The organism is Pseudonocardia oceani, assembly GCF_019263585.2.
GTDB lineage: Bacteria > Actinomycetota > Actinomycetes > Mycobacteriales > Pseudonocardiaceae > Pseudonocardia > Pseudonocardia oceani.
Map to the genome: position 1 here is coordinate 6,108,499 of NZ_JADQDF010000001.1, position 223,744 is coordinate 6,332,242.

Genomic DNA, 223,744 nt, shown 5'->3' on the forward strand with positions numbered 1-223,744 from the left:
GGTGATCGACTCCCGCTGCTTGGCGATGGACGGGTCGGCGCGCTCGAGCCAGCGCTGGGCTTCCTCGTACTTCATGTGTCAGTCATACATTGACGGAAGCGGATCGGCAATCTGTGATTGACCTTCTTGCGGCCTCCGGGCCGCCTGCCCCTTGATCGCCGGGAATGCGCCGGCGGGGTCGGGGGAGGGGCCGTGGTGGTGCGGTCCCGACGATCAAGGGCGCCGCGATCGCTCCTCGCCGCACCTCACGGCTGCGGCGACGACCGTGAGATGCGGCTGGCGGCGATCAAGGCCGGATGGTGGACCGCCGCCGGTGATCACCGCTGCCCGCCGGCCGGCCGTCGCGCAGGCGGCAGCGCTATTAGGCCCGCCCCGCACCAACCGCCCTTGATCGCCGAGAGTGCATCTCGAGGGTCGTCGAGACGACCGTGGTGGTGCGGTCCCGACGATCGAGGGCGGCGCCGTCAGGCCCCGCCCATCGCCTCGACCCCGGTGACCCACACGACCGGGCCGCCCTCCTCGTCGGAGGCGGCCAGGTCGACCTCGGCGGTGATCGCCCAGTCGTGGTCGGCGGCCGGGTCGTCGAGCACCTGGCGCACCAGCCAGCGCTCGGGCTCCTCGGTGATCGTAATGAGCTGGGGGCCGCGCGCGTTCGGGCCGGTGCCGATGGCGTCGAACGTGTCGCCGTGCAGCGCGAAGTAGGGCAGCAGGGCCTCCCGCCAGGCGGCGGCGTCCCAGCCGGCGGCCGAGTCGAGCTCGGCGAGCAGGTCCCAGCGGCGGAACGCGGCCAGCTCGACCCGGCGGAACATCGCGTTGCGCACCAGCACCCGGAACGCCCGGACGTTGCGCGTGACGCCCGCGGGGCCGGTGTCCAGCGACGGGGGCGCGACCTCGTCACCCGCGCCCGCTCCGGCGGCGAGGGCCTCCCACTCGTCGAGCAGGGAGGAGTCGGTCTGGCGGACGAGCTCGCCCAGCCACTCGACGACGTCGGTCAGCTCCTCGGTGCGCGCCGAGTCGGGGACGGTCTGGCGCAGGGCGCGGTAGGTGTCGGCGAGGTAGCGCAGCACCAGCCCCTCCGACCGCGCGAGCTGGTAGTGCGAGACGTACTCGACGAACGTCATGGACCGCTCGAACATGTCCCGCGCCACCGACTTCGGCGAGAGCTTCGCGTCCTCCACCCACGGCGCGCCGCGGCGGTAGGTCTCCAGCGCGGCGTTCAGCAGCTCGTCGAGCGGCTTGGGCCAGGTGACGTCCTCGAGCAGCGCCATCCGCTCCTCGTACTCGATGCCCTCGGCCTTCATCGCCGCCACCGCCTCGCCCTTGGCCTTGCTCTGCTGGGCGTAGAGCACCTGGCGGGGGTCGTCGAGGGTGGCCTCGATGATCGACAGGACGTCCATCGCGTAGGTGGGGGACTCGCGGTCGAGCAGCTCCACCGACGCCAGCGCGAAGGGGGAGAGGGGCTGGTTGAGAGCGAAGTCGAGCTGCAGGTCGCCGACCAGGCGCACGCGCCGGCCCTCGGCGTCGGGCTCGGGGAGCTCCTCGACGACCCCGGACGTCCGCAGGGCGCGGTAGATCGCGATGGCGCGGAGGATGTGGCGGCGCTGGCGGGGCCGCGGCTCGTGGTTGTCCTCCAGCAGGTGGCGCATCGCGGTGAAGGCGTCACCGGGCCGGGAGATGACGTTGAGCAGCATCGCGTGCGACACCTGGAAGTGGCTGGTCAGCGGCTCGGGCTGCGCGGTCTGGAGCTTCTCGAAGCTGACCTGCGACCAGCCGACGAACCCCTCCGGCGCCTGCGTGCGCACCACGCGCTTGCGCTTCTTGGGGTCGTCGCCGGCCTTGGCGAGGCGCCGGTGGTTCTCGACCTCGTGGTCGGGGGCCTGCGCGACGACCGTGCCGACGGTGTCGTAGCCCGCCCGCCCCGCGCGCCCGGCGATCTGGTGGAACTCGCGCGCCTTGAGCGAGCGGGTGCGCTGCCCGTCGTACTTGGCCAGGGCGGTGAACAGCACCGTGCGGATCGGCACGTTGATGCCGACGCCGAGCGTGTCGGTGCCGCAGATGACGCGCAGCAGCCCGGCCTGCGCGAGCGTCTCGACCAGGCGCCGGTAGCGGGGGAGCATCCCGGCGTGGTGCACGCCGATGCCGTGGCGCACCAGCCGCGAGAGCGTGCGCCCGAACCCGGAGGTGAACCGGAAGTTCCCGATCAGGGCGGCGATGGCCGCCTTGTCCTCCTTCGACGTGACGTTGACGCTCATCAGCGCCTGCGCCCGCTCCACCGCCGACTGCTGGGTGAAGTGCACGACGTAGACCGGCGCCTGGTTCGTCGTCGTCAGCTCCTGGATCGTCTCGTGCACCGGCGTGTGGACGTACTGGTAGACCAGCGGCACGGGCCGTTCCACCGACGTGATCACCGCGGTCTCGCGGCCGGTGCGGCGGGTGAGGTCGTCGCGGAAGAACGAGACGTCGCCGAGCGTGGCGCTCATCAGCAGGAACTGCGCCTGCGGCAGCTCGACGATCGGCACCTGCCAGGCCCAGCCGCGGTCGGGGTCGGCGTAGAAGTGGAACTCGTCCATGACGACGGAGCCGACGTCGGCGTCGCGCCCGGAGCGCAGCGCGATGTTGGCGAGGATCTCGGCCGTGCAGCAGATGATCGGCGCCTGCTCGTTGACCGCGGCGTCGCCGGTGAGCATGCCGACCTTCTCGGGCCCGAACACGTCGATCAGCGCGAAGAACTTCTCGCTGACCAGCGCCTTGATCGGCGCGGTGTAGAACGTGCGCTGCCCGCGGGCCAGTGCGGCGGCGTGCGCCCCGATCGCCACCAGCGACTTCCCGGAGCCGGTGGGCGTCGAGAGGATCACGTTGCTGCCCGTGACCAGCTCGATCAGCGCCTCCTCCTGCGCCGGGTACAGGGACAGGCCCTGCTCCTCGAACGCCCAGTCGGTGAACGACTCGACGAGGTCGTCCGGGTCGACGGGTGCCCCGGAGGGGCCGGGCGCGAGGCGGTCGGTCAGCGTCATGGTGCTCCCGATCGTCCCTTGTGCGCTCTGCGACCGCCGGAGCGGGGCCGGACGGTTACGGTGACGCCCGTGACGGGGGCGACATCCGACGACGGCGTGCCGCTGCTCGTCCCGCCCATGCTGCCGTCGGTGACCTCGGGCGATCCCCCTACCGGGAGCGACTGGCGGGTCGAGGTGGCGTGGACCGGCCACCGCTGCATCGCCTACGTGCACCCGCCCGGCCCGGGCCGCGAGGGGCGGGTGCGGCTGCTCAGCGGCGCCGACAACTCCATGACCCACGCCTACCCGGAGTTCTCCGCGCCGCTGCTGGCGCGCTGCCCGCCCGGCGGGATGGTGCTCGACGGCACGATCGTCGCGCGCGGGGAGGAGCACGCCGCCCGCCCGCGCCTGCTCAAGCGCCGCCATTCCCGCTACAAGCCCAGCGAGCACGACATCGCGGCGGTCCCGGTCGACCTGCAGGTCGCCGACCTGCTCTTCTTCGACGGCCACGACACCGTCGGCCTGCCCTACCGCGAGCGCCGCGGGCTGCTGGAGGGCCTGGGCCTCGACGGCGCCCCGGTCTGGACGACGGCCCTGTTCCCGGCCACCGAGCTCGGCTCGATCATGCGGATCGCGGCCGCCGAGGGCATCGACGCCTTCCACGCGCGGCACCTCGGCGCCCGCTACCGGCCCGGCGGGCGCTCCAAGTTCTGGCTGCGGGTGCCGGTGCAGCGCACCCGCCAGGTCGTCATCGGCGGCTGGACGCCCACCGACCCGCACCGCCCCGACACCATCGGCGCCCTGCTCCTGGGCGTGCCCGACGGCGACCGCCTGCGCTACGTCGGACGCGTGGGCATCGGCGTCGACGAGCGCCGCCGCCTCGACGCCGACCTGCGCGGCTCGGCCCGCGACGCGTCGCCGTTCACCGGTGCGCTGCCCGCCGACGCCGCCCGGCACGCGGTGTGGGTGCTGCCCGACCTCGTCGGCCTCGTCGAGTTCACCGGCTGGGTGGGCGGCACGCGGATGCGGCTGCCGATGTGGCGCGGCCTGGCCCGGTTCGAGGACCTCGACGACTCGCAGTGGGCGGTGCCGCCGGCGGTCACGGCCCCGGCTCCGGCCCCACCCACCCCGGCGGCCCCGGATCCCGCGCCGGCCCCGCCCGAGCCCGACCCGCCCCCGCCGCCGCCCGAGGCCGAGCGGCGCCTCGAGCAGCACTTCGTCTACAACTCGCTCAACACGATCGCGGCGCTCATCCGTACCGACCCGCTGCGGGCCCGTGAGCTGCTGTTCGGGTTCGCCGACCTCTCCCGCACCGCCGACGGCCCGCCGGAGAGCACGCTGGGCCGCGAGCTGGAGACGGTGCGGGCCTACCTGGCGATCGAGCAGGCCCGCTTCGGCGCGCGGCTGGGGGTCACCACCGAGGTCGAGCAGGGCGTCGAGCCCGTGCCGGTGCCCACGATGGCGGTGCTCACGATGGTCCGCGACGCCGTGCAGCGCGGCATCGAGCCCCGGCGCGAGGGCGGGGTGCTGGCGCTGTCGGTGCGCCGTGTCGACGCCGGGTGCGAGGTCACGGTGACGGCCGCCGCGGGGGAGCCCGCGGTGCTGGTGCTGCCCACGGGCTGAGAACCGCAACGCGATGGTGACGACCGGGGCACCGCGGTGATCTTCCCAGTGGGTACCGTGCGCCCATGCTGGGCCTCCCCGACGGCACGCGCGCGTGCCTCTTCGACCTCGACGGCGTCCTCACCGACACCGCGAGCGTGCACGCCGCCGCCTGGAAGCAGATGTTCGACGACTACCTGCGCGAGCGGGACGGCGACGGCTTCCGCCCCTTCGACACCACGGCCGACTACGGCCCCTACGTCGACGGCAAGCCCCGCCTGGACGGCACCGACTCGTTCCTGCGCTCGCGCGGGATCGCGCTGCCCCACGACGAGCTGGTGCGCCTGTCGACGATCAAGAACGACCTGGTGCAGGAGAAGATCGTCTCCGTCGGCGTCGAGGTCTACCCGGGCTCGGTGCGCTACCTGAAGGCCGTTCGCGAAGCGGGGCTGGCCACCGCGGTCGTGTCGTCGAGCGCCAACGCCGAGCAGGTGCTGCGCGTCGCCGACCTCGCCCGGTACATCGACCACCGCGTCGACGGCGTCACGGCCAAGGAGCGCGGCCTGCCCGGCAAGCCGGCGCCCGACACGTTCCTGGCCGCCGCCGCAGCCCTGGGCGTCGACAGGGCCGACGCCGTGGTGTTCGAGGACGCCCTGGCCGGCGTCGCGTCCGGGAAGGCCGGGGGCTTCGGCTTCGTGGTGGGCGTCGACCGCCTCGGCCAGGCCGAGGAGCTGCGGGCGCAGGGCGCCGACGTCGTCGTGCAGGACCTCGCCGACCTCCTGGGGGACCGGTCGTGAGCCCCGATCCCGGACGCGCGTTCCTCGTCGAGCCGTGGGTGGTGCGCGAGCCGCACCTCGACCTGCAGGCCCTGGGCCAGGCGGAGTCGGTCTTCGCCCTGTCCAACGGTCACATCGGCCTGCGCGGCAACCTCGACGAGGGCGAGCCGCACGACACCCCCGGCACCTACCTCAACTCGTTCTACGAGAAGCGCCCGCTGCCCTACGCCGAGGGCGGCTACGGCTACCCCGAGTCCGGGCAGACGATCATCAACGTCACCAACGGCAAGCTGATCCGGCTGCTGGTGGAGGACGAGCCGCTCGACCTGCGCTACGGCCGGGTCCACCGCCACGAGCGCGTGCTCGACCTGCAGGCGGGCACGCTCACCCGCGAGGTCGAGTGGGAGTCCCCGGCCGGGCGCCGGGTCAAGCTGCGCACCGAGCGGCTGGTGTCGCTGACGCAGCGCGCGATCGCCGCGATCCGCTACGAGGTCGAGGTGCTCGACGCGCCGGCGCTGCTCGTCGTGCAGTCCGAGCTGGTGGCCAACGAGGCCCTGCCCTCGATCGACGAGGACGACCCGCGCGTCGAGGCGGCGATGACCGACCCGCTGGTCGCCGAGCAGCACCGCCACAGCGAGACCAGCGCCACGCTCGTGCACCAGACCCGGGCGTCGGGGCTGCGGGTGGCCGCGGCGATGGACCACGAGGTGCACGGTCCCGCGGGCCTGCAGATCACGTCGGAGGCCAACCCCGACGTCGCCCGCACCACCGTGATCTCGCGGCTCAAGCCCGGCGAGAAGCTGAGCGTCGTCAAGTACCTGGCCTACGGCTGGTCCTCGCGGCGCTCGCTCTCGGCGGTGCACGACCAGGTACGGGCCGCGCTGGCCGCCGCCCGCTACACGAGCTGGCAGGGCCTGGTCGACGAGCAGCGCCACTACCTCGACGACTTCTGGCTCACCGCCGACATCGAGATCGACGGCGACGCCGAGCTGCAGCAGGCCGTCCGCGTCGCCATCTTCCACGTGCTGCAGGCCGGCGCCCGCGCCGAACGGCGGGCCATCGGGGCCAAGGGCCTCACCGGCCCCGGCTACGACGGCCACACGTTCTGGGACACCGAGACGTTCTGCCTGCAGCTGCTCTCGCACGTGGCCCCGGAGGCGGCGGCCGACGCGCTGCGCTGGCGCCAGTCGATCATCCCGCTGGCCAAGGAGCGCGCCGAGCAGCTGGGGCTCAAGGGCGCCGCGTTCCCGTGGCGCACCATCCGCGGGCACGAGTGCTCGGGCTACTGGCCCGCGGGCACGGCGGCGTTCCACATCAACGCCGACATCGCCGACGCCGTGCGCCGCCACGTCGCGGCCACCGGCGACGTCGAGTTCGAGAAGGAGGTCGGCCTCGAGCTGCTGGTCGAGACCGCCCGCCTCTGGCGCTCGCTGGGCCACCACGACTCGGCCGGCCAGTTCCGCATCGACGGCGTCACCGGGCCCGACGAGTACACCGCGATCGTCGACAACAACGTCTACACCAACCTCATGGCGCAGCTGAACCTGCGCGTCGCTGCCGAGACCGCGGCCCGGCACTCCCGCGCGGCGGCCAAGCTCGGCGTCAACGCCGAGGAGATGGCGAGCTGGCGCGACGCCGCGTCGTCGATGCGGATCCCCTACGACGAGGCGCTCGGCGTGCACCCGCAGTCCGAGGGCTTCACCGACCACCAGGTGTGGGACTTCGAGGGCACCAAGCCCGACATGTACCCGCTGCTGCTCAACGTCCCCTACTTCGACCTGTACCGGAAGCAGGTCTCCAAGCAGGCCGACCTGGTGCTGGCCATGCAGCTGCGGCCCGACGCGTTCACCCCCGAGCAGGTGGAGCGCAACTTCGCCTACTACGAGGCCATCACCGTCCGCGACTCGTCGCTGTCGGCGTGCACCCAGGCCGTCATGGCCGCCCGGGTCGGGCACCTGGACCTGGCGTTCGACTACCTCGCGGAGTCCGCGCTCGTCGACATCAACGACCTCGCGGGCAACTCCGACCACGGGGTGCACATCGCCTCGATGGCCGGTACCTGGATCGCGGTCGTGCAGGGCTTCGGCGGGATGCAGTGCGACTCCGCGGGCCTGCGGTTCGCGCCGCGGCTGCCCCCGGCGCTCTCGCGCATCTCGTTCGGGCTGCGCTGGCAGGGGCGTCAGCTGCGGGTGCAGATCACGCCGGAGGATGCCGAGTACCACCTGGTCAGCGGCCCGCCGATGCGCCTGACGCACCACGGCGAGCCGCTCGCGCTGGCCGAGGAGCCGGTGCTGCGCCCGGTACCGGAGCCGGTGCGGGTCGAGCCCGTCGAGCAGCCGTTCGGCCGGGCCCCCAAGGCGCGCCACCCCGGCGGCTGAGAGGTCCGGCGCGGGGTTTCCGGCGCCGTCGGATCGGGGTATGCGCAGGGGTTCACGTCTCCCCGACCGGAAGGACCCCACCGTGGATCTCGACCGCGCCCGCACCCTGCTCACCGACGAGCTCGCCGACCTCGACGAGCGCGCCCGCTTCGCCGAGCGGACCCGGGCCGAGACCAGCGGCGACGAGACGCAGGAGGGTGCGCTCGGCCAGCACCCCGGCGACTACGGCAGCGAGGTGGCCAACACGATGGACACCGAGCTGCTCGTCGACACCGTCGCCGACCAGCGGCGCGCCGTGCAGGAGGCCCTGGGCCGCCTCGACGCCGGGACGTACGGCCGCTGCGCGGTCTGCGACCAGGAGATCGACGACGAGCGCCTGGAAGCCCGCCCCGAGGTGCCGACGTGCCGCGAGCACGCCGACACCCCGGTGCTGAGCTGACCCGGCGGCTAGTCCTTCTCCAGCGCGCTCGGCCTGTGCACCGCGTCCTTGCCGCTCTTCTCGCTGCGCACGCGGTACTGCGGGTCGTCCTCCGAGGCCCGCACCGTGCGCCCGGCCGCCTTCGTGTCCTCGGTGATCTCCTCCTCGACGGTCCCCTCGGCCGTTCCGCCGTGGGACTTCCAGGTGACGTGGTCGCCCTTCTCGATCTCGCTCATGGGTCGGGCATACCCCTCCGACGACCCGGGTAGACCCGGGAGGACCCCACCGATCGAGGAGGACCACCCATGGCAGGCAGGCTGGACGGCAAGCGCATCGCGATCCTGGCGACCGACGGCGTCGAGCAGGTGGAGCTGACCACCCCGCGCGACGCGGTCGTCGCGGAGGGCGCGATGGTCCACCTGGTCTCGCTGTCCGACGGACGGATCCAGGCGATGAACTCCGACATCGAGCCCGCGGACACGTTCGACGTGGACCGCGTCGTCGGGCAGGCCCCGCCCGAGGAGTACGACGGGCTCCTGATGCCGGGCGGCACCGTCAACGGCGACAAGCTCCGCGTCGACGAGGACGTCCGCTACTTCGTCAAGGCGTTCGTGGAGTCGGGCAAGCCCGTCGGCGCGATCTGCCACGCCCCGTGGGCGCTGATCGACGCGGGCGTGGCGCAGGGCCGCACGCTCACCTCGTACCCGAGCGTGTGGACCGACCTGCGCAACGCGGGCGCCACCGTCGTCGACGAGGAGGTGTCGGTGGACGGCAACCTCATCACCAGCCGCAGCCCCGACGACCTCAAGGCCTTCTCCACCGCCGTCGTGGACGCGTTCGCGGGCTAGCCTTCCCCGCGTGACCGCTCCGGACGACGACCGCGGCGAGGGCCCGCTGCGGCGGGCCGACCGCAACATGCTGGAGCTGCTGCAGGAGCTGCGCGTCGCGCAGACCGGCGTGCAGATCCTGTTCGCGTTCCTGCTGTCGCTGTCGTTCACCGAGCGTTTCGGGCGCATCGACGAGGTGCAGCGCTGGACCTACGTCGTCACGCTGCTGCTGTCGGTGCTGACGGCCGGGCTGCTCGTCGGCCCGGCCGCCGCGCACCGCATGACGTTCGCGCGCGGCGTGAAGGCGCCGACGGTCGCGCTCGGCCAGCGGCTGTTCGTCGCCGGCCTCGCCACCTTGGCGCTCACCCTCACCGGGGCCGTACTGCTGGTCCTCGACGTCGCCGTCGGGCGCGGGTTCGCCGTGCCTGCGGCCGCGGCCGTCGGCGTGGTCCTGATGGGGCTGTGGTTCGTGCTGCCCCGACGCCTGTTGGACGGGCTCTGAGCCTCCGGACTACTCGGCGGCGTTGAGCTTCTCCCGCAGCTGGCGCAGGGTCTGGGCCAGCAGCCGCGACACGTGCATCTGCGACACCCCGACGCGGTCGGCGATCTGGGTCTGCGTCATGTTCCCGAAGAACCGCAGCACCAGGATCGTGCGCTCGCGCGGGGGCAGCTCGTCGAGCAGCGGCTGCAGCGTCTCGCGGTACTCCACCTTGTCCAGCTCGACGTCGGCGGTGCCGAGGGTGTCGGTCAACGGCGTCTCCCCGCCGGCGACGAGCTCGTCGAGTGAGGTGTTGCGGTAGGCCTGCTGGGCGTCGAGGCCCTCGAGCACCTCGTCGACCGGCATGTCCAGGCGTGCCGCGATCTCGGTGGGCCGCGGCGCGCGGCCCAGCTCCTGCGAGAGCGGCCCGACCGCTCCCGCGATCGTCGCCTGCAGGTCCTTGAGCCGGCGCGGCACGCGCATCGCCCAGGTCCGGTCGCGGAAGTGGCGGCGGATCTCGCCGGTGATGGTGGGGACGGCGTAGGACAGGAAGTCGCTGCCGTGCGAGGGGTCGAAGCGGTCGACAGCGCCGAGCAGGCCGATGGTGCCGGCCTGCTCCAGGTCGTCGGCGGGCTCGCCACGGCCGGAGAACCGGCGGGCGATGTGGCGGACGACCGGCAGGTGGCCGGTGACGAGGCGGGCGCGGAGCTCCGCGCGGTCGGGGTGGTCGGGGGGCAGTGCCGCGAACTGGTCGAAGAGAGGCGCGAGGTGCGCGTACTCGGAGTCGCGGGACGGCTCGGAGCTGGGCACAGAGAGACCTACCCGGTGCCGGGGGAGCAGTAAACGCCCGGCGCGAGCGCCTGCGAACGGCACCCCCGCAGCGCTGGTAACTTGGACAGTCGCCGTTTCCCGAGCCCGTGAAGGTGAACAACCGGTGTCGAACAGCACGTCCCCCGGGCTCGCCGGAGGCGAGGGTCCTGCCGCGGCACCCGCCGACGACGACGGTCTCGCCCACGAGCAGCGCTACGTCGGCATGCTCTACGGCCGCCTCGACGCCCGCCGCGCCGAGACCGCGCAGCGCCTGCACGACGCCCTGCACGACGAGACCGTCGGCACGCCGCAGGCGCTCACCGAGCGCGACGCCGCCGCCGCGATGTACACCGACCGCCTCGCCGCGCTGCGCGCCGCCGAGCACGGCCTGGCCTTCGGCCGCCTCGACGTGCTGCCCGAGCACGAGGGCGGGCCGGGGGAGCGCCGCTACATCGGCCGCCTGGGGCTGCTCGACGAGGACAACGACTACGAGCCGCTGCTCATGGACTGGCGCGCGCCCGCCGCGCGGCCGTTCTACACCGCCACCGCGGCCTCGCCCGACGGCATCCGGCGCCGCCGCCACCTGCGCACCCGGCGCCGCGAGGTCCTGGCCGTCGACGACGAGGTGCTCGACCTCGACGCCGTCGACGCGGGCGGGCGCTCCTCGGGCCTGACCAGCGAGGCCGCGCTGCTCGCCGCCGTCGGCGCCCGGCGCACCGGCCGGATGGGCGACATCGTCGCCACCATCCAGTCCGAGCAGGACGCGATCATCCGCTCCAAGCCCTCGGGCGTCCTCGTCGTGCAGGGCGGGCCGGGCACCGGCAAGACCGCCGTCGCGCTGCACCGCGCCGCCTACCTGCTCTACACCCACCGCGACCGCCTGGCCCGGCGCGGCGTGCTCGTCGTCGGGCCCAACCCGACGTTCCTGCGCTACATCGGGCAGGTGCTGCCGTCGCTGGGCGAGACCAGCGTCGTGCTGGGCACGGTGGGGCAGCTGTTCCCGAACCTCGACGCGCGGCGCCCCGAGCCCGCGGAGACCGCCGAGGTCAAGGGCCGCGCCGACATGGCGTCGGTCATCGCGGCCGCGGTGCGCGACCGCCAGCAGGTGCCGCGCCGCCCCGTCGAGCTCGACGTCGAGGGGCAGCGGATCCGGCTCGACCGCGACGTCGCCAACTCCGCCCGCACCCGCGCCCGGCGCTCCCGCAAGCCGCACAACGAGGCCAAGCGGATCTTCCACAAGGAGGCCGTGCGGCTGCTGGCCGAGCAGGCCGCCCGCGGGCTGGGCGGGGCAGGGCTCAACTCCTCGCGCTTCCTCGACGCCGGCGACCTCGCCGACATCCGCGACGAGCTCACCGAGAGCCGCGAGCTGCAGCGCGCTCTCGACGACCTGTGGCCGACGCTGTCGGCCGAGCAGCTGCTCACCGACCTGTTCGCCGACGCGCGGCGGCTGAACTCGGTGGCGCGCCGGCTCCCGGCCGCCGACCGGGCGCGCCTGGAGCGCCCCGCGCCGGCCGAGGACGTGCCGCCGGGCCTGCGCTGGACCCCGGCCGACGTGCCGCTGCTCGACGAGGCCGCGGAGCTGCTCGGCGACGACGGCGCCGAGGCCGCGGCCCGCGAGGCGGCGGCGCTGCGGGAGGAGGTCCTCTACGCGCAGGGCGTGCTCGACGTCCTCGACCTGGAGGAGGACCTCGACGACGAGCTGCTGCGCGCGGGCGACATCGTCGACGCCGAGCGCCTCGCCGAGCGGCAGGCGGTGCGCCGCTACGACTCCACCGCCGAGCGCGCAGCCGCCGACCGCGAGTGGACCTACGGCCACGTGATCGTCGACGAGGCGCAGGAGCTGTCGGCGATGGCGTGGCGGCTGGTGATGCGGCGCTGCCCGAGCCGGTCGATGACCCTTGTCGGCGACATCGCGCAGACCGGTGACCTGGCCGGGGCGTCGTCGTGGGGGCAGGTGCTCTCGCCGTACGTGGCGAACCGGTGGCGCCTGGAGCAGCTCACGGTCAACTACCGGACGCCATCCGAGATCGCCGACGTCGCCGACGACGTGCTCGCCGTGATCGAGCCGGGGCTGGCCGCGCCGCGCTCGGTCCGCAGCACCGGCGTGCCGCCGCGCGCGGTGCCCGTGGGCGGCGACCGGCTCGACGACGTCGTCGCGAAGGTGCTGGCCGAGGAGGCCGGTGCCGTGCCCGACGGGCGCACGGTCGTGCTCGCCCCGGCGGCGCGGGTGCGCGGGCTGCGGGAGCGCCTGCTCGGCGCGGCCGAGCCCGTCGCCGGTCCGGACACCCCCGACGGCCCGGCCGACCCGACCGTCGACCTCGAGTCGCCGGTCGTGGTGCTGCCGATCGGCTCGGCCAAGGGCCTGGAGTTCGACGCGGTGGTGCTGGTGGAGCCGGCGGAGGTCCTCGAGGAGTCACCGCGCGGGGCCAACGACCTCTACGTCGCGCTCACCCGCGCCACCCAGCGGCTCGCCGTGGTGCACGCGCGGGAGCTGCCGGCGATGCTGCACCGGCTCGACGGGGGCTGAGCGGCTGAGCACCGGCTGAGCGAACGGCACTCTCGCTCGACCCCGTTGGACGAGGGTGCCGTTCGCTCAGCCGGCCGGCCACCCCGTCGGCCTCCAGCGCGCGCCGCACCCGCTGTGCGACGGCGCAAATGAAGGCGTGCTCGGGGCAGCCGGCGTCGGTCGCGGTGCCGGTGGTGTTGCAGGCCTTGGTGCCGCGGCGGCCGTCGGGCACCGGACGCCCGATCTCCGCGGTGTGCGTGCCGTTGCCGCCGTTGTGGCCGGGGTCGAGGACGACGACCCGCTGCGGGGGTGCGGGCGTGGTGGCCGTCGCCCGGACCGCGGTGGTGGTGGCTGCGGTGGGGACGGACGGAGGCGGGCTGCCGCACCCGACGAGCACGACCGCCGCGAGCCCCACCGCGACCCGCCCGAGGACCTGCGCCGGCCGAGCATGGCATGTGTCGCCAGCGACCCGTGAGTGGCAAACAGGGCCAGAGCCCTGTTTGCCACTCACGGGTGGCGGTACTCCACGTCGCCCTGCTCCGCGCCGGGGAGGGGGTCGTCGTGGTGCTCGTGCCAGCTCCGGACGTGCCGCATCCCGATCTTCTCCATCACCCGCCGCGACGCCGTGTTCGCGGCCATCGTCGTCGCGAACACCGACCGGGCGCCGAGCGCGGTGACGGCGTGGTGCAGCACGGCCCGCGCGGCCTCGGTGGCGTACCCGCGGCCCCACGCCGCCCGGGCGAACCGCCAGCCGATCTCCAGCTCCCCGGGCTCGGGCTCCCGGTCCACGGCCGGGCGCAGCAGCAGCCAGCCCAGGAACGCACCCGTGGCCGGCTCGACGGCCGCCGAGTAGCCCCAGGCCGGGTCGCGCCGCTCCCAGGCGAGCATGCGGGGGAGCACCTCGTCGCGGACGTCCTCTCGCCGGGCCCGCTCGCGCGACAGGTACCGCATCACCTCGTCGTCGGTGTGCAGGGCGTGCAGCGCGTCGACGTCACCGGCGTCGACCGGACGCAGGACCAGCCGCTCGGTCCGCAGGTGCAGCGCCACGGCTACTCCGCGGTGAGGGTGTCGAGCACGCCCTGCCCGTACTTCGCGAGCTTGTTCTCCCCGATCCCGCTGATCGTGCCCAGCTCGCCCAGCGTCGACGGGGCGCGCGTGGCGATCTCCCGCAGCACGGCGTCGTGGAAGATCACGTAGGCGGGCACGCCCTGCTCCTTGGCCGTGGCCCCGCGCCAGGCGCGCAGGCGCTCGAACACCGGGGCGGCACCGGCGGGCAGGGCGGGGGCGTCGGCGCGGGCCGACCGCGACCGCGAGCGCGTGGCCTTGACCGGGTCGCGACGCATCCGCACCTCGCGGTCGCCGCGCAGCACCTCGCCGCTGGCCTCGGTGAGCGCGAACGTCTGGTACGCGCCCTGCACGGCGAGCAGCCCCTGCGCCAGCAGCTGGCGCACGACCGCGCGCCACTCGGGCTCGGACAGGTCGGTGCCGACCCCGAACACGGTGAGCTCGTCGTGGGCGAACTGCTCGATCTTGGCGGTGCGCTTGCCGGTGACGATGTCGATGAGGTGCCCGGCGCCGAAGGACTGGTTGCGCTCGTTCTTCAGCCGCCACACCGTCGAGAGGATCTTCTGGGCGGGCACGGTGCCGTCCCACGACTCGGGCGGGGTGAGGCAGGTGTCGCAGTTGCCGCACGCCTCGCTGCGCTGCCCGAAGTAGTCGAGCAGCCGCACCCGGCGGCACTCCACGGTCTCGCAGAGCGCGAGCATCGCGTCGAGGTGCTGGCCCAGGCGCTGCTTGTGCGCGCGGTCGCCCTCGGACTCGTCGATCATCTTGCGCTGCTGCACGACGTCGGCCAGGCCGTAGGCCAGCCACGCCGTGGACGGGAGCCCGTCGCGGCCCGCGCGGCCGGTCTCCTGGTAGTAACCCTCGACGGACTTGGGCAGGTCGAGGTGGGCGACGAACCGGACGTCGGGCTTGTCGATGCCCATGCCGAACGCGATCGTCGCCACCATGACGACGCCCTCCTCGCGCAGGAACCGCGACTGGTTCTGCGCGCGGACCGCCGCGTCGAGCCCCGCGTGGTAGGGCAGCGCCGGGATCCCCTGCGCCACCAGGAACTCCGCGGTCTGCTCCACCGACTTGCGCGAGAGGCAGTAGACGATGCCCGCATCGCCGGGGTGCTCGGTGCGCAGCAGGTCGAGCAGCTGCTTGCGGGGCTCGTTCTTCGGCGCGATCCGGTACTGGATGTTGGGCCGGTCGAAGCTCGCGACGACGTGCTTGGCGTCGACCAGGTTGAGCCGCTGCGCGATCTCGGTGTGCGTGTGCTCGGTGGCCGTGGCCGTGAGCGCGATGCGGGGGACGTCGGGCCAGCGCTCGTGCAGGTCGGACAGCGCCAGGTAGTCGGGGCGGAAGTCGTGCCCCCACTGCGCGACGCAGTGCGCCTCGTCGATGGCGAACAGCGCGATCGTGCCACGGCCCAGCAGCGACAGGGTGGAGGGGACGCGCAGCCGCTCCGGGGCGAGGTAGAGCAGGTCGAGCTCGCCGTCGAGGTAGGCGCGCTCGGTGTCGCGGCGCTCGTCGGGGTTCTGCGTGGAGTTGAGGAACCCGGCGCGGACGCCGAGGTTGCGCAGGGCGTCGACCTGGTCCTGCATCAGCGCGATGAGCGGGGAGACCACCACGCCCGTGCCCGGCCGGACGATGGAGGGCACCTGGTAGCACAGCGACTTGCCGCCGCCGGTGGGCATGAGCACCAGCGCGTCGCCGCCCGCGCAGACGTGCTCGACGACCTCCTGCTGCGGGCCGCGGAACGCCTCGTAGCCGAAGACCCGGCGCAGGACGTCGAGCGGGGCGGGCGCGGTGTCGGAGAGCACGGACCCGATCGTAGGCGCCGGGTCCGTCACCCCACGACCACCTCGGGCGCCTTCGGCGGTGACGGCGTCGCCCTTCTCGCCGTGCCGGGTTCCGCGGCCGGTGCCACCCTGGAGCGATGACCGCCGACCCGCTGCCCGGTGACTTCTTCCGATTCGCCGACGCCCTCACCGACGACGAGCGCGCCGTCGTCGCCAAGGTGCGCGAGTTCCTGGCCAAGGAGGTGGCCCCGGTCGCGCTGGAGCACTGGACGAAGGCGGAGTTCCCGCACCACCTCATCCCCGGTTTCGCCGCGCTGGACATCGCCGCGCTGCCCTACGAGGGCCTCGACGGCCCGGCCGCGCGCCGCCGGCTCGTCGGGTTCGTGTCGATGGAGATCGCGCACACCGACCCGTCGATGAACAGCTTCTTCGGCATCCACAACGGCCTGGCGATGGGCAGCATCGACCTGTGCGGCTCGGCCGAGCAGCGCGAGCGCTGGCTCCCGGCGATGGCGCGCATGGAGAAGATCGGGGCGTTCGGGCTGACCGAACCGCACGGCGGGTCCGACGTCGCGCGCGGGCTGGAGACCACCGCCCGCCGCTCGGGCTCGGGCCCTGACGCAGAGTGGGTGATCGACGGCGAGAAGCGCTGGATCGGCAACGGCACCTTCGCCGACCTCGTGGTGGTCTGGGCGCGCGACGTCGCGGACGACAGCGTCAAGGGATTCGTGGTGCACCAGGACAACCCGGGCATGACCACCACCAAGATGGAGAACAAGATCGCCCTGCGGACGGTGCAGAACGCCGACATCGTGCTGCGCGGGTGCCGCGTGCCCGAGGAGGACCGCCTGCAGGGGGCGCACTCCTTCGCCGACACCAACAAGGTCCTGCGCCGCACCCGCGGCGGCGTGGCCTGGGGCTCGACCGGCACGATGATGGCCGCCTACGAGCTGGCCCTGGCCTACGCGCAGGAGCGCGAGCAGTTCGGGCGACCCATCGCGGGGTTCCAGCTCGTGCAGGACCTGCTGGTGCGGATGCTGGGCAACATCACCGCGTCGCTGGGCATGGCCGTGCGGCTGGCCGAGATGCAGGAGGCGGGGGAGGCGCGCGACGAGCACGCCGCCCTGGCCAAGGAGTTCTGCACCTCGAAGATGCGCGAGACCGTCGCCGCCGCCCGGGAGGTCGTCGGCGGCAACGGCATCGTGCTGGACTACGGCGTCGGCAAGTTCTTCGCCGACGCCGAGGCCCTGTACTCCTTCGAGGGCACCAAGCAGATCAACACGCTCGTCGTGGGTCGCGCGATCACCGGCCAGAGCGCGTTCGTGTAGCGGCTCAGCCGATCTCGTCGGTCCGCACCGGCCGGTGCTCGCGCAGCGACACGGTCGCGGCCTCGGCGGCCACGGCCACCGCGAGCGCGTCGTCGACGGTGCAGGGCGAGGGCCGGGTGCCCGCGACGAGCTCGGTGAACGCGGCCAGCTCCGCCCGGAACGCCGACGCGAGGCGGTCCATGAAGAACGCGTGCGCCGGGCCCGCGGGCGCGAGCGCGCCGGGGCCGAGCGGGCGGATCGGCAGGCCGTCGTCGAGGCCGGCGGCGGCGCTGTCGGCGGCGCCGTGCACCTCCAGGCGCACGTCGTAGCCGCGGGCGTTGTAGCGGCTGTCGGAGATCACGCCGATCGAGCCGTCGGCCATCGTGAGCAGCAGCGCGGCGGCGTCGACGTCGCCCAGCTCGCCGAACACGGGGTCGCCCCGGTCCGCGCCGGTGGCGTAGACCTCGAGGATCTCCTGCCCGGTGACCCAGCGAACGGCGTCGAGGTCGTGGACGGTGCAGTCGCGGAACAGCCCGCCCGAGCCCGCGAGGTAGGCGCGCGGCGGCGGCGCCGGGTCGAGCGTGGTGGAGCGGACGGTGTGCACCCGGCCCAGCTCACCGGCCGCGACGGCACCGCGCACGGCGAGGAACCCGGGGTCGAAGCGGCGGGGGTAGCCGATCTGCACGGGGGCGCCGCGCACGGCGTCGGCGGTGGCGCGGGCGTCGGCCAGGCCCGCGGCCAGCGGCTTCTCGCAGAACACCGGCAGCCCGGCGTCGACGGCGGCGCGCAGCAGCGCGGGGTGGGCTTCGGTGGCGGCGGCGATCAGGACCCCGTCGACGCCCGAGGCCAGCAGCTTCTCCGGCGAGTCGGCCGCCTCGGCGCCCAGCCGCGCCGCCACCTCGGCGGTGACGGCCGGCACCGCGTCGGCGACGACGAGCGAGCCGACCTGCTGCAGGTCGGTGAGGGTCTGCGCGTGGAACGCGCCGATCCGGCCGAGTCCGATCAGTCCGAGCCTCATGTCCGCGGTTCCCATCAGTCGAGTCCTCCGAGCACGTTCTGGTCCCAGTCGACGACGGAACCGGTGACGACGCCGCTGCGCGGCGAGAGCAGGAACACCACGAAGTCGGCGATCTCGTCGACGCGGCCCAGGCGGCCCATCGGCAGCCGGGCCGCGGCGTCGTCGCGCCAGCCGTCGTCGGCGTCGTGGAAGCGGCGCTGGACGGCGTCCTCGCCCTCGGTGTCGGTCCAGCCGATGTCGACGCCGTTGATGCGGACGCGGTCGTGGCGGTGGGCGTGGGCGGCGTTGCGGGTCAGCCCGGCGAGCCCGGCCTTCGCGGCGACGTAGGGCGCGAGGTAGGGCTGCCCGCCCAGCTCCGAGGACGAGATGACGTTGACGACCGAGCCGGGCTCCCCGCGCGCGACCATGTCGGCGACGGCCGCCTGCATCGTGAAGAACGGGCCGCGCAGGTTGACCGCGACGTGCCGGTCGAACAGCTCCGGGGTCGTGTCGAGCAGGGTGCCGCGGTCGGTGAGGCCCGCGGCGTTGACCAGGCCGTCGATCCGGCCGTGCTCGGCCACCACCGCGGCGACCGAGGCCCGCGCCTGCGCCGGGTCGGCGACGTCGGCGGCGACGAACCGGGCGCCGGTCTCGGCCGCTGCCTCCTCCCCGACGTCGATGCGTCGCCCGCTGATCGTGACGAGCGCGCCCTCGCGCACCGCGGCCCGCGCGACGCCGGCGCCGACGCCCTGGGTGCCGCCGCTGACGAGCACGACCCTGCCGTCGAGCAGGCCCATCAGTACGTGTCCCGCCGTGCCGCGTGGTCGGTGAGGGCGGCGTCGAAGGCCTCGGGGGTCCAGCCCTCGGTGACCGCGCGCCGCACCAGGTCGGCCTGGCTGGGCGGGGCGAGTCCGTCGACGGGCGGGTCGCGGTCGAGGTTGGTGGGGAAGGCGTAGCCCTCCGCCGCGGCGGCGATCGCGTGCTCGTGCCCGGGACGCAGGTGCGGGTAGACCGCGCGGCACACCCGGGCGCGGTCGACGCTCTCCATCGCGCGCCCGAACGCCGAGCTGATCTGCAGCAGGTTGGCGGTGCGGCGGACGTCGGCGGTGCGGTTGGTGCCCGCGCCGTGGATGACGGCGGGGTTGAAGAACGCGGCGTCGCCGGTGCGCAGGGGGAGCTGCACGTGGTGCTGCTCGAAGTACCGCGCGAACTCGGGCAGCGCCGTGGCCAGGTATCCGTCGCCGTACTTCTGGGAGTGCGGCAGGTACAGCGTAGGGCCCGACTCGACCGGCATGTCGGCGTGGGCCACCGCCCCCTGCAGCGTGAGCACGGGGGAGAGGCGGTGCACGTGCGCGGGGTAGCGCACGATCTCGGTGGGCGGCAGGAAGCCGAGGTGGTAGTCGCGGTGCCCGACCTGCGCCTGCCCGCCGGGGTGCACGACGTTGACCTGCGAGGTCACCTGGTAGCCGGGCCCGAGCCAGGCCAGGGAGACGAGGGCGAGCACGTCGGAGGCGTAGTAGTCGACGAACACGTCCGGCGCCCGCACGGCGAGCTTCTCCAGCGCGTTCCAGACGCGGTCGTTCGTGCCGGGAACGGCGAAGTGGTCGCCTACCTGGCGGCCCGCTGCGTGCTGCTCGGCGATGACGGACTCGAACTCGGCGGTGGCCCGGTCGACGACCGGCCGCTCCAGCGCGTCCCGCACGACGACCACCCCGGGACCCTCGGCGAAGGCCCGCGCCAGCTCCGCGGGCGGGGCGGCCCGCACCCCGTCGGCCGAGTAGACGAGGACCTCCTGCTCGACGGAGTCGGCGTGCGGGAAGTCGGCGGGATCGGTGCGGTCGTCGAGGACGGCCAGCAGGTCGTCGAGGACGGGGGTACCGGTCGGCATCGTCGCCTCCGTTCGGTCTTAAAGCGCTTTAACGGTGTGTACCATCCGGCACGTGACCGGAGCTGTCAAGAGGCCGCGGCTGGAGGACGTCGCCGCCGCCGTGGGGCTGTCGACGGCGTCGGTGTCGCTCGTCCTGCGGGGGGTCGCCGGGCCCAGCGCCGAGACCCGCCGGCGGGTGCTGGACGCCGCCGAGCGCCTGGGCTACCGCGCCGACCGGACCGCGAGCCTGCTCGCGCGGCGGCGCACCCACCTGCTCGGCGTGCCCGTGCTGCTGCGCGACTCCTTCCGCACCGAGCTCGCCGAGGAGGTGCAGGTCGCCGCCGACGAGCACGGCTACGCGCTCGCGCTGTCGGGGATCACCCGCACCCACGACGAGGAGCGCGTGGTCGAGACGCTGCTCGACCTGCGCTGCGAGGGGCTGCTGCTGCTCGCCCCCGGGCTCTCGCCCGCGGCGCTGACCGCGCTGTCCGCGCGCGTGCCGACCGTCGTCATCGGGCGCCGGCTGCCCCCCGACGGCTTCGACGTCGTCCGGGTGGCCGACGGCGACGGCGTCGGCGACGCGGTCGACCACCTCGTCGCGCTCGGGCACCGCGCCGTCGCCCACGTCGACGGCGGCGGCGCCCACATGGCCGACGACCGCCGCGCCGGCTACCTCGCCGCGATGGCCCGCCACGGGCTGGAGCAGCGCGTGGTGCCCGGCGGCGACAGCGAGGACGCCGGGGCGCGGGCCGCCCGCGCGCTGCTCGACGCCGGGCCGCCCACGGCGGTGGTCGCGGCCAACGACCGCTGCGCGCTCGGCGTCCTCGACGTGTTCCTGCGCGCGGGCGTCCGGGTGCCCCACGACGTGTCGGTGGTCGGCTACGACGACGCCGAGCCCGCCCGCCTCGCCCACATCCGGCTCACGACGGTCAACCAGGACGCCGCGGAGCAGGCGCGCACGGCCGTCGCGGTGACCCTGGAGCGGCTCGACGGCGACCGCGTCGACCCGGTGGACCGGGTGCTGCGGCCGCGGCTGGTGGTCCGGGGCACGACCGCTGCGCCCCCCTGATCTACCGGTGGGCCGACGCCAGCTCCGCTCCGATGCGAGCCAGTTCGGCGCGCACCTCCGGCGGGCCGAGCACCGCGACCGCGGCGCCCCAGCCGGCCAGCGTGCGGGCGACGTCGAGCGCGGTCGGGGCGCCCACGCGCACCTCGCAGCGGCCGTCGGGCCCGGGCGGACCGGCGTCGCAGTGGCGACCGAACTGCGCGCGCAGCACGGGCACGGACCGGGCGTCGGCGACGAGGGTGGCGGTCAGCCGCCCGCGCCGCGCCTCCACCTCGTCGACGACCCGCTCCCACGCCCGCTCCAGCGCGAACCCCTCGGGCCGCGCTGCGGCGAGGCCGGTGACCTCGGCGTCGAGGACCCGGTCGACCCGGAACGTCCGCTGCCCGGCGTCGGTGCCCGCGACCAGGTACCAGCGGCCGTCCTTGTCGACCAGGCCCCAGGGGTCGACGAGTCGCTCCGTGGGCTCGCGGGTGCGCCCGGCGTAGTGCAGCCGGACCCGCCGGCGCGCCACCACCGCGCCCTGCAGCAGCTCGACCAGCGGCGGCCGGTCGTCGTCGCGCGCGCCCCAGGCGGCGGCGTCGACGACCACCGAGCCGGCCGCGGCCGCCGCCTCCTCGCGGAACACCGCGGGCAGCGCGCGCGTCAGCTTGCGCAGCGCGGAGCGCACCTCGGGGGCGCTCCCCGGTGACGCGGCCGGGCCGAGCAGCGCGAACAGCGCCCGGGCCTCGGGGGCGCTGAGCCCGGTCAGGTCCGTGCGGGCGCCGCCGAGCAGCGACCAGCCGCCGCCGCGGCCCGGCTGCGGGTAGACCGGGATGCCCGCGGTCGACAGGGCCTCGAGGTCGCGCCGGGCCGTGGCGACCGAGACCTCCAGCTCGGTCGCGACCTCCGCCGCGGTCACCCGGCCGCGGGCCTGCATCAGCAGCAGGACGGCGACGAGGCGATCTGCGCGCATCTCGCGAGCGTGCCACGGAAAGTGCTCAGGAGGTGAGCACTTCAGGCGGCAGGCTCGGGGCCATGACCACCTTCCGCGGATTCGCCACCCTGAACGTCTGGGCCGAGGACGTCGCCGACGCCGCCCGCTGGTACGCGCTCGTGTTCGGCGTCGAGCCCTACTACGAGCGGTCCGGCCCCGACGGCCGCCCCGCCTACGCCGAGTTCCGGGTAGGCGACCTGGAGGCCGAGTTCGGCATCATCAGCAGCGCGTACCGGCCGCGGGCGGCGTCGGGTGGCCCGGCCGGCGCGCTCCTGCACTGGGCTGTCGACGACCTCGAGGGGACGGTCGCGCGGCTGCTGGACCTCGGCGCCGTCCCGTACCTCCCGGTCGAGCCGCGCGGCGAGGGCTTCGTGACGGCGTCGGTCGTCGACCCGTTCGGCAACCTGCTCGGCGTGATGAGCAACCCGCACTTCCTGGACGTCCTGGCGCGCCCTTGACATCCGCCGCGGGTGGCGGCGACGCTGTTAGCACGTGCTAATCACCGCTCGTCGCTGCCACCCGAGGATGTGCCATGCCCTTCACGCTCGCCGTCTGCGCGGAGATGGTCTTCACCGACCTGCCGTTCCCCGAGCGGGTCCGGCGCATCCACAACCGCGGCTTCGCCTGCGAGATCTGGGGCTGGACCGACAAGGACGCCGCCGCGCTCGCCGGCACCGGCGCCCGCTTCACCTCGATGACCGGCTACGTCGAGGGCGACCTCACCACCCCCGACGGCGTCGACGCCCTCCTGCGCACGGCCGAGCCGTCGATCGCCTTCGCGCGCGAGATCGGCTGCCCGACGCTCAACATCCACGGCACCGGCCTCGGCGAGGGCGGGCTGCCGGTGCGGCCCGTCGAGGTCGTGACGGGGGAGATGTGGCTCGCCGCGCTGCGCACCCTGGAGCGCGTCGCGGCGCTGGCCGAGCGCTCGGGCGTCGCCTACGTGGTCGAGAACCTCAACACCGAGGTCGACCACCCCGGCACGCCCTTCGCCCGCGCCGCCGACACGCTCGCACTGGTCCGGGCCGTCGGCCACCCGCAACTGCGGATGAACCTCGACCTCTACCACGCCCAGATCGGCGAGGGGAACCTCGTCGACCTCGTCCGCCGCGCGGTCCCGTTCGTCGGCGAGGTGCAGGTGGCCGACGTCCCCGGCCGCTGCGAACCCGGCACCGGCGAGGTGGCCTGGCCGTTCGTCGCCCGCGCGCTGGCCGACGCCGGGTACGACGGCGTGGTGGCGATGGAGGCCTTCGCCTCCGACCCCTCCGTCGACGGTTCCGAGCGCGCCCTCGACTGCTTCCGGGAGGCCTTCACCGTCTGACGCACCCACACGCCCCGCGAGTCGGGCTCTCGTTGCGGGTGAGTCGGGATGGGACGGCGTGTTCGGGACGCTGTGGCTGTCACGGCCGCCGCCGACAGAGGTTCCGTACGCGGCGCACCCGCCGCAGCTGGTGTGCGGTCCGGCGCCCCGCACACCAGCTGCAGGCCATGTGCGGGCCACGAGACCGGTGCGCCGCTCAGGACCCCGGCGCCGGACGGCTGCTCCCCCGCCGCACGAGGGTGGGGGTGAGCACCTCGTGCCGCGGTTCCGTCCGGCCCGCCACCCGCTCCACCAGCATCTCCACCGCCGTGCGGCCCATGAGCAGGCGGGGCTGGTCCACGCTGGTGAGCGAGAGCAGGGGCAGGCCCGCGAAGTTCGTGTTGTCGTAGCCGACCACCGCCGGGGCCGGGTCGCCCGCCTCCACCAGCCGCGACCACGCGTCGACGGCCACGAAGTCGTCGTGCCCGAACAGCGCGGTGGCCCGCGCCCCGCCCGGCCACGACCCGGCGGCCGCGACGACGTCGTCGCCGGTGCGCACGATCCGCGCGGCGTCGCCGAGCCCGGCCTCCTCCAGCGCCTGCCGGTACCCGGCCTCGCGCCCGGCGCTGGCGGCGTTCTCGACGTCGGCGGTGACGTCGAGGATGCGGCGGTGGCCCAGGTCGAGCAGGTGCCGCGTGGCCAGCAGGCCCCCGAGCCGCTCGTCGGTGACCACGGCGTCGACGCCCGGACCGGCCGGCGGGCGCCCGACCAGCACCGTCGGCACGACGCCCGCCGCCTCGACCAGCCGCTCGTCGGGCAGCGCGGGGGAGATGAGCGCGACCCCGTCCATCCGCAGCTCGAGGAACGTCTCGATCGCCGACCGCTCGACGTCGGGGTCGCGCAGCCCGGTGTTGATCAGCACCCGCAGGCCGTGCTCGGCCGCGCCGCTCTGGATCCCGTCGACGACCTCGGCGAAGAACGGGTAGTGCAGGTCCTGCACGACGACGCCGATCGTGCGGGTACGCCGCCCGAGGTGCCGGGCGGCGGCGTCGGGCCGGTAGCCGAGCTCGGCGATGGCGTCGAGCACGACCCTGCGGCGGTGGTCGCTGACCTTCGCCGCGTCGCGCAGCACCAGCGACACCAGCGCCCGCGAGACGCCGGCGCGCGCCGCGACGTCCGCCTGCGTCACGCGTCGCACCATGCCGGGACTGTAGAACCGGCAGGGTCAGAGGCGCGTGCCCGGGCGCGGCGGCAGCCCGGCAGCCCCGTAGACGGCGTCGACCAGCTCCGCGGTCCGGACGGCGTCGTCGGCGTCGGCGAGGAAGGGCGCCCCCTCGCGCAGGTGCGCCCGCACCGCCTCCAGCTGGTAGACGTAGGTCGAGCGGGTGCCCAGGTGCTCGGTGCGCTCGCCGGACGGCCCGCGCACGACGACCCGGTCGTCGCGCTGGGGGAGCACGACGTTCATCGCCGTGGCTTCCCCCTCGTCGCCGACCACCCGGCAGGTGATCGCCAGGTCGTCGGACGCCATGTCGCAGTGCGCCTCGCCGGTGGCGCCGCCGGGAAAGGCGAGCTGCGCGGTGAGCCGCTCGTCGACGCCGGGGTGCCCGGCCCGCTCGTCGGCCCGCGCCGACACGACCTGCGGCTCGCCGCCCGCCCACGGGGCGAACGAGCGCAGGCACTGCAGCGGGTAGCAGCCGATGTCCATCACGGCACCGCCGGCGAGGTCGAGCTGCCAGCGCGGGTCGTCGTCGGGCGGAGCGGGCATGGTGAACAACGCCTCGACCCGCCGCAGCCTCCCCAGCTCCCCGGACGACACCAGCTCGTGGAGGCGCCGCAGCACCGGGTGGTGGGCGTGGTGGAACGCCTCCAGGACGGCGACGCCCGCGGCCGCGGCGGCGTCGCGCACCTCCCGGGCCTCCTCGGCGTTGCTCGCGAACGGCTTCTCGGTGAGCACGTGCTTGCCGGCCCGGACCGCGGCGAGGTTCCACGGCCCGTGCAGCGCGTTGGCCAGCGGGTTGTAGACGACCTCGACCTCGGGGTCGGCGAGGACCTCGGTGTAGGACGCCGCCACCCGCTCGACGCCGTGCTCCGCGGCGAACGCGGCCGCCCGCCGCGGGTCGCGCGCCGCCACGACGACGAGCCGGTCGCCCGTCTCCTGCGCGGGGGCGACGAGCGCGCCGGCCGCGATCCGGGAGGCGCCGAGGACGCCGATGCGCAGGGGTCCGGAAGGCTGCTCGATCACCGCGCGAGCATGGCACGCAGGGCGTCCACGCTCGTGCGCACGTCGGTCAGCGGGCCCTCGCCCACCGGCTCCTCGACCAGGATCGTGTCCTGCTCCAGCACGTACCAGCCGCCGTAGCCGTGCTCGCGGAGGTGGTCGATGATCGCGTCGAAGTCGACGTCGCCGTGCCCCACCGGGCGGTACATGCCCGCGCGCACGGCCTCGGTGTAGGTCAGCCGCCCGCCCTGCACCTGCCTGGCCAGACCGAGGTCGACGTCCTTGACGTGCGTGTGCGCGATCCGCTCCGGCGCCTGCCGGGTGAGCGCGACCGGGTCGGTGCCGCCGATGAGCAGGTGCCCGGTGTCCAGGCACAGCGCGATCGAGGAGCCCTCGAGCACGCGCTGCACGTCGTCGGTGTTCTCCACCATCGTGCCGACGTGCGGGTGCAGCACCGCGCGGACGTCCCGCTCCGCGGCCACGCCGGCCAGCCGGTCGAGGTTGCCCAGCAGCGTCCGCCAGCCGGCGTCGTCGAGGACGGGCCGGGTGTCGTACCCGTCGAGCCCGCTGATCGCGGAGAGCACGAGGGTGTCGGAGCCGGTGGCCGCGTAGGTCTCCAGCAGCTTCTCCACCTCGGGCACCGGGTCGTGGCCGGGCACGTGCAGCAGCAGCGGGGTGAACCCGCCGATGGCCTGCAGCTCGTGGCGCGCGAGCACCTCCACCGGGTCCTCGGGCAGGAAGCCCTCGGGCCCGAACTCGGTGGCCGCCAGCCCCACCTCCTGCATCTCGGCGAGGACGCGCGAGGGCGCGAGCTGGTGGCCCCAGCCGGGCACCTCGCAGACCCCCCAGGAGATCGGGGCGCCGGCGATGCGGTCGGTCGGGCGCGTCATGCGGGTACCTCCATGCTGACGGGCCGCCCGGTCCGCCAGGACTCGTCGGCGGCCAGAGCGAGGTCGAAAGCGGCGAGCGCGTCGCGACCGGTGACGGGGGGCGGGCTGCCGTCGCGGACGGCGCGGGCGAACGCGTCGAGCTCCGCGGCGTAGGCCCAGGGGTAGCGCTCCTCGAAGTCACGGGCGAGGTCGCGCGAGGCGAGCCCCGGCGTCCGCCACTCGACGCCGTGCACGTGCGGGGCGTCGATCCGGGCGGTGGCGAGCGTGCCCATGACCTCGGTGGAGCACTCGTAGCCGTAGCGGGCGCTGCGGCTGTTGTCGATCACGCCGAGCGCGCCGCCGGCGAAGCGCAGCACGGTCACCGCGGTGTCGATGTCGCCGAGCGCGGCGAACGCGGGGTCCGACGCCGCGCCGTGGGCGTGCACCTCGACGACCTCGCCGACCATCCAGCGGGCCACGTCGAGGTCGTGCACCACGACGTCGAGGAAGAAGCCGCCCGAGCCCGACAGGAACGCCGGGTCCGGCGGGGTCATGTCGCGCAACGAGGTGCGGAACAGCGTCACCTCGCCGAGCTCACCGGCCCGGATCCGCGCGGCCGCGGCGGCCCAGTCGGGGTCGCTGCGCCGGTGGAACCCGACCTGGAACACGATCCCGGCCTCCTCGGCGGCCTCGACCGTCGCCACGGTCGTCGCGCGGTCCAGGGAGATCGGCTTCTCGCAGAACACGTGCCGTCCCGCGGCCGCGGCCTGCGCGGTGAGCGGGGCGTGCGTCCCGGTGGGGGAGGCGATGGCGACGGCACCGACGCGGTCGAGCAGCTCGTCGTAGGACGTCGTCCACGGCACGTCGAACTCCGCGCCGGCGGCCTCCGCGGCCGCCGGGAGCGGGTCGTACACGCAGGCGAGGCGCGCCACCGAGCAGCGCCCGGACAGGGCGGCGGCGTGCACCCGCCCCATCCGGCCGAGCCCGGCCAGCCCGATCCCGACGCGCGTCACCTGCCCGGGCCCGGGACCGCGGTGCCGGCCGGGATCGTGATGTCGTGCGCCTCGGCGCCCAGCTGCTGCGCCGCCTCGGCCGCCGCGCCGCCGCCCTGCTGCAGCTCGTGGCTCAGCGCCTCCAGCTCGGCGCCACCGGCCATCAGGCCGGTGAGCTCGTCGCGGGTGATCTCGCTCTTGGCGAAGTCCCCGAGGCTGCGGCCGCGCTTGAGCAGCATGAACCGGTCGCCGACGGGATAGGCGTGGTGCGGGTTGTGGGTGATGAAGATGACGCCCAGGCCGCGCTCGCGGGCCTGGATGACGTACTTGAGCACCACCCCGGCCTGCTTGACGCCCAGCGCCGCCGTGGGCTCGTCGAGGATGAGCACCTTCGCGCCGAAGTAGACGGCGCGGGCGATGGCGACGCACTGGCGCTCACCGCCGGACAGGGTGCCGATCGGCTGGTCGATGTCGCGCAGGTCGATGCCCATCGCCAGCAGCTCGGCCTTGGCGATCGTGCGCATGGCGTCGCTGTCGAGGCGGGCGACCGGGCCCCGGCCCTTGCGGATCTCCGAGCCGAGGAAGAAGTTGCGCCACACCGGCATCAGCTTCACGACCGCGAGGTCCTGGTAGACGGTGGCGATGCCGGCGTCGAGCGCCTCCCGAGGGGAGCCGAACGAGACCGGTTTCCCCTCCAGCAGGAACTCGCCGCCGTCGTGCTTGTGCACGCCGGCGAAGATCTTGATCAGCGTCGACTTGCCGGCGCCGTTGTCGCCCAGGACGCAGGTGACGGCGGCCGCGCCGACCTTGGTGGAGATGTCCTGCAGCGCGATCACGCTGCCGAAGAGCTTGGTGACGCCGCGGATCTCGAGCAGCGGGGCGTCGGCCGCGGCGCTCGAACCGCCCGCGGGCGTCGTCTCGGTGGTGGTCATCGTGCTACCTCCCGCTCCGCTCGGCGTACCGGCGGACGTACTGGTTGGCGAGCACCGCGAGCAGCAGCATCGCCCCGAGGAAGAACTTGAACCAGTCGCTGTCCAGGCCCGCGTACACGATGCCCTGACTGGTCATGCCGAAGATCAGCGCGCCGATGGCGGCGCCGATCACCGACCCGTAGCCGCCGGTGAGCAGGCAGCCGCCGATCACCGCCGCGACGATGTAGATCAGCTCCTCGCCGAAGCCCTGGCTGGTCTGCACCGAGGTCTGCTCCATCAGCTTGAGCGAGCCGACGAGCCACGCGCAGGCGCCGACGCCCATGAACAGCGTGATGGTGGTGCGGGCGGCCGGGACGCCGATGTTGCGGCTGGCCACCGGGTCGCCGCCGACGGCGAAGGTCCAGTTGCCGAACCGGGTCTTGGCCAGCACCCAGGCGCCGATCGCGACGACCAGCACCCACCACAGGATCTGGATCTTGAAATCGACGCCGAACAGGCTGATCCGGCTGGCGAACAGCGGTCGCACGGTCTCGAAGTAGGGCACCTGCGACATGCCGCCCACCGACACCGTGCCGGTGATCAGCTTGGTGACGGCGAGGTTGAGCCCCTGCAGCATGAGGAACGTGGCGAGGGTGATGATGAAGCTCGGCAGGCCGGTGCGCGTCACCAGGTAGCCGTTGACGAAGCCGATGCCCAGGCACAGCACCAGCGAGACCAGCAGCGCGACCCAGATGTTGAGGCCCCACTGCGTGGTCATCACCGCGGTGGCGAGGCCGGCGGTGCCGGTGAGCACGCCCGCGGAGAGGTCGAAGTGGCCGCCGATCATGAGCATCGCGACGGCGACGGCCATGATGCCGAACAGCGACGCCGGGTCGAGCCAGTTCGAGATGCCGGGCAGCGAGTAGAACTGCGTCGACGACACGGCGAAGAGCACGAAGAGGATCACCGCGCCGATCAGCGAGCCGATCTCGGGGCGCAGGACGAGCCTGCGCAGCAGTCCGACGCGGGCCACGCGCTCGTCGGCGGCGGGAGGTGCGGAGGGCGGTGGGGTCGGGTTCAGGGTCGTGGTCATGGTGTGTGCTCCGGGATCCGGGGAGGGGAGCCGGTCGCCCGGCCCCCCTCCGTCGACCTGCTAGCGGGTGCCCGCGGTGGCCAGTTCCTGGACCTGGGCGGCGTTCTCCTGGGTGACGTAGCCCGGTCCGGTCAGGACCGGCTGCCCGCCGCCGATGGTGTTGAGGTTGGCCTTGTACAGCGTCAGCATCACGATGGGCAGGTAGCCCTGCGTGTACTGCTGCTGGTCGACCGCGAACAGCATCTTGCCGTCGGCGATGGCCTGGGTGACGTCGCCGTTGAGGTCGAACGTGGCGAGCTGTGCCGACGAGCCGGACTCGCCCACGGCGGTGATCGCCGCGGCACCGATGACCGGGCCGAGCGTCAGGACGCCGTTGATCGACGGGTCGGACTGCAGCTTGGCCCGGATGGTCGCCTGCGCGCCCGTCGGGTTGCTGTTCTCGACCTGCAGGTTCTCCACCGCGCCCCCGAGGCCCTCGGCGAAGCCCTGGCAGCGCTGCTCCAGGCCGATGTTGCCGGCCTCCTGGATCACGCACAGCGCCTTCGTCACCCCGGCGGCGGCCATCTGCTCGCCGGCCCCCCGACCGGCGATGCCCTCGTCCTGCCCGACGTGCGCGAGCGCGCCGAACTCCTTCGAGCGGTCCTGGCCGGAGTTGATCGTGATGACCGGGATGCCCTTGGCCGTGGCGGCCTCGATGGAGGACCGCAGCGCGTCGGGGTTGGCCATCGAGACGACCAGCCCGTCGACGTTCTCGTTCACGGCGGCGTCGATGAGCTGGGCCTGGCGGGCCGGGTCGCCGTTGCTGTCGCGGTAGGTCACCGTGACGCCCTCGTCGGTGCCGGCCTGCTCGGCGCCCTTCTTCACCACGTCCCAGAACGTGTCTCCCGCGGCGCCGTGGGTGACGACGGTGAAGTTGTACCCGTAGGTCCCGGAGCCGCCGCCGGCGTCCTGGGCCGACTGGGGCTGACCGGTGCCGCTGCAGCCGGCGGCGAGCAGCAGTACTGCCGAGGCGGCGACGACGGCGCCCGTGCGGAGTTTCATCGGTGTGTTCCTTCTTCTCGGGGGGAGGGGGTGGGTCAGGTGGAGGTGGGGAAGTGGAAGGACGAGCCGGAGGCGGCCTGCACCTGCGGCCAGCGAGCGGTGACGACCTTGGCGCGGGTGTAGAACGCGACGCCCTCGGGGCCGTGGATGTGGCTCTGCCCGAACAGCGAGTCCTTCCAGCCGCCGAAGGAGTAGTAGGCCATCGGCACCGGGACGGGCACGTTGATGCCGATCATCCCGACGTTCACGCCGCGCTGGAACCGCCGTGCGGCCTCACCGCTGGAGGTGAAGATCGCGGTGCCGTTGCCGTAGGGGTTGGCGTTGATGATCGCGATGGCCTCGTCGACCGACTCGGCGCGCACGACCGAGAGCACCGGCCCGAAGATCTCCTGGGTGTAGACGTCCATCGACGTCGTCACGTGGTCGATCACCGTCGGGCCGACGAAGAAGCCGTCCTCGTGGCCGGGCACCGACAGCCCGCGGCCGTCGACGCTCAGCGTGGCGCCCTGGGCCTGGCCGGTGCCGATCAGGTCGACGATGCGGTCGCGCGCGGCGGCGGTGATGACCGGGCCCATCTCGCTGTCGACGTCGCGCCCGGGGCCGACCTTCGTGGCCATCGCCTTCGCACTGACGGCCTCGACGAGCTCGTCGGCGGCCGACCCGACGGCCACGGCCGCCGAGATCGCCATGCAGCGCTCGCCCGCCGAGCCGAACGCGGCGGCGACGAGGTGGTCCGAGGCGTAGTCGACGGCGGCGTCGGGCATGACGATGGCGTGGTTCTTGGCCCCGCCCAGCGCCTGCACCCGCTTGCCGTTCGCGATCCCGCGCTCGTGGATGTACTTCGCGATCGGCGTCGAGCCGACGAAGGAGATCGCGGCGACGTCCGGGTGGTCGAGCAGGGCGTCGACCGACTCCTTGTCGCCGTGCACGACGTTGAACACGCCGTCGGGCAGGCCGGCCTCGGCCCACAGCTCGGCGGCGAGCATCGACGCACTCGGGTCGCGCTCGCTGGGCTTGAGCACGAAGGTGTTGCCGGTCGCGATGGCGACGGGGTACATCCACATCGGCACCATGGCCGGGAAGTTGAACGGCGTGATGCCGGCGCAGACCCCGAGCGGCTGGCGAAACGAGAAGAGGTCGATCCCGCCCGAGACCTGGTCGGAGTACTCGCCCTTGAGCAGCGTCGGGATGCCGCAGGCGAACTCGACGACCTCCAGGCCGCGCTGCACCTCGCCCTTCGCGTCGCTGAGCACCTTGCCGTGCTCGTCGGAGATGATCTCGGCGAGCTCGGCGGTGCGGGCGTTGACCAGCTCGCGGAACGCGAAGAGCACCTTGGTGCGCTGCGAGAGCGACGACTGGCCCCACGTCTCGAACGCGGCCTTCGCCGCCTGCACGGCGGTGTCGACGTCGGCGCTGCTCGCCAGCAGCACCTCGGCCTGCTGCTGCCCGGTGGCCGGGTTCCAGACCGGGCTCGTCCGGGTGGAGGTGCCGGTGGCGGGCTTCCCGCCGATCCAGTGGCTGACGGTCCTCACGGTGCGTTCCTTCCGATCAGGGGGCGCTGCGCGGCCTTGCGCGCCTCGTAGGTCGTGCGCGCGTCGCGGGTGCTCTCCAGCGCCGACACCTCGGAGACCGGCACGTCCCACCAGCTGTCGGGGTCGGGCACGGGCGCGAGCGGGTCGGTCTCGATGTGGATCGCGGTGGTGCGGGTCGCGGCGCGGCAGTGCTTGATCGCGTCGCGGAACTCCTCGATCGTGCGGACGCGGATCACCTCGGCGCCCAGGCTCTCGGCGTTGGCGGCGAGGTCGACGGGCAGCACGGCGCCGTCGAACCGGCCGGACTCCCCGCGGTAGCGGTAGCTGGTGCCGAAGCGCTGGGAGCCCAGCGACTCCGACAGCGCGCCGATGGAGGCGAAGCCGTGGTTCTGGACGAGGACCAGGTTGAGCTTGATCCCCTCCGACACGGCGGTGACGATCTCGCTCGCCATCATCAGGTAGGAGCCGTCGCCGACCAGGGCCCAGACCTCGCGGTCCCCGGCGGGATCGACCCGGGCGGCCATCTTCACGCCCAGCGCCCCGGCGATCTCGTAACCCATGCAGGAGAAGGCGTACTCGACGTGGTATCCCTTGCGGTCCCGCGCTCGCCAGAGCATCTGCAGGTCACCGGGCATCGACCCGGCGGCCTGGACGACGACGTCGCGCGGGTCGATCTCCTCGTTGAGCGTGCCGAGCACCTCGGTCTGCGCCGGGAGCGGGCCGTGCCCGAGGTGGAAGGCGCGGTCGACCTCGGCGTTCCAGGCCGTCGCGTCCCAGGTCTGCTCCCAGTGCCGCCCGTCCAGGGCGGCGGTCAGGGCGTCGAGGCCCTCACGGGCGTCGGCGAGCACCATCTCCCCGCCGTGCTTGGCGGCGTCGAGGGAGGCGACGTTGAGGTTGACGAACCGCACGCCCGGGTGCTGGAACGCCGTGCGGGAGGCGGTCGTGAAGTCCGACCACCGCGTGCCGACGCCGATCACGACGTCGGCCTCGCGGGCCAGCGCGTTCGCGACGGGGGAGCCGGTGGAGCCGACGCCGCCGACGGCCTGCGGGTGGTCGTGCAGCAGCGCACCCTTGCCGGCCTGGGTGTCGGCGACGGGGATCCCGGTGGCCTCGGCGAAGCGGGCCAGCGCCTCGGAGGCGCGCGAGTAGTGCACGCCCCCGCCCGCCACCAGCAGCGGGCGCTGGGCGCCCGCGATCACGGCCGCGGCCCGGGCGAGCGCCGCCGGCTCGGGCACCGGGCGGGCCAGGTGCCAGACGCGCTTCGCGAACAGCTCCTCGGGCCAGTCGTGGGCCTCGGCCTGCACGTCCTGGGGGAGCGCGATCGTGGCCGCGCCGGTCTGCGCCGGATCGGTCAGCGCGCGCATCGCGCCCAGCAGCGCCGCGGGGAGCTGCTCGGGGCGCCACACGCGGTCGAAGAACACCGAGAGCGGGCGGAAGGCGTCGTTGACGGACACGTCGTAGCCGTCGGCGCGCTCGATCTCCTGCAGCACCGGGCTCGCGACGCGCGTGGCGAACACGTCGGAGGGCAGCAGCAGCACCGGGATGCGGTTGGTGGTGGCGAGCGCGGCGCCGGTCAGCATGTTGGTGGAGCCGGGGCCGATGCTGGCGGTGCAGGCCAGGAACTGGGTGCGGTCGCGCATCCGGGCGTAGCCGACGGCGGCGTGCACCATGCCCTGCTCGTTGCGGGCCAGGTGGTATGGCAGCTCCCCGCCGTAGGAGCCGGGGGAGTCCGCGACCTCCAGCAGCGCCTGTCCCATCCCGGCCACGTTGCCGTGGCCGAAGATGCCGAAGCAGCCCGGGACGAGGCGCTGCTCCTCGCCGTCGCGCTCGCTCCACTGGTTGACCAGGAACCGCACGATCGCCTGGGCGACAGTGAGTCTCACTTCTCCTCCGTGCCGGTCAGGGGCAGGCGCGGGTCGACCGCCTGCTCGTCCCACGTGCCCCGCACCCACGCGTGGTCGGGGTGGTCGCAGATCCGCCAGGCCCGCTCCGCGCCGGGGCCGGCCATGACGTTGAGGTAGTAGAGGTCGTGGCCCGGGGTCGCCATCGACGGCCCGTGCCAGCCGTGCGGGATGAGGACGGTGTCGCCGGAGCGGACCTCGGCGCAGACGTCGATCTCGCGGCCGGGGCCCGAGGTCGACACGCGCTGGTAGCCGGGGCCGGGGGTGCCGTCGGGGCCGGGGGCGACCTCGAAGTAGTAGACCTCCTCGAGCACCGACTCGCCCTCGCGGTCCTCGTCGTGCTTGTGCGGCGGGAACGACGACCAGTTGGCGCCCGGCGTCAGCACCTCGACGGCGATCAGCGCGTCGGCGTCGAACGAGCCGGGCATGCAGAAGTTGTTGACCTGGCGGCTGCACGACCCGGCGCCGCGAAGCTCCACCGACACGCCCTCGGCGGGTCCGTAGCGGGCGGGCAGGCGGCGCGTCGCGCGGGCGGCGGGCAGCGCGAACCGGCCACCGTCCGCCGAGGTGACGGTGACCTGCGCGTCGCGCGGGACGTAGGCGAAGTCGGTGACGCGGCTGAAGACGCTGCGCCGGCCCTCGATCTCGAAGCGCTCTCCGCCCGAGTCGTCACGGCACTGCACGACGCAGGATCCGCTCAGCGGCAGCACGATCGTCTCGTCCTCGCCGGTGTCGAACGTCGCGCTCCCGCCCGGCTCCAGGGCCAGCACGCGCAGCGAGCTGTACTCCCAGCCGGCGGTCTTCGGCGTCACGACGAGCTCGAACGCGCCCTCGGCGGCCTCCCCGGCCCGGATCACCTGCCCGGTCATGCGGCACCTCCGGTGCTCGTGAGCGGGAACCGTGGCCCGGGCGAGGATCGCCGCGCACGGGTGGCGGAGCCGCTCACAGCAGCCCCACCGCGGTGTCGACGGCGGCGGCGACGTCGTCGTCGGCCGGGTAGAGCAGGGATCGGCCGATGACCAGGCCCTGCACGGTCGGTAGCGCGAGCGCCTTGCTCCAGTCGGCGAAGGCGGCGTCGGGGTCGGCGCTCACCTCGCCGCCCAGGATCAGCGCGGGCAGCGTGGTGGCCGCCATCGCGCGCTCCATCTCCTCCACGATCGGGACCTTGAGCCAGGTGTGCGCCGAGGTGCGGCCCAGGCCGGCGGCGACGGTCATCGCGCGCGTCATGGCCTCGGCGGTGAGCTCGTTGCGCACCCGGCCGTCGACGCGGTGGGAGATGAACGGCTCGACCATCGCCATCAGCCCGTGCGCGGCGAGGTCGGAGACGGCGTGGGCGCAGGCCTGCAGGGTCGAGACGGTGGCGGGGTCCTCGGCGTCGATGCGGCTGAGCATCTTGCCGCCCTCCCACCCCGACGCGGCGATCCCCTCGGCGTCGTAGGCGGTGAAGCGGTCGTCGATCTCGAAGACCGTGCCGGCCAGGCCGCCGCGGTTCATCGACCCGACGACGACCTTGCCCTCGAGCGCGCCGAGCAGCAGCAGGTCCTCCAGCACGTCGGGCGTGCCGAGGACGCCGTTGACGCCCGGGCGCGAGAGCGCGAGGCACATGCGGTCGATGAGGTCGGCGCGGTCGCCCATGGCCAGCGACCGGTCACCGGCGCGCAGCGCGCCCCGGGCGGGGTGGTCGGCGGCGATCATCATCAGCCGGCCGTGGTCGCCCAGCAGCGACGTGGGGCGGACGCGGCGCGCCGCCGCCTCCGCCACGGCGCCCGGACGGTGGACGCGGGTCTCGACCAGCGTCCGCAGGCTCTCCTCACGCACCGACGGCCTCCTTCAGCATCGCGTCGACCTCGTCGGAGGTGGGCATGGCGTCGGCACAGGCGAGGCGGCCCGCGACGATCGACCCGGCGGCGTTGCAGAACCGCATGGAGCGCTCCAGGTCCCAGCCCGAGAGCAGGGCGTGGCACAGGGCGCCACCGAAGGCGTCGCCCGCGCCCAGGCCGTTGACGACCTCGACCGGGACGGGCGGCACGACGACCTCGCGGGCCCCGCCGTCCTGCGTCGTCTCCGAGGCGAGCACCCCCGCCGGTCCCTGCTTCACCACGGCGAGCCGGACGCCGGCCGCGTGCAGCGCCGCCGCGGCGGCCCGCGGCTCGCGCTCGCCGACCGCGGTCTCGCACTCGTCGAGGTTGCCGACGGCCACGTCGACGAAGGGCAGCGCCTCGCGGACCCAGCGGCGGGCCTCCTCGCGGGACTCCCAGAACATCGGGCGGTAGTCGAGGTCGAGCACGGTGGTGCCGCGCCGGCCCCGGGCGCGCAGGGCGTCCAGGGTCGCGGTGCGGCTCGGCTCGCGCGACAGGCCCGTGACCGTCACCCAGAAGACGTCGGCGTCGCGGACGGCGTCGAGGTCGAGCTCCTCGGTGCGGATCACCAGGTCCGGCGCGGGGTCGCGGCCGTAGAAGTAGAGCGGGAAGTCGTCGGGCGGGAAGATCTCGCAGAACACGACCGGCGTCGGGAGCCCGGGCACGGCGGTGACCTGGCGGTCGTCGACGCCGAAGCCGCGCAGGGCGTCGTGCAGGAACTCGCCGAACGGGTCCTGCCCGGTGCGGGTGATCACCGCGCTGGCGCGGCCGTGGCGCGCGGCGGCGACCGCGACGTTCGTGGCGCTGCCGCCCAGGTACTTGCCGAACGACGTCACCTCGCGCAGCGACACCCCGATCTGCAGCGGGTAGACGTCGACGCTGATGCGCCCCATCGTCAGCACCTCCGGCGCCGCCCCGACCCTGTCCTGCACTGGCATCCCGACTCCCTCGTCGCGGTGGTGGTCCGATCCGCGGGGTCAGGTGTACTCTCACCGGGAGATCAGGTCAACACTTTGTCCTGACAAAGTCGGCAGAAGGTGGTGGATCGTGACGGAACGGGCCGTTCCCGAGGTGGCGCTCGACCGCACGAGCCCGGTCCCGCTGTACTTCCAGGTCGCGACCCGGTTGCAGCAGCTCATCGAGGACGGGGTCATGCCCGTCGGCAGCCGGCTGGAGAACGAGGTCGAGCTCGCCGAGCGCCTCGGTGTGTCGCGGCCCACCATGCGCCGGGCCATCGCCTACCTCGTCGAGCGCGGCATGCTGGTGCGGCGCCGGGGGATCGGCACGCAGATCGTGCACCCCAAGGTGCGCCGGCCCGTCGAGCTGACGAGCCTCTACGACGACCTCGCGAAGAACGGCCAGGCCCCCCGCACCGAGGTGCTGCTGCTGGAGGTGCGCCGCGCGCCCGACCACGTCGCGGAGGCCCTCGGGGTGCCCGGCGGCCTGGACATCACCTGGATCGAGCGGCTGCGCCACTCGGGCGGCGAGCCGCTGGCGATCATGCACAACGCCGTGCCGCTCGACCTCCTCCCGCTCACCGAGGCCGACCTCGCCGAGCGCGGGCTCTACGAGCTGCTGCGCGCGGCCGGGCACGTGCCGCGGATGGCGAGCCAGACGGTGGGGGCGAAGGCCGCCACCGCCGCCGAGGCCCGCCAGCTCGGCGACCCCCGCGGCGCCCCCATGCTCACGATGGTGCGCACGGCGTGGGACGAGTCGGGGCGGGCTGTGGAGTTCGGCTCCCACGTCTACCGGGCCAGCCGCTACAGCTTCGAGCTGACGCTGACGAGCTGACGCCCCCCGACCCCTTCGAGCCGGTCAGTGGACGGTCGGGAACCCGAAGCACACCGGCACACCGTCGCTGAACAGCACGTGGTCGGGCGGCCCGTGCACCAGGTGTCCCAGGCCGACCGACGCGACCAGCCCGTCGTCGAGCTCGGTGATCTCGGCGGTGCGCAGCGGCCACGGGGGATGGGCGTTGCGGACGTACAGCGTGCGGCCGAGGTGGGCGACGTGCAGGCCCCAGCGGGCGGTGAGGAACCGCTCCAGCTCCCCGTCGGCGGCGGGGCCGCCGGGCCGCAGGCCGACGCGGCTCTCCGCCCGCGTCCCGGGCCACCGCAGGCGTGTGGCGTAGCGGTGGACGCCGTGCTCGGCGCGGTGGCGCATCCGCGCCCACCGGTACGGCAGCCCGAACACGGTGCGGGCCCCGGCGACGATCACCGCGCGGTCGGTGTCGAGGCCGAGGAACACCACACCGCGGCGGCCGGCGTCATCGACGGAGTACAGCCGCACGTTCGTCTCCAGGAACGTCCCCGCCCACGGCACGCCCGGCCCGTGCGCGAACCCCGCCAGGACCATCCGGAACGGCACCAGCCCGACCCAGGTCCGCCCGTGGACGACGTCCGGGCGGACGCCGGGCGGGAACAGGTGCGCCACGTCCGCCGGGTCGACCGCCCAGTGCAGGAAGCCCACGTCCGACCAGCGCTGGCGCATGAGGTGGGGCCGGGGGAGCGCGGGGGCGGTGGGGGACACGGGTCCGGGCAGAGGCACCCCTCCAGGCTGCTCCTCCCCGCGCCGGCCCGCGCGCCCACCGCGTCGGCCGGCGCGCGAACGGCACTCCCACCCCACCAGGTCGGGCGAGAGTGCCGTTCGCTCAGGCCGGGGAGGCGCGCCACGCCGCGTGCAGGGCTGCGAACTCGCCCTCGCCCGCCAGCACCACCCGCGCCGGCGACACCAGCTGCCGCTGCCCGGCCGAGAGCCGCCCGCCGCGCTTGCGGACGTCGGTGTCGACGCCCTCGGGCAGCGCCTCGACGAACCCGCGCGCACCCACCGCGACGGTCGTGTCGAGCACGGAGCTGATCGTCTCCAGCGCCGCGGCCGCCCAGCGGACAGGGTGCCTGCTGCGGGGCCGGGCGGGGGAGGGCCGCTCATGGCTCCTCCGACGGCAGGTCGGGATCGCCCGGGGCGCATGCGGGTTCGGCCGTGCTGTAGAAGGGTGAGGTCCGGTCACCGCGAGAAGGAGCACCCACAGTGTCGTTGAGGTCCGGGTCGTTGAAGATCGGCTACAAGGCGTCGGCGGAGCAGTTCGCCCCGCGCGAGCTGGTGGAGTACGCCGTGCGGGCCGAGGAGGTCGGGCTCGACAGCGCGGCGGTGTCGGACCACTTCCTGCCCTGGCGCCACGAGGGCGGCCACGCGCCGTTCGCGCTGAGCTGGCTGGCCGCTGTGGGGGAGCGCACCTCGCGCATCCAGCTCGGCACCTCGGTGCTGACGCCGACGTTCCGCTACAACCCCGCGGTGCTGGCGCAGACGTTCGCCACGCTGGGCCTGCTCTACCCGGGCCGCGTGATGCTGGGCGTCGGCACGGGGGAGGCGCTCAACGAGATCGCGGTGTCGGGCCGCGAGTGGCCGGAGTTCAAGGAGCGCTACGCCCGACTGCGCGAGGCCGTGCGGCTGATGCGCGAGCTGTGGACGTCCGACGAGCCGGTGTCGTTCGAGGGCGAGTACTACAGGACCGTCGAGGCCACGATCTACGACCGCCCCGAGCAGCCGGTCCCGGTGTACATCGCCGCCGGTGGCCCGCAGATGGCGAAGTACGCGGGCCGCGCGGGCGACGGGTTCATCTGCACCTCGGGCAAGGGCATGGAGCTCTACACCGAGAAGCTGCTGCCGGCCGTCGCCGAGGGCGAGGAGGCCGGGGAGAAGGAGCCCGGCTCGGTCGACCGCATGATCGAGGTCAAGATGTCCTACGACCGCGACGCCGACAAGGCCCTGGAGAACTGCCGGTTCTGGGCGCCGCTGTCGCTCACACCCGAGCAGAAGCACAGCGTCGACTCCTCGGTGGAGATGGAGCGCCTGGCCGACGAGCTGCCGATCGAGCAGGTCGCCAAGCGCTGGGTCGTCGCCTCCGACCCCGACGACGCCGTCGCCCAGATCAAGCCCTACATCGACGCCGGCCTCAACCACCTGGTGTTCCACGGCCCCGGCCACGACCAGGAGCGCTTCCTCACCCAGTTCTCCGAGGACGTGCTGCCGCGGCTGCGGGAGCTGGGATGAGCGATCCCGTGTCGTCCCCCGCCGTGGAGCAGGACGGGCGCGTCCTGCGCGCCCGCGTGGCGCGCGGGCGGCACGGCACCCTCGACGGCGAGGCGCTGCCCGTCATCGCCGAGGCGCTGGCCGTGCTCGACCCGGCCACCACCGGCGCGGTGCTGCTGGTGTCCGAGGGCGACAGCTTCTGCACCGGCGGCGACGTCCGCGCCTTCGCCGGCGCGCAGGACCGCGGCGGCTACGTGCGCTCGCTCGCCGAGTCCTTCCACGTGTTCCTGCGGGCGCTCGTCGAGGCACCGGTGCCCGTGGTCGCGGCGGTGCCGGGCTGGGCGGCCGGGGCGGGCATGAGCATCGTGTGCGCCTCCGACCTCGCCGTGGGCGGCCGCTCCACGAAGCTGCGCCCCGCCTACCCCGGCATCGGGTTCTCCCCGGACGGCGGCATGACGTGGACGCTGCCGCGGATCGTCGGCGCGGGCCGGGCCCGGCACATCCTGCTCACCGACCGCGCCGTCGACGCCGCCACCGCGCTGGAGCTCGGCCTGCTGGCCTCCGTCGTCGACGACGGCGAGGTGCGGGCCGAGGCCGAGCACACCGCGCACCGCGTGGCCCACGGGCCGACGGCCGCGCTGGGCCGGATCAAGGGGCTGCTGGGCTCGTCACCGGACCTGCCGCTGGCCGAGCAGCTCGCCGCGGAGGCGGCGGCGATCTCGGCGAGCGCCGCCGGACCGGAGGGCGCGGAGGGGCTCGCCGCGTTCACCGAGAAGCGGCCGCCGGACTTCCACCGCGGCTGAGCGAGCACGACGGAGGACCGGTGCGCCACGGCGCACCGGCCCTCCTGCGATCGGTCAGTCCTTCTTGCGCGCCTTGGCCGTCTCGCGCTCGCCGGCCTTGCGCACCGCCTCCACCAGCTCGTCCTTGTTCATCGACGAGCGGCCGGGCACGTCGAGGCGCCGGGCCAGCCCGAGCAGGTGGTCCTTGGTGGCGTTGGCGTCGACGCCACCGGCCGTGGGCAGGTCGGTGTCGGCGCCGCCGCGCTCGGCCTGCTCGTCGGACGGGCCGTACTCGTCCTTGGGCTCCCAGTGGTCGCCTACCTTCTCGTGGGTGTGCTTCAGCGCCGCGAACGCCGTGCGGCGGGCGCGGGCGCCGTCGCCGTCGTAGGTCTCCATCGCGGACTCGTAGGTCTTCTCCCACGTCCGCTCGGCCTTGGCGTCGGAGCGCTCGACCGTGCTCGGCAGGGCCTCCTCGCCCGAAGGAACCTTCTCGGGGGGCACCGCCTACACCTCCGCTCGACGCGCCGGCGCGTCGAGGAAGCGCCGCACGCCCTTCATGCCGTAGCGGTCGACCGCGGTCTTGATGAGGCCGAAGACCGCGCCCTGGATCGTGGCGGCCAGCAGCACCTCGCGGGTGCTGTAGTCGTCCGAGAGCGGCTGCGGGGTCCCGTCCTCGTCGGACACCCGCTTCCACACCAGACCGAACACCCAGCTCGCGATCATGCCGCCCAGCACGCCGAACACCAGCCCGAACGGCTTGTAGGCGATCTTGCCGAGCGGGCTCAGCTCGTTCCCGTCCCCGCGGCGGCTCACTGCGCCCGCCTCTCGGCGCCGGTCTCCTCCGCGTACGCGGGGTCGTCGCCGGCCACGCGGCCGACGAACTCCTGGTTGGGGCCCGTCCCCGTCGTGCTGGTGGTGTCCGGGGTCTCCTCGGGCTCGTTCGAGTCGTTCTCGCGACCGCCGGCCTCGCGGGCGTTCGCGAGGGCGGGGTCGTTGGGGACGTCGTCCTCTGGTCCGTGCATGGCGACGTGTACCCGTACGGAGCGCTCGTGACACACCCGCTGTGATGCACGTCGTGCCACCCGCGGCCCGTGCGGGTTTGCCGGACCGGGGGCCGGGGCATCCGTGCACCGTGAACGACGGTCGCACCCTGAGCCAGGGCGGTAGGCCCCGGCTCCGCCTGCGGCACCGGGCCGATCCGGTCGAGCTCGGACGCATCCGCCGCCAGATCGCCGGGTGGGCGCAGCGCTCCGGGGTGCCCGAGGACGTGACCATGGACCTGCAGCTCGCTGTGGGCGAGGCCGTCGCCAACGGCGTCGAGCACGCCTATGGTGCCGACGACGAGGGCACCGTCGAGGTCGACGTGGAGGTGCGCGACCAGCCGCCCGCGGCGGTCGTGGTGCGCGTGGCCGACCACGGGACCTGGCGGACCGCGCCGACCGTCACCGGCTACCGCGGACGCGGCCTGCTCATGATCGAGCGGCTCGCGCAGCAGGTGCAGGTGCTGTGCTCGCCCGGGGGCACCGAGGTGTGCTTCGAGATCCGGTACCCCGGGTGAGGGTGCTAGCGGAAGGTGCCGGGCACCGATCCGCCCGCGACCAGGCGGCGCGTGGCGCCCGAGGCGCGCACCGAGCGCAGGCCCGGGAGCTGCACCGCGGAGCGCGGCATGACCGAGCGGGAGCGCATGACGGGCCACGCCGGGCTGGGCGGCATCAGGGAGTCGAGGCCGAACGCGGGGGCGGCGCCGACGCTGGAGCGCAGGAGCTCCTGGTACTCGTCGTACTCGGCGACGGCGGCGGCGATGTTGCCCTGCGCCAGGTGCGCCTCGATGAGGGCGCGGCGCGCGGACTCGCGGCTGGGGGCGGCGTGGACGGCCTGCTGCGCGAGCGCGACGGCCTCGTCGTACCGGGCGGCGGCGGTGAGGCGCAGGCTGCGCTCCTCGGTGGCGTGCAGGCGGAGCTGGCGGAACCGCTCGCGCTCGACGACCAGCCACGCGGCCGTCCAGCCGGGCAGGATGTCGGCGGCGAGCAGCGCCAGGTCGGGGTCCTCGACGGCGGGGACGTCGGGCAGCGTGCGCAGCAGCGCCATGGCCTCGGCGAGATCGACCTCGACGTCGGGGGCCAGCGACAGCGCGCCGTCGGCGTCGGTGACCAGCAGCCCGGGTACGTCGACCGCGAGCACGGCGTCGTCGAGCAGGCGCATCGCGGCCGCGACCGGGACGCCCGGCCACAGGTCGACGGCGAGCGCGGCGCGGCGCTGGGGCCGCGGGTGCACCGCGAGGTAGGCGACCACGCGGCGCGCGTCGGCGCCGAGGGGCACCGCGGCGTGGTGCGCGTGGAGGGTGAAGGAGCCGAGGACGGTGACCCGGTGGGGCACGGTCGTTCCGGCCGGCATCGTGCGAGATCGTCGCTGATCCGAAGGCATGGCTGTCCCGGTCTGTGGTGGTGCCGATGATGACCCGTCTGCAACCGTATGGCGCCGAGTCCGCAGAGAAGTGTTCTCCGGCGACGACCACTTGCCAAGAGGCTGCTTCGTCACAGTTGCCGGGCGACGTGCGGCCGGACGGGTGACGATCGCGAGCATCATAGCTCAGGGCGCGGCGCGGACCCGCACGTGGGTGCCGTGCTCGTCCGACCAGACGTGCAGCAGGTCGCAGAGCTGACGGGCGATCCACAGGCCGCGCCCCCGGGGCTCCGACGGGTGCGGTGACGCCATCCCGGGCAGCGGGTCGGCGAGCGCGCCGGTGTCGTGCACCTCGCACACCAGCCCGCCGCCGGTGGCCCACACGTGCAGCTCCGCGGCGGGGCCGCCGTGCTCGACGGCGTTGGTGGCGACCTCGTTGACGGCGAGCACGACGTCCTCGGTGCGGTCGTCGGTGAAGCCCGCGGCACCGGCGAGCCCGCGCACCGCGCGCCGGACCTCCTGCAGCTGCCACGACCGGAACGACACCGTCACGTCCGGCACGCCGAGCAGCAGGGGAGGGGCGACCGGGTGCGAGGCGAGGACCTCGCGCGGCGCACGGTGGCGGGCGTTGGCTCGCAGGTCACCGTGCACGAGCACGTGCGGGTGGTTCTCCGCGGCGCCGTCCAGCACGCACTGGTGCAGCGGCAGCTCGGGGAAGAAGCAGGTCAGGCGCACGGGCAGCTCGGCGAGCGCGATGTTGACGGCCGCGTCGAGCTCGGTCCAGAAGCTGCCGTCGGGGCCGTCGAGGTCGGGCTGGTGCTCGGTGAGCACGGTGATCGGCCCCGCCACGGTGAGCTCGCGCAGCTCGCGTCCGCGTTGCAGCGCCACGGTCTGCCCGGAGCCGTCCACGACGGGCCGGGCCAGGACGTGCAGCGGCGCGCCCGTGCCGAGCTCGGCGCGCAGGGCGGCCTCGGTGTCCTCCTGCAGCGACAGCGCCACCTGCTCGTCTCGCACGAGCGCGTGCTCCACGAGCGGGACCAGCTGGGCCAGCAGGTCGGTGCGCGAGGAGTGGTAGGCCGCGGCGTGCACCAGCTTCGGTGCCGCGCTCGCGGGAGTGCCGGTGATCCTCACGAGACGTCCTGCGCGACAGGGACGTCGCCCGCGGGCGCGGTGTCCGTCGTGGACCCGGGCGCGTCGTCCTCGGCCGGGCCGTGGGGTTCCACGCGCAGTTGCTCGGCGAACGGGGCGCCGCAGCGGTCGAGCAGGCGCCCCACGCCCGGGCGCACCCCGGTGAGCACGAGCCGGTGCGTGCTGGGGAACTCCTCGGCGGCGTGCACCAGGCTGACCGCGGCGGCGACGTCGAGGAAGCGCAGCGACGCCAGGTCGAGCGTGATCTCCGCCGACGACGAGTGCGACCGCAGGGCCTCGTCGAGCGCGGCGTCGAGCGCCCGGCGGATCCGCGGCCGGTTGCTGTGGTCGATCTCGCCGGCGACCCGCGCCGACGACGGCCCGGTGGCGGTGATCCGCAGGAGGCTGTCGTCGTAGATCGCGGGGACGTGGATCTCGGTGGTGTGCACCGCGCGCAGCCGCTCGATGAGGTCCTCGGGGTAGCGGCCGCGGTCGAAGGTGCAGAGCATGCGTCCGGGGCGGACGTCGAGCACCTCGTCCAGGCGGGCCTCGTACTCGAGCATCGCCACGCCGCCGTCGTGCTCCAGGCCCTGGCTGCCGTCGCCCATCACGCGTACCGAGGGCCAGCCCTGCTCCACCGACTCGGTGATGACGTGGTCGAGGGTCTGCAGGAGCTGGTTCACGCCGCCGGTCACCAGGCCGCGGGTGACCTCCGCCGGCACGATGGAGAACTGGCCGCTGCGCAGCGCCGTGCGGTAGGCGACGCGGTCGTCGTCGAAGCGCTGCAGCAGCGACCCGGCGCCGCCGCCGTCGAAGTAGAGGACGCGCTCGCCCTGCGCGATGCCCTGCGCGAGGTAGGCCGCCGTGGTCTCCCACAGCTGCTCGTCGCTGACCGGGATCGTGCAGGCGTGCGACACGGAGGTCGCGTCCTGCAGCGCGGTCATCGGTCCCCCAGGGGGGTCGGGTGCGGGTGGGAACGCCACCTCGGGCGCGGCGCGCCGCTCGGACCCTGAACGCCCGGACCCGCTGCGTCACACCTCCACCACTCTACGTCCGGGGCCCCGGACGGGCCCGGGGGAGGGCCGGTCGCCGAGCGGTGAAGGGCACGTCGGCCGCGACGAGCGGTGGCCCGCCCGTGACGGGCGTGACCTGGGCCATCACCCGGCGGAGCCGTTCGGAGCAGTCTGCACGTGCAGCGGGACCGGGCATCTGCACGTGCATCCGGTGACGCAGGCTCAGGCGGATCGGTTGCGTCGCCGGCGCCGCGAGGGTCAGACGAGCGCGGGCACCATCGCCTCCACGAGGTGCGGCCCCGGCTCGGCCGCCGCGCGCCGCAGCGCGTCGGCGAGCTCGTCGGCCGTGGTCGCCCGGACGGCGGGCACGCCCATGCCGCGGGCGATCGCGGTGAAGTCGAGCTCGGGACGGCCGAGGTCGAACAGCCCCGCCGCGACCGGGCCGCCCGTGGCGCCGACCGCCGCCAGCTCCATGCGCAGGATCGCGTAGGCGCTGTTGTGGTAGACGACCGTGGTGACGTCGAGCCCCTCGCGGGCGTGCGTCCACAGCGCGGAGATCGTGTACATCGCGCTGCCGTCGGCCTGCAGGCACCACACCGGCCGGTCCGGGCAGGCCACGGCCGCGCCGGTGGCGGCGGGGAGTCCGTAGCCGATGGCGCCGCCGGTGAGGGTGAGCCAGTCGTGGCGCGGAGCGCCCGCCGTGGCGTCGGGCAGGCCGAGCCCGGACGTGATCGCCTCGTCGACGACGATCGCGCCCTCGGGAAGCAGCGCACCGACCACGGCCGACGCGCTCGCCACCGTCAGCTCGCCGGTGGGCATATCCGGGCGCGCGGCCGCGGCGGTGGCGGCGGTGGTGCCGGGGGCGAGCAGGTCGGCGAGCTCCTCCAGCGCGGCCGTGGCCGCGCCCGTCCCGTCGACGACGGCGTGCACGGTGCGCCCGTCGGGCACGAGGTCGCCGTCCTTGCCGGGGTAGCCGAAGAAGGCGACGGGGGAGCGGGTGCCCACCAGCACGACATGGCGGGCCGCGCCGATCTGGTGGCGTGCGGCGTCGCCGAGGTAGGCCAGGCGCCCGACCGGGGCCACGCCCGCGCCGCGCTCCAGGCGCGCCGGGAACGTCTCGGCGAGCAGACGGGCGCCGGTGGCCGCGGCGACGCGGTTCGCGGCGGCGAGACCGTCGGCGCGGGTGGCGTCGCCGCCGATCAGCAGGACGGCGGGCTCGCCGGACGCCAGGGCGTCGGCCGCGGCGCGCAGCGTCCCGGGATCGGCGACGGGCCGGTCGGCCACGGCCGCGGGCGGCGCGACCCGCCCGCCCGAGCCCCAGCTGACGTCGGCGGGCAGCACGAGCGTGGCGACCTGCCCGCGGTGGGCGGCGGCCACGGCGTCGGCGCCCACGTCGGCGGTGGACGCGCTGTGGCGCACCCACCCCGAGACGCTGCCCGCGATCGCGGCGATGTCGGACTGCAGCGGGGCGTCGAGCGGGGCGTGGGTCAGTGCGTGGTCGCCCACCACCGCGACGACCGGCGTGTGCGCCCGCCGCGCGTTGTGCAGGTTCGCCAGCCCGTTGCCCAGGCCCGGGCCCAGGTGCAGCAGCGTGGCCGCGGGGCGGCCGGCCATCCGGGCGTAGCCGTCGGCGGCGCCGGTGGCGACCCCCTCGAACAGGGCGAGGACCGCCCGCATCCCCGGGACCCCGTCCAGCGCGGCGACGAAGTGCATCTCCGACGTGCCGGGGTTGGCGAAGCAGACGTCGACACCGCTGCCGTGCAGCGTGCGCAGGAGCGCGGTGGCCCCGCTGGTGCGCTCCTCGTGTCCGCTCACGCCGCGGTCGTCACCGTCACGTCGGTCTTCGGCGAGGAGACGATGGTCTGCAGCACGACGCAGTAGCGCTCGGTCAGCTTCATGAGCGTGGCGACCTGCTCCTCGTCGGCGGAGGTCTGCAGGGCGAAGCTCAGGCGGATGTCGCGGAAGCCGACCGGGGCGTCCTTGGCGACGCCCAGGGTGCCGCGGAAGTCGAGGTCGCCCTCGGCGTGCACGGTGCCGGCGACCTCGATGCCGATCGCGGTGGCGACCGCGCGCATCGTCACCCCGGCGCAGGCCACGAGCGCCTCCAGCAGCATGTCGCCGGAGCAGAGCTGGGTGCCGTCGCCGCCGGTGGCGGGGTGCAGGCCGGCCTCCGACAGCGCGGTGGCGGTGCGCACCGTGCAGGCGATGCCCGAGCCGTCGAGCTCGCCCTCGGCCTTCAGCGTGACGAGCGCGGCCGCGGGGTCGTCGGCGTACCGGGCCTTGAGCGGAGCCTGCATGGCCTTGAGGGCGGCGGTGTCCATGCGCCACATCGTGCACAACGGTTCGCCCCGGCGCACTCCCCGGCCCTACCCTGCGGGCGTGTCCGCCCCGCCCGCCGACCGCGTCCTGACGGTCCCCAACCTGCTCAGCCTGTTCCGGCTGGCCGGGGTGCCGCTGTTCCTGTGGCTGCTGCTCTCCCCGGGCGCCGACGGCGCCCCGGGCTGGGGCGACGGCTGGGCGGTGCTCGTGCTCGCCGTCGGCGGGTTCACCGACTGGCTCGACGGGAAGCTCGCGCGGCTGCTGGGCCAGTACTCGCGCCTGGGCGCGCTGCTCGACCCGGCCGTCGACCGCCTCTACATCCTCGCCGCGCTGCTCGGCCTGGGGGCGCGGGGGATCGTGCCGTGGTGGTTCGTCGGGCTGCTCGTGGCCCGCGACCTCGTGCTCGGGGTGTGCGTGCTGGTGCTGCGCGGGCGCGGCTACGGGCCGTTCGTCGTCACCTACCTGGGCAAGGCGGCCACGTTCCTGCTGCTCTACGCTTTCCCCCTGCTGCTGCTCGGCCAGGCCGACGGTGCCTGGGGTGCGGTCGCGCTCCCGCTGGGCCTCGCGTTCGCCGTCTGGGGCACCGCGTTGTACCTCTGGTCCGGGTCGCTGTACCTCGCCCAGTTCGTCCTGGCCCTCCGTACTGGCCCTGCCCACCCCGGGCCTCCTCCGTCGGCCGTTCCGTCCCCCGACTAGTCCCACCCGCCCCGGGCCTCCTCCGTCGGCCCTTCCGTCCCCCACTAGGCTCCCCGCGTGATTCCCGACGATCTGCGGTACACCGAGGCGCACGAGTGGGTGCGCGACCTGGGCGACGGCGTCGTCCGGATCGGTATCACCGACCACGCGCAGAACCAGCTCGGCGACGTCGTCTTCGTCCAGCTGCCCGACGTCGGCGCCTCCGTGGCGGCCGGCGCCTCGATCGGCGAGGTCGAGTCGACGAAGTCGGTCTCCGACATCTACTCGCCCCTGGCCGGTGAGGTCGTGTCCGTCAACGACGCCCTCGCCGACAATCCGGAGCTCGTCAACACCGGTCCGTACGAAGCCGGGTGGATGCTCGAGCTGCGCGTCGCCGACGGCGGTCTGGACGCCCTCCTCGACGCCGGGGCCTACGCCGATCTGACGGGCGCCTGACCCCTCGCGTGCCCGTCGGGCACGGTAGGTTCCAGCCCACCATCCACCGCCCCACCACCGCAGGAGGAGACCCCGACGTGACCACGAACGACGGGCCAGGCGTACCGCCGGAGCGCGCACCGGAGACCACCTCGGTCTTCCGCGCCGACTTCCTCGCCGACGCCGAGCCGCCTGCCCAGGACCAGCCGGTCTCCGGGGTCGACGCGCTCCCCGCGGGCGCCGCCCTGCTGGTCGTCAAGCGCGGCCCGAACGCCGGTTCCCGGTTCCTGCTCGACCGCGTCTCCACGAGCGCGGGCCGGCACCCGGACAGCGACATCTTCCTCGACGACGTCACCGTCTCCCGGCGCCACGCGGAGTTCCGCCGCGACGCGGGGGAGTTCGTCGTCGTCGACGTGGGCAGCCTCAACGGCACCTACGTCAACCGCGAGCCGGTGGACACCGCGGTGCTCGCCAACGGTGACGAGGTGCAGATCGGCAAGTTCCGCCTCGTCTTCCTCACCGGACCGGCGCAGCCCGGCGAGTGACGCGTCCGACGCGGCTCGCCGCCCGTCCGGAGGCGGGCGCCGGGCGGGCCGCCCGTGTAGCGTCGAGGGTGTCGGACACGGGGTGGCCCGGTCGCAGGACCGGAGCGCCCCGACACCGCAGCACGACCCAGGAGGAGGAGAGCGCATGAGCGAGATGCGCGTCGTGGGAGTCCGTGTCGAACTCCCGGCGAACCAGCCCATCCTCCTGTTGCGGGAGACGAGCGGCGACCGCTACCTGCCGATCTGGATCGGCTCGGTGGAGGCCACGGCCATCGCCCTGGAGCAGCAGGGGGTCAAGCCGGCCAGGCCGTTGACCCACGACCTCCTCAAGGACGTGATCTCCTCGCTCGGGCGAAGGCTCGAGCAGGTGCGGATCACGGACCTGCAGGAGGGCACGTTCTACGCCGAGCTGATCTTCGACGGCGGCATCACGGTGTCCGCGCGGCCGAGCGACTCGGTGGCGCTGGCCCTGCGGATCGGCGTGCCGATCCACGCCGAGGAGAGTGTGCTCGCCGAGGCGGGCCTCGTGATCCCCGACGAGCAGGAGGACGAGGTCGAGAAGTTCCGCGAGTTCCTCGACTCCATCTCGCCCGAGGACTTCCGGGGCGCCCAGCCCTGAGTCGCGGCCGGCCCACCGCGGCCGGCCCACCGGGGCCGGTCGGCCGGGCCCTGTCCGGCCCTGCTCCGGGATGCCGGCGTTGGGCCGGTCCGGTATCGTGCCGTCCGACTCGCCCGCTGTCGGGTGACGCGCCCCGGCGCGCCGCGTTGACCCGGAGCGTCGTCCCGCTTACGGTCAGCTCCGAGATCGGGTCCCGCTCGGGGACCCCGGCGGGAGGGAGCTCGGTGGACAACCCACCGTCGGTCGACCCGGAGCAGGGTGAGCTCTTCCCGGACCCGTTGCTGGGCGCGGGCCTCGACGGCCTGCCCGACCAGCTCGTCGGGTTCCGCGGCCCCACCGCGTGCCAGGTCGTCGGCATCACCTACCGGCAGCTCGACTACTGGGCGCGCACGGGTCTGGTCATGCCCTCGATCCGCGGAGCGGCCGGTTCCGGCTCCCAGCGGCTGTACTCGTTCAAGGACGTGCTGGTCCTCAAGGTCGTCAAGCGCCTGCTCGACGCCGGGGTGTCGCTGCAGAACATCCGCGTCGCAGTGGAGCACCTGCGCCGCCGCGGCATCCGCGACCTGGCCGGCATCACGCTGTTCTCCGACGGCACCACCGTCTACGAGTGCAGCTCGCCCGAGGAGGTCGTCGACCTGCTCCAGGGCGGGCAGGGCGTCTTCGGCATCGCGGTGTCCGGGGCCATGCGCGAGATCAGCGGCTCCATCAAGGACTTCCCGGTCGAGCGCGCCGACGGCGGCAGCGTCGACGAGACGCCCGAGGACGAGCTGTCGCGCCGGCGCTCGCGCCGCGCCATCTCCTGAGCGCACCTTCCCTGGACGCGACCCCTGGTGGCGGCCCCTCGCGGGTCAGCGCACCGCGAACGGGTCGTGCTCAGCGAGGAGCTTGTCCATGCGCGCCTGGTCGACGCGGGTGACGACCGTGCTCACGTCCTGGCGGTCGCGGATCGTCTTCGCGAGCGTGAAGGCCGAGGTCGTGACGTAGAGGATGCCGAGGCCGAGGAACGCGCGGACCCAGCCGTCGGCCGGCAGGAAGATCACGGCGACGGCGACCGCGGAGAGCGAGACCGCGAAGGACAGGACCGCCTGGACGTGGAAGGCGGCGGTCGTGGGCGAGACGGGCGGCGGGGTCGAGGTCATGGGGGGATCCTGGCGGCCGGGTGACCGCCGTCGCGTCCGTAGGAGTACGGCGATCGGCCCGCAGGTCCCCTACAGTGGGCGGGGCAGTCGCCGAACCAGCGCGGGAGAGTCCGGTCGCCGAGCCGGACGCCGAAGGAGCAACTCCTCCCCGGAACCTCTCAGGCACCCAGGACCGCGCCGGTGAGACGCCTCTGGAAAGCGACCGCGCCCGCACGGGCGGTCCACCGACGGGGAAAGCCCGGCGCTCACGACGAGCGCCGCCGGTGAATCTCTCAGGTGCCTTCGGGTGGTGACAGAGGGGGAGGACGGATCCGTCCTGCCCCGCCCGCCCCGTCCCGGAGGTCCGCACGTGAGCACCGACCGCCCCACGCAGCCGAGCCTGGCCGAGCTGGAGAGCGGCGTCCCGTTCGCCGACCGGCACATCGGCCCCCGCCCGTCCGAGCTCGACACGATGCTGGCCGCCGTCGGCGTCTCCTCGCTCGACGAGCTCGCCGCCCGCGCGGTGCCCGACCCGATCCGCGACACCGGGCCGGTGCCCTCGACGCTGCCCCCGGCCGGGTCCGAGACCGAGGTGCTCGCCGAGCTGCGGGCGCTGGCCGCGCGCAACACCGTGACCGTCCCGATGATCGGCCTGGGCTACTCGGGCACGATCACGCCGCCGGTGATCCGCCGCCACGTGCTGGAGAACCCGTCCTGGTACACGGCGTACACGCCCTACCAGCCCGAGATCAGCCAGGGCAGGCTCGAGGCGCTGCTGACGTTCCAGACCGCCGTCGCCGACCTCACCGGGCTGCCGGTCGCGGGCGCGTCGCTGCTCGACGAGGCAACCGCCGCTGCCGAGGCGATGACGCTGCTGCGCCGCGCGGGCAGGGCCCCGTCGCCCCGGTTCGTCGTCGACGCCGACACGCTCCCGCAGACCGTCGACGTCCTGCGCACCCGGGCCGAGCCGCTGGGCATCGAGCTCGTCGTCGCCGACCTCACCGACGGCCTCCCCGAGGGTGACGCGTTCGGCGTGCTGCTGGCCTACCCGGGCGCCTCCGGTGCGGTGCGCGACCCGTCCGCGCTGATCGCCGCGGCGCACGAGCGCGGCGCGCTGGTGGCCGTGGCCACCGACCTGCTCGCCCTCACCCTGCTCACCCCGCCCGGCGAGCTCGGGGCCGACGCCGTCGTCGGCACCACGCAGCGCTTCGGCGTGCCGATGGCCTACGGCGGCCCGCACGCGGCGTTCCTGTCGGTCGGGCAGAAGCTGGCGCGCCAGCTCCCGGGCCGGCTCGTCGGGATGTCGCGCGACGCCGACGGCAACCCCGCGCTGCGCCTGGCGCTGCAGACCCGCGAGCAGCACATCCGCCGCGAGAAGGCGACCTCCAACATCTGCACCGCGCAGGTGCTCCTCGCCGTCGTCGCGGCCTGCTACGCCGTCTACCACGGGCCCGACGGGCTGCGCCGCATCGCGCAGCGCACGCACCGGATGGCCGCGGTGCTGGCGGCCGGGCTGCGCGCGGGCGGCGTCGACGTCGTCCACGACGCGTTCTTCGACACCGTCACCGCCCGCGTGGCGGGCCGCGCCGACGAGATCGCCACGGCCGCGCACGAGGCCGGCGTGGCGCTGCGCCGGGTCGACCCCGACACGCTCGGCGTCGCCACCTCCGAGGTGACCACGCGCGCGCACCTGGAGACGGTGTGGGCCGCGTTCGGCGTCACCGCCTCGGTGGAGGACCTCGACGGGACCACGGCCGACGCCCTGCCCGCCGACCTGGCACGCACCAGCGAGTACCTCACGCACCCGGTGTTCCACTCCCACCGCAGCGAGACCTCGCTGATGCGCTGGCTGCGCCGCCTCGCCGACGCCGACCTCGCGCTGGACCGCACGATGATCCCGCTGGGCTCCTGCACGATGAAGCTCAACGCGACCGCGGAGATGGAGCCGATCACCTGGCCCGGCTTCGCCGACCTGCACCCGTTCGCGCCGGCCGCCGACGCCGAGGGCACGCTCGAGCTGATCGCCGACCTGGAGCGCTGGCTCGCCGAGCTCACCGGCTACGCCGCGGTGTCGCTGCAGCCCAACGCGGGCAGCCAGGGCGAGTTCGCGGGCCTGCTCGCCATCGCGGCCTACCACCGCTCCCGCGGCGACGACCACCGCGACGTCTGCCTCATCCCGGCCAGCGCCCACGGCACCAACGCGGCGTCGGCCGTCATGGCGGGGATGCGGGTGGTCGTCGTCGCCACCGCCCCCACCGGCGACGTCGACCTCGACGACCTGCGCGCGAAGATCGCCGAGCACCGCGACGCCCTCGCCGCGCTGATGATCACCTACCCGTCGACGCACGGGGTGTACGAGGCCGCGGTCCGCGACGTCTGCGACGCCGTGCACGAGGCCGGCGGCCAGGTCTACGTCGACGGCGCCAACCTCAACGCGCTCGTCGGGGTGGCCCGGCCCGGCGCGTTCGGCGGCGACGTCAGCCACCTCAACCTGCACAAGACGTTCTGCATCCCGCACGGCGGTGGCGGCCCCGGCGTCGGCCCGGTGGCCGTGGCCGAGCACCTGGCGCCGTTCCTGCCGGGCCGGGCCGGAAAGGACGGGCACCGCGTCGGCCCGGTGTCCGCCGCGCACCACGGCAGCCCCGGCGTCCTGCCGATCTCGTGGGCCTACGTCCGCCTGATGGGCGTCGACGGCCTGCGCCGCGCGACGCTGACCGCCGTGGCCGCGGCCAACTACGTCGCCGCGCGCCTGGGGGAGCACTACCCGGTGCTGTACGCGGGCGCCGACGGGCAGGTCGCCCACGAGTGCATCCTCGACCTGCGGGGGATCACGAAGGACACCGGCGTGACGGTCGACGACGTGGCCAAGCGGCTCGCCGACTACGGCCTGCACGCCCCGACCATGTCGTTCCCGGTGGCCGGCACGCTCATGGTGGAGCCCACCGAGAGCGAGGACCTCGCCGAGATCGACCGGTTCGTCGACGCCATGATCGGCATCCGGGCCGAGATCGACCGCGTCGCAGCGGGGGAATGGCCCGTGGAGGACAACCCGCTGCGCGGGGCCCCGCACACCGCGGCGTGCCTGGTCGACAAGTGGGACCACCCCTACCCCCGCGAGCTCGCGGCCTATCCGACCGGCGCGACCCCGGGCGTCCACGACCGCAAGGTGTGGCCCCCGGTCCGGCGGATCGACGGGGCGCACGGCGACCGCAACCTGGTCTGCTCGTGCCCGCCGGTCGAGGCCTACTCCTAGCTCGTCGAGCCCTCCTCCGCGGCCTGTGGGGGAGGGCTCTTCTCCTGGCCACAAGTCAATGATTCGGTGACGCACCGGATGCTGTCGGGGTGGAGGGCACTCGAACGCACACCATCCCGCCCTTGATCGTCGTTGACCGCACCTGACGGTCGTCCCCACAAATGTGTGGTGCGACGGGCAGCGATCACCGCGGCCGTGATCACCGAAACCGCACCGCCACCGTCCCTGCGACGACCCTGGCGGTGCATTTCCGGCGATCAAGGGCGGTTGGTGCGGGGCGGGCCGGTCCTGGTTGACGTGCACGGTTGCGTCGACGGCCGACCCGGGGCTGCGGTGAGCGGTGATCGCCGGCCGCGGCGCACCATCCGGCCTTGATCGCCGCCGGTCGCACCTCACGGTCGCCCCGACAGCCGTGAGGTGCGGCGGGGGAGGAGCAGCAGAGGTTCGCACGATCGTCGGAAGTGGTGCGTCGATGTCACCGGCGGCAGCCACGAACCACGTCCCGCGATCATCACGCCTCCAGCGAGGCCTCGGACCTGGAGTGATACGTGGCCTGCCCCCCAGTTCAGGGCCCGGCCCGTAGTCTTTTCCTTCCATGTCAATCGATCATTGACGCTTCGGACCGTCGATCTTTCGTTGACCTGCAGAAACTGGCCGGAACACTCGCATGGCCGCCGTCCCGCGCGCGTTCCCGTCTGCCGCGAGGGTTTCCTGCTCCCGCGAGGCCCCCGAGGCTCGCGGGAGCAGGTTCAGCGCGCGGGAAGGGCGGGGCAGGCGGCCGTGACCGCGTCGCACACGGCGATCAGCCGCCGGCGCAGGGGAGCGGCCCGGTCGGCGAACCCGGCCTGGGCGCGGGCGTACTCGGCGCGGCCGGCCGGCGTCTCGATGCGGACGGGCGGGTAGCCGAGGTCCGCGAGGTCGTACGGGCTCGCCCGCATGTCGAGCTCGCGGACGTCGACGGCGAGCGCGAAGCAGTCGGCCAGCAGGTCCGACGGTGTGGCGGGGGAGAGCTTGTAGGCCCACTTGTAGAGGTCCATGGTCGCGTGCAGGCAGCCGGGCTGCTCGTTCGCGACCTGGTCCTCGCGGGTCGGGGTCAGGGCGTTGCGGGGGCGGGAGGCGTCGGCGAAGAAGCGGAACGCGTCGTGGTGGGTGCAGTGCACGGGCAGCGACTCGACCACGGCGTCGGTGCCGGCCGGCCCCAGCCGCAGCGGCACGGCGCCGTGGCGGGGCGCGTCGGTGCGGTACACCATCGCCCACTCGTGCAGGCCGAAGCAGCCCAGGCGGGCGGGGCGGGAGGCGGTGGCGTCGAGCAGGGCGCGGACGAACTCCGTGGTGCCGCGCAGCCGACCGGGCAGCGCCGACGGGTCGAGGTGCACGGCGTCGCCGTCGCGGACCCACCCGGGGCGCTCCTGCCCGCCGCGCAGGGCGACGCCCAGCCCGGGCTCCCACTGCTCGAGCCGCGCGGGACGCAGCGAGTAGTAGGTGAACAGGAAGTCCAGGACGGGGTGCGCCTCACCGCGGCGGCGCCGCTCGCGGTGCGGGCCGGTCCAGGTGCCGACCCGGGCACGATGCGCGGCGGCCAGCCCGCGCCACGTCCGTTCGTCGAGGACCCGCACCGCGACGACGCTACCGGGGCCAGGATGGCGCGCTGGATGCAGCGGCCTGTTCGACGCCGCCGCGACCGGCCCGGCCACCAGCGCCGAGCTGGCCGGGCGGGCCGGGCTCGACGGGCGGTTCGTGCTGCCCGAGGCGCGCGCTGTTCCTGTGCGGGCCGCGCGCCACGAACATCGGCCCGTCGGCGGGACTGCTGCAGCGGCTCGACGCGGTGTCGCCGCAGCTCGAGCGCTGCTTCCGCGACGGCGATGGCCTCGCGAACGTCGCGCTCGTCGTCGCCGACGCGGTGGACCTCGCCCCGGAGCGGGCCGACGACGTAGTCATCACCGCCGTCGACGCGATCCACGAGCAGCAGCGGCCCGAGGACGTGCTGCGCGCGACCCGCGACGCGCTGGCCCCGGGCGGCGTGTTCGTCATGGTCGACACGAACTTCGCCGCCGGCGTCGGCCGGCAACCTCGACCACCCGTTCGCGCCGATGGCGATCGCGCGCCCCGCCCGCAGAACGTGATCTACGTGGGCCGGACCTGACCGTCGGGGGCGTGGGTGGCGTCGCGGACGTCGCCCACGTACCGCTCGATGAGGTCCTCCATCGTCACCAGGCCGACCGTGGAGCCGCCCGGCCCGACGGCCCGGCCCAGGTGGGCGCGGTGGCGCCGCAGCACGGCCAGCGCGTCGTCCAGCCGCGCCCCGACCGGCACCTCGGGCAGCGCCCGGATCCGGGCGGGCGGCACGGCCGCGTCCTCGTCGTCGGCGAGGTCGAGGATGTCCTTGACGTGCAGGTAGCCGGTGAGCCGGCCGTCGGTGGCGCGCAGCGGGAACCGGGAGTAGCCGGTGCGGGCCACCTCGCGGGCGACGTCGCCGACGACCGGGCGCGGGCCCAGCGTCACCAGGTCGCCGGTGGCGATGACGACATCGGCCACGGTGGCCTGGGCCGAGCGCAGCGTGCGGGCGAGGCGGCTGGTCTCCTCGTCGTCGAGCAGGCCCTCGCGGCGCGACTCGGTGATGAGGTCGGCCAGCTCGCCGGAGGTGAAAGCGGCCTCCAGCTCGTCGCGCGGCTCGACCCCGACCAGGCGCAGGACCCCGTTGGCGAGGAAGTTGAAGAACGCGATCAGCGGGCGGGCCGCGGTGGTGAACACCAGGAACGGCGGCACCAGGACGATCGCGGCGGCCTCGGGCCCGGCGATGGCGATGTTCTTGGGCACCATCTCGCCCAGCACCATGTGCGCGACCACGACGACGGCCAGCGACACCGCGAACGCGATCGGGTGCAGCACCGCCTCGGGCAGCCCGACGAGTGCGAGCGGCGCCTCGATGAGGTGCGCCACCGCGGGCTCGCCGAGGCGGCCCAGCAGCAGCGAGCAGATCGTGATGCCCAGCTGGGAGGCGGCGAGCATCCGGGACAGGTCGGCGTGCGCGCGCAGCACGACGCCCGCGGCCGCCTGGCCGGAGTCGGCCATCGACTCCAGGCGGTCGCGCCGGGCGGAGACCAGCGCGAACTCCGCGCCGACGAAGAACGCGTTGCCGGCCAGCAGCAGCACGGCCGCGACCAGGGCGAGGACGTCGCTACCCACGGACGGCCTCCTCGGGGAGCGGGTGGGACGACTCGGGCGGCGGCGGGTGCATCCGCAGCTCGGCGACCCGGTTGCGGTCGCGGCGGGTCACGGTGAACCGCCGCCCGGCGACGACGAGCTCGTCGCCGACGTCGGGCAGTCGCCCGAGCTGGGCCAGCACCAGCCCGGCGAGCGTCTCGTAGGGGCCGTCGGGCATCGCGAACCCGGTGGCGTCGGCCACCTCGTCGGCGCGCAGCAGCCCGGACACGAGCCAGCCGCCGTCGACGAGGGACTGGACGCGGTCGCGCTCGCCGCTGTCGTGCTCGTCGTGGACGTCGCCGACGATCTCCTCGATGAGGTCCTCGAGCGTGACGATGCCGGCCGTGCCGCCGTACTCGTCGACGACCAGCGCCATCTGCAGCCCCGACCCGCGCAGCGAGGTGAGCAGCGCGTCGCCGTCGAGGGAGCCGGGGACGGTGGGGACGGTCTGCACCAGGTCGCGCACCGGGGCCTGCCGGTCGGGGGCGCCGAACGCCTGCTTGACGTGCACCACCCCGAGCACGACGTCGGGGTCGCCCGCGTCCACGGGGAACCGGGAGAACCCGGTGCGGCGGGCGAGGGCGACGAGGTCGGAGAGCGTGTCGTCGGCCGAGAGCGACGCCATCCGCACGCGCGGGGTCATCAGGTCCTCCGCGACGCGGTCGGTGAAGCGCAGGGAGCGGTCGAGCAGGGTGGCCGTGCCGGCGTCGAGAGTGCCGCTCTCCGCGCTCGACCGCACCAGCGACGACAGCTCGCGCGGCGAGCGCGCCGAGCGCAGCTCCTCCGCGGGCTCCACGCCCAGGCGCCGGACCACGGCGTTGGCGGCGCTGTTGAGCGCGGTGATCAGCCAGCGGAAGGCGTGGGCGAAGGCGCTCTGCAGCCACACCACGTTGCGCGCGGTGCGCAGGGGGTTGGCGATCGCCAGGTTCTTGGGGACGAGCTCGCCGAACACCATCGACAGGGTGGTCGCGACCAGCAGCGACAGGATCGTCGCCGTGGTGGCGGCGGCCGTCTCGGCCAGCCCGACGGCGTCGAGCGCGGGCCGGAACAGCGACGCGATCGCGGGCTCGGCGATGTAGCCGGTGACCAGCGTGGTGACGGTGATGAGCAGCTGGCTGCCCGAGAGCTGGAACGACAGGTCGCGGTGGGCGCGCTGCACGGTGCGGGCGCGGGCGTCGTCGACCTCGGCGACGTGCGCGTCGACCTGGCTGCGCTCCAGGGCGGTCAGCGAGAACTCCGACGCCACGGCGACGAACGTGCCCATCGTCAGCACGGCCACGCCGACGAGGCCCAGGACGGAGAGCAGGACCGTCATGGGCGCACGGCCGTCGTGCGGCGGAGGGGCAGGGTGGTGCAGCCCGGCTCGGCCGGGCGTGCGGTGCGCACGGACGAACTCCTCGGTGCTCGGTCGCGGCCAGTGTAGGCGCGGACCTCAGACGCGGCTGACCGCGACGCCGTCCGCGCCCCGCACGACCGCCAGCCGCCGCGTCTCCTCCTCGATGCCGTCGGGTGCCTCGCCCTGCACGGTCACCTCGAGGCGCCTCCCGCGCTGCTTCGCGCGCCACAGCCCCACCACGTCGACGCCCGACAGCACGACGCCGGGCCCGCCGAGCGCGGTCCAGATGCGCTTGCGCAGCGCCGGGTCGGGCACGACGACCTCGCGGTCGCGGGCCTGCAGCCACGGGTCCGACGGCGGCAGCAGCCGCACGACCGGCGCCGGCACCGCCGCCCGGACCTCCTCCAGCACGTCGGGCTCGACCGCCGCGACGCGGCCGTCGACGGTGACGGGCACGAGGTCGGCGGGTGCGTCGGGGCGCAGCGCGGTGCGGGTCGTGCCGAGGACGGCGGCCAGGTCGGCGGGGGATGCGGTGGAGGAGAAGCGCAGGGGTGTCCTGCACGCCGAGGTCGAGCAGCGCGACGGCCCGGGCGAGGCCGCCCGGTCGACGAGGTCGTGCCGGTGCAGCCGGTGGGCGAGCACCTGCTCACGGGTCAGCTCCATGCGCCCATCCTGCCCAGCGGGTCCGACAGCGGATGAGCCGCACGTCACCCCCGCCTGCCACGGGGCCCGCCGCGATCTAGGTTGTCGGGTCATGAACGGACGCAGCGTGGCGCGCGAGACGTCCTCGCCGTTCGTCGACTTCGACCGGGCCTCGTGGGCGAAGCTCGGCGAGGCGACGCCGCTGCCGCTGACGGCCGCCGAGCTCGACACGGTCCGCAGCCTCGGTGACGAGGTCGACCTCGACGAGGTCCGCGAGGTCTACCTGCCGCTCTCGCGCCTGCTGACCCTGCACGTGCAGGAGGGCGGGCGCCTCTACCGCGCCTACCGCACGTTCCTGGGGGCGCAGAGCGTCCGCACGCCGTTCGTCATCGGGGTGGCGGGCTCGGTGTCGGTGGGCAAGTCGACGACCGCGCGTCTGCTCAAGCTGCTGCTCGCGCGCTGGCCCCAGCACCCGCGCGTGGAGCTCGTCACGACCGACGGGTTCCTGCACCCCAACGCCGAGCTCGACCGCCGCGGCCTCATGGCCCGCAAGGGCTTCCCGGAGAGCTACGACCGCCGCGCGCTGCTGCGGTTCGTCACCGAGGTCAAGGCCGGGCGCGCCGAGGTGACCGCCCCGGTCTACTCCCACCTCGTCTACGACATCGTCGGCGGCGAGAAGCTCACGGTGCACCGGCCCGACATCCTGCTGCTGGAGGGCCTCAACGTGCTGGCCCCCGCGTCGTCGCTGCCCGGGCGGGCGGCGCTGGCCGTCAGCGACTTCATCGACTTCTCCGTCTACGTCGACGCCGCCACCGACGACATCCGCCGCTGGTACGTCGACCGCTTCCTGCGGCTGCGCGAGACGGCGTTCCGCGACCCCGAGTCCTACTTCCGCCGCTACGCCGCGCTCGACGAGGCCGGGGCCGTCGCGCGGGCGGAGACGATCTGGGCGGAGATCAACGGGCCCAACCTGGAGCACAACATCCTGCCCACCCGCGGACGCGCCAGCCTGGTGCTGCGCAAGGGCGCCGACCACAGCGTCACCGGGGTGCGACTGCGGAAGGTCTGAGCTGGCACGATGCCGGGATGGACGCCCGTTCTGACCGGACCGACACCACTGTGCTCGAGGAGGACCTCGACGGCGACAGCGAGCTCACCGAGCTCGCCGCCCACCTGCGCCTGGCCGTCGGCCGGCTGCACCGCCGCATCCGGATCGACGGGCGCGAGTCCATCCCGCCGCTGCAGCTCTCGGCGCTGGTCACGGTCGAGACGGCCGGGCCGCTGCGGCTCTCCGAGCTCGCGCGCCGCGAGGCCGTCACCGCCCCCACGATGAGCCGCGTGCTCTCCGCCCTCGACGAGCAGGGCCTGGTCGTGCGCGCCCCGGATCCGCAGGACGCCCGCGGGGTGCTCATCACGCTCTCGGCGCTGGGCGCCACGAAGCTCAACGAGGTGCGCACGACCCGCACCGCGCTCGTCGCCCGCCGCCTCGCCCGCCTCGACGGGGCCCAGCGCAGCGCCCTGGCCGCGGCCCTGCCGGCGCTGGAGGCGCTGCTGGTGGACGACGAGTAGTCCTAGATCTCTGCGCCGTCCACCACGGTGCGCAGGTCGTCGTGCAGGAAGCTGTGGTGCCCGGCGATGCGCGCCGACTCCGGCAGCGGGTCCGGGTAGCCCCAGGCGGCGTCGGTGAGGACGCGCCCGTCGGCCAGGTGCACGTCCCAGTAGCTCGACTCGCCCTTGTAGGGGCAGCGCAGGTGCGTGTCCGACCGCTCCAGCCGCGCGCGGACGTCGCCGGGGGCGAGGTACCAGCGGGTGGGCAGCCCGGTCTCGTCCAGGCGCAGCGGCGCGTGCGACTCCGCCACCAGCTCGTCGCCCGCGAAGACCTGCACGTGCCGGCTCGTCGGGCGGACGTCGATGCGGGTGAACGGGTCGGTGAGGTGGCCGAACACCTGCTCGTCCTCGTCGTACCAGGCGTCGGCGGCCTCCCAGTAGAGCGACGACAGGCCGGTGAGCCAGGGCGCGCCGGGCACCGGCTCGGGGTACGTCCACAGCGCGTCGGGCACCTCGCGGTCGCCGATCCGCAGCGTGCGGTAGGTGGCGTCACCCTTGAACGGGCAGTGCGTGGCTAGCTCCGACGGCACGAACGCCGATGTGTCGAGGTCGGCCTCGGGCACGTAGAGCCGGGGGAGCAGCGCGGTCTCGTGCAGCAGGACCCCGGCGACGGTGTCGAGCACGGTCCGACCGGCGAACTCGGCGCGCACCCGGCGCGGGAACGGGTGCATCAGCAGTTTGTGCGCGGGCCCGTCGATCGCGTAGTTGACGGTCTGCGGGGCGCGGGGGGACAACGGTCCGGCGGAGCGGGTGAGACCCATGACTCCTCCCAACGCCGCACGGGCCCGTGCGCATTCCGACGCCCGGTGATCGCCCCGGAACGCGACCTAGAATGCGTTCGTGCCGTCCGGTCCTGATCGCGTCCCGATCGTCCCCGGCAGCGCCGTCCTGTCCCGCGTCGAGCGCGAGGTCACCGTCCTGCTGCGCCGCAGCATGGAGGACGTGTGGGCGGCGGGGTACGGCAGCGACCCGGCGGTCGACCGGTTCACCTACTCCGTGCTCGCCCTGCTCGACGAGCACGGACCGCAGGACCTCACGACCCTGACCGCGCGGCTCGGGCTCACCAAGGCCACGGCGAGCCGCCGCGTCTCCCGGCTCTCCGGGGCAGGGCTGGTGGAGACCGAGCCGGAGGGGCGGGCGATGCGCGTGGCGCTGACGCCGGCGGGCGACGCGCAGGTCGCGCGCGTGCGGGGCGGGCGCGCCGCGCGGCTGGGCGAGGTGCTCGCGGGCTGGTCGACCGAGGACGGCGACACCCTCGCGGCGCTGCTCCACCGACTCAACACCGACCTGGACAGCCACCGTAGGTTGCCCTCATGACGGTCCCGTTCTCCGCCTACGCCGCCGAGATCTACCTGCGCGGCCTCGGCGACGAGGTACCCCGGTTCCCGACCGACCCCGCGCAGCTCGAGGCCGCGGCGCGCGCCGTGCTGACCGACGGGCCCTACGGTTACGTCGCGGGCGGCGCCGGGCAGGGCTCCACGATGCGCGCCAACCGCGCCGCGTTCGACCGGCACGCGTTCGTGCCGCGGATGCTGCGCGACACCACCGCCCGCGACTGGTCCACCACCGTCCTGGGCACGGCGATGCCGGCGCCGCTGCTCACCGCGCCGGTCGGCGTCATGTCGATCCTGCACCCCGACGGCGAGCTCGCCGTGGCGCGCGCCGCCGCGTCGCTGGGCGTGCCGATGGTGCTGTCGACGGCGTCGTCGTTCGCCACGGAGGAGGTCGCGGAGGCCTCCGGCGACGGGCCCCGCTGGTACCAGCTGTACTGGCCCACAGAGGACGCCGTCACCGTCAGCCTGCTTCACCGCGCCCGCGCCGCCGGCTACACCACCCTCGTCGTCACCCTCGACACGTGGACGCTGGGCTGGCGCCCGATGGACCTCGACGGCGCCTACCTGCCGTTCCTGCGCGGCGTCGGCACGGCCATCCCGTTCTCCGACCCGGCGTTCCGCGCCGGGCTGGCGAAGGCGCCCGAGGACGACCTGATGGCCGCGGTCGGGCGCTGGGTGCCGATGTTCACCGGCACCGCGCTGCGCTGGGACCGCCTCGACCTGCTGCGCGAGCACTGGGACGGGCCGATCGTGCTCAAGGGCGTGCAGCACGTCGACGACGCGCTGAACGCGCTCGAGGCCGGCATGGACGGCATCATCGTGTCCAACCACGGCGGCCGGCAGGTCGACCGCGCGATCGGGGCGCTCGACGCGCTGCCCGGCATCGTCGGCGCCGTCGACGGGCGGGCGCCGGTGCTGTTCGACTCGGGCATCCGTACGGGCTCCGACGCCGCCGTCGCGCTGGCGCTGGGCGCCGACGCCGTGCTGCTGGGCCGCCCGATGGCCTACGGGCTGGCCCTGGGCGGCGAGGACGGCGTGCGCCACGTGCTGCGCAGCGTCCTGGCCGAGCTGGACCTCACGCTCGCCCTCGCCGGGTTCGCCGACCTCGCCTCGCTGCGGGCGGCCTCGGACGCGCTGACCCGCGTGATGCCATAGTGGGAGCGGTCGAGGCGGCGAGCATCTGTGGGAGGACGGCGTGGACGGGGTCACCGCGCTGGTCGCCGGCCTGATCTCGGGGTTGCGGGCGCTGCTCGACACCGACGTCGTGTTCGGCGGGTGGGCGTGGGCGATCACGGTGCTCGGCATCGTGGTGGGCCTGCTGCCCGCCGCGGGCGCGTTCGTCCTCGCCGTCTGGCGCAAGGGCATCGGGTCGTCCTACGGGGGCCTGCGCGCCGTCGGGATCGCCGTGCTGGGCGTCGTCTCGGCGGGGCTGCTGCCCTGGACGGTGTTCACCGCCACCGGTGACGTCGTGCGGTCGGCGGCGGCGGGCACGCAGGTCACCGGACTGCGCGAGTCCGACGTCGCCGCGCTCGCCGAGCCCCTGCCCGTGCCGTTCGCCGACGTCGTGTTCTCCTCGCAGGGCGACTACCTGGCCGGGCTGTCGGTCCGCCAGGCCTTCGACCCGTCCGACCCCGCCGCGTTCGGCCTCGCGATCGGCGTGCTCGCCGTGCTGCCGCTGATCGCGGTCGTGCTCGTGCTGGTCCAGGCCCGGATCGCGCTGCGCCGCGGCCCGGCGTGGCCCGCCAAGCTGTTCTGGCTGCCCGCGCTCGCCCTGCCGTTCCTGACCGCGGCCACGCCCGCGGGCTCGTCCGGGCACCTCTGGATCGGGGTCGTGGCGGGCGCCTTCGTCGGGATCTTCCTGGTGCTGCTGGCCGGGCGGCCCTCGCGGGAGCGGGTGCGCCGCTCGCTGGAGCCCGCGGCATCGCGCCGGTCCGAGGGCCCGCCGCGGGGGGCCGACCCGTACCCGCCGCGGCCCGAGCCCGTCCGCACGCCGATCCGCAGCACGCCGGTCCGCACGAAGCCTCCGGCCCCGACGCGGCCCGAGGACGTAGGCGCCGAGCGCTCCAGGCTCGCCGAGCGCTTCGCCGCGCGGCCCCCGGAGCCGCTGGTCTCGCCGCCGCGGTCCGGCGTCGGGCCGACGCCGACGCTGGTGGCGCCGGGTCCGCTGCTCGGGGGAGCGCTCCTGGGCGGGGCCGCGGCCGCCGCCGGCGCGCGCCGGGGCGAGCCCCGCTTCCGGATGATCCGGCGGCTGGGGCAGGGCGGCTTCGGCAAGGTGTGGCTGGCCCACGACGCACAGCTCGGGCACCCGGTCGCGCTCAAGGCCGCGCACGCCCCCGACGGCGAGACCGAGGAGCGCATCCGCCGCGAGGCCACGGCGCTGCGGTCGGTCCGCCACCCGCACTGCGTCCGGATCTTCGACCTGGTCGACGCCCGCAGCGACCCCGGCCTCGCCGAGCTCGACGGGCTCGTCATCGTGATGGAGCACGTCGAGGGCACGCCGCTGGGCGAGCTGGTGCGCTCGCGCGGGCTGCTCGACGACATCGCCGCCGCCCGTGCGTGGGCGTCGGTCGCGGGGGCGCTCGACGCCGCCCACCAGCGCGGGGTGATGCACCGCGACGTCAAGCCGGGCAACGTGATCGTCGACGCCGCCGGGTACGCGCACCTGATCGACTTCGGCATCGCCCGGCGCACCGGTGACGCCACGCTGACGGTCGCGGGCTTCGTGCTCGGCACCCCCGACTTCCTCGCCCCGGAGGTCGCGGGCGGGCAGCGCGCCACGCCGCAGTCCGACTCGTGGCAGCTCGCCGCCACCATCTCCTACGCCCTGTCGGGCCAGCCGCCCCGCGGCTCGCACGCCGACGCGGTGTCCGGGCTGCGGGCGGCCGCCGCCGGCGCCCCTCTGTCGCAGCTGCCCTCGCGCAGCGCGCACACCGCGCTGCTCTACGCCGCGATGCACAACGACCCCGCGCAGCGCCCGCCGCTGCGCACGGCCCGCGAGGCGCTGGAGAACTGGCTGCGCAGCGTCGACGCCGCCCCCGACGGGCCCGTCACGCAGGTGACGAACCGGCGGTGAGCGAGGGCGGGCGCCTGCTCGGCGTCGACGCCGCCCGGGCGGTGGCCCTGACCGGGATGGTCGCCACCCACACGCTGCCGCTGACCGGCCCGGACGGCGCGCCGACGCTCACCGGGCTGCTCGCCGACGGCCGGTCGTCCGCGCTGTTCGCGGTGGTGGCCGGGGTCGGGGTCGCGCTGTCCACCCGCGGCGTCGACGACGTCCGGTCGCACGCCGTCGCCGGGGCCGGGCTGCTGGTCCGCGGCGTGCTCGTCGGGCTGCTGGGGCTCGCGCTGGTGGCGCTGCGGCCCCCGGTCGCGGTGATCCTGGCCTACTACGGGCTGCTGTTCGTCGTCGCGGTGCCGCTGCTGCGGATGCGCGCGGGGGCGCTGGCCGCCGGGGCCGCCGTCATGGTCGTCGCGGGGCCGGTGCTGAGCCACCTGCTCCGCGCGGGCCTGCGGGACGGTCCGGGCCCGCAGGCCGGGCTGCCCGCGCTCGCCGACCCGGGGCAGCTGCTCGTGACGCTGTCGCTGACCGGCTACTACCCGGTGCTGCCGTGGACGGCGTACCTGCTGGCGGGGATGGCGGTCGGGCGGCTGGACCTGCGCCGTCCCCGCACCGCCGCGTTCCTGCTGGCCGGTGGGGCCGCGCTGGCGCTCGTCGCGCGGGTGGTGGCGGCGGTGCTGCGGGCCGGCGGGCAGGTGCCGGAGTCGTCGAGCCGCCACTTCGGCTCCACCCCGCCGGGGACGTGGTGGTGGCTGGCGGTCGACGACCCGCACTCGGGCACGCCGCTCGACCTCGCCCACACCACCGGCACCGCGCTGGCCGTGATCGGCCTGTGCCTGCTGCTCCCGCGCGCGCTGCTGTGGCTGCCCGCGGCGGTGGGGGCGATCCCGCTGACCCTCTACACCGCCCACGTCGTGTGGCTGGCCCGCGAACCCACGGAGGGCGGGGCGACCCTGCTGAGGCACCTGGTGGCCGCGGTGGCGGTGGGTGTGGCGCTGGAGCTGCTGGGCAGGAGGGGGCCGCTGGAGACGATCACCGGCTTCCCGGCCCGCCGCCTACGTCACCACCTCCTTCCGCGAACCCGCACTTCGGAGCCGGAACGCGGTTGAAGGCGGCCCCCTCACCGCCTTCCGGCTCCGAGGTGCGGGGGACAGCGCCGCCGAGTGCGGGCAGGGGCGCCATCGTCGGAGGAGTCGGCGTCGGAGGAGTCGGCGTCGGAGGAGTCGGCGTCGGAGGAGTCGGCGTCGGAGGAGCCGGCGTCGGAGGCGGCGAGCAGCAGCTCCAGCGCTTCGCCGACCCCCGAGCGCCGCACCGCGGTCGTGCGCACGTCGCCGTCCGGCGCCACGGCGAGGTCGGCGGTGGCGTCCCCGCCCGCGCCCCACAGGAGCAGCGTCCCGGCCCGCGGCGGGTCGGCCGGGACGAAGGGCGGCGTCGGGAGCCGTCACCCGGTGTGCCGGGCGATGTGCCGCGCGAGGTGCTCCCCGGTGAACGAGCCCGGCGCCCTCAGCAGCGCCGACGGCGGACCCTCGAACACGATCGTGCCGCCGTCGTCACCGCCGTCGGGGCCGAGGTCGATGACCCAGTCGGCGTGCGCGATGACGTCCAGGTTGTGCTCGACGACGATCACCGAGCTGCCGCCGTCGACGAGCCGGTCGAGCAGCCCGAGCAGGTGCCCGCAGTCGGACATGTGCAGGCCGGTCGTCGGCTCGTCGAGCACGAACACGGTGCCCTTCTCGTGCAGCCGGTTGGCCAGCTTCAGCCGCTGGCACTCCCCGCCCGACAGCGTCGAGAGCGGCTGCCCGAGCGTGAGGTAGCCCAGCCCGACGTCGACGACCGACGCCAGCCGCTTGGTGATCTCCTTGGCGTCGAAGAACTCCAGGGCCTGCGCGGCGGTCATGTCCAGCGCGTCGGAGATCGACTTCCCGTCGACGGTCAGGGCGAGCACCGCGTCGGTGTAGCGGCGGCCCTCGCAGTCGGTGCAGGTGGAGCGCACGCCGTCGAGGTAGGCGAGGTCCGAGGAGATCGCGCCGATGCCGTTGCAGGTGGGGCAGGCGCCCTCGGAGTTGAAGCTGAACAGCGCGGGCTTCACGCCGTTGGCCTTGGCGTAGAGCTTGCGGATCGGGTCCATCACGCCGGTCCAGGTGGCCGGCGTCGACCGGCTGGAGGTGGCCACCGCCGACTGGTCGACGACGATCGTGTCCGGGTGCTGCGGCACGAGCACCTCGCGCACCAGCGTCGACTTGCCCGACCCCGCCACCCCCGTGACGGCCACGAGCACGCCGAGCGGGACGTCGACGTCGAAGCCGCGCAGGTTGTGCACCTTCGCCCCGGTGACCCGCAGGTGTCCGGTCGGCGTGCGGGGTGCCTCCCGGACGGTGACGGGCCGGTGCAGGAACTCGCCGGTGAGCGTCCCGGAGGTCTCCAGGCCCGCGACGCCGCCCTCGTAGACGATCCGGCCGCCCTCGGTGCCGGCCCGCGGGCCCAGCTCGACGACGTGGTCGGCGCGCGTGATCACGTCGGTGTCGTGCTCGACGACGAGGACCGTGTTCCCCTTGTCGCGCAACCGGTGCAGCAGGTCGTTCATGCGCCCGACGTCGCGCGGGTGCAGCCCGATCGTCGGCTCGTCGAACACGTACATGACGTCCACCAGCGACGACCCGAGGTGGCGCACCATCTTGATCCGCTGCGACTCCCCGCCCGAGAGCGTGGAGGTCTCGCGGTCGAGCGTGAGGTAGCTCAGCCCCATGTCGATCAGCGCGGCGATGCGGGCCACCGCCTCGTCGACGACGGGGCCGGTGGCGTCGTCGCGCAGGGTCGGGAGCAGCGCGTGCAGGGACACCAGGTCGAGCGAGCACAGGGCGGGCAGCGTGTGCCCGGCGACGGTCGCGGTCCGCGGCCCCTCCGCGAGCCGGGTGCCGTCGCAGTCGGGGCAGCGGATCGAGGTCGTGTAGCGGGCGATGACCTCCTTCTTGCGGCTCGAGGTCTCCTCGACGTCGATGTAGGCGCGGTTGAACCGGGCCTCGACGCCCACGTACTCGAGGTTGAGTGCCTTGCCCGGCCCCGCGACGGCGACCTTCCCGCCCGAGCCGAACAGCAGCTCCTGCCACTCGGCGTCGGTGTAGTCGTGCAGCGGCTTGTCCATGTCGAACCGGCCGGACTGGGCGTGGACGTGCCAGTACCAGCTGTCGACGGCCCAGTCGCGGTGCAGGATCGCGCCCTCGTTGAGCGACTTCGACCGGTCGAACATCACCGCGTGGTCCAGCGCCACCTTTCGCCCCACGCCGCCGCAGGTCGGGCACATGCCGGCCGGGTCGTTGAAGCCGAAGGCGTTGCGCGGGCCGACGTAGGGGGTGCTGCGCCGGGAGAACAGCAGCCGCAGCGCCGGGTTGATGTCGGTGACGGTGCCCAGCGTCGAGCGCGATCCGCCGCCCAGGCGCTTCTGGTCGACGACGATCGCCGTCGACAGGTTCTCGATGAGGTCGGCGTCGGGTTGGCCGAGCCTGGGCAGGAACCCGCGGACGAACGCCGAGAACGTCTCGTTGAGCTGGCGCTGGGCCTCCGCGGCGATCGTGTCGAAGACCAGCGACGACTTGCCCGACCCGGACGCCCCGACGAACGCGGTGATCGCGCGCTTGGGGATCCGGACGGACACCTCGCGCAGGTTGTTCTCCCGGGCGCCGGTGACGGTGATGAACTCTCGGGTCATGCGTCCCTCTCCACGCGGAACACCGGACAGATCCCGGCCGCTGCGGCCAGCGCGTCCGGGGTCGTGTCGGTGACGACCCCGGCGTCGCGCATCATCTCCACCCCCTGCGGCGTCACCGACGGCCACTCCCGCAGCAGCGGCGCGGCGGCCGCGGCGTCGAGCTCGACCAGGCGCACCGGCTCGTCGACCCCCCCGGTGCGCAGCACGGCCCGCCCGCCCGCGGCCCGGACGTTGCGGATCCAGTCGGCCGCGGGGAACCCGCCGACGACGAACCGCTGCCCGTCGCGCTCGCCGACGGTCAGCGGGGTGCGCCGCGGGGTCCCGCTGCGCCGGCCCGGCACCGTGAGGACGGGCAGTTCGAACTCCAGCTCACCGGCCTCCTGCTGCGCCAGCAGCCCGTCGTTCATGCCCTTGATCCACCCGGGCGCCCCGATGCTCGCGATGTCGTTCACCTGTACTCCTCCGTCATCCGTCCCAGTTCTGCCAGTTCATCGGCGTACCGCGCCCTCGTCGCGGCGTCGACGTCGAGCGCCGCCATCTCGGCGAGGGCCGCCGCGGCCCCGGCGCCGTCGCCCGTGCGCACGAGCAGCTCGGCGCGGTAGGCCAGCAGCGGCAGGCGCTCGGCGTCGCTCGCACCGGGGTGGCGGGCGAGCCCCGCGTCGAGCACGGCGAGCGCGGCGGCGTCCTCACCGCGGGCGTCGCCCTGGCGGGCGGCGTTCTGCAGCACCCGCTCGAGCCGGCCGCCGGGCTCGGGCTCGGTGTCGGCCTCGGGCTCCGCGTCCCCGGCGCGGCTGACCCGCAGCCAGTTGCCGCCCGGGTCGACCACCGTGAAGCCCGCGGCCGTGCCCTGACGGCGCCGCGGCCGGGTGATCCGCGGGATGCCGGCCACCGGCAGGCGGCCGAACGCCGTGCGGAGCCCGTCGGCGAAGGCCTCGAACAGCGCCCCGGTGTCGTCGACGAGGAGCAGGGCGCTGCCCATCGAGCCGGCCGGGTCGAACCCGTCGACGGCGAAGAAGTGCAGGTCGATCCCCCCGCGCACCACGCACAGGTACGGGTTGGGCCGGGACTGCCGGTAGGTCTGCGTGAAGCCGAGCGCCGCGTAGAACGGGGCGACGTCGTCGATGTCGCGGCAGGGGAGCAGGGGGACGGTCCGTTCGGTCACCGATCACCAACCCAGGTTGTTCAAACTTGAGTAGGAGCCCGCCAGTGTGCCTGAGGCGGCGCCGAACGGCAAACGACTACGACTCGTCGGCGAGCGTGTACCAGCTCCCGGGGCGGCCGGGGGAGCCCGGCTCGCCCGCCATCGCGTAGGCGCCGGACTCCAGGCGCGCGATCAGGCCCGAGGTCCACTCCACCCCACCGGCCGCCGTGTGCTCCCACAGCACGTAGAGCTCCGACCAGTGCGGGGCGTCGACCCAGCCGTCGAGCTGGGCGCGGGCCTTGTCGCGGATCTCCTCCAGCGCGGCGAGCCGTTCGCGCAGCAGGCGCACCGCCTCGCCCCGGGGGAGGGAGGGGAGCATGGCGAGCGCGGCGCCGAGCTGGTCGGGCTTCGCGTGCGGGCGGCGCACGGCGTCGCGCAGCAGGCGCAGGTACTCGCCCTCGCCCTTCTCGGTGAGCTCGTACTCGGTGCGTCCCGGCACGTCGTCGTGATCCAGCAGCATCCCGGCGTCGGTGAGCGCGCGCAGCGCGTGGTAGATCGACCCCCACTTGGCGTTGGCCCAGTCGGCCGCGTCCCAGGACTGCAGGTCGGTGCCGATGCGGTAGCCGTGGGCGCGCCCGTAGCCGCGCACGATGCCCAGGACGAGCAGGCGGGTGGCCGACATGCCCGACAGGGTATCGCCGGTCACCCGATCGGATCGTTGCGCGATGCAACCGGAAGCGGGTCCGTACGTCTCTCGTTGTGGGAGCAATGACGAGGGATCGGGGGATCTCATGATCAGGACCACACGGCTGACGATGACGGTGGCGGCGGCCTGCGCAGCCGCCGCACTGCTGGCCGGCTGCTCGACGACACCGGCGCAGGCGCCGGACGGTCCGGTCATCGGCTCGTCGTCGGCCCCGGCGCCGACGACCCCACCCGCGGCGGCGCCCGCGACCACGGCATCGGCGTCGGGGGGCACCACCGAGGGCGGTGGCAGCCCGGACCGCTGCACCACCGCCGAGCTGACCGGCTCGATCACCGACGGCGACGCCGGTGCGGGCTCGCGCTTCGCCACGCTGGTGCTCACCAACTCCGGCAACCGGGCGTGCGAGCTGACCGGCTTCCCCGGCGTCTCCTACGTCGCGGGCGACGACGGCCACCAGGTCGGCCCGGCCGCGGCGATGGAGGGCGCGCGCGGGCCCGAGGTCCGCCTGGCCGTCGGGGCCTCGGCGGGAGCACCGCTGCGGCTGGTCAACGTCCAGAACTACGACACCGCGGCTTGCTCGCCGACGCCGGTCAAGGGCCTGCGCGTCTACCCGCCCGGCGACACCGCGTCGCTGTTCGTGCCGATGGAGGGCACGGGCTGCGCGAGCAACCCGCCCGGCGACCAGCTCGTCGTGCAGACGCTCGCGGCCCGCTAGCTAGCCGTGCAGCACGGCCCCGCGCAGCACCTTGTCGACGGCGTTGCGCGGGCCGTGCACGGCGATGCCGACGAGGTCGAGCTTCTCGCGCGCGACGGCCGCCACCGCGGCGCGGTTGGCCTCGTCGTGCCCGGTGGCGAACAGGTCGGCCGTGAACACCGCCATCGGCATCCCGCGCCCGACCGCCCGCCCGTGCGCGGCCGTCAGGACCTCGCGGGTGCCGGCGAACACGAGCACCGGCTGGCGGAACATCGGCAGGTACGGGGTGTCGTCGGCGTCGGCGTAGGGCTCGCCGAGCAGGTCGGGGTTCGCGGCGATCCCACTGGCGAGGAACGCGGTGACGTTGAGCCGCTGCCAGCCGGCCAGGTCGTCGCGGAGCAGGACGGCGATCTTGGTGTCGAAGTGCACGGGACCAGCGTCGCGGCCTGCGCCCCTGCGGTTCTTGTACGTTCGTGACGTGCTGCGCGCCTGGGCGCCCGGCGTCCCGGGCATCACCGAGGTCTTCCACGCGCACTTCACCGACCACGCCTACCCCGTGCACGCCCACGACACGTGGACGCTGCTCGTCGTCGACGAGGGCGCGATCCGCTACGACCTCGACCGCCACGAGCACGGCGCGCTGAGCCCCGCGGTCACACTGCTGCCGCCGTTCGTGGCGCACACCGGGCGCGCGGCGACCGACGACGGCTTCCACAAGCGCGTGCTCTACGTCGACACCGGCGTCATCGACGCCGCGCTGACCGGGGCCGCGGTCGCCGGCCCGAGCCTGCCCGACCCCCTGCTGCGCGCCCGCGTCGACCAGCTGCACCGCGTGCTCCGCGAGCCGGGCACCGGGCTGGAGGCGGAGAGCCGCCTCGCACTCATCGGCGACCGGATCCGCGAGCACCTGCGGGCCGCGCCTGAGCCCGACGGGGCGCCGGGCACGTCCGACCTGGCCCGCGACCTGCGCGACCTCCTCGACGCCCACCTCGTAGACGGCCTCGCCCTGCGCGAGGCCGGCCGCGTCCTGCACGCCCACCCCGCCCACCTGGTGCGCCGCTTCACCGCCGCCTACGGCCTGCCGCCACACCGCTACCTCACCGGCCGCCGCGTGGAGCGCGCCCGCCGCCTGCTGCTCGACGGCGCCGCCATCGCCGACGTCGCGGGCGCGGTCGGCTTCCACGACCAGGCCCACCTGCACCGGCACTTCACCCGCCAGGTCGGCACGACCCCCGGCCGGTTCGCCCGCGGAGCCGGCTGAGCCGGACGGCCGCGTCAGCCGGGCTGGTCCAGGGCGATCGCCACGTCCTGGTTCAGCAGGACCAGGTAGCGCGGCACCAGGTCGTCGGGCACGACGAAGCACGCGGTGCCCCCGTCCGGGCAGGCGGGGAGCTCGACCGTGGTGCCGGTGCCCGTGCCGATCAGGCGCATCGGCGGCGTGCTCCCGCCCCCGTCGACGGCCAGCGGGACCGAGACCGTGGTGAACCCGTCGGCACGGCCCCCCCGCCGCGGCGGGCCCGTCACGGTGAGCGAGACGCCCCGGGTCGTGGCGACGGCCGTGCCGGTGGGCACGACCGCGTCGACGGACCGGCTCGTCAGCAGCGGATCGGGCGACGGGCCCGTCGGCGGGTCGGCGTAGCCCGCCATCGCGTCGGACAGCGGGTACCGCGGGGGACCGCCGTCGGTGCCGGGCCGGATCAACACGGCCGTCAGCAGGATCCCGGCCACCGCGCACAGCACGGGGATCCCGACGGTGGCGCGCGACCAGCCCCACACGCCGAACCCGAGCGCCGCGACCGCCACGACCAGGACCCCCACCCGCAGGCCGACGACGTTCGGCGCCACCGCCACCGGGACCGTCGCCAGCGGGGAGCGCACCGACAGGACCTCCCCGTCGAACGCGGACCGGGTGACCACCACGGGGACGCCCCGGTGCAGGCCCGCGGCGTGCCGCGTCAGCCCCGCCCCGTTGCCCGACCCCGCGAGGTCGATCTCCCGGCCCGCCTCCGTGACGGCCACGACGGTGTGGTCCCGCGTCTTCTCGCCGCGCCCCTCCCGCAGCTCGGTCGACGACTCGCTGATGACGGCCCGCACCTGCTCGGTGGGCGCGGTCGCCTGGCCGACCCACTGCACGGCGACCGTCACCCCCGCGCCGGCGAGGGCCACCAGTGCCCCGCGCACCCACGGCCGGTCGAGGACAACAGGGGGATCGGGCACCCGGTGATCCTCCCGGGCCCGTCCGGGCCGCGACATCGGTGGTCCTACGCACGCCGGTGCAGGATGGGGCGGTGACCTACCTCGCCGACCCCACCCGCTACGACGACGCCGCGTTCCGACGCACCGGGCGCAGCGGTCTCCTGCTGCCCGCCGTCTCGCTCGGCCTCTGGCACAACTTCGGTGACGACAAGCCGCTCGAGACGCAGCGCGCGATCCTGCGCCGCGCGTTCGACCGGGGCGTCACCCACATCGACCTCGCCAACAACTACGGCCCGCCCTACGGCAGCGCCGAGTCGAACTTCGGCACGATCTACGCCCAGGACCTGCGCCCGTACCGCGACGAGCTGATCCTGTCGACGAAGGCCGGCTACGACATGTGGCCCGGCCCGTACGGCCAGGGCGGCGGGTCGCGCAAGTACCTGCTGGCGAGCCTGGACCAGTCGCTCGCGCGGATGGGCGTCGACTACGTCGACATCTTCTACAGCCACCGCTTCGACCCCGACACCCCGCTCGAGGAGACGATGGGCGCCCTCGACACGGCCGTCCGCTCCGGGCGGGCGCTCTACGCGGGCATCTCGTCCTACTCGGGGGAGCGCACCCGCGAGGCCGTCGCGATCCTGCGCGACCTGGGCACGCCGCTGCTCATCCACCAGCCCTCGTACTCGATGCTCAACCGCTGGATCGAGGAGGACCTGCTCGACGTCCTCGGCGAGGAGGGCGTCGGCTGCATCGCGTTCTCCCCGCTCGCGCAGGGGATGCTGACGGACAAGTACCTCGACGGCATCCCCGCGGGCTCGCGCGCGGCGCAGGACAAGTCGCTCTCGCCCGACCTGCTCACCGAGCAGGCGCTGCGCCACGTCCGCGCGCTGAACGACATGGCCGCGGCCCGCGGGCAGTCGCTCGCGCAGATGGCGCTGGCCTGGGCGTTGCGCGACGAGCGGGTCACGTCGGTCCTGATCGGCGCGAGCAGCGTCGAGCAGCTCGACGACAGCCTCGGCGCGCTCGACCGGCTCTCCTTCGACGACGACGAGCTCACGCGGATCGACGAGCACGCCGTCGACGGCGGCATCAACCTGTGGGCGGCGTCGGCGGAGCGCTGAGTCCGGCGCCGACCGGGGTGGGAGTGGACGGCGTCGTCACGGCCAGCTCCACGAACCCCAGCCGGCGCAGGATCCGGGCGGTGGCCGCGGTGGCGTCGACGTCCCGCCGCCCCACAGCCCGGCCAACTCCGGGCCGGGGCCGAGCTCGACGCCACCGGGACGCCGGCGACGTGGGCCACCACGCCCACCGCGGTCGCCGAGGCGAGCAGCTACCGGCCGATCGCGGAGTGGTCGCCGCCGAAGACGGCGTCGTGCGCGCAGCACCGCCCGCGCCGGCGCACCTGCTCGTCGTAGGCCCGCCGCAGCGCCCCGCGGTCCGTCACCGGCTCCGGTGGCGGCGCACGGCGTCGCGGTTGGCGCAGGCGGGGGAGCAGTAGCGCCGGCGCCCGGTGCGCGAGACGTCGGCGAACACCCGCGCGCAGCCGTCGGCCCCGCAGCGCCCCAGCCGGTGCATCCCGCGGCCGGTGAGGTGCAGCGCCGTACCCACGCTGACCAGCGAGCGGACGACCCCGGCGAGTGTCATGTCGTCGTCACGGTAGTGGATGTGCCAGCCGGTGTCGGCGTGGTCGGTGAGCCGCGGGTGCGCGGCCGAGACGGCGAGCAGCGCGTTGAGCGCGCGGGCGCGGTCGGCCGGCTCGGGGGCGTCGACGATGCCGGTCCAGGCGTCGAGGTACTCCCGGACCTCGGTGAGGTCGGCCTCGCGCACGGGGGCGTCGACGACCAGCCCGGCGTCGAGGCAGCGGGCCCGCAGGGCGTCTGCGGAGGCGGGAGGCCGGTTGACGAGGTCCACGGCGAGGAGAACCGGGTCACGCCCGTAAGGGTTGATGTGCACAAGAGCATTACAGCAGTGTCGACGGCATGACGCACCAGTGGTCCACCGTCTCCCGGCACCTCACCTCCGAGGGCCTCGTCTCCTACCAGCGCTGCCCGTGCGGGCGGTGGCGGACGCTGCAGGACGGCGTTCCCATCGGCGCCCCCGTCCGCTCTTCCCGGAACGGTCCGATTAAGATACGGTAGCGTTTCTTAGGAGGACGACATGAGCGATCTGCACGTGGTGGTGGGCGCGACCGGGGGCACCGGCTCGGCGCTCGTCCGGGAGCTGGTGCGACGGGGGCACCGCGTCCGCGCGGTGAGCAGGCGCGGCGGTCCGGCGCCCGCCGGCGTGGAGGTGACCACGGGGGACGCCGTCGACGCCGCCCGGATGCGCGAGGTGTGCGCGGGCGCCACCGCCGTCTACAACGCCGTCAACCCGCCGTTCGACCGGTGGACCACGGTCTTCCCGGCCGCCGTCCGCGGCACCGTGGAGGGCGCGGCCGCGGCCGGGGCCCGCCTGGTGTTCGCCGACGACACCTGGATGTACGGGCGGGTCGAGGCACCGATGACGGAGTCGACACCGGTCCGCCCGGTCTGCCCGAAGGGCGTCCTGCGGGCCTGGCTGGCCGACACGGTCCTGGGCGCGCACGCCCGCGGCGAGTGCCGCACGGTGATCGGGCGCGCGGGCGAGCTGTACGGGCCGGGCGTCGAGTCCCTGCTGGCCGCGGGCCTGTTCGGCGCGGCGGTCGCGGGCCGGCCGCTGCGCTGGATCGGCGGGCTCGACCACCCGCTCACCCCGACCCTCGTCGACGACTTCGCCGCGGTCCTCGCCACCCTCGGCGAGGCGCCCGACGACGCGCTGGGCCGCGTCTGGCACGTCCCGCACCCGGAGCCGACGACGGGGCGCGCGCTCGTGGCGCAGATCCGGGCCCGCACCGGCGGCCGGGCGCCGCTCGTGCGGATCGGCTCGCGCGCCGGGCGCGCACTCGGTCTGGTCTGGCCGCTGGCCCGCGAGGGCGCCGAGCTCGTCTACCAGTTCGAGATGCCGTTCGTGGTCGACGGCTCGGCGTTCGCGGCGCGGTTCGGGTCCGGGCCGACGCCGTACACCGGGCCGACGCCGTACACCGACGGCGTCGACCGCACGCTCGCCGCGTACCGCGCGGCGGCCGCCGGAGGGCGGGCGGCATGAGGGCGGTCGTGATCGGCGCCGGGATCGGCGGGCTCGCGACGGCCGCGGGCCTGCGGCGGGCCGGGGCCGACGTCGTCGTGCTGGAGCGGGCGGCCGAGCTCCGGGCCGTCGGGGCCGGACTGTCGTTGTGGCGCAACGGGTTCACCGCGCTCGACGCCCTGGGCCTCGGCGACGCCGTCCACGCCCGCACCTCAACCTCGGCCGCGGGGCTGCAGGCCGGCCAGCGCACGCCCGGCGGCCGGTGGCTGGCCCGGCTGCCCGCTGGCGCCGTCGCCGACCTCCGCGTCGTGCACCGCGCCGACCTGCAGGAGGTCCTCGCCGCCGCGGCGGGTGAGGTCCGCTGCGGCGTCGAGATCACCGGTGTCTCGCCCGACGGGCGCACGGTCACCCACACCGGCGGGACCGAGCACGTCGACCTGGTCGTCGCCGCCGACGGCATCCGCAGCGCGGTCCGCGCCTCCTGGCCCGGCGACCCCGGGCTGCACTACTCGGGGTACTCCGCCTGGCGCGGCGTCACCCGCACCCCGGTCGACCTGCTCGGCGCCGCGGGGGAGACCTGGGGGCGCGGGCTGCGGTTCGGCCTGGTCCCGCTGCGCGACGGCCGCGTGTACTGGTTCGGGGTGCGCTCGATGCCCGCCGGCGTCCCGCCGCACGACGAGCACGCCGCCGTCCGCGACGCCTTCGCCGGCTGGCACGCGCCGATCCCGGCCGTCCTCGACGCGACCGACCCGGACGCCGTGCACCGCCTCGACATCCACGACCTCGCCGCCCCGCTGCGCACGTTCCGGCGCGGGCGGTGCGTGCTGCTCGGGGACGCCGCGCACGCCATGACGCCCGATCTCGGCCAGGGCGGCGGGCAGGCGCTCGAGGACGCGGCGACGCTGGTACGGCTGGTCGCGGGTGCGCCCGCCGGAGGCGCCGGGGGACTGGGACAGGCCCTGGACCGCTACGACGCCCTGCGCCGCCCGCGGACCGCCCGGCTCCTGCGCACCGCGCGCCGGGTCGGGGCCGTCGCGCAGGCGTCGTCGCCGGTGGGCGCCGCGGTGCGCGACGGCGTCCTGCGCCTGCTGCCCGACGCGTGGACGGCGTCGCAGGTGGCCGCCGTGCAGCGCTGGGAGCCCCCGCCCGTCGGGGCCGCCGTGCAGCCGGGCAGGGCGGGCTGAGCCGGGTGCAGGATGGGGCGGTGAGTCCCGACGCCTCCGCTCCTGCCGCCCCGGACACCGTCCCCGCCGCCCCGGCCCGCCGGCGCCGGGGCGCGGAGCTGGAGGCGGCGATCCGCCGCGCCGTGCTCGACCTGGTCACCGCCCACGGGCCCGGGGGAGTGACGATGGAGGCGGTGGCCGCAGCGGCCGGCACCTCGAAGCCGGTGCTCTACCGGCGGTGGCCGGACCGGGCGTCGCTACTGAGGGACGTGCTGCTGCACGTGGCCACCGGATCCATCCCGGCGCCCGACACCGGGCGGTACCGCGACGACCTGCTCGCCGTGCTGCGGGGCTGGGCCGCCACGCTGACCGACCCGGCCACCGCACCGGTCGTCGGCGCGATCGTCGCGGCCATGCAGCAGGACCCGGAGCTGCGCACCGCGTTCCGGGACGGCGTCATCGGCTGGCGCAAGGCCGAGATGGCGCGGCTGATCCGGCGGGGGATCGACCGGGGGGAGCTGCGCCCCGACGTGCCGGTCGAGTTCGCCCGCGAGCTCGGGCAGGGCGTGCTGTGGCACCGGTTCCTCGTGACGGGCGACCCGATCGACGACGAGGTCGTCGTGCGCATCACCGACGAGATCGTCATGCCGTTCGTGGCGGCGCGGGGCTGACACCCCGGAGGGTCGGCTGGAAGGATCACCGGCATGTTCGGCATCCCCATCACCCCGCACCCCGACGGCTCGTTCCGCGCCACGGCCATGGTCGAGGCCGGCCGGTCCTCGGCCGTCGTCAAGCGCTCCTGGGTCACGTTCGGCTCGACCTGGGGCGGGAGCCACGTCCTCATCACGGCGCTCGACGACCACGGGCACGTCATGCCGCGCGGCGTCCTGGAGGCCGACGTGCCCAACAACCGCCGCGTCGTGCTGGAGATGCCGTCGGGTGCGGTGATGGTGACCGTCGAGGGCCGGACGGACCCCGGCGCCGTACCGGCCGCCGGGGTGTCGGAGATCTGGCGCGACTACGACTGATCGGCCCGGGGAGGCCCCGTGGACGGGACCCCGCGGATCGAACTGTCATAACCTCGATTATCGGATATCTCGAGGAGCCGCCGGGAGGGGCTGGTCGAAGGGCTACTGGCCCCGGCCGGTCCGTGACTGCAGCTCGTCGATCATCTTCGAGGCGTCGGCCTTCGACAGGTCCGCGGGAACATCCTCACCGGCCTCCGTGGCCAGCGTCTGGAGGTAGGACTTCTGGGCGCCCGTCATGGGCTCGTCGCCGGTGGTCCAGTCGTCGGGATCCTTCTCCGCCGTGGCCGGGACATCGTTCTTGTCGGTCATGGTTCGAACGTATCTTCGAACGCCCCTCCCCGCACCTCGGACGGCCCCCGCAGGGGTGCGCGGGAGTCCGCGCGGCGGCGGAGACCTCGACCCCGACGCAGGAAAGCCACGTTCCTGCCCTCTGCGGGCCTGAACGTGGCTTTCCTGAACTTCGAGGTGGCGCCAGGGGTGACCGGTCAGCCCGGGTTCGGGGGCTGGTCGACGAGCTGGGCCAGGTACAGCGGCTCGCCGAGCTTCTCGATGAGCTCGAGGTTGGTCTCGATGTAGTCGATGTGGTGCTCCTCGTCGGCGAGGATCTCCTCGAGCAGGGCCGCGGTGGTGGCGTCGCCCTTGGCCCGGCACATCATGACGCCCGGGCGCAGCCGCTCGACGACGCCGAGCTCGATGGAGAGGTCGGCCTCGAGCTGCTCCTTGACGGTCTGCCCGATGCGCAGGGTGCCCAGGCGCTGGTAGTTCGGCAGGCCCTCGAGGAACAGGATGCGGTCGGTGATCTTCTCCGCGTGCTTCATCTCGTCGATGGACTCGTCACGCGTGTAGGCCGCGAGCTTGGTCAGCCCCCAGTTCTGCTGCATCTTCGCGTGCAGGAAGTACTGGTTGATCGCCGTGAGCTCGCTGGTGAGCTGGGCGTTCAGGAGCTCGATGACTTCGGGGTCGCCACGCATGAGTGAGAGTGTCCTCGCGTCGGGGAAATCGGTCGAGGACGACGGTAACCGGCCGCCCGGACCACTCCGGACGCAGGATGACCTGCGGCGAAGCGAGGATGGCCTTCGTTGCGGTGAGGCCGCCCTCAGGCGGTGGCGGGCATCTCCGACAGCTCGGAGGGCGCCAGCGCGGCTGTGAGGAGGGTGTCGATGTGGCCCTGGCAGCCGCCGCAGCCGGTGCCGGCCTCGGTGGCCTCGCCGACCTCCTCGACGGTGCGCGCGCCCCGCCCGATGCACGAGCGGATCTGGCGGTCGCACACGGCGAAACACATGCACACGTACACAGCCACCCCTTTGTTCAGGTAAGGCTATGCTCCCATTCGATCATCGGGCAGCGCAATAGGCTGTGCGCGTGCCGCTCGACGAGTACCGCCGCAAGCGCGACTCCGCCCGCACGCCGGAGCCCGTCCCGGAGCAGGACCGCCACGCCGAGGGCCCGGGCACGCGCTTCGTCATCCAGGAGCACCACGCCCGGCGGCTGCACTGGGACGTGCGCCTGGAGCGCGACGGCGTGCTCGTCTCGTGGGCGGTGCCCAAGGGCCTGCCGCCCGACGACGAGACCGTCCGCCTCGCCGTCCGCACCGAGGACCACCCCCTCGAGTACCTGGACTTCCACGGCGAGATCCCGGCGGGCGAGTACGGCGGCGGGACCATGACGATCTGGGACACCGGCACCTACGAGACCGAGAAGTGGCACGGCCGGGAGGTCGCCGTCGTCTTCCACGGCGAGCGAGCGAAGGGCCGCCACATCTTCATCCGGACCGGGCGGGGGGAGAACGACTGGCTGCTGCGCCGCTCCGACCCCACCCCGCCCGGCCAGGAACCGCTCCCCCACGACGCCCGCCCGATGCTCGCGACGCCGGGCCCGCTGCCCGGGGGCGACGACTGGTGGCTGCAGCCCGGGTTCGGCGGCCGTCGCGTGATCGTGCGGGTCGAGGGCGGCCGCGCCCGGATCACCGACGCCGACGGCGAGGACCTCACCTCCTCGCTCCCCCGCCTGCGCGGGCTGGGCCCGTCGCTCTCGGCCACCCGCGCCCTGCTCGACGGCGAGCTCGCCCCGGGCACCGACGACCTGTGGATCGGCGACCTGCTGCACCTGGACGGCCGCGACGTCGCCGGTCTGCCGTTCCACGAGCGCCGTGCGCTGCTCGACGCGCTGCCCCTGGCGGGCGCCCACTGGCGCCCGGCGCCGGTGTTCCCCGGGGCGGGCGCGGAGGTCGTGGCGGCGGTGGCGCAGCAGGGGCTGCCCTCGGTCGTCGCGAAGCGGGGGGACTCCCCCTACGCGCCGGGCCCGAGCGACGACTGGGTGGAGGTGGCCACCGGATCGGGCGGGCCCGCACCGGAGGCGCCGGCGCCGCCACGGCGCACGGGCGTCGGCAAGGCGCGGCTGACCAATCCCGACAAGGTGCTCTACCCGCTCACCGGCACCACGAAGGCGCAGGTGCTGGAGCACTACCTCGCCGTGGCCGAGGTGATGCTGCCGCACCTGCGCGACCGGCCGGTCACGATGGTCCGCTGGCCCGACGGCGTCGAGCGCGGCTCGTTCTTCGAGAAGGACGTGTCCCGGCACGCGCCCGCGTGGATCCGCACGGCCCGCGTCGGCACCCCGGGCGGACGCTCGGAGAGCGCCGACTTCCCCGTCATCGAGGACGTCAAGGGCCTCGCCTGGGCGGCCAACCTCGCCGCGCTGGAGCTGCACGTGCCCCAGTGGCGCGTCGGCCCGCGCGACGGCCGGCACCTGCCCGACCTCGTGGTGTTCGACCTCGACCCGGGCGAGGGCACCACGGTCGTCGACTGCGCGCGGGTCGCGCTGCGCATCGCCGAGCGCATCGCCGACGACGGCCTCGTGGCCTACCCGCGCACCAGCGGCGGCAAGGGCATGCAGCTCTACCTGCCGGTCCGGGTGTCGCGGGCCGAGCAGACCTCGGAGTTCGCGAAGGCGCTGGCCGAGGAGCTCGCCTCCGACGACCCGAAGCGGGTCACCGCGGTGATGGCGAAGGCGCGCCGCCGCGGCCGGATCTTCGTCGACTGGAGCCAGAACAACCCGCACAAGACGACGATCGGCAGCTACTCGCTGCGCGGTCGCGCCCGCCCGACGGTGGCCACGCCCGTCACGTGGGACGAGGTGGCCGCCTGCCGGCGCACCGAGGACCTCACGTTCACCCTGGCCGACCTGCCCGCGCGGATCGCCGAGCACGGCGACCTGATGGCCCCCCTGCTGGGCGAGCCGCAGCGGCTGCCCCGCCTAGGCTCCTGATCATGGGTCACCCCTACCTCGACGGTCCCTACCCCCGCGCCTACGCCCACCGCGGCTGGCACACCGGAGGCGGCGCCGAGAACACGATGGCGGGCTTCGTGCGGGCGGTCGAGGAGGGCTTCGGCTACGTCGAGTTCGACGTGCACGCCACCGCCGACGGGGTGGCGGTCGTGCACCACGACCCCGTGCTGGGCCGCACGACCGACGGCGCCGGGCGCATCGCGGCGCTGCGGGCCGCAGAGCTGGCCGAGGTGCGGGTGGGCGGCACCGAGCCGGTGCCGCTGCTCGCCGACGTGCTGGCCGCCCTGCCCGGTACCCGCTGCACGATCGAGATGAAGTCCGCGGCCGCCGTCGACGTCACCCTGCCGGTGCTCGAGCGCCTCGACGCCTGGCACCGCGTCTGCCTGGGCGCCTACGACGAGCGGTGGCTGCAGCGGGCGCGCCGGGCGGCGGGGCCGAAGCTGTGCACCTCGATGGGGATGACCTCCGCGCTGGGCCTGCGCTCGCGCGCCTGGCTCGACGCGCTGCCCGCGCCGCTGTCGCTGCTGCCCGCGCCGCCGTTCGCGGGGCAGCTCGCGCAGCTGCCGCGGCGCTTCGGCCCGCTGACCGTCGTCGACGCCCGGCTGGTGGCCACCGCGCACGCGGCCGGGCGCGAGGTGCACGTCTGGACCGTCGACGACCCGGCGGAGATGGCGGAGCTGCTCGACATGGGCGTGGACGGGCTGCTGTCGGACCGGCCCGACCTGCTCCGCGACGTGCTGCGCGAGCGCGGGGCGTGGCCGTCCTGAACGGCTAGTCTCCGCCGGTGAGTACCGACGTGCCCGTGGGAACCCCGCCCGTCACCCGCGGCCAGGTCCTGGCCTGGGGCCTGTGGGACTGGGGCTCGGCGGCGTACAACGCGGTGATCCTGACCTTCGTCTTCTCGGTCTACCTCACCGACTCGGTCGGGGCCGAACTGCCGGGCGCGGTGAGCGCCAACAGCTGGCTCGGCTACTCGATCGGCGCGTCCGGGCTGCTCATCGCGCTGATGGCGCCGGTGATCGCGCGCCGGGCCGACGCGGCGGGGAGGCGCAAGCGGGCCGTCGCGGTGTGGACGGCCCTGACGATCGCGACGATGGCCGGACTGTTCCTCGTCGAGGACGACTACACGTTCCTCGCGCTGGGCCTGGTCCTGCTGGGCCTCGGGTCGATCTTCTTCGAGCTCGCGTCGGTGTCCTACAACGCGGTCCTGTCGCAGGTGTCGACGCCCGCGACCGTCGGCCGCGTGTCCGGGTTCGGCTGGGCGATGGGCTACCTCGGTGGGATCGTGCTGCTGCTCGTGGTCTACGTCGGGTTCATCGCCGGCGGCGGCGGCGTGCTCGGCGTGAGCACGGAGAACGGGTTCAACATCCGGCTCGTCGCGCTGGTGGCCGCGGCGTGGTTCCTGGTGTTCGCGATCCCGATGCTGCTGGTCGTGCCCGAGGTGCCCCCGACGCGGGCGGCGGAGGCGCGGCTGGGGATCCTCGCGTCCTACCGGGCGCTGTTCGCCGATCTGCGCGCGCTGTACCGCGAGAGCCCGCACACGCTGTACTTCCTGGGCGCGAGCGCACTGTTCCGCGACGGGCTGGCCGCGGTGTTCACCTTCGGCGCGGTGCTCGCGGTGACGGTCTACGGCATCGCCGAGGACGACGTGCTGATCTTCGGGGTGGCGGCGAACGTCGTGGCCGCGGCGGGGGCGCTCGCGGCGGGCTGGGTGGACGACCGGGTGGGGCCGAAGGCCGTGATCGTCGGGTCGCTGGTGGGGATGCTCGGCGTCGGCGTCGTGCTGCTGCTGGTGTCGGGGCCGGCGATGTTCTGGGTGTTCGGGCTCGCGCTGTGCCTGTTCGTCGGGCCGGCGCAGTCGTCGTCGCGGACGTTCCTCTCGCGGCTGGCCCCGCCCGGGCGCGAGGGCGAGCTGTTCGGCCTCTACGCCACGACCGGGCGCGCGGCGTCGTTCCTGGCGCCCACGCTCGTCGGCCTGTTCACCTACGTGTTCGCCTCCGACCGCGCCGGGATCCTGGGCATCCTGCTGGTGCTCGCCGTCGGCCTGGTGGCGCTGCTGCCGGTGCGTCGGCCGGCGTGAGCGCCCCGGTCAGCGTCGAGCAGGAGCACGAGCGCCGCGGCTGGGTCTTCTACGACTGGGCCAACCGGGTCTTCCAGACCTCGGTCATCACGGTGTTCCCGTCGCTGTACCTGACCGTCGCCGAGGCCGACGCGCGCGCCCACGGGCAGGCCTGAACCGGCGACAGCGCGCTCGTCGACTGCGACGTGTCCCTGCTCGGGCTCGACGTCGCCGCGGGCTCGGTGTTCGGTGTTCGTGGGGTCGGCGGCCACGACGGCGCTCGCGCTGGTGGCCGGCACCGACTGGCAGCTCGGGTTCGTGCTGTTCCTCGTGGCGATCACGGCGTACGGGGTGTCGATCGTCGTCTACTACTCCTACCTGCCGAGCTGGTCGGTCCCGACGGCCGCGACGCGCTCTCGGCCCGCGGCTGGGCGTTCGGCTGCGCCGCCACCAGCCCCCGCAGGGCACCGAGCGCGGCGCCGCCGTGCTGACGGCCGGCTTCCGCCAGCTCGCCGCGACGCTGCGCCAGGCCCGCTCGGTCCCGCTGACGCTCGCGTTCCTGGGCAGCTACCTGCTCGTTCCGTCCGGCGATCCTCTCGCTGATCGCGTTCTTCGTGGTGGGGGGCCTGCTGCTGGCCGCCGTGCCCGTCGGGCGGGCGATCCGCGCGGCCGGTAACGAGGAGTCGGCGATCCTGTGAACACCAGTCGTCCAGCTAGTGACATAAGTCACAGTTGGCTGACACGTCACAGTCGCGTGTGAGAACCGGCCGGATGGGCCACACTGTCGGATCGGGACGGCGTACGGCCGGTGTCGGTCATGTGACATCGACACCACGCCGTGGGACGTCCCGAGCGGGAACAAGCGCCTGTGAGGCAGACGTTACACCCGGTGGTGAACGCCGAGGGAGGCTCCCTCGGTTCAGAAGTGGAGGAAGACGCATGGCCGACCGCGTGCTCCGTGGCAGCCGGCTCGGGGCTGTCAGCTACGAGACCGATCGCAACCACGACCTCGCGCCGCGGCAGTCGATGCGCTACGCGTGCCCGCGCGGGCACGACTTCGAGGTGCCCTTCTCGCACGACGCCGAGGCGCCGCACACGTGGGAGTGCCGTCTGCACGGCAGCATCTCCAAGCTGGTGGACGGCTCGGAGCCGGAGCAGAAGAAGACCAAGCCGCCGCGTACGCACTGGGACATGCTGCTCGAGCGCCGCTCCGTCGCCGACCTCGAGGTGCTGCTCAACGAGCGCCTCGAGCTGCTGGCCGAGCGTCGCCGCGAGATCGCCTGACCGACGCATCTTCAGGAGCCGGTCCACCCCGCGGGTGGGCCGGCTCCTGTGCGTCCGGGGCTGTTCCCCTGTGGGCCCTTGTGCGCCCGCGTCCGGGCCCGCCACGATGCGGCGACCATGACGACCGCCGACACCTCCCCCGGCCACCTCGCGTTCTGGGCCCGGCCCGACGACGAGCGCGCCGCCGTGTTCGCCGCCCTGCGCCGCCACGACGGCCTGCCGTGGATCCCCTTCCGCGATCCCACCCCGTTCTCCGGCGGGGTCGGCGGCTTCCACGCCGTCGTCCGCCACGCCGACGTGGTGACCGCGAGCCGCAACGCGGGGATGTTCGCCAACTCGCCCAACGCCGCCTCGCTCTACGACATCCCGCCGTGGCTCACCCGCTACCTGGACTCGATGATCCAGAAGGACGGGCCGGAGCACGCGCGGATGCGCAAGGTCGTCGTGCGGGCATTCTCGCCGCGCATGCTCGCCCGGCTCGAGGCCGACATCCGCGCCCGCGCCTTCCGGATCGTCGACGACGTGCTGGCGCAGCGCTCCGGGGAGTTCGTCACCGGCGTGGCGCAGCGGCTGCCCGTGGCCGTCATCTGCTCGATGCTCGGGCTCGACGACTCCCACCACGACCTCGTCGCCCGCCACGGCAACACCCTCGTCGGCTCCACCGACCCCGAGTACACCGGCGTCCGCCGCTCCTACCTGCTGCACCACGGAGCGCCCGGCGTGCGGCACGTCGTGTCGCTGAGCGCGCGCCTGGCGTTCGCCGGGGAGGCGCTGCACCGGCTCGTGCGCCGCACCGGCCGCGACCGCCTGCGCGAGCCGCGCGACGACCTCGTCTCCACGCTCGTGCACGCCGACGTCGACGGGGAGCGGCTCACCCCGCACGAGGTCGCCACCCTGTTCATCCTGCTCGTGCTGGCCGGCAGTGAGACCACCCGCGCGACGATCACGCACGCGCTGCGGCTGCTCACCGCGCACCCCGAGCAGCGCGAGCACCTGCTGGCCGACGTGGAGGGGCGGATCGGGGCGGCCGTCGAGGAGGTGGTGCGGCACGCGAGCCCGGTGCTGCAGTTCCGCCGCACCGCCACCGCCGACGGCGAGCTGGGCGGCACGCGGGTCCGCGCCGGCGACAAGCTGCTGCTGTTCTACACCTCGGCCAATCGCGACGAGGCCGTCTTCGACGACCCCGACCGCTTCGACATCACCCGCTCCCCCGCCCCGCACCTGGGCTTCGGCGCCCCCGGCCCGCACTACTGCTTGGGCGCGAACCTGGCCCGCACGGAGTCGAGGGTCCTGCTGACCGAGCTCCTCACCCGCGCCCCGACGATCCGGGCGGTGGGGGAACCCGACCGCCTGCTGTCGAACTTCGTGAACGGGATCAAGAGGCAGCGCTACACCCTCTGACTGCTCCCCCTCCGCACCTCGGAGCCACAACGCGGTTCCGGGGCCCCTTCCGACAGCGTTCCGGCTCCGAGGTGCGCAGGGTCGTGGGGTTCAGGCGTCGAGGACCTGGCCGTCCCGGCTGATCACCGGGAGTTGCGTCGACCAGGGGAAGTTGATCCAGCGGTCGGTGCGGCGCCACACGTACTCGCACTGCACCGTGGAGTGCGGCTTCTCGTAGACCACCGCGCAGCGGACGTCGGCGACGTGGCCGGTGCAGAAGTCGCGCACCAGCTTGAGGGTGGCACCGGTGTCGGCGACGTCGTCGGCGACCAGGACGTGCGCCCCGGACAGGTCGACGACGTTGGGCACCGGCGGCAGCATGATCGGCACGGGCAGCCGCTCGTCGACGCCGGTGTAGAACTCGACGTTCGCGACGTGCAGGTTCTTCACGTCCAGCGCGTAGCCCAGCGCCCCGGCGACGAACAGCCCGCCGCGGGCGATGGACAGGATGATGTCGGGGCGGTAGCCGTCGGCGGCCACCTGCTCGGCCAGCTCGCGCGAGGCGGAGCCGAACAGCTCCCAGGTGAGCGTCTCGCGGTCCTCGCTCACGCGGCGACCGTCGCGGGGCTGCGGCGCAGCAGGCGCTGGGCCCCCCAGCGCGTGACCAGCCACAGGGCTTCGGTGACGATCGAGCGGCTCATCTTCGACGCCCCCCGCTCGCGCTCGACGAACGTGATCGGCACCTCGCGCACCCGGAACCCGGCGAGCACCGCGCGGTAGGCGACGTCGACCTGGAAGCAGTAGCCCTGCGAGGCGACCTCGCCGAGGTCGAGCTCCTCGAGCACCTGGCGCCGGAACGCGCGGTAGCCGCCGGTGATGTCCTGGATCGGGACGCCGAGCGCGAGGCGGGAGTAGAGGTTGCCGCCGCGGGAGAGCCACTCGCGGTGCGCGGGCCAGTTGCGCACCGCCCCGCCGGGCACGTAGCGCGAGCCCAGGACGAGGTCGGCGTCGCGCAGCGCGTCGAGCAGGGCGGGGAGGTCCTCCGGGGCGTGCGAGCCGTCGGCGTCCATCTCCACCACGACCTGGTGCGGCCCGCCCAGCGCGTGCGCGAACCCGGCGAGGTAGGCGGCGCCGAGGCCGTCCTTCGCGGAGCGGTGCAGCACGGAGATGCGGGGGTCGGCCGCGGCGAGGGCGTCGGCGAGCTCACCGGTGCCGTCGGGGCTGTTGTCGTCGACGACGAGCACGTCGGCGTCGGGGACGGCCGCGTGCAGGCGCGCGATGATCGGCCCGATGTTCTCGCGCTCGTCGTAGGTCGGGATCACCACCAGTACGGGTCCCGGGACCTCAGACATCCGACTTCCTTCCCGCCCGGCGGCGGGCCAGGAGCGCCACCGCGACGGCGCCCAGGCCCAGGGCGACCACGACCCACTCCGGGCCCGACCTCAGCTGGCTGGCCAGCGTAGTGGTGGTGCGCAGGGTGGTCCGATCCACCAGGGTGTCGGGGGTGAACTGCTGGGTCCGCGCGGTCACGGTGCCGTCCGGGGTGACCGTGGCGCTGACCCCCGAGGTGGTGACGACGACGGCCGACCGGTCGAACTCCACCGCGCGGATCCGTGACATCGCCAGCTGCTGGTAGGTCATGTCGGTGAATCCGAAGGTGGCGTTGTTGCTGGGCACGGCGAGCATCTCCGCGCCGGCGGCGACGCTGTCGGCGAGCAGGTCGTCGAACGCGATCTCCCAGCAGATCGCGATGCCCACGCGCACCCCGTTGACCTCGAGCGCGCCCTCCCCCGGCCCGGGCAGGAAGTTGCTCGCCCGGTCGACGTAGGGCGAGAACAACCGGAAGAAGCTGCGCCAGGGCATGTACTCGCCGAAGGGCTGGATGCGGCGCTTGTCGCTGCGCTCGACCACCCCGACGCCGGGCTCCCACACGACGGCGGCGTTGCTGGCCGTCGGCCCGTCGGCGTTGGCCATCTCCGGCGGGTTGCGCAGGATCGTGCCCAGCAGGATCGGCACGCCGATCGCCCGCGCCGCGCGGTCGATCTGGGCGGCCGCGTCGGGGTTCTGCAGGGGGTCGATGTCGGAGGAGTTCTCCGGCCAGACGACGACGTCGGGCTGGGGCTGCCGCCCGGCGGCGACCTCGGCGGCCAGCTCCTCGGTGACGCGCACGTGGTTGTCGAGGACGGCGCGGCGCTGGGAGTTGAAGTCCAGGCCCAGGCGCGGGACGTTGCCCTGCACCGCGGCGACGGTGACGACGCGGTCGGGCCCGCCGCCGAACGCGGGCACCAGCGACGCGAGCGGGCCGGTGAGCAGCGCGGCGACGACCAGGACGGCGGGACCGCGGACGGAGGGGAGCCCCTCGCGCACGACGAGCCGGCGCACCAGCTCCCCGAGCGCCAGCCCGGCCAGCACCGTGACGAACGACAGCAGCGGCACCCCGCCGATCGCGGCGACCGGCAGGAACGGGCCGTCGGGCTGGCCGAACCCGACCCGCCCCCACGGCATGCCGCCCCACGGGACGCGCGAGCGCACCGACTCGCCGATCCCCCACACCGCCGCGGCCCACAGCGGCCAGGCGGGCAGCCGGGACACCACGGCCATCCCGGCGCAGGCGACGGCCACGAACAGCGACTCGAACACCGACAGCGCGATCCACGGCAGCCACTGCACGAGCGAGCTGACCCACACCAGCAGCGGCGTCAGGAACGCCATCGAGAACACGAACCCGTAGAGCGCCCCGCCGCCGGCCGACCGGCCCCGCAGCACGGCCCCGAGCAGGCCGAACGCCGGCAGCGCGAGCCACCACAGCGTGCTCGGCGGGAAGCTCAGGTACAGCAGGTAGCCGCCCCCGGCGGCGGCGAGCAGCCGGACGGGGACGAGGGCGCGCGGGCGCGCGTGGGCCCCGGCGGGCGGGGCGGGATCGGTGGTGGGTGCGGCCACGCAGGGAGCCTACGTCCGCGCGGTGTGGTGGCCGTGACCGCTGCGGGTCACCGGCGCTCCAGCACCAGGACCTCGGCGCTCGACGCGACCGGCCGCAGCGACTCCGCCGGACGGCCGGCGAGCAGGATCCCCAGGAACGGCGACTCCTGCTGCACGAGCGCACCCCCGCCGTCCTGCGGGTGGCGGTAGAGGAGCAGGTAGCGGGCGCCGGAGCGGTCCATGGTGGCGTCGACGGTCTCCTCGTCCCAGCGGGTGTCGGAGAAGTCGGACTCGACGATCCCGACCACCGGCTGCTGCAGCGCGTAGCCGGTGGCCTGGCCGTCGGTGGCGAGGATCGGCTCGCCCGGGGCCAGGTGGGCGCCGAGCCACTGCGCGGCTGTCCCGCCGCCGGCCAGCGGCGCGGCGAGGCGCTCGGCGACGCCGACGTGCGGGGGCGGGTCGGCCTTCGCGAACGCGCCGAGCACGCCGACGCCCAGTGCCGCCACCGCGACGACCGCGGCCCCGGCCCGCACCGCCGCGCCCGACGCGACCGGCCGGGCGTCGCGCACCCGGGAGGCCGCCAGGGCCACCAGCAGCAGCGCCGCCGGCAGCACGGGCAGGAACATCCGCGGCCCGTAGGAGATCACCGAGACCAGCCCGGCCTCGAACATCAGCGCCGAGTAGACGACGACGGCGGCGGCGAGCAGCACGAGCGCCCCGTCGCGCAGGTCCGGGCGGCGCCGCACCAGCAGCACGAGCGCGGCCAGGACGGCCACGCCGAGCAGCGCCCGGAGAACCCGCGCGGGGCCCGATGCGTCGCCGATGACGAGGTGCACGCCCGTCCACGCCGTCTCGGCGAGCAGGCCGACGACGGAGTGGTCGACATCGACGTCGTTGCCGCCGCGCCAGGTGCCGACGACGAGCTGGTTGCGGACGAGCAGGGGCGCGAAGAGCGGCAGCGCGGCGCCGACGGGCAGCGCGAGGGCCAGCGCGGAGCGCCGGTCGCGGCGCGCGAGCAGCAGCAGCGTGAGTCCCACCGCCGCCCCGACGACGACGAACAACCCGGCGTAGCGGACGTGCACCGAGATCCCCATCGCGACGCCCGCGAGCACCGACGCGGTCCGCGCGCCGGTGCGCTCGGCGACGACCATCCCGAGCACCGCAGACGTCACCAGCAGCGTGAACAGCGACTCGCTGAGCACCGAGCCCGCGTAGACCAGCGTGAACGGGTTGAGCGCGAACCCGGCGACGGCGACGCGCGCGGCCCACCGCGGCACGCCCAGGCGCCGGCACGCGAGCCCCAGGACGAGCACGGTGAGCGCCGCGGCGAGCACGGAGACCGCGACGGCCGCCGCCACCGGTGGCAGGCCGAGCAGGCGCACCGCGGCGATCGCGGCCGGGTAGCCCGGCGGGTGCGTCGTGATCGGCGAGGGGACGACGCCGTGCGCGGTCTCGACGTCGAAGAACGGGATGTCGGTGGTGACCCCCGCGCCGGTGAGCAGGTTGTCGGCGACGCCGAGGTACTGGTAGCTGTCGTTGCCGATCCCGAGGTGCGGCAGGGCGAGCGTGACGGCCGAGGTGAGCGCGGCGGACCCCAGCGACCAGAGCCCGACCTCCCGCCGACCGATCTCGCGACGCGTCGACCGTCGATCACCCGCCGTGGTCGCCGGTGGCGTCCGCTCGGTCCGGATCGTCACGGACACGGGGCGCCTCCTCGGGTGATCCGGGAGGTGCGGAAGCAGCCCCCGGCCCTGCGGCGCGCGGCGACCCTGCTGCCCGCTCGCCCCCTAGGTCGCCGACCCGGCCCCGCCCGTTACCGGCCGCCGCGCGTCACGCGGTGTGACGCCGGCGACAGCAGGTGCGCGTTGCCCAGGAGGTCGAGGACTCCCGGTGCGCCGGTGCGGGTGTACCACTCGTAGCCGTAGGCGGCGGCGAACGCGGCGCGCGGGACGTCGTCCGGGCCGAGCTGGCTGGCGTGCGCGGTGATGGCGGCGTGCTTGACGTCGAGGTGGGCCTCGGTGCCGGTCACGGCGAGGGCGATCTCGACGGTCGCGCGGCCGAACGGGGTGCGCCCACCCGTCTCCTGCACCGCGCGTGCGGCGCCGTGCACGAGGTGCCCGTCGCGGGCGGCGGTGTGCAGGTGCTCGCGGTCGACCGTCGTGCGGTACGCGGTGGCCCCGGTCAGCTCCGCGGCCAGCGCGCCGATGCGGAAGGCCGCGTTGTGGTCGGGATGGCCGTAGATGCCGTGCTCGTCGTCGTGGACGATCGTGGCCGCGCCCTCGTCGTCGGCGAGTTCGGCGACGTGGCGGGCGAGCGCGAGCGGGTCGGCCGCGGCCAGCGCCCGGGGATGGGCGCCGCCGGGGCCGCCGGGCAGGCCCGAGTCGCGGCCGCCCAGCAGCACCAGCCGGGAGACGCCGAGCAGGTCGGCGGCGTGCTCGAGCTCGGCGATGCGCCGCTCGGGCACGGTCTCGCCGGGGCGCAGCGGCACGCGGGAGCCGCCCAGCTCCCCCGCCGTGGCCAGCACGAGGACCGTGCGGGCGCCGGCGTCGGCGAGGCGGCGCAGGGTGAGGCCGGAGAAGATCGACTCGTCGTCGGGGTGCGCGTGCAGGACGAGGACGGTCCGGCCACGGAGGTCGGGCTCGTTCATGGGTGATCGCAGACGTGCGGGCCGCGGGATGCGGGCAGGCGGACGGGACCGGGGGCGTCAGCTACAGCGACAGCACCCCGGACAGCACCCGCGCAGCGCGGGCCCGGTCCGGTCGATCACGCGCGGAATGGTGCCACAGCCGGTGCGCGGCCGGTGAGCAGGGTGTCGTGCAGCACGCGGCCGCGCTGCACGGTGCGCAGGCACGCATCCGTCCGGCCGTCGGTGTCGGTGCCGGTGCCCAGGACGGAGCCGTCCCACACCGCGTAGCCGGCGGGGGCGCCCGGCAGGATCCGCCCGGCCAGCGGGTCGGTGTCGCCGGCGGCGCGGTGCCCGCCGACGGTGTGCGCGGCCACGGCCTGCGCCTGCGTGAGGCCGGAGCCCGGCGTGCGGTGGGCGACGGCGGCGCGCACGGCCTCCCAGGGCCCGACCGGGGTGACCGGGCTGTCGGAGCCCAGCGCCAGGGCCACTCCGGCGGCGTGCAGGGCGGCGAACGGGTTCATCGCAGCGGCGCGGGAACCCAGGCGCTGGGCGTACATGCCGTGCGGGCCGCCCCAGCAGGCGTCGAACAGCGGCTGCACGCTGGCGACGACCCCGTGCGCGGCGAGCACCGCGATCTGCCCGGCGTCGACCATCTCCAGGTGCTCGACGCGGTGGCGCACGGGCCCCGCCGCGCTCGTCCGGGCGCGGCGCAGGCCGTCGACCAGGATCTGCGCGGCCGCGTCGCCGATGACGTGGAACCCCGCCTGGACGCCCGCCGCGGTGCAGGCGGCGACGTGCGCGGCGACCTGCCCGGCGTCGAGGTAGCGGTTGCCGGTGCAGCCGGGGGCGTCGGTGTAGGGCGCGGCCAGGGCGGCGGTGCGCGAGCCGATCGACCCGTCGACGAACAGGTCGCCGGCGAGCCCGTGGGCGCCGGTGGCGGCGAGCAGGTCGCGGGCCTGGTCCGCCGTGGTGACGGCCTCGCCCCAGTAGCCGACGACGTCCGGGCCCTGCCCCGCCGCGGCGCGGGCGAGCAGCGCGGCGAGGTCGGCGCGCGAGGAGATGTCGGGGCCCGCGCACTCGTGCACGACGCCGACTCCGCGGGCGGCCGCGGCCTCGAGGAACGCGCGCTGGGCGGCGTCGCGGACGGACGGGTCGACGGCGGCCAGCGCGGCGCGGCGGGCGTGGTGGTGGGCGTCGGCGCTGAGCGGGCCGTCGGGGGCGCCGGAGGGGGCGAGGTCGCTGCTGACCAGCGCGGAGTGCACGTCGATCCGGCTGAGGTAGACCGGTGCGCCCTGCGCGGCGCGGTCGAGCTCGGCGCGGGTGGGCGGCGGGGCGCCCCAGGTCTGCTCCTGCCAGCCGTGGCCCCAGACCAGCGCGCCGGGGCGGGCGGTGCTGCGGGCGCGGACGGCGTCGAGCAGGGCGCGCGGGGACGGGCAGCCGGCGAGGTCGAGGCCGTCGACGAGCAGGCCGGTGGAGGTGGCGTGCACGTGGGCGTCGACGAAGGCGGGGGTGATCAGGGCGCCGTCGAGGCGGAGGACCTGGTCGTCGGTCCCGCCGCCGGTCGTGCCCCGGGCCTCGTGGGCCGGGCGCACCTGTGTGATCGTCCCGTCGACGATCTCGACGGCGGCGGGGCCGGGCGGGGCGCCCGGGTCGAGGACCCGGGCGCCGAGCAGCAGCGTGCGCGTCACACGCCGCGCTTGGGCATGATCACCCAGAGGACCAGGTACGCGACGAACTGCGGTCCGGGGAGGATGCAGGACAGCAGGAAGGCGAGCCGGACCAGGAACGGGCTGAGCCCGAACCGCTCCGCCAGGCCGGCGCACACGCCGGCGATGACCTTCCCGTTCCGCGGGCGGGTCAGGGTCGATGCCACGAAGGGCTCCTCTCGTGCGACGCGTCTCGTCGCTGTGGTCGACGTTCCGCCGGTTGCGGCCCGTCGACATCAGGTGAACGCCCGGAGACCACCCCGGGGTTCCCGGATGTCAACCCCGGTGCCCGGATCCGGTGGACAACCGTCGCTGATCGTGAGCGGCGCTGCTCCGCACGGGGGTTGTCCACAGGCATCGGCGAACGCCCTGGTCAGGGCCGGGAGCGCACCCTAGCGTCCGAGCCGTGATCCGTTCCCGCCGCCTGTTGCTCCCCCCGCTGCTCGCCGTGCTCGCCCTCACACTGCTCGGGGCGCCGCCGGCGGTCGCGGCGGAGCGCCCCACCGCGGTCGTCGCCCTGGGCGACAGTGCCGCGTCCGGGGAGGGCGCGGGCGACTACGAGGCCGGTACCCGCGGCGAGGGCGGCGACTGGTGCCACCGCTCCGCGCACGCCTACGTCCACCGCACGGCGCTGGCCGAGGAGTCGGTCAACCTGGCGTGCTCGGGGGCGGAGGCCGCCGACGTCGGGTTCGGCGACGGCACCCACCACACCGAGGGCTCGCAGGCGGCGCGGCTGCCCGAGGTGGCGCGCACCCACCGGGTCACGTCGGTGCTGCTGCAGGTCGGCGCGAACGACGAGCCCGAGCTCATCGGCACCGGCATCGCCTGCATCCGCGCGTTCCTCGACCCCACGGTCCCGCCGTGCCGCGAGAGCCTCGGTACGGGCGTCGCAGGGCGGATGGCGGCGGTGGCGCCGCGCGTCGAGGCGGTGGTGGCCGACGTCCGGTCCGCGATGCGGGGGGCCGGCTACGCCGACGACGGCTACGCGCTGGTGCTCGCCTCCTACGCCTCCCCCGTCACCGAGCACATGGTGCCGCTGCAGGGCGCCCGCGGCTGCCCGTACAGCCGCGCCGACGCGGGCTGGGGCCGCACGGTCGTCTTCCCTGCCCTGTCCGACGCGCTGCGCGGGGTCGCCGAGCGCACCGGGGCGCGGTTCGTCGACATGACCCGGGCCACCGAGGGCTTCGAGGCGTGCAGCCGCGTCCCGATCAGCGAGGAGTGGCAGCGGCGCATCACCGTCGACCCGGAGGCGTTCGTCCACGGCGGTCTCGACGCGGCGGGCTACCACCTGGCGCAGGAGTCCTTCCACCCCACCGCGGCCGCGCACGCCGAGATGGGGCGGTGCATCGGCGAGTTCGTGCGCTCCGGCGCCCCTTCGGCGGCCTGTGTCGCCGGGGCCGACGGGCGGGTGCGGGCGGAGACCGGTGCGGCCGCCGTCCCCTCCCCCGCCTGAGTCCTCGGGCCCGGTGCGCGCGGTGCGTCGGGTCAGAGGACGACGAGGTCCCGCGGGCGGGTGTTGAGGCGCTCGCAGCCGTCCTCGGTGACCACCACGATGTCCTCGATGCGGGCGCCCCACTCCCCGTCGAGGTACACCCCGGGCTCCACGCTGAACGCCATGCCCGGCTGCAGCGTCAGGGAGTTGCCGCCGACGATGTAGGGCTCCTCGTGCACGTCGAGCCCGATGCCGTGGCCCGTCCGGTGCACGAACCGCTCGCCCAGGCCCGCGGCGGTGATCGGCTCGCGGGCCGCGGCGTCGACCGACTCGGCGGTGACGCCCGGGCGCACCGCCGCCACCGACGCCTCCTGCGCGGCCTGCAGCACCGCGTAGGCCTCGCGGACCGACGCGGGCGGCTCGGCGCCGACGGCGTAGGTGCGGGTGCTGTCGGAGTAGTAGCCGCTGGGCAGCGGGCCGCCGATGTCGATGACGACGACGTCGCCGCGTTCGACGGTGCGGCCCGAGACGTCGTGGTGGGGGCTCGCGCCGTGCGGGCCGGACCCGACGATGACGAACGCCGCTCCGGTGTGCCCCTCCTCCACGATCGCCGCGGTGATCAGCTCGCCGATCTCGGCCTCGGTGCGCCCGACCTGCAGGAACTCGCCCATGCGGGCGTGCACGCGGTCGATCGCGGCACCGGCGGCGCGCAGCTCGGCGACCTCGGTGGCGTCCTTGCGCATCCGCAGCTCGCGGATCACCGGCCCGGCCAGGACCTGCCCGACCTCGGGGAACACGTCGCGCAACCCGAACACGTGCCGCGCGGGCATGCCGTCGGCCACGGCCATCCGGGTGGGCCCGCCGGCGAGGTCGCTGACCAGCAGGTACGGGTCCTCGGAGTCGGTCCAGGTGACGACCTCCACGCCGAGCTCGTCGAGCCCCAGCCCGGCGAGGCCGGGCGCCTCCAGCCGCGGCACGACCAGGGCGGGCGGGGCGAGGTGGCCCTCGGCGGGCAGCACGAGGCAGGTCAGGCGCTCGTGGGACTCGCCCGTCATCCCCAGCAGGTACCGCAGATCGGTGCCCGGGGTGATGAGCAGGACGTCGGCGCCGTGATCGGCGGCGACGAGCCCGGCCCGACGGATGCGATCGGCGAACGCGGCCGTTGTCATGCCGGGGAGGGTATCCGGCAAGCTGCACGCATGAGCGAGCCCCTGGGAGCGAGTCACCGGAGCAGGCGCGTGCCGTCGCTGATGCTGCTCGACGCCGCCAGCCTGTACTTCCGGGCCTACTACGGCGTGCCGGAGTCGGTGACGGCCCCGGACGGCACGCCGGTCAACGCCGTCCGCGGCTTCACCGACATGGTGTCGCGGCTGGTCACCGAGCACCGGCCCACGCGGCTCGTCGCCTGCCTCGACCTGGACTGGCGCCCGGCGTTCCGCGTCGACGCCCTGCCCACCTACAAGGCCCACCGCGTGCCGGGCGAGCCGGACACCGCGCCCGCGGGCGTGCCGGAGGAGGTGCCCGACACCCTCGCCCCGCAGGTGCCGCTGATCCTGGAGGTGCTGGAGGCGGCGGGGATCGCCACCGGCGGCGCCGAGGGTTACGAGGCCGACGACGTCATCGGCACGCTCGCCGCGACCGAGAAGACCGACCACGTGCTGGCCGTGAGCGGCGACCGCGACCTCATGCAGATCGTCGGCGACGGCGACCCGGCGGTCCGGCTGCTCTACGTCGGGCGCGGGCTGGCGAAGGCCGAGCTGCTCGGCCCGGCCGAGGTGGCCGCGAAGTACGGGGTGCCGGTCGGGCGCGCCGGCGAGGCCTACGCGGAGATGGCGATGCTGCGCGGCGATCCCTCCGACGGGCTGCCCGGCGTCCCCGGCGTCGGAGCGAAGACCGCGGCCACGCTCGTGGGCCGCTTCGACTCCTGGGCCGAGCTGCGGGCCGCGATCGAGGACCGCACCGACTCCCGGATCAGCGCCACTGTCCGCACCAAGCTCGTGGCGGCGGCGCCGTACCTGTCGGTGGTGGAGCCCGTGGTGCGGGTGGCGGTCGACGCCGACGTGCACCTCGACCGTCCCGACGCCCTGCCCACCGAGCCCGTCGACCCCGAGCGGCTCGACGCCCTGGCCGAGCGCTGGGGCCTCGACAGCTCGGTCGAGCGGCTGCGCGCGGCGCTGGCCCGCTGACGGGGGTAGGAAAGCCGGGGAACGAGCGGGTGAGGGGGCGAGGCGCGTGACGGCGGCACCGGCGTGGGCACTGGGCGTCGACCTCGGCACCAGCTACGCGGCGGGTGCCGTGGCGGTCGACGGTTCCGTGGAGCTGCTCGAGGTGGGGGGCGAGGCGCGGGTGCCGACCACCGTCCTGCTCACCGAGGACGCCCGGCTCGTCGCCGGCAGCTACGCCCAGCGCGCCGTCGGGCGGTTGCCCGACCGGGCCGAGCGCAACCCCCGCCGCTACGTCGGGCGCGCGCCGATGCTGCTGGGCGGGCGCCCGGTGAGCGCGGTCGACGCCCTCGCCGCGCTGCTGGCGCTGTTCGTGCAGGAGGGCCGCCGCCGTTTCGACGACGCCGACCCGTCGCGCCTCGTCCTCACCCACCCGCCCGCGTGGACGCCCGACCGGCTCGCCGAGCTGCGGGAGGTCGCCGCGCGGGTGCTGCCGCGCGTCGATGTCGAGCTGGTGCCCGAGCCCGTCGCGGCGGCCGTGGCGCAGGGCGTCACCGGGACCGTGGCCGTCTACGACATGGGCGGGGTCACCTTCGACGCCACCGTGCTGGTGCCCGAGCCCGGCGGGTTCCGGGTGTCGGGGCGCCCGGGCGGCGACCCCGACCTCGGCGGCGAGGTGTTCGACCAGCTCGTCTTCCGCCACTTCGGCTCGCAGCTCGCGCACGCCGCGCCGCAGTGGTGGGAGCAGCTGACCACCGACCCGGCCCGGCTCGCGGCCGAGGCCGACCTGCTCACCGAGGCACGGCTGGCGAAGGAGGCGCTGTCGACGTTCGAGACGGCGAGCCAGTACGTCGCCGGGGCCGACGCCGACGTCCACATCTCCCGCGCCGAGCTCGACGACCTCATCGGCGACGACGTGCGGCGCAGCGCGCGGGTGCTCTCCGAGACCGTCGCGGGGACGGCGGTCGACGCGGTCCTGCTCGTCGGCGGTGCCAGCCGCACGCCGCTGGTGCAGCAGGTGCTGCGCGGGGCCTACGGCGAGCGGGTGCGCGTCCCGGACGACCCCAAGGGCGCGGTGGCGCTGGGAGCGGCTCGGGTGGCCGGCGGCGTCGTCCCCGCCGCCGCGGCGGCGGCAGGACCTGGCGGGCGCGCTTCGGGCGGGCGCGGTGGCCCCGGTCCCGTCGCGGACCGGGCGGCGCCGGCCCCCGACCTGCCCCGGCGGGGCGCCCCGGCACCCGTCGCCGCCACCGGCCCCACCCGGCGCCCCGCCGTCGCCACCGACGTGCCCGGCGCCCCCCCGCCCGGCCCTGCCGCGCCCTTCTCCGCCCCGCCCGTCGATCTGGTCCCGCTGGCCGACGCGGTGCTCGACGCCCGCGTGGTGGCCGGGCGGCTCTACGTCTGGTCCGCCCCCGACGGTCCGGCCGGGCGGCACCGCATCTCGGTGGTCGACCCGGTCACGGGCCGGGCCGAGCGCAAGATCCGGTTCGGGCGGCTCGTCGGCTGGGCCGTCGCCGAGGGCGGGATCGTGGTGGCCGAGCGCCGCGACGGCGCCCTGCACTGTCACACGCTCGGCGCCGACCTGTCCGTCGGCACGTCCGCGAAGCTCCCGACCCCCTACCGGCCGTTCCTGGTGGCCGCGGGCGGCGTCGCGTGGGCGGTGCTGCGCTCGCCGGACACGCGGATGACCGGGCCGCTGGAGGAGTCCGGGTCGCTGGCGGTCCAGGTGCTGCCGCTGCGGGCGGGTACGCCCGGGCCGGTGGTGCCGCTGGGTCCCGCGCTCTTCGACTACGTCGACGGCACCCGCCGCCTGCTCGACCCCGCCGGGTCCGGGAGCGCGGTCCCCTCGCTGCTGGGCGACGGCCGCTCGGTGGCGCTGGTGCTCGGTCGCGGCGGCCGCCAGAGGATGCTGCTGGTCGGCCCGGCCGGTGAGGTCGTGCCGGTGGGCGAGGAGACCGCGGTGCGGCAGGTGCTCGCCGCGGGCGGGCGGCGCCTGCTCGCCACCGCGGCCGGGCTGGAGCACCGTTCCGATCCCCGCGGCGCCGATCCCCGCGGCGCCGATCCGCGTGGCGCCGATCCGCGTGGCGCGTCACCCCGCGGCACCGACCGCCGCCCGGTCCTCCCGCGGCCGCCCACCGGTGACGCCCGCTGGGTCCTCGCCGGGCGCCAGCCGTTCGCGGTGTCGGTCGACCGCCTCTCCCCCGGCCGCGGCCTCGCCGTGCACGCCCTCGTCGAGGGCGGGTTGCGCGAGCTGGGGCGCTACCCGTCGCTGCTGGGCTCCCCCGCGGGCGCCCGCCCGGACGAGGCACCGCGCGTGCGCGCCGACGGCGAGTCGCTGCTCCTGGGCACCGGCGACGGCGCGGGCGGCTCGCGGCTCGTCGCCGCCGACGGCGCCGGCACCCGGGTGCTCGTGGCCGCGCGCGGCTGGCTGGAGCCGGTGGGGCGGGCGGCGGGCGCGCTGGTGGCCCGGCACGTCCCCGGTGCCGCGCCCGGCGACTCCTGCTCTGACCTCGGCCTGCTCGTCCGCGTCCCGGGCCGCTGACTCGGCGCGGGCCGAGGGCGGGTCAGGCCGGCGCCGCCTTCAGCTCCGCCGCCAGCGCGGCCGAGAGCTCCTTGCCGCGCCGCTCCGCCTCCACGAGGGTGTCGAGGCGCTCCTGGGCGGCCGCGGCGGCCTTGCGACGCACTGCGGCGTCCTGCGCGGCGAGCCCGGCCAGCTCGCGGCGGCGGGCGTCGAGCTCCTGCTGGCGCGTGGCGAACGCGGCGTCGACGGCGTGCTCGGCCTCCCCCCGCCACGCCGCCACGGCCTGCTCGATCGCCACCGACGTCTCCCCGGTCGCGACGCTGAACGCGTCGCCGAGGGCCTTCGTCAGGGCGAGACGGTTGCGGGTGGCCTCGGCGACGCGGCGGCGGTGCGCGAGCAGCGTGCCGGCGAGCAGGCCGCCCAGCGCGATCGGCGCGAGGATCGGCAGCCCGAACGCGAGCCCGACGAACGCGTGCGAGGACAGGAACCCGACGCTGCTGGCCATCATCAGCGCCGGGATGCCCTCACCGATGACGTCGAACTTCCCGCCCGGCCCCTCCGCCTGCAGCGACCCCGGCGCGCGCACCGGCGCCTCCATGACGACGCGGTCGAGCTCCCCGGGGTCGACGCCCATCTCGGCGAGGTAGCGGGGCAGCGCCTCGGCGACGGTGCGCTCGGTGTCGGCGGCGATCTCCTGCCAGGCCGCGCCCAGGGTGCGCTCGATGCTCTCGGGCAGCGTCGCGGCGTAGGCGGTGACGGCCGCGGGCGTGGTGAGGCCGCCGATCTCGCGCTCGTAGCCGCGCCGGTAGGCGTCCAGGCGCGCCCGGGCCCGGTTGGCGACCCGGCGGCCGATCAGCTGGTGGTCGATGGCGCGGCGGCGCCGCTCGCGGCGCAGCGCGGCGAGCTGGGCCAACTCCTCCTCGACGGCGGCGCGGCGGATCTCGACGCCGTCGTCCCCGTCGACGGCGGCGCGGTCCTGCTCGGGCTCGGACAGCGCCCGGATCCCCGCGACGGCCAGCCCGAGCACCCCGCCCGCGCGCACCAGCTCGCGCCGCTCGGTGCAGCGCCGCACGTGCCGGCGCAGCCCGGGCAGGCCGCTGCGCTCCAGGCGCGCCCGGGCCCGCTCGGTGTGCCCGGCCGCCTCCAGCGACAGCGCGGCCTCGCCGAGCTTGGCGCTGACCGGCAGCCACGGCGCCTCCAGCAGCCGGGCGGCCACCTCGGGGGCGAGCCCCGGCCCGTCCGGGCCGCAGAACCGGGTGAGCCGCTCGCGGTTCTCGCGCAGCAGCTCGCGCCACGACGTCGAGTCCTCGACCTTGGTCAGCACGAACGCCACCGACAGGATCCGGTCGGCGGCCTCGGCGAGGAACTCCAGCTCGTGGCGCAGGATCGGCTGGTCCTGCGCGCTCACCGCGAACAGCAGGGCGTCGGCGCGGGCCAGCGCGCCCATCGTGGCGTGGCGGTGGCCCAGGGTGAGGCTGTCGACGCCGGGGGTGTCGACCAGGCACAGCCCGTCGAGCAACGGCTCGTCGATCGTCACCTCCAGGCCGGTGACCTCCCGCAGCACCGCCGGGTCACCGAGCACCGAGGCGTAGGCGGGCAGCTCGGAGGGGTCGACGTCGACGCGGGTGCCGTCGCTGCGCAGCACCGTCACCGTCAGCCCGGGCCCGCGCGTGACGGCCACCTGGGTGTGGGTGGCGATGTCGGCGTCGACGGGCAGCAGGTCGGGGTGCCCGACCAGGCAGTTGAGCAGCCGGCTCTTGCCGCGCTTCTGCGCCCCGGCCAGCACGACGGTGGTGGTGGCGTCCTTCCAGCGCCCGGCCTGCTCGGCCAGCGGCAGGCGCAGGTCCTCCCGGCCGGCGGCCTTCGCCAGCCCGTGCACCTCGTTGGCGAGCCGGAGCACCCCGGCCACGGTCCCGCTCATGTCGCAGCCTCTTCCACGTCCCGGCCCCTCATTCGACGGCCCCCTCGCGCTCCGGCACCCGGTCGAGCGCGACGGCCTCCAGCGCCGCGCAGACCGCCTGCACGGCGCGCCGCTCCGCCACCGGCAGGGGTCGGTGCAGCAGCACCCGGAACCGCGCGGCGAGCACCGCCGCGGAGCCGGGCTCCGCGGCGTCGCCGGGTCCGGACGACTCGCGCAGCCGCACCACGGCCGCCCGCTCGGGGTCGCCGAGCAGCGGCGACGCGGCGAGGGCGTCGAGCCGGTCGGGGTCGATCCCGGTCCAGCCGGGCCTGCGGTGCAGGCGCGTCGGGTCGGGCACGGTGACGGGAGCCACGGGGACCGGGGCGGGCACGGGCACCCCGCCCGCGGTCGCCAGCGCGGCCGCGGCGATGTCCTCCAGCGCGCCGAGGACGTCGCGGGCGCGCTGCCCGCCGACCGTCGGCCCGGCCAGCGCGACGACCCGCCGCCACCGCCGCGACGCCTCCCCCGCCGCCGCGACGACGTCGGCGGCCGTGCAGGTCAGGGGCAGCCCGAGGCCGGCGGCGGGGTCGTCGAAGCGGGCCAGGCGCATCAGCTCGGCCGTCATCTGCTCGTCCAGGCGCAGCTGGCCGCGCCCGAGCGCGGCGCACGCGGCGAGGATCCGCAGGCCGCGCAGCCCGGCGACCACCGGCCGGTTCTCGTCGACGGCCTCGCGCAGCTCCGCGACCAGCCCGGCGTCGGCGGGGTCGACCTCGCGCCGGGTGAGACCGCGCAGGCGCACGACCGCGGCGAAGGCCTTGAGGCGCCCGGCGTGGCGGGCGAAGCGGTCGAGCACGTCGGCCAGGGTGCGCGGCAGCTCGGGGCCGCTGCTGTCGGCCTCCCAGACGACGGTGCCGCTCTCGGGCGAGACGTCGGCACCGTAGCCGGAGCAGCCGGCGAGCCAGCGGTGCAGCTCGGCGGGCCCGGTCGCGGGCCGCTTGCGCAGCCGGGCGACGGCCTCGCGGATGCCGTAGCGGTGCAGGCGGGCGACGAGGACCGCGCGCGTGGGGAGGTCGACGGGCCCGAAGGCCTCGCCACCGTCGGCACCGGTGAACTCGTCGAGGTCGAGCAGCAGGTCGTCGAGCTCGTCGGGGGGCAGGGCCGCGAGCTCGCGCAGTGCCCCGACCTCGGCCGGGCCCAGCAGGTTGCCGCGGGCGGTCTCGGCGAGCAGGCCGATCACCGGGGCGACGTCGAGCACGCGCCCGCCGAGGTCGGCCGAGGCCTTCGCGACGAGCCGGCGCGCGGTGGGCCACGGGTCCTCGTCGCCGTCGCCGCGGCGGTCGATCTGGGTGAGCACGGCGGCGGTGTTGACGGCGGTCATCCCGCACGCCGCCGACAGCGCCCGGAACTCCTCGAGGGTGTCGGCGTCGAAGCGCTGCACGTACCGCAGGACGTAGAGCAGGGCCTGCGCGTGCTCGGCGGCGGCGTCACCGAACAGCAGCCGCCGGGTGGCCTCCTCGTTCTCCGCGGAGACGGTGTTGACGCCGGGCGTGTCGATGATCGTGACGGTGCGCAGGGCCGGATCGTCGAGCTGCACGCGCAGCCGTAGCACCGCCGACGGGCCGACGCCGAGGTCGGCGGGCAGCCGCCCGTCCTGCAGCGCGAGCCGGCGCACCGAGCCGTCGACGCACTCGACGAGCACGACGCCGTCGCGCTCCCCGTGCTCGTACCAGGTGACCAGCCGGGTGCACTCCCCCGCGTCGGCCGGCGCCACCGACCGGCGCAGCATCGCGTTGATCAGGGTCGACTTCCCCGCGCTGACCGCTCCGGCCACCGCCAGCTGCAGCGGCCGGTCGAGCTGGCGGCCGACGGCCTCCAGCTCGGTGCGCAGGCGCGGGTCGCGGGCCCGCACGGCGCCGCCGCGGCAGAGCTCGCGCAGGGCGGCGAGCGGGTCGGTCCCGCTCACCAGCCCGTTCCGGGGTCGCCGTCGTGGTGCGGGTCGGTGCCCGGGCCGGTGCCGTCCGTGCCGTCGTGCGCGTCGTCGCCGCCGTCGTGCCCGCCGTCGTGACCGGTGTGGTCGTCGGCCACGACGAGGTCGTCGGGCAGGCCGTCGGTGTCGGTGTGGCCGTAGCCGTCGGCGGGATCGGTGTCGTCGAACAGGGCGAGGTCGCCCGGGTCGTCGGCGCCCTCGTCGGTGCCGCCGGCGAACAGGTCGTCGGGGGGCAGCAGCTCGGACCCGTCGCCCCCCTCCGCGGCGAAGGTGCGCGCGAACATCGCGTCGGACCCGTCGGGCGGGGTGACGCCGTCGAACAGCAGTTCGCGCAGGGCGTCGCGGGACGCCATGTCGTCGGTCATCGCCTTCTCCGTTCGTCGTGGTCCACTATGGCTAACGATCCGCGGCCGTGCCGCGAACTGTGTTCTGACGACCCGATCCGGCTGCCCTCAGGAGGACGATGTCCACGGGACCGTTCCCCGAGCCGGACGACGCCGGCGACGAGGCCGCGCTGGTCCGGGCCGCGCAGGCCGGCGACCAGCAGGCGTTCAAGGCCCTCTGGAAGGCCTCCGAGCGCCAGGCGCACGCCCTGTGCCTGCGCCTGACCGGCAACCGCACCGACGCCGCCGACGCCCTGCAGGAGTGCCAGATCGCGGTCTGGCGCAACCTGCACCGCTTCGAGCACCGCTGCCCGTTCGGGGCGTGGGTGTTCACGATCGCCCGCAACGCCGCGCTGAGCGTCATCCGCTCGCGCGGTCGCCGGCCCGAGACCACCCTCGACGACTTCGAGGACCGGCCCCGCGACTCGCAGGCCGCGCCGTTCGCCGACGTGCTGGTGGAGACGATGGCCGTGCAGGACGCGCTGGAGACGCTGCCCGCGAAGCACCGCGAGGCGCTGCTCCTGTGGGTCGGTGGGCTGTCCTACGCGCAGGTCGCGGAGCTGATGGACGCCCCGCTCAACAGTGTGAAGGTGTGGATCCACCGGGCCCGGACCGCGCTGCGCGAGCAGCTGGGGCGCTGACTGCGGCATCTCGGCTCCTCTCCGGTGGACGTGCTCTCACCGGGAGGGACGCCGCGCGGGGGCCCCGGGTTACAGCGGGTTCGGAAATTCTTCAGAAGTACGTCCCGCACCACGGCGCACGGTCGGTGGCGAACAGCGCGTCGGCGCGGGCCGGGGCGCCCGCGTCGTGCACCCGCCACCACCCCGTGGCCGCGAGCAGCGACGGCGCGCGGTCACCGAGGTAGGCCATCGCCAGCGCGTCGACGTCGCACTCCAGCTCGGGCTCGGCCCGCACGCGCTCGGCCGGGCCGTCGCCGATCCGGTAGACGCCGTCGTTGGCGGGCAGCACGCGGTCGTGCACGCCGACCAGCACGGGCCGGGCCGGCTCCCACGTCCGCGCGGCCAGCGCCGCCGGTACGTCGACCAGCCGCAGCCACGTCTCGTCCTCGACCTCGGAGACCGCGCAGTCGCGGGGGTCGGCGAGGAGCAGCTCCAGCGGCTCGTCGACGGGCCGCAGCCAGCCCTCGACGCGGTCCACCAGGTCGATCCCGGTGAGGAACGCCCAGAGCCCGGCGACGGCGTCGACGGAGTCGGCGTGCAGGTCCGACACGCGCAGCGTGCGGTGCGAGAACGACCCCGGCGCGGTCGGGGAGGCCACGGCGAACCCGTCGTCGCCGCCCGGGCCGGTGTGCACGGCCACGACGAGGTGCTCGCCCTTCGCCACCCGCTGCCCGACCGGGCGCCACCACCACGCCTCCGGGCGGGTGATGCCGCCGGGGCGCCGCAGCGCCAGCGCGTCGTGCAGCGCGGTGAGCGTCGGCAGGACGTCGTCGCCGACGACCACGCGCACCGATCCTGCGGGCTCGCGGCGCCAGCCCTTTTCGGTGCCGCGGACGGCGACCTCGCGGCCGCGGCTGGCCACCCCGTAGCCGAAGCGGCCGTAGATCCGCGCCTCGCTCGCGCGCAGCGACGCCAGCGGCTCGCCCCGGGCGGCGGTGTCGGCCAGCAGCGTGCGCATCATCGTCGAGAGGACGCCGCGGCGGGTGCGGTCGGGCCGCACCCCGACGCGGGTGACGGCCGCCGTGTCCAGGGCGGCGCCGCCGGGCACCCCGGTGCGCGTCGGGAACGAGGTGGCGGTGCCGACGAGGTCGCGCCCCTCGGACACGCCGAACGTGCGGCCGGGGCTGTAGCTCTGGGCAGCGCGGTCCCAGTCGGCGTCCGGGACGGCGTCCTGGTGGATGGTGGCGGCGAACAGCCGGTGCGCGGCCCGCAGCTCGTCGGGCCCGACCACGTGCACGGGGACGGGAGCGGGGACCATCAGGCGCCCGGCCTGCCGACCTCGTAGTCACCGGTGTCGCTCGTGACCGTGACCGGCACGACGGAGGGGGCGCCGTCGATCGTGGTGGTGCAGGTGAAGGAGGTGCCGGTGACGACCCGGATCGGGCCGGCGCCGACCTCCCCGCACGTGACGTCGCCGACGACGGGGTAGCCGTAGTCCTCGACGAGCACCCGCTGCACGCCGCTCTGCAGCGCGGCCTGGTCGAAGACCGTGGTGTTGAGGAAGCCGGGCCACACGAACGCCATGACCGCGCCGACGGCGAGCAGCGCCACGACGATCCCGCCGACGACCAGCGGGAGGCGCGAGCGACGCCGGGCCCGGTCGACGTCGGGCAGCGGCGGGTAGCCCTGCCCGTAACCCGGACCGCCGTACCCCTGCTGCGCGTAGCCCTGCCGGCCGTGGCCCTGCTGCTCGTATCCGGGCTGGCCGTATCCGGGCTGGCCGTACCCGGGCTGGGCGTACCCCTGCTGCCCGTAGCCGCCCTGCGGGCCGTATCCCGGCTGTCCGGCGTACCCGGGCCGGGCCTGGGTCGGGTACGGCTGCTGACCGGGGTGGGGCTGACCGGGGTACGCGCCCGGCGGGCCCCAGCCCTGCTGTCCCGCGGGTCCCGTCGGCTGCCCCTGTTCCGGCGCCGCCCAGCCCCCGCCCATCGGCGGCTGCTGCGCCCACGCGGGCGTGTCGGCCGCGGGGGTCCGCCCGGGCGGGCCGGCCCGGTCGACGCGGGTGGCGTCGGGGTCCGGTGCGCCCCCGACGGGCGGGGTCGTGACGACGCGCGTGGCGTCCGGGTCGGCCGGCTCCGCCGTGTCGCGCCCGGACGGGACGTCGCCGCGCGAGGCGTCCTCGCGAGGCGGCGCCTCCTCGCTCCAGGACCGCGTCTCGGCGGCCCGGTCGACGGACGGGTCGCCCCATCCCCCGGCGGGCGCGCCGCCCCAGGGCTGCTCCGCCCCCTCGGCCGGCCTGCCGTGCGGGGTGCCCTCGGGCGTCGTCATCGCCGACCTTCCGTCGTCCTGCGCTCGCCGGATCCAAGCACAGGCCCTTCGGCCGGCGCAGCCGAACGCCCGATCAGGTGGCGCCGACCGCCACCACGCCCCGGCGGACCGCCTGCCCCGCCTTCACCGCGGCCCGGCCGACCGGGGTGGACCGCCCGGCGACCCCGGCGATCTGGTCGAGCAGGTCGAGCACCTGGCGGCACCAGCGCACGAAGTCCCCCGCCGAGAGCTCCGAGCCGTTCTGCTCGGCCGCCGTCAGCACCGCCGACAGCGACTCCCCGCGCGCCCACCGGTGCATCGGCCAGGCGAACCCGAGGTCGGGCTCGCGGGTGCGGTCGACGTGGTGGCGCCGCTCGTCGGCGTCGAGCTCGCCCCAGATCCGCACGGTCGTCGCGAGCGCCTCGCTGACCGGCCCGGACGGCACGCGCGGCACCGGCCCGTTGTCGCGGCGCGTCTCGTACACCAGCGCCGAGACGACGGCGGCGAGCTCGGCGGGCTCCAGGCCCTCCCAGGCGCCGTGGCGCAGGCACTCCGCGGCGAGCAGGTCCGATTCGCCCCACAGCCGCGCCAGGCGCTGCCCGTGCTCGGTGACCTCCTCGGCCGGATCACCGCCCGGGCCCGCGTGCGACCCGGGGCCGAGGTAGCCGCGCTCGCCGAGCAGCGCGCGGATGCGGTCGAACGCCCGGGCCAGCGAGTGCGTCGTGGCCTGGCGCTTCTGCCGCAGCTGCTCGGTCTCGCGCTCCAGCCGGGCGTGGCGCTCGGCCCAGCGGGCGTGCGACTCGCGGTCGTCGCAGCCGTGGCAGGGGTGCGCGCGCAGGGCGCGGCGCAGCGTGGCGAGCTCCGGGTCGTCGACGGAGTCGGCGCGGCCGCGGCGCCGCGGCGTGCTCGGCGCGACGAGGCCCGTGCTGCGCAGCGACGAGGCGAGGTCGCGGCGCACCCGCGGGGCGCGGTGGTCGACCCGTTTGGGCAGCCGCATCCGGCCCAGCGGCTGCACGGGCGCGGGGAAGTCGGCCGACGACAGCCGTCCGGCCCAGCGGTCCTCGCTCAGCACCAGGGGGCGCGGGTCGCCGTCGGAGTCGACGCCCGGGTCCAGGACGACGGCGAGCCCGGCGCGCCGCCCGGCCGGCACCGCGATCACGTCGCCGACCTTGAGCCGGCGCAGCGACGCGGCGGAGGCCTCCCGGCTCTCCGCGACGCCCTGGCGCGACAGCGACTTCTCCCGGTCCGACACCTGCCGCCGAAGCCGCGCGTACTCGGAGAAGTCGCCGAGGTGGCAGCGCATCGACTCCTCGTAGCCCGCCAGCGCCTCGGTGTTGCGGTCGATCCGCCGGGAGATCCCGACGACGGAGCGGTCGGCCTGGAACTGGCCCAGCGACTGCTCGAGCAGGTCGCGCGCGGACTCCGTGCCCAGGCGCGCCACCAGGTTGACGGCCATGTTGTAGCCGGGGCGGAACGAGCTGCGCAGCGGGTACGTGCGCGTGGAGGCCAGGCCGGCGACCTGCACCGGGTCGACGCCCGGCTGCCAGACGACGACGGCGTGCCCCTCGACGTCGATGCCGCGGCGCCCGGCCCGCCCGGTGAGCTGCGTGTACTCCCCCGGCGTCAGCTCGGCGTGGCTCTCGCCGTTGTACTTGACCAGCCGCTCCAGCACGACGGTGCGCGCTGGCATGTTGATGCCCAGCGCGAGGGTCTCGGTGGCGAACACCGCCCGCACCAGGCCGCGGACGAACAGCTCCTCGACCGTCTCCTTGAACGCCGGCAGCATCCCGGCGTGGTGGGCGGCGATCCCGCGCTCCAGCGCCTCGCGCCACTCCCAGTAGCCCAGAACGGCCAGGTCGGCCTGGGGCAGCTCGGAGGTGTGCTCGTCGACGATGCGGCGGATCTCGGCGACGTCGTCGTCGGTGGTGAGGCGCAGCCCGGAGCGCAGGCACTGCCCGACGGCGGCGTCGCAGCCCGCGCGGCTGAAGACGAACGTGATGGCCGGGAGCAGGCCGTCGCGGTCGAGGCGGTCGATCACGGTCGTGCGCGACGGCGGCCGGAACCGGCTCTGCGAGCGCCCCCCGGCCCCGCCCGGGGCCCGCGGCGAGCGCCCGCGCCCGCGGTCCCACACGGCGCTGGAGCGCTCGAGGTCGCGGGTGTGGCGCACGAGGTCGGGATCGACCTGCAGCTCGCCGGACTCGTCCTCGCCGGCGAAGAGGTCGAGCAGCCGGTTGCCGACCATCATGTGCTGCCACAGCGGCACCGGGCGGTGCTCGTCGACGACGACGGTGGTGTCGCCGCGCACGGTCACCAGCCAGTCGCCGAACTCCTCGGCGTTGCTGACCGTCGCCGACAGCGACACCAGCGCGACGTGCTCGGGGAGCTGGAGGATGACCTCCTCCCACACCGCGCCGCGGAAGCGGTCGGCCAGGTAGTGCACCTCGTCCATGACGACGTACCCGAGGTGCTCCAGCTGCCTGCTGCCCGCGTAGATCATGTTGCGGAGCACCTCGGTGGTCATGACGACCACCTGCGCGTCGCCGTTGATCACGGTGTCCCCGGTGAGCAGGCCGACGGCGTCGGCGCCGTGGCGGGCGACGAGGTCGGCGTACTTCTGGTTGCTCAGCGCCTTGATCGGCGTGGTGTAGAAGCACTTCTGCCCGCGGGCGAGCGCGAGGTGGACGGCGAACTCGCCCACGACGGTCTTCCCGGCACCGGTGGGCGCGCAGACGAGCACGCCGTGCCCGTCCTCGAGCGCCGAGCAGGCGCTGCGCTGGAACCCGTCGAGCTCGAAGGGCAGACCTGAGACGAACTCCGTCAGGTTCGGACGTGCGGCCCGGCTCCGGGCGGCGGCGTAGGCCTCCGCGGGAGCAGGCGTGCTGCTGGCCACCTGTCCACACTCGCACATCCGGCGGCGGATCACCGGACGCACCCCCGACGGGCGTCCCGCCCGCCGCGCTAGGCGGGCGGGACGCGCGGTCAGGTCACGTCGTCGAGGCTCCGGGAGGACTCGGCCCGGGAGGACTCGACCCGGGTCGGCTCGATGCGGGCCGGGGCGGCGATCGTGCCGGGCCCCTCGACGGCGCTGGGCGCCTCGGCTCCGCCCGGGGCACCGACCGGGCTGGGCCGGGTGTCGATCGGGCTCGGCGTGGTGTCGATCGGCGAGGGGGCGTCGGGGTCCCAGTCGTCCCAGCCCTCGGCCGCGCGGCGCTTGGCCTTGCGCCGGTCGTTGATGCGGGCGACCTGGATGGCGACCTCGAACAGGATCACCAGGCCCAGCGACAGGGCGATCATCGAGACCGGGTCCTGGCCCGGCGTGGCGATGGCTGCGAAGACGAACAGGCCGAAGACCAGCCCGCGCCGCGAGGACGCCAGCTTCTCGTAGGTGATGACGCCCGCGAAGTTGAGCATCACGACCAGCAGCGGGATCTCGAAGCTCACGCCGAAGATCAGCAGCAGGCCGATGACGAAGTTGAAGTACTGCTCGCCCGAGAGCGCGGTGGTCTGCACCCCGTCGGCGATGGCGAGCAGGAAGCTCAGGCCCTGCGCGACGACGTAGTACGCCAGCACCGCACCGCCGACGAACAGCACCGCGGCGACCGCCACGAAGGTCAGCGCGTAGCGGCGCTCCTTGACGTAGAGGCCGGGGGTGATGAAGCCCCACAGCTGGTAGAGCCACACCGGGCAGGCCAGCACGACGCCGGCGGTGATGCCCACGCGCAGGCGCAGGTTGAACTGGTCGAACGGACCGGTGGCCAGCAGCGTGCAGGTGCCGTCCTGGGTGAACTCGGCGCGCTGGCCCGCGGGGATCGAGCAGTACGGGTCGGTGAGCAGCTCACCCAGGCTCGGGAAGCCGAAGAACGACACGCCGAACCAGATGTAGCCGAAGATCGTGGTCACCGCGATCGCGACCAGCGAGATCGTCAGCCGGTTGCGCAGCTCGTAGAGGTGCTCGACGAGCGACATCGTCCCGTCGGTGTTCCGGGGCGTGCGCCCCGACCGACGCAGGGAGAACCTGGCCACCGGCGTGGGCTACTGGCCGGGGGTGGAGTGGCCCTGCCCGGCGGCCGGCGTCGTCTCCTGCTGCTGCTGCTGCTGCGGAGCCGGCGCGGGCGGGGCGGCCGCGGTGGGCGGCAGCGGTGCGGGGGGCGGCGTGGCCGCGGGCGGAGCGGGCTGGGCGGGGGCGTCCTTCGACGCGCCGTCGTCCTTGAGGCCCTTCATCTCACCCTTGAACACGCGCGCGGACTGTCCGATCGAGCGGGCCATGTCCGGGAGTCGCTTGGCGCCGAAGAGCAGCACCAGAACGCCGATCAGGATCACGAATTCCCAGCCGCCGAGGCTCGGCATGGAGTCGTCCTTCCGCCGTGGTCAGTACGGGACGCAGTCTACTCCGGTCGGGCGAACGTCCCGGGGGCGGACCGCCCCGACGGCGCAGATGCCGCGGTCAGGACCGCCTGACGGCGCCCCGCCCGACGGCGGGCAGCGCGGCGCGCCCGCGTGCGATCCCGGTGCCGAGCTCGTCGGCCGCGCGGGAGAACCGCCGCACCCGCGGCAGCACCGCCAGCAGCACCGCGACGAGCAGGACCAGACCGATCCCCGCCACCACCCAGGCCAGCACCATGGTCACTCCCCGATCCCGTCCACGTCCAGCGCCTGCCGGGCCCGCCGCGCGACGGCGTCGGCGAGCTCCGGCGGGTCGAGGACCCGTGCCCCGCCACCCAACCCCAGCACCAGCCGCACCAGCCAGGCGGGGTCGGCGTAGCGCAGCACGACACGCAGCCGCCCGCCCTCGACCTCGCGCGCCTCCTCGACCGGGTAGTACTCCGATACCCACAGCGCGCCCGGCTCGAGCAGCAGCACCGCGGCCGGGTGGTCGGGCCGGGCCCGGAACGCGCCCTCGGACACGTCGGCGGGCTCGGCGTCCGGCGGTGGCTCGGCGGGCTCGTCGAGCACGGTCACGTCCTCCACGCGGTCGAGCCGGAACAGCCGCACGCCCTCGGCCCGGCGGCACCAGGCCTCCAGGTAGCCCCGGCCCTCGACGATCAGCAGCCGCATCGGGTCGACCACGCGCTGCGACACCGCGTCGCGCCCGGCGGTGTAGTAGACGATCCGCAGCGCCCGCCCGCTCTCCAGAGCCGTGCGCACCGCGGCGGTGGTGGCCTCCTCCTCGCGGGAGAGGTCGACGGTGACCGAGGCCAGCCCGGCGTCGCCGACGGCCTGCTCGATCTTCGCCGTCGCCCGCCGCACCGCCCCCGTGTCGACGACGCCGGGCTGCTCCCCCAGCGTCCGCAGCGCCACGAGCAGCGCCGTCGCCTCGGCCGTGGTGAGGCGCAGCGGGCGGCGCATGCCGGCGTCCTCGGTGACGGTGACGGTGTCGCCGGCGAAGGAGAGGTCGACCAGGTCGCCGGGGCCGTAGCCGGGCAGCCCGCACATCCACAGCAGCTCCAGGTCGCGGCGCAGCTGCCGCTCGGTGACCCCGAAGTCGGCGGCCACCTCGCTGACCAGCACGCCCGGGCGCGCCAGCAGGTAGGGCACGAGCGAGAGCAGCCGCGGCAACCGCTCGGTGACCCCTCCGGTGCTCACGGGGTGCTCACCGGGCCGGCGGCGGCCGCCCACGTCGCCCGCACCCGCTCGGCGAGGTCGGGCGGGTCGAGCACGGCGATGTCGGGGCCGTGCCCGGCCAGCCAGCGCGCCACCATCGCCGGGTCACGCAGGTCGAGCTCCAGCTCGTCGCCGGGGCGCCCGCGATGGGTGAGCGGGCCGAGCACCCGGGCCAGGCGGCGCAGGCCCTGCGCCCGCCCCGCGGCCGCCCAGACCCGGGCGACGCCGGTGACCGGCGGCAGGTCGACGCCGCGGCGGACCAGCGCCGTCAGGTCGACGCCCTCGGGCGCGCGGACCGCCCCGGCCGACCCCGTGGCCGTGACGGCGCCGCTGATCCGCGACACCCGGAACGAGCGCACGTCGTCGCGGTCGCGGTCGTGGCCCACCAGGTACCAGCGGCCCCGCCAGGACACGACGCCCCACGGCTCGACGTGGCGCCGCACGACCTCCCCGCCCGGGCCGCCGCGGCGGTGGTCGAACGTGACCGCCCGCCCGGCCTGCACGGCGGCGAGCAGCGGCGCGAACGCCGGGTCGCCGGCACGGACCCGGGGCTGGATCCGCCCGGAGTCCTCGTCGACCTCCACGCCCGCCGCCCGCAGCTTGACCAGCGCGCCCCGCGCGGCCCCGGCCAGCTGCGGGGAGTCCCACAGCCGGGCGGCCAGCGCGACGGCCGCGGCCTCGTCGGGTTCGAGGTCGATCTCGCCCAGCTCGTAGTCCTGGCGGGCGATCCGGTAGCCGTCGGCGGTGTCGAAGCTCGAGCGCCTGCCGGTCTCCAGCGGCACCCCCAGCTCGCGCAGCTCGGCCTTGTCGCGCTCGAACATCCGGAAGAACGCGTCGTCGCCCGCCGCGTCGGCGTAGCCGGGCACGATCGACCGGATCCGCTCGGCCGTCAGGAACTGGCGGGTGGACAGCAGGCACAGCACGAGGTTGACCAGCCGCTCGGCCCGCGAGGAGGACACGCGCGCCATCGTAGGACCTGTCTCATCCTGCGACAGCCGAACGGCCGGTCTTGACCTCGTCCGTGCGGACGCGGAAGCTCGCCGCCATGAGTGCGCCGGAGACGTTCAACCCGTGGACGATCGTCAACCTGGTCTTCACCCACCTCGCCGAGGCCGGCCTGCACCCCGTGCTGGGCGAGGCCGGAGATCCGGCCATCCCGGCCACGGCGCTGCTGCGCGCGCTGGGCATCGAGCCGGGGCGCAACGACGAGACCGTCGCGTCGGAGTCGGTGCAGGACGAGCTGGCCCAGATCCGCGAGCGGATGTTCGGCGAGGCCTGAGCCCGGGGGCTCCGGCCCCGCCGCTACAGCGACGCGATCAGGCGGTCGACCCGCTCGTCGACGCTGCGGAACGGGTCCTTGCACAGCACGGTGCGCTGGGCCTGGTCGTTGAGCTTGAGGTGCACCCAGTCGACGGTGAAGTCGCGGCCCGCGGCCTGCGCGGCGGCGATGAAGTCGCCGCGCAGCTTGGCCCGCGTGGTCTGCGGCGGGGTGTCCTTGGCCGCCTCGATGTCGCCGTCGTCGGTGACGCGCTCGACCATCCCCTTGCGCTGCAGGAGGTCGAACAGCCCGCGGCCGCGCCGGATGTCGTGGTAGGCGAGGTCGAGCTGGGCGACGCGGGCGCTGGCCATGTCGAGGTTGTTGCGCTCGCGGTAGCGCTCGACGAGGCGGTGCTTGATCGCCCAGTCGATGTCGCGGTCGATCAGCGAGAGGTTCTGGCTCTCGACGGCGTCGAGGGTGCGGCCCCACAGCTCGACGACGCGCGTCATCGCCGGGTCCTCGCTGCCGCGCGCGGCCAGGTGCTCGACGGCGCGGGCGTGGTACTCGCGCTGGATGTCCAGGGCGCTGGCCTCGCGGCCCCCGGCCAGTCGCACCGTGCGCCGCCCGGTGAGGTCGTGGCTGATCTCGCGGATGGCGCGGATCGGGTTGTCCAGGGTGAAGTCGCGGAACTGGACGCCCGCCTCGATCATCTCCAGGACCAGCGTGGCCGAGCCGACCTTGAGCATCGTGGTGGTCTCGGACATGTTCGAGTCGCCGACGATGACGTGCAGGCGCCGGTAGCGCTCGGCGTCGGCGTGCGGCTCGTCGCGGGTGTTGATGATCGGACGCGAGCGCGTGGTGGCGCTGGAGACGCCCTCCCAGATGTGCTCGGCGCGCTGGGAGAGGCAGTAGACGGCCCCGCGCGGGGTCTGCAGCACCTTGCCCGCGCCGCAGATCAGCTGGCGCGTCACGAGGAAGGGCAGCAGGACGTCGGCGATGCGGGAGAACTCCCCGGCGCGGGCGACGAGGTAGTTCTCGTGGCAGCCGTAGGAGTTGCCCGCCGAGTCGGTGTTGTTCTTGAACAGGTAGATGTCGCCGCCGATGCCCTCGTCGACCAGCCGGCGCTCGGCGTCGACGAGCAGGTCCTCCAGGATCCGCTCCCCCGCCTTGTCGTGGCTGACGAGCTGGGCGAGCGAGTCGCACTCGGCCGTGGCGTACTCGGGGTGGGACCCGACGTCGAGGTAGAGCCGCGCACCGTTGCGCAGGAAGACGTTCGACGAGCGCCCCCACGAGACGACGCGGCGGAACAGGTAGCGCGCCACCTCGTCCGGGGAGAGACGTCGCTGGCCGTGGAAGGTGCAGGTGACCCCGAACTCGGTCTCGACACCGTAGATCCGCCGCTGCATCCCCCCAGCGTAGGCGGAAGAGGGCCCCTCCTGTCACGCCTGTGACGCACGGGTTCCCGGCGTGGCGCCCGCTGCGGCGGCCGCGACGCCGGTGACCTGCGACGCCGGGCGCCGCGCGTCCGCGCAGTGCGTGCCCGCCGTAGGGTCGGTCGGGTGATCAGTCGGGTGCGCCGCAGCAGGGGCCGAGTCAGCGACCTGGACCGCGCGATCTCCCGCGCCGTGTCGGATCTGCCGCCCAGCCCCCTCGACGGGGCGATGAAGGCGGCCTCGGTCGCGGCGAACCACAGCCTGCTGTGGTTCGGAGTGGCCGCGCTGCTGGGCGCGCGCCGCGGGTCGAGCCGCAAGGCCGCGCTGCGCGGGGTCTTCGCGATCGCCGCCGCGAGCGGGTCGGCCAACGCCGTGCTCAAGCCGCTGCTGCCGCGCCGCCGCCCGGCCGCCTCCGAGCTGCCCGCCTACCAGACGCTCGCCGATCCCCCCACGTCGTCGTCGTTCCCGTCCGGGCACGCCGCGTCGGCCGCCGCGTTCGCCACGGCCGTCGCGATGGAGAGCCCGAAGCTGGGGCTGGCGGTCGCGCCGCTGGCCGCGAGCGTCGCCTACTCCCGGGTGCACGTCGGCGTCCACTGGAGCTCCGACGTCGTGTCGGGCGCCGCGCTGGGCGCGGGCATCGCCCTGCTGTCGCGGCGCTGGTGGCCGGTGCGCCTCACCGACGAGGCCCGCGCCCGCCCGCTCGACGCGGTGCCGGTGCTGCGCGACGGCGAGGGCCTGGTGATGGTGTCCAACCAGCGCTCGGGCGACCCCGAGCACGACCCGGCCGACGACCTGGAGGCCGCCTTCCCCAAGGCCGTGATCGTGCGCGCGCGGCCCGACCGCGACCTCGACGAGCAGCTCGACGAGGCCGTGGAGGTGGCCGGCAGCTCCGCGCGGGCCGTGGGCGCGGCCGGGGGCGACGGCACCGTCGCGGCCGCGGCGGCCGTGGCCGGCCGGCGGCGGCTGCCGTTCGTCGTCGTCCCCACCGGCACGCTCAACCACTTCGCCCGCGACGTCGGCGTCTACGACCTGCAGGAGGCCGTCGACGCCACCGCGGCGGGCGAGGCGGTGGCCGTCGACCTCGCGCTGGTCGAGGTGCACCCCGGCTCGACGTCGGACGCCGTGATCCGCACCCGCTGCTTCCTCAACACCGCGAGCCTGGGCTCCTACCCCGACCTCGTGCGCCTGCGCGAGGCGTGGCAGCCGCGGTGGGGCAAGTGGCCGGCGTTCGCCGCGGCACTGGTGGTCGTGCTGCGGCGCGCCGAGCCGGTGGCCGTCCGCATCGAGGGCCGCTGGACGAAGGTCTGGTTCCTGTTCGTCGGCAACGGCCCCTACCACCCGCGCGGCATGGTCCCGGCCTGGCGCCCGACGCTGGACTCCGGCCTGCTCGACGTCCGCTGGCTGCGCGCCGACATCCGGTTCTCCCGGCTGCGCGCGGTGGCCGCCCTGCTGTTCGGGGCGCTGGGCCACAGCCGCGTCTACGGGCAGCGCGAGGTCGCCGAGTTCGACGTCGAGCTGTCGGTGCCGGGGATGCTCGCCACCGACGGCGAGGTCGTCGAGGAGTCGGGGCGCTACACCTTCCGCGTGGCGCCGGAGCCGATCGAGGTCTACCGGCGGCGCGAGGAGAACTGGACGGGCCGCGACCGCCCGTTCCTCCCGTAGCCCGCACGGGTCAGGCGCGGTAGACACGGGACATGCGCGTCACCGGACTGGACCACGTCGTGCTCGTCTCCCCCGACCCCGAGCGGCTGATCGCCTGGTACGTCGACGTCCTGGGCCTCGAGCCGCTGCGCCTCCCGCAGTGGCGCGCGGGCGAGGTGCCGTTCGCGTCGCTGCGGGTGGACAACTCGACGATCATCGACGTGCAGACGGGCGAGCGCAGCGGCACCAACGTCGACCACCTGGCCCTGGTCGTCGACGCCGACCTCGACGCCCTCGCGGCCGAGCACGGCGTCCCCGCCCCGCGCAGCCTGTTCGGCGCCCGTGGGCAGGGCCGCGGGATCTACCTGCGCGACCCCGACGGCACCGGCGTCGAGCTGCGCACCTACGCCCCCGCGCCCGGCCCGTCGACCTTCGCCACCCCCGTCGACGGGTTCCGCACCGCCTACGACGACCACGCCGGCCCCGAACCGGTCGTCGTCCTGCTGCACGGCTGGCCCGGCGACCGCCAGGACTTCCGCGACGTCGTCCCGCTGCTGGCCGGGTCCTGCCGCGTCGTGGTGCCCGACCTGCGCGGGTTCGGCGCCACCGAGCGCCCCGACGGCGCCGGACCGGACGCCTACGCCGCCGCCGCCCAGGCCCGCAGCGTGGCCGCGCTCGTCGAGGAGCTCGGGGTCGGGCCGGTCGTCGTCGGCGGGTACGACGTCGGCAGCCGCGCCGCGCAGGAGCTGGCCCGCGCCCGCCCCGACCTGGTGCGCGCCCTCGTCGTGTCCCCTCCCGTGCCGGGCGCGGGGGCGCGCGTGCTGTCGGCCGACGCGCACCGCGAGTTCTGGTACCAGCACCTGCACCGGCTCCCGCTGGTCGAGGACCTGCTCGACGGCGACCCGGCCGCGGTGCGCGACTACCTCGCCCACACCTGGTCGCACTGGTCGGGCCCCGCCTTCGTCCCCGACCCGGCCGAGCTCGACCGGCTCGCCGCCGCCTACGGCCGGCCGGGGGCGTTCGTCGCCTCGGTGAACTGGTACCGGGCCGGTGCGGGCACCGTGGCGCGCTCGCTGGCCGAGCAGGCCCCGGACCCCGCCGACCGCCTCGCCGTCCCGACCACCGTCCTGTGGCCCGAGCACGACCCGCTCTTCCCCAGGGAGTGGTCCGACGGGCTCGACGAGTTCTTCGCCGACGCCGAGCTGCGCCCGCTCGACGGCGTCGGCCACTTCACCCCGCTGGAGGCCGCACCGGCGTTCGCCGCGGCCCTCCTCGAGCGAGTGCAGGAGACGACGTGAGCAGGTCCCACCCCCAGCAGTGGACCGTGAACCCGTCCGGTGAGCGGCCGGACCCGGCCGACGTCGCCGCGCTGCGGGAGTTCGCCACCACCCAGATCGCCGACTGCGGCGGCCCGGTCGGGGTCGTCGGTCCCCCGCTGCGCCGCCTCGCGGGCGGCCCGGAGATCTGCGGCACCGCGGTGACGGTCTGGACGAAGCCCGGCGACATCCTGTTCGTGCTCAAGGCGCCCGACCTGATCGGCGAGGGCGACGTGCTCGTCATCGACGGCGGCGGCCGCGAGGACGCCGCCGTGATCGGCGACATCGTCGGCCCACGATCCGCGACCTGGCTGGCCGCGGCGACCGGCGTCGACGAGCTGATCGCCCGCCGCGGCGCCGGACCGCCCCCTGCCCTGACGGCCAGGGGGCGGGTCAGGTCAGGTCAGGACGAGCCGCCCTGGGGGACCACCGGGTTCTCGTCGCCGCCCACGTCGTCGGAGTCGGCGGGTGCGGCGTCGACGGTGCGGTTGGCCTCGGGCAGCAGCTCGCGCAGCGCGGAGCCGGTGATGCGGCGGAACGAGCGGCGCGGGCGGCCGCGGTCGAGAACCGCCACCTCCAGCGCACGGACGCCGAGCACCGTGGGCTGCGCGGTGCCGTTGGCCGCGGTGGAGCTGCTGGTCTGCAGCGCCTCCACGGCGCAGCCGATCGCCTCGGTGACCGCCAGGCCCGCCTGGTAGGTCTCCTTGAGCTTCGCACTGATCGGCTCGGTCGTGCCGCCCATGACCACGAACTGCGGCTCATCGGTGATCGAGCCGTCGTAGGTGATGCGGTAGAGCTGGTCGGCGTCGGGCGTGGCCCCGACCTCGGCCAGGCACAGCTCCACCTCGTAGGGCTTCTGCTGCTCGACGAACGACGTGCCCAGGATCTGCGCGTAGGTGTTGGCGAGCATGCGGCCGGTGACGTCGCGGCGGTCGTAGGTGTAGCCGCGGACGTCGGCCATCCGGACGCCGGCGTTGCGCAGCGTCTCGAACTCGTTGTAGCGCCCGACCGCGGCGAACCCGATGCGGTCGTAGATCTCGGAGACCTTGTGCAGGGCGGTGGAGCGGTTCTCCGCGACGAACAGCACGCCGTCGGTGAACGTGAGGACGACGACGCTGCGGCCGCGGGCGATGCCCTTGCGGGCGAGCTCGGAGCGGTCGCGCAGGAGCTGGTCGACCGACGAGTAGAACGGCATGGTCACGGCGTCAGCCTCCGGGGTTCTCGGTGCGGCCGGCGACGACCTGGGCGACGACCTCGGCGATCTCGGCCTCCGGGCGGCGCATCGCGCCCTCCGGGCCGGTGATCGACACGACGATCGGGTAGAGCCTGCGGGTGAGGTCGGGGCCGCCGGTGGCCGAGTCGTCGTCGGCGGCGTCGTAGAGCGCCTCGATCGCCGTGCGGACGGTGGTGGGGAGGTCGGCGTCGACGCGGTGGCGCTTCTTGAGCGCCGACTTCGCGAAGACCGAGCCCGAGCCGACGGCGTGGTAGCCCAGCAGCTCGTCGTAGCGGCCGCCGGTGGCGTCGTAGGTGACGATCCGCCCGGCCTTCGACGGGTCGGGCGCCTCGATGTCGTAGCCCGCGAACAGCGGCACGACGACGAAGCCCTGCATGGCCGCGCCGAGGTTGGCCCGCACCATCGCGGCCAGCTTGTTGGCCTTGCCGTCGAGGGAGAGCGTGGTGCCCTCGATCTTCTCGTAGTGCTCGAGCTCGACGGTGAACAGCCGCACCATCTCCAGCGCGATCCCCGCGGAGCCGGCGATGCCGACCGCGGAGTGCGCGTCGGTGACGAAGACCTTCTCGATGTCGCGCTGGGCGATCACGTTGCCCTGCGTGGCGCGGCGGTCGCCGGCGATCACGACGCCGCCGTCGAAGACGAGCGCGACGATCGTGGTGCCGTGCGGGACCTCCAGCGCGCCGGGCGCGCCGTGGGCCGGCACCGCGGAGGGGAGCAGGTGCGGGGCGTGGGCGGTGACGAAGTCGGTGAACGAGGACGGGCCGGGCGCGAGGTACGCGTCCAGCCCGACAGGGGCACGACGCCCCGGATCGGGGAACGACATGGTCAGGTCTGCGCCTCTCCTCGTGCGGGGTACTGCTCGTGCGGTCGTGCAGGTGCGGTGTGCGGGAGTGCCGGAGCGGCTACTCCCCGCCCTTCTGGACGTAGGCGCGGACGAAGTCCTCCGCGTTCTCCTCCAGCACGTCGTCGATCTCGTCGAGGATGGTGTCGACGTCCTCGCCGAGCTTCTCGCGGCGCTCCTGGCCCGCCGCGGCGCCGTCGGCACCCTCGTCGTCGTCCCCGCCCCCGCCGCCCTGACGCTTGGTCTGCTCCTGCGACATGACGCCTCCTGTCGATAGGTCGTGCTGGATGAACCCTAACCCAGCGGACCGGCGAAAGTCCGTGATCGACGCCGTGACGATCGCCCGTCCCGGCGCCGCGCGGCGCGGTTCAGCCGCGGGTGAGGGCCTCGACGAGCTCCTCGGCGGTGCGCGACCTGTCGATCAGCTCGCCGACGTGGCTGCGGGTGCCGCGCAGCGGCTCCAGCGTCGGGATCCGCACCAGCGACTCCCGGCCCAGGTCGAAGATGACCGAGTCCCACGACGCCGCGGCGACCTCGGCGGGGTAGCGCTCCAGGCACCGGCCGCGGAAGTAGGCGCGGGTGTCCTCGGGCGGCGCGGTCATCGCGGCGGTGACGTCGTCCTCGGACACCAGGCGCTTGATCGAGCCGCGCGTCGCGAGCCGGTTGTAGAGGCCCTTGGCCATGCGGACGTCGCTGTACTGCAGGTCGACCAGGTGCAGGCGCGGGGCGTCCCAGGTGAGGCCGTCGCGCTCGCGGTAGCCCTCCAGCAGGCGCAGCTTGGCCGTCCAGTCGAGGCGGTCGGCGGTGCTCATCGGGTCGCGCGAGAGGTCGTCGAGGACCTCGCCCCAGATCTGCATGACCTCGGCGGTGGCCTCGTCGACGTCGTCGCCCAGCGTCGTCTCGATGTGCTTGCGCGCCTTCTCGTGGTAGGCGTGCTGGACGTCGAGACCCGTCATCTTCCGGCCGTCGGCCAGGTCGACGGTGGTCCTCAGCGACGGGTCGTGGCTGATCCGGTGCACCGAGCGGACGGGCTCGGCCAGGCGCAGCTCGTCGAACCGCACGCCCTTCTCGATCATGTCCAGCACGATCGCGGCGGTGCCGACCTTGAGCAGCGTTGAGTACTCGCTCATGTTCGCGTCGCCGATGATGACGTGCAGGCGGCGGTACTTGTCGGCGTCGGCGTGCGGCTCGTCGCGGGTGTTGATGATGCCGCGCTTGAGCGTGGTCTCCAGGCCGACCTCGACCTCGATGTAGTCGCTGCGCTGCGCGAGCTGGTAGCCCGCCTCGTCGCCCGAGGCGCCCCGGCCGACGCGGCCGGCGCCGCACACGACCTGGCGCGTCACGAAGAACGGCGTCAGCCCGGACACGATCGACGGGAACGTCGTGGAGCGCGCCATGAGGTAGTTCTCGTGGGCGCCGTAGCTCGCGCCCTTGCCGTCGACGTTGTTCTTGTAGAGCTGGATCCGCGGGGCGCCGGGCACGGTGGCCGCGCGCATCGCGGCCTCCTCCATCACCCGCTCCCCCGCCTTGTCCCACACCACGATGTCGCGCGGGGTGGTGACCTCCGGCGTCGAGAACTCGGGGTGGGCGTGGTCGACGTAGAGGCGCGCGCCGTTGGTGAGGATCACGTTGGCGGCGCCGAGGTCGTCGAGCTCGGAGTCGACCGGGTTGTGCATGGTGGGCGCGGAGAGGTCGAAGCCGCGGGCGTCGCGCAGCGGCGACTCGACCTCGTAGTCCCAGCGGGCGCGGCGCGAGCGCGGGATGTCGGCGGCCGCGGCGTAGGCCAGCACCACCTGCGTGGACGTGATCACGGGGTTGGCCGTGGGGTCGCCGGGGACCGAGATGCCGTACTCGATCTCGGTGCCCATGATCCGTCGGGCCGTCACGGGCGGGCCTGCAGCGCACTCATGCTCCGAGCCTAACCGGCGGACCGCCCCCGGGCCCTCCGTCCCCGGTCCGGCACCGTCTCACGATGAGACCCGTGTCACATCGCGATGCGCGCATGATCGGACGTTCCGCGACCTGGAAGGTGCAGCCACGATGCCGGAGACGATGAAGTCCTTCGTGATCAAGCGAGTCGGGGAGACCGAGGTCGTCGAGAAGCCGATCCCCGAGCCGGGTCCGGAGGAGGCCATCGTCCGCACCACCGCGGCGCTGATCTGCACCTCCGACGTCCACACCGTCAAGGGCGCCCTGCCCGTGCCCGACGGCCGCACGCTCGGCCACGAGTCCGTCGGCGTCATCCACAAGCTGGGCTCGGCCGTCACCGGCTTTGAGGAGGGCCAGCGCGTCGTCGTCTGCGCCGTCACCCCCTGCTACCGCTGCTCGGCCTGCCAGCGCGGCTTCACCAGCCAGTGCGGCGGGGCGCTGGGCGGCTACAAGTACACCGTCCAGATGGACGGCAACATGGCCGAGTACTTCGTCGTCCCGGCCGCGGCTGCCAACCTGACGCCGATCCCCGAGGCGATCAGCGACGAGCAGGCCGCCTACTGCTGCGACATGCTCACCACCGGCTTCATGGGCGTCGAGCACTGCTACCTGCAGTTCGGCGAGACCGTGGCGATCTTCGCGCAGGGCCCGGTCGGGCTCTCGGCCACGATCGGCGCACAGCTGATGGGCGCCGGGCGGATCATCGCCGTGGAGTCCCGCGCCGACCGTCAGGCCCTGGCCAAGCGCTTCGGCGCCACCGACATCGTCGACTACACCAAGGGCGACCCGGTCGAGCAGATCATGGACCTCACCGGCGGCGAGGGCACCGACGCCGCCATCGAGGCGTTCGGCTTCCCGGACACCTTCGAGGCCTGCCTGCGCGTCACCAAGGCGGGCGGGCGGGTGTCCAACATCGGCTACCACGGCGAGAACCCCAACCCGCTGCAGCTCCCGCTCGACGCGTTCGGCCTGGGCATGAACGACAAGGCCGTGCACACCGGCCTGTGCCCCGGCGGCAGCGAGCGGATGAAGCGGCTGCTGCGTCTGCTGGAGTCCGGCCGGATCGACCCGACCCCGATGACGACCCACACGTTCGGCTTCGACCGGATCTCCGAGGCCTTCGAGATGATGACGACGAAGGCCGACGGCATCGTCAAGCCGCTCATCACCTTCCCCTGACCGGCTCCCACCACCCCGCGACCGGCGCCGCTGCTGCGGCGCCGGTCGCGGTGCGTCAGGGGGCCCCGGGTGGGTCGCTGTCCGGCGCCCCGTCACCCGTGGCCGGCCACAGCGGCCCGTCGTGCAGGTGCGCCGCGAGCTTGTCGCTGATCGTGCGCAGCACCGCCTGCTCGTCGGGGGTGAGCAGGTCGAACAGCGACGACCGCACCTCCTCGACGTGCCCCGGCGCCGCGGCCCGCAGCTGGTCCCACCCGGCCTCGGTGAGCTCCGCGAGCTGCCCGCGCTTGTCCGTCGGGTGCGGGCGCCGGCGCACCAGCCCGGCCTCCTCCATCCGCGTGACGGCGTGCGAGAGCCGGCTGCGCGACGACGTCGACGACGTGGCGAGCGTGCTCATCCGCAGCACGCCCTCGGGCGCCTCGGACAGCCGCACCAGGATCTCGTAGTAGGCGTGCGGGAGGCCGGTGCCCTGCTGGAGCTGCCGCTCGATGCGGTCCCACAGCAGGCGGCTCGCGGTGAGGAAGCTGCGCCAGGTGCGCTGCTCGTCCTCGGTCAGCCAACGGGTGTCGCCCATCACACTCCCGGAATAGTTGAGCACTCAAAACCCTTCAGCTAGTGTCCCTCTCAACACCTGAGAGCTCAACTAACAGAGGATCCCGATGACCACCACGCAGACCCAGATCCCCAACTACATCGCGGGCACCTGGGACATCGACCCCGTGCACTCCGACGTCTCGTTCACGGTCCGCCACATGATGGTGAGCAAGGTACGCGGGCGCTTCGGCGGATTCACCGGCGAGATCGTGACGGGCCCGGACGTCACCGGATCGAGCGTGCGCGCCGAGATCGACGCGACGTCCATCGACACCGGCAACGACCAGCGCGACGGCCACATCCGCTCCGCCGACTTCTTCGCGGTCGAGAACCACCCCACCTGGACCTTCGTCTCCACCGCCGTCCGCCCCGACGGCGACGACCTGGTCGTCGACGGCGAGCTCACGATCAAGGGCGTCACCCGCCCGGTCTCCCTGGCCCTCGAGGTCAACGGCTTCGGCCCGGACGCCTACGGCGGCACGCGCGCCGGCTTCACCGGCACCACCACCATCAACCGCAGCGACTTCGGCGTCGACATCGCCATGCCGCTCGACGGCGGCGGCGTCGTCGTCAGTGAGAAGGTGCAGATCACCCTGGAGATCCAGGGCGTGCTGCGCACCGCCTGATCACCCGGCTCCCCCCGCGGACGGCCCCCGGCACCTCGCCGGGGCCCGTCGCGCGTCCGGGCCCGGCGTGACACGGTGGCGCGGTGGGATACCGCGAGTTCCCGGTGCCGCTGGGCGGTCTGGCCGAGTGCGGCTGGTCGTCGTCGGCAGGGCCCGCGCCCGCCGAGCACGCCGTGCTCCCCGACGGCGCGATGGACCTCGTGTGGACCGGCGCCGACCTGCTCGTCGCGGGGCCGGACACCGCCCCGCACCCCGTCCGCAGCGGGCCGGGCGCGGTCGCGACCGGGCTGCGCTTCCGCCCGGGCGCGCTGCCCGCGCTGCTCGGGGTGCCCGCCGACGCGCTGCTCGACCACCGCGTCCCGATGGTCGACCTGCTCCCCCGCCCCGCCCATCGCGCGCTGGCCCGGATCGAGGCCGGGGAGCCCGTGCTCGATGCCCTGCTCGGCGCCGTCGCCGACCTGCCCGGCGCGCCGCCCGACCGCGCGCTGGGCGTCGTCGTGCGCCACGCCGTCGCCGGAGCGGGCGTCGCGGCCACCGCCGACGCGCTGGGCTGGACGTCCCGGACGCTGCACCGGCGCGCGCTCGCCGCGTTCGGCTACGGCCCCGCGGTGCTGCGACGCGTCCTGCGGTTCCGCCGCGCGGTCGACCTGCTGCACGCCGGCGTCGCGCCCGCGGAGGTCGCCGCGCGGGCCGGGTACGCCGACCAGCCGCACCTGAGCCGCGAGGTGCGCGCCCTGGCGGGCCGCTCCCCCGCTCAGCTCGGCGCGTAGAGGTCCACCCCGGTGCCGTCCGGGTCCTGCAGGCTCGCGTAGCGCTGGCCCCACGGGGCGTCGAAGGGCTCGAGCCCGCTGTGGTGGCCCGCCGCGACCATGTCGGCGTGCAGGGCGTCGACCGAGGCCGGGTCCGGGAGCCGGAACGCCAGGCCGACGCGGCCGCCGCCGGTGGGCGGCGTCCAGCCGGGGTCGAGCGAGCGCGCGACGTCCTCGGAGTCGAACATCAGCCGCATCCCGCCCCCGAGGTCGGCCTCGACGTGCGGCACGCCCCCTGCCTCGTCGGGCACGGTTACCCCGAGACGGCGGTAGAACGCGAGCGTGGCGGCCATGTCGGACACGATGATCCCGATGGCGTCCATCCGGGCGGCGATCTGCACCTTCTCCATGACCGCGGACGCTAGCGCCGTCCGCCGCGGCCCGTCGTGAACGGATCGGACACCTCCCCCGGAGGCGTCGCCCGCACGGCCGGAGGGGCCCGACCGGGGTACCGTGCGCCGACCGGAGCCGGTGGTCGAAGGAGCCCACATGACGAGCACCCAGCCCACCCCCCGCCCCGACGGAACACCGGGCTCGCGGCCCGACGGAGCACCGGGCTCGCGGCCCGACGAGCCGTTCCCGGTGTCCGGCGATCAGCGTCCCCCCGGGCGGGTGTGGGCGTTCCGCGGGCTCGGCGTACTCGCGGCCGCGCTGGCCTGGCTCGCCCTCGGGTCGGCGACCGGGCTGGAACCGGCCGGCCGGATCGTCGCCACGATCGGTGTGCTCATGGCGGTCTGGTGGATGACCGAGGCCCTGCCGCTCTCGGCCACCGCGCTGGTCCCCATCGTCGCGTTCCCCGCCTTCGGCGTCCTCTCGGTCGGAGACGCCACCGCCCCCTACGCCGACCCGATCGTCTTCCTCTTCATGGGCGGGTTCCTGATCGCGATAGCGATGCAGAAGTGGAACCTGCACCGGCGCATCGCCCTGCTGACGCTACGGGCCGTCGGGACGCACCCGCACCGCATCGTGCTTGGCATGATGATCGCGACGGCGTTCCTGTCGATGTGGGTGTCGAACACCGCGACGACCCTGATGATGCTGCCGATCGCGCTGAGCGTGCTCACGCTGGTCGTCGAGCGCAGCCGCGGCACCGGCGAGGTGCGTCGCGGCTCCACGATCAGCGACACCGTCGACGACCCCGCCGTGCGGATCTTCGGCGTCGGCCTCGTGCTGTCGATCGCGTGGTCGGCCTCCATCGGCGGCCTGGGCACCCTGCTCGGCAGCCCGCCCAACGCCATCGTCGCCGGCTACGTCAGCGAGCAGCTCGACCGCGACATCACCTTCCTGGGCTGGATGCAGCTCGGGGTGCCGCTCGTGGTGGTGTTCCTCGTGATCGCCTGGCTGCTGATCACCCGGGTGCTGTTCCGGAGCGGTCTCGACGAGATACCCGGCGGCCGGGAGATGATCGCGGGGCAGCTCCGCGAACTGGGGCCGACCAGCACCGGCGAGAAGCGCGTGCTCGCCGTGTTCGCCGGGGCGGCGTTCCTGTGGATCGTCCCCGGGCTGCTCACCCGGATCGGGCCGGTCGAGGCGGCGCTGCCCTGGCTCGGTGAGCTCGACGACACCGCCATCGCCATCGCGGCGGGCGTCGTGCTGTTCCTGCTGCCCGGTCATCGGGGCACCGACGACGACCGCGGCGAGATGCTGCTGGTCTGGGACGACGCCCAGAAGGGGCTGCCCTGGGGCGTCCTGCTGCTCTTCGGCGGAGGGCTGAGCCTGGCGACCGCGGTCGCCGAGAGTGGGCTGGACGCGTGGATCGGCACCCAGGTCGAGGGCCTCGGCGTGCTGCCGATCGTGCTGCTCGTCGCGGCGGTCGTCGCGATCGTCCTGCTGCTCACCGAGGTCACGAGCAACACCGCGACCGCGGCGACGTTCATCCCTGTGCTCGGTGGGGTCGCACTGGGCATCGGGGCCGATTCCATGACGCTGCTCATCCCGGCGGCGCTCGCCGCGACCTGCGCGTTCATGCTGCCGGTCGGGACCCCGCCCAACGCCATCGTCTTCGGCAGCGGCACCGTCACCATCGGGCAGATGGCGCGCGGCGGGGCGGCGCTCAACGTCGTCGGGGTCCTGCTGATCACGCTGTTCAGCTGGTTGCTCGGTGGTTGGGCCCTCGGCCTGCAGTTCTGAGCGGACCGCCCGGGCCCACGGGGCCGACGTAGACCCAGCGCCCGCACACCCGCCGGAAGCGGCTGTCCTCGGCCACCACACCCCGGTCGTGGTGCGCCCGGAAGCGCACGGTGCCCGTCGGCTCCAGCAGCCCGCCGCCGGTGAGGTCGAGCACCTCCAGGCGCGTCCAGCGCGTCGCCGGGTCGACGTCGACGCGGCGCGGGCGGGTGGCCGGGTCCCAGCTCTCCCGCAGGTAGGCGGTGTCGCCGACGGCGAAGGCGCTGAACCGCGAGCGCATCAGTGCTTCGGCGGTCGGCGCGGCCGCACCGGAGTGGTAGCGGCCGCAGCACTCGGGGTAGGTCGCCGGGAGTCCGCAGGGGCAGGGCTGCACGGGCCCAGTCTCCCCCGAACGCGCCGGGGTGCAGGATGCCGGGCGTGCCCGCTCCCCCGACGCCGCCGCTCCCCGGTGTGGTCGTGCTCCCCGACGGGACGCGCGTGCGCGGCCGCGGCCGCCGCGAGCTCCCCGGCGACCCGACCCCGGAGTTCGGCCTCTACCTGCACCGCCGCACCCTGCTCGGGCGCGAGCGGTGGACGCCGGGCTGGCCCGCCGAGTGGGTCGACTGGCCCGACTTCCGAGTGCCCCGCGACCCCCGCCGCGCCGCGGCCGCGATCGAGCACGCCCACGGCCTCGCCCGGGCCGGGACGCGCGTCGAGGTGGCCTGCGGCGGCGGGACGGGTCGCACCGGCACCGTGCTCGCCTGCATGGCCGTGCTGGCCGGGCGCCCGGCGGGCGACGCCGTGGCCTGGGTCCGCGCGCACTACCGGCCCCGCGCCGTCGAGACGGCGGCGCAGCGGCGCTGGGTGGAGTGGTTCGCCGCGCAGCGCTGACCCTGCCGACGCCTGCCGACCCCGGGAACGCCGACGGGGCCGGTCGCAGCTCGCGCGACCGGCCCCGCCTCCTTCGGCGTGCCCCCTACAGGTACTGGCCGGTGTTCGACGCCGTGTCGATCGCGCGGCTGCTCGCGTCGTTCTTGCCGGTGACGAGCGTGCGGATGTAGACGATCCGCTCGCCCTTCTTGCCCGAGATCCGCGCCCAGTCGTCCGGGTTGGTCGTGTTGGGCAGGTCCTCGTTCTCGGCGAACTCGTCGACGATCGCATCGAGCAGGTGCTGGACCCGCAGGCCCTGCTGGCCCGACTCGAGCACCGCCTTGATCGCCGACTTCTTCGACCGGTCGACGATGTTCTGGATCATGGCACCGGAGTTGAAGTCCTTGAAGTACAGGGTCTCCTTGTCACCGTTGGCGTAGGTGACCTCCAGGAACCGGTTCTCCTCGGTCTCGTCGTACATCCGCTCGACGATCCGCTCGATCATCGCGTCGATGCACGCCTTGCGGTTGCCGCCGAACTCCGCGATGTCATCGACGTGGATCGGCAGCGTGTCGGTGAGGTACTTGGAGAAGATGTCCTGCGCCGCCTCGGCGTCGGGACGCTCGATCTTGATCTTCACGTCGAGCCGGCCCGGCCGCAGGATCGCCGGGTCGATCATGTCCTCGCGGTTGGAGGCGCCGATGACGATGACGTTCTCCAGGCCCTCGACGCCGTCGATCTCGGCGAGGAGCTGGGGCACGATCGTCGTCTCGACGTCGGAGGACACGCCCGACCCGCGGGTGCGGAAGATGGAGTCCATCTCGTCGAAGAACACGATCACCGGGGTGCCGGCGCTCGCCTTCTCCCGGGCGCGCTGGAAGATCAGCCGGATGTGCCGCTCGGTCTCGCCGACGAACTTGTTGAGCAGCTCCGGGCCCTTGATGTTGAGGAAGAACGCGCGGCCCTCGTTGGGGTCGTCGCCGCGCTGGGCCGCGATCTTCTTGGCCAGCGAGTTGGCGACGGCCTTCGCGATGAGCGTCTTGCCGCAGCCGGGGGGCCCGTAGAGCAGCACGCCCTTGGGCGGGCGAAGCTCGTACTGGGTGAACAGCTCGGCGTGCAGGAACGGCAGCTCGACGGCGTCGCGGATCTGCTCGATCTGCCGGAACAGGCCACCGATGTCGGAGTAGTCGACGTCGGGCACCTCCTCCAGCACGAGGTCCTCGACCTCGGCCTTCGGCACGCGCTCGTAGGCGTACCCGGCCTTGGTGTCGACGAGCAGGGAGTCGCCCGGCTTGAGGTGCACGAAGTCGGGGACCGACTCGTCGAACAGGGGCGCGGCGAGCCACACCACCCGCTCCTCGTCGGCGTGCCCGACCACCAGCGCGCGGCCGGCGAGGCCGTCGGTGGTGGGCTCGGCGAGCACCTCGCGCAGTCCGCAGACCTCGCCGATGCGCTCGTAGTCGCCGGCCTCGACGACGGTGAGCGCCTCGTTGAGGCGCACGGTCTGCCCGCTCTTGAGCTCCTCGGTGCTGACCGCCGGGGACACCGCGACGCGCATCCGGCGGCCCGAGGTGAACACGTCGACGGTCTCGTCCGGGAAGCGCGCCAGGAAGACGCCGTAGCCGCTGGGCGGCTGCGCGAGCCGGTCGACCTCCTCGCGGAGGGCGATCAGCTGGCCCCGGGCCTCCTTGAGCGTCTCGGTCAGCTTCTCGTTGCGTGCCGAGAGCTGCGAGAGCCGGCTGGCCGACTCGGCGAGCCGCTGCTCCAGGACGCGGGCCTGGCGGGGCGACTCGGTGAGCTTGCGCCGGAGTAGGGCGACCTCTTCTTCGAGGAAGCGGATCTGGGCAGTGGCCTCGTCAGGACTCATGTCCCCGTGGTCACCTGGGTTGTGTCTGCCGGTTCCGTCGTAGGGGTTCACGGCATCCTCCCTCCGTGTTCCGTTTCCATACGATACCTGGCCACTCTGACACACGCGGTGCGGCGAATCGGTGATCCATCACTCACGCGGACGGCACCTTGACGGTGACCGCCGGTCCGGGCTCCGTGACGGGAGGTGCCGCCACCCGGCCGAGCGGCCTCGACCGGTCAGCGGGTGGAGGTGGGGCGGCGCTGCGGGCGCGGCGGCGAAACGCCGTCGGCCAGTCGACGGGCCGTCACCAGGAACGCGGTGTGGCCCTGCATCCGGTGCTCCGGGCGCACCGCCAGCCCGACGACGTGCCAGGCCCTGACCAGCGTCTCCCAGGCCTCCGGCTCGGTCCAGCACTGCTGCTCGCGCAGCGCCTCGGTGAGCCGGGACAGCTGGGTGGTGGTGGCGACGTAGCCGACGAGCACACCGCCGGGGACCAGCGCCCGCTTGATGGTCTCGAGGTGCTCCCAGGGGGCCAGCATGTCCAGGACGACCCGGTCGACCTCCCCGTCCTCGACGTCGGCGTGTGCCGCGAGGTCGGCCACCGTCAAGGACCAATGGGGTGGGATGCCGCCGAAGAAGCGGCGCACGTTGCGCTCGGCGTGTTCCGCGTGGTCCTCGCGGATCTCGTAGGACACCACCCTTCCGGTGGGGCCCACCGCCTGCAGGAGCGAGCAGGTGAGCGCGCCGGACCCCGCGCCGGCCTCCAGGACCCGCGCCCCGGGGAACACGTCGCCCCACATGAGGATCTGCGCGGCGTCCTTCGGGTAGATGACCTGAGCGCCGCGCGGCATCGACAGCACGTAGTCGGCCAGGCGCGGACGCAGGGCGAGGTAGGGCGTGCCGACCGGGGAGAGCACGAGGCTGCCCTCGGGGTGCCCGATCAGGTCGTCGTGGGCGATCCCGCCGCGGTGCGTGTGGTACTGGGCGCCCGCCTCGAGCGTGATCGTGTAGTGCCGACCCTTGGGGTCGGTGAGCTGCACGCGGTCCCCCGCGCGGAAGGGGCCGCCGCGGGTCGGGAGGTGCTCCACCGGCGCGGGCGGGGCCCCGGGCCCGGCGGGGGTCTCCTCGACGGGGGCCTGCTCGACGGGGGCGGGGGCCTGCTGCTCGGTGCTCACGCGGTACCGGCCAGTCGCCACTGGCCGTCGATGAGCTGGAGGGTGGCGCCGTCGGCGCGGCCCTGGCCCTGCCGGTCGGAGGTCCAGCGGATGGTGGCGTTGAGACCGGCGACCGTGACGTCCTGGACCACCGTGCTGCCCGCGGCCTCGACGGCCGTCTCGGCGGCGCCGGGCTGGCCGAAGACCGCGGCGAGGGCCTCTTCGCAGGTGGCCACCCGGCCGCCGCCCGCCTGCACGCCGGCGACGAGCTGCACGGAGGTCTCGGGGGCCGTCAGCGAGCAGGCGATCGGCCAGTCCTGCGTGGCGACGGCCTGCTGGTAGGCGCGCAGGGCGGCCTCGACGGCCGCCTCCTCGGGGCCGACCGCGCCCGGGCCGGGCGTCGTGGTCGGGGTGCCGGTGGCCGTGCCCGCCGTGGGGGCGGCCGACGTCGGCGACGCGGGGGCCCCGGTGCCGCCCGCGGTGCACGCGGCCAGCGCGGCCGCGAGGACGGCGGCGGCCGTGGCGGTTCGGATGGTCTTCATCGCGGCTCAACCTACGGGTGGGCGACCCCGGGGAACTGTCGGGGTCCTCGCCTACCCTCGGCAGCCGTGACCCGCCGCCCCGCCCTCTCCCCGTCCCGGGCGGGCGACTTCAAGCAGTGCCCCCTGCTCTACCGCTTCCGCGCGATCGACCGGCTGCCGGAGCGGCCCACGCGGGCGCAGGTCCGCGGCACGCTGGTGCACGTCGTGCTGGAGCGGCTGTTCGACCTGCCGGCCGCCGAGCGGGTGCCCTCGGCCGCCCACGCGCTCGTGGCCCCGTGCTGGGCGCAGCTGCGCGCCGAGGACCCGGAGCTGGTCGGGGCCCTGTTCGACGGCGGCGAGGACGATCCCGAGCTCGTCGGCTGGCTGGAGTCGGCCGGGCCGCTGCTCGACGCCTACTTCCGGCTGGAGGACCCCCGCCGCCTGGAGCCGCAGGCGCGCGAGCTGCTGGTCGAGACGGAGGTGGCGTCGGGCCTGCTGCTGCGCGGCTACCTCGACCGGCTCGACGTCGCGCCCGGCGGCGAGCTGCGCGTCGTCGACTACAAGACGGGCGCCGCGCCACGCCCGGTCGCCGAGGCGCGGGCGCTGTTCCAGATGAAGTTCTACGCCCTCGCGCTGCTGCACCTGCGCGGCGTCGTCCCCACCCAGCTGCGGCTGCTCTACCTCGCCGACGGCGAGTCGCTCACCTACGAGCCCGACGAGGAGGAGCTGCGCCGCTTCGAGCGCACCCTCGACGCCATCTGGGCCGCGGTCCTCACCGCCGGCGAGACGGGCGACTTCCGCCCCAACCCGGGCCGGATGTGCGACTGGTGCAGCCACCGCGCGCTGTGTCCGGCCTGGGACGGCACTCCCCCGCCCTACCCCGGCTGGCCCACCGTCCCGGCCGACGAGACCCTCCTCGACCGGGCCGACTGAGGGCGTCGGGCAGGATCCGGGGCGTGCCCGACTTCGAACCCTTCTACCGCCCCGTCGACGGTCCCGGCGGCGAGCGGTTCCACGCGACCGCCTCCACCACCGGCCCGTGGTTCGCCGACGCCCAGCACGGCGGGCCGCCCTCGGCGCTGCTGGTCCGCGCGTTCGAGCGGTGCGCACCGCGCCCCGGCACGCAGCTCGCCCGCGTCACCGTCGAGGTCCTGGGGCGGATCCCGGCGGGCGAGGTCGAGGTGCGGGCCGCGGTGGAGCGCCCCGGGCGCGGCATCGAGATGCTGTCGGCGGAGATGACCGCGGGCGGGCGGGCCGTGCTGAAGGCCCGGGCCTGGCGCCTCGCGGTGGGCGACACCGCCGAGGTCGCCTCGGGCGCCGAGCCGCCGCTGCCCCCGCCCGACGCCGTGCCGACCTGGCCCGAGCGCGCCGACGGCTGGCTCCCCGGCTACATCGACGCCGTCGAGTGGCGGTGGGTCACCGGCGACTGGGCGCAGCAGGGTCCGGGCGAGGTGTGGGGCCGGCCGCGGGTGCCGCTCGTGGAAGGTGAGGAGTCGTCACCGCTGCAGCGCCTGGCCGTGGTCGGCGACAGCTCCAACGGCATCGGCTCACCGCTGGACATGCGCCGCTGGCTCTACGTCAACACCGAGCTGAGCATCCACGTCCACCGCCCGCCCGTCGGGGAGTGGACCGGGGTGCGGTCGAGCTCGGTGATCGGCCCCACCGGCCTGGGCACGGCCACGGGGATGATCTTCGACGTGACCGGGCACGTCGGCCGCACGACCCAGAACCTCATCGTCCGACCCCGCTAGGCGCTCCCCCGCCGCGTTCCGCGGAACGCGAACCGCGCACCCACCCACCTCCCGCGCACGTCCTGCCATACGCGGAGGGCCAGCAGGTGCGCGGTTCGGACGCGCCCCGTGAGCGTCGCTCAGCCGCGCCCGTCGATCGCCCGGCAGGAGCGGATCTCCGACGCCAGGATCGCGCGGGCGCCGAGCTGGGCGAGCTGGTCCATCACCCGGTTCACCTCGCGCTTGGTCACCATCGACCGCACCGCCGACCAGCCGGCGTCCGTCAGCGGGGAGACGGTCGGGGCCTGGAGCCCGGGGCTGATCTTCTTGGCGCGGTCGAGGAGCTCGTCGCGGCAGTCGTAGTCGAGCATCAGGTACTGGCGGGCGTAGACGACGCCGCGCAGCCGCTCGATGAACACGATCTTCTCGGCCTTGACGTCGACGGACTCCTCACGGTCGGGCCGCGGCTCGCGCTCGATCAGCGTGGCCTCGGACTGCGCGATGGCGTCGCCGATGACCTGCAGGTTGTGCTGGCGCAGGGTGCGCCCCGAGGACACGACGTCGGCGATGGCGTCGGCCAGGCCGAGCTGCACCGAGATCTCCACCGCGCCGTCGAGCTTGACGATCTCGGCCCGGACCCGGTTGCGGGCCAGGTGCGAGCGCACCAGCCGCGGGTAGGACGTGGCGATCGTCTTGCCCTCCAGGTCGGCGAGCTGGTGGATGTCGCCGTCGACGGGGGCGGCGTAGCGGAACTTCGACTGGCCGAAGCCCAGCTGCAGCACGGTCTGCACCTGGCTGCCGGACTCCTCCATGAGGTCGGCGCCGGTGACGCCCAGGTGCAGGTCGCCGGACCCGACGTAGGTGGCGATGTCCTTGGGACGCAGGTAGAAGAACTCGATCTCGTTCTCGTCGTCCTGCATCGACAGGTCGCGCGAGTCCGAGCGCTGGCGGTAGCCGGCCTCGCGCATCATCGTGGCGGCGGGCTCGGCCAGGGTGCCCTTGTTCGGGAGTGCGACGCGGAGCATGAGCGGGTCCTTACGGATATCGGCCTTACAGGAACTTGTAGACGTCTTCGAGCGTGATGCCGCGACCGATCATGAGGACCTGGACGCGGTAGAGCAGCTGGGAGACCTCCTCGGCGAGGGCGTCGTCGGCCTCGTGCTCGGCGGCGAGCCACACCTCACCCGCCTCCTCCAGCACCTTCTTGCCCTGGGCGTGGACCCCGGCCTCGAGCGCCTCCACCGTGCCCGATCCCTCGGGCCTGGTGGTGGCCTTCTCCGTCAGCTCGGCGTAGAGCTCGTCGAAGGTCTTCACCGGGTTCCACCTCTCACGCAGTCAGTGTCATGTGTCGTGCACGACGGGATGCGGTCACATCGGGTCACTGCTGCGCCCGGCCGCTCCCGTGCGCCGGGCGGCTGCCCGGCCGGGGCTACGGTCTCACGCGGCGTTCCTGGCCCGTACCCGGGTGTAGTCGGACCGCAGCCCGTCGGCCGTGAGCCCGACGAGCGTCTCGCGCTGCACCCGCGACGGGCCCGCCGGCACGGGCACCTCGCACGGCACGACCAGCACCGCGGCCCCGGCGCGCTCGGCGGCCAGCGCGCCGGTGGGCGAGTCCTCGACGGCGAGGCAGTCGGCGGCGTCGACGCCGAGCAGGGACGCGGCCCGCAGGTACGGGTCGGGGTCGGGCTTGCCGCGCGGCACCTCGTCGCCGCACACCGACACGTCGAAGTGCTCGCGGCCGATGCCCTCGAGCGCGAGCTCGGTGAGCTCGCGGCCGGTGTTGGTGACCAGCGCGGTGGGCCAGCCCGCCACCCGGACGGTGCGCAGCGCCTCCTGCGCCCCCGGCCGCCACTCCAGGCCCTCGCGGAACAGCTCGCCGGTGCGGCGCAGGATCATCCGCTCCGCCTCGGCCATCCGTCCGGCGTCGTGGGGCAGGCCCAGGTCGTCGAACACGAGCACCAGCGTGCGGGCCATGTTCGAGCCGATGATGGCCGTGCGCGCCGCGGCGCTGAGCTCGCCGCCCAGGGCCCGGGCGGTGTCGGCGAGCGAGACCGTCCAGACCTTCTCCGAGTCGACGAGCGTGCCGTCCATGTCCCACAGGACGGCCGCCGGACCGGTCACCGCCGGAGTGGTCGTCATGCGGGGTCGTAGGCCAGGTTGGGCCGCAGCCACCGCTCGGTCTCCTCGATCGACGTGCCGCGCCGTCGCGCGTAGTCCTCGACCTGGTCGCGCCCGATCCGCCCGACGGTGAAGTAGCGCGACGCCGGGTTCGCGAAGATCACCCCGCTCACGCTCGCCGCCGGGGTCATCGCGAACGACTCGGTCAACGCCATCCCCACCTTCTCCGCGCCGAGCAGGTCGAACAGCTCGCGCTTCTCGGTGTGCTCGGGGCTGGCCGGGTACCCGAACGCGGGGCGGATGCCGCGGAAGCGCTCCGCGTGCAGGTCGGCGAGATCCGGCTCCGCGCCGGGCTCGAACCACTCGCGGCGGGCCCGCAGGTGCACCCACTCGGCGAAGGCCTCGGCGAGCCGGTCGGCGAGCGCCTTGACCATGATCGAGCGGTAGTCGTCCTGCTCGGACTCGTAGCGGGCGGACAGCTCCTCGGCGCCCTGGATGGAGACGGCGAACCCGCCCAGGTGGTCGCCGTCGGGGGCCACGTAGTCGGCGAGGCACCGGTTCGGTCGGCCGTCGGGCTTGCGCGTCTGCTGGCGCAGCATCGGCAGGCGCACCCCGTCGACGACCAGGTCGTCGCCCTCGGCGTGCGCCGGCCAGAAGCCGTACACCCCCCGTGCGCGCAGCGATCCGTTCGCGACGATCTCGTCGAGCATCTCGACGGCGTCGTCGAACAGGTCCTGGGCGACGGGGTTCTCCAGGATCTTCGGGTAGCGGCCCTTCAGCTCCCAGGCGAGGAAGAAGAACGTCCAGTCGATCAGCTCACGCAGCTCGGTGAGGGTCGGCTCGACCTCCTGCATCCCGGTGAAAGCGGGCACCGGCAGGTCGTCGAAGGGAACCCGCTCGGCGTTGGCCCTGGCCTGCTCGACGGTCAGCAGCGGCGTGGCGTGGCGTCCCTCGTGCTCGGTGCGCAGCCGGGCCTGCTCGCTGCGGTTGTCCGTGTCGAGGGAGCTCGCGCGGTCGGGGTCCAGCAGGGCCGCCACGACACCGGTGACGCGGGAGGCGTCCAGGACGTGCACGGTGGTGGCGTCGTAGGCGGGCGCGATCCGCACAGCCGTGTGCTGGCGCGACGTGGTGGCCCCGCCGATCAGCAGCGGCATCGACATCCCCCGGCGCTGCATCTCCGCGGCCACCGTCACCATCTCGTCCAGCGACGGCGTGATCAGCCCGGACAGGCCGATCACGTCGGCGCCCTCGGCGATCGCGGTGTCGAGGATCTTCGCGGCCGGCACCATGACGCCCAGGTCGATCACGTCGTAGTTGTTGCAGCCGAGCACCACGCCGACGATGTTCTTGCCGATGTCGTGCACGTCGCCCTTGACGGTGGCCATCACGACCTTGCCGTTGCCGCGGTGCGAACCTCCCGAGGCGATCAGCGCCTCCTTCTCCGCGTCCATGAACGGTTCGAGGTGCGCCACCGCGCGCTTCATCACCCGCGCGCTCTTGACCACCTGCGGCAGGAACATCCTCCCGGAGCCGAACAGGTCGCCGACGATCTTCATGCCGTCCATCAACGGTCCCTCGATGACGTCGAGGGGCCGGGCCGCGGCCAGCCGGGCCTCCTCGGTGTCGTCGATGATGAAGTCGACGATGCCGTGCACGAGTGCATGCGAGAGCCGCTCGGCCACGGGGTTCTCGCGCCAGGTCAGGTCCACGACGCGCTGGGTGCCCTTCCCCCCGACGGTCTCGGCGTGGGCGACGAGCCGGTCGGTGGCGTCGGGGCGACGGTCGAACAGGACGTCCTCGACCAGCTCGAGGAGGTCCTTCGGGATGTCCTCGTACACAGCGAGCTGGCCTGCGTTGACGATGCCCATGTCGAGGCCGAGCGGGATCGCGTGGAACAGGAACGCCGAGTGGATGGCCTCGCGGACGATGTCGTTGCCGCGGAAGGAGAACGACAGGTTGGAGATGCCGCCGCTGATCCGCACCCCCGGGCACCGCTGCTTGATCAGCGGCAGCGCGTCGAGGAACGCCTTGCCGTAGCCGTTGTGCTCCTCGATGCCCGTCGCGATGGCGAGGACGTTCGGATCGAAGATGATGTCCTCGGCGGGGAAGCCGACCGTCTCGGTGAGCAGCCTGTAGGCCCGTTCGCAGATGGCGACCTTGCGCTCGGTGGAGTCGGCCTGACCCTTCTCGTCGAACGCCATGACGACCGCGCTCGCACCGAGGTCGCGGATGCGCCGGGCCTGGGCGAGGAAGGGTTCCTCCCCCTCCTTGAGGCTGATCGAGTTGACCACGCCCTTGCCCTGGACGCACTTGAGCCCGGCCTCGAGCACGCTCCACCGCGAGCTGTCGACCATCACCGGGACGCGGGCGATCTCCGGCTCGGTGGCGATGTAGTTGAGGAACGTCGTCATCGCCGCCTCGCTGTCGAGCAGGTCGGCGTCCATGTTCACGTCGATGAGGTTCGCGCCGCCGCGGACCTGCTCCAGTGCGACGTCGACGGCGCTCTGGAAGTCGTCGGCCTCGACCAGCCTGCGGAACCTCTTCGACCCGGTGACGTTGGTGCGCTCGCCGATCATGACGAACCCGGTGTCACCGCCGATCGCGAACGGCTCGAGACCGCTGTAGCGGGTGGCGGGCGTGATCTGCGGGACCGGCCGCGGTGCCATGCCCCGGACGGTCTCCGCGATCGCCGCGATGTGCTCGGGCGTGGTGCCGCAGCAGCCGCCGACGATGTTGACCAGGCCGTCGGCGGCGAACTCGCGCAGCTGCGCGGACGTCTGCTCGGGCGTCTCGTCGTAGCCGCCGAAGGCGTTCGGCAGGCCGGCGTTGGGGTGGCTGGAGACATAGGTGCCGGCGAACTTGGCGAGGTCGGCCACGTGCGGGCGCATCTCGGCGGCCCCCAGCGAGCAGTTCACGCCCACCACCAGCGGGTCGGCGTGCGCCACGGCGTTCCAGAACGCCTCCACCGTCTGGCCCGACAGGGTGCGCCCGGACAGGTCGACGATCGTCACCGAGATCCACAGCGGCAAGTGCGGCGCGACCTCGCGGGCCGCGGCCACGGCGGCCTTCACGTTCAGCGTGTCGAAGATCGTCTCGAACATCAGCAGGTCGACCCCGCCCTCGGCGAGCGCGGCGATCTGCTCGGCGTAGGTGTCGCGGACCTGGTCGAACGACACCCGGCGGAAGGCGGGATCCTCGACCTTCGGCGACAGGGACAGGGTGACGTTGAGCGGCCCCACCGAGCCGGCCACGAACCGCTGGACCCCGGTCGCCGCGGCGGACTCGTCCGCGGCCTGCCGGGCGAGCGCCGCCCCGCGCAGGTTCATGTCCCGGACCCGGTGTTCCAGGCCGTAGTCGGCCTGCGCGATGCCCGTGGCGGTGAAGGTGTTGGTGGTCGTGATGTCCGCGCCCGCCGCGAGGTACCGGCGGTGCACGTCCAGGATGACGTCGGGTGAGGTGAGGTTGAGCAGGTCCGGGTCACCGGTGACGTCGTGGGTGTGGTCGGCGAGCCGTTCGTCGCGGTAGTCGGCCGGGGTGAGACCGGCGGACTGCAGCATCGTGCCCCAGGCGCCGTCGAGCACCGCCACCCGCTGATCGAGCAGTTCTCGCAGATCCTTCACCGACATCGGGCCTCCCGCGTGTGTCGTGGGAGGCGCCCTTACTCGTCGAACCGCACGCCGGCCGAGCGTGGCGGATGGCGAGCCAACCGTTGCAGCGCCTCTCGACCGCGTCCGAGATGCTACCGGTCACCAACCCACCGACACCGACCGGAACTCCACGGAGCGGCCCCACCGCCGTAGGCTGGGCCGATGACCGAACGCGACCCGGCACCCGACCTGCCCCGCCTCGTCGACCCGGTGATGATCGCCGCGTTCGAGGGCTGGAACGACGCGGGTGAGGCCGCGAGCACCGCCCTGGAGCACCTCGAGCTGAGCTGGGACGCCACGCCGCTGGCCTCGATCGACCCCGAGGACTACTACGACTTCCAGGTCACGCGCCCGCACGTCCGCTACACCGACGGCGTCACGCGCAAGATCGAGTGGATGACGACCCGCCTCTCGGTGGCCACGCTGCCCGGCACCGAGCGGCACGTCGTCCTCGTCAACGGCATCGAGCCGAACCTGCGCTGGCGGTCGTTCTGCTCGGAGCTGCTCGGCCACATCGAGCGCCTGGGCGTGACCAAGGTCATCACCCTGGGGGCGCTGCTCACCGACATCCCGCACACGCGGCCCACCACGGTGAGCGGGATCTCCTACGACGTCGACTCGGCGAAGCGGATGCAGGTCGAGCAGTCCACCTACCAGGGCGCCACCGGCATCGTGGGCGTGTTCCAGAACGCATGCGTCGAGGCCGGCGTGCCCGCCATGTCCTTCTGGGCCGCCGTGCCGCACTACGTCTCCCAGGCCCGCGTGCCCAAGGCGGCCGTGGCGCTGCTGCACCGCATCGAGGAGGTCCTCGACGTCGAGGTGCCGCTCGGCGGTCTGCCCGAGCAGGCCGAGGAGTGGGAGCGCACCGTCTCGGAGATGGCCGAGGCCGACGACGAGGTGCGCGAGTACGTCCGCCAGCTCGAGGAGCAGGCCGAGGCCGAGGACACCGACGTGCTGCCCGAGGCCGACGGCGACGCCATCGCCGCCGACTTCGAGCGCTACCTGCGCCGGCGCGGCAGCGGGGGCGCGGGGAGCTGAGCACGGCAGGGGCCCGGACCGGGCTGGCCCGGTCCGGTCTCTACGCGGGCGCGTTCCTCGGGCCCTTCGGCGGCGGAGTCACCGTCGCGATGCTGCCCGAGCTGGGCGCGACGTTCGGCGTCAGCGCGACCACGGCGGCCTCCTCGGTCACCGCCTACCTGCTGCCCTTCGCGGCGGCGATGCTGTTCTCCGGCACGCTCGGCGAGCGCTGGGGGCGGCGGCGCACCGTGGTCCTCGCCTACGCCGCGTACGTCGTCGCGTCGCTGGCCTGCGTGCTCGCCCCGACCTGGGAGCTGTTCCTGACCGGGCGCGCGCTGCAGGGGCTGGCCAACGCGTTCACCACCCCCCTGCTGCTCGCCGCGCTCGCCGGGTCGGCCGCGCCGGAGCGGCTGGGCCGCGCGCTGGGCTGGTTCGGGTCGCTGCAGGCCGCGGGCCAGACCTCGGCGCCGCTGCTGGGCGGCATCGCCGCGGAGCTGGACTGGCGGCTCGCGTTCGGCGGGGTCGCCGCCGTCGCGGTGCTGCTGGGGCTGGCCGGGATCCCGCCGTCGGAGCGCCCGACGGGGCCGCGGCCCGGACTGCGGTCGGCGTGGCGGCCCGCCGTGCTGCGGGCCGGGCTCGTCGCCGCCGTCGGATGGAGCTGCCTGGCCGGGTTGAACTTCCTCGTCGCGCTGCGGCTGGAGGAGGAGTTCGGACTGGGCTCGGGCGCGCGCGGGCTGGTGCTCACCGGGCTCGGGGTGGCCGGGCTGCTCACGGCACGGGTCGTCGGCGGGGCGGTCGACCGGATCGGGCCGCGGCGCGCGGTGCTGGCCGGCGCGGCGGCCGGCGTCGTCGTCGTGGTCGGGGCCGGCACCGCGCCCGCCGTGTGGATGGTCGCGGCGGTGTGGGCGCTGGGCGGGGTGGCCACCCAACTGGTACTCGTGGGCGTCAACGCGCTGGTGCTGCGCGACACGGGCGGCAACGCGGGCGGCTCGATGTCGGTGGTGCAGGCCGTGCGGTTCGGCGGCGGCGCGCTGGCCCCGCCCGCGCTCACCCCGCTCTACGCCACCGACCCGCTCACGGCGTTCCTGCTGCCGGCGGCGCTGCTGGCGGCCGTGGTGCCGGTCGCGCTCCCCCGGTCTCGCGAGGAACCGGCCAGGGACGTGCCTACGCCCCGAGCAGACGCCTGAGCAGCGCGCGGGCGTAGGCGCGCTCGGCGTCGACGTCGACCTCGCGGTGGCCGTCGGCCAGCTGCACCGCCCAGCCGTCGCCGACGGGCTCCAGCCGCGCGAACGCCCGGCCCAGCGCCGCGCGGAGCTGCCCCTCGTGCGGCAGCCAGACCACGTCGTCGGCCTCGACGCTGTCCAGCGCCCACTCGGTGGTGCCGTTGAAGCGCAGGACGCGGCCGCCGGGCCCGTCGTGCACGTCGATGGTGAGCTCGCTGACGACGAACACGTGCTCGTCCATGTCGCGGCCGTCGATGACGAACCGGTCGCCCGACGCCGGCGACCACGGCAGCCCGGCGGCCCGCAGCCGCTGCGCCAGCTCGAGGGTGATCACGGCACCGCGTGCTTCCTCAGGTCGGCGAGGTCGATCCACTCCAGGGTGCGGGCGTGCGTCGCCTCCAGCACGACCGGGGGCGCGGCGCCCGCCTCCAGCGCCTCGGCCCAGCGCGAGGCGCACAGGCACCAGCGGTCGCCGGGCTGCAGGCCGGCGAAGCCGTGCTCGGGGCGCGGCGTCGACAGGTCGTTGCCCGCGGCGGCGCTGAACGCCAGGAACTCCGCGGTGACCTGCGCGCAGACCGTGTGGACCCCGGAGTCCTCGCCTCCGGTGTCGCAGCAGCCCGTGCGGTAGAAGCCGGTCATCGGGTCGGTGCCGCAGACCGCGAGGTCGCCGCCGAGCACGTTGTGGGCCATGTGCGACATGCAACCAGAACGGGTAGGCCCCGGCATGACCGACGAGCGCCGAGACGAGCCGACCGACGACCAGGGCCACGACCGGGGCCCCGACCCCGACGCCCCGCTCGACCCCAACCAGCCCGACCTCGACCTGGACGTCCCGGTGCCGGGGTCGCCCGCGGAGACGACCCCGGACGCCCCGGAGAACGAGGACACCGACACCGACGCGCCGGAGCCGCCGGACTGACGCGGCCGGCGGGGATGTCCGCTACAGGCGCACCCCGAGGAGCGCGTCGAGAGCGTCGCGGAACAAGGCGGGCGCGTCGCCGTCGGTGCCGCGCCGCTCCAGCGCCCGGTCGGCCCATGCGTCGACGGCGACCAGGGCGCGAGGCGTGTCGAGGTCGTCGGCGAGGTGCGTGCGCAGCCGCGTGAGCAGCTCGTCGGCGGGCGGGGCCGCGGGCAGGGCGGCCGCCTCGCGCCAGCGCACCAGCCGCGCGTTCGCCTCGTCGAGCAGGCCGGAGGTCCAGGCGCGGTCGGAGCGGTAGTGCCCGGCCAGCAGGGCGATCCGGATCGCGTTCGGGTCGACGTTCTCCGCGCGGAGCTTGGAGACGAACACCAGGTTGCCGCGCGACTTCGACATCTTCTCGCCGTCGAGGCCGATCATCCCGGTGTGCGTGTAGTGCCGGGCGAACGGGTGCACGCCGGTGAACGCCTCGGCGTGGGCGGCGCCGCACTCGTGGTGGGGGAAGATCAGGTCGGAGCCGCCGCCGTTGAGGTCGATCTGCGTGCCCAGGCGGTTGAGCGCGATCGCGGCGCACTCGACGTGCCAGCCCGGGCGTCCGGCGCCGAGGTCGGACTCCCAGGACGGCTCGCCCTCGCGGGCCGTCCGCCACAGCAGGGGGTCGAGCGGGCTGCGCTTGCCGGGCCGCTCCGGGTCGCCGCCGCGCTCGGCGGAGAACCGCAGCATCGTCTCCTCGTCGTAGTTCGACTCGTAGCCGAAGTGCCCGGTGACCGCGGAGTCGAAGTAGACGTCGGGGAACTCGGCGTCGTCGACGCGGTAGGCCGCGCCGGAGGCGAGCAGCTTCCCGACGAGCTCGGAGATCTCGCCCATCGCCTCGACCGCGCCGATGAAGTGCCGCGGCGGCAGGACGCGCAGCGCCTCCATGTCCTCGCGGAACAGCGCCGTCTCGCGCATGCCCAGCACGACCCAGTCGTCCTGGTCGCGGGCGGCGCGCTCGAGCAGCGGGTCGTCGATGTCGGTGACGTTCTGGACGTAGTGCACGTCGTGCCCGAGGTCGCGCCACAGCCGGTTGACGAGGTCGAACGCCAGGTAGGTGGCGGCGTGGCCGAGGTGTGTGGCGTCGTAGGGGGTGATGCCGCAGACGTACATCAGCGCCTCGCGCCCGGGAGCCGTGGGCCGCACCCGTCCGGTGGACGTGTCGTGCAGGCGCAGGGGCGGGCCCTCACCGGGCAGGCGCGGGACGTCGACGGAGGCCCAGGTGTGCATACCTGACAACCTACGCGGGGCTCACCACCACTCGGGTGCGAGCTTCGCCTCGATGTCCCGGACGTGGCTGCGCGTGCACGCCGGGCAGAGCCAGCGCGTGCGCGCGCCGTCCTGCTCGCAGGACCACGTGGGGTCCTGCCCCTCGCGGACGGCGCCGCACAGCTCGCAGGTGGCCATGTCCCTCCTCGCGTCGTCAGTCGTCCGGCGCGCTCGACGTGCTGGTGGCCGGCGCCTCGTTCGTCGACCCCTCCTCGGGGTCGCTGTCGCCGCCGGTGCCGCCCTGCTCGCTCGTGCCGCCGCCGGAGCCGCCGGGTCCGCACGATCCCGCACCGGTCAGCACCAGCGCCACCCCGGCCGCACCCCCGACCAGCACCCTCTTCCATCGCGCGATCTCCATGCGGGCCGCGTACCCACCGGCGGGGGCTCCATGCGGGCGTGCGGCCGTCGTACCCTCGCGACATGGTGGCACGGGCGGTCGCGGTGGGCCTGCTCCCGCACCTGCGCCGGGCCCGCGACCACATCGACCGGGGCGGGATCGGTGGGCTCGGGCTCGCCGTCGACGACTGTCGGAAGACCTACGAGGACCTCAGCGCCCGGGGCGTGACGTTCCTGCAGGAGCCCGCGGACCGCCCGTACGGCGTCGAGGCGGTGATGCGCGACAACAGCGGCAACTGGCTGGTGCTGGTGGAGTCGAAGACGTTCACGCCCGCGGACTTCGCCTAGCGGCGGGTCCGCAGGTAGTCGGCGACCACCTCGGCACCCAGGCCGTCCAGCGTCGGTGCGACCACCCGCCCGCCGCAGCGCTTCGCCACGCCGTCGAGGAACGCCGCGAGCCGCGGGTCGTCACCCAGGACGAAGAACGTGAACGCCGCGCGCAGGCCGGTGAGCCGGTCGACCTCCGCGATCGTGGCCCGCAGCGTCTCCGGGCTCGTCGGGTAGTCGAAGGCGGCGTGGCCGTCGGCCTCCAGGTGCGCGGTCGGCTCCCCGTCGGTGACGACGAGGACGACCGGCTGCGCGTCGGGGTTGCGGCGCAGGTGCTGCCCGGCGAGCAGCAGCGCGTGGTGCAGGTTGGTGCCCTGCTCGTACGCGCCGTCGAGCCCGACCAGCTCGCCGAGCTCCACCGACCGCGCGTGCCGCCCGAACGTGATCAGCTTCAGGTCGTCGCCGCGGAAGCGGGTGGAGATGAGCTGGTGCAGGGCCAGCGCGGTGCGCTTCATCGGCACCCAGCGCCCGTCCTGCACCATCGACCAGGACGTGTCGACGCACAGCGCCACGCACGCGCGGGTCTTCTGCTCGGTCTCGACGATCTCCACGTCGGTGACGTCGAGGGACCTCCCGGATCCCATCCCGCCCGCGCCGCCGGCGCGCCGGAGCTGGGCGTTGAGCAGCGTCCGCGGCACGTTCCACGCCTCGGTGTCGCCGAACGCCCACGGCCGGGTGGCGCCGGTGGCCTCCCCCGCGGCGCCGGAGCGGTGGGTCTCGCGCTCGCCGCGGCGGGCCCCGATCCGGTCGACGACCTCGCGCAGCGCCGACTCCCCCAGCCGGCGCAGCGCCTTGGGCGAGAGCTGGAGCGAGCCGTCGGCGGCGCGCTCGAACAGGCCCTGGCGCTGCAGCTCGCGCTCGAGGTCGGCCAGCGCGCGGGCGTCGACGCGGGCCTCGTCGCCCAGGTGGCGACCGAGCGACTCGAGGTCGATGTCCTCCAGCCGGGCGCCCGGGTAGCTCTGCGACAGCTGCTCGGCCAGGGCGTCGAGCTGCCCCAGCTCCTCCATCGCGCGGGTGGCCTCGCCCATGCCCATCGGGTTCTCGCCGCGGAACCGGCCCTGGCCGTCCCAGTCCTCGCCGGGGCGCAGCCCCTGCAGCTGGGCGTCGAGCTGGGCCATCGCCTGCGCCAGGCGCGGGTCGCCGAACGCCTGCTGCGAGAGCTCCATCAGCTCGGCCCGCTGCTCGGCGGTCATCGAGTTGAGCATCCGCTGGGCGGCCGCCGCGCGCTGCGCGAGCGTGTCGATCAGCTCCTCGGTGGTCTGCGGGTCCTCCGGGAAGTGCTCGCCGTGCTGCTCCATGAACTCGCGGAACTGCTCGGTGGTGTCCTGCCCGGCGGCGTGGTTCGCGAGCAGGTCGTTGAGGGCGTCGAGCATCTCGCGGATGCGCTCGACGTCCTGCGGCGTCGCGTTCTCCATCGCCTGCTTCATGCCGGCGAAGCGCTGGTCGAGCATCTCGCGGCCGAGCAGGTCGCGGATCTCCTCGTAGGCCTCGCGCGCGTCGGGGCTCTGCCAGTCGTACTCGCCGAGCTCGCGGACCGCGCCGCCGGTGTCGGACGGGAGCGCGTCGAGCTGCATCTCCCGGAACCGGGCGTCGTCGGAGTCCTGGCGGCCCAGCGAGTCGCGCTCGGCGTCCAGCGCGCGCTGCAGCAGCTCGCGGACCTCCTGCAGCGTGCCGTCGAGGCGGTTCTCGCGCTGCAGGCGGCTGCGCCGCTGCCAGATCTCGCGGGTCAGCTCGTCGAGACCGCGGCGGTTCTCCGCGCCGCGGCGCAGCAGCTCCTGCAGGGCCGTGCGCGGGGAGGATCCCTCCATCACGTCGCGGCCGATCTCGTCCATCGCCGCGCGGAGGTCGAACGGCGGGGCCAGGGGGTCGGGGCCGTCGACGTAGGGGCCGTACTGGTAACCGGGGCGGCGTCGTGTCACCCCTCCACGCTACGTCCGCGGAGCCCGGTCCTGCTCGTCGTCGGGATGCAGGAAGCGCTCGACCTCCTCCAGGAACCGCGCGGGCTGCTCGACCTGCACCCAGTGGCCGCAGTCGTCGAGCAGGACGACGCGGGCGTGCGGCATCGCGGCGGCGGCGCGGACCGAGTCGGCGGGCGCGACGAGCGGGTCGTCGCGGCCGTGCAGGAACAGCACGGGCGCCGCGATGCCGGCCACGCGCGCGCTCAGGTCGTTGCGCATCCGCAGGGGCCCGACCGTGGCCTGGTTGTAGCGCAGGTACCCGAGGCCGCCGCGGCGCGCCTCCCGCGCCATCTCCTCGACCACCTCGGGCGGCAGCCGCGCGGGGTCGTGCACCATCGCGCGGACGGCGGCGCGGGTGGAGCGCGCGGCGAGCCGCGCGGCCGGGAGCAGGACGGCGTCGGGCAGGCGGCACGCGAGCCAGGCCAGGGGGTGCAGCACCCGGTTGCCCACGTGCGCGGCCAGCCCGCCCGGGGCGACGAGGACGAGCCCGGCCACCGCCCCCGGACGCCGCAGGGCGACGTTGAGCACGACGTCGCCGCCCATCGACACCCCGGCCCACACCGCGGGCCCCGGCCCCGCGACGTCCGCGACGACGGCGGCGGCGAGGTCGGCCATCGCGGCGGGGGAACCGTCGACCGGAACGCCCTCGGTCCGCCCGGAGCCGGGCAGGTCCAGGGCCAGCACCGGGCGGGTGCGGGCCAGCGCGTCGAACACGCGGTACCAGGAGATCCCGGCGTTGTCGGGGCCGCCGCCGTGCACCAGCACCAGCGGGACGCCGCTCTCCGGGTGCCCACTGTCGGGACCGCCGCGCAGCACGCGGACCCGCCCCCCGGCGTGCGCGACGTGCTCCACCCGCGCACCGGGGGGCACGAGCGGAGCGCTCACGCGGGGACCCGCAGGCCGGCGAGGAGCAGGTCGATCATGTTCCGGGCGCGGTAGTCGGGCAGGGTCTCGACGCCGATGCACAGGTTGCCGATACCCAGCATCAGGTCGTAGGCGCGCACGTCGTCGCGGGTCTGGCCGGCGGCGGCGGAGGCGGCCAGCAGGCGGTCGAGCACGGGCATCAGCCGCTCCACGAACTCGGCGTGCAGGCTCTCGAACCCCGCCTGGTCGGAGTGCAGCGCCGCGGCCAGGCCGTGCTTGGTGATGAGGAAGTCCGCGAACCGGTCGACCCAGGTCCGCAGCACGTCGTACGGGGTTCCTGCGGTGGGCGGGGCGTCGACGGCCAGCCCGTCGAGCTGGTGGCGGAAGACCGCGACGACCAGGTCGGCCCGCGTCGGGAAGTGCCGGTAGACCGTGCCCATGCCCAGCCCCGCCTCCGCGGCGATCTCCCGCACCGGGGCGTCGACCCCCGCGCGGACGAACACCGCGGCGGCCGCGTCGAGCAGCACCTGCTCGTTGCGGCGCACGTCGGAGCGCCGTGCACGGCCGGCAGCGGTCATCGGGCCCTCTCGTGGCGAAGCGGAACAACGTTCCGTACGGTGATGCGGAGCGATGTTCCGCATCGCGGTCCTGTCACCAGGAAGGTACCCACCCATGAGCGCTCCCTCGGGCCGCCGCCCCTCCTTCGGGATCATGACCCCGCCGTCGCAGGTCTCCTACGACGACCTCCTGCGCGTCTGGCGCGAGGCCGACGCCCTCCCGCAGATCGAGCACGCCTGGCTCTACGACCACCTCATGCCGCTCGGCGGCGACCCGCTCGGGCCGACCTTCGAGGGCTGGACCCTGCTGTCCGCGCTCGCCGCGCAGACCCGTCGGCTGCGCCTGGGCCTGCTGGTCACCAGCAACCGCTTCCGCCCGCCGGCGGTGCTCGCGAAGATCGCCGCGACCGTCGACGTCGTCTCGGGCGGGCGCCTGGAGTTCGGCATCGGCGCGGGCTCGCGGCCCGACGTGCCGATGGCCCGGCGCGAGTACGCCGCGCACGGCCTGCCCTTCCACGACGCCGCCACCGCCGTGGCGAGCCTCGCCGAGGCGTGCACGATCGTCCGCCGGCTGTGGACCGAGGACGAGCCGTTCGACTTCGGGGGCGAGCACCACCGGCTGACCGGCGCCTTCTGCAGCCCCAAGCCGGTGCAGCGGCCGGGCCCGCCGATCATGATCGGCGGGCGCGCCACCCCGACGCTGCGCGTGGTCGCCGAGCACGCCGACGCGTGGAACATGCCCGGCGGCACAGTCGCCGAGGCCGTCGGGCGCAGCGCCCGGCTCGACCGGCTGTGCGCCGACATCGGCCGTGACCCGGCAGAGGTCCGGCGCTCGTTCGTCCTGTTCCCCTCGCCCGACGACCGGCCCGCCGACACCCGCGGCACCGTCCGCGCGGCGGTCGAGGGCGGCTTCGACCACATCGTGCTCGGGCTGCACGACCCCTACCCGGACGCGGCCGTGCGCCGGCTCGTCGACGACGTCGTGGACCCCCTGCTGTCCTGACATGAGAGGGCGCTCACCGCGCCCTCACGCCGGCGCCATCCACCGGCGCGACGCTCGTGGCATGACACCGCCCCTCACCCCGAGCACCGGCTCCGTCGCGCGCACCCGCCTGGCCGGGGACGCGGCGACCGTCGTCGGCCGGCTGCGGGTCCTCACCCGCGAGGACGGTCCGGCCGAGGTCGCCGCCGCGCTCGACGCCCTGACCGCGCTGCGCACCGACCTGCGCTCGCTGCGGCCCGTCCTGGACAAGGCGTGGACGGTGGCGCTGCGCGACGGCCTCGACGAGCCGGCCGACGCCCTGGCCCGGGTGGCCGCGCTGGACGGGCAGGCACGGCTGCTGGTGGAGTGCGGCGCCTGCGCCCCGGCACGCGACCTGCTCGCCGGCGTCGCCGCGGCGCGGGCCGCGCTGGTGGCGACGCTGCCCGCGCTGCTCGACCCGGAGACCGGCGCGGCGCTGGCCTTCCTCGCGTCGGGCCGCGAACCGGCCCCGCTGCGCGCCGCGGCCCCCGTCGGCGACCCGGGGCTGCCCGCGTCGGTGCTGCTGCCCCCGATGCTGCACCGGCGCTGGCGCAAGCTCGTCCGGGAGACGCCGGTGCAGGACCTGGTGGCGGTGCACCGGCGGGCCGCAGAGCTGATCGTCGTCGTCGAGGTGGCCGCCCGCCACGACCTGCCGGTGATCGGGTTGTGGCCCGCCGCCGACGCACTGCGCGCCGCGGCCGCCGAGGCGCTGCGGGTGCCCGCGGCGCACGAGCTGGAGGAGCGACTGCCCGCGGGCCCGACGCGGCGCCGGCTCGCCCGGATCGTCGCGCGGCGGGCGCGGTCGACCCGGCGGGTGCAGCGGGCACTCGACGACCTCGCCGCCCTCGGACACCTGCTGCCCACCGGCGACGACGGCCCGCCGAAGCTCGCGGGCGGCGGGCTCGTGGTGCGCCCCGGGCCGCGCGGGCCGCAGGTGCTGCTCGTGCACCGCGTCCGGCACGACGACTGGTCGCTGCCCAAGGGCGCCACCGCCCCCGGCGAGACCGTGCAGGAGTGCGCGCTGCGCGAGGTGCGCGAGGAGACCGGGCTGCGGTGCCGGCTCGGCGCGCTGGTCCACGAGGTCGTGTACCGCGACCGCAACCACCGCGCCAAGCACGTCCGCTTCTGGCACATGACGCCCGTCGGCCCGGCGGCGCCACTGGACCCGGCCGAGATCGACGAGGTGCGCTGGCTGCCCCTCGACGCGGCGGGCGCGCTGCTCAGCCGGCGGCGCGACCGGGCCGCCGTCGACGCGTTCGCGCGCGAGCACGGCGCCGGACACGGCCGGCGGGCCGCCTGATGCTCTCGGTCCTCTGGCGCTTCCGCTCCACCCTGGCCGCGCACCGCCGCGAGCTGGCCCGGGGCGGCGCCCTCGTCCTCGTCGGCGCCGGGCTGGCGCTGGCCCTGCCGTGGCCGCTCAAGATCGTCGTCGACCACGTGCTGGCGGGGCGCCCGTTCGGGCCGCTGTCCGGCGCGGCCCTGCTGGGGGCGTGCGTCGCGGCGCTCTGTCTGCTCGCCGCGCTCGGTGCGGCCGCGACCTACCTCGCCGAACGGACGCTGTCGGGCGTCGGGGAGCGGATGCTGGCCGACCTGCGCACCACCACGTTCGCCCACCTGCAGCGGCTACCGCTGGCCTACCACCAGGCCCAGCGCGTCGGCGACCTCGGCAACCGCCTCACCGCCGACGTCCAGACCATCCAGAGCCTGCTCGTGGCCGTGCTGTCGGTGCTGCTGCCCAACGCGACGCTGCTGGTCGGGATCCTCGCGATCAGCGTCGCCGTCGACCCGCTGTTCGCGCTGCTCTCCCTGCTCGTCGTGCCCCCGCTGCACCTCGTGCTCGTGCGCTGCCGCCGGATCATCAAGGACTGGGCGTCGGTGGCGCGCACGGAGGAGGGGCGGGTGGCGTCGCACGCGTCGGAGGTGCTGTCGGCGGTGCGCCTCGTCGCGACGAACGCCGGGGAGGCGCGCTCCGAGCGCCGCTTCCGCGCCTTCTCCGACGCCCGCCTCGCCGCCGGGCTGCAGCGCGTCGACTTCGCGGCGCGGCTGCCCGCGGCCGTCGACGTCATCGTGCACGCGGGACGCGCGGTCGTGCTGCTCGCCGGGGCGGTCCGGGTGCTCGACGGGTCGATGGAGCTGGGGCTTCTGCTGGTGTTCCTGGCCTACAACGAGAAGCTCTACCAGCCCGTCAAGCAGCTCGCGAAGCTGCAGACGACGATCAGCAAGGGGCAGGCGAGCGCCGAGCGGGTGCTGGAGGTGCTGGCCGTCGAGCCGTCGGTGGCCGACCGGCCCGGCGCCCGCCCGCTGCGCCGGCTGCGCGGGCACGTCGCGTTGCGCGGGGTCACCTTCGGCTACGAGCCCGGGCGCCCGGTCCTGCGCGACGTCACGATCACCGCACAGCCCGGGCAGCTCATCGCGCTCGCCGGGCCGACCGGGGCGGGCAAGTCGACCGTCGCGGCCCTGCTCCCCCGGCTCCACGACGTGCAGGCCGGCTCGGTCGAGCTCGACGGCCACGACGTCCGGGACCTCACGCTCGACTCGATCCGCGAACAGGTCTCGATCGTGCCGCAGGACTCCGCGCTGATGTCGGGCACGATCGCCGAGAACATCGCGTTCGGCGCCCCGCACGCCACGCGCGAGCAGGTGCTCGCGGCGGCGCGGGCGGCGTGCGTCGACGAGTTCGTCGACCGCCTCCGCGACGGCTACGACACCGAGGTCCACGAGCGCGGCAACGCGCTGTCGGGCGGGCAGCGCCAGCGCATCGCGATCGCCCGGGCACTGGTCCGCGACTCCCCCGTCGTCGTCCTGGACGAGCCGACGTCCGGCCTGGACGCCGTCAGCGAGTCGCTGGTGATGCGGGGCGTGGAACGGCTGACGGCCGGGCGCACGGTGATCGTCGTCGCGCACCGCCTGTCGACGCTGCGCCGCGCGGACCGCATCTACGTGATCGACCGGGGGCGGGTCGTCGACGCCGGGACGCACGCCGAGCTCGCGGCCCGACCGGGGGTGTTCCGGGACATGCACCGCCTGCTCGACGACCACCCGGCGCCCTCGCCGCGGCCGCGGCTGGTGGCCGCGGGCTGACGTCCCGGCGTCGGTAGGGTCGGGGACCATGGCGCGGACGAGGCGGGCACGACCGGTGAAGCTCGTCCCGGACCCGCCGGAGACGCCGGCCCGCTTCGACCGGGCGCCGCCGGTCGTCGAGCACGAGATGGTGTGGGACGGCGTCGACGCGGGTGCGGACGTCGAGGTGCCGGCGCACGTCGCCGACCTCGACCTGCGCGAGTGCCGCTGGACGGGCGCCGACCTGAGCGGTCGCGAGTTCACCGGGTTGCGCGCCCGGGACACCCGCTTCGTGCACTGCGACCTGTCGGGCGCGGTCCTCGACGACGCCGTGCTGCGGCGTGTCACGTTCACCGACTGCCGGCTCACCGGGGCGTCGTTCGCCGGGGCCCAGCTCGACGACGTGCGGATCACCGACTGCAGCGCCGACCTCACCGCGTTCCGGATGGCGCGGGCGACGGCGACGCTGGTGGAGGGCACGTCGCTGCACGGCGCCGACCTCTACTCGCTGACGGCCGTCGACTGCGCGTTCCTGCGCTGCGACCTCGGCGAGGCGTCGTTCCACGAGGCCCGGATGGCGGGCACGCGGCTGCACGGGTCGACGCTCGACGACGTCCGCGGGGCGATGTCGCTGGCCGGCACGCGGATCAGCGCCGACCAGCTCGTCCCGCTCGGGGTGGCGCTGCTCGGCGTGCTGGGCGTCGAAGTGACCGAAGCCTAGATGCAGCTCCGCTGCTCGTGAGTGGCGATCGTGGCCCTGACCACGATCGCCGCTCACGGGCAGCGGAGCTGCATCACCCGTAGCTCACCGAGTCGTCGTCGGCGGTGTCCTTGGCCAGGCGACGGGTGAGGAACAGCAGCTCCAGCGCCAGCTCCGCCGCGCTCGCCATCGGGCCGGGCTGCTCGGTGCCGCCCGCGTCGAGGCGCTTGGCGATCTCGGTGAGCGCCTCGACCTCGGGCAGCGCCGCGACGACCTCGGCCGCGGGCACCCGCTCCCCCGTGCGCACCGGGGAGGAGGCGACGGCCTCGGCCAGCGGGTTGAGGTCGATACCGCGCAGCCGGGCGCGGGCGGTGTCGGCGGTGGCCCGGCGCAGCAGGTGCTCCAGGTGCTCGGTCTCCCGGCCCTCCTCGCCCGAGGCGAACTCGAGCTTGCCGCGCAGCACGGCGGGCACCGACTCCAGGTCGACCGGGCGCGCGACGGCGTCGGCCTCGCCGGTGATCGCGGCCCGGCGCAGGGCGGCGGCGGCGACGGTCTCGGCGGCGGCCACGGAGAACCGCGCCGACACCCCGGAGCCCTGGTCGACCGCGCTGGACTCGCGCAGCGCGCGCGTGAACCGGGCGACGACCTCGAGCAGGTGCCGCGGGACGTCGGCGACGAGGTGTGCCTCCTGCTCCACCAACGTGATCTCGTCGGTGAGCTCGAGGGGGTAGTGCGTGCGGACCTCGGCGCCGAAGCGGTCCTTGAGCGGGGTGATGATCCGCCCGCGGTTGGTGTAGTCCTCGGGGTTGGCGCTCGCGACCAGCAGGATGTCGAGCGGCAGGCGCAGCGTGTAGCCGCGCACCTGGATGTCGCGCTCCTCCATCACGTTGAGCAGCGACACCTGGATCCGCTCGGCCAGGTCGGGCAGCTCGTTGATCGTGACGACGCCGCGGTGCGCGCGGGGCACGAGCCCGTAGTGGATGGTCTCGGGGTCGCCCAGCGAGCGGCCCTCCGACACCTTCACGGGATCGATGTCGCCGATCAGGTCGGCCACCGCCGTGTCGGGCGTGGCCAGCTTCTCGGTGTAGCGCTCGGAGCGGTGGCGCCAGGTGACGGGCAGGTCGTCGCCGAGCTCGGCGGCGCGGCGGATCGACGCCGGCGTGATCGGGTCGTAGGGGTGCTCGCCCAGCTCGGAGCCCTCGAGGACCGGGGTCCACTCGTCGAGCAGGTTGGTGATCGAGCGGAGCAGGCGCGTCTTGCCCTGCCCGCGCTCGCCCAGCAGGACGACGTCGTGGCCGGCGATCAGCGCGCGCTCGAGCTGCGGGAGCACCGTCGACTCGAACCCGACGATGCCGGGCCACGGGTCGCGGCCCGCGCGCAGCGCGGCGACCAGGTTGGCGCGGATCTCGTCCTTAACGCCGCGCAGCTCGTGGCCCGACGCCCGCAGGGCGCCGAGGGTGCGGGGAAGATCCGTGGGGGGAAGATCATGGGGCACGTCTTCCACGCTACGCCCGCGCGTGCGAACCGGCGCGCGCTCAGCCGAACGCGAGCGGCCCGTGGTCGAGCCCCGGCAGGACGTACCGGGCGACCAGGTCGGCCTCGGGGCGGTGCGGGTAGCCGGAGAGGATGGAGCTCTCGACGCCGAGGTCGCGGTAGGCGAGCAGGTTGGCCAGCACCTGGTCCGGGTCGCCGACGATCGCCGCGCCCGCGCCCGAGCGGGCCCGCCCGATGCCGGTCCAGGTGCAGCGCCACGAACTCCCCGTCGAGGTCCACCCGCTCGCCGCGCAGCAGCGCGCGCAGCGCCGTCATGATCTCCAGGGTGCGCCGGTAGCGCGGCGCGGACTCCAGCACCTGCCCCGGCAGGTCCGAGGAGATGACGTCGACGGTCAGCCGGCCCTCGCGCACCTGGTCGATCGAGACGAGCTGACGGGCCAGTTGCGGCACCCACATCTCACCCAGCCGCACGGCCAGCAGCAGCCGCATCCGCCGCAGCACCGGCGCGGTCCCGGCGGTGAAGGCGACGGAGTGAGCACCGGGTCGGCCACCTCGAGGAACTCGTGGTCGTCGTCGCAGAGGGCGGCGAACCAGGACACCTCGACGGCCATGCGGGCTCCTCCCTCTCGACCGTCGCACGGCCACCCGGTCATCGCGGTGACGACGGTGCTCATCCCTCCGGTGCTCATCCCTTCACCGACCCCGCCGTCAGCCCGGCGACGAACCACCGCTGCAGCAGCACGTAGGCCAGCGCGAGCGGCAGCGACGCGACGACGACGCCGGTGAACAGCAGCGGGTAGTCCGTGAGGTACTCGCCGGTGAAGCCGAGCAGCGCCAGCGGCAGCGTCTGCTTGGCCGGGTCGGTGATGAACAGCAGCGGGTAGAGCAGGTCGTTCCACGAGATCACCAGCAGGAAGATCGCCGCGGCGGCCAGCGACGGCGTCGACAGCGGCAGCACGACCGACCGGAACGTCCGCCACGGCGACGCCCCGTCGACGTCGGCCGCCTCGAACAGCTCGCGGGGCAGCGTCCGCATGAACCCGGTGAGGATGAACACCGCGACCGGCAGCCCGGTGACGGTCTGCACGACGACCAGCCCGACGAGCGAGTCGGTGAGCCCGAGCAGGTCGAACAGCACGAACTGCGGCACCATCGCCGCCTGCACCGGGATCGCCAGCCCGGCGATGACGAACCCGTACGCCGCCGCGGCGAGCCCGCCGTGCAGCCGCGCGAACGCGAACGCCGCGGCGGAGGCGACGGCGAGGGTCAGCACCACCACGCACGTCGTCACCAGGATCGAGTTGCGCAGCGCGACGGTGATCTGGCCGTCGGCGAGGACGGTCGCGTAGTTCGCCACGGTGGCCTGCGCGGGCAGGCCCAGCGGCGACGCGAACAGCTCCTGCGTGGTCTTGAACGTGCCGAACACGACGATCAGCAGCGGCACCGCGATGACGAGCGTGTAGACGGCGAGGACGGCGCCGCGCCCGAGGCGGTAGGTCACGCGTCGGTCCCCCGCGAGATCGCGCGGCGCTGCAGCCACGTCACCAGCGCGATCAGCACCAGGAACAGCACCGACTCGGCCGCGGCGTAGCCGAAGCGGGAGTCGGCGAACCCGGCGTAGATGCGGGTGGCGAGGATGTCCAGCGGCGGGTTGGGCGGGTTGCCGGCCAGCCCGAGCACCAGGTCGAACGCCTTGAACGACTGCACCGTCGTGTAGGCGACGACGATCAGCGCGGTGGGCGCCACCAGCGGCAGCGTGATGTGGCGGAACCGCTGCGCGCGCGAGGCCCCGTCGACCTTCGCCGCCTCGTAGTACATCTCCGGGATCTGCTGCAGCCCGGCGATGAACACGACCATCAGCTGCCCGGCGTGGGCCCAGACCTGCACGAGCGCGAGCCAGAGGATCGCGGTGCCCGGCTCGGAGAGGTAGCCGCTGCCGCCCAGCCCGACCGCCGCGAGCGCGGGCTCCAGCGGGCCCAGCCCCGGGTCGTAGACGAACTTCCAGACGAACGCCACGGCGACGCTGGACAGGATCGCCGGGAAGAAGAACACCGCCCGCAGCAACGTCGACGCCCGCGTGGTGCGGGTGAGCAGCACCGCCAGCGCCAGGGAGATCAGGGTCTGCGCGATCGTGACGACGAGGGTGAACTGCAGGCTGTTGACCGCCGCATTGCGGAACTGGTCGTCGGCGGTGAGCAGGCCGGTGTAGTTGTCGACCCCGACCCACGCGAAGTCGGCGCTGTAGCCGTCCCAGTCGGTCACCGAGTACAGCAGCGTCTGCAGCGCGGGGGCGGCCAGGAAGTAGGTGTGCAGCAGCAGCGCGGGCGCGGCGAACAGCCACAGCGCGCGCGACGGGCGGGCGCCGGACGCGCGCGGCCGGCGGCGGCGGGCCTCGGGCGGGGCGACGGGCGGCGCGGCGGTGACGGTCATCCGGGCCGCCGCTGGTCGACGACGGTCTGCGCGGCCTCGGCGGCCTGCTCGGGCGGCACCCCGCGCACCACCTCGACGCAGGCGTTCTCGACGGCCGAGCGGATGTCGAGGTTCTCGAACTGGAAGCGCGGGGCGAGGATCACCGGGGCGTCGAGCCAGCGGACGGTGGCCCGCAGGTCCGGGTCGGTGTACTCGACGCCGGCGACGGTGGAGTGCTGCACCGTGCCGTTCGCGTAGCGGGAGGCGACCTCGGGCCGGGACAGGTACTCGACGAACCGCACCGCCGTGTCCGGCTGCTCCGACGCCGTGCTGACGCCGACCAGGAAGGTCGCGTTGGCGACGCCCTGGTGGCGGGCCGACGCGGCGTCGGTCGTGATCGGGGCGAGGAGGTCGACCGGGAACGCGGCCCCGAGCTCGCGCACGGCCGTGAGGTGGAACGAGCCCGTGGCCAGCATCGCCGCGCCCCCGGAGGCGAAGACCTGCTGGCACGGCTCCGACGCCGCACCGATCGCACCGGGCTGGAAGTAGGGCGCGAGCTGGGCGTACTGGCGCAGCGTGGTGAGGAACCAGTCGTCGGTGGCGCGGGCGGTGCCGGCCTCGATCGCGGTGAACATGTCGTCGGTGGGCGCGTTGTTCATGACCATCGCGTTGAGCAGCTGCCCCGCGTTCGCCGGCTCGCCGCCCGGCCAGGCGATCGGGGCGACGCCGAGCCCGCGCAGCGCCTCGCACAGCCCGAGGAACCCGTCCCAGTCGGCCGGGGCGCTCGACGCGCCCGCCGCGGCGAGCAGGTCGGTGTTCACCAGCGGCATGTTGAACACGTACTGGTAGGGCAGTCCGAGCTGGTTGCCCGAGGCGTCCCGGCCCGACCGCACCAGCCTGGGCAGGTAGTTGTCGGTGAACGGCTGCGCGGACAGGTCGCCGTAGAGCCCGGCGGCGACCATGTCGACGAACTGGGCGCCCCGGAACGCGGTGAACACGTCGCCCGTGCCGCCCCGGCGGATGCGCAGCAGCGCGGTGGACTGGTAGTCGCTGGACGGGGTGATGTCCTGGCGCACCGACGCGTCGGGGTTCTCGGCGACGAACCCGGCGATGATCTCGTCGAGCACCGCGCGGTCCTCCCCGCGCCAGTGCGCGAAGGAGATCGCGCCCGACGCCGGGCCGGGCGGCGGCACCCCGACCAGCGCCGGGCCGGCGGTGGCGCCGCCCGGCGCGGCGCTGCCGGGGCGGGTGGTGCCGGGAAGGGCGCAGCCGGCGAGCAGGCCGCCGGCGGCCGCGGTGAGCAGGGTGCGGCGGGTGAGTCGCGAGGGGGTCAACGGGTCTCCGGCGGGGTGCGTCGGGGCGGGCGGTCGGCTCAGCCGCGACACCGCTCGTCGAAGAGGGCCACGCGCCGCGTCGGCCAGATCGTCTCGATCAGCGGCGGCAGCACGGGCGTCATTCGAGCAGACGGTGCCGCGGGGCGCCAACCAGGCTCGCCCGGCGCTGGAGGAACGGGCCACCTCGGGCGAGGTGGTGCGGGGCCCCTGATCCTGTTCGGGAATGCCCGAACGGAGGCATCGTTGGCATAGGACATGCACTCACCTGGGCGCACCGCCGTCCTGCTCGGCCTGCTGTTCGGGCTCGCGGGCACCTCGACGTCCGCCGTCACGGTCGCGCTGCCGCAGCTCTCGGCGGAGCTCGGGGTCACCGCGGCCACCGCCGCATGGATCGTCAGCGGCTACACCGTGGCCCTGGCCGTCGCGACGCCGATGCACGGGCGCCTCGCCGACATGGCCGGCATCCGGCTCCCGCTCGTGGTCGGGGTGGCGCTGATGAGCGTCGGCGCGGTCGCGGCCGCGCTCGCGCCGAACTTCGGGATCCTCATGGTGGCCCGCGTCCTGCAGGGCGCCGGGGCCGCATCGGTCGCGGTGCTGGGAACGGCGCTGATCAGCGCGCGGTGGAGCGGCGAGGCGCGGGGGGCCGCGCTCGGCCGCGTCGCCGGGGTGGCGGGCACGCTCAGCGCGCTGGGCCCCCTGCTGGGCGGCGCGCTCGAGGCGCTCGGTGGGTGGCGCTGGTCGGTGGCGCTGCCGGTGATCGGGCTGCTGGCGATCCCGGCGCTGTGGCGTGGCGCCCCCACCGGCGGCAGCGGCGAGCCCGTCGACAAGGTCGGGGCGCTGCTCGTCGCGGTGGCCGCGTCCGGGCTCGTCCTGCTCATCCAGTCGCCGTCGGCCGGGGTCGTCGCCGGCACGGTCGGCGCGGCGCTGCTCGTGATCGGCGCGCCCGCCGTCGTGTGGTGGGTCCGCCGGCGCCCCGACGGGTTCCTCCCCCGCGCGATCGTCACCAACGTGACGGTGCTGCGCAGCGCGTTCGCCGCCGCCGCGGTGCCCGCCAGCTGGTTCGCGCTGCTGCTCGGGGTGCCGCTCGCCGCCGCGTCCTGGGGCTGGACCCCCCTGGCCACGGGCACCCTCCTGCTGCCCGCGGCCGCCGTCGGGTTCTTCTCCCCGCCGGTGGCCCGCCGCCTGCTCTCCCGGCTCGGCGGGCGCCGCACGATCGCGCTGGCCTGCCCCACCGCGGTGGTCGCGCTGCTGGTCGCGGCACTGGGCGGGGTGCTGGAGTCGCCGTGGCTGCTCGCGCTGGCCGTCGTGCTCGTGACGGTCGCGTTCGGCGTCGGGCAGCCGGCGATGATCTCCTCGGTGGGCGCGGCCGTCCCCGGCGCGCAGCGGGGCGTCGCGCTGGGGATCGCCACGCTGGTCTTCCTGACCGGCGCCAGCGTCGGGGCGGCGGTGGTCGGCGGGCTGAGCACCGTCATCGGCGTACCGGGGGCCTTCCTCCTGCTCGTGGCTCTCCCCCTGCTCGGGATCGGGGCCCTGCTCGTGGGGGGTCCGGACCGGGTGGAGCCGGTGGAGCCGGTACCGGCCGGGCGGTGAGCGCGGGACCGCACCGCCCGCACTCGATCGCCGCCCACCGCACCTCACGGTCCCTCCCACAGCCGTGGACGGCGACCGACGACGCTCCCCCGCACCCGACCCCGACGGCCGGGTGGGGCTGTCCCCCGCTCGGCGGACGGGTGATCCGGATGGCGTGGGCGGACCGGGGGCCCCAGGCTCGGGGCATGACCACCGACGAGCCGGCGCGAGCCGGTACGCGCACCGCCAGCGACTTCGCCCGGCTGTCGAGGCGGATCAGCGCCGCGGGCCTGCTCGATCCCGCACCCACCTACTACGTCGGGCGCGCGCTGGTCCTGGCCGCCGTCGCCGCCGCGACCGTCACCGCGTTCCTGCTGCTCGACGACTCCTGGTGGCAGCTGGCCGTCGCGGCCGTGGCCGCCGCCGTCTACGGGCAGATCGCGCTGCTCGCCCACGACATCGCCCACCGCCAGGTGTTCCGGTCGCGCGCGGTGTCGGCGTGGGCGGGCCGCCTCGTCGGCAACGTCGGCATCGGCATGGCCTACGGCTGGTGGATGCAGAAGCACACCCGCCACCACGCCGACCCCAACCACATCGGCCGCGACCCCGACGTCGCGCCCGGGTCGCTCGCCTTCACCGCCGACCAGGCCCGCGCCAGCCACGGCCCGGCCCGCTTCCTCGTCCGCCACCAGGACGCCCTGTTCTTCCCCGTGCTGACCCTGTCCGGGCTGGACCTGCGCCGGGCCGGCATCGCCGGGCTGCTGCGCGGGCGGATGCCGCACCGTCGCACCGAGCTCGCCCTGGTCGCGACCCACATCACCGCCTACCTCACGGCGCTGTTCGTGCTCCTGCCGCCCGGGCTCGCCGTCGCCTTCTTCGCCGTCCACCAGTGCCTGTTCGGGGTGTACCTCGGCTCGATCTTCGCGCCCAACCACAAGGGCATGCAGATGCCGACCGAGCGGATGGACTTCCTGCGCAAGCAGGTCCTGACCTCACGCAACGTCCGCGGGGGCCGGCTGACCGACGGCCTGCTGCACGTCGCCATGGGCGGGCTCAACCACCAGATCGAGCACCACCTGTTCCCCTCGATGCCCACCCCGCACCAGCGGCGGGCCCGGGTCGTCGTGCGGGAGTTCTGCGCGGAGGTCGGCGTGTCCTACCACGAGACGACGCTGCTGGGCTCCTGGGCGGAGATGCTCGCGGCGCTGCGGGCGGCGGCCGCTCCCCTGCGACGCGTGCCGGCCTAACCGAGCAGCAGCAGGGCGGTGGGCACGGCGACGAGCGCGACCGCCCCCAACCGCACGCACACCTGCGTGACCAGCGGCAGCGGCGGGGGCGGGTCGGTGATGCGGCGCAGCCGGCGGTCGAGCGCGGTGGTGAACGAGCTCAGCGCCGCCGCCGGGGCGGCGCCGCCCATCGTCCGCAGCGCCCCGACGAGCTCGACCGACCGCTTCCCCGACGCCGCCACGTCGTCGGCCCGCATCTCGATGAGCGCGGCCACCGCGATCTGCGCGCAGACCATCCCCCGCACGAACGGCGCCGTGGCCCCCCAGGCGACGAACGGCAGGACGACGAGGTCGTGCCGTTCGCGCAGGTGCGCGCGCTCGTGGGCGAGGACGGCGCGGACGCCCGCCGGATCGAGCGCGTCGAGCACGCCGACCGAGAGCACCAGCCGCGACCGCAGCCCGGGCAGGCAGTACGCCACCGGGACGGGGTGGTCGAGCACGCGGGCACCGGGCGCGGCGGGCCAGGGCGTGCCCAGGACGTCGAGCAGGTCACGGTGGCGGCGCCGCGCCCGCAGCGTGCGGACGGTGATCGCGGCGAGCACGCCGAGCAGACGCAGCACCAGCAGGAGCGCGAGGATCAGCGCCAGGAGGTGGGTGACCCCCAGCCGCGTCCAGGACGACCCGTCGATCGCGCGCAGCGCCGCGGGCAGCGTGGGGCCCAGCGGCGCCAGCCCGTAGACGATGCCCGCACCGATCAGCGAGAGCCCTCCCGCGAGCCCGACGGACTGCCACAGCAGGAGCGCGCCGACGGGGTCGCGCACCGTCCAGTGGGCGCGGGACAGCGCCCGGCTGACGGGCTCGGCGAGCAGGACGCCGAGCGCGAGCAGCGCGAGCGCGGTCAGCTCCATCACCGGAGCAGTCTCCCAGGGGTGCCCGGCCGCGGCGATCGGACTCAGTCGAGCAGGTCGCGCAGGGCGGCCCGCTCGTCCTCCGGGATGGATCCGAGGAAGCGGGCGAGGACGGCACCGCGGTCTGGCGCGGCGTCGAGGGCGTCGCGCATCAGCTCGGCGACGTGGTCCTCGCGGCTGGCGACGGCGTGGTAGCGGTGGGCGCGGCCCTCCCGCTCGCGGGTGACCAGGCCCTTGCGCTCCAGGCGGCCCAGGACGGTGAGGACCGTGGTCGTCGCCAGGTCGCGGGCGGCGAGCGCATCCTGCACGTCACGGGCCGTGAGCGGCGCCGCCGCCGCCCACAGGGTCTCCATCACGGCACGTTCCAGCTCACCCAAACTCGGCACGCCACCATTCTACCCCCGGTAGAAGGCATCCCCTAACGGATCTGGACCTGGTCCCCGACCTGCAGGTACTCGAACCAGGCCATCGCGTTCTCGTGGCTGAGCTTCACGCAGCCCGCGGAGCTCGTGTCCTGCGGGCCCTCGTGGAAGGCGATCCCGCCCTCGGCGAAGAACACCGCGTAGGGCATCTGCGTGAGGTACTCCCGGCTCGTCCACTGCTCGGCCTTCCACTCCACCGCGAACGTGCCGCGCGGGGTGGGGTCGATCTCGTCGCCGATCATCACCGGGACCGGGCCGCGGGAGACCACCCCGTCCTTGATCAGCCAGGAGGTCCGGCCCGCGAGGTCGACACAGGCCCGGGCGGTCACCGTGCACGGCGTGCCGGGCACGAGCGCGGCCGGCGCCGGGGCGCGGACGGGTACCGAGGCGTTGACGCCCGCACGCTCGCGGGACGGCGCGGTCGGCGCCGGCTCCTCGGTCGGGGTCGGCTCGGGCGTCGTGACGGCTGTGGTCGGGCCCGGAGCCGGGGGCTGCGCAGGCTCCTCGCGCGCGGCGCGCGGGGCGGGTTCGGCGGGCAGGGCGGGCACCGCGCGCGGCGCCGCCTGGGAGACGGGGACCGCGACGGGGCCCTCCTCCGCGGTGCCGACACCGAACCCGACGCCGAACAGCACGGTGCTCAGGACGGCCGCCAGCGCCGCCCCGATCGCGATGCGACGGGCGCACTGCGGTTGTGCAGCCACGTTCCCCTGCCCCTTCCGGACATGCTTCTCACCTCAACGACCGCATCCTGAGTAGGTGACGGGTCGTTGTACAGCACTCACCGACCGTGGAAGACCGCGGGCCGCTTCTCCAGGCGGGCGGCCTGCCCCTCGCGCCGGTCGTCGCTGCTCCAGCACGCCTCGAAGGCCGCGACGAGCTCGTCGGCGTCGTCGGCGAGGTCCGCCCGGTCGAGTGCCAGCAGGTTGTAGCGCAGCGTGAGCGGGGCCAGCGTCGCCATCTCGGCGGCCCAGGCCAGCGCCTCCGCGCGGTCGCCGAGGCGGTCGACGAGGCCGCGGGCGTGCGCGAGGTCGGCGCCGATGGTGTCGCAGGCGACCAGGATCGCCCGGGCCGTGCCGCCGCCGCCGAGCCGGGCCAGGCGCCGGACCGTCCACGGGTCGACGGCCAGCCCGATCCGGGCCGTCGGCACCCCGAACACGGCTCCGGGGGCGGCGATGCGCAGGTCGCAGGCGATGGCGAGCTGGGTGCCCGCGCCGATCGCCGGACCGTTGACGGCGGCCACGACCGGCACCGGCGCCTCGTCGACCGCGCGCAGGGCCGCGTGCAGGGCGTCGCGGAAGCCGTCGGTGTAGACCTCGCCGAAGTCCGCGCCGGAGCAGAAGCTGCTGCCCGACCCCGTGACGATGATCGCACGCACGCCGTCGGCGAGCAGGCCGCCCACGGCGTCGACGATCCGGCGGCACTGGGCGACGTCCAGGGCGTTGCGCCGGTCGGGTCGGTCCAGCTCGAGCAGGCCCACGGCGTCCGCGGTCGACACGTTGATCACGACCGCGAGGTTACGGGTAGCTCCGCGTCGGTTCGGGCCCGAGTGCGGCGCACCCGACCACGAGCACCAGGAGCGCGGCGGGGCAGGCCGGGCCACGGCGGGACGGAGCGTCATGACCGGATCCGGCCAGCGGTCGTAGGCTCCGCGGATGACCACAGCGGGCGGGCTCCGGATGGGTACGACGGCCGGGCGCTGGGTGCTGTTCACCACCGTCCTGGGCTCGGGGCTGGTGCTGATCGACGGCACCGTCGTCAACGTGGCGCTGGAGTCGATCGGCTCCGAGTTCGGCGCGGAGTTCACCGCGCTGCAGTGGACCGTCAACGCCTACACGCTCACCCTCGCCGCGCTGATCCTGCTGGGCGGGTCACTGGGCGACCGGTTCGGGCGGCGGCGGGTGTTCCTGATCGGCGTGGTGTGGTTCGCGCTGGCCTCGCTGCTGTGCGGGCTGGCGCCCGACGTCGGCACGCTGATCGCGGCCCGCGCGCTGCAGGGCGTCGGCGGGGCCCTGTTGACGCCGGGCAGCCTCGCCCTGATCTCGGCGTCGTTCCACGGCCCGGACCGGGCCGCGGCCGTGGGCGCGTGGTCGGGGCTGGGCGGGATCGCCGGGGCGATCGGGCCGTTCCTGGGCGGCTGGCTCGTCGAGTGGTCGTGGCGGGCGGTGTTCCTCATCAACCTGCCGCTGGCCGCGCTGATCGTCGTCGTCGCGCTCAAGCACGTGCCGGAGAGCCGCGACCCGGAGTCCGCGCCCGGCCTCGATGTGTCGGGCACCGTGCTCGCCGTGCTCGCGCTGGGGGCGCTGACCTACTCGCTCACCGGTCTCGGGGAGTCCGGGCCGACGCCCGTGCTGGTCACCGGGCTGGTCGTGGGCGTGCTGGCGCTCGCCGCGTTCGTCGTGGTGGAGCGGCGGTCGAGGCACCCGCTCGTACCGCCCGCGCTGTTCGCCGACCGGACCTTCAGCGCCGCCAACGCCGTGACGCTGCTGATCTACGGCGCGCTGGGCGTCGTGTTCCTGCTGCTCGTCCTGCAGCTGCAGACCGTCGCCGGGTTCACCCCGCTCGCGGCGGGCACGTCGCTGCTGCCCGTCACCGCGGTCATGCTGCTGTTCTCCGCCCGCGCCGGCGCGCTGGCGGGGAGGATCGGGCCCCGGCTGCCGCTGACCGTCGGCCCCCTGGTCAGCGCGGGCGGCCTGCTGCTCATGCTGCGGGTCGGCGCCGACGCCACGTGGCTGTTCGACGTGCTGCCCGCGGTGCTGGTGTTCGGCGCGGGCCTGGCGCTCACCGTCGCCCCGCTGACGGCCACGGTCCTCGACGCCGCACCCGACCGCTACGCGGGCGCCGCGTCGGGGGTCAACAACGCGGTCGCCCGCGCGGCCGGGCTGCTGTCGGTCGCGCTCATACCCGGGCTGGCCGGAATCTCCGGCGCCGACTACACCGACCCCGGCGCCTTCGACTCCGGCTTCCGCACCGCCATGACGATCGGTGCCGGGCTGCTCGTCCTGGCCTCGGTCACCGCGTTCGCGCTGGTCCGGCGGTCGACGCCGGCCGAGCCCGCCGTCGAGCGGGTGCGGATCGAGGAGTGCGCGCACTGCGGCGTCACCGGGCCGCAGGTGCACCCGACGCGGTGACGCCCGGGCGTCAGGACAGGCCCAGGGCCTCCGCCAGCGCCCGCATCGGGGGCAGCGGCTCGGCGAAGCCCTCGGTGAGGACCTGCGCGCACACGTGGTCGGCGCCGGCGTCGACGTGCTCGACCAGCCGGGCCGCGACCGCGGCGGCGTCGCCGTGGGCCACGAGGGCGTCGATGAGGCGGTCGCTGCCGCCGTCGGCGATGTCCTCCTCGGTCCAGCCCAGGCGCAGCAGGTTCGAGGTGTAGTTGCGCAGACCCAGGTAGGGCTTGTGGACGAACGGGCGGCCGGTGGCGCGGGCGCGCTCGGGGTCGGTGTCGACGACGACCTTGTGCTCGGGCGCGAGCAGCACGCCCTCCCCGAGGATCTCCCGCGCCTCGCGGGTGTGCTCGGGCGTCGTCAGGTACGGGTGGGCGCCCGCGGTCCGCTCGGCGGAGAGCTTCAGCACCTTCGGGCCCAGCGCGGCGAGCGCGCGGCCCCCGATCGGCACGTCCGCGGCGTCGAGCGCGTCGAGGTAGTCGACGATCGTGGCGTAGGGGCGCGTGTAGTCGCTGGTGGCCTCGGGGTGCCCGATGCCGACGCCGAGCAGGAAGCGGCCGGGATGACGCGCCTCGATGCGGTGGTAGGACGCCGCCACCTCCTGCGCGGGGGTCTTCCACATGTTCACGATGCCGGTGGCCACGGCGATGCCGTCGGTGGCGTCGAGCAGCGACTCGGCAAGGTCGAGGTCCCCGAGCGGGGATCCGCCGATCCAGATCGCGCCGAAGCCCAGGGCCTCGATCTCCCGCGCCAGGTCGGGGGTGAGCCCGCCCGCGTGCCGCCAGATGCCGTACGTACCGAGTGCGACCGTCATGTTCGGCGCAACCCGGCCCGCGGGCCCCGCATTCCACCCGCCCGCCCCGGGCCGTCGTCCGCGGGCGGCTGTCGGGGGGCCCGCATAGGGTCGAGGGGTGAACGAACTGCTCTCCCGCGCCGCCCCCCTGCGCATGCGCCCCCGCGTCCTGGTGCCGGCCGACCCGCGCCGTCCCCGCGGGGCCCCCGTGGGCACCGAGGCCGTCGTCGTCGGCGGCGGGATCGCCGGGATCAGCGCCGCCGTCGTGCTCGCCGAGCGGGGCGTCGCCGTCACGGTGGTGGAGGCCGCCGACACCCTCGGCGGGCGCCTGGGCGCCTGGCCGCACACGCTGCCCGACGGCACGAAGCAGGTCGTCGAGCACGGGTTCCACGCGTTCTTCCGGCACTACTACACGTGGCGGTCGATGCTGCGGCGCGTCGACCCGCAGCTGTCGTTCCTGCGCCCGGTCGGCGGCTACCCCGTGATCTCGCGCGAGTGGCCCGCGGAGGACCTCACGGGCCTGCCCGGCTCGCCCCCGCTCAACCTCGTCGCGCTGTTCGCCCGCTCCCCCAGCCTGGGCGTGCGCGACCTGCTGGGCTCGAACCGGTCGCTGGCCGCGCAGCTGCTGGCCTACGACCGCGCCCGCACCACCGCCCGGTTCGACGACACACCGGCCGCGGAGTTCCTCGCGTCCCTGGGGATGTCCGACCGCGCGCAGGCGATGCTGTTCGAGGCGTTCGCCCGCTCGTTCTTCGCCGACCCGGGCGCGCTCTCGGCCGCCGAGCTGATCGCGATGTTCCACTACTACTTCCTCGGCAACCCCGAGGGCATCGGCTTCGACTCCCCCGACACCGACCACCTCACGTGCATCTGGGCCCCGTTCCGGGCGTACCTGGAGTCGCTGGGCGCGGAGGTGCTCACCGGCAGCCGGGTCAGTGCGATCACCCCGGTCGACGGGCACCTCTGGCAGGTCGAGATCGACGCCGCACCCTCGCTGCGCACCCGCCACCTCGTTCTGGCCACCGACCCGGGCGCCCTGCGCGACCTGGTCGCCGGCTCCCCCGACACGCGCGTCGCCGCGCCGAAGCTGGCCCGCAAGGCCTCGGCCATCGAGGTCGCGCCGCCGTTCGCGGTCACGCGGCTGTGGCTCGACCGCGACGTCGCCGCGGAGCGGGCCACGTTCAACGCGGTCAGCCGGCAGCCCACGCTCGACTCGGTCACGATCTACTCGCGGCTGGAGCGCCCGTCGGCGGAGTGGGCGGCCCGCACCGGCGGGTCGATCATCGAGCTGCACTCCTACGCCTGCGACGCCCCCGACGCCGACACCGCCACCGCCCGGATGCGGGCCGAGCTGGCCGCGCTGTGGCCGGAGACCGCGGACGCGCAGGTCGTGCACCTGCAACAGCGCATGGAGGCCACCGCCCCCACGTGGCCGCCGGGCGGCGCGGGCACCCGGCCCGCCGTCACCGGCGACGCGCGCGGCATCCGGATCGCGGGCGACCACGTCGACTCGCCGTTCCTCACCGGGCTCATGGAGCGCGCGTCGGTCACCGGAGTGCTCGCGGCCAACGACATCCTCGACGAGGTCGGCGCCGGGCCGGAGGAGATCCTCGGGGTCCCGCAGCGCGGGTTGCTGGCGCGGCGATGACCTCCCCCGGGACGCCGACGACCTCCCCGGGATGAGGATCGCGCTCGACCCCGGACCGCGGGAGAGTCCGGTGCGGGTGCGGCGCCTGGCCGACGACGGCACACCGCTGGCCGGGACCGAGGTGCTGCCCGGCCTCGGCGCCGTCGCCGATCTGGAGCGCGAGCACGCCCCGCGCTGGGTGTTCGCCCGCCCGCGCAGCTACAGACGGCTGCTCGCGGCGGGCGTGCGGGTCGGGCGGGCGCACGATGTCGAGCTGGTGGAAGGGCTGCTCGTCGCGGCGGCCGGGCGGTCCGGGGAGCCGCACGGGCTCGCCGCGGCGGCGGCCCGCCTCGCCGGTCGGACACCCGAGCCCGACCCCCCGCTCGACGCCGACGGGGACGAGGCCTCTCCCGGGCTGTTCGACACCGGGCCCGCCCACGACGAGCTCGCCGACCTCGTCGCCGTGCACGCGGCGCAGGTCCGGGCGCTCACCGATCCGCGGATGCGGCTGCTCGCCGCCGCGGAGTCCGCCGGCGCGCTGGTCGCCGAGGAGATGACCGCGCACGGGCTGCCGTGGAGCGCCGCCGCGCACGACGCGCTGCTCACCGACCTGCTGGGCCCGCGCCCGGTCCTCGGCGGGCGCCCGCCGGTGCTGGCCACGCTCGCCGCGGAGGTCGACGCCGCGTTCGGGCGCCCGGTCAACCCCGACTCCCCCGCCGAGCTGCTGCGCGCCTTCGCGCGCGCCGGCCACGAGCTCACCACCACCCGGGCGTGGGAGCTGCGCCACGTCGCGCACCCCGCCGTCGCGCCGCTGCTGGCCTACAAGGAGCTCGCGCGGCTGCACGCGGCGCACGGCTGGAGCTGGCTGGCCACCTGGGTGCGCGACGGGCGGTTCCGGCCCGAGTACGTCGTCGGCGGGGTCGTCACGGGGCGGTGGGCCACCCGAGGCGGGGGTGCGCTGCAGATCCCCCGGACCCTGCGCGGCGCGGTGCGCGCCGACCCCGGGTGGCGGCTCGTCGTCGCCGACGCGGCGCAGCTGGAGCCGCGGGTGCTCGCGGCGCTGTCGGGCGACCACGCGCTGGCCCCCGACGCCGACGACCTCTACGCCGCGCTGGCGGCCCGCGAGTTCGGCGGCGACCGCGGCCAGGCCAAGCTCGCGCTGCTCTCGGCGATGTACGGGGCGAGCGCGGGGCAGGCGGGCGAGCTCGTCGCGCGGCTGCGGCGGCGCTACCCGGCCGGGATGGGCTACGTCGACGGCGCCGCCCGCGACGGCGAGGCCGGGCGGCTGGTGCACTCGCACCTGGGCCGCACCTGCCCGCCGGCCCGCCCCGGCGACGAGGAGCCCGGCCGGGCCCGCGCCCGCGGCCGCTTCACCCGCAACTTCGTCGTGCAGGCCACCGCGGCGGAGTGGGCGCTGGTGCTGCTCGCCGAGCTGCGCCTGCTGCTGCGCGGCGGCCCGGCCGAGCTGGTGTTCTTCCAGCACGACGAGGTGCTGCTGCACTGCCCCGCCGAGGTCGCGCCCGACGTCGTCGACGCGGTCGCCACGGCCGCCGACACCGCCCGGCGCCGCCTGTTCGGCGACACCCCGGTCCGCTTCCCGCTCACCGCCCGGGTCGTGGGGTCCTACGACGAGCCGGCGTGAGCGCTCAGTCCTGCGCGGCGGTCAGCACGTCCTGCGCCATCGACAGCATGCCCAGGGCGTTGGGGTGCACCGGGGCGGCGGGGGCGGTCGGGGCCAGGCCCTCGATCCACTTCGTGCCCGGCAGGGTGCAGACGTCGTGGCCGATGAACCGGTCGTAGGTGTCGACGTAGGCGACCCCCGCCGCGTCGGCCTGCTCGGCCAGCATCGCGTTGAGCGCCTTCTCCGTCTCGCGCAGGAAGGCCACGTCGCCCGGACTGAACGGCACGACGGGGAAGCAGCCGGCGCCCTCGTCGGGCAGGATCGCCGGGTAGCCGACGACGAACACCTCGGCCTGCGGGGCGCGCTCGCTGATCGCCTCGAGCGCGGCGGCCACCTCGGGCGCGGTCTCGTCGATCCGCTCCTGGAGCTGGTCCTCGCCGTCGGGACCGGTGAAGAAGTCGCGGCAGGCGGCGCCCAGCGGCGCGCGGGGCGAGCGCACGGCGCACTCGGAGATGATCGTCGCGAACCCGATGTCGTTGCCGCCGATGGAGAGCGTGACGCCGGTGGTGCCCTCGACCAGGGCGTCGAGCTGCGCCGGGTTGGTGCCCGCCGAGGTGGCCTGCGGGGCGAGGAGGTCCTCGGTGGTGGCGCCGCTGCAGCTGACGTCGCGGAAGTCCGGGACGCGGCCGGTCGCGGCCACCAGCGACGGGTAGTTGCGGTTGGAGCGCAGGCAGCCCGCGGGCGTGCCCTTCTGCTGCGGAATGTGCGGGCCGGCCGCGTAGGAGTCGCCCAGCGCCACGTAGGCGTCGAACAGCGGGGCCGACGCGAACGGGCTCTCGGCCGGAGCGGCGCCCGCCGGCGTCGCCAGGACGACGCCGAGCGCGAGGACCGTGCCGGGCAGCAGGAGCTTGGCGATCCGGACGGGGCGCAGGCGCATCACACGGAGTCGAACGACCGGCGACCGTCCCGGTTACGCGTTCCCCCCTCACGAACGGGGGCCTGTCGCCGCGGCCGCCGCGCTCCTAGCGTCCCGGGACCATGCAGCGCAGCAGCGACCGGATCCTCACCACCCACGTCGGCAGCCTCGCCCGGCCCCGTGACCTGCTCGAGGTCATGCGGGAGAAGGAGCACGGCCGCCCCTACGACGCCGACGGGTACAGCGAGCGCGTGACGACCGCCGTCGCGGAGGTGGTGGACCGGCAGGTCGACGCGGGCATCGACGTCGTCACCGACGGGGAGATGGGCAAGGTCAGCTTCCTGACCTACGTCAAGGACCGGCTCTCCGGGTTCGCCGCCGACTCCGGCGAGAAGCTGATGCCGCCGTCGTGGCAGGTGGAGATCGACGCGTTCCCCGAGTACTACGCCGGCTACCTCGGCAAGTACACCGAGCAGGTCAGCCCGATGACGACGATGGTCTGCACCGGCCCGGTCACCTACGTCGGCCAGGAGCAGCTGCAGACCGACATCGCCAACCTGCGCGCCGCCGTCGAGGGGCAGCAGGTCGTCGAGGCGTTCCTGCCCTCCACCAGCCCCAGCGGCTTCGGGCGCAACGAGCACTACGGCTCGCACGGGGAGTACCTGGAGGCCGTGGCCGAGGCGCTGCGTGAGGAGTACCTCGGGATCGTCGACGCCGGGTTCCTCCTGCAGATCGACGACCCGTGGCTGATCGAGTACCTGTCGGAGAACCCGGAGACCACGCCCGGGCAGCGCCGCGCCGACGCCGAGCAGCACGTCGAGATCCTCTCCCACGCCCTGCGCGGCATCCCGCGCGAGAAGATCCGCCTGCACACCTGCTACGGCCTCAACCACGGCCCGCGCGTGCACGACATCGACCTGCGCGACGTCGCCCCGCTGATGCTCAGGATCCCGGCCGGGGCGTACTCGTTCGAGGTCGCCAACCCGCGACACCAGCACGAGTGGAAGATCTGGCGCGACATCCCGCTGGAGGACGGCCAGATCCTCGTCCCCGGCCTGCTCGGCCACGCCACCAACTACGTCGAGCACCCGGAGCTGATCGCCGACCAGATCGAGCAGTACGCCGGGATCGTCGGGCGCGAGAACGTCATCGCCGGGGCCGACTGCGGCTTCTCCTCCCGCGCCAGCTTCTCCCCCGAGGTCCACCCGACCGTCGTGTGGGAGAAGTTCCGGGCGCTCGCCGATGGGGCGCGGATCGCGTCGGCGCGTCTCTGGCCGTGACCGTCCTGCAGGCGCGTCAGCGGCGGCCGCGGACCAGGTCGAGCAGGTGGTCCAGGACCGCGGCGCCGTCGGCGCGCAGGGCGTTGTGCTCGTACTCGCTGGTGACCCACGGGCGCAGGCCGCGGACCTGTGCCGCGGTCTCCAGCGAGAAGGCGCTCTCGACGTAGAGGTCCTCGACGTACACCGCGGCGGCCGCGGGCACCTCGTTGCCGCCGAGCACCGCGGCGTCGTAGAGGCGGGGCCAGGGGTGCGCGGCCAGCAGCTCCGCCACCTCGGCGAACGGCCGCAGTGCGCCGAGCTCGTCGAACATCCACCGGTAGACGTGCTCACCGGTGAGCAGCGCCCGGTCCTCGGCGTACTCCGGCGGCATCGTGCGCTGCGCCGACCAGCCCGTGACGTGGCCGTCGGAGTAGCTCGACTCGTGCAGCACCGCGTAGACCGGGTTCCGCGCGAAGCCGATGGTCTCGGCGTCGTGGGCGAAGGCCGGGGAGTGCGGGTCGAGCTCGAGGAGCGCGTGCAGGAGCTCGGGTCCCTCGCTGCGGCCCAGCAGGTTGCCGGCCTGGCGCAGACGGGCGAGCGAGAGGCGGTCGCCCGAGGCCAGGACCGGGGCGGCGTCGACGGCGGCGAGGAACCGGTCGCGGTCCTCGGGGTAGCGCGCCCAGTAGCGGCGGTTGCGCTCCAGCACGCGGGCGTAGGTGGCGGCGTAGACCTCGTCGGGGTGGCGCCCGATCGGCGGCAGCCCGCCGGTGAACAGCGCCTCGCGCAGCCCCTCGGGCCGCTGCGAGAGGTAGGCGAGCGTGCAGAACCCGCCGAAGCTCTGCCCGAGCACCGTCCACGGCGGGCTCCCCAGGTGCGCGCGCAGCGCCTCCGCGTCGGCGACGATCGCGTCGGCGCGGAAGTGCACGAGGTACGCGGCCTGCTCGGCCGGGGTGCGCCCGGCGAGCGTGGCCGGGCCGACGGGCGTCGAGCGGCCGGTGCCGCGCTGGTCGAGCATGAGGACGCGGAAGTCGGCCAGCGCGCGGTCGAGCCAACCCGGGGCCGACGGCCGCCGCGTCGGGCGGGGCGCCTCGAACCCCGGCCCGCCCTGCAGGAACAGCAGGAAGGGGCGGTCCTGGCCGTCGGGGTCGGCGACCTCGCGGGCGAACACGGTGATCTGCTCGCCGCCCGGTGCGGTGTGGTCCAGCGGCACGCGGACCTCGTGCTCGGTCACGACCAGGCCGGGGCTCCGCCTCACGATCGACATGCCCCGATGATGGCAGCTAGCGTCACCGATCATGAAGGAGCAGAAGCGGTCCCGGAAGATCGCCATGACGTCCGAGGAGGTCGACACCTTCCTCGCCGAGCAGCGCACGGTCCGCGTCGCCACCAACGGCACGAACGGTCCGCACGCCACCCCGCTCTGGTACGTCTGGCACGGCGGCGCGATGTGGCTGACGTCGCTCTCGCGCAGCCAGCGCTGGGCCGACCTGCAGTCCGACCCGCGGATCGCCGCCGTCGTCGACGCCGGGGAGGACTACAGGGAGCTGCGCGGCGTCGAGATCCGCGGCCGGGTGCATGTCGTGGGCGAGGTGCCGCGCACCGGGGAACCGGTGCCCGAGCTGGAGGGCCCCGAGCAGGCGTTCGCCGACCGCTACTCCGGCGGCACGATGCACCACGACGGTCGCCACGCCTGGCTCGAGCTCGTGCCCGAGAAGATCACGAGCTGGGACTTCCGCAAGATCGGCGGCTGAGCGTGCCGGCTGGTCGCTCGCCGGTCGTCATCGAGCTGGCGGTCAACGGCTCGACCCCGCGCAGCGCCAACCCGCACGTCCCGCGCACGCCCGACGAGATCACCGCCGACGCGCTGCACGGCCTCGGCCACGGCGCGGCGATCGTGCACAACCACAACGACGAGCCGATGTTCACCGCCGACGGCGTGCACGCGGTGGAGCCCTACCTGCAGGCCTGGGAGCCCGTGCTGGCCCGGCACCCCGACGCGCTGCTCTACCCGACGATGTCGGCCGGCGCCCGCGGCATCCCGGTCGAGCGCCGGTGGGCGCACTGCGCGGAGCTGGCCCGCCGCGGCTGGGGCGGGTTCGCGCTGGTCGACCCGGGGTCGGTGAACGTCGGGATGACCGCCGACGGCACCTTCCCGGCCGGCGCGGCCGACGGCGCGTACCAGAACACCTACGCCGACACCGTCACGATGTTCGACCTGTGCGCCCGCTACCGGGCCGCGCCGAGCATCTCGGTGTTCGAGCCCGGTTTCCTGCGCACCGCGCTGGCGCTGCACCGCGCGGGCCGGGTGCCGCCCGGGGCGCTGGTGAAGCTGTACTTCGGCGGTGACCTGCAGTTCGGCCTGCCGCCCACCGAGGCCGGCCTCGCCGCGTACCTGGAGCTGCTGGAACCGTCGGGCCTGCCGTGGTCGGTGGCGGTGCTCGGGGGCGACGTCGTCGGCTGCGGGCTGGCGGAGCGCGCGATCCGCCTCGGCGGCCACGTGCGCGTCGGCCTGGAGGACCACGCCGGCCCCCGCCGCCCGACCAACGCCGAGCTGCTGGCCGAGGTGGTGGAGCTGGTGGAGCGGCTGGGTAGGCGCCCGGCCGACAGCGCGGAGGCCCGCACGCTGTTCGGCATCCTGCCGCGGGGGTGAACCGCGTTCCGCGGAACGCGAACGCGTCCCGGCTGACCCGCGTTCCGCGGAACGCGACAGCTGCACGGGGCCGAACCGCGTGCCGCGGAACGCGATCGCGCGGACGTCGGTGCGAGCCGGGCCGGGTCGCGCGCCCGGGGTCGTGCCCGCACACCCGGACCGGTTCCCGCGCGCCGAACCTGCTCCCGCGAGCCCCCGGGGGCGCGCGGGAGCTTGGAACGCGCGCGGGAACCGGGAACGCACGCGGGACCGCCCACGCCGAGCCGTCGATCGCGTTCCGCGGAACGCTGTCATCACGGGCAGTGCATTCCGCGGAACACGATCGCCGTCGCGGGCGGAGGTGGTGTGCGCGCCGGCGCGGGCGCCCGTCCCGGGGCTCCCGCGCCCCGAACCAGCTCCCGCGAGCCCTCGGAGGCGCGCGGGAGCTCGGAACGCACGCGGCAACCGGAAACGCGCGCGGGAGGACCCCCGCCGCCCACCGAGCGCCCCCGCCGCGGTTCGACCGCCCACCGGCGGGCATCCGGGGCCGTGGACCACAACGCGATCGTGCTGCACCAGGACGACGTCGACCCGGACTCGTGGGACGACCCCGTCCGCGGCACGCTCGCCTTCCGCACCCTGCTCGGCGGGGCGGCCACACCGACCGGGCGGCTCACGGCGGGCGTCGCGCAGCTGCCGCCGGGTGGGTGGCTGGGTCTGCACGCCCACGACCAGGCGGAGGTCTACCACGTGCTGGAGGGGGAGCTGCTGCTCCGGCTCGACGACTCCGAGCACCGGCTCCGGCCCGGCTCGGTGGTGTTCCTCCCGGGCGGGACGCCGCACGGCGTCACGAACACCGGTGACGCCGCGGCGCGGCTGTTCTACGTGCTGGCGGCCGGCTCGTTCGAGGAGGTCGAGTACCGGTTCGGCGAGTGAGGCTCAGCGGTCGACGAGGGCGTCGAGCATCGCCCGCAGCGGGGCGGTGTCGCCGTCGACGTGCGCGGCCCGGCAGGCCGCGGCGTTCTCCGCCGGATCCATCGCCACCCAGCGGACGGGGTGGCCGGCGGTGCGGGCGAGCTGGCCGAGGAAGGCGCGCTGGGTGCGGCCGTTGCCCTCGCGGAACGGGTGCAGGCCGTTGATCCCACCCAGCAGCCAGGCGAGGGCGTCGACGAAGGTGTCGCGGTCGAGGCCCTGCAGGCAGTGGTGGCGGGCGAGCTGGACGAACAGCCGCTCCCCCGCCGACGGCAGCTCCTGCGGTGAGCAGAACGGCGCGCCCTTGCCGATGGCGACCGTGCGCAGCTCGCCCGCCCAGTCGTAGACGTCGCCGAAGAGGTGGCGGTGGAAGGCGCGCAGGTGGGCGAGGTCGTAGTGCCCGGCGAGGTCGGTCCCCGCCAGGTCGACGAGGCGGGTGCCCGATAGCTCGGCCTCGACCTGGGCCAGTTCGGACCGGTCGGTGATGGCGAGGCGGTTGCGCAGGACTCCGGAGTCGAGATCGAGGTAGGGGTCCCAGGTCACGGGCGGTAGCGGGCGAGGATCTGCTCGCGCATCTCATCGGTGGTGAGCGTGCCGGCAGCCACCGCGGCGAACAGGCGCAGACCGTCGGCACTGGGCTCCAGCCCCTCCGCCCGCACCGACGCCAACGCCTCGGCGACGGCCTCGCGCCGCTCCGCGCGGTCGCGCAGGTGCTGGTAGTGCGACACCGACATGACGACGGCCTCGGGCTTGCGGTGCGCCCCGACGAACACGGGCTCCGCATCGGGCTCCTGCACGCGCTTCAGCGTGGCCGCCAGCCCGGCGCGGAACTCGCGGAACGACAGCACCTGGGGCAGCAGCATGGCCGGAGCGTACCCGGATGCGTACGCATTCCCCAGAGCCCGCTCGTCACGGCGTCCCGGTCACCGTCGGCCACAGCGCGTCGGCCCCCGCCGCGAGGACCGTGGCACCCAGCTCGGCCTGCCACTGCGCATCGGAGCCGTCCTCGTCGCGCCACGCCCACAGCCGCGTCGTGAGCAGCCGCAGGTCGTGCTCGCGGGTGAAGCCGATGGCCCCGTGCACCTGGTGCGCGACGCGCGCGACCTCTCCCGCGGCCTCGCCGGTGCGCGCCTTCGCGGCCGCCACGGCGAACGCGGTGGCCGGGTCGCCGAACCCGGTGCGGTCGGCCTCGGCCGCCGCCGCGGACGCCGCCGCCCCGGCCGCCGCCACCTCCGCCGCGGCCAGCGCGAGCTGCTGCTGCACGGCCTGGAACTTCCCGATCGGCCGCCCGAACTGCACCCGCTCCCCCGCGTACTGCACCGTCCGCGCGACGGCACCGCGCGCGGCCCCGGCGAGCAGCTGCGCCCTCCCGAGCGCGGCGCGCAGCCGCAGCTCGGCGGCCGCACCCGGCTGCGCGGGGGCGACGGTCGCGCCGGTGACGTCGACGACGACCCGGTCGCGCGGCTCCTCCGCGAGGTTCGTGCCCTCGGTGACCGTGAGCCCGTCGACGGGCAGCAGCACCACCTGCGACGCCGTGAGCACGACGACCGCACCCGCCCCGCGCGCCCACGGGACGCGCACCAGCTCGCCGCGGACGGCCGTGCCCTCGACCGCGAGGTCGGCGGCCACCGCCGTGAGCGGGCCGTCGGGCACCGCGATGCCGTGGGAGGCGAGCAGCCACCCGGCCAGCAGGTCGGTCTCGACGAGCGGCACGCGCGCGGCGTGCGCGCCTGCGGCCTGCAGCACCTCGGCGGAGTCGGCGAAGGACGCCTCGCTGCCCCCGGCGGACTCGGGCAGCGTGAGCCGCGCGAGGCCGGTCTCGTCGAGGGCCTTCCACAGCGCGGCGTCGAACCCGGTGCCGCTCGTCGCGCTCCCGACCAGGACGGACTCGGCCAGCTCGAGGATCTCCGACGACATCAGCGCATCCCCATCCCGCGCGCGACGATGCCGCGCAGCACCTCGTTGGTCCCGCCCCGCAGCGTGAAGCCGGGGGCGTGCAGCACGGCGTCGGCGAGCAGCCGGGCGAACCCGGACTCCGCACCCGGGTCGGGTGGCACCGCCACCAGCGTGCGCGCCGCGTCGACGATCTCGTTCTCGAACCGCGTGCCCAGGTCCTTGACGACGGCGGCCGCCAGCTCCGGCGCCTCCCCCGACTCCAGCGACCCGGCCACGGCCAGCGACATCCGCCGCAGCGTCCACAGCCGAGCGACGAGCCGGCCGACCTCGCGCTCGGTGCCCGACGTACCGGCCAGCTCGCCGAGCATCGCCGTGAGCAGCGGGAACGTCGAGAGGAACCGCTCGGGCCCGCTGCGCTCGAACGCCAGCTCGCCGGTGACCTGCGCCCAGCCGCCGCCCAGCTCGCCCAGCACCTGGCTGTCGGGGATGAAGACGCGGTCGAACACCACCTCGTTGAAGTGGTGCGCGCCGGTGAGCAGCGGGATCGGGCGGATCTGCACGCCCGGAGAGTCGAGCTCGACGATGAACTGCGAGAGCCCGGCGTGCCGGCTCGTGTCGTCCTTCGGGGCGGACCGCGCGAGGGCGAAGAACGCGTGCGCGTGGTGCGCGCCCGACGTCCAGACCTTGGTGCCGGTGAGCTCCCAGCCGCCGTCGACCTGCACGGCCTTGGTGCGCACCGCGGCCAGGTCGGACCCGGCGTCGGGCTCGCTCATCCCGATGCCGAAGTAGCACTCCCCCGCCGCGATCCGCGGGAGGTAGCGCTGCCGCTGCTCCTCGGTGCCGAAGCGCATGAGCGTCGGCCCGATCTGGCGGTCGGCGACCCAGTGCGCGGCCACCGGGGCGCCCGCGGCGAGCAGCTCCTCGGTGACGACGTACCGGTCGAGCGCGGTGGCGCCGTGGCCGCCGTACTCGACGGGGATCGTCATGCCCAGCCAGCCGCGCCGGCCCAGCTCCTTCGTGAAGCGCTCGTCCCAGCCCGAGAGCCAGACGTCGGCGCGCGGGGTCCAGGCGCCCGCCGCGCGCTCCTCGGCCAGGAACTCGCGCACCTGCGCCCGCAGCGCGGCGGCGCGGGGTGGCAGCTCGGTGGGCGGTGGGACCAGTACCGGCAACCGGTTCAACGTGGACGTCACGGACCCCATCCTGCGCCATCGGTCCGGCGGACGGCACCCGGAACCGGGGGCTGCGTCCCCCGGACCCGGGTGGCAGCATCGCGGCCATGACGAATCCGACCGACGAAGCCCGGGTCCTCGACGCCGTCCCCACCGGACTGTTCATCGGCGGGTCCTGGCGTCCGGCCGCCTCCGGCGCCACCCTCGCCGTCGACGACCCGGCCACCGGCACGACGCTGGTCGAGGTCGCCGACGCCGGTCCCGAGGACGGCATGGAGGCCCTCGCCGCGGCGGCCGCGGCCCAGTCGTCGTTCGCCGCGATGGCTCCGCGGGCGCGCGGGGAGATCCTGCGCCGCGCCTACGAGCTGCTCATGGAGCGCATCGACGACCTCGCGCTGCTGATGACCATGGAGATGGGCAAGCCGCTGGCGGAGTCCAAGGGCGAGATCACCTACGCCGCGGAGTTCTTCCGCTGGTTCTCCGAGGAGGCCGTGCGCATCGACGGCGGCTACGCGATCGCCCCCGCGGGCACCAGCCGGTTCATGGTCATGAAGCAGCCGGTCGGCGTCTGCCTGCTCATCACGCCCTGGAACTTCCCGATGGCGATGGGCACCCGCAAGATCGGCCCGGCGATCGCGGCCGGTTGCGCGATGGTGATCAAGCCCTCGGAGCTGACGCCGCTGTCGATGCACGCCCTCGCCGCGATCCTGGTCGAGGCCGGCCTGCCCGACGGAGTGCTCAACGTCGTCACCACCTCGAACGCCGGCGCCGTCATGGAGCCGCTGATCCGCGACGGGCGCGCGCGCAAGCTGTCGTTCACCGGGTCGACGGCGGTGGGCAAGAAGCTGCTGGAGCAGGCCTCGGACAAGGTGCTGCGCACGTCGATGGAGCTCGGCGGCAACGCCCCGCTGATCGTGTTCGACGACGCCGACCTGGACAAGGCCGTCGAGGGCGCGATGGCCGCCAAGATGCGCAACATGGGCGAGGCCTGCACCGCGGCCAACCGCTTCCTGGTGCACCGCTCCGTCGCCGACGCCTTCGCCGACAAGCTCGCCGCGCGGATGGAGGCCCTCGTCGTCGGGCGCGGCACCGAGGAGGGCGTGCAGGTGGGCCCGCTGGTGAACGCGAAGAGCCGCGAGAAGGTCGTCACGCTCGTGCAGGACGCCCTCGACAAGGGGGCGTCGGTGAAGATCGGGGCCGAGCCGGGCGACGGGCCGGGCCACTTCTACCCGCCGACGGTGCTCACCGGCGTGCCGCTGGAGGCCCGTCTGAGCCACGAGGAGATCTTCGGCCCGGTCGCGGCGATCACCGTGTTCGATGAAGAGGACGAGGCCGTCGCGGCGGCCAACGACACCGAGTTCGGGCTGGTCAGCTACCTGTTCACGGAGAACCTGACGCGCGCGCTGCGGGTCAGCGAGCGGCTCGAGGCGGGCATGATCGGCCTCAACACCGGCCTCGTGTCCAACCCGGCGGCCCCGTTCGGCGGGATCAAGGAGTCGGGCCTGGGCCGCGAGGGCGGCAGCGTGGGCATCGACGAGTTCCTGGAGACCAAGTACGTGGGCATCGCCTTCGGGGGCTGACGCCCGACAGATGAGTTCCCGGGGCCCGGCCGGTCGGAACCGGCATGAGCATCGACCACGTCCTGTCCGTCCTGCCGGTCTCCGACATCGCGGTCTCCCGCGCCTGGTACGAGCGGCTGTTCGGCCGCGCGCCCGACAACACCCCCATGCCGCCGCTCGCGGAGTGGCGCCTCACCGAGGGCGGCTGGGTGCAGGTCTGGGTCGACGCCGAGCGCGCCGGGCGCGGCCTGCTCAACCTGGCCGTCGACGACCTCCCGGCCCACGTCGAGGGCCTGCGCGCCGCCGGCCTGCAGCCCGGGGAGATCCAGGAGGTGAGCAACGGCGTCACGCTCTCGGCCCTCACCGACCCCGACGGCAACACCCTCACGCTCATCGGGTCGTTCCACGTCGCGTACCCGTCCTGACCATTAGTCGCACACCTTTTGCGGCTGCGCACAGCTCGCGCTTAGTGTGGCCGGATGGTTCTCGCCATGCACATGAGCGACGGGCTCGTCAGTCCGCCGACGGCCCTGCTGTTCGGGGTCGTCGCCGCGATCGGCCTGGCCGTCGCCGCCACCCGCGCCCGGCGCGACCTCGACGACCGCACCGCGCCGATGGCGGGCCTGGTCACGGCGTTCGTCTTCGCCGTCCAGATGATCAACTTCCCGATCCTGCCCGGCGCCTCGGGCCACCTGCTCGGCGGCGCGCTGGTCGCGATCCTGGTCGGGCCGTGGGTCGGGTCGATGTGCATCGCGATCGTGCTGGTCGTGCAGGCGGTCCTGTTCGCCGACGGCGGCCTCACCGCGCTCGGCACCAACATCACCAACATGGCCCTGGTCGGCGTGTTCGTCGGCTACGGCGTCGCGGTCGCGCTGCGCCGCTTCGCCGTCCGGGGCCGCGGCGGACTCGTGGCCGCGTCCTTCGTCGCGGCGCTGGTCAACACCGTCGTCGCCTCGCTGGCCTTCGTGCTCGAGTACGCCATCGGCGGCGCGGGGGGCGCCTCGCTGGGCGCCGTGTTCGCCCTGATGAGCGGCCTGCACGTGCTGATCGGGATCGGCGAGGGCGTGATCACCGCGGCCACCGTGGGAGCCGTCGCGGCGGTCCGGCCCGACCTCGTGCACCTGCTTCGGACCTCGCGCCCGGCGCCGGCCGTGCGCGTCCGCACCCCGGACACCCGCACCGCCGAGGGGACCCCGTCGTGACCGCCCCGTCGCGCAGCGCGGCCCGCTTCTACGTGGGCTTCCTCGTCGTCGCGCTGCTCGTCGCGGGCGGGCTGTCGTACTTCGCCAGCTCCGACCCCGACGGCCTCGACAGCGTCACGCTCTCGGGCTGCACCCTCGACCAGGCCGGCGAGCCGGTCGCGGGCACCTGCATCGCGCAGAACGCCGACGAGCACCAGCTCTCGGACAGCCCGCTGGCCGACTACGCCGTCGGCGGCGGCGAGGGCACCGTCGGCCTGGCCGGGATCATCGGCGTGATCGTCACGCTGGCCGTCGCGGGCGGGCTGTTCTGGCTGCTGCGCAAGCGCAGTCCCCACTAGTGGGGGCCGGGCACTCCCACCCGCTGTACCTGGCCCGCACGTCGCCGGTGCACCGGCTGCCGGCGGAGGTCAAGATCGTCGCGGCGTTCCTGGGCGTCGTGTGCGTGGTGATCACCCCGCGCGAGGCGTTCGCGGTGTTCGGCGGGTACCTGGTGCTGCTGGCCGTCGTGTGGGCCGTCGCGCGCATCCCGGCGGGCTGGATCGCCGCGCGCTCGCTGATCGAGGCGCCGTTCCTGGTGCTCGCCGTGCTGCTGCCGTTCACCGAGGCGGGCCCGTTCGTCGAGGTCCTCGGGCTCACGCTGTCGGAGCCGGGGCTGCTCGGGGCGTGGAACATCGTCGTCAAGGGCACGCTGGGCGTGCTGACGTCGCTGACGCTCGCCGCCACCACGCCGCTGCGCGACCTGCTGCTCGGGCTCCAGCGGTTGCGCGCGCCGTCGCTGGTCGTCACGATCGCGACCCTCATGCTCCGCTACGTCGACGTCATCGCCGGGGAGGCCCGCCGTATGCGCCTGGCCCGCATCTCCCGCGGACACGACCCCCGCTTCCTGTGGCAGGCCGGCGCGACCGCGCGCGGGGTCGGCGCCCTGTTCATCCGCTCCTACGAGCGCGGCGAGCGCGTGCACCTGGCGATGCTCTCGCGCGGCTGGGCGGGCGAGATGCCCCGCCTCACCGACGCCGTGACGACCCGGCGGCACTGGCTGCTGGGCCTGTCCCCCGTCGTCGTCGCCGCCGCGCTGGCCACCACCGGGCTGCTGACGGCGTGACGACCCCCGCCGTGACGAACCCCGACGTGACGACCTCGCTGGCCGTGTCCGCGCTCGCCTTCGCCTACCCCGACGGCCACCAGGCCCTGCACGGCGTCGACCTGCGCATCGAGCGCGGCGAGCGGGTCGCGCTGCTCGGGCCCAACGGCGCCGGCAAGACCACGCTCGTGCTGCACCTCAACGGCATCCTCACCGCCGGGCACGGCGCCGTCGCCGTGGGCGGGCTGCCCGTCGTCAAGGAGAACCTGCGCGAGGTGCGCCGCCGCGTGGGCATCGTCTTCCAGGACCCCGACGACCAGCTGTTCATGCCGACGGTCGCCGAGGACGTCGCATTCGGCCCGGCCAACTTCGGCGTCACCGGTGCCGCGCTGGCCGCCCGGGTGCGCACCGCGCTGGAGCGCGTCGGGATGGCCGAGCACGCCGACCGCTCCCCGCTGCACCTCTCGGGCGGGCAGCGCCGCCGGGTCGCACTGGCCACCGTGCTGGCCTGCGAGCCCGAGATCCTCGTGCTCGACGAGCCGTCGTCCAACCTGGACCCGACGGCCCGCCGCGAGCTGGCCGAGGTGCTGCTCGACCTCGACGTCACGATGCTGATGGTCACCCACGACCTGCCCTACGCCCTGCAGCTGTGCCCGCGCAGCGTGGTCCTCGACGACGGCGAGGTCGTGGCCGACGGGCCCACCCGCGAGCTGCTCGCCGATCCCGACCTGCTCTCCCGCCACCGCCTCGAGCTGCCGTTCGGGTTCAGCCTGGCGTAGGGCGGTCCCTCACGCCGGCGGCGGCGAGGGGTAGCCCGGCTTCTCCGTCTGCGGGATGCCGCGGGGCGGCGTGGGCACCGAGCTCTCGTGCTCCTCCCCGCTGTGCGAGCCGCCGCCGGAGGAGCCGCTGTGCGAGCCGCCGTTGGTCGGCGCCGACGGGGGGATCTGAGCGGGCGGGGGCAGGTGCGGCGGGATCTCCTGCTGCTCGGCCGGCCGCGGCGCGGGCGTCGGTACCACGGGCGACACCGAGCCCAGCGCGGGCACCTCGCGCCGCGCCTCGGCCTCCGCGTCGGCGACGACCTTGGCGATCTCGGGGTTGGTGGAGGTGTCGAACCAGTGCTTCATCGACTCCTCGTCGTCCTGGGGACGCCCCGCCCGCGCGGTGTCCTCGACCTCCGACGGGGTGAACCGGAAGACGCCGTCCTCACCGGGCGCGCCCAGCATCCGGGTGAAGCCCTCCAGGGCCTTGCCGAAGTCGGTGGGCACCATCCAGACCTTGTTGGCCCCGCCCTGCGCCATCTCCGGCAGCGTCTCCAGGTACTTGTAGGCGAGCAGCTCCGGGGTCGGGCGCCCGGCCTTGATCGCGGCGAACACCTTCTCGATCGCCGCCGCCTCGCCCTGGGCCTCCAGGTACTTGGCGGCCCGCTCACCCTGCGCGCGCAGGATCGCCGACTGGCGCTCCGCCTCGGCCTCCATGATCGCGGCCTGCTTGGCGCCCTCGGCCATGAGGATCTGGCTCTGCTTCTGGCCCTCCGCGCTGCGGATCGCCGACTCCCGCTGGCCCTCGGCCGTGAGGATCATCGCCCGCTTCTCGCGGTCGGCCTTCATCTGCCGCTCCATCGACTCCTGGATGGACGCGGGCGGGTCGATCGCCTTGATCTCGACGCGGCCGACACGGATGCCCCAGCGGCCGGTGGCGTCGTCGAGCTCGCCGCGCAGCACGGTGTTGATCTCGTCGCGCGAGGTCAGCGTGCCCTCGAGGCTCATGCCACCGACGACGTTGCGCAGCGTGGTGGTCGTGATCTGCTCGACGCCGAGGATGTAGTCGGAGATCTCGTAGAGCGCGGCCTTGGGGTCGGTGACGGTGTAGTACACGACGGTGTCGATGTTGACCGTCAGGTTGTCCTGGGTGATCACGGGCTGGGGCGGGAACGAGACGACCTGCTCACGCAGGTCGATGCGCTCGCGCACCTTGTCGACGAAGGGCACCAGGAACACGAGGCCGGGGTCGGCCGTGCCCTTGAAACGCCCGAGGCGCTCGATGACCGCGGCCGTGGCCTGCGGGATGATCTGCACCGCCTTGATGACTGAAACGACGACGAGTGCCAGGAACAGCAGCCCGACGATCAACAGGGGATCCATGTCCGCCCTCTCATCGCCCCGGCAGGGGGCGGATTAGTCGCGCGCCACCACCACTGCGGTGGCGCCGGTGATCTCGACGACCAGCACGGAGCGGCCCTCGTCGATCACGTCGTCCTCGTGCACCGGCCGTGCCGACCACACCTCGCCGCCGATCTTGACGCGGCCGCCGTTACCGTCGACCCGGGCGACGACGACCGCCTCCCGGCCCTCGAGCGCGCGGTGGTGCATCCGCCCGTCCTCGATCTGGTGCTCCAGCCGGCGCCGCAGGGCCGGGCGCACCGCGAAGACCAGCAGCGGGGCCACGACCACGAACGCGACGATGCCCGCGACCGGGCCGCCGACCAGGAACGTCACGCCGGCCGCGGCCAGTGCTCCGCCGCCCAGCATCAGGAGCACGAACTCCCCGGACAACACCTCGGCCGCGATCAGCGCAAGGCCCACGACGAGCCAGATCAGGGCCGGGGTCATGCCCTTCATCCTGCCAGAACCGGCCGTGCGTTGATGATCCGTGATCAGCCCGTCACGAAATCGATGAGCTCCTCCACGGCCCCGATGAGCGGGGTCTCCAGGTCGCGGAAGTCCTTCACCGCACCCAGCACGCGGCGGGCGCCGTCGGCCGGCTCGCCCCAGCGCAGGGCGTCGCACACGCCGGTCTTCCAGTCGGTCCCGCGCGGGATCGTCGGCCACGCCCGGATGCCGACGACCGAGGGCTTGACGGCCTCCCACACGTCGACGTAGGGGTGGCCGGTGACGAGCACGTGCGGGCCGGCGACGGAGTGCGCCGCGCGGGTCTCCTTCGAGCCGGTGACGAGGTGGTCGACCAGGATGCCCAGACGCCGCTGAGGGCCCGGGGAGAAGTCGGCGACGGCCGCGGCGAGGTCGTCCATGCCGTGCATCGGCTCGACGACCACCCCCTCGACGCGCAGGTCGTGCCCCCAGACGGTCTCGACGAGCGCCGCGTCGTGGATGCCCTCCACCCAGATGCGCGCCGCCCGCGCGGTCCGCGCGCGGTGGTTCGTGACCGCGACCGAGCCCGACGCGGAGCGCCGCGGCGCCGCCGGGGCGGCCCTCGGCACGACGAGCGTCGACGTCACGCCCTCGACGAGGAACGCGGCGGGCCGCAGCGGGAACACCCGACGCCTGCCGTGGCGGTCCTCCAGCGTCACCTCGCGGACGTTGACGCCGACCACGGCGCCGCAGAACCCGGCGCCCCCACCTGTCGGCTCGGTCTCGACGACGAGCCCCGGCTCGGCGGGGACGTCGGGGACCGCGCGCCGGACGATGGTGCGCGTGCCGTCGGAGCCGAACGCGCCGCGGTAGTCATGGCTTCGCGTCATGGCCGCCAGTTGTACCGGCGCGGCCCGACGCGCGGACGTTCCGACACGCGCCCGTCCGGTGACCTGCAGTGACCGAACGTGGTGACGGTCACCCGTGCGGCGGGCGTGCGGCACGACCGGGTGGCTCGCTAGCCTGGCCCCGTGCCCAGTCCTTCCGCGACCTTCACCGTGTGGACGTCGGCCTGGTTGGCCGGCGCCGCGGCACCCGACGACGTCCTCGACGCGCTCGGGCCGTGGGCGCTCGCCCACGACGTGCAGGCCGCCGACGAGGCCACCGCCGCGGCCACCGCGCTGCCCCCGCCCGGCCGTCCCGTGTCGTCGCTCGCGTTCCTGCTCGCCACCCTGCGCCGCACCTCTCCCCGCGGCCCGGCCCGGCTCGTGCTGCCCGCCCCGGGCGACGTCCGCGGCCTGCCCGGCCCCGGCGTGTTCAGCCGCGAGGCCACCGCCGCGGGCGAGGGCGTGCTGTTCGCCGACGCCGGGCTGGGCGTCGTGCCCACGACCGTCGCCGAGAACGTGCTGCGCTGGACCGTCTACCCGGTGCCCGAGCCCGGCCCGCCCGTCGAGTACGTGGCCCTCAACCAGGCCGAGCGCGACCTGCGCGAGCAGGTCCGGCAGTCGGCCTCAGTGCTCACCTCGCTCGGCGTGGCCCGCCACCGCCCCGGTGTGCGCGAGGAGATCGCCGCCGCCCTGCGCGCCCGCCCCGAGACCCTGTGGCCGGTCGGCATGCCCGGCCAGGCCCTGCGGGTGCTGCAGCACGCCGACGAGGTGGAGGCGATCCTCTCCGCCGCGCAGGTCGACGAGCCCGGCGGCGCCCTGTCCGCCTCGGCCGCCGAGGCCCGGCGGGAGGCGCTGCGGCCGATCGAGACCGCCGTCCGCGTGGCCCGGAGGGCGGCCGTGGCGGAGGCGGTGCGGGTGCTGGCGGCGAGTCCGCTGGTGTGATCGCTGCCCACCGCACCTCACGGTCGTGCGGGCAGCGCTGACGTGCGGCGCGCAGCGATCACGGGCGCGGTGATCACCGGGACCGCACCGCTACGGCCCTCCGCACGACCGTGACGTCACCCTCCCGCCGATCGCGGCCGCGTCCACGGTCACCGGGACGGCCCGACCGATGACTTTCCGCTCCCCCGCACGTCGTAGCAGTCATGGACGACGAGGGGCAGTACACCGCGCTCGTCGAACGCCACCGCCGGGAGCTGCAGGTGCACTGCTACCGGATGCTGGGGTCGTTCGACGAGTCGCAGGACGCGGTGCAGGAGACGTTCCTGCGCGCCTGGCGGTCGCGGGCCACCGCGCGCGACGAGGACGACGGGGGCCACCGCCGCGCCTGGCTCTACCGCATCGCCACCACCACCTGCCTCGACATGATCGGGAAGCGGCGGGCGGGCGGGGCGGGGGGCACGTCGGAGGTCGCGTGGCTGCAGCCCTACCCCGACGCCCTGCTGGAGTTCCCCGACCCCCAGGACGGGCCCGACGCCGTCACCGTCGCGCGGGAGACGATCGAGCTGGCGTTCCTGGCCGCCCTCCAGCACCTGCCGCCGCGCCAGCGGGCCGTGCTCCTGCTGCGCGACGTCCTGGGCTGGCGGGCCGCCGAGACCGCGCGCGTGCTCGACGTGTCGGTGGCCGCGGCCAACAGCGCGCTGCAGCGCGCCCGGGCCACGATGCGCGAGCACCTGCCCGAGCGCCGGGCGGAGTGGCCCGCTCCGACCGAGGGCGAACGCGCCCTGCTCCAGCGCTGGAAGGACGCCAACGAGCGCAGCGACCTCGACGCGCTGGCGGCGATGCTCGCCGAGCACGCGCGGCAGACGATGCCGCCGGCGCCGGTCGTCACCGAGGGCCGCGACGACATCCGCGCCCTCTGGGCCGAGGTCTTCGAGGGCCCGCAGGCGTGGGGCGAGTGGCGGTGCGTACCGGTCGAGGTCAACCGGCAGCTCGCGCTCGCGGCCTACCTGCGCCCGACCCGGGAGATCGAGCTCGACGACGTCCACGTCGTGCCCGGCCCGCACTTCGACGCCTGCGCCCTCGACGTCCTGCGCATCGAGGACGGTCTCGTCACCGAGGTCACCACGTTCGGGCCCGAGGTGTTCGCCTCGCTGGGCCTGCCCGCGCGGCTCTGACCGTGGACCTGCCCTTCCTGCGCGGGCCGCTGCCCGCGGCGTTCCGGCGGCGCACCGTGGTCGTCGACCCCGGTGACTCCCGCCCCTACGACGGCGACGAGTGGCGCGACGAGCTCGTCGTCGTCGAGCAGGGGCACCTCGACCTCGAGTGCCGGGCCGGCGGTGTCCGCAGCTTCCCGACCGGTGCCATCGTGTGCCTGGACCACCTCGCCCTGCGCTCCCTGCACAACCGGGGCACCGACCCCACCGTCCTGATCGCCGTCTCCCGACGACCCGACCACCGGAGGAGAACCGTGGAACCCCGCATCGTCGAGCAGCCCGATCGCCCCTACCTCGGCATCACCCGCCGCTGCACCCCGACCACCATGAACGAGGTCGCCGACCGCATCCCGGTGGTCATCGGGCACCTGCTCTCGCGCGGCGGCGAGATCACCGGCGCGCCGTTCCTGCGCTACCTCGAGATCGACACGACCGCCGCCGACGGCACCGTGGCGCTGGAGGTGGAGGCGTGCGTGCCGACCGACGACGTCGGACTCGTCGACGACGAGGTCGAGGCGGGCGCGCTCCCGGCCGGTCGCTACGTCGTGCTGCTGCACCGCGGCCACCCCGACGGGCTGATCGAGGGCACCGAGCGCACGCTGGCCTGGGGCGACGCGCAGGGACTGAGCTGGGACCGGACGGTCGACGGCGGCGTCGAGCACTGGAACGCCCGCACCGAGCACTTCCTCACCGACCCACGCGAACAGCCCGACCTGGAGCAGTGGGAGACCGAGCTGGCGATCCGCCTGGCCGACTGATCCTCAGCTCCGCGTGGACAGCGTCGCGTGCAGCCGTTCCACCTCGGCCTCCGCGCGGGCGCGCAGGGCGTCGGCGGTGCGGGCGGCGGCCAGGGCCTCGGCCGCCTCGCGGCGGGCGTCGGCGGCGTCCCGCCGGGCGGCGGCGAGGTCGTCGGCGACGCGGCGCTCCGCCTGCTCCCGCGCACCCGCGCGCTCGGTGTCGGCGGCCGCGGCGGCGCGCCGGGACTCGTCGCGCTCGGCGCTCACGGCCTCGACCTGCGCGCGCAGCTCGGCGGCGCGGGCGCGCTCGGCGTCGCGCTCGGCCAGGGCCCGCTCCGCGGTGACGGCGACGGCTGCGGCGGCGCGTTCGGCGTCCCCGGTCCGCTCCCCGGCGAGCCGCGCCGCCTCCGCGGCCTGCCCGGCGCGGGCCTCCGCACGCTCGACGCGCTCGCGGGCCTGCTCCTCGGCCCGGTCGAGGGCGTCCCGCGCGGCCACCTCGGCCCGCCGCACCCGCTCGACCGCCCGCTCCTCGAGCGCGGCCCGCCCGGCCACCGCCTCCTCGGCCTGCTGACGCGCGGCGCCCAGCGCCTCGGTCGCCTCCAGCGCCTGCCTCGCCGCCGCGGCCGCCCGCTCCCCCGCCTCCGCCCGCTCCCGGCCCGCCCGCTCCGCCGCCTCCGCGCTGCGCCGCGCCCGCGCGACCGCCTCGTCGCGCGCCTCCTCCGCCGCCACCCGCCGGGCCTCGGCCTCGGCGACCCGCCGGTGCGCGGCCTCCACGGAGGCGACCGCGTCGCGCTGCACCTCGTCGAGCCGCTCCGACACCGCGTCGAGCGCGACCGCCAGCTCCCCCACCGGCCCGCGGACGGCCTCGACGTGCTCGCGCAGCCGGTCGGCGTCGAGCCCGAACGCGGCGCGGCCGGAGTCGAGCCCGAGCGCGCCCAGGGCGTCGCGCTCGGCGCGGGCCATCTGCGCGCACGTGCGCCCGCCCTCCCAGCGGGTGTCGCGGCAGAACGAGCGGCGCCGGCCGCCCTGCGGGCCCGGGGCGGGCAGCTCGGTGCGGCAGCGGCTGTACCCGCAGCGTGCGGCGTCGTCGATCATGGACGGAACCTACCAGTTCATGGTTGCGCAACTACAGAAACTGTTTTGTGTTGCGCGATCTCAACCCTGCGCCAACGAAACGGCTGTTTCGCAGGGAGTACCGTCGCCGGATGAGCTCCGACGCCCTCGCCGTCCTCGAATCGATGGACCGCCGTGCGTCGGCCGTCGACTGGCCCGGCGTCGACGACCCCGACGCCCTGCGCGCGCAGCTGATGAGCTGGCTGGGCCAGTACGCCAACGCCGGCACCCGACGCACCTACGCGTACGCACTCGGCCTGCCCGTCGCGTGGGTCGACCCGCCCGGCCCGGACGCACCCAGCCTGGCGACCACGAGCACCCGCCGCCCTCCCCCGGCCGCCCGCGGCCCCCTGCACGACCTCGCCTGGTTCCGCTGGTGCGCCCGCCGCGGGCTCGACCCCCGCGGTGCCACCACGCGGGACGTCACCGCCTGGCTGCACGCCCTCGACGCCGCCGGGGCGCAGCGGCGGACCCGGCAGCGGATGCTGTCCACGGTGGCCGCGTTCTGCGGGCACCTCGCCGAGACCGGCGTGATCACCGCCAACCCGGCCGCCGTCAACCGCTCGCGCCTGGGCCTGTCGACCAGCGCCCGCGACGCCTCCCCGACCGTCCGGCTCACCGCCGCCCAGGTCCGCGCCCTGCTCACCGCCGCCGCCCGGCTGCACCACGGCCGCGACCCGCGCGCCGGGCTGTACTCGTTGCGCGCCGTCGCGTTCGTCGCCCTCCTGACTCTGGGCCTGCGCATCTCCGAGCTCGTCGGCCTCGACCGCGGCGACCTCTACCGCACCGGCGGCGAGGAGGTGCTGCGCGTGCGCGGCAAGGGCGGGCTGCACCGCGAGGTCTACCTGACCGCCCCGGTCCGGGAGGCGCTCGTCGCCTACCTCGCCGAGCGCGACCGTCTCGGCGGCGAGGCCGTCCCCGCCCGCCGCGGCCACGCTCGGCCGCCGACCCCGATGATCGCCACCCGCGGCGGCGGGCGCTGCTCGCGCGTCGACCTCGCCCAGCTGCTGCGCCGCATCGCCACGGCCGGGGGGCCGGAGCTCGACGGCGTCGCCGACCGCGTCCACCCGCACGCCCTGCGCCACGCCTACGTGACCATCGCCCTGGAGAACGGCGCCCCGATCCAGCACGTGCAGGCCGACGTCGGGCACGCCTCGATCGCCACCACCCAGCACTACGACCGCGGCCTGCGCACCCGCGACAGCAGCGCCGCCGACATCGTGGCCGCGGCCACCGCCGCACCCTGACCGGCCCTACCCTCGCCCGATGGACCGCTACGAGCTCCGCCCGATCGGCCGGGTCGAGTCACCCCTCACCGACCGCGCGAGCGCCCCCAAGCAGGGCCACGAGGGCTCCCCCGACGCCTGGATCGTCCTCGACGACCACGTGGCCGACGCCGCCCGCGACCTGGCCGTCGGCGGGGACGCGATCGTCCTGACCTGGCTCGACCGCGCCGACCGCACCGTGCAGACCACCCGCCCCCGCGACGACCCGGCCCGCCCGCCGACCGGCGTGTTCTCCACCCGCTCCCCGGACCGGCCGAACCCGATCGGGCTGCACCGCGTCCGGATCCGCTCGATCGAGGGCCCGCGGATCGGCGTGCGCGACCTGGAGGCCCTCGACGGCACCCCGGTGGTCGACGTCAAGGCCGTCCTGGACCTGCCCGGCGAGCACTGACCGGCGGTCACCAGGCGGGCGGGATCACGCCACCAGCAGCAGCCCGAGCGCCACGGTCGCGGCACCGGCCCGCACGTGGTTCCACCGCGTCCACCGGACCAGGTAGCGCTCCCACGGGACGCGGTCGGCGGCCAGCGCGTCGTTGAGCGGCACGTTCACCGCCGCCGTCACCCCGAGCACGCCGACGACGTAGACCGCGGCGGCGCCGACGACCGGCGCCGCCCCTCCCGATGCGACGGCCGCCGCCCCCGCAGCGACGCCCGCCCCGCCGAACACGCCCAGGAACAGCGGGTTGAGCACCGCGGCGTTGACCGACCGCATCGCCGCGGCACCGTCGCCGGCGGGCAGGCGGCGCAGCGCCGTCATCACCCCGGCGGAGAAGGCGAACAGCAGCCCGGCGACGAGCCCGCACCCCACCCCGGCGACGACCCGCAGCGCCTCGCTCACGCCACCCACTCCCCCACCAGGTCCCCGATCCCGGTCGGCGTCGTGTTCTCCGCCGTCCGCCGCGCCGCGATCCGCCCCTCGTTCAGCGCCCGCGTCATGCCCAGGTGCCGGGCGGCGGCGTCGGGTGACGACCCCGCGCCCACCAGCGCGGCCGCCATCTCCTCGTCGGGCAGCCGCACGTACGGCAGGTCGGGCCGGCCCAGCGCGGCGCCGAGCACGGCGGCCACCTCGACCTGGGTGAGGTCGCGCGGCCCCAGCAGCTCGACGACCCCGGTCCGGTCGCGGGTGCGCAGGGCGCTGGCCGTCGCCACGGCGACGTAACGGGTGGCGACCAGCGGCACCGGGAGGTCCGGGTCGAGGGGGTCGGCCACGCAGCCCAGCTCCTCCACGACCGGCAGCGCCTCGGCCGCGTTGCCCTCCAGCGCGGCCACTATCAGGCGGCCCACCCGGCCCGTCGCGCCCATCGCGGTGATCATGGTGTGTCCTCTCGTCGTCCTGTGGCGCGTCCAGCCTGGCGCCGCCGTACCGGACGATCCATGCCCCTCCGTCGCCTGTTCCTGCTCGATCGTCCCGACCACCCGGACGTCCGGGCTGCCACACTGGCGGCGTGGAGACCCCCTGGTCCGTCGCGCCGCCCGACGCCCTCGGCGAGGCGCTGCACCACCTGCGCCTCGCCGGCACCTTCTACTGCCGCTCCGAGCTGACGGCGCCGTGGGGGCTCACGGTGCCGCCGCTGCCCGGTCACCTCTGGCTGCACGTCGTCACCGCGGGCGGTTGCCGCCTGGAGACCGACGGCGCCGAGGCGGTGCAGCTCCGGGCGGGCGACGTCGCACTGGTGCCGCACGGCGACGGCCACCGCCTGCGCAGCGCGCCCGGCACCATCGCGCCGTCGGTGATGGACCTGCCGCAGGCGTTCGCGAACGACCGGTACTCCCTGCTGCGCCACGGCTCCGGCGGCGATCCGACGACGCTGATCTGCGCGGCCGTGCAGGTCGACACGCCCGGGGCCCGCGACCTCGTGGGGCTCCTGCCGCCGCTGCTGCACGTCGGCGCCTCGCCGCGCACCGAGTGGATGCAGGCGACGCTGCGCCTCGTCGCCGCCGAGGCGGAGCAGTTGCGGCCCGGCGGCGAGGCCGTGCTGACGCGCCTGGCCGACGTCCTGGTGATCCAGGTCGTGCGCTCCTGGCTGGAGACCGACCCCGCGGCGCGCACCGGGTGGCTCGGCGCGCTGGCCGACCCCCGCATCGGCCGGGCGATCACACTGATCCACCGCGAGCCGGCACGGGCGTGGACGGTCGCGTCGCTGGCCGCGGAGATCCCGATGTCGCGCTCGGCGTTCGCGGCCCGGTTCACCGCACTGGTCGGCGAGCCCGTGCTGGCCTACCTCACGCGGCGGCGGATGCACCTCGCCCTCGACCGCCTGCGCGCCGGTGACACGGGCGTCGCCGAGGTCGCGGGCGCACTGGGCTACCGCTCGGAGGCCGCGTTCAGCCGCGCGTTCACCCGCGTGATCGGCACGACCCCCGGAGCGATCCGCCGAGGCGCGACCGGCGCGCTCACACCTCGCTGACGGCGACGATCCGGTCGAGGTCGCTGAGCACGATCGCGTGCCGGGCGGGCGACCCCGGCGGCACGACGAACCGCAGCCCGCGGCCGTCGGCGGTCATGTCCTCGACGAAGTCGTAGAGCACGTGGATGCCGGCGCTGCCCAGGTGCGTGACGGCCCCGAGGTCGACGACCAGCGGCAGCGCCCCGCCGCGGCTGGCCGACCACAGCTCGCGGCGCAGGTCCTCGGCGGTGCTGAGGTCGATCGGGCCGCCCAGGGCGATCCGCGGCTCGGCCGTCGTCGTGAGCGTCACGGTCATCGTCGACGGGCGCGGCGTCGCGCTCGTGCCCGCCACGGTCGCCGGGCTCACCACGGGCTCCCGGCGCAGGCGGCGGTCGAGCAGCAGCGTCGTGCCCTCGGCGCTGTCGTCGATCTCGACGGTGTCCATGCAGCCGCGCATCATCAGCAGCCCGCGCCCGCGGTGGCCGGGATCGGCCGGGGCGTTGCGCCAGCTGCCGCGGTCGGTGATCGTCATGCAGATGCGGCCCTGGCCGTCGAGCTGGCCCTCGACGCGCACCGAGCCACCGCCCTCGGGGTAGGCGTGCTCGACGCTGTTGGTGGCCGCCTCGACCACCGCGATCTCGATCGAGGCGATGTCGGCGTCGCCGACGCCGAGCTCGGTGAGCCACTCCTCCAGGTCGCGGCGCAGCACCGAGAGGCGCCGGGGCTCGGCGGGGATCTCGGTGGCGAAGTCGGGCACGACCCGGCCGGTGAGTCGCAGCGCCAGCACCGTGACGTCGTCGTGGTAGCCCTGGCGGGTCATCCGCTCGACGGTCAGCTCGGCCACGCGGTCGGTGGCGTCGGCCGACATCGTCGACGCCGGCCCGCGCCGCACCGCCGCCGACGCGACCTCGGCCAGCTCGGTGAGCCCGACCGTGAGGTCCTGCGACGGGCGCTCGACGAGGCCGTCGGAGTAGCACAGCAGCAGGTCGCCAGGGGCGAGCACCGCCGTGCCGACGGTCGCGGCCGGGCCCGCCACCCCGAGCGGGCCGCCGCCGGGCGCGGGCAGGAAGCGCGCCGCGCCGTCGCTCGACACGGCCAGGGGCGGCGGGTGGCCCGCGCAGACGTAGCGGACCTCCCCGTCGGGCCGGACGAGCGCGACGCACACCGTGGCGCCGCGCGCTCCGGGTACGCGGCCGGCGAAGGCGTCGAGGCGGGCGAGGACGGTGTCGAGGTCGTCGCCGTCGAGGAGGAACTCGACGAGCACCGCCCGCAGCTGCGCCATCACCGCGGCGGCGACGGACCCGCGGCCGACGACGTCGCCGACCATGACGGCCGCGGTGCCGTCGAGGGCGACCGCCTCGAACCAGTCGCCGCCCGCGGCCTGCTCGGCGCCGGCGACGAGGTAGTGCGCGGCGATCCGCAGACCGGGCAGCACCGGCAGCCCGTCGGGCAGCAGGCTGCGCTGCAGCGTGAGTACGACGTCCTGCGCGGCTGCGTAGCGCTCGCGCAGCGCCGCGGTGTCGGCCTCCAGCGAGCGGCGGTGCCGCACGGCCGCGGTGACGTCGCGGAACTGCATCGCCACCCCGCTGACGGCGCCGAGCGCGTCGCGCAGCGGGACGACGTCGACGTCGACGAGGCGGTCGTCGCCGTCGACGTGGCCGTCGACCTCGATGCGCCACTCCCGGACCGCGAACGGCTCCCCGGTGGACAGGACGCGGTCGAGGCGCCCCAGCAGGTCCTGCCCGGCGATCTCGGGGAGGACCTCGCGCAGCGGGCGGCCGAGGATGCCGGGGCGGTCGCCCAGGAACGTGCGGGCGGCGCGGTTGGCGCCCACGACCCGGTGGTCGGGGCCCTCGTGCACGAGCACGCCGTGCGGGAGCTCCTCGAGCGCGCGGGCGAGGACGTGCGGGTCGGAGGAGGCCCGACCGTCGGATGCCGTGTAGCCGGAAGCCGTGTGGTCGAGCGCTGCGGTGTCCCGCGCTGCCTCGACGTGACGATCCGGCATCGGCCGCTCCTGGAGGTCGGTTGAGCCGGAGGGTACCGAGTGGCCCTCCCGTACTCCGAACGGCCCGTCGCCGTAGCCGAACGCCGCAGCGCACGGGCACGCAGAGCCACATAAAAGAAGCCTGGACTTATATGAGCCATAGCCGTTAAAGTCGCACCGTGCACGCGTTCGACGTCCTCGGGGACCCGGTCCGCCGCCGGATCCTGGAGCTGCTCGCCGCCGGCGAGCTGAGCTCCGGCGCGGTCACGGAGACGATCCGCGCGGAGTTCGGGATCTCCCAGCCCGCGGTGTCGCAGCACCTGAAGGTGCTGCGGGACAACGGGTTCGCCATCGTTCGCCCCGAGGGCACCCGCCGGCTCTACCGCGTCCGCGCGGAGCCGCTGCGGGAGGTCGACGCGTGGCTCGACCACTTCCGACGCACCTGGACACCCCGACTCGACGCGCTGGCCACCGAGGTGGCCCGCGGGCGTCGCACATCCCGGCAGGAGCCCCCATGACCGACGTGACCCACGAGATCAGCACCGTTGCCCGCACCGCCGGGCGCCGCACGCTGGAGGCGGGCGAGGCCCGCGTCCTCACGATCAGCCGCACGTACCCGACCGACCAGGCCGACCTCTGGGACGCCTGCACCACGCCCGAGCGCATCGCCCGCTGGTTCCTGCCCGTCACCGGCGAGTTGCGCCCGGGCGGGCGCTACCAGCTCGAGGGCAACGCCGGCGGTGTCGTCGAGCGCTGCGAGGCACCGCACGGCTTCGCCGCGACCTGGGAGATGGGCGACGAGGTCAGCTGGATCACCGTGCGCCTGGAGCCCGAGGGCGCCGAGCGCACCCGGTTCACCCTGGAGCACCTCGCCCACGTCGACGACGTGCGCTGGGCCGAGTTCGGCCCGGCCGCCGCCGGCATCGGCTGGGACCTCGGGCTGCTCGGGCTGGAGCGCCACCTCGCCGACCCGTCCTCGACCGTCGACGAGGCCGCGTTCACCTCCACCGACGAGGGCCGCGCGTTCATGGCCACGGCCGGGCGGGAGTGGGGCGAGGCCGCGATCGCGGCGGGCGACGACCCCGCGGCCGCGCGCGCCGCGGCGGAGCGGACGGTCGGGTTCTACTCCGGCTGAGCCGGCCCGGGCTGGGCCGACCCGGACTGGGCCGACCCGGACTGGGCCGACCCGGGCTGGGCCGGCCGCGCCGGCCGCTGCGGCGGCTCGCAGCACGCAGGGGTGCACAGCGTCCCGTTGACCCCGCACCCCGCGCGCGGCACCTCGCCCAGCGCACGGGGTGCGCGGTCGTGGCGGTGCTCGTCGACGAGCTCGACGACCATGTCGGCGAACCGCGGGTCGGGTCCGGCCGTGGCGGCGCGGGCGAAGCCCATGCCGAGCTCGGCGGCCCGCTCCGCGGCCTCGGTGTCGAGGTCCCAGATGACCTCGACGTGGTCGGAGACGAACCCGATCGGCGCGACGACGACGCCCGGGACGCCCGCGGCGTGCAGCGCGTCGATGTGGTCGACGATGTCGGGCTCCAGCCACGGGATGCGCGGCGGGCCCGAGCGGGACTGCCACACGACGTCGAACTCCGCCTCCCCCAGCTCGCCGGCGACGAGCCGCGCGGCCTCGGTGACCTGCGTCGAGTACCGGTGGCCGCCCTCCTCGGGCGGGCCCGCCGACGCGTCTGCCGACGAGGGCACCGAGTGCGCGGTGAACACCAGCCGCGCCCCCTCCCCCGCGCGTCCGCGGACCGCGCGCACGGCGTCGGCGTTGGCGGCGACGAACTCGGGGTGGTCGAAGAAGTGCCGCAGCTTCACCAGCTCCGGCGCAGCCTCCCCCACCGCCTCACGGGCCCTGGCGATGTCCTCGTGGTACTGCCGGCAGGCCGAGTAGCCGCCGTAGGCGCTGGTGGCGAACACGAGCGCGCGCCCCACCCCGTCGCGGGCCATCTCGGCGACGGTGTCCTCGACCATCGGGTGCCAGTTGCGGTTGCCGAAGTACACCGGCAGGTCGGTGCGCGAGCGGACGGCGTCGATCAGCTCGCGGTTGCGCGCGTTGATCGGCGAGACGCCGCCGAAGTGCTGGTAGTGCTCCTCGACGGCGTCGAGCCGCTCCGGCGGGATGCCGCGCCCGCGGGTCACGTTCTCCAGGAAGGGGCGGACCTCGTCGGGGCCCTCGGGGCCGCCGAAGGACAGGACGAGCAGGGCGTCGACACATCCGGGCACCTGCCGATCGTGCCACCGCACCGGGCACACTGCGCGTCATGGTGGCGGCGCGGGAGCAGGACGTGCACGACCTCGCCGCGGCGGTGCCGCACGTCACGGTGGCCCGCGGCCCCGGCGGCAAAGCCGTCTACCAGGTGAGCGGGAAGTCGTTCGTGTTCTTCCGCACGCCCCGGCCGGACGCCGTCGACGACACCACCGGCGAGCGGCTCACCGACGTCGTCGTCCTGTGGGTGCCGGACGAGGAGGACAAGCGGGCGCCGGTGCAGGACCAGCTCGCCGAGGTCGTGCAGGACGCCTGGCTGTCGCGGGCCTCGGCCCGCCGCGCGGCCCGCTGGCTGGCCGCGCAGCAGCGGGAGCAGGCGTTGCCCGCTCAGACGCCGATCGCGTGGAACCCGCCGTCGGCCATCACCATCGAGCCGGTGGTGACCGGCAGCCAGTCGCTCAGCACCGCGCACACCGTCTTGGCCACCGGCACCGGGTCGGTGACGTCCCAGCCCAGCGGTGCGCGCCCGTCCCAGGCGTCCTCGAACGCGGCGAAGCCGGGGATGGACTTCGCGGCCATCGTCTTCACCGGGCCGGCGGCGACGAGGTTGACGCGGATCCCCTGCGGGCCGAGGTCGCGGGCGAGGTAGCGGGTGACCGACTCCAGCGTCGACTTCGCCACGCCCATCCAGTCGTAGGCGGGCCAGGCCTGGCGGTTGTCGAAGTCCATGCCCACGATCGAGCCGCCCGGGCCCATCAGCGGCAGCGCCGCCACCGCGAGCGACTTGAACGAGTACGCGCTGACCTGGATGGTCGTGGCGACGTCCTCCCACGGGGCCTTCAGGAACGCGCCCTCGCCCAGGCAGGACGCGGGCGCGAAGCCGATCGAGTGCAGGACGCCGTCGAGGCGGTCGGTGTGCTCGGCCAGGCGGTCGACCAGGGAGTCGAGCTGCGACTGGTCGGACACGTCGAGCTCCACGACCGGCGCCGGCTTCGGCAGCCGCTGCGCGATCCGCTCGACGAGCCGCATCCGGCCGAACCCGGTGAGGACCACCTCGGCCCCCTGCTCCTGCGCCACCTTGGCGGCGTGGAACGCGAGCGAGGCATCGGTGATCACGCCGGTGACGAGCAGCTTCTTGCCCTCGAGAAGACCCATGCTCGCTACGCTAGTGCCCCATTCCCAGTCCGCCGTCGACCGGGATGACGGCGCCGGTCACGTACGCGGCCCCCGGCGACCCGAGCCAGGTGACGACCGACGCCACCTCCTCGACGCTGGCGTAGCGTCCCAGCGGCACCTGCCTGAGGATCTCGGTGCGGCGGGCGTCGGGCAGGGCGCGGGTCATGTCGGTGTCGACGAACCCCGGCGCGACGACATTGGCGGTGATTCCGCGCGAGCCCAGCTCCCGGGCCACCGAGCGGGCCAGCCCGACCAGCCCGGACTTCGACGCCGCGTAGTTGACCTGCCCGGCCGACCCCGTCAGCCCGACGACGCTGGAGACGAAGATCATCCGCCCGGCGCGGGCCTTGAGCATCGCGCGGGTGGCGCGCTTGGCGACGCGGTAGGCGGCGGTGAGGTTGGCGTCGACGACCTTGGTGAAGGAGTCCTCGCTCATCCTCATCAGCAGGCCGTCGTCGGTGATGCCGGCGTTGGACACCAGCACCTCGACGGGGCCGAGCTCGGCCTCCACCGCGGTGAACGCGGCGTCGACGGCCGCGGCGTCGGTGACATCGCACTGCACGGGGAACAGGCCCTCGGGCAGGTCCTCGACCGGACTGCGGTGCGTCACCGCCACCCGGTCGCCCTGCTCGACGAACGCCTGCGCGATCGCCAGCCCGATCCCGCGGTTTCCTCCGGTCACCAGCACTGTTCTCGACACGGGCGACACCCTAACGGGACGTGTGCCCCAGGATCTCGGTGATCACGACGTCCCACACCGGCGGCGGGGGCACCTGGTGCCCGACGCCGGGCAGCTCGACCAGCCGCGCCCCCGGGACCTCCGCGGCCAGTGCCCGGCCGTGCGCCGGCGGGAACAGCGGGTCCTCGGTGCCGTGCAGCACCAGCGTCGGCGCGGTGATCGCCGCGACGCCCGTGCGGCGCGGCTCGCCCTGGTCGACGATCCAGTGGTTGGTCATGCTCGCCGCGACGTCCGGGGTGCGGGCGACGACCCGGGTCGCGATGGCGCGCACGCGCTCCTCGTCGAACGCCAGGGTGCCCCGGAGCAGGCGCTCGCCCTCCACGAAGGCGGCGACGGCGGCGTCGGGGTCGGACCAGTCCGGGCCGGGCGGGGGCTCGGCGAACGACCGCGCCACGTCCGCGCGCATCGGCGGCGGCACCGGCCGGTCGGGCGGTGCCGGGCCGACCGCGGTGGTCGAGAGCAGCGTGAGCGTGGCGACCCGGTCGGCGTGGTCGATCGCGAGCTCCTGCGCGATGCCCCCGCCCATCGAGACGCCGACGACGTGCGCCCGTGCGATCCCCAGCCCGTCGAGCACGGCGAGCGCGTCGGCGCCCAGGTCGGCGCCGGTGTAGCCGGGCTGCCCCGCGGTCCACTGCGTCGAGCCGCCGGTGTCGCGGTGGTCGTAGCGCACGACGTGCCGACCGCCCGCGACGAGCCGCGCGCAGAACCCGTCCTCCCACCAGTCCATCGACGACGCCGCGCCGGCGATGAGCAGCACCGCCGGGTCCTGCGGTGACCCCAGGGACTCCACGCACAGCTCGGCGCCCGCGGCCCGGATCCGGGTGATCGGCACGACCTGCTCCTCCTCCGTCGGCTACGATGACCGTAGCAGCCACTACGATTTTCGTACAAGGAGAGCGGCGTGCGCACCTACGGCCAGAGCTGCCCCGTCGCCCACGCCCTCGACGCCGTGGGCGACCGGTGGTCGCTGCTCGTCGTGCGCGAGCTGCGGCTGGGCCCGCGCCGCTACAGCGACCTCGCCGCCGCGCTGCCCGGGATCGGGCCGAGCGTGCTGTCGCAGCGGCTGCGCGACCTGGTCGGCGCGGGCGTCCTGGAGCAGCGGGGCCCCGCCTACGCCCTCACGCCGTGGGGCGCCGGGCTGGAGCCGGTGTTCCGCGCGCTCGCCGCCTGGGGCATGGCGTCACCGACCCCCCGCACCGGCACCGTCAGCGCCGACTCGGTGCTGCTGGGCCTGCGCACCTTCTTCGCCCGCACGCCCGGCTGGGACGCCGTGGTGGAGGTGCGCACGGCGCGCGAGGCCTACCGCGTGGTCGTCGTCGACGGGGAGCTGCGCGAACTCGCGCGGGGCGCGGCGGCGCAGGCCCCGGACGCGGTGGTCACCGGCGACGACCTCGACGGCCTGACCGACGGCCCCGACGCCTTCGACGCGGCGATGGAGGCCGGGACGCTGGCGGTCGACGGGGACGTCGGGGCGGTGCGGCGGCTGGTCACGTCCGCGGCCCGGCCCTGACCCCTACGGCAGCCGGCGCCCCAGCACCAGACCCGCCCCGACCCCGACGACCAGCAGCAGCACCCCGCCGGCCAGCCACGGCCGGCTGGTGTCGACCCGGCGCACCTCGTACCCGATCTGCTCGCCGAGCTCGTCGTAGACCTGCCGGAGCTCGTCCTCGCTGGCCGCGGTGAAGAACTGGCCTCCCGACAGCTCGGCGATCGTGCGCATCGAGGCGTCGTCGACCGCCACCGACGTCGACTCCCCCGGCTCCAGCTCGATCGTGCCGAAGCGGGTGCCGAACGAGATGCCCGAGACCGGGATGCCCGCCTCCGCGGCGGAGCGGGCGGCGGTGAACGAGCCGCGCGGCTCCTCCTCCGGCGGGCCGTTGCCCGAGTCGGGCACGGTCTGCTTGCCGTCGCTCATCAGCACGATCCGGGCCGGCGGCGGCCCCTCCTCGCCGGTGCCCGCGATGGCCTGGGAGAACGTCTCGACCGACTGCATCGCCGCGAAGATCGCCTCGCCGGTGGCCGTCGACTCCGAGAGCCGCAGCCCGTCGATCGCCCGCTTCACCGGGTCGCGCTCGACGGTCGGCGAGACGAGCACGGCCGCGGTGCCGGCGAACGCCACCAGCCCGAGGTTGACCCCGGGCGTCAGCTGGTCGGCGAAATCCTTGGCCGCCGACTGCGCGGCGGCGAGCCGGCTCGGCTCGACGTCGGTGGCCTGCATCGACAGCGACACGTCGATCACCAGGACGACCGTGGCCCGGTTGCGCGGCACGCGCGCCTCGGCCTGCGGCCCGGCCAGCGCGATCGTCAGCACGGCCAGCGCGGTGATCAGCGCCGCGGCCGGCAGGTGCCGGTACCAGCCCGGGCGGTGCGGGGCGACGCGGTCGAGCAGCTCCAGGTTGGTGAAGCGCACGACGTCCCGGCGGCGCCGGCGCAGCAGGACGACGTACCCCGCGGCGAGCACGGCGACCACGAGCAGCAGCAGCAGCCACCACGGAGCGGAGAACATTCAGCGCCCCCCGCCCGACCAGGCCCGCTTGCGGGCGAGGGCGAACCGCACGACGTCGGCGATCCAATCGGAGTCGGTGCGCAGCGTCAGGTGCGCGGCCCCGCAGCGGCGCAGGGTCGCGGCCACGCTGTCGCGGTGCGCCGCGGCCGCGGCGGCGAACTCCCGGCACAGCAGCGGCGTGGTCGTGACCTCGCGCTGGCGACCGCTCTCCGGGTCGGCCAGCACGACCGTGCCGACGTCGGGCAGCTCCAGCTCGCGGGGGTCGAGCACCTCCACGGCGAGCAGGTCGTGTCGCGTCGACAGCGCGCGCAGGGCCCGCTCCCAGTCGGGCTCGCCGAGGAAGTCGGAGATGACGACGGCCAGGCCGCGCCGGCGCGGGGGCCGGCGCAGCTGCTCGATCGCCGCCGCCAGGTCACCGCGCGTGCCCTCGGCCGTGCGCGGGATCCCCGCGACCCGCCGCAGCATCCCGCGGGCGTGCGCGACGCCGCCGCGGGCCGGGATGCGCACCACCGACTCGCCGGTGGCGGCCAGCACGCCGATCCGGTTCCCGCCCCCGCGCGTGAGGTGGGTGACGGCGGCCAGCGCGGCGATCGCGAGGTCACGCTTCTCGCACGCCGCGGTGCCGAAGTCGAGGCTGGGCGAGAGGTCGAGCACGACCCAGGTCTCCAGCTCCCGGTCGGCGACGGTCTCGCGCACGTGCGGCTGCGTGGTGCGGGCGGTGACGGCCCAGTCCATGCGGCGCACGTCGTCGCCGGGCTGGTAGGTCCGTGCCTCCCCCGGCTCGCTGCCCGGCCCGGGCACCAGCCCGAGGTGGTTGCCCTGCAGCAGCCCGTCGAGGCGCCCGCGCACCGCGAGCTCGAGCTGGCGCAGCGACGCCTCCATCCGCCCGTCCCGGAACGAGGGAGGGGCGGTGGGGACCCGGCGCGCGGCGGGAGAGCTCACGCGGGCGTGTACTGCTGGGCCGGGCGGGCGCTGACCTGCGGCAGCGGCACGGTGGCCAGCACGCGCGAGATGATGTGATCCATCGGCACCTGGTCGGCCACGGCGTCGTAGGACAGGACGAGGCGGTGGCGCAGCACGTCCGGGGCGACGTCGAGGACGTCCTGCGGGAGCACGTAGTCGCGCCCGCGCAGCAGCGCCAGCGCCCGAGCGGCGGCGACGATCCCCAGCGTGGCGCGCGGCGAGGCGCCGTAGGACACCCAGCCGGCGATGTCGGACAGGCCGTGCTCGGCGGGCGTGCGGGTGGCGACGACGAGCCGCACCACGTAGTCGACGAGCGCGTGGTGGACGAACACCTGCGTGGCGACCTTCTGCAGGCGCACCAGCTCGGCCGGGTCGATGATCTGCTGCGCGACCGGGGGCTCGGCGCCCATCCGGTAGACGATCTCGCGCTCCTCCTCGACGCCCGGGTACTCCACGATCAGCTTGAACAGGAAGCGGTCGCGCTGTGCCTCGGGCAGCGGGTAGACGCCCTCGTTCTCGATCGGGTTCTGGGTGGCGAGCACGAGGAACGGGTCGGGCATCGGGAACGTCTTTCCGCCGATCGACAGGTGCCGCTCGGCCATCACCTCGAGCATCGCCGACTGCACCTTCGCCGGAGCGCGGTTGATCTCGTCGGCGAGCACGAAGTTGGCCACGACCGGCCCGAGCTCGACGTCGAACTCCTCGCGGCCCTGGCGGTAGATCCGGGTGCCGAGGATGTCGGCGGGCACCAGGTCGGGGGTGAACTGCAGCCGGGAGAACGTGCCCCCGACGACCTTCGCGACGGTCTCGACCGCCAGGGTCTTCGCGACGCCGGGCACGCCCTCGAGCAGCAGGTGCCCCTTGGCCAGCAGCCCGACGAGCATCCGCTCGACGAGCCGGTCCTGCCCGACGATCACCCGCTTGATCTCGAGGACGACGCGCTCGAGGCGCTCGCCCTCGTGCGCGGGGCTGGCGGGGGCGGAGTCGGCGACGGTCACCCCGCCATCTCACCGCACGGTCCGTGAGAGGGCGGTGAACCCCCCTTCCCGTAGCCGGACGGACACGGACCGTCACCTGAATGGGTGGTGCCTCGTTGCGGGGACAGGAGACACCGACGTACAGGAGGTTCCCCCGGATGAAGGTCGTCCTGTTCTGCGGCGGGTACGGGATGCGCATGCGCGACGGCGTGTCCGACCTGCCCAAGCCGATGCACCGCGTCGGCCCGCGCCCCCTGATCTGGCACGTCATGCGCTACTACGCGCACTTCGGCCACACCGAGTTCGTGCTGTGCATGGGCTACGGGGCCGAGCACATCAAGGACTACTTCCTGCACTACTCCGAGACCGCGTCGAACGACTTCGTGCTCCACGGCGGGCAGGTCGAGCTCCTCGGGTCCGACATCCAGGACTGGACGATCACGTTCGCCCACACGGGTCTGGACTCCCCGATCGGGGAGCGCCTGCGCCGGGTCCGTGAGCACGTGGAGGGCGAGGAGATGTTCCTGGCCAACTACGCCGACGTCCTCACCGACCTCGACCTCGACGCGATGGTCGACGACTTCGCCGCCTCCGACGCCGTCGGCCGCCTGCTCGCCGTGCCGCCGCAGCCCGCGTTCCACTGCGTCGGGATCGGCGAGGACGACCGCATCACCGCGATCAGCCCGCTGCAGGAGATGCCGCTGTGGGAGAACGGCGGCTACTTCGTGCTGCGCCCGGAGATCTTCGACTACCTGCCCGAGGGCGGGGACCTCATCGCCGACGCCTGCACGCCGCTCGCGCGGGAGGGGCGGATGACCGCCCACCGCCACCGCGGGTTCTGGCAGTCGGCCGACACCGCGAAGGAGCGCAGCATGCTCGAGGCGGCCTACCAGGCCGGCCGGCGCCCGTGGATGCTGTGGGAGAACCCGCGCATCCCGGTGCCGGTGCAGTCCTGACCACTGCAGTCCCGCCAGTACTCCGGTCCCGCTCCTACAGGACCCGGGTCGCCTGCGGCACCAGGTCCTTGCGGCGCAGCGGCACGATCCGGACGTCCGCGCCGGTGTAGGGCGCCTCGATCATCCGTCCGTCGCCGATGTACATGGCGACGTGGTGGATCGGCGCGCCGCCCTTCCGGAAGAACACCATGTCACCGGGCTGCAGGTCGGAGATCGGGACCTTGCGGCCGGCGTTGAACTGGTTGCGGCTCACCCGCGGCAGCGACACGCCGGCGCCGTTGAAGGCGTAGAGCATGAGCCCGGAGCAGTCGAAACCGACGCGGTCACCGGGGTCGCCCGCGGGACCGGGGATGCCGGTGGTGGCGCCGCGGCCGTTGCCCCCGCCCCACACGTACTGCACGCCGAGCTGCGACATCGCGCGGTCGATGACGCGCTGCGCGCTGCCGGCCCCGGCCCGCGGAGCCGGGCCGACGGCGGCGTCCCGGGCCGACGCGGCGTCGCGCTCGGCCCGCTGGCGGGAGGCCTCCTGCTCGGCGAGGACGCGCTGCCAGTCGTCGTAGCGGGCGCGCTGGTCGCGCAGCCCGGCGTCGGAGGCCTCGGCGGCGTCGAGCCTGCTCTGGACCTGGGCGCGCTCGGTCTGCACGGCGGCGAGCTGCTCGGCCTGGGCGCGGGCGGCGGCGTCGGCCGCGGCGTACGCGGCGTCGGCGCTGTCCTTGGCCCGGGCGGCCTCGGCCTCGCGGGCCTGCGCCTCCTCGAGCAGGGCGCGGGCGGTGGAGTCGGCATTGGCCTTGTCGACGCGGGCGCGCTCGAGCCCGTCCTGCGCGGCGAGCTGGGCGCGGGCGAGCAGGTCGGTGAACTCGGCGCGGGCGACGAGCTCCTCGGGCGTCTGCGACGAGGTCAGCAGGCCGAGCGGACCGGTGTCGAGGCCCTCCTGGTAGGTGGCGGTGACGAAGTCGTCGAGCCGGGACCGGGCCTGGTCGATGGCGACGGTGGCGGCGTCGGTCGCGACGCGGGCGGCCTCGGCACGCTCCCCCGCCTCGGCGGCGGCTCCCTGCGCGGCCTCCAGGTCGACGAGGGCGGCCTCGGCGTTCTCGCGCTGCCCGGCCAGCTCCGCCTGCAGGTCGTCGGTGCGCGCGTCGAGCTCGGCGAGGCGGTTGGTGAGCTCCCCGACCTCCCCGGCGCGGTCGCGCACCTCCTGCCGGCTCTGGCCCAGCTGATCGTCGCTGGGGTTCGGCGGCGGCGGGGGCTCCTGCGCGAACGCCGGCGCCGTGCCCCCCAGCAGGGCGAGGAGCAGCAGCAGCACGACCACCCGCACGGATCTGCGCACCCGCCAGCCCTTCCTTGATCATCCCGGGACGAACGGCGGAACTCTGTCACCCCCGGCGCGCGCAGGCGGGGCGCCACGCGCGGGCGCGGCGCGATCTCCACCGAAGGAGGGGCCCCTCACGCTGACGTTCTAACAGGACAAGCGTACTGTTTAGTGGTGAGAGGGGTCTCGCCCAACGGCCGGTGCGCGGTAGGCGAGACTCCCAGGAACCCGCGCCCACCACCGCAGGAGGACACCACGTGGCCACGACCGACAGCTTCGGAGCGAGAGGGACCATCCAGGCCGGCGGGGCCGAGCACGAGATCTTCCGGCTCTCGGCCGTCGAGGGCGCCGAGCGCCTCCCGTTCAGCCTGAAGGTGCTGCTGGAGAACCTGCTCCGCACCGAGGACGGCGCGAACGTCACCGCCGACCACATCCGCGCGCTCGCCGGATGGGACCCGTCCGCGGAGCCCGACACCGAGATCCAGTTCACGCCCGCCCGCGTGATCATGCAGGACTTCACCGGCGTGCCGTGCGTCGTCGACCTCGCCACCATGCGCGAGGCCGTCACCGAGCTGGGCGGCGACCCGGCGAAGGTCAACCCGCTCGCGCCCGCCGAGCTGGTCATCGACCACTCGGTGATCATCGACGTCTTCGGCTCGCCCGACGCGTTCGAGCGCAACGTCGACTTCGAGTACTCCCGCAACAAGGAGCGCTACCAGTTCCTGCGCTGGGGTCAGGGCGCCTTCGACGAGTTCAAGGTCGTCCCCCCGGGCACCGGGATCGTGCACCAGGTCAACATCGAGCACCTCGCGCGCGTGGTCATGACCCGCAACGGGCAGGCCTACCCCGACACCCTCGTCGGCACCGACTCGCACACCACCATGGTCAACGGCCTGGGCGTGCTGGGCTGGGGCGTCGGCGGCATCGAGGCCGAGGCGGCCATGCTCGGCCAGCCCGTCTCGATGCTCATCCCGAAGGTCGTGGGCTTCAAGCTCACCGGCGAGATCCCGGCCGGCGCCACCGCCACCGACGTCGTGCTGACGATCACCGAGATGCTGCGGCGCCACGGCGTCGTCGGCAAGTTCGTGGAGTTCTACGGCGAGGGCGTCGGCGCGGTGCCGCTGGCCAACCGCGCCACCATCGGCAACATGAGCCCGGAGTTCGGCTCCACCGCCGCGATCTTCCCGATCGACGACGAGACCATCCGGTACATGAAGCTGACCGGACGCCCGGCTTCGCTGCTCGAGCTCACCGAGTCCTACGCCCGCGAGCAGGGCATGTGGCACGACCCGTCGCGCGAGCCCGTGTTCTCCGAGACCCTCGAGCTCGACCTGTCGACGGTCGTCCCCTCGATCGCCGGCCCCAAGCGCCCGCAGGACCGCATCGCGCTCTCGCAGTCGAAGGAGGCGTTCCGCTCCGTGCTCGGCGACTACGCCGGCGCCCCGGACCAGGACGACCCCGACGACGCCGCGAGCTCCGGCTCCAGCGTCGACGAGTCGGTGGAGGAGACCTTCCCGGCGAGCGACCCGGCGAGCCCGAGCGCGCACGGCAACGGCGACGCAGGCAAGCCGCGCGACCCGTTCTCCGCCGCCTCCGGTGCACACGGCCGCGCCAGCCGGCCGACGCGCGTGACGACCGCGAGCGGCGCGTCGTTCGAGATCGACCACGGCGCCGTCGTGATCGCCTCGATCACGTCGTGCACGAACACCTCGAACCCCTCGGTGATGCTCGGCGCGGCGCTGCTCGCGAAGAACGCCGTCGACCGGGGGCTCACCGTCAAGCCGTGGGTCAAGACGTCGATGGCGCCGGGGTCCAAGGTCGTCACCGACTACTACGAGAAGGCCGGTCTCTGGCCCTACCTCGAGAAGCTCGGCTACCACCTGGTCGGCTACGGCTGCACCACCTGCATCGGCAACTCCGGTCCGCTGTCGGACGAGATCTCCGCCGCGGTCAACGAGGCCGACCTGTCCGTCGTCTCGGTGCTCTCGGGCAACCGCAACTTCGAGGGCCGCATCAACCCCGACGTCAAGATGAACTACCTGGCCTCGCCGCCGCTGGTCATCGCGTACGCGCTCGCGGGCACGATGGACTTCGACTTCGAGAACCAGCCCCTGGGCACCGCGACCGACGGCACCGAGGTGTTCCTGCGCGACATCTGGCCCTCGGCCAAGGACGTGCAGAACACGATCGACTCCTCGATCAGCCAGGAGATGTTCACCAAGGACTACGCCGACGTCTTCGCGGGCGACGAGCGCTGGAAGGGCCTGCCCACGCCGGAGGGCAAGACCTTCGACTGGGACCCGCAGTCGACCTACGTGCGCAAGCCCCCGTACTTCGAGGGCATGTCGCCCGACCCGTCGCCCGTCTCGGACATCTCCGGGGCACGGGTGCTGGCCCTGCTGGGCGACTCGGTCACGACCGACCACATCTCCCCCGCCGGCGCGATCAAGCCCGGCACTCCGGCGGCCGAGTACCTCACCGAGCACGGCGTCGAGAAGAAGGACTTCAACTCCTTCGGCTCCCGCCGCGGCAACCACGAGGTGATGATCCGCGGCACGTTCGCGAACATCCGGCTGAAGAACCAGCTGCTCGACGACGTCAGCGGCGGCTACACCCGCGACTTCACCCAGGACGACGCCCCGCAGGCGTTCATCTACGACGCCGCGCAGAACTACGCCGCCGCCGGCACGCCGCTTGTGGTCCTGGGCGGCAAGGAGTACGGCTCGGGCAGCTCGCGCGACTGGGCCGCCAAGGGCACCGCGCTGCTCGGCGTCAAGGCCGTGATCGTGGAGTCCTTCGAGCGCATCCACCGCTCGAACCTGATCGGCATGGGCGTCATCCCGCTGCAGTTCCCGGCGGGCGAGTCGGCGTCGTCGCTGGGCCTGGACGGCACGGAGACCTTCGACATCGCGGGCATCACCGCGCTGAACGACGGCTCCACGCCGCGCACGGTCGCCGTCACCGCGACGAAGGCCGACGAGTCGACCGTCGAGTTCGACGCCGTGGTCCGGATCGACACCCCCGGCGAGGCGGACTACTACCGCAACGGCGGGATCCTGCAGTACGTCCTGCGGGGGATGCTGCGCAGCTAGCGCCCCCTCCCCCGTGATCCACGGGCCCTGCTGACGGCCGCCGCTCCCCACCGGGAGCGGCGGCCGCTTGCGTTCCGGCGGCGAGGGCCGCACGCTCCGGCGCCCCGGCGGCGGTTCGATGTCGTTGTTTCATTGCCGTTTCGAAGGCGTCAACGTTTCATTGACGTCAGAGGGGGTCGGAGGCGGCTACGGTCGGCGGGTGCTGATCGTCGTGGCGGGACTGGTGGTGGCCGTGGGGGCGCTGGTCCAGGGCACGGTGGGCTTCGGCCTCGCCCTGGTCGCCGCTCCCCTGCTCGCGATCCTCGACCCCGCGCTGGTGCCCGTGCCGCTGCTGATGATCACCGCGGTGCACGCGCTGCTGACCCTGCGCCGGGAGTACGGCGACACCGACTGGCGCGGGGTCGGCTGGGCCCTGCTGGGGCGCCTGCCCGGCATCGGCCTGGGGGTGCTCGCGGTGTCGACGTTCCCGCCGCGGCTGTTCGTCGCGGCCGTCGGGCTGACGGTGCTGGTGTGCGCGGCGCTGTCGGTCGTCCGCTGGCGGCTCCGCCCGACGGTGCCCGCGCTGCTGGTCGCGGGCCTGGTGTCCGGGGCCGGCGGCACGGCGTCGTCGATCGGCGGGCCGCCGGTGGCGCTGCTCTACCAGGGCGACACCGGGCCGCGCGTGCGCTCGACGCTGGCCGCCTACTTCACCGCGGGCACCCTGCTCTCGATCGCCGCACTGGCGGTCGGCGGGCAGGTCGACGGCGCCGACCTGCTTGCCGGCGGGCTGCTGGTCGTGCCGATGCTCGCGGGCTTCGCGCTGTCCGGGCCGGCGCGCCCGCTGCTCGACCGGGGCTGGACCCGCCCCGCGGTCGTGACCCTGGCCGCCGCCGGAGCGCTGGCGCTGCTGGTGCAGGCCGCGCTGGGCTGACGAGCGCCGGTGGGTGCCCGGTCAGCGGGCCCACGGCGGGGCGGCCGTGCGCGAGGCGTCGGCGATCCGGTCGAACTGCACCGCCAGCCCGTCGAGCAGCAGGAGCAGGCCGCGCTCGAACAGGGCGTCGACGTCGAGGTCGTAGTCGGTCGTCACCATCCGCTGCAGCAGCGGGAAGCGCCCCGACCCCACCAGCGCGGCCAGCCCGGGCTCCTGCTCGGCCAGCCAGGCCTCGTTGTCCAGGCCGCTGGCCGCCTCCGCGTCGCGCTCGGGCTCCAGCACCGCCGCCGCGCCCCGCACGTAGTTGATCAGCGTGAGGTGGATGTCGAACGCCTCGACGGCTTCCACCCTCTGCCCGTCCAGGGTCGCGAGCACCCACTCCGAGTACGCCATGCCCGCCGGGATCGCCTGCGGCCGCGTCACCGACAGCGCCTGCGCCATCCACGGGTGCCGCCGGAACGCCGCCCACAGCGCGCGCACGCCCCCGTCGAGGCGCGGGCGCCAGCCCCCGGCGACGTCGACGGGCGCGCGCCACTCCCCCATCGCCGCGTCGAGCATCCGCACGACGAGGTCGTCCTTGTCACTGACGTGACGGTAGAGCGCCATCGGGGCGACGCCCAGCGCCGTCGCGATCCGGCGCATCGACAGCCCGGCGAGCCCCTCGGCGTCGGCGACGTCCATCGCCGCCGCCACGATCCGGTCCGGCCCGAGCGCCTCCTCGGGCACCGCCCGGGCAGGCCCCGTCCGGGAAGGCACCGTCCGGGAAGGCCCCGTCCGGGAGGGCACCGTCCGGCGGGGACCGGCCGCAGGGGGCGCGGCGGGCGCCGGCTCGGGCACCCGCCCGACCGGCTCGGCCACGACCGTCCCCACCCCGGGCACCACCCGCACCAGGCCCTCGGCCCGCAGCGCCGCCAGCGCCCGCGACGCGGTGGCGATCGCGACGCCCCACTCCCGTGTGATGGCCCGCGTCGAGGGCACCCGCTCCCCCGGCGCCAGCTCCCCGGCCGCTATCCGCCGCCGCAGGTCGCCCGCCACCCGCGCCGACCCGCCCCCACCCTCCGCCACCCCCGTACTAGTACACCAGGCCGTCCCCCGGGGCCAGTGCACTAGTACGGTTAGCGCGCTGAGCTGTGGATTAATATTTGCCTCGCGTCTGTGTACGACGTACGTTATGCCGCACGCACACCACCGACATCCTCGTCTCCGGCGGCGGCATCGCCGGTCCGGCCCTCGCCCGGCAGCTACGCGCCCAGGGCCACACCGTCACCGTCGTCGAGCGAGACGCGGCGCCGCGTGGCGGCGGCCAGGCCGTCGACCTCCGCGGCGCTTCGGGCTCGTGGTCGGCGCCGACGGGGTGCACTCCGCCGTCCGCTCGCTGGCCTTCGGCGACGCGGGCCTGCACCCGCTGGGCTGCCACACCGCCTGGTTCACCGCCCCGGCCGCGCCCGACCTCGACGGCTGGTACCTCGTGCACAACGCCCCCGGCGGGCTCGTGGCGTCGTTGCGCCCCGGGCGCCTGCCGGGTGAGACGAAGGCGGCGCTGGCCTTCCGCTCCGGGCCGCAGGACGCCGTGCGGCGCGACACCGCCGTCTGGGCCGAGGTGTTCGCGGCGCGGTTCGCCGGTGCCGGGTGGAAGGCCGACTGGCTGGTCGAGGCGATGCGCGCCGCACCCGACCTGGCCGTCGAGGAGATGGCGCAGGTGCGGCTGGCCCGCTGGTCGCGCGGACGCGTGGTGCTGCTGGGCGACGCCGGGTACTGCCCGACGTCGCTCACGGGGCTCGGCACCAACCTGGCGCTGGTCGGCGCGCACGTGCTGGCCGGCGAGCTCGCCGCGGCCGACGACCACCGCGCCGCGTTCGAGCGGTACGAGCGGGTCCTGCGGCCCTACGTCGACCGGGCCCAGCAGCTGCCGCCCGGCGGCGTCGACGGGTTCGCGGCCCGCGGGCGCGCCGCGATCGCCCTGGGCGCGTTCACGATGCGGGCGGCCACCCGCTGGCCCGTGCGGGTGCTGCTGGAGCGCCAGTTCGCGAAGTCCGACGGGATCGAGCTGCCCGACCACGCCGCGCCGGCGCCCGTCAGCTGACGGCCGGGGGCGCCGGGTGACCGGGATCGACCCAGGGCACGTGCTCCGGGTCGGCCACGCCCTCGACGTCGAGGTTCACCACGACCGGGTCCTGCCCGCTGCGGGTCAGGACGCACTCGAGCGGCTCGTCGTCGAGGGCGTTGATCTCCTGGTGCGGCACCCACGGCGGCACGAAGATGAACCCGCCCGGCCCCGCCTCGGCCACGAACTCCAGCCGCGCGCCCCAGCGCATCCGCGCCCGGCCGCGCACCACGTAGATGACGCTCTCGAGCTCACCGTGGTGGTGCGCGCCGGTGCGGGCGCCGGGGTGGATGGTGACGGTGCCGGCCCACAGCTTCTCCGCACCGGCCCGGGCGTGCGTCACGGCGGCGGCCCGGTGCATGCCGGGGGTCTGCGGGGTGTTCGCGTCCAGGGCGTCGGGCGGGATGACCCGGACGCCGTCTTCGCGCCAGTCGGTGCTCACCCGCCCGATCCTGCCCCGTCCGGTCCGGCCCGGTCCAGGAACCCGGTCTAGCAGGCGGTGCCCAGGGTCAGGGCGAACCGGTCGTCCGGGTCGGTCCAGGTCCGCGCCACCCGGAAGCCGCACTCCTCCAGCGCCTCGGCGACGCCGTCGGGCCGGAACTTCGTGGAGATCTCGGTGCGCATCTCCTCCCCCGCCGCGAACTCGACGGTGAGGTCGAGCTCGGCGACGTGCACGATCATCGCCCGCTGCGCCACGAGCCGCATCTCGATCCAGCTGTTCTCCGCATCCCACAGCGCCCGGTGCGCGAACGCCTCGACGTCGAAGTCGGCCCGCAGCTCCCGGTTGAGCACGTGCAGGACGTTGCGGTTGAACTCCGCGGTGACCCCGGCGGCGTCGTCGTAGGCGGGCACCATCACCGACTCGTCGACGACCAGGCCGGTGCCCAGCAGCAGCTGCTCCCCCGGCTCCAGGACGGCGCGGAGCTGGCGCAGGAACGCGTAGCGCTCGTCGCGGGTGAGGTTGCCGATCGTGCCTCCCAGGAACGCGACCATCCGCCGGCCCTCACGCGGCAGCCGGTCGAGGTGCCGCGTGAAGTCGCCGACGACGCCGTGCAGCTCCAGGTCGGGGTACTCGACGGCGAGCGCGTCCATCGCGAGCCGCAGCGCCGACTCGCTGACGTCCTGGGGCACGTAGCGCCGCAACGTCCCGGTCCGGCCGAACGCGTCGAGCAGCAGCCGCGTCTTCGACGACGACCCCGACCCCAGCTCCACCAGCGTCTCGGCCCCCGAGGCCACCGCGATCTCGTCGACGCTGCGCGCCAGCAGGACCGCCTCCGTCCGCGTCGGGTAGTACTCGGGCAGCGCGGTGATGTCCTCGAACAGCGCGCTGCCCCGCGCGTCGTAGAACCACTTGGGCGGCAGCGTCTTCGGCTCGGCCGTCAGGCCGGTCCGCACGTCGGAGCGCAGGGCTCGGTCGGCGTCTCCTTCGGTGAGGTGGATGTCGAGCAGGGCGTGCGGGCTCATCGGACTCCCGTTGTCGTCAGAAGCGGTTCCGTGCGGTGGTGACCCGGGCGGGCCACCACCAGGTGCCGGTCGGGCACCTCGGTCCAGGAGGGGTGCTGGTCGACGGGCTCGGAGGCGACGAGCGCCGACTCCCCGTCGACCCGCAGCGACAGCGCGTGCGACCAGGCGGTGGCCCAGATCGTCGCGCCGTCGGTGAGCAGGAGGTTCAGCCGCGACTCCGGCGCGGCCGCGGCCACCGAGCGCACGACGTCGGCCAGCACCGCGGTCGGGTCGTCACCCGCGCGCAGCCGCCGGCGCACCAGCGCCCACAGCAGCGCGGCGTCGGTGGGGGCGTCGAGGGTGAGCAGGTCGGTCACGGGCAGGCCGCCCGCGAGGTCGGCCACGGAGCCCGGCCACCCGGACACCCGCCCGTTGTGGCTGAACAGCCACGGCCCGTCGACGAAGGGCGCGTTGGCGCTCGGGGTCACGGGCATGCCCGTGGTGGCCGAGCGGACGGCGGCGAGCAGCGCGGGCGTGCGGACGGTGGCGGCCAGGGCGGCGAAGGAGGCGTCCGACCAGATCGGCGACGCCGTGCGGTAGCGCAGGGCGTCACCGGGACCGGCGCCGTCGGCGTCCGGGTACCAGCCCGCCCCGAAGCCGTCGACGTTCACCGTGCCCCCGCCGCGCATGTCGGTCGGGGCGTAGGACTGGTGGCGCAGCGAGTGCGGCGCGTCGAGCACCGGCGACGACAGCGTCACCGGCGGTCCGACGTAGGCCAGGTGGCGGCACACCCCTAGTGGTCCCGGGAGTCGGTGTCGCGGCAGTCGGCGTCACGGGCGTCGGCGTCACGGGCGCACCGGAAGCCGGAGAAGATCTGCCGGCGGACCGGGTGGTCCCAGTTGCGGAACGTCGCGCGCAACGCCGACGGGTCGGTGCCGAACGAGCCGCCGCGCAGCATCCGGTAGTCGCCGCCGAAGAACACCTCGGAGTACTCCGGGTACGGGAACGTCTCGTAGCCCGGGTAGGGGTGGAACCCGCTGTCGAGCCACTCCCACACGTCGCCGACGAGCTGGTGCACCCCCAGCGGCGACGCCCCCTTCGGGTAGGCGCCGACCGGGGCGGGCTGCAGGTGGCGCTGGCCGAGGTTGGCGTGCTCGGGCGTCGGCTCGTCGTCGCCCCAGGGGTAGCGGCGCGAGCGGCCGGTGGCCGGGTCGAACCGGGCGGCCTTCTCCCACTCGGCCTCGGTGGGCAGGCGCCTGCCCACCCAGGCGGCGTAGGCCTGCGCCTCGTGGAAGCAGACGTGGACCACCGGCTCCTCGTCGACGAGCGGGGCGAGCACGCCGAAGCGGCGGCGGTACCACGTGCCCGAGCCGTCGCGCTCCCAGAACTGCGGCGCGACCAGCCCGGCGTCGACGCGGTGGCGCCAGCCCGCGCCGGTCCACCAGCGCGGGTCGTCGTAGCCGCCGGCGTCGACGAACGCGGCGTAGGCGGCGTTGGTGACCGGCGCGGTGTCGATGACGAACGCCGGCACGTCGACCGTGTGCGAGGGACGCTCGTTGTCCAGCGCCCACGGCTCCACCGACGTGCCCATCTCGAACGGGCCGCCGGGCACCAGGACCTCGGCGACGGGCAGCGGCGCGCCGGGCGGCGGGGCCGGCGCGTGCAGGACGGGGGCGCCCGCGCGGAGCTGGTGGGTGGCCAGCATGGTCTCGTCGTGCTGCTGCTCGTGCTGCACGATCATCCCGAAGGCGAACCCGTGCTCCTCCAGGCGGCGCCCGCGCAGGGAGCTGCGGCCCAGCGCGTCGAGGGCCTTGTCCCGCACCTGCGCCACGTACGCGCGGGCCTCGGCGGGCGAGAGCAGTGGCAGCGCGACCCGGCTGGAGCGCGAGTGCTGGAAGGCGTCGTACATGCCGTCGATCTCGGGGCGCAGCGGCTCGCGGCCGCCGACGTCGCGGACCAGCCAGAGCTCCTCCTGGCTGCCGATGTGCGCGAGGTCCCAGACCAGCGGCGACATGAGCGGCGAGTGCTGGGCGACGAGGTCGGCCTCGTCGACGGCCTCGGTGAGCGCGGTGCTGCGGGCCCGCGACGCCGCGAGCAGGTCGGCCACGCGCGTGCGAAGGGCCTCCGGGCTCTCGGTGTTCTCGGCGCCGGGCGTGCCGGGGACGGTCGTGGTCATGCGAGCTCTCCTTCCGGGATCGCCGGTTCGAGGTGCGGGGTGACGACGGCACCGCGGTCGCCGGGCGCCGGGTCGTCGGCGGGGCAGCGGCCGCGCAGCACCCGGCTCTCGATCATGTCGGCGAGGGCGTCGCGCACCCATGCGGGAGCGCCGAGACCGGGCAGGCGGTCGGCGGCCAGCGCGAAGACGGCCGCGGCGGCGCGCGCGAGCACGCGGTCGTCCAACCCGTGGCGGGCGCCGGAGACCCAACGGCCGCGGGCCGGGGCGCAGACCTCCAGGACGCGGTCGACGGCGGCGTCGTCGGACAGCACCGCGGCGAGCACCGCCGTCGGCAGCGCCCACCCGTCGCCGGCCTGGGCATCGACGTAGCGGATCTCCAGGAACCCGTGCGCCCGCACCGGCGGGAACAGCGTGGAGACGTGGTAGTCGAGGTCGGCGGTGGTGGGGCGGGTCGGCAGCGCGCCGTCCAGCCAGTCGGCGAACGTGAGGCCGCGGGGCACGGGCCAGCGGCTGCCCTCGCCGCGGCCGCACAGCAGCGGCGTGTGCAGCACCCGCCGCGCCCAGGCCGGGGCCGGGTCGACGTCGGGATCGGTGTCGCGCAGCGGCGGCGGCGCGGTGCGGGCGGGGTCGCAGGCCAGCCACGCGGCCCAGCGCGAGGACTTCCAGCCGGTGCGGCGCCCGTGCAGCACCGGGGAGTTGGCGAACGCGGCCAGCAGCACCGGGCCGACGGCGTGCACGGCGGCCCAGCGGCGGGCGACGGCGGCGCCCTCGCCGGTGTCGACGCAGACCTGCACGGCGGCCGTGGAGCACATCGCGCTGCGGCCGTAGGGGCCGGTGCGGTCGAACGACTCCTCCATCGCGCGGTAGCGCGGGAGCTGCAGCAGCCGGCGGGGCGGGCGCACGGGGTCGGCGGCGCGGGGGTGCGGGAGGACGCCGTGGGCGGCGAGGCGGCCCAGGAGCTCGGCGCCGTCGGAGCGGACCGCGTCGAGCAGCTGCCCGAGGTCCGCGAACGGCGGGCTGGCCAGCTCGGCCTGGCCGCCGGGTTCGACGGTGATCGTGGATCCGGCCGGGAGCGGCCGGGCGGGTGAGGCGGGGTCCAGCGTGGTGGGGGCGTGCGGGCCGAGTGCAGCGGTCAGCGTGGCGAGGTCGACCGGGGCGTCGGGGACCGTCGTCCGCTGCACGAGCCACTCGAGCTCCACGCCGATGAGCCGCGGCGGGCCGTGCTTGAAGCAGACCGACGCGACGTAGGCCTGGGCGTCGGCGCAGTCGTGCAGCACCGACGGCCCGGCGTCCGGCGCGGCCCGCTCGGGGTCGGGCGCCCCGTCGATTCCGGAGGACACGCTCTGGGTCACGCCGCCCGACGCTACCCCGCGAGCACCCCGACCGCAGCCGGTCGTCTGGAACGTCCCGATGACGTCCCCGTGCCCGGACCGCGTATCCCAAGCCGTACGTACGTCCTGGGTATAGCCTGGCGCTATGCCCCGCGTCAGCACCGACCAGCTCGCGGCGCGTCGCCAGGAGATCCTCGACGGGGCCCGCACCTGCTTCGCGCGGTACGGCTACGAGGGGGCCACGGTCCGGCGGCTGGAGCAGTCCACGGGCCTGTCCCGGGGCGCGATCTTCCACTACTTCCGCGACAAGGACGCCCTGTTCCTGGCCCTGGCCGAGCAGGACGCCGAGCGCATGGCCGACGTCGTGGCGGCGGACGGGCTGGTCCAGGTCATGCGCAACCTGCTGCACGACCCCGTCGACGAGCGCAGCTGGCTGGGCACGCGCCTGGAGGTCTCGCGGCGGCTGCGCACCGAGCCGGAGTTCCGCGAGCGCTGGAGCGCCCACTCCGCCGCCCTGACGCGCGCCACCCGCGCCCGGCTGGAGCGCCTGGCCCGGACGGGCTCGGTGCGCGACGACGTGCCGGTGCCGGTGCTCGCGCAGTACCTGGAGCTGGTGATGGAGGGCCTGGTCTCGCACCTGGCGATGGGTCTGTCGGCCGACGACCTGGAGCCGGTGCTGGACCTCGTGGAGGCGGCGGTACGGCGCGCCCCCACTGAGAGCAGGACAGGGAGCCCTCAGCTCACGTAGTGCTCCTCGCTGTGCCGCACGGTGCAGCCGTCGATGCCGCACTCGACGCCGTCGGGCACGAGCACGCCGTCGGGCCCGCGGTCCTGGGCGAACTGCGTCCGGTGCAGCACGGCGTAGCGCCCGCCCGCGGCGATCAGCTCGTCGTGCGTGCCGCTCTCCACGATCCGCCCGTGCTCGACGACCGCGATGCGGTCGGCCCGGCGCACCGTCGAGAGCCGGTGGGCGATGACGATGGCCGTGCGACCGGCCAGCGCCTCGACCAGCGCCTCCTGCACCGCCGACTCCGACTCGGAGTCCAGGTGCGCCGTGGCCTCGTCCAGGATCACCACGCGCGGGCGGGCCAGCAGCAGCCGCGCGATCGTCAGGCGCTGGCGCTCGCCGCCCGAGAGCCGGTAGCCGCGCTCCCCCACCACGGTGTCCAGCCCGTCGGGCAGGGCGTCGAGGACCTCGCCCAGGCGCGCGCGGCGCATCGCGTCGACGATCTCTGCGTCGGTCGCGTCGGGCTTGGCGTAGCGCAGGTTGGCGCCGATGGTGTCGTGGAACAGGTGCCCGTCCTGGGTGACGACGCCGACGGCGCCGCGCAGGTCGGCGAAGCCGAGGTCGCGCACGTCGACGCCCGACAGCGTCACCGCCCCGGAGTCGACGTCGTAGAGCCGCGGCACCAGCGACGCGATCGTCGACTTCCCCGCGCCCGACGAGCCGACCAGCGCCAGCAGCTGCCCGCCGCCCACCTCCAGGTCGACGCCGTGCAGCACCTCCTCGCTCGGGCGCCGGTCGAGCACCGCGACCTCCTCGAGCGATGCCAGCGACACCTGCTCCGCGCCCGGGTAGCCGAAGCGCACGTCGCGCAGCGCCACCGTGACCGGCCCGGCCGGCAGCGGCACGGGGTCGGACCGCTCGCGGATCATCGGCTGCAGGTCGAGCACCTCGAAGACCCGCTCGAACGACACGAGCGCGGTCATGACGTCGACGCGGGCGTTGGCCAGGGCCGTCATCGGCGTGTAGAGCCGCGTGAGCAGCAGCGCGAGGGTGACGACGGTGCCGGGCTCGATCTGCCCGGTGACGGCCAGGTAGCCGCCGAGGCCGTAGACCAGCGCCTGCGCCAGCGCGGAGACCAGCGAGAGCGCGGTGACGAACACGCGCGACACCATCGCGGTGCGCACCCCGATGTCGCGGACGCGCTCGGCGGTGGCGCCGAACTCCGCGGCCTCCTCGTCGGGCCGCCCGAACAGCTTGACGAGCGTGGCGCCGGGCGCGGAGAACCGCTCGGTCATCTGCGTGCTCATGCCGGCGTTGAGGTCGGCCGACTCGCGGCGCAGGTCGGCGATCGTGCGCCCCATCCGGCGCGCGGGGAGCACGAAGATCGGCAGCAGGATCAGGGCCAGCAGGGTCACCTGCCAGGCCAGGGTGATCATGACGCCGAGCGCGAGCAGGAGCTGGATCGAGTTCGACAGCACCGTGGCCAGCGTCGAGGTGATCGCCGACTGCGCGCCGATGACGTCGTTGTTGAGCCGGCTGACCAGCGCGCCGGTGCGGGTGCGGGTGAAGAACGCGACCGGCATCTTCTGGACGTGGGTGAACACGGCCTTGCGCAGGTCGACGATCAGGCCCTCGCCGATGCGGGAGGAGAACCAGCGCGACACCAGCCCGGTGACCGCCTCGAGGATCGCCAGCGCCGCGATCCCCGCCGCCAGCCCGATGACGGTGGCCGCCGCGGCCGACGCGGTGCCGCCCCCGACGATGGCGTTGACGACCTGCCCGGCCAGCACCGGCGTCGCGACGCCGATGGTGGCTATGACGACGGTGAGCGCCAGGAACGCCAGCAGCCAGCGGCGGTAGGGCGCGGCGAAGCGCCAGATGCGCGGGATCGTGCCCTTCGTGACGGACCGCGGTGCGTCGACCCCGGCGGCCACCTTGCTCATCATCCCCACGGGCCGGTCCACGGCCACCTCCTGACGTACGTGCTGCGGGGGCCTCGACGCACAGCGGCCTCGCTGTACTCCCTACCTCCCCCGCCCCGCCCCCGCGACCCGACCGGTGTGTGCCGCTCCAGGGTTCCTTTGCTCTGCTTACCCCCACGCACCGGGTCGCGTGGTGCGTATCGGTGTGCAGAGCAAAGGGACCCGCGAAGCGTCCGGTGCGCCGCAGGTGCTGCGGCCCGTGCACGGGGACCGCGGGAGCACGGGGACCGCGGGTGCACGCCGCCCTCGGCAGCGATCACCCGGCCCGGTCGCGAGCCGCGTCAGCCCGTCCCGGCCGCCAGCGACCGCAGCCTGCGCACCTGCGCCGCCCGCTCCGCCGCCAGTGCCGAGGCGGGGTCGAGGCCGTCGGCCACGCCGGAGAGCAGGGCGAGGGTTGCCGCGGCGGCCTTCGGCGGGGCCGAGACCAGGGCGGTGGCGAGCTCGTCGACGGCGGCGTCGAGCTCGGCGGCGGGCACCGCGCGCAGCGCGAGGCCCAGCTCCACGGCCTCGGTGGCGCCCACGCGGCGGCCGGTCAGGCAGATCTCGACGGCGCGGGCGTACCCCACGGCGCGGACCAGCGGGTAGGTGCCGCCGAGGTCGGGAACGATGCCCAGCTTCGGCTCGGCCATGCAGAACTGCACGTCGTCGGCGACGACCCGCAGGTCGCAGGCCAGCGCGAGCTGGAAGCCGCCGCCGATGGCGTGGCCCTGCACGGCGGCGACGGTGACCCGGGCGGGATCGCGCAGCCAGGAGAAGCCGGCCTGGTAGCCCGCGATGGTGAGGTCGGCCTCGTCCTCGGGCACGGTGCCGAGCGCTGCGATCCCCGGCCGCTCGGGCGTGGGCGTGAACAGGCTGCGGTCCAGCCCCGCGGAGAACGAGCGCCCCTCCCCGCGGACGACGACGACCCGCACCTCCTCGCCCAGGGACTCCCCGATCGCCGCCAGAGCCGCCCAGGTGTCGGGCGTCTGCGCGTTGAGCGAGTCGGGACGGGACAGCGAGATGGTGGCCCGGGCGCCGGCGACGTCCAGGGTCAGCCCGCCGCGCTGCAGCAGATCGGGTTCCGCGAGGGTCATGCCGGAAGGCTACTGGCCCGTAGCCCTCCCGCCCACGGCTACTTCTTCTTCGTCCGGGTCGCTCCCCCGCGCCCGCGCAGCGTCACCCCGGTCTCGGACAGGACGCGGTGCACGAAGCCGTAGGACCGGCCGGTCGACTCGGCGAGGGCGCGGATGCTCGCCCCCTTCTCGTACTTCTTCTTGAGGTCGCCTGCGAGCTTGTCGCGCTGGGTGCCCGTGATGCGGGCGCCCTTCTTCAGGTCGGGCATGACGTCGCTCCTCCTCGTCGATCACGCGCGGGGCCTGCCGCCGGTGGTGGGTCCGGCTCCCGGCAAGGCAATGATCGACCAGGTCACGGGCGCGCGACAGGAGATCCACTGCGTGATCGGTGAGCGGTTCGCCCGAATGGATCACGCGTACGGGTGATCATCTAGGACGGCCGGACACCCGGCCGTCACCCCGTCGCCACCTCCTGATCACCCGGACGTCGGCCGGCGCGGGAGAGATCCACGTCACAGTCGCGAACGGGTGGCACCGCGGACGTCAACCTCGTCCGATCAGGCCAACTGCACGAGCTCCAGGTACTCCGCCGACCAGAGGTCCTCGGTGCCGTCGGGCAGCACGATGACCTTGTCGGGGTGCAGCGCCTCGACCGCGCCGGGGTCGTGGGAGACCAGCACGACGGCCCCGGTGAAGCGGCGCAGGGCGTCGAGCACCTGGGCGCGGCTGGCCGGGTCGAGGTTGTTGGTGGGCTCGTCGAGCAGCAGCACGTTGGCGGCGCTGGAGACCAGGCCCGCCAGCGCGAGGCGCGTCTTCTCGCCGCCCGAGAGCGTGCCCGCGGGCTGCTGGAGCTGCTCCCCGGAGAACATGAACGTGCCCAGCACCGTACGCAGCTGCTGCTCCCCCGTGTCGGGCGAGGCGTGCCGGATGTTCTCCCACACCGTGGCGTCCGGGTCGAGCGTTTCGTGCTCCTGCGCGAAGTAGCCCACGCGCAGTCCGTGGCCGGGGCGCACGTCGCCGGCGTCGGCGCGCTCGGTGCCCGCCAGCAGCCGGAGCAGCGTGGTCTTGCCCGCGCCGTTGAGCCCGAGGACGACGACCTTGGCCCCGCGGTCGACCGCGAGGTCGACGCCGGTGAACACCTCCAGCGAGCCGAACGCCTTGCTCAGGCCCTCTGCGGTGAGCGGGGTCTTGCCGCACGGCGCCGGGTCCGGGAAGCGGATCTTGGCGACGCGGTCCTTCTGCTGCTCGGGCTCGAGGTTGGCCAGGAGCTCGTCGGCGCGGCGCGCCATGTTCTTCGCCGCCACCGCCTTCGTGGCCTTCGCGCCCATCTTCAGTGCCTGGGTGTGCAGCACCGACGCCTTCTTCTCGGCGTTGGCGCGCTCGCGGCGGCGGCGCTTCTCGTCGGTGGCCCGCGCCTCCTGGTACCGCTTCCAGTTCATGTTGTAGACGTCGACCTCGCCGCGCGTGGCGTCGAGGAACCACACCTTGTTGACGACGTCGGCCAGCAGGTCGGTGTCGTGGCTGATCACGACGAGCCCGCCGTCGTGGTTCTGCAGGAACGAGCGCAGCCACGTGATCGAGTCGGCGTCGAGGTGGTTGGTGGGCTCGTCGAGCAGCAGCGTGGTGTTGCTCGACGCACCGCCGTCGGTGGCCGAGAACAGGATCCGGGCCAGCTCGACGCGGCGGCGCTGACCGCCCGACAGCGTGGCGATCTGCTGGTTGAGGATGCGGTCGGGCAGACCGAGGTGCGCGCAGATGCGGGCGGCGTCGCTCTCCGCCGCGTAGCCGCCCAGCGCCGAGAAGCGCTCCTCGATGCGGCCGTAGTCGCGCACGGCCTTGTCGTTGGCGGCGCCGTCGACCAGCTCGGCCATCGCGTTCTGCGCCTTCTCCATCTCGCGCAGCATCACGTCGAGGCCCTTGGCCGACAGGACGCGGTCCTTCGCGGTGACGCGCAGGTCGCCCTCGCGGGGGTCCTGCGGGAGGTAGCCCACGGGGCTGTTGGCGTGCACGCTGCCGCCGTAGGGCTCGCCCTCGTTGGCGAGGACGCGCATGGACGTGGTCTTGCCGGCGCCGTTGCGCCCGACGAGCCCGATGCGGTCGCCGGGCTGCACGCGCAGCGTGGCGCCGGAGAGCAGGATCCGGGACCCGGCGCGCAGTTCGAGGTCGGTGGCGGTGATCACGAGGAAGACTCCAGAAAGGATCCGGGGGCGGGCGGCTGGCAGGCGGCGGGCCCGCTACGCGATCCGGATCACGGCGTCCAGAGTACCGGCCGGGGCACCCCGATTCCCGACGTAGGGTCGCCGCATGACTGATCTCACCGGCCGCACGGCCCTCGTCACCGGCGCCAGCCGCGGAATCGGCTACGCCATCGCCGCCGAGCTGCTCTCCCGGGGGGCCTCGGTCACGGTCACCGCCCGCAAGCCCGACGCGCTGGAGGCGGCGGCCGCCTCGCTCGCCGCCGACCACGCGGGCGGCGACACCGGGCGAGTGCTGGCGGTCGCGGCCAACGCGAGCTCCGAGGAGTCGCGGGAGCAGTCGG

227 protein-coding genes, 2 pseudogenes and 1 riboswitch (2 of these 230 running past the window's edge) are annotated in these 223,744 nt (G+C 74.8%); of the genes and pseudogenes, 96 read left to right on the top strand and 133 right to left on the bottom strand.

The features are described 5' to 3' along the window. Both I4I82_RS30600 and I4I82_RS30605 read right to left on the bottom strand, forming a co-directional pair. Positions 1-75 carry the start of a hypothetical protein gene (locus I4I82_RS30600; protein WP_218591041.1) on the bottom strand. It extends 303 nt beyond the left edge of the window, so only the first 75 of its 378 coding nucleotides appear in the window; the start codon lies at positions 73-75; the stop codon falls past the left edge of the window. A 389-nt stretch (positions 76-464) separates the two neighbouring features. Then, positions 465-3,014, bottom strand: coding sequence for a DEAD/DEAH box helicase (locus tag I4I82_RS30605; RefSeq protein ID WP_218591040.1), 2,550 nt, complete (start codon positions 3,012-3,014; stop codon positions 465-467). 69 nt (positions 3,015-3,083) lie between these two features. Between I4I82_RS30605 and I4I82_RS30610 the strand changes: the two genes are divergently transcribed. From I4I82_RS30610 to I4I82_RS30625, 4 genes are all read left to right on the top strand, one after another. Next, positions 3,084-4,616, top strand: a complete 1,533-nt coding sequence (locus I4I82_RS30610; protein ID WP_218596302.1) for an ATP dependent DNA ligase — start codon at positions 3,084-3,086, stop codon at positions 4,614-4,616. 65 nt (positions 4,617-4,681) lie between these two features. Continuing rightward, a complete protein-coding gene (locus I4I82_RS30615) occupies positions 4,682-5,392 on the top strand; it encodes an HAD family hydrolase (RefSeq protein WP_218590121.1) in 711 nt (236 codons plus the stop codon). Then, a complete protein-coding gene (locus tag I4I82_RS30620; protein WP_218590120.1) occupies positions 5,389-7,749 on the top strand; it encodes a glycoside hydrolase family 65 protein in 2,361 nt (786 codons plus the stop codon). Before I4I82_RS30615 ends, I4I82_RS30620 begins: the two co-directional genes overlap by 4 nt. 82 nt (positions 7,750-7,831) lie before the next feature. Continuing rightward, positions 7,832-8,188, top strand: coding sequence for a TraR/DksA family transcriptional regulator (locus I4I82_RS30625; protein WP_218590119.1), 357 nt, complete (start codon positions 7,832-7,834; stop codon positions 8,186-8,188). Positions 8,189-8,196: 8 nt separating this feature from the next. On the opposite strand, the gene I4I82_RS30630 is transcribed toward I4I82_RS30625, so the two are convergent. Beyond that, positions 8,197-8,403, bottom strand: coding sequence for a hypervirulence associated TUDOR domain-containing protein (locus I4I82_RS30630; protein ID WP_218590118.1), 207 nt, complete (start codon positions 8,401-8,403; stop codon positions 8,197-8,199). 69 nt (positions 8,404-8,472) lie between these two features. Here I4I82_RS30630 and I4I82_RS30635 point away from each other — a divergent pair, with 69 nt between their 5' ends. After that, positions 8,473-9,015: a type 1 glutamine amidotransferase domain-containing protein gene (locus I4I82_RS30635; protein WP_218590117.1), complete on the top strand. Its 543-nt coding sequence runs from the start codon at positions 8,473-8,475 to the stop codon at positions 9,013-9,015. A 10-nt stretch (positions 9,016-9,025) separates the two neighbouring features. Further along, positions 9,026-9,496, top strand: a complete 471-nt coding sequence (locus I4I82_RS30640; protein WP_218590116.1) for a DUF6328 family protein — start codon at positions 9,026-9,028, stop codon at positions 9,494-9,496. Between the two features lie 9 nt (positions 9,497-9,505). On the opposite strand, the gene I4I82_RS30645 is transcribed toward I4I82_RS30640, so the two are convergent. Beyond that, positions 9,506-10,282, bottom strand: a complete 777-nt coding sequence (locus I4I82_RS30645; protein ID WP_218590115.1) for an RNA polymerase sigma factor SigF — start codon at positions 10,280-10,282, stop codon at positions 9,506-9,508. 124 nt (positions 10,283-10,406) lie between these two features. On the opposite strand from I4I82_RS30645, the gene I4I82_RS30650 reads away from it, so the two are divergent. Beyond that, positions 10,407-12,809, top strand: a complete 2,403-nt coding sequence (locus I4I82_RS30650; RefSeq protein ID WP_504739261.1) for a HelD family protein — start codon at positions 10,407-10,409, stop codon at positions 12,807-12,809. 486 nt (positions 12,810-13,295) lie between these two features. Here I4I82_RS30650 and I4I82_RS30660 read toward each other — a convergent pair whose 3' ends face one another. Continuing rightward, positions 13,296-13,835 (bottom strand): GNAT family N-acetyltransferase, encoded by a 540-nt coding sequence (locus I4I82_RS30660; RefSeq protein WP_218590114.1) that lies wholly within the window; start codon positions 13,833-13,835, stop codon positions 13,296-13,298. 2 nt (positions 13,836-13,837) lie between these two features. Continuing rightward, a complete protein-coding gene (gene recQ / locus I4I82_RS30665) occupies positions 13,838-15,658 on the bottom strand; it encodes a DNA helicase RecQ (protein WP_372451387.1) in 1,821 nt (606 codons plus the stop codon). 116 nt (positions 15,659-15,774) lie between these two features. Here recQ and I4I82_RS30670 point away from each other — a divergent pair, with 116 nt between their 5' ends. After that, entirely contained in the window at positions 15,775-16,965 is a 1,191-nt protein-coding gene (locus I4I82_RS30670) for an acyl-CoA dehydrogenase family protein (protein WP_218590113.1), read from the top strand. A 4-nt stretch (positions 16,966-16,969) separates the two neighbouring features. Here I4I82_RS30670 and I4I82_RS30675 read toward each other — a convergent pair whose 3' ends face one another. From I4I82_RS30675 to I4I82_RS30685, 3 genes are read right to left on the bottom strand one after another with little or no spacing between them, the layout of a single operon-like run. Continuing rightward, a complete protein-coding gene (locus tag I4I82_RS30675) occupies positions 16,970-17,962 on the bottom strand; it encodes a Gfo/Idh/MocA family protein (RefSeq protein ID WP_218590112.1) in 993 nt (330 codons plus the stop codon). Between the two features lie 14 nt (positions 17,963-17,976). After that, positions 17,977-18,738: an SDR family oxidoreductase gene (locus I4I82_RS30680; protein ID WP_218590111.1), complete on the bottom strand. Its 762-nt coding sequence runs from the start codon at positions 18,736-18,738 to the stop codon at positions 17,977-17,979. Next, positions 18,738-19,829, bottom strand: coding sequence for a phytanoyl-CoA dioxygenase family protein (locus I4I82_RS30685; RefSeq protein ID WP_218590110.1), 1,092 nt, complete (start codon positions 19,827-19,829; stop codon positions 18,738-18,740). The genes I4I82_RS30680 and I4I82_RS30685 overlap by 1 nt, the downstream gene beginning before the upstream one ends. Before the next feature lie 52 nt (positions 19,830-19,881). On the opposite strand from I4I82_RS30685, the gene I4I82_RS30690 reads away from it, so the two are divergent. Further along, the gene (locus I4I82_RS30690) at positions 19,882-20,877 is read left to right on the top strand and encodes a LacI family DNA-binding transcriptional regulator (protein WP_226370340.1); all 996 of its coding nucleotides are present in this window, start codon (positions 19,882-19,884) and stop codon (positions 20,875-20,877) included. Position 20,878: 1 nt separating this feature from the next. On the opposite strand, the gene I4I82_RS30695 is transcribed toward I4I82_RS30690, so the two are convergent. Next, the gene (locus tag I4I82_RS30695; RefSeq protein WP_218590109.1) at positions 20,879-21,826 is read right to left on the bottom strand and encodes a helix-turn-helix transcriptional regulator; all 948 of its coding nucleotides are present in this window, start codon (positions 21,824-21,826) and stop codon (positions 20,879-20,881) included. A gap of 62 nt (positions 21,827-21,888) precedes the next feature. Here I4I82_RS30695 and I4I82_RS30700 point away from each other — a divergent pair, with 62 nt between their 5' ends. Next, positions 21,889-22,305, top strand: a complete 417-nt coding sequence (locus tag I4I82_RS30700) for a VOC family protein (RefSeq protein WP_218590108.1) — start codon at positions 21,889-21,891, stop codon at positions 22,303-22,305. Between the two features lie 74 nt (positions 22,306-22,379). Further along, the gene (locus I4I82_RS30705; RefSeq protein WP_218590107.1) at positions 22,380-23,168 is read left to right on the top strand and encodes a TIM barrel protein; all 789 of its coding nucleotides are present in this window, start codon (positions 22,380-22,382) and stop codon (positions 23,166-23,168) included. A 196-nt stretch (positions 23,169-23,364) separates the two neighbouring features. Here the strand turns inward: I4I82_RS30705 and I4I82_RS30710 are convergent, their stop codons facing one another. From I4I82_RS30710 to iolC, 12 genes are all read right to left on the bottom strand, one after another. Further along, positions 23,365-24,348 carry a LacI family DNA-binding transcriptional regulator gene (locus I4I82_RS30710; RefSeq protein WP_218590106.1) on the bottom strand — a complete coding sequence of 328 codons (984 nt, stop codon included), beginning with the start codon at positions 24,346-24,348 and terminating at the stop codon, positions 23,365-23,367. 24 nt (positions 24,349-24,372) lie between these two features. After that, complete coding sequence (locus tag I4I82_RS30715; RefSeq protein WP_226370341.1) at positions 24,373-25,389, bottom strand: Gfo/Idh/MocA family protein; 1,017 nt, start codon at positions 25,387-25,389, stop codon at positions 24,373-24,375. After that, positions 25,386-26,255 (bottom strand): sugar phosphate isomerase/epimerase family protein, encoded by an 870-nt coding sequence (locus I4I82_RS30720; RefSeq protein ID WP_218590105.1) that lies wholly within the window; start codon positions 26,253-26,255, stop codon positions 25,386-25,388. Before I4I82_RS30720 ends, I4I82_RS30715 begins: the two co-directional genes overlap by 4 nt. Further along, positions 26,252-27,247, bottom strand: a complete 996-nt coding sequence (locus I4I82_RS30725) for a Gfo/Idh/MocA family protein (RefSeq protein WP_226370342.1) — start codon at positions 27,245-27,247, stop codon at positions 26,252-26,254. The genes I4I82_RS30720 and I4I82_RS30725 overlap by 4 nt, the downstream gene beginning before the upstream one ends. Next, the gene (locus I4I82_RS30730; protein ID WP_218590104.1) at positions 27,244-28,158 is read right to left on the bottom strand and encodes an ATP-binding cassette domain-containing protein; all 915 of its coding nucleotides are present in this window, start codon (positions 28,156-28,158) and stop codon (positions 27,244-27,246) included. The genes I4I82_RS30725 and I4I82_RS30730 overlap by 4 nt, the downstream gene beginning before the upstream one ends. Before the next feature lie 4 nt (positions 28,159-28,162). Then, a complete protein-coding gene (locus I4I82_RS30735) occupies positions 28,163-29,230 on the bottom strand; it encodes an ABC transporter permease (RefSeq protein WP_218590103.1) in 1,068 nt (355 codons plus the stop codon). Between the two features lie 60 nt (positions 29,231-29,290). After that, positions 29,291-30,271 carry a sugar ABC transporter substrate-binding protein gene (locus tag I4I82_RS30740; RefSeq protein ID WP_218596303.1) on the bottom strand — a complete coding sequence of 327 codons (981 nt, stop codon included), beginning with the start codon at positions 30,269-30,271 and terminating at the stop codon, positions 29,291-29,293. Between the two features lie 35 nt (positions 30,272-30,306). Next, positions 30,307-31,803, bottom strand: coding sequence for a CoA-acylating methylmalonate-semialdehyde dehydrogenase (locus I4I82_RS30745; protein ID WP_218596304.1), 1,497 nt, complete (start codon positions 31,801-31,803; stop codon positions 30,307-30,309). After that, entirely contained in the window at positions 31,800-33,686 is a 1,887-nt protein-coding gene (gene iolD, locus I4I82_RS30750) for a 3D-(3,5/4)-trihydroxycyclohexane-1,2-dione acylhydrolase (decyclizing) (RefSeq protein ID WP_218594492.1), read from the bottom strand. The genes I4I82_RS30745 and iolD overlap by 4 nt, the downstream gene beginning before the upstream one ends. After that, positions 33,683-34,573: a 5-deoxy-glucuronate isomerase gene (gene iolB, locus I4I82_RS30755; RefSeq protein ID WP_218596305.1), complete on the bottom strand. Its 891-nt coding sequence runs from the start codon at positions 34,571-34,573 to the stop codon at positions 33,683-33,685. The genes iolD and iolB overlap by 4 nt, the downstream gene beginning before the upstream one ends. Before the next feature lie 73 nt (positions 34,574-34,646). Further along, complete coding sequence (locus I4I82_RS30760) at positions 34,647-35,522, bottom strand: Cgl0159 family (beta/alpha)8-fold protein (RefSeq protein ID WP_226370343.1); 876 nt, start codon at positions 35,520-35,522, stop codon at positions 34,647-34,649. After that, complete coding sequence (gene iolC / locus I4I82_RS30765) at positions 35,515-36,501, bottom strand: 5-dehydro-2-deoxygluconokinase (RefSeq protein ID WP_218594398.1); 987 nt, start codon at positions 36,499-36,501, stop codon at positions 35,515-35,517. The genes I4I82_RS30760 and iolC overlap by 8 nt, the downstream gene beginning before the upstream one ends. 109 nt (positions 36,502-36,610) lie before the next feature. Here iolC and I4I82_RS30770 point away from each other — a divergent pair, with 109 nt between their 5' ends. Then, entirely contained in the window at positions 36,611-37,354 is a 744-nt protein-coding gene (locus I4I82_RS30770; RefSeq protein ID WP_226370344.1) for a GntR family transcriptional regulator, read from the top strand. Positions 37,355-37,378: 24 nt separating this feature from the next. Here the strand turns inward: I4I82_RS30770 and I4I82_RS30775 are convergent, their stop codons facing one another. Together I4I82_RS30775 and I4I82_RS30780 are read right to left on the bottom strand one after the other, a co-directional pair. Further along, positions 37,379-38,110 (bottom strand): YqjF family protein, encoded by a 732-nt coding sequence (locus tag I4I82_RS30775; protein ID WP_218596306.1) that lies wholly within the window; start codon positions 38,108-38,110, stop codon positions 37,379-37,381. A 103-nt stretch (positions 38,111-38,213) separates the two neighbouring features. Continuing rightward, entirely contained in the window at positions 38,214-38,411 is a 198-nt protein-coding gene (locus tag I4I82_RS30780) for a hypothetical protein (protein ID WP_218596307.1), read from the bottom strand. A 179-nt stretch (positions 38,412-38,590) separates the two neighbouring features. Here I4I82_RS30780 and fgd point away from each other — a divergent pair, with 179 nt between their 5' ends. Next, positions 38,591-39,613 carry a glucose-6-phosphate dehydrogenase (coenzyme-F420) gene (gene fgd, locus I4I82_RS30785; RefSeq protein WP_226370345.1) on the top strand — a complete coding sequence of 341 codons (1,023 nt, stop codon included), beginning with the start codon at positions 38,591-38,593 and terminating at the stop codon, positions 39,611-39,613. Further along, entirely contained in the window at positions 39,610-40,395 is a 786-nt protein-coding gene (locus I4I82_RS30790) for an enoyl-CoA hydratase/isomerase family protein (protein ID WP_218593459.1), read from the top strand. Before fgd ends, I4I82_RS30790 begins: the two co-directional genes overlap by 4 nt. 54 nt (positions 40,396-40,449) lie before the next feature. On the opposite strand, the gene I4I82_RS30795 is transcribed toward I4I82_RS30790, so the two are convergent. Genes I4I82_RS30795 through I4I82_RS30805 form a run of 3 tightly spaced genes read right to left on the bottom strand, consistent with a single transcriptional unit; the run spans position 40,450 to position 41,396 of the window. Next, on the bottom strand, positions 40,450-40,875 hold the full coding sequence (locus I4I82_RS30795) for a ChaB family protein (RefSeq protein WP_218593460.1): 426 nt from the start codon (positions 40,873-40,875) through the stop codon (positions 40,450-40,452). 3 nt (positions 40,876-40,878) lie between these two features. Beyond that, positions 40,879-41,187 carry a DUF4235 domain-containing protein gene (locus tag I4I82_RS30800; RefSeq protein WP_226370346.1) on the bottom strand — a complete coding sequence of 103 codons (309 nt, stop codon included), beginning with the start codon at positions 41,185-41,187 and terminating at the stop codon, positions 40,879-40,881. After that, complete coding sequence (locus tag I4I82_RS30805; protein WP_218593461.1) at positions 41,184-41,396, bottom strand: hypothetical protein; 213 nt, start codon at positions 41,394-41,396, stop codon at positions 41,184-41,186. Before I4I82_RS30805 ends, I4I82_RS30800 begins: the two co-directional genes overlap by 4 nt. A gap of 110 nt (positions 41,397-41,506) precedes the next feature. Here I4I82_RS30805 and I4I82_RS30810 point away from each other — a divergent pair, with 110 nt between their 5' ends. Then, a complete protein-coding gene (locus tag I4I82_RS30810) occupies positions 41,507-41,932 on the top strand; it encodes an ATP-binding protein (protein WP_218593462.1) in 426 nt (141 codons plus the stop codon). 5 nt (positions 41,933-41,937) lie between these two features. Here I4I82_RS30810 and I4I82_RS30815 read toward each other — a convergent pair whose 3' ends face one another. The 5 genes from I4I82_RS30815 to I4I82_RS30835 form a co-directional block, all read right to left on the bottom strand. Continuing rightward, complete coding sequence (locus tag I4I82_RS30815) at positions 41,938-42,768, bottom strand: AfsR/SARP family transcriptional regulator (protein WP_218593463.1); 831 nt, start codon at positions 42,766-42,768, stop codon at positions 41,938-41,940. Positions 42,769-42,963: 195 nt separating this feature from the next. Continuing rightward, the gene (locus I4I82_RS30820; RefSeq protein WP_218593464.1) at positions 42,964-43,908 is read right to left on the bottom strand and encodes an ATP-binding protein; all 945 of its coding nucleotides are present in this window, start codon (positions 43,906-43,908) and stop codon (positions 42,964-42,966) included. After that, a complete protein-coding gene (locus I4I82_RS30825; RefSeq protein ID WP_218593465.1) occupies positions 43,905-44,849 on the bottom strand; it encodes an MEDS domain-containing protein in 945 nt (314 codons plus the stop codon). The genes I4I82_RS30820 and I4I82_RS30825 overlap by 4 nt, the downstream gene beginning before the upstream one ends. Positions 44,850-45,176: 327 nt before the next feature. Further along, on the bottom strand, positions 45,177-46,733 hold the full coding sequence (locus I4I82_RS30830) for an acetolactate synthase large subunit (protein WP_218596308.1): 1,557 nt from the start codon (positions 46,731-46,733) through the stop codon (positions 45,177-45,179). Further along, positions 46,730-47,239, bottom strand: coding sequence for an OsmC family protein (locus I4I82_RS30835; RefSeq protein ID WP_218594884.1), 510 nt, complete (start codon positions 47,237-47,239; stop codon positions 46,730-46,732). Before I4I82_RS30835 ends, I4I82_RS30830 begins: the two co-directional genes overlap by 4 nt. Before the next feature lie 58 nt (positions 47,240-47,297). Here I4I82_RS30835 and clsA point away from each other — a divergent pair, with 58 nt between their 5' ends. The 5 genes from clsA (at position 47,298) to I4I82_RS30860 (ending at position 50,314) form a co-directional block, all read left to right on the top strand. Continuing rightward, the gene (gene clsA / locus I4I82_RS30840) at positions 47,298-47,933 is read left to right on the top strand and encodes a cardiolipin synthase ClsA (protein ID WP_226370347.1); all 636 of its coding nucleotides are present in this window, start codon (positions 47,298-47,300) and stop codon (positions 47,931-47,933) included. A 57-nt stretch (positions 47,934-47,990) separates the two neighbouring features. After that, positions 47,991-48,368 carry a glycine cleavage system protein GcvH gene (gene gcvH, locus I4I82_RS30845; protein ID WP_218596309.1) on the top strand — a complete coding sequence of 126 codons (378 nt, stop codon included), beginning with the start codon at positions 47,991-47,993 and terminating at the stop codon, positions 48,366-48,368. A gap of 77 nt (positions 48,369-48,445) precedes the next feature. Then, positions 48,446-48,892: a glycogen accumulation regulator GarA gene (garA, locus tag I4I82_RS30850; protein ID WP_172162777.1), complete on the top strand. Its 447-nt coding sequence runs from the start codon at positions 48,446-48,448 to the stop codon at positions 48,890-48,892. Between the two features lie 145 nt (positions 48,893-49,037). Continuing rightward, entirely contained in the window at positions 49,038-49,511 is a 474-nt protein-coding gene (locus tag I4I82_RS30855; protein WP_172162775.1) for a bifunctional nuclease family protein, read from the top strand. A 224-nt stretch (positions 49,512-49,735) separates the two neighbouring features. Beyond that, positions 49,736-50,314, top strand: a complete 579-nt coding sequence (locus tag I4I82_RS30860; RefSeq protein WP_205346908.1) for a MerR family transcriptional regulator — start codon at positions 49,736-49,738, stop codon at positions 50,312-50,314. A gap of 45 nt (positions 50,315-50,359) precedes the next feature. Here I4I82_RS30860 and I4I82_RS30865 read toward each other — a convergent pair whose 3' ends face one another. Continuing rightward, positions 50,360-50,650 carry a YiaA/YiaB family inner membrane protein gene (locus I4I82_RS30865; protein WP_218594684.1) on the bottom strand — a complete coding sequence of 97 codons (291 nt, stop codon included), beginning with the start codon at positions 50,648-50,650 and terminating at the stop codon, positions 50,360-50,362. A gap of 91 nt (positions 50,651-50,741) precedes the next feature. Then, a riboswitch (glycine riboswitch) is annotated at positions 50,742-50,835 on the top strand. A gap of 164 nt (positions 50,836-50,999) precedes the next feature. On the opposite strand from I4I82_RS30865, the gene gcvP reads away from it, so the two are divergent. Then, positions 51,000-53,882 (top strand): aminomethyl-transferring glycine dehydrogenase, encoded by a 2,883-nt coding sequence (gene gcvP / locus I4I82_RS30870; RefSeq protein WP_218596310.1) that lies wholly within the window; start codon positions 51,000-51,002, stop codon positions 53,880-53,882. A gap of 749 nt (positions 53,883-54,631) precedes the next feature. Here the strand turns inward: gcvP and I4I82_RS30875 are convergent. After that, positions 54,632-55,498: a 3-methyladenine DNA glycosylase gene (locus I4I82_RS30875; RefSeq protein WP_218596311.1), complete on the bottom strand. Its 867-nt coding sequence runs from the start codon at positions 55,496-55,498 to the stop codon at positions 54,632-54,634. A gap of 209 nt (positions 55,499-55,707) precedes the next feature. On the opposite strand from I4I82_RS30875, the gene I4I82_RS30880 reads away from it, so the two are divergent. Continuing rightward, the gene (locus tag I4I82_RS30880) at positions 55,708-56,025 is read left to right on the top strand and encodes a class I SAM-dependent methyltransferase (RefSeq protein ID WP_218591999.1); all 318 of its coding nucleotides are present in this window, start codon (positions 55,708-55,710) and stop codon (positions 56,023-56,025) included. Here the strand turns inward: I4I82_RS30880 and I4I82_RS30885 are convergent. From I4I82_RS30885 to I4I82_RS30895, 3 genes are all read right to left on the bottom strand, one after another. Then, positions 56,007-57,068, bottom strand: a complete 1,062-nt coding sequence (locus I4I82_RS30885; RefSeq protein WP_218591998.1) for a hemolysin family protein — start codon at positions 57,066-57,068, stop codon at positions 56,007-56,009. The genes I4I82_RS30880 and I4I82_RS30885 overlap by 19 nt on opposite strands. Beyond that, positions 57,061-58,401 carry a hemolysin family protein gene (locus I4I82_RS30890; protein WP_218591997.1) on the bottom strand — a complete coding sequence of 447 codons (1,341 nt, stop codon included), beginning with the start codon at positions 58,399-58,401 and terminating at the stop codon, positions 57,061-57,063. Before I4I82_RS30890 ends, I4I82_RS30885 begins: the two co-directional genes overlap by 8 nt. A gap of 117 nt (positions 58,402-58,518) precedes the next feature. Continuing rightward, complete coding sequence (locus I4I82_RS30895; protein WP_218591996.1) at positions 58,519-59,085, bottom strand: DNA glycosylase AlkZ-like family protein; 567 nt, start codon at positions 59,083-59,085, stop codon at positions 58,519-58,521. A gap of 91 nt (positions 59,086-59,176) precedes the next feature. Here I4I82_RS30895 and coaA point away from each other — a divergent pair, with 91 nt between their 5' ends. Further along, the gene (gene coaA / locus I4I82_RS30900) at positions 59,177-60,133 is read left to right on the top strand and encodes a type I pantothenate kinase (RefSeq protein WP_218591995.1); all 957 of its coding nucleotides are present in this window, start codon (positions 59,177-59,179) and stop codon (positions 60,131-60,133) included. A gap of 17 nt (positions 60,134-60,150) precedes the next feature. Further along, positions 60,151-60,633, top strand: a complete 483-nt coding sequence (locus tag I4I82_RS30905; RefSeq protein ID WP_218591993.1) for a MarR family winged helix-turn-helix transcriptional regulator — start codon at positions 60,151-60,153, stop codon at positions 60,631-60,633. A gap of 2 nt (positions 60,634-60,635) precedes the next feature. On the opposite strand, the gene I4I82_RS30910 is transcribed toward I4I82_RS30905, so the two are convergent. Further along, the gene (locus tag I4I82_RS30910; protein WP_218591992.1) at positions 60,636-61,433 is read right to left on the bottom strand and encodes a DUF427 domain-containing protein; all 798 of its coding nucleotides are present in this window, start codon (positions 61,431-61,433) and stop codon (positions 60,636-60,638) included. Between the two features lie 79 nt (positions 61,434-61,512). On the opposite strand from I4I82_RS30910, the gene I4I82_RS30915 reads away from it, so the two are divergent. The 4 genes from I4I82_RS30915 to I4I82_RS30930 are packed head-to-tail and all read left to right on the top strand — an operon-like array spanning position 61,513 to position 66,173. Then, positions 61,513-61,989 carry a MarR family winged helix-turn-helix transcriptional regulator gene (locus I4I82_RS30915; RefSeq protein ID WP_218591991.1) on the top strand — a complete coding sequence of 159 codons (477 nt, stop codon included), beginning with the start codon at positions 61,513-61,515 and terminating at the stop codon, positions 61,987-61,989. Further along, positions 61,986-63,161 carry a lactate 2-monooxygenase gene (locus tag I4I82_RS30920; protein ID WP_218591990.1) on the top strand — a complete coding sequence of 392 codons (1,176 nt, stop codon included), beginning with the start codon at positions 61,986-61,988 and terminating at the stop codon, positions 63,159-63,161. The genes I4I82_RS30915 and I4I82_RS30920 overlap by 4 nt, the downstream gene beginning before the upstream one ends. A gap of 40 nt (positions 63,162-63,201) precedes the next feature. Continuing rightward, on the top strand, positions 63,202-65,079 hold the full coding sequence (locus tag I4I82_RS30925; RefSeq protein WP_218591989.1) for a serine/threonine-protein kinase: 1,878 nt from the start codon (positions 63,202-63,204) through the stop codon (positions 65,077-65,079). Further along, positions 65,076-66,173, top strand: a complete 1,098-nt coding sequence (locus I4I82_RS30930) for a heparan-alpha-glucosaminide N-acetyltransferase domain-containing protein (protein WP_218591988.1) — start codon at positions 65,076-65,078, stop codon at positions 66,171-66,173. The genes I4I82_RS30925 and I4I82_RS30930 overlap by 4 nt, the downstream gene beginning before the upstream one ends. Before the next feature lie 11 nt (positions 66,174-66,184). Here the strand turns inward: I4I82_RS30930 and I4I82_RS30935 are convergent, their stop codons facing one another. The 5 genes from I4I82_RS30935 to I4I82_RS30955 all read right to left on the bottom strand — a co-directional run bounded on the left by I4I82_RS30935 (position 66,185) and on the right by I4I82_RS30955 (position 70,593). Continuing rightward, positions 66,185-66,391, bottom strand: a complete 207-nt coding sequence (locus I4I82_RS30935) for a hypothetical protein (protein ID WP_218591987.1) — start codon at positions 66,389-66,391, stop codon at positions 66,185-66,187. A gap of 114 nt (positions 66,392-66,505) precedes the next feature. Next, complete coding sequence (locus I4I82_RS30940; protein ID WP_218591986.1) at positions 66,506-68,770, bottom strand: ATP-binding cassette domain-containing protein; 2,265 nt, start codon at positions 68,768-68,770, stop codon at positions 66,506-66,508. After that, on the bottom strand, positions 68,767-69,222 hold the full coding sequence (locus I4I82_RS30945) for a nitroreductase/quinone reductase family protein (protein WP_226370348.1): 456 nt from the start codon (positions 69,220-69,222) through the stop codon (positions 68,767-68,769). The genes I4I82_RS30940 and I4I82_RS30945 overlap by 4 nt, the downstream gene beginning before the upstream one ends. Continuing rightward, complete coding sequence (locus tag I4I82_RS30950; protein WP_218592543.1) at positions 69,219-69,932, bottom strand: DUF8817 family protein; 714 nt, start codon at positions 69,930-69,932, stop codon at positions 69,219-69,221. Before I4I82_RS30950 ends, I4I82_RS30945 begins: the two co-directional genes overlap by 4 nt. Positions 69,933-70,008: 76 nt before the next feature. Further along, the gene (locus I4I82_RS30955; protein ID WP_218592544.1) at positions 70,009-70,593 is read right to left on the bottom strand and encodes a PadR family transcriptional regulator; all 585 of its coding nucleotides are present in this window, start codon (positions 70,591-70,593) and stop codon (positions 70,009-70,011) included. Between the two features lie 109 nt (positions 70,594-70,702). On the opposite strand from I4I82_RS30955, the gene I4I82_RS30960 reads away from it, so the two are divergent. Continuing rightward, positions 70,703-71,332, top strand: a complete 630-nt coding sequence (locus I4I82_RS30960; RefSeq protein ID WP_218592545.1) for a DUF4232 domain-containing protein — start codon at positions 70,703-70,705, stop codon at positions 71,330-71,332. Here the strand turns inward: I4I82_RS30960 and I4I82_RS30965 are convergent, their stop codons facing one another. Continuing rightward, on the bottom strand, positions 71,333-71,740 hold the full coding sequence (locus I4I82_RS30965) for a DUF2000 domain-containing protein (RefSeq protein WP_172162691.1): 408 nt from the start codon (positions 71,738-71,740) through the stop codon (positions 71,333-71,335). A 49-nt stretch (positions 71,741-71,789) separates the two neighbouring features. On the opposite strand from I4I82_RS30965, the gene I4I82_RS30970 reads away from it, so the two are divergent. Beyond that, positions 71,790-72,572 carry a helix-turn-helix transcriptional regulator gene (locus I4I82_RS30970; RefSeq protein ID WP_218592547.1) on the top strand — a complete coding sequence of 261 codons (783 nt, stop codon included), beginning with the start codon at positions 71,790-71,792 and terminating at the stop codon, positions 72,570-72,572. 14 nt (positions 72,573-72,586) lie between these two features. Here I4I82_RS30970 and I4I82_RS30975 read toward each other — a convergent pair whose 3' ends face one another. Beyond that, positions 72,587-73,528: a hypothetical protein gene (locus I4I82_RS30975; protein ID WP_218592548.1), complete on the bottom strand. Its 942-nt coding sequence runs from the start codon at positions 73,526-73,528 to the stop codon at positions 72,587-72,589. Positions 73,529-73,599: 71 nt separating this feature from the next. Here I4I82_RS30975 and mgrA point away from each other — a divergent pair, with 71 nt between their 5' ends. Continuing rightward, a complete protein-coding gene (gene mgrA, locus I4I82_RS30980; RefSeq protein ID WP_218592549.1) occupies positions 73,600-74,628 on the top strand; it encodes an L-glyceraldehyde 3-phosphate reductase in 1,029 nt (342 codons plus the stop codon). A 319-nt stretch (positions 74,629-74,947) separates the two neighbouring features. On the opposite strand, the gene I4I82_RS30985 is transcribed toward mgrA, so the two are convergent. Further along, positions 74,948-75,460, bottom strand: a complete 513-nt coding sequence (locus I4I82_RS30985; RefSeq protein WP_218592550.1) for a CGNR zinc finger domain-containing protein — start codon at positions 75,458-75,460, stop codon at positions 74,948-74,950. 204 nt (positions 75,461-75,664) lie between these two features. Here I4I82_RS30985 and I4I82_RS30990 point away from each other — a divergent pair, with 204 nt between their 5' ends. The 4 genes from I4I82_RS30990 to I4I82_RS31005 are packed head-to-tail and all read left to right on the top strand — an operon-like array spanning position 75,665 to position 78,800. Next, a complete protein-coding gene (locus I4I82_RS30990; RefSeq protein WP_218592551.1) occupies positions 75,665-76,630 on the top strand; it encodes an NAD-dependent epimerase/dehydratase family protein in 966 nt (321 codons plus the stop codon). Continuing rightward, entirely contained in the window at positions 76,627-77,793 is a 1,167-nt protein-coding gene (locus I4I82_RS30995; protein WP_218592552.1) for an FAD-dependent monooxygenase, read from the top strand. Before I4I82_RS30990 ends, I4I82_RS30995 begins: the two co-directional genes overlap by 4 nt. A gap of 20 nt (positions 77,794-77,813) precedes the next feature. After that, a complete protein-coding gene (locus I4I82_RS31000) occupies positions 77,814-78,443 on the top strand; it encodes a TetR/AcrR family transcriptional regulator (protein ID WP_218592553.1) in 630 nt (209 codons plus the stop codon). Between the two features lie 33 nt (positions 78,444-78,476). Continuing rightward, positions 78,477-78,800: a hypothetical protein gene (locus I4I82_RS31005; protein WP_218592554.1), complete on the top strand. Its 324-nt coding sequence runs from the start codon at positions 78,477-78,479 to the stop codon at positions 78,798-78,800. 102 nt (positions 78,801-78,902) lie between these two features. Here I4I82_RS31005 and I4I82_RS31010 read toward each other — a convergent pair whose 3' ends face one another. The 3 genes from I4I82_RS31010 to I4I82_RS31020 form a co-directional block, all read right to left on the bottom strand. After that, complete coding sequence (locus tag I4I82_RS31010) at positions 78,903-79,109, bottom strand: DUF3072 domain-containing protein (RefSeq protein WP_218592555.1); 207 nt, start codon at positions 79,107-79,109, stop codon at positions 78,903-78,905. 176 nt (positions 79,110-79,285) lie between these two features. Next, positions 79,286-79,771, bottom strand: a complete 486-nt coding sequence (gene bfr, locus I4I82_RS31015) for a bacterioferritin (RefSeq protein WP_218592556.1) — start codon at positions 79,769-79,771, stop codon at positions 79,286-79,288. Positions 79,772-79,896: 125 nt separating this feature from the next. Then, the gene (locus I4I82_RS31020; protein WP_225920730.1) at positions 79,897-80,082 is read right to left on the bottom strand and encodes a (2Fe-2S)-binding protein; all 186 of its coding nucleotides are present in this window, start codon (positions 80,080-80,082) and stop codon (positions 79,897-79,899) included. Positions 80,083-80,162: 80 nt separating this feature from the next. Between I4I82_RS31020 and ligD the strand changes: the two genes are divergently transcribed. The 7 genes from ligD (at position 80,163) to I4I82_RS31060 (ending at position 86,832) form a co-directional block, all read left to right on the top strand. Continuing rightward, the gene (gene ligD, locus I4I82_RS34805) at positions 80,163-82,067 is read left to right on the top strand and encodes a non-homologous end-joining DNA ligase (protein ID WP_218596312.1); all 1,905 of its coding nucleotides are present in this window, start codon (positions 80,163-80,165) and stop codon (positions 82,065-82,067) included. Between the two features lie 2 nt (positions 82,068-82,069). Next, positions 82,070-82,855, top strand: coding sequence for a glycerophosphodiester phosphodiesterase family protein (locus I4I82_RS31035; RefSeq protein WP_218593295.1), 786 nt, complete (start codon positions 82,070-82,072; stop codon positions 82,853-82,855). Between the two features lie 17 nt (positions 82,856-82,872). Next, entirely contained in the window at positions 82,873-84,168 is a 1,296-nt protein-coding gene (locus I4I82_RS31040; RefSeq protein WP_226370349.1) for an MFS transporter, read from the top strand. Further along, positions 84,165-84,323, top strand: a complete 159-nt coding sequence (locus I4I82_RS31045) for a hypothetical protein (protein ID WP_218593294.1) — start codon at positions 84,165-84,167, stop codon at positions 84,321-84,323. Before I4I82_RS31040 ends, I4I82_RS31045 begins: the two co-directional genes overlap by 4 nt. A gap of 79 nt (positions 84,324-84,402) precedes the next feature. Continuing rightward, a complete protein-coding gene (locus tag I4I82_RS35125; RefSeq protein WP_218596313.1) occupies positions 84,403-84,750 on the top strand; it encodes an MFS transporter in 348 nt (115 codons plus the stop codon). Positions 84,751-85,086: 336 nt separating this feature from the next. Beyond that, on the top strand, positions 85,087-85,431 hold the full coding sequence (locus tag I4I82_RS31055) for an RNA polymerase-binding protein RbpA (RefSeq protein ID WP_141276432.1): 345 nt from the start codon (positions 85,087-85,089) through the stop codon (positions 85,429-85,431). Between the two features lie 117 nt (positions 85,432-85,548). Continuing rightward, a complete protein-coding gene (locus I4I82_RS31060; RefSeq protein WP_218593292.1) occupies positions 85,549-86,832 on the top strand; it encodes a cytochrome P450 in 1,284 nt (427 codons plus the stop codon). Positions 86,833-86,922: 90 nt separating this feature from the next. Here I4I82_RS31060 and I4I82_RS31065 read toward each other — a convergent pair whose 3' ends face one another. The 7 genes from I4I82_RS31065 to I4I82_RS31095 form a co-directional block, all read right to left on the bottom strand. Continuing rightward, the gene (locus I4I82_RS31065; protein ID WP_218593291.1) at positions 86,923-87,420 is read right to left on the bottom strand and encodes a phosphoribosyltransferase; all 498 of its coding nucleotides are present in this window, start codon (positions 87,418-87,420) and stop codon (positions 86,923-86,925) included. Continuing rightward, positions 87,417-88,163, bottom strand: a complete 747-nt coding sequence (locus I4I82_RS31070) for a polyprenol monophosphomannose synthase (RefSeq protein WP_218593290.1) — start codon at positions 88,161-88,163, stop codon at positions 87,417-87,419. The genes I4I82_RS31065 and I4I82_RS31070 overlap by 4 nt, the downstream gene beginning before the upstream one ends. Next, entirely contained in the window at positions 88,156-89,751 is a 1,596-nt protein-coding gene (lnt, locus tag I4I82_RS31075) for an apolipoprotein N-acyltransferase (protein WP_218596314.1), read from the bottom strand. The genes I4I82_RS31070 and lnt overlap by 8 nt, the downstream gene beginning before the upstream one ends. Before the next feature lie 47 nt (positions 89,752-89,798). Next, positions 89,799-91,433: a phospholipid carrier-dependent glycosyltransferase gene (locus tag I4I82_RS31080; RefSeq protein WP_218593326.1), complete on the bottom strand. Its 1,635-nt coding sequence runs from the start codon at positions 91,431-91,433 to the stop codon at positions 89,799-89,801. A gap of 110 nt (positions 91,434-91,543) precedes the next feature. After that, positions 91,544-92,377, bottom strand: a complete 834-nt coding sequence (locus I4I82_RS31085) for a PIG-L deacetylase family protein (protein ID WP_218593327.1) — start codon at positions 92,375-92,377, stop codon at positions 91,544-91,546. Between the two features lie 116 nt (positions 92,378-92,493). Further along, on the bottom strand, positions 92,494-94,044 hold the full coding sequence (locus I4I82_RS31090; RefSeq protein ID WP_218596315.1) for an amidohydrolase: 1,551 nt from the start codon (positions 94,042-94,044) through the stop codon (positions 92,494-92,496). Continuing rightward, positions 94,041-94,229 (bottom strand): PspC domain-containing protein, encoded by a 189-nt coding sequence (locus I4I82_RS31095; protein ID WP_226370350.1) that lies wholly within the window; start codon positions 94,227-94,229, stop codon positions 94,041-94,043. Before I4I82_RS31095 ends, I4I82_RS31090 begins: the two co-directional genes overlap by 4 nt. Positions 94,230-94,468: 239 nt before the next feature. On the opposite strand from I4I82_RS31095, the gene I4I82_RS31100 reads away from it, so the two are divergent. Continuing rightward, positions 94,469-95,515 (top strand): GDSL-type esterase/lipase family protein, encoded by a 1,047-nt coding sequence (locus I4I82_RS31100; protein ID WP_226370351.1) that lies wholly within the window; start codon positions 94,469-94,471, stop codon positions 95,513-95,515. 32 nt (positions 95,516-95,547) lie between these two features. On the opposite strand, the gene I4I82_RS31105 is transcribed toward I4I82_RS31100, so the two are convergent. Continuing rightward, entirely contained in the window at positions 95,548-96,663 is a 1,116-nt protein-coding gene (locus I4I82_RS31105) for a M24 family metallopeptidase (RefSeq protein WP_218593329.1), read from the bottom strand. Between the two features lie 30 nt (positions 96,664-96,693). Between I4I82_RS31105 and I4I82_RS31110 the strand changes: the two genes are divergently transcribed. After that, a complete protein-coding gene (locus I4I82_RS31110; protein WP_225920731.1) occupies positions 96,694-97,680 on the top strand; it encodes a 5'-3' exonuclease in 987 nt (328 codons plus the stop codon). 46 nt (positions 97,681-97,726) lie between these two features. Next, positions 97,727-100,195 carry an Hsp70 family protein gene (locus tag I4I82_RS31115; RefSeq protein WP_218596316.1) on the top strand — a complete coding sequence of 823 codons (2,469 nt, stop codon included), beginning with the start codon at positions 97,727-97,729 and terminating at the stop codon, positions 100,193-100,195. 22 nt (positions 100,196-100,217) lie between these two features. Here the strand turns inward: I4I82_RS31115 and I4I82_RS31120 are convergent, their stop codons facing one another. From I4I82_RS31120 to I4I82_RS31130, 3 genes are read right to left on the bottom strand one after another with little or no spacing between them, the layout of a single operon-like run. Continuing rightward, positions 100,218-102,095, bottom strand: coding sequence for a dynamin family protein (locus I4I82_RS31120; protein ID WP_218593418.1), 1,878 nt, complete (start codon positions 102,093-102,095; stop codon positions 100,218-100,220). A 28-nt stretch (positions 102,096-102,123) separates the two neighbouring features. Continuing rightward, the gene (locus tag I4I82_RS31125; protein WP_218593419.1) at positions 102,124-104,037 is read right to left on the bottom strand and encodes a dynamin family protein; all 1,914 of its coding nucleotides are present in this window, start codon (positions 104,035-104,037) and stop codon (positions 102,124-102,126) included. Continuing rightward, positions 104,034-104,426, bottom strand: a complete 393-nt coding sequence (locus I4I82_RS31130) for a hypothetical protein (RefSeq protein WP_218593420.1) — start codon at positions 104,424-104,426, stop codon at positions 104,034-104,036. The genes I4I82_RS31125 and I4I82_RS31130 overlap by 4 nt, the downstream gene beginning before the upstream one ends. Before the next feature lie 98 nt (positions 104,427-104,524). Between I4I82_RS31130 and I4I82_RS31135 the strand changes: the two genes are divergently transcribed. Continuing rightward, positions 104,525-105,085 (top strand): RNA polymerase sigma factor, encoded by a 561-nt coding sequence (locus I4I82_RS31135; protein ID WP_218593421.1) that lies wholly within the window; start codon positions 104,525-104,527, stop codon positions 105,083-105,085. 91 nt (positions 105,086-105,176) lie between these two features. Here I4I82_RS31135 and I4I82_RS31140 read toward each other — a convergent pair whose 3' ends face one another. The 8 genes from I4I82_RS31140 to I4I82_RS31175 form a co-directional block, all read right to left on the bottom strand. Further along, the gene (locus tag I4I82_RS31140; RefSeq protein WP_218593422.1) at positions 105,177-106,382 is read right to left on the bottom strand and encodes a GNAT family N-acetyltransferase; all 1,206 of its coding nucleotides are present in this window, start codon (positions 106,380-106,382) and stop codon (positions 105,177-105,179) included. Beyond that, positions 106,382-107,392, bottom strand: a complete 1,011-nt coding sequence (locus tag I4I82_RS31145; RefSeq protein WP_218596317.1) for a DUF4333 domain-containing protein — start codon at positions 107,390-107,392, stop codon at positions 106,382-106,384. The genes I4I82_RS31140 and I4I82_RS31145 overlap by 1 nt, the downstream gene beginning before the upstream one ends. Positions 107,393-107,465: 73 nt before the next feature. Then, positions 107,466-110,279, bottom strand: a complete 2,814-nt coding sequence (locus tag I4I82_RS31150) for a DEAD/DEAH box helicase (RefSeq protein WP_218594313.1) — start codon at positions 110,277-110,279, stop codon at positions 107,466-107,468. Between the two features lie 71 nt (positions 110,280-110,350). After that, positions 110,351-111,394, bottom strand: a complete 1,044-nt coding sequence (tatC, locus tag I4I82_RS31155; RefSeq protein WP_226370353.1) for a twin-arginine translocase subunit TatC — start codon at positions 111,392-111,394, stop codon at positions 110,351-110,353. 9 nt (positions 111,395-111,403) lie between these two features. Beyond that, positions 111,404-111,718, bottom strand: coding sequence for a Sec-independent protein translocase subunit TatA (tatA, locus tag I4I82_RS31160; RefSeq protein ID WP_218596318.1), 315 nt, complete (start codon positions 111,716-111,718; stop codon positions 111,404-111,406). 97 nt (positions 111,719-111,815) lie between these two features. Next, the gene (locus I4I82_RS31165; RefSeq protein WP_218590935.1) at positions 111,816-111,992 is read right to left on the bottom strand and encodes a hypothetical protein; all 177 of its coding nucleotides are present in this window, start codon (positions 111,990-111,992) and stop codon (positions 111,816-111,818) included. 2 nt (positions 111,993-111,994) lie between these two features. After that, positions 111,995-112,954, bottom strand: a complete 960-nt coding sequence (locus tag I4I82_RS31170) for a helix-turn-helix transcriptional regulator (RefSeq protein WP_218596319.1) — start codon at positions 112,952-112,954, stop codon at positions 111,995-111,997. Then, positions 112,951-113,931 (bottom strand): helix-turn-helix transcriptional regulator, encoded by a 981-nt coding sequence (locus tag I4I82_RS31175; RefSeq protein ID WP_218590937.1) that lies wholly within the window; start codon positions 113,929-113,931, stop codon positions 112,951-112,953. Before I4I82_RS31175 ends, I4I82_RS31170 begins: the two co-directional genes overlap by 4 nt. A gap of 86 nt (positions 113,932-114,017) precedes the next feature. On the opposite strand from I4I82_RS31175, the gene I4I82_RS31180 reads away from it, so the two are divergent. Next, a complete protein-coding gene (locus I4I82_RS31180) occupies positions 114,018-114,251 on the top strand; it encodes a hypothetical protein (protein WP_218590938.1) in 234 nt (77 codons plus the stop codon). A gap of 23 nt (positions 114,252-114,274) precedes the next feature. Here the strand turns inward: I4I82_RS31180 and pafA are convergent, their stop codons facing one another. Continuing rightward, positions 114,275-115,636 carry a Pup--protein ligase gene (gene pafA, locus I4I82_RS31185; RefSeq protein WP_218590939.1) on the bottom strand — a complete coding sequence of 454 codons (1,362 nt, stop codon included), beginning with the start codon at positions 115,634-115,636 and terminating at the stop codon, positions 114,275-114,277. A 153-nt stretch (positions 115,637-115,789) separates the two neighbouring features. Between pafA and I4I82_RS31190 the strand changes: the two genes are divergently transcribed. The 3 genes and pseudogenes from I4I82_RS31190 to I4I82_RS31200 form a co-directional block, all read left to right on the top strand. After that, positions 115,790-117,325 (top strand): bifunctional phosphatase PAP2/diacylglycerol kinase family protein, encoded by a 1,536-nt coding sequence (locus I4I82_RS31190; protein WP_226370354.1) that lies wholly within the window; start codon positions 115,790-115,792, stop codon positions 117,323-117,325. Between the two features lie 32 nt (positions 117,326-117,357). Next, positions 117,358-118,602 (top strand): alpha/beta fold hydrolase, encoded by a 1,245-nt coding sequence (locus I4I82_RS31195; RefSeq protein WP_225920732.1) that lies wholly within the window; start codon positions 117,358-117,360, stop codon positions 118,600-118,602. A 26-nt stretch (positions 118,603-118,628) separates the two neighbouring features. After that, a pseudogene (locus I4I82_RS31200) lies at positions 118,629-118,901 on the top strand (RraA family protein); the annotation flags it as partial. 122 nt (positions 118,902-119,023) lie between these two features. Here the strand turns inward: I4I82_RS31200 and prcA are convergent. From prcA to dop, 4 genes are all read right to left on the bottom strand, one after another. Next, a complete protein-coding gene (gene prcA / locus I4I82_RS31205; RefSeq protein WP_218590940.1) occupies positions 119,024-119,821 on the bottom strand; it encodes a proteasome subunit alpha in 798 nt (265 codons plus the stop codon). A 4-nt stretch (positions 119,822-119,825) separates the two neighbouring features. After that, on the bottom strand, positions 119,826-120,677 hold the full coding sequence (gene prcB / locus I4I82_RS31210; protein WP_218590941.1) for a proteasome subunit beta: 852 nt from the start codon (positions 120,675-120,677) through the stop codon (positions 119,826-119,828). 79 nt (positions 120,678-120,756) lie between these two features. Next, on the bottom strand, positions 120,757-120,954 hold the full coding sequence (locus I4I82_RS31215) for a ubiquitin-like protein Pup (RefSeq protein ID WP_172162574.1): 198 nt from the start codon (positions 120,952-120,954) through the stop codon (positions 120,757-120,759). Between the two features lie 109 nt (positions 120,955-121,063). Then, positions 121,064-122,563: a depupylase/deamidase Dop gene (dop, locus tag I4I82_RS31220; protein WP_218590953.1), complete on the bottom strand. Its 1,500-nt coding sequence runs from the start codon at positions 122,561-122,563 to the stop codon at positions 121,064-121,066. A 172-nt stretch (positions 122,564-122,735) separates the two neighbouring features. Here dop and I4I82_RS31225 point away from each other — a divergent pair, with 172 nt between their 5' ends. After that, positions 122,736-123,803: an NAD(P)-dependent alcohol dehydrogenase gene (locus I4I82_RS31225; RefSeq protein WP_218590942.1), complete on the top strand. Its 1,068-nt coding sequence runs from the start codon at positions 122,736-122,738 to the stop codon at positions 123,801-123,803. 55 nt (positions 123,804-123,858) lie between these two features. On the opposite strand, the gene I4I82_RS31230 is transcribed toward I4I82_RS31225, so the two are convergent. After that, positions 123,859-124,374, bottom strand: a complete 516-nt coding sequence (locus tag I4I82_RS31230) for a MarR family winged helix-turn-helix transcriptional regulator (RefSeq protein ID WP_218590943.1) — start codon at positions 124,372-124,374, stop codon at positions 123,859-123,861. A gap of 85 nt (positions 124,375-124,459) precedes the next feature. Between I4I82_RS31230 and I4I82_RS31235 the strand changes: the two genes are divergently transcribed. Next, the gene (locus I4I82_RS31235) at positions 124,460-125,020 is read left to right on the top strand and encodes a YceI family protein (protein ID WP_218590944.1); all 561 of its coding nucleotides are present in this window, start codon (positions 124,460-124,462) and stop codon (positions 125,018-125,020) included. An 83-nt stretch (positions 125,021-125,103) separates the two neighbouring features. After that, on the top strand, positions 125,104-125,790 hold the full coding sequence (locus tag I4I82_RS31240) for a helix-turn-helix domain-containing protein (protein WP_226370355.1): 687 nt from the start codon (positions 125,104-125,106) through the stop codon (positions 125,788-125,790). On the opposite strand, the gene I4I82_RS31245 is transcribed toward I4I82_RS31240, so the two are convergent. Further along, a complete protein-coding gene (locus I4I82_RS31245; protein WP_218590945.1) occupies positions 125,775-126,179 on the bottom strand; it encodes a VOC family protein in 405 nt (134 codons plus the stop codon). The genes I4I82_RS31240 and I4I82_RS31245 overlap by 16 nt on opposite strands. Before the next feature lie 139 nt (positions 126,180-126,318). Here I4I82_RS31245 and I4I82_RS31250 point away from each other — a divergent pair, with 139 nt between their 5' ends. Beyond that, on the top strand, positions 126,319-127,959 hold the full coding sequence (locus I4I82_RS31250) for an SLC13 family permease (protein ID WP_218590946.1): 1,641 nt from the start codon (positions 126,319-126,321) through the stop codon (positions 127,957-127,959). Here the strand turns inward: I4I82_RS31250 and I4I82_RS31255 are convergent. Next, entirely contained in the window at positions 127,916-128,329 is a 414-nt protein-coding gene (locus I4I82_RS31255) for a YchJ family protein (RefSeq protein WP_226370356.1), read from the bottom strand. The two genes, I4I82_RS31250 and I4I82_RS31255, sit on opposite strands and share 44 nt — an antisense overlap. A 44-nt stretch (positions 128,330-128,373) precedes the next feature. Here I4I82_RS31255 and I4I82_RS31260 point away from each other — a divergent pair, with 44 nt between their 5' ends. Beyond that, positions 128,374-128,826, top strand: a complete 453-nt coding sequence (locus I4I82_RS31260; RefSeq protein WP_226370357.1) for a protein-tyrosine phosphatase family protein — start codon at positions 128,374-128,376, stop codon at positions 128,824-128,826. A gap of 85 nt (positions 128,827-128,911) precedes the next feature. Here I4I82_RS31260 and arc read toward each other — a convergent pair whose 3' ends face one another. The 3 genes from arc to I4I82_RS31275 all read right to left on the bottom strand — a co-directional run bounded on the left by arc (position 128,912) and on the right by I4I82_RS31275 (position 132,350). Beyond that, on the bottom strand, positions 128,912-130,672 hold the full coding sequence (gene arc, locus I4I82_RS31265) for a proteasome ATPase (RefSeq protein ID WP_225920733.1): 1,761 nt from the start codon (positions 130,670-130,672) through the stop codon (positions 128,912-128,914). A gap of 218 nt (positions 130,673-130,890) precedes the next feature. Beyond that, on the bottom strand, positions 130,891-131,742 hold the full coding sequence (locus I4I82_RS31270) for a tRNA (adenine-N1)-methyltransferase (protein WP_218596559.1): 852 nt from the start codon (positions 131,740-131,742) through the stop codon (positions 130,891-130,893). A gap of 83 nt (positions 131,743-131,825) precedes the next feature. Then, on the bottom strand, positions 131,826-132,350 hold the full coding sequence (locus tag I4I82_RS31275; RefSeq protein WP_218596320.1) for a hypothetical protein: 525 nt from the start codon (positions 132,348-132,350) through the stop codon (positions 131,826-131,828). A gap of 66 nt (positions 132,351-132,416) precedes the next feature. Between I4I82_RS31275 and I4I82_RS31280 the strand changes: the two genes are divergently transcribed. Next, positions 132,417-133,262 carry a RecB family exonuclease gene (locus tag I4I82_RS31280; protein WP_218592960.1) on the top strand — a complete coding sequence of 282 codons (846 nt, stop codon included), beginning with the start codon at positions 132,417-132,419 and terminating at the stop codon, positions 133,260-133,262. Between the two features lie 23 nt (positions 133,263-133,285). Continuing rightward, on the top strand, positions 133,286-134,080 hold the full coding sequence (locus I4I82_RS31285) for a thioesterase family protein (RefSeq protein WP_218592959.1): 795 nt from the start codon (positions 133,286-133,288) through the stop codon (positions 134,078-134,080). 119 nt (positions 134,081-134,199) lie between these two features. On the opposite strand, the gene hisG is transcribed toward I4I82_RS31285, so the two are convergent. From hisG to metH, 4 genes are all read right to left on the bottom strand, one after another. Next, entirely contained in the window at positions 134,200-135,084 is an 885-nt protein-coding gene (gene hisG, locus I4I82_RS31290) for an ATP phosphoribosyltransferase (protein WP_218592958.1), read from the bottom strand. A gap of 25 nt (positions 135,085-135,109) precedes the next feature. Next, entirely contained in the window at positions 135,110-135,373 is a 264-nt protein-coding gene (locus I4I82_RS31295; RefSeq protein WP_218592957.1) for a phosphoribosyl-ATP diphosphatase, read from the bottom strand. Positions 135,374-135,496: 123 nt separating this feature from the next. Continuing rightward, entirely contained in the window at positions 135,497-136,198 is a 702-nt protein-coding gene (locus I4I82_RS31300) for an HAD family hydrolase (RefSeq protein ID WP_218592956.1), read from the bottom strand. Further along, positions 136,195-139,803: a methionine synthase gene (gene metH, locus I4I82_RS31305; protein ID WP_218592955.1), complete on the bottom strand. Its 3,609-nt coding sequence runs from the start codon at positions 139,801-139,803 to the stop codon at positions 136,195-136,197. The genes I4I82_RS31300 and metH overlap by 4 nt, the downstream gene beginning before the upstream one ends. A gap of 183 nt (positions 139,804-139,986) precedes the next feature. Here metH and I4I82_RS31310 point away from each other — a divergent pair, with 183 nt between their 5' ends. Together I4I82_RS31310 and I4I82_RS31315 are read left to right on the top strand one after the other, a co-directional pair. After that, a complete protein-coding gene (locus I4I82_RS31310; RefSeq protein ID WP_225920734.1) occupies positions 139,987-140,862 on the top strand; it encodes a PAC2 family protein in 876 nt (291 codons plus the stop codon). 23 nt (positions 140,863-140,885) lie between these two features. Beyond that, positions 140,886-142,028 carry an MFS transporter gene (locus I4I82_RS31315; protein WP_225922597.1) on the top strand — a complete coding sequence of 381 codons (1,143 nt, stop codon included), beginning with the start codon at positions 140,886-140,888 and terminating at the stop codon, positions 142,026-142,028. Here the strand turns inward: I4I82_RS31315 and I4I82_RS31320 are convergent. Further along, positions 142,006-142,398, bottom strand: coding sequence for a hypothetical protein (locus tag I4I82_RS31320; protein ID WP_218594125.1), 393 nt, complete (start codon positions 142,396-142,398; stop codon positions 142,006-142,008). The genes I4I82_RS31315 and I4I82_RS31320 overlap by 23 nt on opposite strands. Then, the gene (locus tag I4I82_RS31325; RefSeq protein WP_218594124.1) at positions 142,395-142,754 is read right to left on the bottom strand and encodes a DUF2237 family protein; all 360 of its coding nucleotides are present in this window, start codon (positions 142,752-142,754) and stop codon (positions 142,395-142,397) included. The genes I4I82_RS31320 and I4I82_RS31325 overlap by 4 nt, the downstream gene beginning before the upstream one ends. Before the next feature lie 34 nt (positions 142,755-142,788). Between I4I82_RS31325 and I4I82_RS31330 the strand changes: the two genes are divergently transcribed. Further along, positions 142,789-142,983, top strand: a complete 195-nt coding sequence (locus tag I4I82_RS31330) for a hypothetical protein (RefSeq protein ID WP_218596322.1) — start codon at positions 142,789-142,791, stop codon at positions 142,981-142,983. Positions 142,984-143,004: 21 nt separating this feature from the next. On the opposite strand, the gene mshC is transcribed toward I4I82_RS31330, so the two are convergent. Genes mshC through I4I82_RS31345 form a run of 3 tightly spaced genes read right to left on the bottom strand, consistent with a single transcriptional unit; the run spans position 143,005 to position 144,640 of the window. Continuing rightward, positions 143,005-144,243 (bottom strand): cysteine--1-D-myo-inosityl 2-amino-2-deoxy-alpha-D-glucopyranoside ligase, encoded by a 1,239-nt coding sequence (mshC, locus tag I4I82_RS31335; RefSeq protein WP_218594122.1) that lies wholly within the window; start codon positions 144,241-144,243, stop codon positions 143,005-143,007. A gap of 21 nt (positions 144,244-144,264) precedes the next feature. Continuing rightward, on the bottom strand, positions 144,265-144,420 hold the full coding sequence (locus I4I82_RS31340; RefSeq protein WP_218594121.1) for a hypothetical protein: 156 nt from the start codon (positions 144,418-144,420) through the stop codon (positions 144,265-144,267). 16 nt (positions 144,421-144,436) lie between these two features. Beyond that, on the bottom strand, positions 144,437-144,640 hold the full coding sequence (locus I4I82_RS31345; RefSeq protein ID WP_218594120.1) for a hypothetical protein: 204 nt from the start codon (positions 144,638-144,640) through the stop codon (positions 144,437-144,439). Between I4I82_RS31345 and I4I82_RS31350 the strand changes: the two genes are divergently transcribed. Continuing rightward, the gene (locus I4I82_RS31350) at positions 144,625-144,966 is read left to right on the top strand and encodes a VOC family protein (protein ID WP_372451463.1); all 342 of its coding nucleotides are present in this window, start codon (positions 144,625-144,627) and stop codon (positions 144,964-144,966) included. The genes I4I82_RS31345 and I4I82_RS31350 overlap by 16 nt on opposite strands. Here the strand turns inward: I4I82_RS31350 and I4I82_RS31355 are convergent. From I4I82_RS31355 to I4I82_RS31365, 3 genes are read right to left on the bottom strand one after another with little or no spacing between them, the layout of a single operon-like run. Next, positions 144,963-146,924, bottom strand: a complete 1,962-nt coding sequence (locus I4I82_RS31355) for a vWA domain-containing protein (RefSeq protein ID WP_218596323.1) — start codon at positions 146,922-146,924, stop codon at positions 144,963-144,965. The two genes, I4I82_RS31350 and I4I82_RS31355, sit on opposite strands and share 4 nt — an antisense overlap. Positions 146,925-146,933: 9 nt before the next feature. Then, on the bottom strand, positions 146,934-147,848 hold the full coding sequence (locus I4I82_RS31360) for an alpha/beta fold hydrolase (protein ID WP_218596324.1): 915 nt from the start codon (positions 147,846-147,848) through the stop codon (positions 146,934-146,936). Beyond that, entirely contained in the window at positions 147,845-148,405 is a 561-nt protein-coding gene (locus I4I82_RS31365) for a TetR/AcrR family transcriptional regulator (protein ID WP_218592612.1), read from the bottom strand. Before I4I82_RS31365 ends, I4I82_RS31360 begins: the two co-directional genes overlap by 4 nt. A gap of 94 nt (positions 148,406-148,499) precedes the next feature. Here I4I82_RS31365 and I4I82_RS31370 point away from each other — a divergent pair, with 94 nt between their 5' ends. The 4 genes from I4I82_RS31370 (at position 148,500) to I4I82_RS31385 (ending at position 153,186) form a co-directional block, all read left to right on the top strand. Beyond that, a complete protein-coding gene (locus tag I4I82_RS31370; protein WP_218592611.1) occupies positions 148,500-149,387 on the top strand; it encodes an LLM class flavin-dependent oxidoreductase in 888 nt (295 codons plus the stop codon). Positions 149,388-149,448: 61 nt separating this feature from the next. Continuing rightward, on the top strand, positions 149,449-150,705 hold the full coding sequence (locus tag I4I82_RS31375) for an NUDIX hydrolase (RefSeq protein WP_218592610.1): 1,257 nt from the start codon (positions 149,449-149,451) through the stop codon (positions 150,703-150,705). Next, the gene (locus I4I82_RS31380) at positions 150,705-152,486 is read left to right on the top strand and encodes an ABC transporter ATP-binding protein (RefSeq protein ID WP_218592609.1); all 1,782 of its coding nucleotides are present in this window, start codon (positions 150,705-150,707) and stop codon (positions 152,484-152,486) included. The genes I4I82_RS31375 and I4I82_RS31380 overlap by 1 nt, the downstream gene beginning before the upstream one ends. Positions 152,487-152,514: 28 nt before the next feature. Further along, the gene (locus I4I82_RS31385) at positions 152,515-153,186 is read left to right on the top strand and encodes a pentapeptide repeat-containing protein (RefSeq protein WP_218596325.1); all 672 of its coding nucleotides are present in this window, start codon (positions 152,515-152,517) and stop codon (positions 153,184-153,186) included. 73 nt (positions 153,187-153,259) lie between these two features. Here the strand turns inward: I4I82_RS31385 and I4I82_RS31390 are convergent, their stop codons facing one another. The 6 genes and pseudogenes from I4I82_RS31390 to I4I82_RS31415 all read right to left on the bottom strand — a co-directional run bounded on the left by I4I82_RS31390 (position 153,260) and on the right by I4I82_RS31415 (position 158,402). Continuing rightward, positions 153,260-154,660, bottom strand: a complete 1,401-nt coding sequence (locus tag I4I82_RS31390; protein WP_218592607.1) for an ATP-binding protein — start codon at positions 154,658-154,660, stop codon at positions 153,260-153,262. A gap of 40 nt (positions 154,661-154,700) precedes the next feature. Then, positions 154,701-154,841 carry a hypothetical protein gene (locus I4I82_RS31395; RefSeq protein ID WP_218592614.1) on the bottom strand — a complete coding sequence of 47 codons (141 nt, stop codon included), beginning with the start codon at positions 154,839-154,841 and terminating at the stop codon, positions 154,701-154,703. A gap of 79 nt (positions 154,842-154,920) precedes the next feature. Continuing rightward, positions 154,921-155,304 (bottom strand): annotated as a pseudogene (locus I4I82_RS35130) (LLM class flavin-dependent oxidoreductase); the annotation flags it as partial. A gap of 40 nt (positions 155,305-155,344) precedes the next feature. Beyond that, on the bottom strand, positions 155,345-156,160 hold the full coding sequence (locus tag I4I82_RS31405) for a carbohydrate ABC transporter permease (RefSeq protein WP_218592606.1): 816 nt from the start codon (positions 156,158-156,160) through the stop codon (positions 155,345-155,347). Then, a complete protein-coding gene (locus I4I82_RS31410) occupies positions 156,157-157,089 on the bottom strand; it encodes a carbohydrate ABC transporter permease (RefSeq protein ID WP_218592605.1) in 933 nt (310 codons plus the stop codon). Before I4I82_RS31410 ends, I4I82_RS31405 begins: the two co-directional genes overlap by 4 nt. Further along, positions 157,086-158,402, bottom strand: a complete 1,317-nt coding sequence (locus I4I82_RS31415) for an ABC transporter substrate-binding protein (protein WP_218596326.1) — start codon at positions 158,400-158,402, stop codon at positions 157,086-157,088. The genes I4I82_RS31410 and I4I82_RS31415 overlap by 4 nt, the downstream gene beginning before the upstream one ends. A 255-nt stretch (positions 158,403-158,657) precedes the next feature. Between I4I82_RS31415 and I4I82_RS31420 the strand changes: the two genes are divergently transcribed. Both I4I82_RS31420 and I4I82_RS31425 read left to right on the top strand, forming a co-directional pair. Beyond that, positions 158,658-159,992: an MFS transporter gene (locus tag I4I82_RS31420; protein ID WP_218593922.1), complete on the top strand. Its 1,335-nt coding sequence runs from the start codon at positions 158,658-158,660 to the stop codon at positions 159,990-159,992. Between the two features lie 185 nt (positions 159,993-160,177). Then, a complete protein-coding gene (locus tag I4I82_RS31425; protein WP_218593923.1) occupies positions 160,178-161,218 on the top strand; it encodes a fatty acid desaturase family protein in 1,041 nt (346 codons plus the stop codon). Here I4I82_RS31425 and I4I82_RS31430 read toward each other — a convergent pair. The 4 genes from I4I82_RS31430 to I4I82_RS31445 form a co-directional block, all read right to left on the bottom strand. Beyond that, positions 161,215-162,105 carry a M56 family metallopeptidase gene (locus I4I82_RS31430; RefSeq protein ID WP_218593927.1) on the bottom strand — a complete coding sequence of 297 codons (891 nt, stop codon included), beginning with the start codon at positions 162,103-162,105 and terminating at the stop codon, positions 161,215-161,217. The genes I4I82_RS31425 and I4I82_RS31430 overlap by 4 nt on opposite strands. Positions 162,106-162,149: 44 nt before the next feature. Then, positions 162,150-162,491: a BlaI/MecI/CopY family transcriptional regulator gene (locus I4I82_RS31435; RefSeq protein ID WP_172162503.1), complete on the bottom strand. Its 342-nt coding sequence runs from the start codon at positions 162,489-162,491 to the stop codon at positions 162,150-162,152. Positions 162,492-162,523: 32 nt separating this feature from the next. Then, on the bottom strand, positions 162,524-163,228 hold the full coding sequence (locus I4I82_RS31440) for a L,D-transpeptidase (protein WP_218593924.1): 705 nt from the start codon (positions 163,226-163,228) through the stop codon (positions 162,524-162,526). 77 nt (positions 163,229-163,305) lie between these two features. Beyond that, complete coding sequence (locus I4I82_RS31445) at positions 163,306-164,031, bottom strand: enoyl-CoA hydratase (RefSeq protein WP_226370358.1); 726 nt, start codon at positions 164,029-164,031, stop codon at positions 163,306-163,308. A 148-nt stretch (positions 164,032-164,179) separates the two neighbouring features. On the opposite strand from I4I82_RS31445, the gene I4I82_RS31450 reads away from it, so the two are divergent. Beyond that, entirely contained in the window at positions 164,180-165,655 is a 1,476-nt protein-coding gene (locus I4I82_RS31450) for an MFS transporter (RefSeq protein WP_218596327.1), read from the top strand. 10 nt (positions 165,656-165,665) lie between these two features. Here the strand turns inward: I4I82_RS31450 and I4I82_RS31455 are convergent, their stop codons facing one another. Then, positions 165,666-166,505 (bottom strand): LLM class F420-dependent oxidoreductase, encoded by an 840-nt coding sequence (locus I4I82_RS31455; protein ID WP_218596328.1) that lies wholly within the window; start codon positions 166,503-166,505, stop codon positions 165,666-165,668. Between the two features lie 97 nt (positions 166,506-166,602). Here I4I82_RS31455 and I4I82_RS31460 point away from each other — a divergent pair, with 97 nt between their 5' ends. Both I4I82_RS31460 and I4I82_RS31465 read left to right on the top strand, forming a co-directional pair. Then, a complete protein-coding gene (locus tag I4I82_RS31460; RefSeq protein ID WP_226370359.1) occupies positions 166,603-168,132 on the top strand; it encodes an FAD-dependent oxidoreductase in 1,530 nt (509 codons plus the stop codon). 31 nt (positions 168,133-168,163) lie between these two features. Then, entirely contained in the window at positions 168,164-169,753 is a 1,590-nt protein-coding gene (locus I4I82_RS31465) for a bifunctional 3'-5' exonuclease/DNA polymerase (protein WP_218596329.1), read from the top strand. Positions 169,754-169,757: 4 nt separating this feature from the next. Here I4I82_RS31465 and I4I82_RS31470 read toward each other — a convergent pair whose 3' ends face one another. Next, a complete protein-coding gene (locus I4I82_RS31470; protein WP_218596330.1) occupies positions 169,758-170,669 on the bottom strand; it encodes an SGNH/GDSL hydrolase family protein in 912 nt (303 codons plus the stop codon). Positions 170,670-170,770: 101 nt separating this feature from the next. On the opposite strand from I4I82_RS31470, the gene I4I82_RS31475 reads away from it, so the two are divergent. Beyond that, on the top strand, positions 170,771-171,928 hold the full coding sequence (locus I4I82_RS31475) for a cobalamin-independent methionine synthase II family protein (RefSeq protein ID WP_218594161.1): 1,158 nt from the start codon (positions 170,771-170,773) through the stop codon (positions 171,926-171,928). A gap of 16 nt (positions 171,929-171,944) precedes the next feature. Here the strand turns inward: I4I82_RS31475 and I4I82_RS31480 are convergent, their stop codons facing one another. After that, the gene (locus tag I4I82_RS31480) at positions 171,945-173,171 is read right to left on the bottom strand and encodes an alpha/beta fold hydrolase (RefSeq protein ID WP_218594162.1); all 1,227 of its coding nucleotides are present in this window, start codon (positions 173,169-173,171) and stop codon (positions 171,945-171,947) included. A gap of 31 nt (positions 173,172-173,202) precedes the next feature. On the opposite strand from I4I82_RS31480, the gene I4I82_RS31485 reads away from it, so the two are divergent. The 3 genes from I4I82_RS31485 (at position 173,203) to I4I82_RS31495 (ending at position 175,472) form a co-directional block, all read left to right on the top strand. Further along, on the top strand, positions 173,203-173,658 hold the full coding sequence (locus tag I4I82_RS31485) for a pyridoxamine 5'-phosphate oxidase family protein (RefSeq protein WP_218594163.1): 456 nt from the start codon (positions 173,203-173,205) through the stop codon (positions 173,656-173,658). Positions 173,659-173,660: 2 nt separating this feature from the next. Beyond that, entirely contained in the window at positions 173,661-174,557 is an 897-nt protein-coding gene (locus tag I4I82_RS31490; RefSeq protein WP_218594164.1) for a beta-keto acid cleavage family enzyme, read from the top strand. A gap of 528 nt (positions 174,558-175,085) precedes the next feature. Next, positions 175,086-175,472, top strand: coding sequence for a cupin domain-containing protein (locus I4I82_RS31495; protein ID WP_218596331.1), 387 nt, complete (start codon positions 175,086-175,088; stop codon positions 175,470-175,472). A 3-nt stretch (positions 175,473-175,475) separates the two neighbouring features. On the opposite strand, the gene I4I82_RS31500 is transcribed toward I4I82_RS31495, so the two are convergent. Genes I4I82_RS31500 through I4I82_RS31515 form a run of 4 tightly spaced genes read right to left on the bottom strand, consistent with a single transcriptional unit; the run spans position 175,476 to position 178,603 of the window. After that, positions 175,476-176,051, bottom strand: a complete 576-nt coding sequence (locus tag I4I82_RS31500; protein WP_218593368.1) for a Fic/DOC family protein — start codon at positions 176,049-176,051, stop codon at positions 175,476-175,478. Beyond that, positions 176,048-176,371 (bottom strand): antitoxin VbhA family protein, encoded by a 324-nt coding sequence (locus tag I4I82_RS31505; protein ID WP_218593367.1) that lies wholly within the window; start codon positions 176,369-176,371, stop codon positions 176,048-176,050. Before I4I82_RS31505 ends, I4I82_RS31500 begins: the two co-directional genes overlap by 4 nt. A gap of 46 nt (positions 176,372-176,417) precedes the next feature. Then, the gene (locus tag I4I82_RS31510) at positions 176,418-177,425 is read right to left on the bottom strand and encodes an acyl-CoA dehydrogenase family protein (RefSeq protein ID WP_218593366.1); all 1,008 of its coding nucleotides are present in this window, start codon (positions 177,423-177,425) and stop codon (positions 176,418-176,420) included. After that, positions 177,425-178,603, bottom strand: coding sequence for an acyl-CoA dehydrogenase family protein (locus I4I82_RS31515; protein ID WP_218593365.1), 1,179 nt, complete (start codon positions 178,601-178,603; stop codon positions 177,425-177,427). Before I4I82_RS31515 ends, I4I82_RS31510 begins: the two co-directional genes overlap by 1 nt. 77 nt (positions 178,604-178,680) lie before the next feature. Between I4I82_RS31515 and I4I82_RS31520 the strand changes: the two genes are divergently transcribed. From I4I82_RS31520 to I4I82_RS31545, 6 genes are read left to right on the top strand one after another with little or no spacing between them, the layout of a single operon-like run. Further along, on the top strand, positions 178,681-180,153 hold the full coding sequence (locus I4I82_RS31520) for an NAD-dependent succinate-semialdehyde dehydrogenase (RefSeq protein ID WP_218593364.1): 1,473 nt from the start codon (positions 178,681-178,683) through the stop codon (positions 180,151-180,153). A 44-nt stretch (positions 180,154-180,197) separates the two neighbouring features. Then, positions 180,198-180,557 (top strand): VOC family protein, encoded by a 360-nt coding sequence (locus I4I82_RS31525; protein ID WP_218593363.1) that lies wholly within the window; start codon positions 180,198-180,200, stop codon positions 180,555-180,557. 54 nt (positions 180,558-180,611) lie between these two features. Beyond that, a complete protein-coding gene (locus tag I4I82_RS31530) occupies positions 180,612-181,334 on the top strand; it encodes an energy-coupling factor ABC transporter permease (protein WP_218593362.1) in 723 nt (240 codons plus the stop codon). Beyond that, positions 181,331-181,672: a PDGLE domain-containing protein gene (locus tag I4I82_RS31535; protein WP_218593361.1), complete on the top strand. Its 342-nt coding sequence runs from the start codon at positions 181,331-181,333 to the stop codon at positions 181,670-181,672. The genes I4I82_RS31530 and I4I82_RS31535 overlap by 4 nt, the downstream gene beginning before the upstream one ends. Continuing rightward, positions 181,672-182,436 carry a cobalt ECF transporter T component CbiQ gene (gene cbiQ / locus I4I82_RS31540; RefSeq protein WP_218593360.1) on the top strand — a complete coding sequence of 255 codons (765 nt, stop codon included), beginning with the start codon at positions 181,672-181,674 and terminating at the stop codon, positions 182,434-182,436. Before I4I82_RS31535 ends, cbiQ begins: the two co-directional genes overlap by 1 nt. Next, positions 182,433-183,194 carry an energy-coupling factor ABC transporter ATP-binding protein gene (locus tag I4I82_RS31545; protein WP_226370360.1) on the top strand — a complete coding sequence of 254 codons (762 nt, stop codon included), beginning with the start codon at positions 182,433-182,435 and terminating at the stop codon, positions 183,192-183,194. The genes cbiQ and I4I82_RS31545 overlap by 4 nt, the downstream gene beginning before the upstream one ends. A gap of 9 nt (positions 183,195-183,203) precedes the next feature. Here I4I82_RS31545 and I4I82_RS31550 read toward each other — a convergent pair whose 3' ends face one another. The 3 genes from I4I82_RS31550 to I4I82_RS31560 are packed head-to-tail and all read right to left on the bottom strand — an operon-like array spanning position 183,204 to position 185,893. Next, the gene (locus tag I4I82_RS31550; RefSeq protein ID WP_218596332.1) at positions 183,204-184,556 is read right to left on the bottom strand and encodes an SPFH domain-containing protein; all 1,353 of its coding nucleotides are present in this window, start codon (positions 184,554-184,556) and stop codon (positions 183,204-183,206) included. 33 nt (positions 184,557-184,589) lie between these two features. Then, positions 184,590-185,024, bottom strand: coding sequence for an NfeD family protein (locus I4I82_RS31555; RefSeq protein ID WP_218594708.1), 435 nt, complete (start codon positions 185,022-185,024; stop codon positions 184,590-184,592). A 44-nt stretch (positions 185,025-185,068) separates the two neighbouring features. Further along, positions 185,069-185,893 (bottom strand): DUF3097 family protein, encoded by an 825-nt coding sequence (locus I4I82_RS31560; protein ID WP_218594707.1) that lies wholly within the window; start codon positions 185,891-185,893, stop codon positions 185,069-185,071. 141 nt (positions 185,894-186,034) lie between these two features. On the opposite strand from I4I82_RS31560, the gene I4I82_RS31565 reads away from it, so the two are divergent. The 3 genes from I4I82_RS31565 to I4I82_RS31575 all read left to right on the top strand — a co-directional run bounded on the left by I4I82_RS31565 (position 186,035) and on the right by I4I82_RS31575 (position 188,804). Continuing rightward, entirely contained in the window at positions 186,035-186,832 is a 798-nt protein-coding gene (locus I4I82_RS31565; RefSeq protein ID WP_218596333.1) for an Rv1486c family protein, read from the top strand. Between the two features lie 203 nt (positions 186,833-187,035). Beyond that, positions 187,036-188,007 (top strand): RNA polymerase subunit sigma-70, encoded by a 972-nt coding sequence (locus I4I82_RS31570; protein WP_218596334.1) that lies wholly within the window; start codon positions 187,036-187,038, stop codon positions 188,005-188,007. A 2-nt stretch (positions 188,008-188,009) separates the two neighbouring features. Continuing rightward, positions 188,010-188,804: a GyrI-like domain-containing protein gene (locus I4I82_RS31575; RefSeq protein ID WP_218594838.1), complete on the top strand. Its 795-nt coding sequence runs from the start codon at positions 188,010-188,012 to the stop codon at positions 188,802-188,804. A gap of 3 nt (positions 188,805-188,807) precedes the next feature. Here I4I82_RS31575 and I4I82_RS31580 read toward each other — a convergent pair whose 3' ends face one another. Next, entirely contained in the window at positions 188,808-189,878 is a 1,071-nt protein-coding gene (locus I4I82_RS31580) for a coiled-coil domain-containing protein (RefSeq protein WP_218596335.1), read from the bottom strand. A 110-nt stretch (positions 189,879-189,988) separates the two neighbouring features. On the opposite strand from I4I82_RS31580, the gene I4I82_RS31585 reads away from it, so the two are divergent. Both I4I82_RS31585 and tsaA read left to right on the top strand, forming a co-directional pair. After that, on the top strand, positions 189,989-191,143 hold the full coding sequence (locus I4I82_RS31585) for a tyrosine-type recombinase/integrase (RefSeq protein ID WP_225920736.1): 1,155 nt from the start codon (positions 189,989-189,991) through the stop codon (positions 191,141-191,143). Between the two features lie 19 nt (positions 191,144-191,162). After that, positions 191,163-191,573 (top strand): tRNA (N6-threonylcarbamoyladenosine(37)-N6)-methyltransferase TrmO, encoded by a 411-nt coding sequence (gene tsaA, locus I4I82_RS31590; protein WP_218596336.1) that lies wholly within the window; start codon positions 191,163-191,165, stop codon positions 191,571-191,573. Positions 191,574-191,597: 24 nt separating this feature from the next. Here the strand turns inward: tsaA and I4I82_RS31595 are convergent, their stop codons facing one another. Further along, on the bottom strand, positions 191,598-192,020 hold the full coding sequence (locus tag I4I82_RS31595; protein WP_226370361.1) for an anthrone oxygenase family protein: 423 nt from the start codon (positions 192,018-192,020) through the stop codon (positions 191,598-191,600). Continuing rightward, positions 192,017-192,496 carry a Rossmann-fold NAD(P)-binding domain-containing protein gene (locus I4I82_RS31600; protein WP_218596337.1) on the bottom strand — a complete coding sequence of 160 codons (480 nt, stop codon included), beginning with the start codon at positions 192,494-192,496 and terminating at the stop codon, positions 192,017-192,019. Before I4I82_RS31600 ends, I4I82_RS31595 begins: the two co-directional genes overlap by 4 nt. Before the next feature lie 131 nt (positions 192,497-192,627). Between I4I82_RS31600 and I4I82_RS31605 the strand changes: the two genes are divergently transcribed. Beyond that, positions 192,628-193,590 carry an AraC family transcriptional regulator gene (locus I4I82_RS31605; protein ID WP_218591144.1) on the top strand — a complete coding sequence of 321 codons (963 nt, stop codon included), beginning with the start codon at positions 192,628-192,630 and terminating at the stop codon, positions 193,588-193,590. Here the strand turns inward: I4I82_RS31605 and I4I82_RS31610 are convergent. Continuing rightward, complete coding sequence (locus I4I82_RS31610) at positions 193,577-195,574, bottom strand: SpoIIE family protein phosphatase (protein WP_218591143.1); 1,998 nt, start codon at positions 195,572-195,574, stop codon at positions 193,577-193,579. The two genes, I4I82_RS31605 and I4I82_RS31610, sit on opposite strands and share 14 nt — an antisense overlap. Before the next feature lie 158 nt (positions 195,575-195,732). Here I4I82_RS31610 and I4I82_RS31615 point away from each other — a divergent pair, with 158 nt between their 5' ends. Then, positions 195,733-196,071, top strand: coding sequence for an ArsR/SmtB family transcription factor (locus tag I4I82_RS31615; protein ID WP_218591142.1), 339 nt, complete (start codon positions 195,733-195,735; stop codon positions 196,069-196,071). Then, positions 196,068-196,688: an SRPBCC family protein gene (locus tag I4I82_RS31620; RefSeq protein WP_218591141.1), complete on the top strand. Its 621-nt coding sequence runs from the start codon at positions 196,068-196,070 to the stop codon at positions 196,686-196,688. Before I4I82_RS31615 ends, I4I82_RS31620 begins: the two co-directional genes overlap by 4 nt. Here I4I82_RS31620 and I4I82_RS31625 read toward each other — a convergent pair. The 4 genes from I4I82_RS31625 to I4I82_RS31640 form a co-directional block, all read right to left on the bottom strand. Then, on the bottom strand, positions 196,676-197,779 hold the full coding sequence (locus I4I82_RS31625; protein WP_218591140.1) for a ferrochelatase: 1,104 nt from the start codon (positions 197,777-197,779) through the stop codon (positions 196,676-196,678). The genes I4I82_RS31620 and I4I82_RS31625 overlap by 13 nt on opposite strands. 370 nt (positions 197,780-198,149) lie before the next feature. Then, positions 198,150-198,917, bottom strand: a complete 768-nt coding sequence (gene fabI / locus I4I82_RS31630; protein ID WP_218591139.1) for an enoyl-ACP reductase FabI — start codon at positions 198,915-198,917, stop codon at positions 198,150-198,152. 10 nt (positions 198,918-198,927) lie between these two features. Then, positions 198,928-199,638 carry a 3-oxoacyl-ACP reductase FabG gene (gene fabG, locus I4I82_RS31635; protein WP_218591138.1) on the bottom strand — a complete coding sequence of 237 codons (711 nt, stop codon included), beginning with the start codon at positions 199,636-199,638 and terminating at the stop codon, positions 198,928-198,930. A gap of 10 nt (positions 199,639-199,648) precedes the next feature. Further along, positions 199,649-200,509, bottom strand: coding sequence for an alpha/beta fold hydrolase (locus I4I82_RS31640; protein WP_226370362.1), 861 nt, complete (start codon positions 200,507-200,509; stop codon positions 199,649-199,651). 69 nt (positions 200,510-200,578) lie between these two features. Here I4I82_RS31640 and I4I82_RS31645 point away from each other — a divergent pair, with 69 nt between their 5' ends. Beyond that, positions 200,579-201,187: a winged helix-turn-helix transcriptional regulator gene (locus I4I82_RS31645; RefSeq protein WP_218591137.1), complete on the top strand. Its 609-nt coding sequence runs from the start codon at positions 200,579-200,581 to the stop codon at positions 201,185-201,187. Positions 201,188-201,190: 3 nt separating this feature from the next. On the opposite strand, the gene I4I82_RS31650 is transcribed toward I4I82_RS31645, so the two are convergent. From I4I82_RS31650 to I4I82_RS31660, 3 genes are read right to left on the bottom strand one after another with little or no spacing between them, the layout of a single operon-like run. Continuing rightward, complete coding sequence (locus tag I4I82_RS31650) at positions 201,191-202,183, bottom strand: VWA domain-containing protein (protein ID WP_218591136.1); 993 nt, start codon at positions 202,181-202,183, stop codon at positions 201,191-201,193. Next, entirely contained in the window at positions 202,184-203,065 is an 882-nt protein-coding gene (locus I4I82_RS31655; protein ID WP_218591145.1) for a DUF58 domain-containing protein, read from the bottom strand. Between the two features lie 56 nt (positions 203,066-203,121). Next, entirely contained in the window at positions 203,122-204,144 is a 1,023-nt protein-coding gene (locus I4I82_RS31660) for an AAA family ATPase (protein WP_218591135.1), read from the bottom strand. Between the two features lie 137 nt (positions 204,145-204,281). On the opposite strand from I4I82_RS31660, the gene I4I82_RS31665 reads away from it, so the two are divergent. After that, positions 204,282-205,079, top strand: coding sequence for a sugar phosphate nucleotidyltransferase (locus I4I82_RS31665; protein ID WP_218591134.1), 798 nt, complete (start codon positions 204,282-204,284; stop codon positions 205,077-205,079). A 34-nt stretch (positions 205,080-205,113) separates the two neighbouring features. Here I4I82_RS31665 and I4I82_RS31670 read toward each other — a convergent pair whose 3' ends face one another. Beyond that, on the bottom strand, positions 205,114-206,406 hold the full coding sequence (locus tag I4I82_RS31670) for a C40 family peptidase (RefSeq protein WP_218591133.1): 1,293 nt from the start codon (positions 206,404-206,406) through the stop codon (positions 205,114-205,116). A gap of 239 nt (positions 206,407-206,645) precedes the next feature. On the opposite strand from I4I82_RS31670, the gene I4I82_RS31675 reads away from it, so the two are divergent. Further along, on the top strand, positions 206,646-209,480 hold the full coding sequence (locus I4I82_RS31675; protein ID WP_218591132.1) for an aconitate hydratase: 2,835 nt from the start codon (positions 206,646-206,648) through the stop codon (positions 209,478-209,480). 199 nt (positions 209,481-209,679) lie between these two features. Beyond that, entirely contained in the window at positions 209,680-210,390 is a 711-nt protein-coding gene (locus I4I82_RS31680) for a sulfite exporter TauE/SafE family protein (RefSeq protein WP_226370363.1), read from the top strand. A 21-nt stretch (positions 210,391-210,411) separates the two neighbouring features. Here I4I82_RS31680 and I4I82_RS31685 read toward each other — a convergent pair whose 3' ends face one another. Then, positions 210,412-211,455: a TetR/AcrR family transcriptional regulator C-terminal domain-containing protein gene (locus tag I4I82_RS31685; protein ID WP_218596338.1), complete on the bottom strand. Its 1,044-nt coding sequence runs from the start codon at positions 211,453-211,455 to the stop codon at positions 210,412-210,414. 271 nt (positions 211,456-211,726) lie between these two features. Between I4I82_RS31685 and I4I82_RS31690 the strand changes: the two genes are divergently transcribed. Next, a complete protein-coding gene (locus I4I82_RS31690; protein ID WP_218594016.1) occupies positions 211,727-212,473 on the top strand; it encodes an FAD-dependent monooxygenase in 747 nt (248 codons plus the stop codon). On the opposite strand, the gene I4I82_RS31695 is transcribed toward I4I82_RS31690, so the two are convergent. From I4I82_RS31695 to egtA, 5 genes are read right to left on the bottom strand one after another with little or no spacing between them, the layout of a single operon-like run. Further along, positions 212,466-212,936 carry a cupin domain-containing protein gene (locus I4I82_RS31695; RefSeq protein WP_226370364.1) on the bottom strand — a complete coding sequence of 157 codons (471 nt, stop codon included), beginning with the start codon at positions 212,934-212,936 and terminating at the stop codon, positions 212,466-212,468. The two genes, I4I82_RS31690 and I4I82_RS31695, sit on opposite strands and share 8 nt — an antisense overlap. A 47-nt stretch (positions 212,937-212,983) precedes the next feature. Beyond that, positions 212,984-213,958, bottom strand: a complete 975-nt coding sequence (gene egtD / locus I4I82_RS31700; protein WP_218594017.1) for an L-histidine N(alpha)-methyltransferase — start codon at positions 213,956-213,958, stop codon at positions 212,984-212,986. After that, positions 213,955-214,728 carry an ergothioneine biosynthesis protein EgtC gene (egtC, locus tag I4I82_RS31705; RefSeq protein ID WP_218594018.1) on the bottom strand — a complete coding sequence of 258 codons (774 nt, stop codon included), beginning with the start codon at positions 214,726-214,728 and terminating at the stop codon, positions 213,955-213,957. Before egtC ends, egtD begins: the two co-directional genes overlap by 4 nt. Before the next feature lie 2 nt (positions 214,729-214,730). Continuing rightward, complete coding sequence (egtB, locus tag I4I82_RS31710) at positions 214,731-216,113, bottom strand: ergothioneine biosynthesis protein EgtB (protein WP_218594019.1); 1,383 nt, start codon at positions 216,111-216,113, stop codon at positions 214,731-214,733. Then, complete coding sequence (gene egtA / locus I4I82_RS31715; protein ID WP_226370365.1) at positions 216,110-217,465, bottom strand: ergothioneine biosynthesis glutamate--cysteine ligase EgtA; 1,356 nt, start codon at positions 217,463-217,465, stop codon at positions 216,110-216,112. Before egtA ends, egtB begins: the two co-directional genes overlap by 4 nt. Before the next feature lie 124 nt (positions 217,466-217,589). Here egtA and I4I82_RS31720 point away from each other — a divergent pair, with 124 nt between their 5' ends. Further along, complete coding sequence (locus I4I82_RS31720) at positions 217,590-218,192, top strand: TetR/AcrR family transcriptional regulator (RefSeq protein WP_218592569.1); 603 nt, start codon at positions 217,590-217,592, stop codon at positions 218,190-218,192. Here the strand turns inward: I4I82_RS31720 and I4I82_RS31725 are convergent. From I4I82_RS31725 to I4I82_RS31735, 3 genes are all read right to left on the bottom strand, one after another. After that, on the bottom strand, positions 218,180-220,114 hold the full coding sequence (locus tag I4I82_RS31725) for an ABC transporter ATP-binding protein (protein ID WP_218592576.1): 1,935 nt from the start codon (positions 220,112-220,114) through the stop codon (positions 218,180-218,182). The two genes, I4I82_RS31720 and I4I82_RS31725, sit on opposite strands and share 13 nt — an antisense overlap. 320 nt (positions 220,115-220,434) lie before the next feature. Then, positions 220,435-221,226, bottom strand: a complete 792-nt coding sequence (locus I4I82_RS31730) for an enoyl-CoA hydratase/isomerase family protein (protein WP_218592570.1) — start codon at positions 221,224-221,226, stop codon at positions 220,435-220,437. A gap of 38 nt (positions 221,227-221,264) precedes the next feature. Beyond that, positions 221,265-221,474: a helix-turn-helix domain-containing protein gene (locus tag I4I82_RS31735; protein WP_141276274.1), complete on the bottom strand. Its 210-nt coding sequence runs from the start codon at positions 221,472-221,474 to the stop codon at positions 221,265-221,267. Between I4I82_RS31735 and I4I82_RS31740 the strand changes: the two genes are divergently transcribed. Continuing rightward, positions 221,473-221,631, top strand: coding sequence for a hypothetical protein (locus I4I82_RS31740; RefSeq protein ID WP_218592571.1), 159 nt, complete (start codon positions 221,473-221,475; stop codon positions 221,629-221,631). The two genes, I4I82_RS31735 and I4I82_RS31740, sit on opposite strands and share 2 nt — an antisense overlap. Positions 221,632-221,762: 131 nt before the next feature. Here the strand turns inward: I4I82_RS31740 and I4I82_RS31745 are convergent, their stop codons facing one another. Then, complete coding sequence (locus I4I82_RS31745; protein ID WP_218592572.1) at positions 221,763-223,385, bottom strand: ABC-F family ATP-binding cassette domain-containing protein; 1,623 nt, start codon at positions 223,383-223,385, stop codon at positions 221,763-221,765. 124 nt (positions 223,386-223,509) lie between these two features. Between I4I82_RS31745 and I4I82_RS31750 the strand changes: the two genes are divergently transcribed. After that, positions 223,510-223,744, top strand: partial view of an SDR family oxidoreductase gene (locus I4I82_RS31750; RefSeq protein WP_218592573.1) — the start only. The gene runs 545 nt beyond the window's last position; only the first 235 of its 780 coding nucleotides appear in the window; it begins with the start codon at positions 223,510-223,512; its stop codon lies off the right edge, out of view.

Coding starts and splice junctions, on each gene's coding strand:
- I4I82_RS30605 (WP_218591040.1), bottom strand. CDS start 3,014: ATGACGCTGACCGACCGCCTCGCGCCCGGCCCCTCCGGGGCACCCGTC.
- I4I82_RS30615 (WP_218590121.1), top strand. CDS start 4,682: ATGCTGGGCCTCCCCGACGGCACGCGCGCGTGCCTCTTCGACCTCGAC.
- I4I82_RS30630 (WP_218590118.1), bottom strand. CDS start 8,403: ATGAGCGAGATCGAGAAGGGCGACCACGTCACCTGGAAGTCCCACGGC.
- I4I82_RS30635 (WP_218590117.1), top strand. CDS start 8,473: ATGGCAGGCAGGCTGGACGGCAAGCGCATCGCGATCCTGGCGACCGAC.
- I4I82_RS30670 (WP_218590113.1), top strand. CDS start 15,775: ATGACCGCCGACCCGCTGCCCGGTGACTTCTTCCGATTCGCCGACGCC.
- I4I82_RS30675 (WP_218590112.1), bottom strand. CDS start 17,962: ATGAGGCTCGGACTGATCGGACTCGGCCGGATCGGCGCGTTCCACGCG.
- I4I82_RS30680 (WP_218590111.1), bottom strand. CDS start 18,738: ATGGGCCTGCTCGACGGCAGGGTCGTGCTCGTCAGCGGCGGCACCCAG.
- I4I82_RS30685 (WP_218590110.1), bottom strand. CDS start 19,829: ATGCCGACCGGTACCCCCGTCCTCGACGACCTGCTGGCCGTCCTCGAC.
- I4I82_RS30695 (WP_218590109.1), bottom strand. CDS start 21,826: ATGCGCGCAGATCGCCTCGTCGCCGTCCTGCTGCTGATGCAGGCCCGC.
- I4I82_RS30700 (WP_218590108.1), top strand. CDS start 21,889: ATGACCACCTTCCGCGGATTCGCCACCCTGAACGTCTGGGCCGAGGAC.
- I4I82_RS30705 (WP_218590107.1), top strand. CDS start 22,380: ATGCCCTTCACGCTCGCCGTCTGCGCGGAGATGGTCTTCACCGACCTG.
- I4I82_RS30710 (WP_218590106.1), bottom strand. CDS start 24,348: ATGGTGCGACGCGTGACGCAGGCGGACGTCGCGGCGCGCGCCGGCGTC.
- I4I82_RS30720 (WP_218590105.1), bottom strand. CDS start 26,255: ATGACGCGCCCGACCGACCGCATCGCCGGCGCCCCGATCTCCTGGGGG.
- I4I82_RS30730 (WP_218590104.1), bottom strand. CDS start 28,158: ATGACCACCACCGAGACGACGCCCGCGGGCGGTTCGAGCGCCGCGGCC.
- I4I82_RS30735 (WP_218590103.1), bottom strand. CDS start 29,230: ATGACCACGACCCTGAACCCGACCCCACCGCCCTCCGCACCTCCCGCC.
- I4I82_RS30740 (WP_218596303.1), bottom strand. CDS start 30,271: ATGAAACTCCGCACGGGCGCCGTCGTCGCCGCCTCGGCAGTACTGCTG.
- iolB (WP_218596305.1), bottom strand. CDS start 34,573: ATGACCGGGCAGGTGATCCGGGCCGGGGAGGCCGCCGAGGGCGCGTTC.
- iolC (WP_218594398.1), bottom strand. CDS start 36,501: ATGCCAGTGCAGGACAGGGTCGGGGCGGCGCCGGAGGTGCTGACGATG.
- I4I82_RS30790 (WP_218593459.1), top strand. CDS start 39,610: ATGAGCGATCCCGTGTCGTCCCCCGCCGTGGAGCAGGACGGGCGCGTC.
- I4I82_RS30805 (WP_218593461.1), bottom strand. CDS start 41,396: ATGCACGGACCAGAGGACGACGTCCCCAACGACCCCGCCCTCGCGAAC.
- I4I82_RS30815 (WP_218593463.1), bottom strand. CDS start 42,768: ATGCCGGCCGGAACGACCGTGCCCCACCGGGTCACCGTCCTCGGCTCC.
- I4I82_RS30825 (WP_218593465.1), bottom strand. CDS start 44,849: ATGACCGCGCTGCAGGACGCGACCTCCGTGTCGCACGCCTGCACGATC.
- I4I82_RS30835 (WP_218594884.1), bottom strand. CDS start 47,239: ATGGACACCGCCGCCCTCAAGGCCATGCAGGCTCCGCTCAAGGCCCGG.
- I4I82_RS30855 (WP_172162775.1), top strand. CDS start 49,038: ATGAGCGAGATGCGCGTCGTGGGAGTCCGTGTCGAACTCCCGGCGAAC.
- I4I82_RS30865 (WP_218594684.1), bottom strand. CDS start 50,650: ATGACCTCGACCCCGCCGCCCGTCTCGCCCACGACCGCCGCCTTCCAC.
- I4I82_RS30890 (WP_218591997.1), bottom strand. CDS start 58,401: ATGACGGTCCTGCTCTCCGTCCTGGGCCTCGTCGGCGTGGCCGTGCTG.
- I4I82_RS30895 (WP_218591996.1), bottom strand. CDS start 59,085: ATGGAGCTGACCCGTGAGCAGGTGCTCGCCCACCGGCTGCACCGGCAC.
- coaA (WP_218591995.1), top strand. CDS start 59,177: ATGAACGGACGCAGCGTGGCGCGCGAGACGTCCTCGCCGTTCGTCGAC.
- I4I82_RS30905 (WP_218591993.1), top strand. CDS start 60,151: ATGGACGCCCGTTCTGACCGGACCGACACCACTGTGCTCGAGGAGGAC.
- I4I82_RS30910 (WP_218591992.1), bottom strand. CDS start 61,433: ATGGGTCTCACCCGCTCCGCCGGACCGTTGTCCCCCCGCGCCCCGCAG.
- I4I82_RS30920 (WP_218591990.1), top strand. CDS start 61,986: ATGACGGTCCCGTTCTCCGCCTACGCCGCCGAGATCTACCTGCGCGGC.
- I4I82_RS30940 (WP_218591986.1), bottom strand. CDS start 68,770: ATGACCCGAGAGTTCATCACCGTCACCGGCGCCCGGGAGAACAACCTG.
- I4I82_RS30955 (WP_218592544.1), bottom strand. CDS start 70,593: ATGTCGGCCACCCGCCTGCTCGTCCTGGGCATCGTGCGCGGCTACGGG.
- I4I82_RS30960 (WP_218592545.1), top strand. CDS start 70,703: ATGATCAGGACCACACGGCTGACGATGACGGTGGCGGCGGCCTGCGCA.
- I4I82_RS30990 (WP_218592551.1), top strand. CDS start 75,665: ATGAGCGATCTGCACGTGGTGGTGGGCGCGACCGGGGGCACCGGCTCG.
- I4I82_RS30995 (WP_218592552.1), top strand. CDS start 76,627: ATGAGGGCGGTCGTGATCGGCGCCGGGATCGGCGGGCTCGCGACGGCC.
- I4I82_RS31005 (WP_218592554.1), top strand. CDS start 78,477: ATGTTCGGCATCCCCATCACCCCGCACCCCGACGGCTCGTTCCGCGCC.
- I4I82_RS31010 (WP_218592555.1), bottom strand. CDS start 79,109: ATGACCGACAAGAACGATGTCCCGGCCACGGCGGAGAAGGATCCCGAC.
- bfr (WP_218592556.1), bottom strand. CDS start 79,771: ATGCGTGGCGACCCCGAAGTCATCGAGCTCCTGAACGCCCAGCTCACC.
- I4I82_RS31020 (WP_225920730.1), bottom strand. CDS start 80,082: ATGTGTTTCGCCGTGTGCGACCGCCAGATCCGCTCGTGCATCGGGCGG.
- I4I82_RS31035 (WP_218593295.1), top strand. CDS start 82,070: ATGGGTCACCCCTACCTCGACGGTCCCTACCCCCGCGCCTACGCCCAC.
- I4I82_RS31055 (WP_141276432.1), top strand. CDS start 85,087: ATGGCCGACCGCGTGCTCCGTGGCAGCCGGCTCGGGGCTGTCAGCTAC.
- I4I82_RS31060 (WP_218593292.1), top strand. CDS start 85,549: ATGACGACCGCCGACACCTCCCCCGGCCACCTCGCGTTCTGGGCCCGG.
- I4I82_RS31070 (WP_218593290.1), bottom strand. CDS start 88,163: ATGTCTGAGGTCCCGGGACCCGTACTGGTGGTGATCCCGACCTACGAC.
- I4I82_RS31085 (WP_218593327.1), bottom strand. CDS start 92,377: ATGAACGAGCCCGACCTCCGTGGCCGGACCGTCCTCGTCCTGCACGCG.
- I4I82_RS31105 (WP_218593329.1), bottom strand. CDS start 96,663: ATGACAACGGCCGCGTTCGCCGATCGCATCCGTCGGGCCGGGCTCGTC.
- I4I82_RS31110 (WP_225920731.1), top strand. CDS start 96,694: ATGAGCGAGCCCCTGGGAGCGAGTCACCGGAGCAGGCGCGTGCCGTCG.
- I4I82_RS31120 (WP_218593418.1), bottom strand. CDS start 102,095: ATGAGCGGGACCGTGGCCGGGGTGCTCCGGCTCGCCAACGAGGTGCAC.
- I4I82_RS31130 (WP_218593420.1), bottom strand. CDS start 104,426: ATGACCGACGACATGGCGTCCCGCGACGCCCTGCGCGAACTGCTGTTC.
- I4I82_RS31135 (WP_218593421.1), top strand. CDS start 104,525: ATGTCCACGGGACCGTTCCCCGAGCCGGACGACGCCGGCGACGAGGCC.
- I4I82_RS31140 (WP_218593422.1), bottom strand. CDS start 106,382: ATGGTCCCCGCTCCCGTCCCCGTGCACGTGGTCGGGCCCGACGAGCTG.
- I4I82_RS31145 (WP_218596317.1), bottom strand. CDS start 107,392: ATGACGACGCCCGAGGGCACCCCGCACGGCAGGCCGGCCGAGGGGGCG.
- I4I82_RS31150 (WP_218594313.1), bottom strand. CDS start 110,279: ATGTGCGAGTGTGGACAGGTGGCCAGCAGCACGCCTGCTCCCGCGGAG.
- tatA (WP_218596318.1), bottom strand. CDS start 111,718: ATGCCGAGCCTCGGCGGCTGGGAATTCGTGATCCTGATCGGCGTTCTG.
- I4I82_RS31165 (WP_218590935.1), bottom strand. CDS start 111,992: ATGGTGCTGGCCTGGGTGGTGGCGGGGATCGGTCTGGTCCTGCTCGTC.
- I4I82_RS31180 (WP_218590938.1), top strand. CDS start 114,018: ATGAGTGCGCCGGAGACGTTCAACCCGTGGACGATCGTCAACCTGGTC.
- pafA (WP_218590939.1), bottom strand. CDS start 115,636: ATGCAGCGGCGGATCTACGGTGTCGAGACCGAGTTCGGGGTCACCTGC.
- I4I82_RS31195 (WP_225920732.1), top strand. CDS start 117,358: ATGCGCGTCACCGGACTGGACCACGTCGTGCTCGTCTCCCCCGACCCC.
- prcB (WP_218590941.1), bottom strand. CDS start 120,677: ATGTCGTTCCCCGATCCGGGGCGTCGTGCCCCTGTCGGGCTGGACGCG.
- I4I82_RS31215 (WP_172162574.1), bottom strand. CDS start 120,954: ATGTCGCAGGAGCAGACCAAGCGTCAGGGCGGCGGGGGCGGGGACGAC.
- dop (WP_218590953.1), bottom strand. CDS start 122,563: ATGGGCACCGAGATCGAGTACGGCATCTCGGTCCCCGGCGACCCCACG.
- I4I82_RS31225 (WP_218590942.1), top strand. CDS start 122,736: ATGCCGGAGACGATGAAGTCCTTCGTGATCAAGCGAGTCGGGGAGACC.
- I4I82_RS31230 (WP_218590943.1), bottom strand. CDS start 124,374: ATGGGCGACACCCGTTGGCTGACCGAGGACGAGCAGCGCACCTGGCGC.
- I4I82_RS31235 (WP_218590944.1), top strand. CDS start 124,460: ATGACCACCACGCAGACCCAGATCCCCAACTACATCGCGGGCACCTGG.
- I4I82_RS31245 (WP_218590945.1), bottom strand. CDS start 126,179: ATGGAGAAGGTGCAGATCGCCGCCCGGATGGACGCCATCGGGATCATC.
- I4I82_RS31250 (WP_218590946.1), top strand. CDS start 126,319: ATGACGAGCACCCAGCCCACCCCCCGCCCCGACGGAACACCGGGCTCG.
- arc (WP_225920733.1), bottom strand. CDS start 130,672: ATGAGTCCTGACGAGGCCACTGCCCAGATCCGCTTCCTCGAAGAAGAG.
- I4I82_RS31275 (WP_218596320.1), bottom strand. CDS start 132,350: ATGAAGACCATCCGAACCGCCACGGCCGCCGCCGTCCTCGCGGCCGCG.
- hisG (WP_218592958.1), bottom strand. CDS start 135,084: ATGCTCCGCGTCGCACTCCCGAACAAGGGCACCCTGGCCGAGCCCGCC.
- I4I82_RS31300 (WP_218592956.1), bottom strand. CDS start 136,198: ATGACGACCACTCCGGCGGTGACCGGTCCGGCGGCCGTCCTGTGGGAC.
- metH (WP_218592955.1), bottom strand. CDS start 139,803: ATGTCGGTGAAGGATCTGCGAGAACTGCTCGATCAGCGGGTGGCGGTG.
- I4I82_RS31310 (WP_225920734.1), top strand. CDS start 139,987: ATGACCGAACGCGACCCGGCACCCGACCTGCCCCGCCTCGTCGACCCG.
- I4I82_RS31325 (WP_218594124.1), bottom strand. CDS start 142,754: ATGGCCCACAACGTGCTCGGCGGCGACCTCGCGGTCTGCGGCACCGAC.
- I4I82_RS31330 (WP_218596322.1), top strand. CDS start 142,789: ATGACCGACGAGCGCCGAGACGAGCCGACCGACGACCAGGGCCACGAC.
- mshC (WP_218594122.1), bottom strand. CDS start 144,243: ATGCACACCTGGGCCTCCGTCGACGTCCCGCGCCTGCCCGGTGAGGGC.
- I4I82_RS31340 (WP_218594121.1), bottom strand. CDS start 144,420: ATGGCCACCTGCGAGCTGTGCGGCGCCGTCCGCGAGGGGCAGGACCCC.
- I4I82_RS31345 (WP_218594120.1), bottom strand. CDS start 144,640: ATGGAGATCGCGCGATGGAAGAGGGTGCTGGTCGGGGGTGCGGCCGGG.
- I4I82_RS31365 (WP_218592612.1), bottom strand. CDS start 148,405: ATGACCGCTGCCGGCCGTGCACGGCGCTCCGACGTGCGCCGCAACGAG.
- I4I82_RS31370 (WP_218592611.1), top strand. CDS start 148,500: ATGAGCGCTCCCTCGGGCCGCCGCCCCTCCTTCGGGATCATGACCCCG.
- I4I82_RS31375 (WP_218592610.1), top strand. CDS start 149,449: ATGACACCGCCCCTCACCCCGAGCACCGGCTCCGTCGCGCGCACCCGC.
- I4I82_RS31380 (WP_218592609.1), top strand. CDS start 150,705: ATGCTCTCGGTCCTCTGGCGCTTCCGCTCCACCCTGGCCGCGCACCGC.
- I4I82_RS31385 (WP_218596325.1), top strand. CDS start 152,515: ATGGCGCGGACGAGGCGGGCACGACCGGTGAAGCTCGTCCCGGACCCG.
- I4I82_RS31410 (WP_218592605.1), bottom strand. CDS start 157,089: ATGACCGTCACCGCCGCGCCGCCCGTCGCCCCGCCCGAGGCCCGCCGC.
- I4I82_RS31420 (WP_218593922.1), top strand. CDS start 158,658: ATGCACTCACCTGGGCGCACCGCCGTCCTGCTCGGCCTGCTGTTCGGG.
- I4I82_RS31425 (WP_218593923.1), top strand. CDS start 160,178: ATGACCACCGACGAGCCGGCGCGAGCCGGTACGCGCACCGCCAGCGAC.
- I4I82_RS31430 (WP_218593927.1), bottom strand. CDS start 162,105: ATGGAGCTGACCGCGCTCGCGCTGCTCGCGCTCGGCGTCCTGCTCGCC.
- I4I82_RS31450 (WP_218596327.1), top strand. CDS start 164,180: ATGACCACAGCGGGCGGGCTCCGGATGGGTACGACGGCCGGGCGCTGG.
- I4I82_RS31455 (WP_218596328.1), bottom strand. CDS start 166,505: ATGACGGTCGCACTCGGTACGTACGGCATCTGGCGGCACGCGGGCGGG.
- I4I82_RS31465 (WP_218596329.1), top strand. CDS start 168,164: ATGAGGATCGCGCTCGACCCCGGACCGCGGGAGAGTCCGGTGCGGGTG.
- I4I82_RS31470 (WP_218596330.1), bottom strand. CDS start 170,669: ATGCGCCTGCGCCCCGTCCGGATCGCCAAGCTCCTGCTGCCCGGCACG.
- I4I82_RS31475 (WP_218594161.1), top strand. CDS start 170,771: ATGCAGCGCAGCAGCGACCGGATCCTCACCACCCACGTCGGCAGCCTC.
- I4I82_RS31480 (WP_218594162.1), bottom strand. CDS start 173,171: ATGTCGATCGTGAGGCGGAGCCCCGGCCTGGTCGTGACCGAGCACGAG.
- I4I82_RS31485 (WP_218594163.1), top strand. CDS start 173,203: ATGAAGGAGCAGAAGCGGTCCCGGAAGATCGCCATGACGTCCGAGGAG.
- I4I82_RS31505 (WP_218593367.1), bottom strand. CDS start 176,371: ATGCTGCTGCCCCAGGTGCTGTCGTTCCGCGAGTTCCGCGCCGGGCTG.
- I4I82_RS31510 (WP_218593366.1), bottom strand. CDS start 177,425: ATGTCGTCGGAGATCCTCGAGCTGGCCGAGTCCGTCCTGGTCGGGAGC.
- I4I82_RS31515 (WP_218593365.1), bottom strand. CDS start 178,603: ATGGGGTCCGTGACGTCCACGTTGAACCGGTTGCCGGTACTGGTCCCA.
- I4I82_RS31520 (WP_218593364.1), top strand. CDS start 178,681: ATGACGAATCCGACCGACGAAGCCCGGGTCCTCGACGCCGTCCCCACC.
- I4I82_RS31525 (WP_218593363.1), top strand. CDS start 180,198: ATGAGCATCGACCACGTCCTGTCCGTCCTGCCGGTCTCCGACATCGCG.
- I4I82_RS31530 (WP_218593362.1), top strand. CDS start 180,612: ATGGTTCTCGCCATGCACATGAGCGACGGGCTCGTCAGTCCGCCGACG.
- I4I82_RS31550 (WP_218596332.1), bottom strand. CDS start 184,556: ATGGATCCCCTGTTGATCGTCGGGCTGCTGTTCCTGGCACTCGTCGTC.
- I4I82_RS31555 (WP_218594708.1), bottom strand. CDS start 185,024: ATGACCCCGGCCCTGATCTGGCTCGTCGTGGGCCTTGCGCTGATCGCG.
- I4I82_RS31560 (WP_218594707.1), bottom strand. CDS start 185,893: ATGACGCGAAGCCATGACTACCGCGGCGCGTTCGGCTCCGACGGCACG.
- I4I82_RS31570 (WP_218596334.1), top strand. CDS start 187,036: ATGGACGACGAGGGGCAGTACACCGCGCTCGTCGAACGCCACCGCCGG.
- I4I82_RS31580 (WP_218596335.1), bottom strand. CDS start 189,878: ATGATCGACGACGCCGCACGCTGCGGGTACAGCCGCTGCCGCACCGAG.
- I4I82_RS31585 (WP_225920736.1), top strand. CDS start 189,989: ATGAGCTCCGACGCCCTCGCCGTCCTCGAATCGATGGACCGCCGTGCG.
- tsaA (WP_218596336.1), top strand. CDS start 191,163: ATGGACCGCTACGAGCTCCGCCCGATCGGCCGGGTCGAGTCACCCCTC.
- I4I82_RS31600 (WP_218596337.1), bottom strand. CDS start 192,496: ATGATCACCGCGATGGGCGCGACGGGCCGGGTGGGCCGCCTGATAGTG.
- I4I82_RS31610 (WP_218591143.1), bottom strand. CDS start 195,574: ATGCCGGATCGTCACGTCGAGGCAGCGCGGGACACCGCAGCGCTCGAC.
- I4I82_RS31620 (WP_218591141.1), top strand. CDS start 196,068: ATGACCGACGTGACCCACGAGATCAGCACCGTTGCCCGCACCGCCGGG.
- fabI (WP_218591139.1), bottom strand. CDS start 198,917: ATGGGTCTTCTCGAGGGCAAGAAGCTGCTCGTCACCGGCGTGATCACC.
- I4I82_RS31650 (WP_218591136.1), bottom strand. CDS start 202,183: ATGTTCTCCGCTCCGTGGTGGCTGCTGCTGCTGCTCGTGGTCGCCGTG.
- I4I82_RS31655 (WP_218591145.1), bottom strand. CDS start 203,065: ATGGAGGCGTCGCTGCGCCAGCTCGAGCTCGCGGTGCGCGGGCGCCTC.
- I4I82_RS31665 (WP_218591134.1), top strand. CDS start 204,282: ATGAAGGTCGTCCTGTTCTGCGGCGGGTACGGGATGCGCATGCGCGAC.
- egtD (WP_218594017.1), bottom strand. CDS start 213,958: ATGAGCCCGCACGCCCTGCTCGACATCCACCTCACCGAAGGAGACGCC.
- egtB (WP_218594019.1), bottom strand. CDS start 216,113: ATGACCACGACCGTCCCCGGCACGCCCGGCGCCGAGAACACCGAGAGC.
- I4I82_RS31720 (WP_218592569.1), top strand. CDS start 217,590: ATGCCCCGCGTCAGCACCGACCAGCTCGCGGCGCGTCGCCAGGAGATC.
- I4I82_RS31725 (WP_218592576.1), bottom strand. CDS start 220,114: ATGAGCAAGGTGGCCGCCGGGGTCGACGCACCGCGGTCCGTCACGAAG.
- I4I82_RS31730 (WP_218592570.1), bottom strand. CDS start 221,226: ATGACCCTCGCGGAACCCGATCTGCTGCAGCGCGGCGGGCTGACCCTG.
- I4I82_RS31740 (WP_218592571.1), top strand. CDS start 221,473: ATGACGTCGCTCCTCCTCGTCGATCACGCGCGGGGCCTGCCGCCGGTG.
- I4I82_RS31735 (WP_141276274.1), bottom strand. CDS start 221,474: ATGCCCGACCTGAAGAAGGGCGCCCGCATCACGGGCACCCAGCGCGAC.